The 230686-nt window shown below is 57.8% G+C and carries 205 protein-coding genes and 1 other RNA gene (2 of these 206 cut by a window edge); 103 read left to right on the forward strand and 103 right to left on the reverse strand.

All coding sequences use genetic code 11. The features are described 5' to 3' along the window. From HUW35_RS03895 to lgt, 9 genes are all read right to left on the reverse strand, one after another. A protein-coding gene (locus HUW35_RS03895; protein WP_181254330.1) for a tetratricopeptide repeat protein crosses the window boundary here: on the reverse strand, window positions 1–1131 show its 5' portion. 204 nt of this gene lie to the left of the window's left edge; 1131 of the gene's 1335 nt are visible here — the first part of the coding sequence; its start codon is at window positions 1129–1131; the stop codon falls past the left edge of the window. A 13-nt stretch (window positions 1132–1144) separates the two neighbouring features. Further along, window positions 1145–1765: an energy transducer TonB gene (locus tag HUW35_RS03900; protein WP_078085524.1), complete on the reverse strand. Its 621-nt coding sequence runs from the start codon at window positions 1763–1765 to the stop codon at window positions 1145–1147. Window positions 1766–1770: 5 nt separating this feature from the next. Continuing rightward, a complete protein-coding gene (locus tag HUW35_RS03905) occupies window positions 1771–2172 on the reverse strand; it encodes a biopolymer transporter ExbD (protein ID WP_181254331.1) in 402 nt (133 codons plus the stop codon). 156 nt (window positions 2173–2328) lie between these two features. Further along, complete coding sequence (locus HUW35_RS03910) at window positions 2329–2856, reverse strand: MotA/TolQ/ExbB proton channel family protein (protein ID WP_181254332.1); 528 nt, start codon at window positions 2854–2856, stop codon at window positions 2329–2331. Window positions 2857–2870: 14 nt separating this feature from the next. After that, a complete protein-coding gene (locus HUW35_RS03915; RefSeq protein ID WP_181254333.1) occupies window positions 2871–4238 on the reverse strand; it encodes a MotA/TolQ/ExbB proton channel family protein in 1368 nt (455 codons plus the stop codon). Beyond that, complete coding sequence (locus HUW35_RS03920; RefSeq protein ID WP_078085520.1) at window positions 4235–5017, reverse strand: DUF3450 domain-containing protein; 783 nt, start codon at window positions 5015–5017, stop codon at window positions 4235–4237. The genes HUW35_RS03915 and HUW35_RS03920 overlap by 4 nt, the downstream gene beginning before the upstream one ends. Before the next feature lie 273 nt (window positions 5018–5290). Beyond that, complete coding sequence (gene folA, locus HUW35_RS03925) at window positions 5291–5809, reverse strand: type 3 dihydrofolate reductase (protein ID WP_181254334.1); 519 nt, start codon at window positions 5807–5809, stop codon at window positions 5291–5293. Next, entirely contained in the window at window positions 5809–6642 is an 834-nt protein-coding gene (locus HUW35_RS03930; protein ID WP_181254335.1) for a thymidylate synthase, read from the reverse strand. The genes folA and HUW35_RS03930 overlap by 1 nt, the downstream gene beginning before the upstream one ends. Before the next feature lie 55 nt (window positions 6643–6697). Continuing rightward, a complete protein-coding gene (gene lgt / locus HUW35_RS03935; protein WP_255463469.1) occupies window positions 6698–7567 on the reverse strand; it encodes a prolipoprotein diacylglyceryl transferase in 870 nt (289 codons plus the stop codon). Between the two features lie 67 nt (window positions 7568–7634). On the opposite strand from lgt, the gene HUW35_RS03940 reads away from it, so the two are divergent. The 5 genes from HUW35_RS03940 to HUW35_RS03960 all read left to right on the forward strand — a co-directional run bounded on the left by HUW35_RS03940 (window position 7635) and on the right by HUW35_RS03960 (window position 14877). Then, window positions 7635–8456: an NRDE family protein gene (locus HUW35_RS03940; RefSeq protein WP_181254336.1), complete on the forward strand. Its 822-nt coding sequence runs from the start codon at window positions 7635–7637 to the stop codon at window positions 8454–8456. A gap of 407 nt (window positions 8457–8863) precedes the next feature. Then, window positions 8864–10828, forward strand: coding sequence for a murein L,D-transpeptidase (locus HUW35_RS03945; RefSeq protein WP_181254337.1), 1965 nt, complete (start codon window positions 8864–8866; stop codon window positions 10826–10828). Between the two features lie 298 nt (window positions 10829–11126). Then, window positions 11127–12479 carry a murein L,D-transpeptidase gene (locus HUW35_RS03950; RefSeq protein WP_181254338.1) on the forward strand — a complete coding sequence of 451 codons (1353 nt, stop codon included), beginning with the start codon at window positions 11127–11129 and terminating at the stop codon, window positions 12477–12479. Between the two features lie 31 nt (window positions 12480–12510). Next, window positions 12511–13839, forward strand: a complete 1329-nt coding sequence (locus HUW35_RS03955; RefSeq protein ID WP_255463470.1) for a murein L,D-transpeptidase — start codon at window positions 12511–12513, stop codon at window positions 13837–13839. Between the two features lie 504 nt (window positions 13840–14343). After that, on the forward strand, window positions 14344–14877 hold the full coding sequence (locus tag HUW35_RS03960; RefSeq protein WP_181254340.1) for a DUF882 domain-containing protein: 534 nt from the start codon (window positions 14344–14346) through the stop codon (window positions 14875–14877). Window positions 14878–14961: 84 nt separating this feature from the next. Here the strand turns inward: HUW35_RS03960 and HUW35_RS03965 are convergent, their stop codons facing one another. Both HUW35_RS03965 and HUW35_RS03970 read right to left on the reverse strand, forming a co-directional pair. Continuing rightward, a complete protein-coding gene (locus tag HUW35_RS03965; RefSeq protein WP_255463471.1) occupies window positions 14962–16173 on the reverse strand; it encodes an imelysin family protein in 1212 nt (403 codons plus the stop codon). 46 nt (window positions 16174–16219) lie between these two features. Further along, window positions 16220–16912, reverse strand: a complete 693-nt coding sequence (locus tag HUW35_RS03970) for an HAD family phosphatase (RefSeq protein WP_181254341.1) — start codon at window positions 16910–16912, stop codon at window positions 16220–16222. 430 nt (window positions 16913–17342) lie between these two features. Here HUW35_RS03970 and rppH point away from each other — a divergent pair, with 430 nt between their 5' ends. Next, window positions 17343–17846 (forward strand): RNA pyrophosphohydrolase, encoded by a 504-nt coding sequence (gene rppH, locus HUW35_RS03975; RefSeq protein WP_181255523.1) that lies wholly within the window; start codon window positions 17343–17345, stop codon window positions 17844–17846. A gap of 129 nt (window positions 17847–17975) precedes the next feature. Continuing rightward, window positions 17976–20255: a phosphoenolpyruvate--protein phosphotransferase gene (ptsP, locus tag HUW35_RS03980; RefSeq protein WP_181255524.1), complete on the forward strand. Its 2280-nt coding sequence runs from the start codon at window positions 17976–17978 to the stop codon at window positions 20253–20255. Between the two features lie 102 nt (window positions 20256–20357). Here the strand turns inward: ptsP and gcvH are convergent, their stop codons facing one another. After that, the gene (gcvH, locus tag HUW35_RS03985) at window positions 20358–20747 is read right to left on the reverse strand and encodes a glycine cleavage system protein GcvH (protein WP_181254342.1); all 390 of its coding nucleotides are present in this window, start codon (window positions 20745–20747) and stop codon (window positions 20358–20360) included. Window positions 20748–20825: 78 nt separating this feature from the next. Beyond that, entirely contained in the window at window positions 20826–21914 is a 1089-nt protein-coding gene (gene gcvT / locus HUW35_RS03990) for a glycine cleavage system aminomethyltransferase GcvT (RefSeq protein WP_181254343.1), read from the reverse strand. Window positions 21915–22238: 324 nt separating this feature from the next. Between gcvT and HUW35_RS03995 the strand changes: the two genes are divergently transcribed. Together HUW35_RS03995 and HUW35_RS04000 are read left to right on the forward strand one after the other, a co-directional pair. After that, window positions 22239–24020: an SLC13 family permease gene (locus tag HUW35_RS03995; protein WP_181254344.1), complete on the forward strand. Its 1782-nt coding sequence runs from the start codon at window positions 22239–22241 to the stop codon at window positions 24018–24020. A 157-nt stretch (window positions 24021–24177) separates the two neighbouring features. After that, a complete protein-coding gene (locus HUW35_RS04000) occupies window positions 24178–24834 on the forward strand; it encodes a 2OG-Fe(II) oxygenase (protein WP_181254345.1) in 657 nt (218 codons plus the stop codon). Between the two features lie 38 nt (window positions 24835–24872). Here HUW35_RS04000 and HUW35_RS04005 read toward each other — a convergent pair whose 3' ends face one another. The 8 genes from HUW35_RS04005 to HUW35_RS04040 form a co-directional block, all read right to left on the reverse strand. Continuing rightward, window positions 24873–25439: a CBS domain-containing protein gene (locus HUW35_RS04005; RefSeq protein ID WP_181254346.1), complete on the reverse strand. Its 567-nt coding sequence runs from the start codon at window positions 25437–25439 to the stop codon at window positions 24873–24875. A gap of 121 nt (window positions 25440–25560) precedes the next feature. After that, on the reverse strand, window positions 25561–25845 hold the full coding sequence (locus HUW35_RS04010) for a hypothetical protein (protein WP_181254347.1): 285 nt from the start codon (window positions 25843–25845) through the stop codon (window positions 25561–25563). Between the two features lie 195 nt (window positions 25846–26040). Beyond that, complete coding sequence (locus tag HUW35_RS04015; protein WP_181254348.1) at window positions 26041–27261, reverse strand: hemolysin family protein; 1221 nt, start codon at window positions 27259–27261, stop codon at window positions 26041–26043. A gap of 6 nt (window positions 27262–27267) precedes the next feature. After that, window positions 27268–28299 carry a rhomboid family intramembrane serine protease gene (locus tag HUW35_RS04020; protein ID WP_181254349.1) on the reverse strand — a complete coding sequence of 344 codons (1032 nt, stop codon included), beginning with the start codon at window positions 28297–28299 and terminating at the stop codon, window positions 27268–27270. Window positions 28300–28450: 151 nt separating this feature from the next. Continuing rightward, entirely contained in the window at window positions 28451–29686 is a 1236-nt protein-coding gene (locus HUW35_RS04025; RefSeq protein WP_255463472.1) for a UbiH/UbiF/VisC/COQ6 family ubiquinone biosynthesis hydroxylase, read from the reverse strand. A gap of 76 nt (window positions 29687–29762) precedes the next feature. Continuing rightward, on the reverse strand, window positions 29763–31034 hold the full coding sequence (locus tag HUW35_RS04030) for an FAD-dependent monooxygenase (RefSeq protein WP_181254350.1): 1272 nt from the start codon (window positions 31032–31034) through the stop codon (window positions 29763–29765). Further along, window positions 31031–32380 carry a Xaa-Pro aminopeptidase gene (gene pepP, locus HUW35_RS04035; RefSeq protein ID WP_181254351.1) on the reverse strand — a complete coding sequence of 450 codons (1350 nt, stop codon included), beginning with the start codon at window positions 32378–32380 and terminating at the stop codon, window positions 31031–31033. Before pepP ends, HUW35_RS04030 begins: the two co-directional genes overlap by 4 nt. Window positions 32381–32399: 19 nt before the next feature. Further along, on the reverse strand, window positions 32400–32972 hold the full coding sequence (locus HUW35_RS04040) for a UPF0149 family protein (protein WP_181254352.1): 573 nt from the start codon (window positions 32970–32972) through the stop codon (window positions 32400–32402). 336 nt (window positions 32973–33308) lie between these two features. On the opposite strand from HUW35_RS04040, the gene HUW35_RS04045 reads away from it, so the two are divergent. The 4 genes from HUW35_RS04045 (at window position 33309) to HUW35_RS04060 (ending at window position 34858) form a co-directional block, all read left to right on the forward strand. Continuing rightward, window positions 33309–33512: a TIGR02449 family protein gene (locus tag HUW35_RS04045; protein WP_181254353.1), complete on the forward strand. Its 204-nt coding sequence runs from the start codon at window positions 33309–33311 to the stop codon at window positions 33510–33512. Next, window positions 33512–33826: a cell division protein ZapA gene (locus HUW35_RS04050; protein ID WP_181254354.1), complete on the forward strand. Its 315-nt coding sequence runs from the start codon at window positions 33512–33514 to the stop codon at window positions 33824–33826. Before HUW35_RS04045 ends, HUW35_RS04050 begins: the two co-directional genes overlap by 1 nt. Before the next feature lie 192 nt (window positions 33827–34018). Continuing rightward, window positions 34019–34198: non-coding RNA, 6S RNA (ssrS, locus tag HUW35_RS04055), on the forward strand. A 63-nt stretch (window positions 34199–34261) separates the two neighbouring features. Then, window positions 34262–34858: a 5-formyltetrahydrofolate cyclo-ligase gene (locus HUW35_RS04060; RefSeq protein WP_181254355.1), complete on the forward strand. Its 597-nt coding sequence runs from the start codon at window positions 34262–34264 to the stop codon at window positions 34856–34858. A 131-nt stretch (window positions 34859–34989) separates the two neighbouring features. Here the strand turns inward: HUW35_RS04060 and HUW35_RS04065 are convergent, their stop codons facing one another. Both HUW35_RS04065 and ilvA read right to left on the reverse strand, forming a co-directional pair. After that, complete coding sequence (locus HUW35_RS04065) at window positions 34990–35130, reverse strand: hypothetical protein (RefSeq protein ID WP_162276141.1); 141 nt, start codon at window positions 35128–35130, stop codon at window positions 34990–34992. Window positions 35131–35472: 342 nt separating this feature from the next. Beyond that, the gene (gene ilvA, locus HUW35_RS04070) at window positions 35473–36999 is read right to left on the reverse strand and encodes a threonine ammonia-lyase, biosynthetic (RefSeq protein WP_181254356.1); all 1527 of its coding nucleotides are present in this window, start codon (window positions 36997–36999) and stop codon (window positions 35473–35475) included. A 162-nt stretch (window positions 37000–37161) separates the two neighbouring features. Here ilvA and rpiA point away from each other — a divergent pair, with 162 nt between their 5' ends. From rpiA to HUW35_RS04085, 3 genes are all read left to right on the forward strand, one after another. Further along, window positions 37162–37839, forward strand: a complete 678-nt coding sequence (gene rpiA / locus HUW35_RS04075; protein WP_078085530.1) for a ribose-5-phosphate isomerase RpiA — start codon at window positions 37162–37164, stop codon at window positions 37837–37839. A 20-nt stretch (window positions 37840–37859) separates the two neighbouring features. Then, window positions 37860–38483, forward strand: a complete 624-nt coding sequence (locus HUW35_RS04080; protein WP_181254357.1) for a transglycosylase SLT domain-containing protein — start codon at window positions 37860–37862, stop codon at window positions 38481–38483. Between the two features lie 228 nt (window positions 38484–38711). Beyond that, complete coding sequence (locus HUW35_RS04085) at window positions 38712–39056, forward strand: DUF4168 domain-containing protein (protein ID WP_181254358.1); 345 nt, start codon at window positions 38712–38714, stop codon at window positions 39054–39056. 60 nt (window positions 39057–39116) lie between these two features. Here HUW35_RS04085 and HUW35_RS04090 read toward each other — a convergent pair whose 3' ends face one another. After that, entirely contained in the window at window positions 39117–39464 is a 348-nt protein-coding gene (locus tag HUW35_RS04090) for a helix-turn-helix domain-containing protein (protein WP_255463473.1), read from the reverse strand. A gap of 236 nt (window positions 39465–39700) precedes the next feature. Here HUW35_RS04090 and HUW35_RS04095 point away from each other — a divergent pair, with 236 nt between their 5' ends. After that, window positions 39701–40762: an AraC family transcriptional regulator gene (locus tag HUW35_RS04095; RefSeq protein WP_255463474.1), complete on the forward strand. Its 1062-nt coding sequence runs from the start codon at window positions 39701–39703 to the stop codon at window positions 40760–40762. Between the two features lie 75 nt (window positions 40763–40837). On the opposite strand, the gene HUW35_RS04100 is transcribed toward HUW35_RS04095, so the two are convergent. Continuing rightward, window positions 40838–42097, reverse strand: coding sequence for an OmpA family protein (locus HUW35_RS04100; RefSeq protein WP_181254359.1), 1260 nt, complete (start codon window positions 42095–42097; stop codon window positions 40838–40840). Window positions 42098–42363: 266 nt separating this feature from the next. Here HUW35_RS04100 and HUW35_RS04105 point away from each other — a divergent pair, with 266 nt between their 5' ends. From HUW35_RS04105 to HUW35_RS04145, 9 genes are all read left to right on the forward strand, one after another. Continuing rightward, window positions 42364–44001, forward strand: a complete 1638-nt coding sequence (locus tag HUW35_RS04105) for a carboxylesterase/lipase family protein (protein WP_181254360.1) — start codon at window positions 42364–42366, stop codon at window positions 43999–44001. A 129-nt stretch (window positions 44002–44130) separates the two neighbouring features. Beyond that, on the forward strand, window positions 44131–44568 hold the full coding sequence (locus HUW35_RS04110; RefSeq protein ID WP_181254361.1) for a hypothetical protein: 438 nt from the start codon (window positions 44131–44133) through the stop codon (window positions 44566–44568). 149 nt (window positions 44569–44717) lie between these two features. Then, the gene (locus tag HUW35_RS04115; protein WP_181254362.1) at window positions 44718–45863 is read left to right on the forward strand and encodes an acyl-CoA dehydrogenase family protein; all 1146 of its coding nucleotides are present in this window, start codon (window positions 44718–44720) and stop codon (window positions 45861–45863) included. Between the two features lie 27 nt (window positions 45864–45890). Further along, the gene (locus HUW35_RS04120; protein ID WP_181254363.1) at window positions 45891–46046 is read left to right on the forward strand and encodes a DUF2256 domain-containing protein; all 156 of its coding nucleotides are present in this window, start codon (window positions 45891–45893) and stop codon (window positions 46044–46046) included. Further along, window positions 46043–47356 carry a DASH family cryptochrome gene (locus HUW35_RS04125; protein WP_181254364.1) on the forward strand — a complete coding sequence of 438 codons (1314 nt, stop codon included), beginning with the start codon at window positions 46043–46045 and terminating at the stop codon, window positions 47354–47356. Before HUW35_RS04120 ends, HUW35_RS04125 begins: the two co-directional genes overlap by 4 nt. A 30-nt stretch (window positions 47357–47386) precedes the next feature. Further along, a complete protein-coding gene (locus tag HUW35_RS04130) occupies window positions 47387–48919 on the forward strand; it encodes a cryptochrome/photolyase family protein (protein ID WP_181254365.1) in 1533 nt (510 codons plus the stop codon). Between the two features lie 133 nt (window positions 48920–49052). Then, window positions 49053–50522, forward strand: a complete 1470-nt coding sequence (locus tag HUW35_RS04135) for a serine/threonine-protein kinase (protein ID WP_181254366.1) — start codon at window positions 49053–49055, stop codon at window positions 50520–50522. Window positions 50523–50616: 94 nt separating this feature from the next. Continuing rightward, a complete protein-coding gene (locus HUW35_RS04140; protein ID WP_181254367.1) occupies window positions 50617–52734 on the forward strand; it encodes a hypothetical protein in 2118 nt (705 codons plus the stop codon). 58 nt (window positions 52735–52792) lie between these two features. Continuing rightward, window positions 52793–54658 carry an amidohydrolase gene (locus tag HUW35_RS04145; RefSeq protein WP_181254368.1) on the forward strand — a complete coding sequence of 622 codons (1866 nt, stop codon included), beginning with the start codon at window positions 52793–52795 and terminating at the stop codon, window positions 54656–54658. A 13-nt stretch (window positions 54659–54671) separates the two neighbouring features. On the opposite strand, the gene HUW35_RS04150 is transcribed toward HUW35_RS04145, so the two are convergent. Further along, window positions 54672–55361, reverse strand: a complete 690-nt coding sequence (locus tag HUW35_RS04150; RefSeq protein ID WP_181254369.1) for a glutathione S-transferase family protein — start codon at window positions 55359–55361, stop codon at window positions 54672–54674. Window positions 55362–55528: 167 nt separating this feature from the next. On the opposite strand from HUW35_RS04150, the gene HUW35_RS04155 reads away from it, so the two are divergent. Further along, complete coding sequence (locus tag HUW35_RS04155; RefSeq protein WP_181254370.1) at window positions 55529–56272, forward strand: glycine zipper 2TM domain-containing protein; 744 nt, start codon at window positions 55529–55531, stop codon at window positions 56270–56272. Between the two features lie 115 nt (window positions 56273–56387). Here the strand turns inward: HUW35_RS04155 and HUW35_RS04160 are convergent, their stop codons facing one another. Further along, entirely contained in the window at window positions 56388–57296 is a 909-nt protein-coding gene (locus tag HUW35_RS04160; RefSeq protein WP_181254371.1) for a helix-turn-helix domain-containing protein, read from the reverse strand. A gap of 240 nt (window positions 57297–57536) precedes the next feature. Between HUW35_RS04160 and HUW35_RS04165 the strand changes: the two genes are divergently transcribed. Both HUW35_RS04165 and HUW35_RS04170 read left to right on the forward strand, forming a co-directional pair. Next, window positions 57537–59057 (forward strand): aldehyde dehydrogenase family protein, encoded by a 1521-nt coding sequence (locus tag HUW35_RS04165; RefSeq protein WP_181254372.1) that lies wholly within the window; start codon window positions 57537–57539, stop codon window positions 59055–59057. A gap of 290 nt (window positions 59058–59347) precedes the next feature. Beyond that, on the forward strand, window positions 59348–59848 hold the full coding sequence (locus HUW35_RS04170; RefSeq protein WP_181254373.1) for a hypothetical protein: 501 nt from the start codon (window positions 59348–59350) through the stop codon (window positions 59846–59848). 60 nt (window positions 59849–59908) lie between these two features. Here HUW35_RS04170 and HUW35_RS04175 read toward each other — a convergent pair whose 3' ends face one another. Together HUW35_RS04175 and HUW35_RS04180 are read right to left on the reverse strand one after the other, a co-directional pair. Continuing rightward, window positions 59909–60505 (reverse strand): hypothetical protein, encoded by a 597-nt coding sequence (locus HUW35_RS04175; protein ID WP_181254374.1) that lies wholly within the window; start codon window positions 60503–60505, stop codon window positions 59909–59911. Window positions 60506–60759: 254 nt separating this feature from the next. After that, window positions 60760–63642, reverse strand: coding sequence for a pitrilysin family protein (locus tag HUW35_RS04180; protein WP_181254375.1), 2883 nt, complete (start codon window positions 63640–63642; stop codon window positions 60760–60762). Window positions 63643–64496: 854 nt separating this feature from the next. Here HUW35_RS04180 and HUW35_RS04185 point away from each other — a divergent pair. From HUW35_RS04185 to HUW35_RS04200, 4 genes are all read left to right on the forward strand, one after another. Then, on the forward strand, window positions 64497–65933 hold the full coding sequence (locus tag HUW35_RS04185; protein WP_181254376.1) for a hypothetical protein: 1437 nt from the start codon (window positions 64497–64499) through the stop codon (window positions 65931–65933). 664 nt (window positions 65934–66597) lie between these two features. Continuing rightward, a complete protein-coding gene (locus HUW35_RS04190) occupies window positions 66598–67758 on the forward strand; it encodes an HNH endonuclease (RefSeq protein WP_219932646.1) in 1161 nt (386 codons plus the stop codon). Between the two features lie 108 nt (window positions 67759–67866). After that, a complete protein-coding gene (locus tag HUW35_RS04195; RefSeq protein ID WP_181254377.1) occupies window positions 67867–69603 on the forward strand; it encodes an AIPR family protein in 1737 nt (578 codons plus the stop codon). Window positions 69604–69618: 15 nt separating this feature from the next. Beyond that, window positions 69619–70401 carry a nucleotidyltransferase domain-containing protein gene (locus HUW35_RS04200; RefSeq protein ID WP_181254378.1) on the forward strand — a complete coding sequence of 261 codons (783 nt, stop codon included), beginning with the start codon at window positions 69619–69621 and terminating at the stop codon, window positions 70399–70401. A 189-nt stretch (window positions 70402–70590) separates the two neighbouring features. Here the strand turns inward: HUW35_RS04200 and HUW35_RS04205 are convergent, their stop codons facing one another. Both HUW35_RS04205 and nhaA read right to left on the reverse strand, forming a co-directional pair. Then, complete coding sequence (locus HUW35_RS04205) at window positions 70591–71334, reverse strand: type 1 glutamine amidotransferase domain-containing protein (protein WP_181254379.1); 744 nt, start codon at window positions 71332–71334, stop codon at window positions 70591–70593. Window positions 71335–71605: 271 nt separating this feature from the next. Next, window positions 71606–72907 (reverse strand): Na+/H+ antiporter NhaA, encoded by a 1302-nt coding sequence (gene nhaA, locus HUW35_RS04210; RefSeq protein WP_255463484.1) that lies wholly within the window; start codon window positions 72905–72907, stop codon window positions 71606–71608. A gap of 239 nt (window positions 72908–73146) precedes the next feature. Between nhaA and HUW35_RS04215 the strand changes: the two genes are divergently transcribed. The 4 genes from HUW35_RS04215 to HUW35_RS04230 all read left to right on the forward strand — a co-directional run bounded on the left by HUW35_RS04215 (window position 73147) and on the right by HUW35_RS04230 (window position 75654). Next, window positions 73147–74067, forward strand: a complete 921-nt coding sequence (locus HUW35_RS04215) for a LysR family transcriptional regulator (protein ID WP_181254381.1) — start codon at window positions 73147–73149, stop codon at window positions 74065–74067. Between the two features lies 1 nt (window position 74068). Then, entirely contained in the window at window positions 74069–74437 is a 369-nt protein-coding gene (locus tag HUW35_RS04220) for a nuclear transport factor 2 family protein (RefSeq protein ID WP_181254382.1), read from the forward strand. A 253-nt stretch (window positions 74438–74690) separates the two neighbouring features. After that, the gene (locus HUW35_RS04225) at window positions 74691–75095 is read left to right on the forward strand and encodes a VOC family protein (protein ID WP_181254383.1); all 405 of its coding nucleotides are present in this window, start codon (window positions 74691–74693) and stop codon (window positions 75093–75095) included. 196 nt (window positions 75096–75291) lie between these two features. Beyond that, a complete protein-coding gene (locus HUW35_RS04230) occupies window positions 75292–75654 on the forward strand; it encodes a VOC family protein (RefSeq protein ID WP_181254384.1) in 363 nt (120 codons plus the stop codon). 210 nt (window positions 75655–75864) lie between these two features. On the opposite strand, the gene HUW35_RS04235 is transcribed toward HUW35_RS04230, so the two are convergent. Further along, window positions 75865–76434 carry a hypothetical protein gene (locus tag HUW35_RS04235; RefSeq protein WP_181254385.1) on the reverse strand — a complete coding sequence of 190 codons (570 nt, stop codon included), beginning with the start codon at window positions 76432–76434 and terminating at the stop codon, window positions 75865–75867. 344 nt (window positions 76435–76778) lie between these two features. Between HUW35_RS04235 and HUW35_RS04240 the strand changes: the two genes are divergently transcribed. Together HUW35_RS04240 and HUW35_RS04245 are read left to right on the forward strand one after the other, a co-directional pair. Next, window positions 76779–77078 carry a hypothetical protein gene (locus HUW35_RS04240; protein WP_255463486.1) on the forward strand — a complete coding sequence of 100 codons (300 nt, stop codon included), beginning with the start codon at window positions 76779–76781 and terminating at the stop codon, window positions 77076–77078. Between the two features lie 196 nt (window positions 77079–77274). Further along, on the forward strand, window positions 77275–78567 hold the full coding sequence (locus tag HUW35_RS04245) for a DEAD/DEAH box helicase (RefSeq protein ID WP_181254386.1): 1293 nt from the start codon (window positions 77275–77277) through the stop codon (window positions 78565–78567). Window positions 78568–78651: 84 nt separating this feature from the next. Here the strand turns inward: HUW35_RS04245 and HUW35_RS04250 are convergent, their stop codons facing one another. After that, window positions 78652–79275 (reverse strand): glutathione S-transferase family protein, encoded by a 624-nt coding sequence (locus HUW35_RS04250; RefSeq protein ID WP_181254387.1) that lies wholly within the window; start codon window positions 79273–79275, stop codon window positions 78652–78654. 119 nt (window positions 79276–79394) lie between these two features. On the opposite strand from HUW35_RS04250, the gene HUW35_RS04255 reads away from it, so the two are divergent. From HUW35_RS04255 to HUW35_RS04275, 5 genes are all read left to right on the forward strand, one after another. Next, window positions 79395–80354, forward strand: coding sequence for a YafY family protein (locus tag HUW35_RS04255; RefSeq protein ID WP_181254388.1), 960 nt, complete (start codon window positions 79395–79397; stop codon window positions 80352–80354). A gap of 69 nt (window positions 80355–80423) precedes the next feature. Next, complete coding sequence (locus tag HUW35_RS04260; protein ID WP_181254389.1) at window positions 80424–81116, forward strand: aspartate/glutamate racemase family protein; 693 nt, start codon at window positions 80424–80426, stop codon at window positions 81114–81116. Window positions 81117–81496: 380 nt separating this feature from the next. Then, a complete protein-coding gene (locus HUW35_RS04265) occupies window positions 81497–82987 on the forward strand; it encodes a glycoside-pentoside-hexuronide (GPH):cation symporter (protein ID WP_181254390.1) in 1491 nt (496 codons plus the stop codon). 13 nt (window positions 82988–83000) lie between these two features. Then, window positions 83001–85487 carry a GH36-type glycosyl hydrolase domain-containing protein gene (locus HUW35_RS04270; RefSeq protein ID WP_181254391.1) on the forward strand — a complete coding sequence of 829 codons (2487 nt, stop codon included), beginning with the start codon at window positions 83001–83003 and terminating at the stop codon, window positions 85485–85487. Further along, the gene (locus HUW35_RS04275) at window positions 85471–86358 is read left to right on the forward strand and encodes an SMP-30/gluconolactonase/LRE family protein (protein ID WP_181254392.1); all 888 of its coding nucleotides are present in this window, start codon (window positions 85471–85473) and stop codon (window positions 86356–86358) included. Before HUW35_RS04270 ends, HUW35_RS04275 begins: the two co-directional genes overlap by 17 nt. A gap of 178 nt (window positions 86359–86536) precedes the next feature. On the opposite strand, the gene HUW35_RS04280 is transcribed toward HUW35_RS04275, so the two are convergent. Genes HUW35_RS04280 through HUW35_RS18705 form a run of 3 tightly spaced genes read right to left on the reverse strand, consistent with a single transcriptional unit; the run spans window position 86537 to window position 88183 of the window. Then, window positions 86537–86887: a hypothetical protein gene (locus HUW35_RS04280; protein WP_181254393.1), complete on the reverse strand. Its 351-nt coding sequence runs from the start codon at window positions 86885–86887 to the stop codon at window positions 86537–86539. A gap of 45 nt (window positions 86888–86932) precedes the next feature. Beyond that, on the reverse strand, window positions 86933–87376 hold the full coding sequence (locus HUW35_RS18700) for an SRPBCC family protein (RefSeq protein WP_219932648.1): 444 nt from the start codon (window positions 87374–87376) through the stop codon (window positions 86933–86935). A gap of 15 nt (window positions 87377–87391) precedes the next feature. After that, entirely contained in the window at window positions 87392–88183 is a 792-nt protein-coding gene (locus HUW35_RS18705; RefSeq protein ID WP_219932649.1) for an RNA polymerase sigma factor, read from the reverse strand. A 117-nt stretch (window positions 88184–88300) separates the two neighbouring features. Here HUW35_RS18705 and HUW35_RS04290 point away from each other — a divergent pair, with 117 nt between their 5' ends. The 3 genes from HUW35_RS04290 (at window position 88301) to HUW35_RS04300 (ending at window position 90229) form a co-directional block, all read left to right on the forward strand. Continuing rightward, the gene (locus HUW35_RS04290) at window positions 88301–88669 is read left to right on the forward strand and encodes a PH domain-containing protein (RefSeq protein ID WP_078084762.1); all 369 of its coding nucleotides are present in this window, start codon (window positions 88301–88303) and stop codon (window positions 88667–88669) included. Window positions 88670–88915: 246 nt separating this feature from the next. After that, a complete protein-coding gene (locus tag HUW35_RS04295; RefSeq protein WP_181254394.1) occupies window positions 88916–89323 on the forward strand; it encodes a DUF1294 domain-containing protein in 408 nt (135 codons plus the stop codon). A 93-nt stretch (window positions 89324–89416) separates the two neighbouring features. Then, window positions 89417–90229, forward strand: a complete 813-nt coding sequence (locus HUW35_RS04300; protein ID WP_181254395.1) for a hypothetical protein — start codon at window positions 89417–89419, stop codon at window positions 90227–90229. Between the two features lie 54 nt (window positions 90230–90283). On the opposite strand, the gene HUW35_RS04305 is transcribed toward HUW35_RS04300, so the two are convergent. The 3 genes from HUW35_RS04305 to HUW35_RS04315 all read right to left on the reverse strand — a co-directional run bounded on the left by HUW35_RS04305 (window position 90284) and on the right by HUW35_RS04315 (window position 93708). After that, window positions 90284–91018 carry a hypothetical protein gene (locus tag HUW35_RS04305; RefSeq protein ID WP_181254396.1) on the reverse strand — a complete coding sequence of 245 codons (735 nt, stop codon included), beginning with the start codon at window positions 91016–91018 and terminating at the stop codon, window positions 90284–90286. 145 nt (window positions 91019–91163) lie between these two features. Further along, entirely contained in the window at window positions 91164–92036 is an 873-nt protein-coding gene (locus HUW35_RS04310) for a hypothetical protein (RefSeq protein WP_181254397.1), read from the reverse strand. A 13-nt stretch (window positions 92037–92049) separates the two neighbouring features. Continuing rightward, window positions 92050–93708, reverse strand: a complete 1659-nt coding sequence (locus tag HUW35_RS04315) for a hypothetical protein (RefSeq protein ID WP_181254398.1) — start codon at window positions 93706–93708, stop codon at window positions 92050–92052. A 473-nt stretch (window positions 93709–94181) separates the two neighbouring features. Here HUW35_RS04315 and HUW35_RS04320 point away from each other — a divergent pair, with 473 nt between their 5' ends. From HUW35_RS04320 to HUW35_RS04335, 4 genes are all read left to right on the forward strand, one after another. Then, window positions 94182–94907, forward strand: a complete 726-nt coding sequence (locus HUW35_RS04320) for a spermidine synthase (RefSeq protein ID WP_181254399.1) — start codon at window positions 94182–94184, stop codon at window positions 94905–94907. 223 nt (window positions 94908–95130) lie between these two features. Next, on the forward strand, window positions 95131–95736 hold the full coding sequence (locus tag HUW35_RS04325; protein WP_181254400.1) for a hypothetical protein: 606 nt from the start codon (window positions 95131–95133) through the stop codon (window positions 95734–95736). A gap of 182 nt (window positions 95737–95918) precedes the next feature. Next, a complete protein-coding gene (locus HUW35_RS04330) occupies window positions 95919–97526 on the forward strand; it encodes an ABC-F family ATPase (RefSeq protein WP_181254401.1) in 1608 nt (535 codons plus the stop codon). Window positions 97527–97786: 260 nt separating this feature from the next. Next, window positions 97787–97996 (forward strand): cold-shock protein, encoded by a 210-nt coding sequence (locus HUW35_RS04335; RefSeq protein WP_078083408.1) that lies wholly within the window; start codon window positions 97787–97789, stop codon window positions 97994–97996. Between the two features lie 59 nt (window positions 97997–98055). Here the strand turns inward: HUW35_RS04335 and HUW35_RS04340 are convergent, their stop codons facing one another. Beyond that, on the reverse strand, window positions 98056–98754 hold the full coding sequence (locus HUW35_RS04340; protein ID WP_181254402.1) for an OmpW family protein: 699 nt from the start codon (window positions 98752–98754) through the stop codon (window positions 98056–98058). Between the two features lie 230 nt (window positions 98755–98984). Between HUW35_RS04340 and HUW35_RS04345 the strand changes: the two genes are divergently transcribed. Then, window positions 98985–99377: an AraC family transcriptional regulator ligand-binding domain-containing protein gene (locus tag HUW35_RS04345; protein ID WP_181254403.1), complete on the forward strand. Its 393-nt coding sequence runs from the start codon at window positions 98985–98987 to the stop codon at window positions 99375–99377. Then, a complete protein-coding gene (locus tag HUW35_RS04350) occupies window positions 99298–100002 on the forward strand; it encodes an AraC family transcriptional regulator (protein ID WP_255463489.1) in 705 nt (234 codons plus the stop codon). The genes HUW35_RS04345 and HUW35_RS04350 overlap by 80 nt, the downstream gene beginning before the upstream one ends. A 28-nt stretch (window positions 100003–100030) precedes the next feature. Here the strand turns inward: HUW35_RS04350 and HUW35_RS04355 are convergent, their stop codons facing one another. Both HUW35_RS04355 and HUW35_RS04360 read right to left on the reverse strand, forming a co-directional pair. Beyond that, a complete protein-coding gene (locus HUW35_RS04355) occupies window positions 100031–101866 on the reverse strand; it encodes an ABC transporter transmembrane domain-containing protein (RefSeq protein ID WP_181254405.1) in 1836 nt (611 codons plus the stop codon). 83 nt (window positions 101867–101949) lie between these two features. Then, window positions 101950–102366 carry a VOC family protein gene (locus HUW35_RS04360; RefSeq protein WP_181254406.1) on the reverse strand — a complete coding sequence of 139 codons (417 nt, stop codon included), beginning with the start codon at window positions 102364–102366 and terminating at the stop codon, window positions 101950–101952. Window positions 102367–102677: 311 nt separating this feature from the next. Here HUW35_RS04360 and HUW35_RS04365 point away from each other — a divergent pair, with 311 nt between their 5' ends. The 4 genes from HUW35_RS04365 to HUW35_RS04380 all read left to right on the forward strand — a co-directional run bounded on the left by HUW35_RS04365 (window position 102678) and on the right by HUW35_RS04380 (window position 105702). Further along, window positions 102678–103475: an outer membrane protein OmpK gene (locus HUW35_RS04365; RefSeq protein WP_181254407.1), complete on the forward strand. Its 798-nt coding sequence runs from the start codon at window positions 102678–102680 to the stop codon at window positions 103473–103475. Window positions 103476–103649: 174 nt separating this feature from the next. After that, window positions 103650–104093, forward strand: coding sequence for a DUF3574 domain-containing protein (locus tag HUW35_RS04370; RefSeq protein WP_181254408.1), 444 nt, complete (start codon window positions 103650–103652; stop codon window positions 104091–104093). A gap of 52 nt (window positions 104094–104145) precedes the next feature. Then, window positions 104146–104556, forward strand: coding sequence for a hypothetical protein (locus tag HUW35_RS04375; RefSeq protein ID WP_181254409.1), 411 nt, complete (start codon window positions 104146–104148; stop codon window positions 104554–104556). Window positions 104557–104754: 198 nt separating this feature from the next. Beyond that, entirely contained in the window at window positions 104755–105702 is a 948-nt protein-coding gene (locus tag HUW35_RS04380; protein WP_181254410.1) for a transglutaminase domain-containing protein, read from the forward strand. 52 nt (window positions 105703–105754) lie between these two features. On the opposite strand, the gene HUW35_RS04385 is transcribed toward HUW35_RS04380, so the two are convergent. Next, window positions 105755–106690, reverse strand: a complete 936-nt coding sequence (locus tag HUW35_RS04385) for a hypothetical protein (RefSeq protein ID WP_181254411.1) — start codon at window positions 106688–106690, stop codon at window positions 105755–105757. A 276-nt stretch (window positions 106691–106966) separates the two neighbouring features. Here HUW35_RS04385 and HUW35_RS04390 point away from each other — a divergent pair, with 276 nt between their 5' ends. After that, a complete protein-coding gene (locus tag HUW35_RS04390) occupies window positions 106967–107344 on the forward strand; it encodes a RidA family protein (RefSeq protein WP_181254412.1) in 378 nt (125 codons plus the stop codon). Window positions 107345–107404: 60 nt separating this feature from the next. Here HUW35_RS04390 and HUW35_RS04395 read toward each other — a convergent pair whose 3' ends face one another. Continuing rightward, complete coding sequence (locus HUW35_RS04395) at window positions 107405–109498, reverse strand: transporter substrate-binding domain-containing protein (protein WP_181254413.1); 2094 nt, start codon at window positions 109496–109498, stop codon at window positions 107405–107407. Window positions 109499–109875: 377 nt separating this feature from the next. On the opposite strand from HUW35_RS04395, the gene HUW35_RS04400 reads away from it, so the two are divergent. Then, the gene (locus HUW35_RS04400; RefSeq protein WP_181254414.1) at window positions 109876–112107 is read left to right on the forward strand and encodes a hypothetical protein; all 2232 of its coding nucleotides are present in this window, start codon (window positions 109876–109878) and stop codon (window positions 112105–112107) included. A 239-nt stretch (window positions 112108–112346) separates the two neighbouring features. Further along, window positions 112347–114824, forward strand: a complete 2478-nt coding sequence (locus HUW35_RS04405) for a choice-of-anchor D domain-containing protein (protein WP_255463491.1) — start codon at window positions 112347–112349, stop codon at window positions 114822–114824. 74 nt (window positions 114825–114898) lie between these two features. Here HUW35_RS04405 and HUW35_RS04410 read toward each other — a convergent pair whose 3' ends face one another. From HUW35_RS04410 to HUW35_RS04435, 6 genes are all read right to left on the reverse strand, one after another. Next, window positions 114899–115645: a TerC family protein gene (locus HUW35_RS04410; protein WP_181254416.1), complete on the reverse strand. Its 747-nt coding sequence runs from the start codon at window positions 115643–115645 to the stop codon at window positions 114899–114901. 113 nt (window positions 115646–115758) lie between these two features. Beyond that, a complete protein-coding gene (locus HUW35_RS04415) occupies window positions 115759–116148 on the reverse strand; it encodes an STAS/SEC14 domain-containing protein (RefSeq protein ID WP_181254417.1) in 390 nt (129 codons plus the stop codon). A 98-nt stretch (window positions 116149–116246) separates the two neighbouring features. Beyond that, window positions 116247–116558 carry a hypothetical protein gene (locus tag HUW35_RS04420; RefSeq protein WP_181254418.1) on the reverse strand — a complete coding sequence of 104 codons (312 nt, stop codon included), beginning with the start codon at window positions 116556–116558 and terminating at the stop codon, window positions 116247–116249. A gap of 205 nt (window positions 116559–116763) precedes the next feature. Next, entirely contained in the window at window positions 116764–118269 is a 1506-nt protein-coding gene (locus HUW35_RS04425) for an aldehyde dehydrogenase (protein WP_181254419.1), read from the reverse strand. A gap of 201 nt (window positions 118270–118470) precedes the next feature. After that, window positions 118471–118995: an asparaginase domain-containing protein gene (locus HUW35_RS04430; RefSeq protein WP_181254420.1), complete on the reverse strand. Its 525-nt coding sequence runs from the start codon at window positions 118993–118995 to the stop codon at window positions 118471–118473. A gap of 90 nt (window positions 118996–119085) precedes the next feature. Further along, the gene (locus tag HUW35_RS04435; protein WP_181254421.1) at window positions 119086–119748 is read right to left on the reverse strand and encodes a fumarylacetoacetate hydrolase family protein; all 663 of its coding nucleotides are present in this window, start codon (window positions 119746–119748) and stop codon (window positions 119086–119088) included. A gap of 154 nt (window positions 119749–119902) precedes the next feature. Here HUW35_RS04435 and serA point away from each other — a divergent pair, with 154 nt between their 5' ends. Next, entirely contained in the window at window positions 119903–121150 is a 1248-nt protein-coding gene (gene serA / locus HUW35_RS04440; RefSeq protein ID WP_181254422.1) for a phosphoglycerate dehydrogenase, read from the forward strand. Between the two features lie 163 nt (window positions 121151–121313). Then, a complete protein-coding gene (gene rarD / locus HUW35_RS04445) occupies window positions 121314–122228 on the forward strand; it encodes an EamA family transporter RarD (protein ID WP_181254423.1) in 915 nt (304 codons plus the stop codon). Window positions 122229–122304: 76 nt separating this feature from the next. Here rarD and HUW35_RS04450 read toward each other — a convergent pair whose 3' ends face one another. From HUW35_RS04450 to HUW35_RS04460, 3 genes are all read right to left on the reverse strand, one after another. Then, entirely contained in the window at window positions 122305–123285 is a 981-nt protein-coding gene (locus HUW35_RS04450) for an alpha/beta hydrolase (RefSeq protein ID WP_181254424.1), read from the reverse strand. A gap of 94 nt (window positions 123286–123379) precedes the next feature. Next, window positions 123380–124444: a class II fructose-bisphosphate aldolase gene (gene fba, locus HUW35_RS04455; protein WP_181254425.1), complete on the reverse strand. Its 1065-nt coding sequence runs from the start codon at window positions 124442–124444 to the stop codon at window positions 123380–123382. Between the two features lie 255 nt (window positions 124445–124699). After that, the gene (locus tag HUW35_RS04460; RefSeq protein WP_181254426.1) at window positions 124700–125863 is read right to left on the reverse strand and encodes a phosphoglycerate kinase; all 1164 of its coding nucleotides are present in this window, start codon (window positions 125861–125863) and stop codon (window positions 124700–124702) included. 313 nt (window positions 125864–126176) lie between these two features. Between HUW35_RS04460 and HUW35_RS04465 the strand changes: the two genes are divergently transcribed. Then, window positions 126177–126962, forward strand: a complete 786-nt coding sequence (locus tag HUW35_RS04465; RefSeq protein WP_181254427.1) for an alpha/beta hydrolase — start codon at window positions 126177–126179, stop codon at window positions 126960–126962. Between the two features lie 38 nt (window positions 126963–127000). After that, on the forward strand, window positions 127001–127195 hold the full coding sequence (locus tag HUW35_RS04470; protein ID WP_181254428.1) for a CPXCG motif-containing cysteine-rich protein: 195 nt from the start codon (window positions 127001–127003) through the stop codon (window positions 127193–127195). Window positions 127196–127279: 84 nt separating this feature from the next. Here HUW35_RS04470 and HUW35_RS04475 read toward each other — a convergent pair whose 3' ends face one another. Beyond that, on the reverse strand, window positions 127280–128959 hold the full coding sequence (locus HUW35_RS04475) for an NAD(P)/FAD-dependent oxidoreductase (protein WP_181254429.1): 1680 nt from the start codon (window positions 128957–128959) through the stop codon (window positions 127280–127282). A 564-nt stretch (window positions 128960–129523) separates the two neighbouring features. On the opposite strand from HUW35_RS04475, the gene HUW35_RS04480 reads away from it, so the two are divergent. Both HUW35_RS04480 and HUW35_RS04485 read left to right on the forward strand, forming a co-directional pair. Further along, the gene (locus HUW35_RS04480; RefSeq protein WP_181254430.1) at window positions 129524–131095 is read left to right on the forward strand and encodes a S8 family serine peptidase; all 1572 of its coding nucleotides are present in this window, start codon (window positions 129524–129526) and stop codon (window positions 131093–131095) included. 183 nt (window positions 131096–131278) lie between these two features. Then, window positions 131279–131677, forward strand: coding sequence for a globin (locus tag HUW35_RS04485; protein WP_181254431.1), 399 nt, complete (start codon window positions 131279–131281; stop codon window positions 131675–131677). A 77-nt stretch (window positions 131678–131754) separates the two neighbouring features. Here the strand turns inward: HUW35_RS04485 and HUW35_RS04490 are convergent, their stop codons facing one another. The 3 genes from HUW35_RS04490 to HUW35_RS04500 all read right to left on the reverse strand — a co-directional run bounded on the left by HUW35_RS04490 (window position 131755) and on the right by HUW35_RS04500 (window position 133664). Beyond that, complete coding sequence (locus HUW35_RS04490; protein ID WP_181254432.1) at window positions 131755–132138, reverse strand: hypothetical protein; 384 nt, start codon at window positions 132136–132138, stop codon at window positions 131755–131757. A 199-nt stretch (window positions 132139–132337) separates the two neighbouring features. After that, window positions 132338–132757, reverse strand: coding sequence for a hypothetical protein (locus HUW35_RS04495; RefSeq protein WP_181254433.1), 420 nt, complete (start codon window positions 132755–132757; stop codon window positions 132338–132340). Between the two features lie 13 nt (window positions 132758–132770). Next, the gene (locus HUW35_RS04500; protein WP_255463494.1) at window positions 132771–133664 is read right to left on the reverse strand and encodes an SPFH domain-containing protein; all 894 of its coding nucleotides are present in this window, start codon (window positions 133662–133664) and stop codon (window positions 132771–132773) included. Between the two features lie 165 nt (window positions 133665–133829). Here HUW35_RS04500 and HUW35_RS04505 point away from each other — a divergent pair, with 165 nt between their 5' ends. The 3 genes from HUW35_RS04505 to HUW35_RS04515 all read left to right on the forward strand — a co-directional run bounded on the left by HUW35_RS04505 (window position 133830) and on the right by HUW35_RS04515 (window position 136911). Beyond that, entirely contained in the window at window positions 133830–134060 is a 231-nt protein-coding gene (locus HUW35_RS04505; RefSeq protein ID WP_181254435.1) for a DUF350 domain-containing protein, read from the forward strand. An 11-nt stretch (window positions 134061–134071) separates the two neighbouring features. Continuing rightward, window positions 134072–134869, forward strand: coding sequence for a transglutaminase domain-containing protein (locus HUW35_RS04510; protein WP_181254436.1), 798 nt, complete (start codon window positions 134072–134074; stop codon window positions 134867–134869). 110 nt (window positions 134870–134979) lie between these two features. Further along, window positions 134980–136911, forward strand: coding sequence for a S8 family serine peptidase (locus HUW35_RS04515; protein WP_181254437.1), 1932 nt, complete (start codon window positions 134980–134982; stop codon window positions 136909–136911). A gap of 75 nt (window positions 136912–136986) precedes the next feature. On the opposite strand, the gene HUW35_RS04520 is transcribed toward HUW35_RS04515, so the two are convergent. Beyond that, the gene (locus tag HUW35_RS04520) at window positions 136987–139377 is read right to left on the reverse strand and encodes a zinc-dependent metalloprotease (RefSeq protein WP_181254438.1); all 2391 of its coding nucleotides are present in this window, start codon (window positions 139375–139377) and stop codon (window positions 136987–136989) included. Window positions 139378–139676: 299 nt separating this feature from the next. Between HUW35_RS04520 and HUW35_RS04525 the strand changes: the two genes are divergently transcribed. Both HUW35_RS04525 and HUW35_RS04530 read left to right on the forward strand, forming a co-directional pair. After that, window positions 139677–140495 (forward strand): sulfite exporter TauE/SafE family protein, encoded by an 819-nt coding sequence (locus tag HUW35_RS04525; protein ID WP_181254439.1) that lies wholly within the window; start codon window positions 139677–139679, stop codon window positions 140493–140495. Window positions 140496–140549: 54 nt separating this feature from the next. Next, window positions 140550–141698: a histidinol-phosphate transaminase gene (locus HUW35_RS04530; RefSeq protein ID WP_181254440.1), complete on the forward strand. Its 1149-nt coding sequence runs from the start codon at window positions 140550–140552 to the stop codon at window positions 141696–141698. Between the two features lie 156 nt (window positions 141699–141854). Here HUW35_RS04530 and HUW35_RS04535 read toward each other — a convergent pair whose 3' ends face one another. Next, the gene (locus tag HUW35_RS04535) at window positions 141855–144392 is read right to left on the reverse strand and encodes a TonB-dependent siderophore receptor (RefSeq protein WP_181254441.1); all 2538 of its coding nucleotides are present in this window, start codon (window positions 144390–144392) and stop codon (window positions 141855–141857) included. Between the two features lie 322 nt (window positions 144393–144714). Here HUW35_RS04535 and HUW35_RS04540 point away from each other — a divergent pair, with 322 nt between their 5' ends. Beyond that, the gene (locus tag HUW35_RS04540) at window positions 144715–145512 is read left to right on the forward strand and encodes a DUF2884 family protein (protein ID WP_181254442.1); all 798 of its coding nucleotides are present in this window, start codon (window positions 144715–144717) and stop codon (window positions 145510–145512) included. Window positions 145513–145651: 139 nt separating this feature from the next. On the opposite strand, the gene HUW35_RS04545 is transcribed toward HUW35_RS04540, so the two are convergent. Beyond that, entirely contained in the window at window positions 145652–146170 is a 519-nt protein-coding gene (locus HUW35_RS04545) for a peroxiredoxin (RefSeq protein WP_181254443.1), read from the reverse strand. 210 nt (window positions 146171–146380) lie between these two features. Between HUW35_RS04545 and HUW35_RS04550 the strand changes: the two genes are divergently transcribed. Further along, window positions 146381–147727, forward strand: coding sequence for a hypothetical protein (locus HUW35_RS04550; protein ID WP_181254444.1), 1347 nt, complete (start codon window positions 146381–146383; stop codon window positions 147725–147727). A 110-nt stretch (window positions 147728–147837) separates the two neighbouring features. On the opposite strand, the gene HUW35_RS04555 is transcribed toward HUW35_RS04550, so the two are convergent. From HUW35_RS04555 to tkt, 4 genes are all read right to left on the reverse strand, one after another. Continuing rightward, window positions 147838–149994: a family 16 glycosylhydrolase gene (locus HUW35_RS04555; RefSeq protein ID WP_181254445.1), complete on the reverse strand. Its 2157-nt coding sequence runs from the start codon at window positions 149992–149994 to the stop codon at window positions 147838–147840. A gap of 229 nt (window positions 149995–150223) precedes the next feature. Continuing rightward, complete coding sequence (locus tag HUW35_RS04560; protein WP_181254446.1) at window positions 150224–150697, reverse strand: DTW domain-containing protein; 474 nt, start codon at window positions 150695–150697, stop codon at window positions 150224–150226. Between the two features lie 22 nt (window positions 150698–150719). Then, window positions 150720–151742, reverse strand: a complete 1023-nt coding sequence (gene gap / locus HUW35_RS04565) for a type I glyceraldehyde-3-phosphate dehydrogenase (RefSeq protein ID WP_181254447.1) — start codon at window positions 151740–151742, stop codon at window positions 150720–150722. Between the two features lie 206 nt (window positions 151743–151948). Continuing rightward, on the reverse strand, window positions 151949–153949 hold the full coding sequence (gene tkt, locus HUW35_RS04570; protein ID WP_181254448.1) for a transketolase: 2001 nt from the start codon (window positions 153947–153949) through the stop codon (window positions 151949–151951). 311 nt (window positions 153950–154260) lie between these two features. On the opposite strand from tkt, the gene HUW35_RS04575 reads away from it, so the two are divergent. The 4 genes from HUW35_RS04575 to metF all read left to right on the forward strand — a co-directional run bounded on the left by HUW35_RS04575 (window position 154261) and on the right by metF (window position 159111). Beyond that, the gene (locus HUW35_RS04575; protein WP_181254449.1) at window positions 154261–155241 is read left to right on the forward strand and encodes a metalloregulator ArsR/SmtB family transcription factor; all 981 of its coding nucleotides are present in this window, start codon (window positions 154261–154263) and stop codon (window positions 155239–155241) included. 285 nt (window positions 155242–155526) lie between these two features. Beyond that, window positions 155527–156747, forward strand: a complete 1221-nt coding sequence (metK, locus tag HUW35_RS04580; protein ID WP_181254450.1) for a methionine adenosyltransferase — start codon at window positions 155527–155529, stop codon at window positions 156745–156747. Window positions 156748–156828: 81 nt separating this feature from the next. Continuing rightward, window positions 156829–158205 (forward strand): adenosylhomocysteinase, encoded by a 1377-nt coding sequence (ahcY, locus tag HUW35_RS04585; RefSeq protein WP_370464609.1) that lies wholly within the window; start codon window positions 156829–156831, stop codon window positions 158203–158205. 66 nt (window positions 158206–158271) lie between these two features. Next, window positions 158272–159111 carry a methylenetetrahydrofolate reductase [NAD(P)H] gene (metF, locus tag HUW35_RS04590; protein WP_181254452.1) on the forward strand — a complete coding sequence of 280 codons (840 nt, stop codon included), beginning with the start codon at window positions 158272–158274 and terminating at the stop codon, window positions 159109–159111. Between the two features lie 177 nt (window positions 159112–159288). Here metF and HUW35_RS04595 read toward each other — a convergent pair whose 3' ends face one another. Continuing rightward, on the reverse strand, window positions 159289–159909 hold the full coding sequence (locus HUW35_RS04595; protein ID WP_181254453.1) for an OmpA family protein: 621 nt from the start codon (window positions 159907–159909) through the stop codon (window positions 159289–159291). Between the two features lie 244 nt (window positions 159910–160153). Between HUW35_RS04595 and HUW35_RS04600 the strand changes: the two genes are divergently transcribed. Next, the gene (locus HUW35_RS04600) at window positions 160154–160906 is read left to right on the forward strand and encodes a hypothetical protein (RefSeq protein ID WP_181254454.1); all 753 of its coding nucleotides are present in this window, start codon (window positions 160154–160156) and stop codon (window positions 160904–160906) included. A 15-nt stretch (window positions 160907–160921) separates the two neighbouring features. Here the strand turns inward: HUW35_RS04600 and HUW35_RS04605 are convergent, their stop codons facing one another. From HUW35_RS04605 to HUW35_RS04625, 5 genes are all read right to left on the reverse strand, one after another. Beyond that, complete coding sequence (locus HUW35_RS04605) at window positions 160922–161581, reverse strand: HAD family phosphatase (RefSeq protein WP_181254455.1); 660 nt, start codon at window positions 161579–161581, stop codon at window positions 160922–160924. Window positions 161582–161602: 21 nt separating this feature from the next. Next, the gene (locus HUW35_RS04610) at window positions 161603–161965 is read right to left on the reverse strand and encodes a hypothetical protein (RefSeq protein ID WP_181254456.1); all 363 of its coding nucleotides are present in this window, start codon (window positions 161963–161965) and stop codon (window positions 161603–161605) included. A 21-nt stretch (window positions 161966–161986) separates the two neighbouring features. Beyond that, window positions 161987–162748, reverse strand: a complete 762-nt coding sequence (locus HUW35_RS04615) for a 16S rRNA (uracil(1498)-N(3))-methyltransferase (RefSeq protein ID WP_181254457.1) — start codon at window positions 162746–162748, stop codon at window positions 161987–161989. A gap of 216 nt (window positions 162749–162964) precedes the next feature. Then, on the reverse strand, window positions 162965–166099 hold the full coding sequence (locus HUW35_RS04620) for an efflux RND transporter permease subunit (protein WP_181254458.1): 3135 nt from the start codon (window positions 166097–166099) through the stop codon (window positions 162965–162967). Window positions 166100–166101: 2 nt separating this feature from the next. Continuing rightward, complete coding sequence (locus HUW35_RS04625; RefSeq protein WP_255463498.1) at window positions 166102–167352, reverse strand: efflux RND transporter periplasmic adaptor subunit; 1251 nt, start codon at window positions 167350–167352, stop codon at window positions 166102–166104. Window positions 167353–167621: 269 nt separating this feature from the next. On the opposite strand from HUW35_RS04625, the gene HUW35_RS04630 reads away from it, so the two are divergent. Then, on the forward strand, window positions 167622–169970 hold the full coding sequence (locus HUW35_RS04630) for a Tex family protein (protein ID WP_181254459.1): 2349 nt from the start codon (window positions 167622–167624) through the stop codon (window positions 169968–169970). Window positions 169971–170064: 94 nt separating this feature from the next. After that, window positions 170065–171189 (forward strand): histidine decarboxylase, encoded by a 1125-nt coding sequence (locus HUW35_RS04635; RefSeq protein WP_181254460.1) that lies wholly within the window; start codon window positions 170065–170067, stop codon window positions 171187–171189. Window positions 171190–171278: 89 nt separating this feature from the next. Here HUW35_RS04635 and HUW35_RS04640 read toward each other — a convergent pair whose 3' ends face one another. The 4 genes from HUW35_RS04640 to HUW35_RS04655 all read right to left on the reverse strand — a co-directional run bounded on the left by HUW35_RS04640 (window position 171279) and on the right by HUW35_RS04655 (window position 175127). Continuing rightward, window positions 171279–172457 carry an alpha/beta hydrolase gene (locus HUW35_RS04640; RefSeq protein ID WP_181254461.1) on the reverse strand — a complete coding sequence of 393 codons (1179 nt, stop codon included), beginning with the start codon at window positions 172455–172457 and terminating at the stop codon, window positions 171279–171281. Between the two features lie 134 nt (window positions 172458–172591). After that, a complete protein-coding gene (locus HUW35_RS04645) occupies window positions 172592–173083 on the reverse strand; it encodes a hypothetical protein (RefSeq protein ID WP_181254462.1) in 492 nt (163 codons plus the stop codon). 922 nt (window positions 173084–174005) lie between these two features. Further along, a complete protein-coding gene (locus tag HUW35_RS04650; protein WP_181254463.1) occupies window positions 174006–174434 on the reverse strand; it encodes a hypothetical protein in 429 nt (142 codons plus the stop codon). A gap of 21 nt (window positions 174435–174455) precedes the next feature. Further along, window positions 174456–175127, reverse strand: a complete 672-nt coding sequence (locus HUW35_RS04655; RefSeq protein WP_181254464.1) for a pseudouridine synthase — start codon at window positions 175125–175127, stop codon at window positions 174456–174458. A 176-nt stretch (window positions 175128–175303) separates the two neighbouring features. Here HUW35_RS04655 and HUW35_RS04660 point away from each other — a divergent pair, with 176 nt between their 5' ends. The 3 genes from HUW35_RS04660 to HUW35_RS04670 are packed head-to-tail and all read left to right on the forward strand — an operon-like array spanning window position 175304 to window position 176551. Continuing rightward, the gene (locus HUW35_RS04660; RefSeq protein ID WP_181254465.1) at window positions 175304–175510 is read left to right on the forward strand and encodes a ParD-like family protein; all 207 of its coding nucleotides are present in this window, start codon (window positions 175304–175306) and stop codon (window positions 175508–175510) included. Beyond that, window positions 175503–176300, forward strand: coding sequence for a type I methionyl aminopeptidase (gene map, locus HUW35_RS04665; protein ID WP_181254466.1), 798 nt, complete (start codon window positions 175503–175505; stop codon window positions 176298–176300). Before HUW35_RS04660 ends, map begins: the two co-directional genes overlap by 8 nt. Window positions 176301–176302: 2 nt before the next feature. Next, a complete protein-coding gene (locus HUW35_RS04670) occupies window positions 176303–176551 on the forward strand; it encodes a DUF2164 domain-containing protein (protein WP_181254467.1) in 249 nt (82 codons plus the stop codon). 136 nt (window positions 176552–176687) lie between these two features. Here HUW35_RS04670 and HUW35_RS04675 read toward each other — a convergent pair whose 3' ends face one another. The 4 genes from HUW35_RS04675 to ampC form a co-directional block, all read right to left on the reverse strand. Then, window positions 176688–177128, reverse strand: a complete 441-nt coding sequence (locus HUW35_RS04675) for a thioesterase family protein (protein WP_181254468.1) — start codon at window positions 177126–177128, stop codon at window positions 176688–176690. A 41-nt stretch (window positions 177129–177169) separates the two neighbouring features. After that, window positions 177170–178333: an iron-containing alcohol dehydrogenase gene (locus HUW35_RS04680; RefSeq protein WP_181254469.1), complete on the reverse strand. Its 1164-nt coding sequence runs from the start codon at window positions 178331–178333 to the stop codon at window positions 177170–177172. 91 nt (window positions 178334–178424) lie between these two features. Next, on the reverse strand, window positions 178425–179114 hold the full coding sequence (locus tag HUW35_RS04685) for a TetR/AcrR family transcriptional regulator (RefSeq protein ID WP_181254470.1): 690 nt from the start codon (window positions 179112–179114) through the stop codon (window positions 178425–178427). A 123-nt stretch (window positions 179115–179237) separates the two neighbouring features. Continuing rightward, entirely contained in the window at window positions 179238–180482 is a 1245-nt protein-coding gene (gene ampC / locus HUW35_RS04690; RefSeq protein ID WP_181254471.1) for a class C beta-lactamase, read from the reverse strand. A 202-nt stretch (window positions 180483–180684) separates the two neighbouring features. On the opposite strand from ampC, the gene HUW35_RS04695 reads away from it, so the two are divergent. Next, window positions 180685–181269 carry an NUDIX hydrolase gene (locus HUW35_RS04695; protein ID WP_181254472.1) on the forward strand — a complete coding sequence of 195 codons (585 nt, stop codon included), beginning with the start codon at window positions 180685–180687 and terminating at the stop codon, window positions 181267–181269. A gap of 24 nt (window positions 181270–181293) precedes the next feature. Here HUW35_RS04695 and hutG read toward each other — a convergent pair whose 3' ends face one another. Beyond that, window positions 181294–182247, reverse strand: coding sequence for a formimidoylglutamase (gene hutG, locus HUW35_RS04700; protein WP_181254473.1), 954 nt, complete (start codon window positions 182245–182247; stop codon window positions 181294–181296). Next, window positions 182231–183460 carry an imidazolonepropionase gene (gene hutI, locus HUW35_RS04705; RefSeq protein ID WP_181254474.1) on the reverse strand — a complete coding sequence of 410 codons (1230 nt, stop codon included), beginning with the start codon at window positions 183458–183460 and terminating at the stop codon, window positions 182231–182233. The genes hutG and hutI overlap by 17 nt, the downstream gene beginning before the upstream one ends. Window positions 183461–183639: 179 nt before the next feature. On the opposite strand from hutI, the gene hutC reads away from it, so the two are divergent. The 3 genes from hutC (at window position 183640) to hutH (ending at window position 187910) form a co-directional block, all read left to right on the forward strand. Beyond that, on the forward strand, window positions 183640–184377 hold the full coding sequence (gene hutC / locus HUW35_RS04710; RefSeq protein WP_181254475.1) for a histidine utilization repressor: 738 nt from the start codon (window positions 183640–183642) through the stop codon (window positions 184375–184377). 239 nt (window positions 184378–184616) lie between these two features. Beyond that, window positions 184617–186290, forward strand: a complete 1674-nt coding sequence (gene hutU, locus HUW35_RS04715) for a urocanate hydratase (protein WP_181254476.1) — start codon at window positions 184617–184619, stop codon at window positions 186288–186290. 69 nt (window positions 186291–186359) lie between these two features. Further along, the gene (hutH, locus tag HUW35_RS04720) at window positions 186360–187910 is read left to right on the forward strand and encodes a histidine ammonia-lyase (RefSeq protein ID WP_181254477.1); all 1551 of its coding nucleotides are present in this window, start codon (window positions 186360–186362) and stop codon (window positions 187908–187910) included. A gap of 77 nt (window positions 187911–187987) precedes the next feature. On the opposite strand, the gene HUW35_RS04725 is transcribed toward hutH, so the two are convergent. The 3 genes from HUW35_RS04725 to HUW35_RS04735 all read right to left on the reverse strand — a co-directional run bounded on the left by HUW35_RS04725 (window position 187988) and on the right by HUW35_RS04735 (window position 189512). After that, window positions 187988–188308, reverse strand: coding sequence for a superinfection immunity protein (locus HUW35_RS04725; RefSeq protein ID WP_255463499.1), 321 nt, complete (start codon window positions 188306–188308; stop codon window positions 187988–187990). Window positions 188309–188370: 62 nt separating this feature from the next. Beyond that, entirely contained in the window at window positions 188371–189009 is a 639-nt protein-coding gene (locus HUW35_RS04730; protein WP_181254478.1) for a hypothetical protein, read from the reverse strand. Between the two features lie 5 nt (window positions 189010–189014). Beyond that, a complete protein-coding gene (locus HUW35_RS04735) occupies window positions 189015–189512 on the reverse strand; it encodes an RNA polymerase sigma factor (protein WP_181254479.1) in 498 nt (165 codons plus the stop codon). 239 nt (window positions 189513–189751) lie between these two features. Here HUW35_RS04735 and HUW35_RS04740 point away from each other — a divergent pair, with 239 nt between their 5' ends. From HUW35_RS04740 to HUW35_RS04770, 7 genes are all read left to right on the forward strand, one after another. Next, on the forward strand, window positions 189752–190141 hold the full coding sequence (locus HUW35_RS04740) for a MerR family DNA-binding transcriptional regulator (protein WP_181254480.1): 390 nt from the start codon (window positions 189752–189754) through the stop codon (window positions 190139–190141). Window positions 190142–190192: 51 nt separating this feature from the next. After that, a complete protein-coding gene (locus tag HUW35_RS04745; RefSeq protein ID WP_181254481.1) occupies window positions 190193–191362 on the forward strand; it encodes an isovaleryl-CoA dehydrogenase in 1170 nt (389 codons plus the stop codon). A 175-nt stretch (window positions 191363–191537) separates the two neighbouring features. Continuing rightward, on the forward strand, window positions 191538–193145 hold the full coding sequence (locus tag HUW35_RS04750; protein ID WP_181254482.1) for a carboxyl transferase domain-containing protein: 1608 nt from the start codon (window positions 191538–191540) through the stop codon (window positions 193143–193145). Between the two features lie 179 nt (window positions 193146–193324). Further along, window positions 193325–194122, forward strand: a complete 798-nt coding sequence (locus HUW35_RS04755) for an enoyl-CoA hydratase/isomerase family protein (protein ID WP_181254483.1) — start codon at window positions 193325–193327, stop codon at window positions 194120–194122. A 228-nt stretch (window positions 194123–194350) separates the two neighbouring features. Then, entirely contained in the window at window positions 194351–196354 is a 2004-nt protein-coding gene (locus HUW35_RS04760; RefSeq protein WP_181254484.1) for an acetyl/propionyl/methylcrotonyl-CoA carboxylase subunit alpha, read from the forward strand. 2 nt (window positions 196355–196356) lie between these two features. Further along, complete coding sequence (locus HUW35_RS04765; protein ID WP_181254485.1) at window positions 196357–197277, forward strand: hydroxymethylglutaryl-CoA lyase; 921 nt, start codon at window positions 196357–196359, stop codon at window positions 197275–197277. A 112-nt stretch (window positions 197278–197389) separates the two neighbouring features. Beyond that, on the forward strand, window positions 197390–198649 hold the full coding sequence (locus tag HUW35_RS04770; protein WP_181254486.1) for a DUF945 family protein: 1260 nt from the start codon (window positions 197390–197392) through the stop codon (window positions 198647–198649). A 121-nt stretch (window positions 198650–198770) separates the two neighbouring features. Here the strand turns inward: HUW35_RS04770 and HUW35_RS04775 are convergent, their stop codons facing one another. The 3 genes from HUW35_RS04775 to alaE all read right to left on the reverse strand — a co-directional run bounded on the left by HUW35_RS04775 (window position 198771) and on the right by alaE (window position 201634). Continuing rightward, window positions 198771–199121 (reverse strand): hypothetical protein, encoded by a 351-nt coding sequence (locus tag HUW35_RS04775; RefSeq protein WP_181254487.1) that lies wholly within the window; start codon window positions 199119–199121, stop codon window positions 198771–198773. Between the two features lie 109 nt (window positions 199122–199230). Further along, the gene (locus HUW35_RS04780; RefSeq protein WP_181254488.1) at window positions 199231–200673 is read right to left on the reverse strand and encodes a response regulator; all 1443 of its coding nucleotides are present in this window, start codon (window positions 200671–200673) and stop codon (window positions 199231–199233) included. A 388-nt stretch (window positions 200674–201061) separates the two neighbouring features. Beyond that, a complete protein-coding gene (alaE, locus tag HUW35_RS04785; protein WP_181254489.1) occupies window positions 201062–201634 on the reverse strand; it encodes an L-alanine exporter AlaE in 573 nt (190 codons plus the stop codon). Window positions 201635–201955: 321 nt separating this feature from the next. Here alaE and HUW35_RS04790 point away from each other — a divergent pair, with 321 nt between their 5' ends. Continuing rightward, window positions 201956–202519: a PadR family transcriptional regulator gene (locus HUW35_RS04790; RefSeq protein WP_181254490.1), complete on the forward strand. Its 564-nt coding sequence runs from the start codon at window positions 201956–201958 to the stop codon at window positions 202517–202519. On the opposite strand, the gene HUW35_RS04795 is transcribed toward HUW35_RS04790, so the two are convergent. From HUW35_RS04795 to acs, 6 genes are all read right to left on the reverse strand, one after another. Next, window positions 202506–203492 carry a TIGR00341 family protein gene (locus HUW35_RS04795; protein WP_181254491.1) on the reverse strand — a complete coding sequence of 329 codons (987 nt, stop codon included), beginning with the start codon at window positions 203490–203492 and terminating at the stop codon, window positions 202506–202508. The two genes, HUW35_RS04790 and HUW35_RS04795, sit on opposite strands and share 14 nt — an antisense overlap. 24 nt (window positions 203493–203516) lie before the next feature. Next, on the reverse strand, window positions 203517–203891 hold the full coding sequence (locus HUW35_RS04800) for a VOC family protein (RefSeq protein WP_181254492.1): 375 nt from the start codon (window positions 203889–203891) through the stop codon (window positions 203517–203519). A 119-nt stretch (window positions 203892–204010) separates the two neighbouring features. After that, window positions 204011–204427 carry a hypothetical protein gene (locus HUW35_RS04805; RefSeq protein ID WP_181254493.1) on the reverse strand — a complete coding sequence of 139 codons (417 nt, stop codon included), beginning with the start codon at window positions 204425–204427 and terminating at the stop codon, window positions 204011–204013. A 33-nt stretch (window positions 204428–204460) separates the two neighbouring features. After that, window positions 204461–204958 (reverse strand): YciI family protein, encoded by a 498-nt coding sequence (locus tag HUW35_RS04810; protein ID WP_255463501.1) that lies wholly within the window; start codon window positions 204956–204958, stop codon window positions 204461–204463. A gap of 51 nt (window positions 204959–205009) precedes the next feature. Further along, the gene (locus tag HUW35_RS04815) at window positions 205010–205861 is read right to left on the reverse strand and encodes a universal stress protein (RefSeq protein ID WP_181254494.1); all 852 of its coding nucleotides are present in this window, start codon (window positions 205859–205861) and stop codon (window positions 205010–205012) included. 505 nt (window positions 205862–206366) lie between these two features. Further along, window positions 206367–208304 (reverse strand): acetate--CoA ligase, encoded by a 1938-nt coding sequence (gene acs, locus HUW35_RS04820; RefSeq protein WP_181254495.1) that lies wholly within the window; start codon window positions 208302–208304, stop codon window positions 206367–206369. 304 nt (window positions 208305–208608) lie between these two features. On the opposite strand from acs, the gene HUW35_RS04825 reads away from it, so the two are divergent. Continuing rightward, entirely contained in the window at window positions 208609–208962 is a 354-nt protein-coding gene (locus HUW35_RS04825) for a cupin domain-containing protein (RefSeq protein WP_181254496.1), read from the forward strand. 68 nt (window positions 208963–209030) lie between these two features. On the opposite strand, the gene HUW35_RS04830 is transcribed toward HUW35_RS04825, so the two are convergent. The 8 genes from HUW35_RS04830 to panC form a co-directional block, all read right to left on the reverse strand. Further along, window positions 209031–209597 carry a hypothetical protein gene (locus HUW35_RS04830; RefSeq protein ID WP_181254497.1) on the reverse strand — a complete coding sequence of 189 codons (567 nt, stop codon included), beginning with the start codon at window positions 209595–209597 and terminating at the stop codon, window positions 209031–209033. A 148-nt stretch (window positions 209598–209745) separates the two neighbouring features. Next, the gene (locus HUW35_RS04835; protein WP_181254498.1) at window positions 209746–210672 is read right to left on the reverse strand and encodes a histone deacetylase family protein; all 927 of its coding nucleotides are present in this window, start codon (window positions 210670–210672) and stop codon (window positions 209746–209748) included. A gap of 3 nt (window positions 210673–210675) precedes the next feature. Next, window positions 210676–212556, reverse strand: a complete 1881-nt coding sequence (locus HUW35_RS04840) for a bifunctional acetyl-CoA hydrolase/transferase family protein/GNAT family N-acetyltransferase (RefSeq protein ID WP_181254499.1) — start codon at window positions 212554–212556, stop codon at window positions 210676–210678. Between the two features lie 134 nt (window positions 212557–212690). After that, the gene (locus HUW35_RS04845) at window positions 212691–213953 is read right to left on the reverse strand and encodes a serine hydrolase (RefSeq protein WP_181254500.1); all 1263 of its coding nucleotides are present in this window, start codon (window positions 213951–213953) and stop codon (window positions 212691–212693) included. A gap of 209 nt (window positions 213954–214162) precedes the next feature. Beyond that, the gene (locus HUW35_RS04850) at window positions 214163–216385 is read right to left on the reverse strand and encodes a TonB-dependent receptor (RefSeq protein WP_181254501.1); all 2223 of its coding nucleotides are present in this window, start codon (window positions 216383–216385) and stop codon (window positions 214163–214165) included. Window positions 216386–216517: 132 nt separating this feature from the next. Beyond that, window positions 216518–217213 (reverse strand): Crp/Fnr family transcriptional regulator, encoded by a 696-nt coding sequence (locus HUW35_RS04855; RefSeq protein WP_181254502.1) that lies wholly within the window; start codon window positions 217211–217213, stop codon window positions 216518–216520. A 201-nt stretch (window positions 217214–217414) separates the two neighbouring features. After that, window positions 217415–217801, reverse strand: coding sequence for an aspartate 1-decarboxylase (gene panD, locus HUW35_RS04860; protein ID WP_181254503.1), 387 nt, complete (start codon window positions 217799–217801; stop codon window positions 217415–217417). 12 nt (window positions 217802–217813) lie between these two features. Next, entirely contained in the window at window positions 217814–218662 is an 849-nt protein-coding gene (gene panC / locus HUW35_RS04865; protein WP_181254504.1) for a pantoate--beta-alanine ligase, read from the reverse strand. A 238-nt stretch (window positions 218663–218900) separates the two neighbouring features. Here panC and HUW35_RS04870 point away from each other — a divergent pair, with 238 nt between their 5' ends. The 6 genes from HUW35_RS04870 (at window position 218901) to HUW35_RS04895 (ending at window position 226476) form a co-directional block, all read left to right on the forward strand. Continuing rightward, window positions 218901–219647, forward strand: a complete 747-nt coding sequence (locus HUW35_RS04870) for a DUF6515 family protein (RefSeq protein ID WP_181254505.1) — start codon at window positions 218901–218903, stop codon at window positions 219645–219647. A gap of 394 nt (window positions 219648–220041) precedes the next feature. After that, the gene (gene speA / locus HUW35_RS04875) at window positions 220042–221964 is read left to right on the forward strand and encodes a biosynthetic arginine decarboxylase (RefSeq protein WP_181254506.1); all 1923 of its coding nucleotides are present in this window, start codon (window positions 220042–220044) and stop codon (window positions 221962–221964) included. 39 nt (window positions 221965–222003) lie between these two features. Continuing rightward, window positions 222004–223197, forward strand: a complete 1194-nt coding sequence (locus HUW35_RS04880) for a saccharopine dehydrogenase family protein (RefSeq protein WP_181254507.1) — start codon at window positions 222004–222006, stop codon at window positions 223195–223197. Between the two features lie 64 nt (window positions 223198–223261). Next, window positions 223262–224455 carry a carboxynorspermidine decarboxylase gene (gene nspC / locus HUW35_RS04885; protein WP_181254508.1) on the forward strand — a complete coding sequence of 398 codons (1194 nt, stop codon included), beginning with the start codon at window positions 223262–223264 and terminating at the stop codon, window positions 224453–224455. A gap of 290 nt (window positions 224456–224745) precedes the next feature. Next, complete coding sequence (speB, locus tag HUW35_RS04890; RefSeq protein WP_181254509.1) at window positions 224746–225624, forward strand: agmatinase; 879 nt, start codon at window positions 224746–224748, stop codon at window positions 225622–225624. 189 nt (window positions 225625–225813) lie between these two features. Continuing rightward, complete coding sequence (locus HUW35_RS04895) at window positions 225814–226476, forward strand: DUF6515 family protein (RefSeq protein WP_181254510.1); 663 nt, start codon at window positions 225814–225816, stop codon at window positions 226474–226476. A 17-nt stretch (window positions 226477–226493) separates the two neighbouring features. Here the strand turns inward: HUW35_RS04895 and HUW35_RS04900 are convergent, their stop codons facing one another. Continuing rightward, the gene (locus HUW35_RS04900) at window positions 226494–227600 is read right to left on the reverse strand and encodes a winged helix-turn-helix domain-containing protein (protein WP_181254511.1); all 1107 of its coding nucleotides are present in this window, start codon (window positions 227598–227600) and stop codon (window positions 226494–226496) included. A gap of 135 nt (window positions 227601–227735) precedes the next feature. Between HUW35_RS04900 and HUW35_RS04905 the strand changes: the two genes are divergently transcribed. Then, window positions 227736–228551, forward strand: coding sequence for a cyclase family protein (locus HUW35_RS04905; RefSeq protein ID WP_255463502.1), 816 nt, complete (start codon window positions 227736–227738; stop codon window positions 228549–228551). Window positions 228552–228594: 43 nt separating this feature from the next. Here HUW35_RS04905 and bioC read toward each other — a convergent pair whose 3' ends face one another. Both bioC and bioF read right to left on the reverse strand, forming a co-directional pair. Further along, complete coding sequence (gene bioC / locus HUW35_RS04910; protein ID WP_181254512.1) at window positions 228595–230169, reverse strand: malonyl-ACP O-methyltransferase BioC; 1575 nt, start codon at window positions 230167–230169, stop codon at window positions 228595–228597. Then, window positions 230166–230686: the end of an 8-amino-7-oxononanoate synthase gene (gene bioF, locus HUW35_RS04915; RefSeq protein ID WP_181254513.1), read on the reverse strand. It continues 682 nt past the right edge of the window; the window shows 521 of its 1203 coding nt (coding positions 683–1203); its start codon lies off the right edge, out of view; the stop codon is at window positions 230166–230168. Before bioF ends, bioC begins: the two co-directional genes overlap by 4 nt.

The raw sequence follows: 230686 nt of genomic DNA on the forward strand, positions 1-230686 counted from the left end.
GGCACCCATCTCCAGAGCTTTCTCATTCTTGTCCTGGTCCAGGTAGATACCGGCCAGACGGGAATAGAGATCACCCTTGTCAGACATCTGCGCTGCATCTTCCAGCTCGGGAATAGACTTCTGCAGTTCCTGCGCCATCTGGTAAGCCTGAGCCAGGGTTTCCAGATTCTTGGAGGTACGCTTGATCTTCTTCTCTTTGATGCCCTTGTCGATGACTTTGGCGCCCTTATACGGCATTTCCGCACCCATGAAGAGATAAGCCATGTTCAACAGCTCTTTCTCTTTCTGCAGGGCACCGGCGACATACGCGGCTTCCATCATGTGAAGCATATCGTCTTCACGCTTCAGCTCGCCGTACATGCCTGCCAGCTGCTTGTAGTACTCACCCTTCGGGTAGTGCTTCACCAGCTTCTCAAGAACCTTGGCTACATTCTTGTAGTCGTTCTTGTCGTAGTAGAAGAAGCGCTGCAGCTGGAGCCAGTTCTCCTTGGGTACCTTGCCTTCCTTCTCGTACATGCCGATGGCTGTACTGATATCAGACATCGCCTTGGCACTGTTACCTACCTGATGGTAAGCCTGTGCGCGCAGCGCGTAGGAGTCAGCATTGATGTTATCCGCAACAGCAAACCACTTGTTCAGGTACGTCAGTGCCTGTTTGTAGTCCTCGGTTACGAAGTACAGCTGGGCAATGGTCAGCAGCGTGCCGACTTCCAGTGCCACTGGCAGGTTTTCCTGACCCTGCTGCAGCACCTTCTTGTAGTTGTCGATCGCCTGCGGATAGCGCTCCATACTGTAGTAAACGAAGCCGTAGAAGTAGTACATCTGTGCGGTTTCGTAACCGTTCAGCTTGCTCTTCCCAGCTTCCATTTCTCGCAGTGCAGCAAGCGCTTCCTGCCAGTTCTGGGCATCCGCAGCTTCCTGCGCTCTACCCAGATATTTGAAGGCACTCTCGCGCATGGATGGCGTTTTGCGAGTCTTCTGCTCGGCCGCTTCAGACTGGGCAAAAGACGCGGACACACCCGCGGCTTCCAGCACAGTGACACTTACCGCCGGGGCAAGTACCAGGGGCAGCGCCACGGACGTGCGCAGGACGAATCTGGATAAACCTTTCGTCACGGTCGTCATATTCATATGCGTCCCCTATTTATTGCGCCATATTGAAGCTGATCTTGGTTTTTACACCAGGCACTTCAATTGGCTCGCCGTCAACAACCCGCGGCTTGTACTTGTACTTCAGGGCCGACTTCACCGCTGCGCGGTTGAAGATGGTGGTCGGGTTGCCATCTTTGGTGAAGGCTTCAACCACTCGCGGATCCCGTACAGAACCGTTCTTGGTCACCGTATATTCCACAACTACCCAGCCCTCGATACCACGCTGCAGTGCGCGACGGGGGTACTGAGGCTGAACCTTTACGATAGGCAGGTAGTCCCCTTCGGTGGCAAAACCACCAATACCACCTACCTTCACTGCGGCGCTTGCAGCAGGAGCAGACATGTTCAGGGCATTGTCTATATCCGGCTGGTCAAACTCCGGCTCCGGCATATCGGGTGGCGGAGTTTCAGGCTCGTCGGGTTTATCCGGTTTGCTGGTATCGTATTTGGTTTCGATCTTCGTCTCAGGCATTACGACGTCTGCCACCTTGATAGGCTCTTCCTCATCGGGAGCCTTCATGTTGGCTTCAATCAGCTGATGCATGGTGAAGATCAGGGCGAAAGTCGTGGCTACCGCCAGCGCACCTGCCCCTGCTAGTCTTACCGGGTTCATAGCTGTTAACTCTTCTCTGTAGCGACCGACACTTTCTCGATTCCGATCTTCCTGGCCGCGTCCGCGATCAGGGCAACCTTCTCGATACTCGCCTTTTTATCGGGCTGAATTACCAACCACCCTTTCGGGTTTTCTGCGTAGAGACGTTCCAGGGTGTTCTTCACCAGGCGATCATCTACCTGCTCTTTGGCAATCCAGATTTCATTGTTGTCGTTAATCGCTACCAGAATAGAGGCGGCTTTGAGATCAGCGGTTGTCGCTTCCGGCTTCAGTACGTCAATCCCCGGCTCCTTGATAAAGGTCGCGGTGACGATGAAGAAGATCAGCATGATGAACACCACGTCCAGCATGGGCGTGAGGTCAATCGCTTGCCCTTCTTCTTCAGCCGTATTCTGTTTTCTGCTCATTGCAACTCTCTTTAGCGAAATGCTATTAGCGAGATTTGGCCCTGTGGAGCTTTCACCTCAAGCATATTGATAGTGAAAGCTCCCCGATTTGGCTAAACCTTCTCGGATCGCGGCAAGACCCTGCGGCACTTACCGGTCACCTTAACTGTGGTGCTATCAGTGATCCATCGTCAGATGGTCTTCCAGCAGCTGAGTTTCGCGCTCTGCGGTACGGGTGATGTAAGTGTTGGCAAACACCCCAGACAGTGCGGTCACCATACCCGCCATAGTCGGGATGGTGGCCATGGATACACCACTGGCCATTTGCTTTGCATCACCACCGCCGGTAATCGCGAGAACTTCGAACACGTTGATCATGCCCCAAACGGTACCCAGCAGGCCGAACAACGGCGCGAGGGCTACACAGGTCTGAATCATGTCCATGTTGCTCTGAATTTTCTCGGATACCCGGGAAACCAGTGCGTAGCGGATCTGGTGAGCACCCCAGGATTTGCGCTCAGGGCGCGCTTCCCAGGTGTCCACAGCGCCCTGAACATCACTCTTCAGGGCACCCTTGAAGTAGAAGAACCGCTCGAAAATCAGCGTCCACATGAAGAAGGTCAGGCCGGCGATCAGGAGTAGTACTGGCCCGCCCGACGCCATAAAGGCGTTGACGGCGGCCCATGCGTCATTCAATGCGTGCATGTTGCCGCCTCCTCTTATTTACGCTCAGCGTTTTCTGCAACGATACCAGCACTCTGTTCGTCCAGGATGTGCAGGATGCGCTTGGCACGGCCGTTCACGATGGTGTGCAGCAGCACAGTCGGGATGGCCACACACAGACCCAGAACGGTGGTTACCAGTGCAGAGGAGATACCACCAGCCATGGCTTTAGGATCGCCCGCGCCGAAGATGGTGATCGCCTGGAAGGTGATGATCATACCGGTAACGGTACCCAGCAGACCCAGCAGCGGAGCAACCATGGCAATGATCTTCAGCAGGTTCAGACCGGATTCGATGGCCGGACGCTCTTTCAGCACCGCTTCTTCCATCTTCAGTTCCAGAGTCTCGCCGTCGACACCTTTGTTCTCTTCCGCTACGGACAGAACACGACCCAGCGGGTTGTTGGTGTTCGGGGTAGAGGAACGCAGCTGAGAGTTAACTTTGGCGTTAACACCAGACAGCACGATCAGACGCCAGACAGCCAGCAGTACCGCAACCACACCAACACCGGTGATGATGTAGCCCACGATGCCACCCTGGTGCCAACGCTCAACGATGCTCGGGCTCGCGATCATGGCTTTCAGGTAGGAGCCGCCGGTAGGACCAGTCGGGTCGATGCCGAATGCGGTGAAGCCGCTGGTAGCTGCCTGCAGGTCAGACGCCATGCTCAGGTACTTACCGTCGGGCTGACGGATCAGCTCGGCCATTTTCTGGTTGTCGTTCATTTCCAGGTATTTACCGTTGGAAACCAGGTTGAAGTTACCTACACGAACCACTTCCTGCTCGGCCTGTTCGCCGTCGGGCAGGATCACGGTGCCGTTGAACTTAACAACTTTGCCGGATTCCACGGTTTCACGCTGCAGTTCGTACCACAGACGCTCGATTTCCTGGATGGTCGGCAGCTTGGTAGCGGAGTTCATTTTTTCGATCAGCTGATCGAGGAACTCGGCGCGGCCCGGGTACTGGGCCGAGACCAGGGAGGTATCCAGGTTGGCGCGCAGGTCGCCAGCGGTGGAAGTCAGGTGGCCGAACAGTTCTTTCAGAGAGCCGAGGCGCTCGTCCAGCTGCTGACGCTTCTGCTGAACCAGCAGTTCCTGTTCTTCGTACTTCTTCTCCAGCGCCGCAGAGCGGGCTTCTTCAGAAGCGCGAGTGTTCTCAGCCTGGCTCAGCAGGGAAGCCTGGTTAGCCTTCTGACGACGGAAGTCAGCTTCGCGTTTTTTGTGCTCGGCAGACTCGGAAATTTTAGAGCTCTGAACCATCTTCAGCAGTTGGTCCAGGGAAGTAGCTTTGTCCTGGGCTACAGCGGAAACGCTGATCAGGCCAGCGGCAGCTACTGCGAGTACGCTTTTGGCGATGGTTTTCATTGCGCAGCCTCCGGAGCCGGAATCGGCATAGTCATGATGTCGGTAGTGGCCTGTTTCTTGGCGATTTTCAGACCCTGCATGATTGCACGGCGGTATTCGCCGGAATCAACTTCAACCCAAGCTTTCTGCTCTTTGTCGTACGCCAGAGAGATTTTGGAGTCGGTGGTCTGAGCTACCAGAGCGATACGGCCGATCTGCAGTACGTTGACTTCGCGGTCCTGACCGTTCACGTTCAGGGTGTCGCCGTAGCTGTCGATCTTGCGCGCGTATTCCGCTTCGAAGTTGTACAGTTCCAGCACCTGACGGAATTTCTCCGCTACAGTGATATCGGAACGGTCCATATTGTTCTTAACACCTTCGAGGTTGGACTTACGCTCGGCCAACTTGAAGGGGGCGTCCAGTTCGATGAACTGCTCCAGACCGTCCAGCATACGCAGGATCAGAGGCTGGATCTGACGCTCGATCACGGTTACCTGATCGATGGACTCGTCGAGGTCCTTGATCACGGCCAGCTGGTTGGCCAGCTGCTTTTCGAGCTGGCGGTTATATACGCGCAGGCCGTCGATTTGCTTGTTCACTACCTTGAACTCGGTCAGCAGTTCAGAGGTTTCCTGAGCGATCTTGTCGATGCGCTTTTGAGATGCAGTTGCCGCAGCAGTTTTCTGCTGGCCAACCTTGAGGACGTTATCGAGTGTGTCCGCAGTGGCTACGCTACCGTACAGTGCGCCGGCAGACAGCGCAGTGGTCAGCGCCACAGCCATGAATCGCTTGGTTTTCATTAGACCCCCCAGTGGGTTCAATATTTCACAACATGGTCGCGATGGATTAGCTGCCACAACGCGGTATTTTTTGGTTTGAAGACAGCTAAGAGCCGCACATTGTAAACAGCCGTTTTGATTATTCAAATGCCGATTGACTGAGCCACTTGAGCTGTGTAGCTGGGTAACACTCGGGTAACACCCTCGAGTTCCATGCACACATATGCGGCGGTTTACATTGCACAACATTTAACCAAAACTACCCGATAGGGCATTTTTTAGTCAAACTGTTTTTTATTTAAACCTGTCGTACTGGACTAAGCAGTAGTTGTATTCGTCCTTCTCAGACGCCGGGTAACAGTCCCGACTGACTTCCTGCCAGGTTTCGTCCAGCGCAGGGAAGAAGGCATCTCCCTCGACTTCAGTATCCACCTCGGTCACATACAAACGCTGTGCCAGAGGTATTGCCTGTCGATAGATCTCTGCACCGCCGATCACCATTACCTCATCGACCCCGTCCCGGGCAGCGGTGTTCACGGCGACGGTCAGCGCCTGCTCCAGTGACGAGACGACGGTGACCCCATCGACGCACCAGTCAGGGTTGCGGGTAATGACGATATTCTGCCGCCCGGGCAGCGGTCGCCCGATGGATTCGAAGGTTTTGCGCCCCATCACCACCGGCTTGCCGAGGGTGGTGCGCTTGAAAAACTGCAGGTCCCCGGAGATGCGCCAGGGCAGCGCATTCTCACGACCGATGGCGCGGTTGCGCGCCATCGCCACAATCATCGCCAGACTAGGCGAAGCCGCAGCCATTACACCGCCACCGGTGCGGGAATATGCGGGTGCGCCTCGTACCCCTGAAGATCAAAGTCTTCGAAACGGAATGCAAACAGGTCATCAACTTCGGGATTGAGCACCATCTTCGGCAGCGGCAGCGGCTCGCGGGAGAGCTGCTCTTCTACCTGCTGCATATGATTGGAGTAGAGGTGGGCATCGCCAAAAGTGTGCACGAAGTCCCCCGGCTCGAGGCCGCATACCTGCGCCAGCATCAGGGTAAGCAGGCTGTAAGAGGCGATATTGAAAGGTACCCCAAGGAAAATATCCGCACTGCGCTGGTACAGCTGACAGCTCAGCTTGCCGTCGGCGACATAGAACTGGAACAGCGCGTGACAGGGCGCCAGCGCCATCTTTCCGGCGCGGGCATTGTCACTCGGTGAAACGCCCTCGTCGGGCAGGTCCGAAGGATTCCACGCACTGACGATCAGGCGGCGGGAATCGGGACGGGTCTTGAGCTGCTGAACCAGCTCACTGATCTGGTCGATGTGGCGCCCGTCTGCGGTGGGCCACGAGCGCCACTGGTAGCCATAGACCGGCCCCAGGTCGCCCTCTTCCGAGGCCCACTCATCCCAGATACGCACACCGTTTTCCTTCAGGTACCCGATATTGGTATCCCCCTTCAGGAACCACAGCAGCTCGTGAATAATCGAGCGCAGGTGGCACTTCTTGGTGGTGATCAGCGGGAAGCCCTCGGCCAGGTCGAATCGCATCTGGTAACCGAACACACTGCGGGTGCCGGTACCGGTACGGTCGCTCTTATCGGTGCCGTTGTCGCGCACGTGACGCATAAGATCCAGATACTGCTTCATTTATATCTCTTGGCTGGTAATTGATTAGGGTGAGGCGGCCGATGCCGACTTTGCCTTATTTGGCCTGCTTGGCCGGGCTCTTGGCGGTGCCGGCAGCGCCCCTGGACGCTCGCTTTTCTTCCCCCTGGCCACGGCCCTCTGGCATTGGCTGGGTGCGGTAGCTCCAGATCAGCAGGATGATGCCACAGGCGATCATCGGCAGGCTGAGCAGCTGGCCGCGGGTCATCCAGCCGAACATCACGTCAATGCCGATATCCGGCTGACGCACGAATTCCACGATGAAACGGAAGCACCCATATAGAAGGATGAACAGACCACCGACCGCGAGGCGCGGACGCGGCTTGCTGGAGAAAATCCACAGCACCACAAACAGCACCAGCCCCTCCAGGAAAGCCTGGTAGAGCTGGGACGGGTGGCGCACCAGGTGTTCCGGGTCGCGGGGGAACACCATGCCCCAGGGCACATCGGTCTCACGCCCCCACAGCTCCTGGCCGATAAAGTTGCCGAGACGGCCAAGACCAAGGCCGATGGGAACCAGTGGGGCAACGAAATCGATCAGTGCAGGGAAGGTGGTGCCTATCTTGCGCGCATAAATGGTCGCCGCAATCATGACCCCGATCAGACCACCGTGGAAGCTCATGCCCCCTTCCCACACCTTGAACAGGCTGAGGGGATGGGCCACCAGTTCACTGAAGTTGTAAAAAAACATGTATCCGAGTCGGCCACCGATCACCACGCCGAGGGCGCAAAACAGGATCAGGTCTTCGACTTCCGACTTGATCACCGGGGACCACGGCTTCTCTGCGCGACGCATCGCCAGCCACCAGGCGGCGGCAAATCCCGCCAGGTACATCAGGCCATACCAGTGGATTTTGAGGGGCCCGATGGCGACAGCAACGGGATCAATCTCGGGGTAAGTCAGCATGCTCAAACCGCAGTTATTGAAAGTGGGCGTTATTATGGCATTGAGGAAATGACTATTGCGAGACGCTATGTGCCTGCTTTTGATCGCCTACCGCCAGCATCCCCGCTATCCGCTATTACTGCTGGCAAACCGCGACGAGTTTTACCAACGCCCTACAGCTCCGGCCAGGCCGTGGGGGGATAGCCCGATTACGGCGGGTCGCGACCTGGAGGCCGGGGGTACCTGGCTCGGGGTCACCCCCACTGGCCGCGTAGCGGCAGTGACCAACATCAGGGAGCCCGGTGCGCCGGAACCCGCACGGGTACTCTCCCGGGGAGAGATCCCGGTGAATTTTCTCACTGGTGACCAGCCCCCCGCAGACTACGCTGCCGGACTGCCCGCGTCCCGCTATCGCGGGTTCAACGCCCTGCTGTTTGATCACCGCGCAAGCACCCCCCTGGTGTGTGCGGGTAATCGGCACTTGCCCTTTGCCATGGTCCCCGGCGTGCACGGCATTTCCAACGGAGCACCGGATGCGCCCTGGCCCAAGGTCACCCATGGTTGCCAGGCGCTTTCGGCCCTGGTTGCAGCGATGCCATCGAAAGTGGATATGGAAACCTTTGTCGCTCCGGCGCTGACGTTGCTCGCCAACGACACCCGCGCTGCCGATGTGCAACTCCCGGATACCGGGGTGGGACTGGCGATGGAGCGGGCGCTTTCCCCTATTTTTGTACGTATCGACAACGAAGACGGCATCCGGGATGACAGCCCGTTGCATCAGGGCTATGGCACCCGCGCCAGCACCCTGGTGGCCGTGGACAGCTCCGGCGGCGTGCAATTGTGGGAGCAGACTTATATTGACGGACGGGTCAGCGGCGATCTGCGCCACTTTTCCTATCCAGCGAACTGAGCGCCCGCCCTCCCACACCGGTGCGGCGCGATACAAGTAACGCTGCATTTCCCGCCTGTTTGGCGCCGGTTTCCCACATATCCCGCGTCGCGACCGGTTATGCCGCCAGATTCATTTTCACTTCCCCGTATCTCGTAAGGTGAAAAGAAGTTCGCGCCCAGCAAATTTCGCATTTGTTGCCATACTTAATTTCACAGGCAGGCGGATGTTGAGATACGCGCAAGCGGTCTCCGGCTCCGTCTCTATAAAAGGAAGGTCGCGCGGGATGCTCGACTAAGGTGCGCCGCCGGCGGGTTTGTCCCGTCGTCTAGCGGGAATCAGGCGCGCCGATGGTTGGGAAGGTATGAACGATCGGGCTCCCGGCTTCCGCACTGTAAACCGGCGCCCTGCAGTATCGCTGAGGTACCATGTCATATTTCATTCCAGAGCGTCGCAAACGCAAGTCACCGCTGCCGTTGATTTTTCTCGGTAGCCTGTGTGTGTTTGCCCTCTATTACGCATTCACTGCCAATCAGAAAACGGTGCCGGTATTACCGGAGAACGCCGTGCGGCCGCATCTGGTGAACTGGCTGGAGGATAACCCCGACGCCTGGCCCGCGCAGGATCCGATTTTCAATCCGGTGGCAGTGCGCCGCATCTACCGGCGCACGGACTACAGACTGCTGTGGTTTGATAACTACAGCCTGAGCGATACCGCCAACGATCTGCTCAAGCAGCTCACCGCTTCGAGTTCCGGCAACCCGAGCAGCATGGTGGACTACCGCTATCACCTGGGTTATTTCGATCGCACCCTGCGCGACACACCACAGCGCCTGCAAATGGCCGCGGTGCTCGACGTACTGCTCACCGATGCGTTTATTTCCTATGCCCAGGATACGCAGCTCGACAAGCTCAATCCCAGCGCACCCAAGCACCAGCCGCGACTGCGTCGCAAGGACATCACCCCGGTCAACCTCACCGAGGGCGGGTTCATGATGGCCAGTACCCGCAGCTACCCCGCTGATGCGCGCCAGTATGCTGCCAACGACAACGGTCGCCAGTACTTCCGCGGCTACAATCGCGGCAGCCAGAATACACAGACCGTGGACCGCTCGCGCTACTACACCCAGCGCCGCGGCACCGCCCAGCAGCGCGGCAATGCCTACAGCTCCGGCTCCCGCTATGGCACCAGCCATTCTGCGCGCTACTCTACCCGCAGCTACCCGCAGACCTATCCCCGGGCTATGCCGCGCTTCCGCAACCTGCAGGATGAGGGCTCCGGCCTGACGCCCAGTCATGGTGAAGGACTGTTCATTGAGGAGAACACCCCCTTCGGCAGTGACGCACAGGCCCTGCGCGAGCAGCTTGCACGCTACCGCAACATGGCCGCCTCCGGCCGCTGGCGCCCGCTGCCCGCAGGCCCGGCAATGACCATCGGCGCCAAGCACAACAACGTGGTCTACCTGCGCAACATGCTCGCCGTGTACGGGGATTACTACGGCTACGGCGATATGAACAGCAAGAAGTTCGACCAGAGCCTGCACCAGGCGGTGGTGCGCTTCCAGATCCGCCACGGACTCAAGCCAGACGGGATTGTGGGCAAGCAGACCCGCGAGCGCCTGAATATCTCCCCTACCGCACGTGCGCACATCATCGAGGCCAATATCCGCCGTCGGGAAAAGCTGCCCGCCAACCTCGGCGACCGCTTTATCCAGGTTAACGTCCCTGGTTACAGGCTCAACTATGTGGAACACGACCGCATCAAGCTGTCGATGAATGTGGTGGTGGGCAAGAAGATTCACCAGACACCGGAGATCAATACTCGCGTCGCTCGCGTGGTGTTTAACCCCACCTGGACGGTACCGCGCAGTATTCTGGTGAATGAGATTCTGCCCAAGGCCCGCGCCAATCCTCACGGCATGGAAAATATGGGTTACCGGGTGGTCAACGGCAGTGGTGAGTATCTGCCGCTGAGCTCCCAGAACCTGAAGCGCGCCGCGGCTGGTGGTTTCCTGATGCGCCAGAAGGGCGGGGAGCAGAACATTCTCGGCCGGATAAAATTCGAGATTCCCAACTCGGATGATATCTACCTGCACGACACCCGCGCCAAGAGCCTGTTCGGCCTTACCGATCGCGACTACAGCCACGGCTGCGTGCGCCTGGCCAAACCCCGGCAGCTGGCCGAGGTACTGCTGCGGGACGAGCCTGGCGACTGGAGCCGCTACCGTATCGAGCAGCTGACCACCGGCGACGAAACCACCGAGGTGCGCATGAGCAAAAATGTGAAGGTGTACCTCACCTACTGGACCGCCTGGGTCGACGGTGAGGGCCGCATGCACTTCCGCCCCGACATCTACGGCAAAGATGGCCTCGCGGTGAACCAGTTCAACTGAACACAAGCAATCGCAGCCACTAGCGAGTCGCTTTAACCCACTTCTCTCACTGCCCACTGCACTGCCGGGTGGAAGATCCACCCGGCAGTTATTCCGAATCCTCGCGAAATCCCCCCTCCGCATACCCCAATCTTATTTGGCGCCAATCCGGTCACAAGTTACCAATTAGAGGCACAGGGTTCACCCACAGCGCACCTGAGCCTCGGATTCGACGATTTCCGACTCTTCTGCCAACCGTGGGCCGCCCGACCGTGTAACGGGGCCGTTCGGCCGGCATAGCGTAGATCAGGGGTCACTGATGGGTAACAGACTGGGTATTCAATTGAATCTGGGCGCCGCGGTAGTTCTGTCGCTGTCACTGGAGAGCGCCCCGCTGGAAGCGGCTTCGCAGGGGGAAACACAGACGCCAGATACAGCGCCCCCCACTCCACAGCAGATCACATCCAAGCGATCATCCACCGACTTCACCCCGTCGTCCGGCGACTCGGTATTCACCACCGTATCCGGCTCCTACAGTCCGTTTACCCCCTACGGGCGTCAGTACGCACTGATGCGGGAAGAGCTGACGCGCTACCGCGCTCTCAGCGAGGGCGGGCACTGGCAGCCACTCCCCGAGGGACAGACACTCGCCCCCGGCGTGCGCGACCCGCGCGTCAGGGTATTGCGCAGTCTGCTGATGCAGTACGGCGATCTGCCCACAGCCAATGATATGGCCAGTGCCGAGTTACAGGACAACGACAGCAAAGACTCTACTGCTGAGCACTTCGACAGCGAAGTACGCATTGCCGTCGAGCGCTTCCAGCGTCGCCACGGTCTGCGCGCCGACGGTATCGTTGACAGCGCCACGCGCACGCACTTGAACACCCCGCCGGACAAGCGACTCGCCACTCTGCAGGCGAACCTCGATCGCTGGCAAAAGATGCCCAAGGACCTCGGCCCCCGCCATATTGTGGTCAACATTCCCGATTACACCCTGCGTTTGATCGAAGGAGATCAGGAGCAGTACCGGATGCGTGTGGTGGTGGGAAAATCCAAACACCCCACGCCACAGCTCAGCACCCGCCTGACCAGGGTGGTGTTCAATCCCACCTGGACGGTACCGATCAATATTGCGGTACGCGAGCTACTGCCCAAGGGCAGCGCCAACCTCACTGCGGGCGGCTATCGCCTGGTCAACAATCGCGGCAAATCCGTCCCTTTCAGCGGCCGCAACCTGCGCGCCCTGCGCCTTGGCAGTGTGGCACTGCAACAGCGCGGTGGTGAGGGCAATGCCCTCGGGCGCTTCAAATTCGTGATTCCCAACCAGCAGGCCATCTTCCTGCACGACACCCAGAAGAAAGAACTCTTCAGCCGCAGTAAACGCGCTTACAGCCACGGCTGTATCCGCCTGGAAAAACCACAGGAATTTGCGCAGATCGTACTTGCCGACCAGGGCAAGCGTCCCGGCAAATGGAACGCCGAAAGACTATCGCGCTACACCACCGGCACCCGTACCCGGGCGGTGGCACTGGATCAGCCGATCCCGGTGCACATCGTCTACTGGACGGCCTGGGTTGATGAAGAGGGATTACTCAACTTCCGCCCGGATATTTACGGTCGCGACAGCACCCGGGAAACCGGAGACAGTGCCGCCGACAACAGCGAGCAGTAGCAGCGCCGCAGAATGAGGAATGGGGGTTCCCATGAGCAGTACCACTAACGAACAACATGTGCGATCCAAATACGGTCGCCATTTTTACGCCATCGTGGCACTGAGCTGCTGCGCCCTGCTGCCGCTGATGAAAACCGCGGCGGTCGAAGAACCCGAAGCCACGGGCGAACAGCCGGAAGTACTGACGGAACAAACGCTACCCGAGCAGGCACCGCGCAAGTCACCGCCAGAACGGTTGATAGCCGACAAACCTGATTCGGAAAAACCTGAGCCCAAACGGCCGTACTCCGGTGCCGATAGCGCAGTGCACTTTGCCACTGCCGGCAACCGTCTGCGGGAAGAGGCGGCGCGCTACCGCGAGCTGAACAGCCAGTGGCAGGCAATCGAGCCGGGCCTTCCCCTGCGCGCCGGCGATCAGGGACCGCGCGTGGGGCAATTGCGCAAGCTGCTCAACCTGTTCGGCGACTACACCGGTCAACCTGGCCCGGTATCTACTGGGGACATCAATCCCGAGCGATTCGATGCCGGCCTGCAACTGGCGGTGGAGTCCTACCAGCGCCGACACGGCATGGTTGTCACCGGTGTTGCAGACAAAGCCACATTGCGGGAACTTGAGCGCCCCCCCAAAGAGCTGGCGCGACTGCTGGAGCTGAATGCCAAGCGCTGGGACCAGCTGCCCGACAACCCGGGGCAGCGCTATATTCTGGTAAACGTTCCGGACTTCCGGTTGCAACTGGTCGATCGACAACGAATCGTGTTGTCGATGAAAACCGTGGTAGGCAAAAGCACCAAACGCACGCCGGAGATGACCACCAAAGTCGTATCCGTGGTATTCAATCCCACCTGGACGGTGCCGCGCAGCATCCTGCTGACCGATCTCCTGCCCAAAGCCCGTAATAATCCGGAAGCCATGCACAAACGCGGCTACCGGGTCGTGAAGTACGGCACCAACACCACTACTCCGATTAGCGACGAAAGTATCCAGAGTGCCGCCAGCGGCAAGGCCACCCTGCGCCAGATCTCAGGGCCCGGTAATACCCTCGGGCGGGTGAAGTTTGTTATCCCCAACAAGCAGGCCATCTTCCTGCACGACACCCAGGCGCAGAGCCTGTTTGAGAACCACCACCGGGCGTACAGCCACGGCTGTATCCGCCTGCAGCAACCGGAGGAGTTGGCTTACGCCCTGCTCGGCCAACAGGGCTGGGACAGAACCCGGGTCGCACAGGCGACCACCGGGGACGAATCGGTCACCATCAAGGTGGACGATCCGCCCAAGCTCTTCATCACCTACCTGACCGCCTGGGTTGACGGCCTGGGCAAGGTCAACTTCCGCCCGGACATCTACCACAGGGATAAATGACCCGAATCGCCTCCAAGGTATGCAAACGCCCACGGGGGCCCTGCCTTCTCATCACTTTGAGCAAAATATCCGCTACCCGTAACCCTTTGGTCCGGCCATAAGAGGTGGTTTCAGCGCACAGCCCCTTGCGCCAACAGCCCCTTTCGCGCACTGATCCACCGCAAAACCACGCCTAAAACCCGGTGGTCCCACGCACGCGTTGAAAAACCGCAAAAGCCAGAACCAGGCAGTCGCAGAAAAATAATTTTCTAATCATGACAACGTTGTCACCAAGATTTCGCGGCTTTGCACGGCGCACCCGGCAAAAAAAATCCGAAAGCCGTAGGCTGCTAGAAAAAAAACACCAGGCTATTTTTTGACCAATTCGCGATAAGCCCTGATCGGTTTGTAACCAATGATTATTTTTCGTACAGTGCAGCCATACCGAGATGCAGGGGAAGCGACTCGAAGACTAGAAGCTCATGACGGCAACACTCACTACTAAACCAAAGGCGGTAACAGGGTATGAAAGAACTTTCACGACGCAGGTTTTTGGCAGTTTCTGCAGCTACCGCGGCGGCGGTTTCAGCCGGCCCCGCACTGGCAAAAGTAGGCAAGTCGCGCAACCTGAAAATGCGCAACCTGCACACCGGTGAGCGCCTGAATACCGCCTACTGGGCGGATGGCGACTACGCAAGCAGCGGCCTGAAGCAATTCAACCGACTGCTGCGCGACCACCGCGCCAACGAAGTTACACGTATGGACCCGAAACTGTTCGATATCGTGTACAAGCTGAAAGAAAAGCTGAACTACAACGGCGAAATCGAGATCATCTCCGGATACCGCTCGCCGAAGACCAACGCCAAGCTGCGTGCAGCGGGCCGAGGTGTGGCACGCCGAAGCTACCACACCCGCGGTATGGCACTGGATATCCGTATGCCGGGTGTCGCACTGTCCAAAGTACGCCAGGCTGCTCTGGACCTGAAAGCGGGCGGTGTGGGTTACTACCCGAAGAGTAACTTCGTACACGTCGATACCGGTCCGGTACGCCGCTGGTAATCACCAGCCGCGCTGGCCAGAACCAAAAAACCCAGGCTATGCCTGGGTTTTTTGCGTCTGAAGTCTGCGTAAAAGCGCGCGGCGCTAGTCCTCCGCCGGGGTAGTCAGGCTGACTGGGGTCATGTCCTCTTCGCGCGCGGGCACCCGGGTATCACCAGAGATCAATCCCAATAATGTCTCGATCTGCTGTCGGCTGCGCTGCAGCTCCGCCGGTGCCGCCAGTTCAATGGGGTCTTCCATTTTCAACAGGCGCGCCTCCAACTGGAGAAACACCTGCTCCAGTGCCGCGGTCTGGTGACGGTCCAGTAACAGATCCGCCAGGCCACCACCGCCTTCCGGCAGCCAGCTAGCCTGCAGATTTCGCAGCATCGCCAGCAACGCCTGCTTCGAATCGGCCGCGCGGCCGCTTTCCACATCACTTTCCGAACTCTCGGGTAGCCGCGGCAACACTTCGTTATTGATCAGGTCCATATGCGCGGAACGAATCCACTGCAGGCGCGCCGCGGGGGGCTTGGCCAGATAGCGCTGGGACAGGTCATTCGCCGTCAGCGGCCAGCGTGTCGCCAGTCCGGACAGATCCTCACGGATACCCTGGGTAATCAAACGGGTCAACTCGCGACGGCGGTTGGAGGCCTGGGCCTCGGGCTGCTCACCGCCGCTGACCTTGGCAAACTGTTCCGCACTGCGCTCACTGGTGGGCCCCCACAACATGACCTCCAGCGCGTGAAAGCCGGTGCTGGCCTCTTCATGGGCGGTCAGGCGATGCTGCTTGCGCAGGTTTGCGAGGGTGAGCTCAATGGCGGTGTCGTTGACGATACCGCTGGTGGAGTAGCCGGGCACCGTATCCAGATAACCGGCCTGGGTGGGCCAGCTGTCCAGTGCCAGCATCAGCTCTTTGCCTTGCTGCTGCAGGTCAGCCGGTGAAAAGGCCACCTTGATAAACGGCAGTGCACCAGCCAGTTCCCGGTGCGCATCCAGCCAAGCCAGCTTGGCCGCCTCGAGATGATCCTCGGTGGGTGATTCCAACAGCTCAGCCACCGCGCGCTCCAGCGCCTGCCCGGCCGCTTCGGCATCGATGATCTGTGCCTGTCCCGCCTGCCAGTACTCTGTGGAGAAGGTTTCCGCGGCGGCTTTGTCGATCACCTGTGCCGACGCCACCGGCGCACTGGATTCCTCCTCGGTTTCCGGAGCCTTGCGCTCGCATCCGCTTGCCAGCACCAGCAGCCCACTCAGGGCCAGTGCCAGCGGTAGCGCCCGGGCCAAGGGCGGGAGAGACTTATTGACTGCGTATTTCACGTATTTTCCTGAACTGTGCGTAGTTAGACCGATTTCCGCGCCGCGATTACCGCTGCAGCACGCTGGTAAATTCCTCGCTATCGCCGCGCAGGCTGATTACCTGCCAGCCCCGGGACAGCGCTTCGTCCCGCAGGCGCGTATCCGGGTCGACCGCCACCGGGTGCTCAACCTGCTGCAACAGCGGCAGATCGTTGATGGAGTCGCTGTAAAACCATTTCTCCCCGCTGGCATAGCGCGGATTCTGTTCCAGCCACTGTTGCAGGCGGATGACCTTGCCCTCCTGAAAACAGGGCTCGCCGGCCACACGGCCGGTAAATTTGCCATCGACCTCTTCCGGCTCGGTAGCCAGCAGAGTGTCCACTCCCAGCCGGGTGGCGATGGGTTCCACCACAAAGCGGTTGGTGGCGGTGATGATCATAATGTGGTGACCGGCCTCCCGGTGGTGCTGGATCAGCGTTTCCGCGTGGGGCAACCAGATGTCGCTGATCACTTCGTGCATGAATTCCCGCTGCAGATTTCGCAGCTGCCCGCGGGACAGTTGCGCCAGCGGCTCCAGGGCGAACGACAGGTAGGCGAAAATATCCAGGCTGCCGCTCTGGTATTCCCGCAGGAAGCGATCGTTCTCACTGCGGAAGCGATCGCCATCCACACATTCGCGGGTTACCAGAAATTCACCCCAGGCGTGATCACTGTCACCGCCAATCAGGGTGTTATCCAGGTCAAAAATCGCCAGCTGCACAAAATTCTCCTTTATTGACTATAGGCAACACTGACGCGCAGGTTGCCCGAACGGCCATTTTTTACGCCAAACCGACGTCGCCGCTGTAATGCTGGCGGGGGAAAACCGCCCTCACCAATCTCCAAGGCGGGAGATTTTACCCCGCTGCGGCGGCAGCTTGCACCGACCGATGTCACCGAATTGCCGTAATTCAGTCGCTGTGGAACAATGCAGAACATTATGGTGCGTCAGGTATCCAATACCGCTCTGGTAACGCACCGGCAAATTTGAGGACGGCATTTTGGGCGACGGCAAGCAGACTCCAGCCGGGCGTAAAAACCGCCGCAGACCCGCCAGATCTTCCGCGCGCAACGACAAATCCGGCGGCGGAAAAGCCCCCCGCAAGTCGGGTGCGGAAAAATCTGGTACGACTTCGGACAACGATAGCAATATCGACAGTGAAGGCTTCCGGCCCAACGTCGGCATCATTGTCCTGAACGAGCGCGGTCAGGCCCTGTGGGCGCGCAGGGTGGGTGGCAAAGACGCATGGCAATTCCCTCAGGGCGGCATCAACCCCGGCGAATCCCCGGAGCATGCGCTCTATCGCGAACTCTACGAAGAGGTCGGCCTGACCCGCAGTCAGGTTACCCTGCTCGCGAGCACCCGCGGATGGCTGCGCTACCGGCTGCCACAACGCTTGGTCAGGCGGCGCTCCGAGCCGCTGTGCATCGGCCAGAAGCAGAAATGGTACCTGTTGCAGCTGAACGCCGAAGAAAGCAACATCAGTTTCGAAAACGGCTACAAGCCAGAATTCGATCACTGGCGGTGGGTGAGTTACTGGCACCCGCTGACCAAGGTGGTGACCTTCAAACGGGAGGTTTACCGACGCGCGCTTACAGAGCTTGCGCCCACGCAATTACAATTGGAAAGACGCTGGCTGAAACGCGACCAGTAAATCTGTGCCTGCACCGGGAGCAGCCCGGCGCAGTTGCCGAGGAAAAATCCGGCAACCACAGAGCGCGACACGGCCAGTGACAGCCTCCGCAATTGGGCGGGGGTGGAAGAATACGGCGAGGAAGCCACTTTGCTCGGATCACTGCGCAGCATCGTTCAGGAAGTCAACACCGCCCGGGATCTCACCACCGCGCTGAACATCATTGTCCGGCGGGTGCGGGAGGTGATGGAAACCAAGGTGTGTTCGGTTTACCTGCGCGACAAACAATCCGGCAACTATGTGCTGATGGCCACCGAAGGCCTGAACCAGGACGCCGTTGGCCAGGTACATCTGGCCCCGGGCGAAGGCCTCGTGGGCAACGTCGCCACCCGCGAAGAGCCCATCAACCTCGAACACGCTGAGGCCCACCCCGCATTCCAGTACTTCCCCGCCACCGGCGAGGAGCGCTTCTCCGCCTTTCTCGGCACCCCCATCATCCACCATCGCAACGTGCTCGGCGTTCTCGTGGTTCAGCAGACCGAGCGGCGGCGCTTTGACGAGGGCGAAGAGGCCTTCCTGGTCACGCTTTCCGCACAGCTTGCCGGCGTTATCGCCCACGCAGAAGCCACCGGGGCCCTGGCCAACATGGGCCAGCAGCGCAACGAGACCAAGTTCACCGGCCTCGCCGCTTCCCCCGGGGTGGCCATCGGCCGCGCGCACATCGTCGCGCCGCCCGCCAACCTCGCCACCGTGCCCTTTGCCTGCACCATGGACGTCGAGGGGGAACTGAAGCTGTTCCACCAGGCCCTGGCCACGGCGCGGGATGAAATCCGCGATGTCGGCGAACGCCTGAAGAACGACCTCAACAAAGAGGAGCGCGCGCTCTTCGATGCCTATATCAGCATGCTCGACGACAACTCCATCGCCGTCGAGGTGTGCGAGCGCATCCGCCAGCAACTGACCGCCAGCCGTGCCTGGGCAGAAGTGATGCTGGAACACGTACGTCGCTTCGAAGCCATGTCCGACTCCTACTTCCGCGAGCGCGCCGCCGATGTACGCGACCTGGGCGCGCGGGTGCTGATGCACCTGCGCCAGCAGGAACTGAGCCTGCGCGAATACCCGGACAATACCGTGCTGGTTGGCGAGGAGCTGACCGCATCCGTGCTGGCAGACGTGCCGCGGGAAAAACTCGCCGGGATGGTCTCCATCAAAGGGTCCTCCAACAGCCATGTGGCCATCATTGCCAGGGCCATGGGGGTACCGGCGGTAATGGGCGTCCAGGAACTGCCATGGGAGCAGGTGGACGGGGTCGAGCTGGTGGTGGACGGCTACCGCGGTGAACTGCATATCCATCCCGGCCCCGAACTGAAGCGCCGTTACGACGCGATTGTGGAAGAAGAGCGCGAACTCGCGCGCAATCTGGACCATCTGGCCAAACTCCCATGCGAGACCGCCGACGGCCACCGGGTACGGCTGTGGGTGAATACCGGGCTGATGGCGGATGTGGTGCGCTCGCTCGAACGCGGCGCGGAGGGCGTTGGCCTGTACCGCACCGAAGTACCTTTCCTGCTGCGCGACCGCTTCCCCTCGGAAGAGGAGCAGCGTGAAATCTATCGCGAACAGTTACAGGCTTTTGCACCGCGCCCGGTGACCATGCGCACCCTGGATATCGGCGGCGACAAGGCACTTTCGTATTTTCCGATTGAGGAAACCAACCCGTTCCTCGGCTGGCGCGGTATCCGCGTGACTCTCGACCACCCGGAGATTTTCCTGGGCCAGGTGCGCGCGATGATGAAAGCGAGCCTGGGGCTCGACAATCTGCGCATCATGCTGCCGATGATCAGTGGTGTCGGCGAGCTGGAAGCTGCACGCAAGCTGGTGGACCGGGCTTACGATGAACTGGTGGATGAGGGCTACGCGATCCAGCGTCCTCCACTCGGCATCATGATCGAGGTGCCGTCAGCGGTATACCAGGCGCGCGAGCTGGCCAAGCGGGTGGAATTCATGTCCGTGGGCAGTAACGACCTGACCCAGTACCTGCTGGCGGTAGACCGTAATAACAGCCGCGTAGCCGGCGTGTACCACAGCTTCCATCCAGCGGTGCTGCAAGCACTGCTGCAGGTAGTTACTGCCGGGCACGAGACCAGTACCAAGGTGGGTATCTGTGGCGAGCTGGCTGGCGATCCCGGTGGCGCGCTGCTGCTGGTGGCGATGGGCTACGACGTTCTGTCGATGAACGCCACCAACCTGCCGCGGGTTAAGGCCGCGCTGCGGGAGGTGAAAAAATCGGATCTCGACCGCCTGCTCCAGCAGGTACTGACAATGGAGTGCCCGGAGCAGATTGAGGAAAAGCTGCGCGGGTATTTACAGGATCTGGGGATCGGCGGGCTGGTACAGCCGCAGCAGGCTGAGGCCAGTTCGGATACCTGACCCCGGGGATTCGTGGAGATTTTTATGGCAGTACTACTGCCAAACAAACAAAAACGCCGGGCGCAATGCCCGGCGTTTTTGTTTCGGAAAGTGAGGCGCTGATCAGCCCTCGTCGCTTTCCGCCTTGTACGCTTCCGCGTCCAGCAGCTTGTCCAGCTCGCTTTCATCGCTCGGCTTGATCTTGAAGAACCAGCCGTCGTCGTACGGGCTGGAGTTGACGGTTTCCGGCTCGTCTTCCAGCGCTTCGTTGATCGCAATCACTTCACCGGAGATCGGGGAGTAAATGTCGCTGGCGGCCTTGACCGACTCAACCACACCCGCCTCTTCGCCGGCGTTCAGGGTCTGGCCCACTTCCGGGGTCTCCACGTATACCACGTCACCCAGCGCATCCTGGGCGTGATCGCTGATGCCCACGGTTACGGTGCCATCCTCTTCCAGCCGCGCCCATTCATGGCTGGAGGCGTATTTCAGTTCGCTGCGAATCTCGCTCATGGGTTCTTCCCTCAAAAAAGCTCAAAATTAGCTGTAAACAATGTATTCAGAAAATAGTCCAGTGGCCCGCAGGCAGCCTCACACCAGAGACTTGCCGTTGCGCACAAAACTCGGTTTTACCACCCGCACAGGGATCAGCTTCTTGCGCATCTCGACCTGTGCAGAGTCGCCCACACTCACCGGTACCCGGGCCATGGCAATGGAAAAGCCCAGGGTGGGGGAGAAAGTTCCGCTGGTGATGATACCGCGGCGATCCTCGCCGTCCACCACAACCTCTTGCCCGGCGCGCAGAACACCGCGCTCTTCCAGCACCAGGCCGACCAGCTTGTTCTCGACGCCCGCAGCCTTTTCCTGCTCCAGCGCTTCGCGACCGATGAACTTGCGATCCTGCGGTTCCCACGCGATGGTCCAGGCCATATTGGCCTGCAGCGGAGAGGTATCATCATCCATCTCGTGGCCGTACAGGTTCATCCCCGCTTCCAGACGCAGGGTATCCCGCGCACCAAGACCGCAGGGAGCGACACCGGCATCGGCCAGTGCGCGCCAGAAGCCCGGAGCATCATCGTTGTTAAGCATGATTTCCAGGCCATCTTCACCGGTGTAGCCGGTACGGGCGATAAACCAGTCGTCACGGGCAAAACTGTTGAACACCTTGAGACCATCGATGGCCGCGGTCCAATCGATCCCCATGACTTCCTTCACCTTGCCGATGGCGTCGGGGCCCTGGATGGCAATCATCGCCAGGTGCGGGCGCTCGGTCAGGGTCACATCGAAGGCAGCGGCCTGCTGGTTCATCCAAGCCAGATCTTTTTCCCGGGTGGCGCAGTTGACCACCACGCGGTAACCCGGGTCGCGGAGGTATACGATCAGGTCGTCCACCACACCGCCTTTTTCATTCAGCATGCCGGTGTAGAGCGCCTTGCCGGGGTTGCCGTCCAGCTTGGCCACATCGTTGGCAAGCAGGGTGCGCAGAAAATCGCGCGCGCCATTACCATCCACATCCACCACGGTCATGTGGGAGACGTCGAACATGCCCGCGCCCTGACGTACCTTGTGGTGCTCTTCCAGCTGTGAACCGTAGTGCAGCGGCATGTCCCAGCCACCGAAGTCCACCATTTTGCCGCCCATGGCAACGTGGGCATCGTAAAGCGCGGTTTTGTTTCCCATTCTGTGCTGAATCCCGTTCTTGAAACTGAGTGAAGGCGCGGACTGCATACCGTCAATCCGGTGGACGGCGGCAGGCGGCAAAGCCGCGTATTCTAACGGCCCGGCAATGGCAGATACCAGATGCCAATACTCTGCAAAGACTAGCAGCCGCAGTGAAAAATTTTACCCGGCAACGCTTATGAAGCAGTCTGCGCGCACTTTTCACCGTGGAATCGACTCCATATTTGTAGCAACGCTATATAAATATGCGAAAAAATCACTTTTGGTACTAAAGCGTTTGCAGTAGCTTTAGCCGTCATCTGTCCCCAATAAACGCTTTTTCCTATGGATTGGTCCGGCTGGTTTTCCCTTTTTCTTGTTTTCGCCGTACTGGCCACACTGATCTTCACCCGTATTCCGGCCTTTATGGTGATGATGGCCGCGCTCACCCTGCTAAGTGTCAGCGGTATTCTCACCCCGACTGAAGCCCTGTCCGGCTTCAGCAACAGCGGGCTGATCACCGTGGCAGCGATGTTCGTGGTAGCCGCCGGTATCCACGCGTCCGGTGGCATCGATATGATGGTGAAACACCTGCTGGGGCGCCCAAATACGGTGCGCTCGGCCATGTTGCGGGTGTTCGCACCGGTCGTGGCCCTGTCCGGCTATCTCAACAATACGCCGGTGGTTGCAACCATGATCCCGGCACTGAACGCCTGGGCCAAGCGGATCGATATCGCCCCCTCCAAGCTGATGATTCCGTTGAGCTACGGCGCCATCCTCGGTGGCACCCTCACCCTGATCGGCACCAGTACCAATCTGGTGGTCAATGGCCAGTACCAGGCCATTACCGGCAACGAGGGCTTCTCCCTGTTTTCCATCGCCGCGGTGGGCCTGCCCGCCGCGCTCGTCGGCGTGGCCTTCATGCTGCTGTTCTTTCCCCGCTGGCTGCCGGACCGCCGCGAGAAAAAGCCCTTTGGCAACCTGCGGGAATTTACCCTGGAAGTGGCCATCGACAGCGAGGGCCCACTGTTAGGACAGACCGTGGAAGACGCCGGGCTGCGCGGACTGCGCCGGGTTTACCTGGTGGAGATCGAGCGGGATGGCCGCATCATCACCCCGGTGCGTTCCGGGGAGAAGCTGCGCGGCAGCGATCGGCTGGTGTTCGCCGGGGATACCGAGGCGATTTCCGACCTGCTGCGCATGCGCGGCATAGTGCCGTCGGACCACCACGACGAGGATACCGCGCTCACTACCGGTATCGAGGAACGCCGCCTGGTCGAGGTAGTGGTCTCCCCGCACTGCGAGGTGATCGGCAGCAGTATTCGCGATGCCCAGTTCCGCAAACGCTACGGCGCCGCGGTACTCGCGGTGGCGCGTGAGGGCCAGCGGGTCGAGGGCAACCTCGGCAGTATCAAATTGAAAGCCGGTGACTCCCTGCTGCTGGAAGCGCGCCCCGGCTTCGTGCTGCGCCAGCGCTACAGCAAGGACTTCCTGCTGATCAATGACCTGGAAGCGGAGAGCCCCCGCCACGAGCGCGGCCTTACCTCCTGGTTAATCCTGATCGCGATTGTGCTGGCGGCGGGTACCGGGCTGATCAGCATGCTCAACGCCTCCCTGATCGGTGCCGGCACCATGCTGGTGACCCGCTGCTGCTCGGTCAACCAGGCACAGAAAAGCCTCGACCTGCCGGTATTGATCACCATTGCGGCCTCCTTCGCCCTGGGCGTCGCGCTGCAAAAAACCGGTGTTGCCGCCATGCTGGCAGAAGGCGTGATCTCGCTCTCCTACGGTCATCCCTGGCTGATGCTGATCCTGGTCTACCTGTGCGTTTCCCTGCTCACCGAAATGGTGACCAACAATGCGGCCGCCATCATCATGGTGCCCATCGTGCTGCAGATTACTGCCAGCGCCGGACTGAATCCCGAACCCTTTATGTTCGCGGTCATGATGGCCGCCTCCGCCAGCTTCGCCACCCCGCTGGGCTACCAGACCAACCTGATGGTGTACGGTCCCGGCGGCTATCGTTTCTCCGATTACCTGAAAGTCGGCATTCCCATGAACCTGCTGATCGGGGCGGTGACAGTGACCATTCTGATTACTGGCTGGGATCTCACCCTGGGTCAGTAATCCTCACAAAATTTGCTGGCGCGGCGACGCGGGCGGCGGTATAAAAGCCGCCCAGACCAACCCGCTGCGCCCGATAGCCTCCCCGGTAGACTCCCCCGCGCAGCCACTTTCGGAATCCACCTGATTGAACGCTGCTTTTCCCCACGCGGAATCCCCCGTGGACAACACCTGGCTGCGCGGCCCTGATGGCGGCGACCCTCTCGACGTGATCGCCAGCGCGCTGCGTGAAACCGGCTACATTGTCCTGCCCGCACCTCTGCCGCCGGCCCTGCTCGGGTCGTTGTTACGGCACTTCCGCTCCATTGATCGCGCGCGCTTCCAGACCGCTGGTATCGGCCGCGAACAGGAGCACCAGCTGAACCAGTTTGTGCGCACGGATGAGATTTTCTGGCTGGATCGAAGCAACCCGGCAGTGTCCGCCTACCTGAGCTGGGCGGAAACCCTGCGCCTGGGGCTGAACCGACGCCTGTTTCTCGGGCTGTTTGACTACGAATGCCATTACGCGCGCTACGATCGCGGCAGCTATTACAAGAAGCACATGGATGCGTTCAAGGGCGGCACCAACCGGGTGGTGAGCACGGTGCTGTACCTGACCCCGAACTGGCAGCCCAAGGACGGGGGCGAACTGCAGATCTACGCTCCGGACAGCGATACGGTGATCGAGAAAGTCGCACCGCGATTCGGGCAGATGGTGATTTTCCTCTCCGAGGAATTTCCCCACGAGGTACTCACCAGCCACCGGCCGCGCTATAGCGTAACCGGCTGGTTCCGGGTAAATAACAGCCTCGGGGAAACCGTTGACCCGCCCCGCTGAGGGCAGGGTCAACGCAAACAACCCGGTAAAGCGCGCGGTCAGTGCACCGCAGCGACTGCGCGCAGTAACTCAACAAAGCTTTCCGGGGTATCGATCGGGTACTCCATATTCAGGCGCGCGGCCACCGCTTCGGCACTGATCACGCCCCGCACATGGTGCTGATCCGTATCCACTACCAGGCAGTGACGCTGCCCGCTGCGCCGCATCGACTCCAGCACATCGCGGATAGACGCGCCGCGCAGCTGATCGCGGTTCAGTAGCTGCAGGCGGTTGCGGCGGCGCATCAGGTCTCCCACCGTCAACTCCCCGCGGCTGTGTCCTGCAGCCACCAATTGCATGACCCGCTGGTAGGACACATCTTCAGCGGTCAGCAACCCGATAAAATCGCCCCGGTGATCCATCACCAGTACCCAGGAAAGATGTCCGGTGCGCAGCACCTGTGCCGCGTCCAGTGCAGACATCGATGCCGTCAGCACTGCCGGATGATGTTTCTTGAAGTCGGTGACAAATTTGAGCGCCGGCGAGTCCAGACTCAGCTCGTGAAACTCTTCCGGGAAAACCAGCTTGTCAGAATCCTGTAACGGGGTCAGTTCCAGTTTTTTCATGGCAATAATTCTCTTTTTTCAGGCGCAGGCGGCCGTCTTTGGTAACGCATGCGACCAAATGATTTGGCTGGCACCGATAGCAAAGCGGAAAGCCATCGGTGCCAATTTCGATAACGGGAATTTATTGCCGGGCGGGTGGCCCGCGGATGGGATGAGCGGCGAGTGCCGCAGAGGGTGAAAACTGTTGATGATGAAGCCGGGGAACGGGCAAGGCGCCGGCAAAGTTAACCGGTATTGCGGTGGCTACCGCACTGGAGTCCGGTTGATCCTGTGGCTCGCCTCCCCCTTCAATCAGGGTACTGACCAGAGTCTGCGCAGACTGTACATCTACAGTCTGTACTTCCGTGCGGCCTTCGGCACAGAACAATACAGATTGCAGCAGTATCAGCAGGATTCCAACGCGCACTACGGTCTCACTGACTAGGTTAGGGCAGAATCAAAATTATGGGAGTGTTACCGCGATCAGTCGGGCTGATCTTTATTTCTCCGTAGCTACTGTTATCTGCGCACTGCGCCACTTTTTCAAGTGTATTGCGATGAATCGATAGGGAGTTGAGGTCACTCACTCTTGCCGCCAGATGCCCGCTGCACAAAGGTCAACTCAACTATTTTTTCCGCTGTTATCGCCTTTATCACCGGGAGTTTCGGAATCTCCCTCGGCGCTGTCATCATGTCCACGTGAAGCGCCTTCCACCTCGTCCAGCTGGCGCTTGATGGTTTCCCGCAGCAGGTCCTGGGGCTCTTCGCCCGCCTGCTCCCGCTGTGCAGATTCATCCACCCGCAACCCGTAGCGTTTGGAACGCCAGCGCCACAGACGTTTGGCCAGCTCCTGGCGATCGGGCGTCTTGTCCGCCTCGTCAACGATCTCCTCTCCCAGCAGGGTTTCGAGAATATCCTCCAGCGTAACCAGCCCTTCCAGGCTACCGTACTCGTCCACCACGGCACTGATCTGGATCCGCCGCGACAGCATCTTGTGAAATACCTGATAAATCGCCGCGGTTTCCGGCAGCATCAACAGATCGCGACGCAGGCTGCGCAGGCTCTCTTCGCGTTCGCCGCGGGCATAAGCCTGCAGCAGGTCCTGTTTGAGCACGAATCCAACCACCAGGTCGGGATCATCCTTTTCGTAAACCGGAATACGGGAAAAACGGCTTTTTTCCACCGGCTCGTAGGCCTCCTCAATGGTCAACTCCTGGGACAGGGAGTACACCACCGTGCGCGGTGTCATCACCTCGCGCACCGTGTGATCGCGCAGGGTGAAAAACAGGTTGTGCAGAATGCTGGATTCATGCCGTTCCAACTGCCCTTCCGCCTCACCGATCTCCGCCATCACAGCGAACTCCTCGCGACTGAATCCGGTCAGGGTTGGGCCATGGGCCAGCCCCCGGGTCAACCAGTTCGACAGCCATACAAAAGGCTTAAGGACAATCACCAGATAGCGCAAGCCGTAGGCAGTGACCGGAGCCAGTTGCCGCCAGTACACGGCGCCCAGGGTTTTCGGGATAATTTCGGAAAACACCAGGATAAGCAGGGTAAGTATCGCAGAGGCGATGCCGAGATAATGGTTGCCGAATACCGCCGCAGCCTGGGCACCGGCACCGGCGGCACCCACGGTGTGCGCGACGGTATTGAGGGTGAGGATTGCGGCAAGCGGCGCGTTGATATCGTCCTTCAGCTTGCGCAGCAGACGCCCGGACTTGTGTCCTTCGCGCTCCATCAGGCTCACGTACGGGCGGGTAACACTGAGTATCACCGACTCGGCAATGGAGCACAGGAAAGAAAAACCCAGTGCGATAAGAACGTAAACAATCAGCAGAACCATGGGCGATCAGAATTCTTTGCGGGAGACGGTGGTTGTGGTTTGTGCAGGCGCGCGCGTATCTGAAAAATAGCGCCGCGCGCCCCCTGCGCTACAGAACAACAGCCCGAGCAACAGGCCCGCGGCAAAGCCGCCGATATGCGCGGCATTGGCGATGCCACCGGGAATAAAGTAATCCACCACACCGATCATGCACACCAGTAGCCAGATGACCGCCAGCCACACCAACGGCGGCGGCACGTCGCGCCAGCCCGGCTGCCAGCGCTGAATCACAAACGCTACCCCGATCAACGCGTATACCACACCGGACATACCGCCAAACAGGTTCTGCGGCGCCCACACATACTGCGCCAGGTTGGCCACGGGCGCACTCAGCAATACCAGTACCGCAAACCACAGGGTGCCCGCACGCGCCTCCAGTGCACGGCCAATAATCCAGATACCGAGGGCGTTGAACAGCGCATGCGGCAGAGAAAAGTGCACCATCGCCGGGGTCCACAGGCGCCAGAACTCTCCCCGCGACAGATGCCAGGCCAGGGACGAGCTGGACAGGTCAAAGTCCCCCGGTTTCTGCGGGAAAATCACCAGCGGCTCCGCCCAGCCCTGGCGCAACATCAGCCAGCCGATAAAACACAGGGCGATCAACAGAACACTTAGCGGGGTCTGCCGCAGGGGCCACTGCGGAATGACCGACGGCGAGGCCATGGCCTGGGCATCAGATTCCTGACTCTCGGCCGTTTCGCGATCAACTTCACCAGGCTCCGGTTGCACGGGCTGTTCGGCACCCCCGACTTCTGCGGGTGCGGGCGCACTCTCGTCGTAGGTGTGAACCTGAATCCGGGAGAGATCCACTTCGCCCGCCTGCCAGCGCTCGAGCAGCTGCTTCATCGGCTCCACCAGCTGCGGCGCCAGGCTCGCAACCCGCTGGTGGTTGTTTTCCTCACTGATACGCAGGGGCAACTGATGGCGGCGAATAAATTCCGCCACCGGTGACAGGTCTTTACTCAGCGGAAATTCACAGACGGTAATCCAGTTACTCAAACGCGGGCCTACTCGGGTAAAAAGCAAAAAGTTTGAACGCGCGACTCTACCAAATTTCCCGCCGGGATTCCGGCAGCTCCGGGAACATAAAAAACGCGGCAGGGTTGCCGCGTTTTAGAGACTACAGTGCGATGCCGGAGAAATGTATTCGCTACACCGACATGGCGCGCATGATAATCCGTTTTTTCAGCAGCGGGCTGGCGTCCACCATACTCAGGCCGGTATTGCGCAACCAGCGCCAGTGCAGGTCGCCAGCGCCAAACAGGGACTTGAAGGTACTCATGGCCTTCAACGTTGCCGCGTTTTCCCCGCGGCGACGGCGCTGGTAGCGGGACAGCACCGAGGTGTGCGCCAGAGAAATATCCCGTTTGAGTGCGCGATCGATTTCCTCGCTCAGCACCGCCACGTCCATCAACCCCAGGTTGACCCCCTGCCCGGCCAGCGGATGAATGCTGTGAGCGGCATCGCCGATCAGCACCGCACCGGGGCCAAAATAGGATTCCGCATGGCGCGCACGCAGGGCAAAGGAGAAGCGTTCGCTGACGGATTCAATGGTGCCCAGGCGACTCTCGAAAGCCTTCTCCAGGTTCAGGGCAAACGCCTTGTCATCGAGCATCACCAGTTCGCGGGCGAGGCTGTCATCCGCGGACCACACCACCGCACAGTGGCGATCATCACCAAGCCCCGCCAGCGGCAGGAATGCCAGCGGCCCGGTGTCCAGGAAGCGCTGCCAGGCTGTGGACTGATGTGACTGCTCACAGCGGGCCACACATACCAGTGCGGTCTGTTGATACTCCACATCCCGGGTGCGGATACGCAGCAGGTCTCGCACCCGCGAGCGGGCACCGTCGGCGCCGATCAACAGGCGCGTGGTCAACACCGGCGACTGGTTGTCGAGGCCCTCCACTGCGTCCCGGTCCGGGCTGCGCGACTGCAGATGCCAGAGACCGCAGTCCCGCCACCAGCTTTCCAGCTTGAACCCGGTAACCAGGTCCACATTGTTCAGCTCTTCAATACGCTCGCGCAGGGCGGCGAGGATCACGCTGTTTTCCACAATGTGGCCGAGATTCGGCAACTTCACATCGCGACAGTCAAACCATACAGAGCCGGTACCTTCCGCATCCCAGACGCGCATCTGGGTGTAGGGACACTCCCGCTTACCCGCGATCCGCTGCCAGGCCCCGGCCTCTTCCAGCAGTGCACGGGACGCCTCGGTAAGTGCAACCACCCGCGCGTCGTAACTGTCCTCGCGCACCTGCGGGTCCACATTGGATGCCTCCAGCAGCGATATACGCAATTGCGGGTGTCGCACGGCCAGCACTGCCGCCTGCGCCATCCCCACCATGCCACCTCCGACGATGGTTACGTCCATCCGCTGTCTGTTCATAGGCAGTTGCTCCCCGGAAAATTTGATTGAGCGGCCGCAGATCCACGGCCGATACAGCTGCACCGTTATAGTGTGCTTACAGCGCAAGTCCCGCAGCTTGTCTGGCAAACCCTGCCCTCAGGGCCGGCGCCAGGGCGAGACCGAGCATCCCCGCCTGCCTCAGGCCACTGAGCAGCAGGCTGCGGGAGGCAAACAGGGGTGGAATCCGGTCGCTGAAACCGATTGTCAGCTGCTGGTCATGTTGACGTTCGCGCCAATAAGCCTGAAGTAAGTCTAGCTCGCCGGGGCCGGATTGCCCGAAATCCGTGCCTTTCTCTGCCATTGCCCGACCAATGGCACGGGCGAGAGCATCGCAGTCGCGCAGGGTCAGGTTGAACCCCTGCCCGGCTACCGGGTGCAGGAAGTGCGCACAGTTTCCTACCAGCACCACACCGCGCCGTACCTGCTCGCGCGCCAGGGACAGCTTGAGCGGGTAACCCTGTACCTTGCCGGCACGCACCAAACGCCCGGCGCGCCAGCCAAACGCCTGTTGCAGGTGACGGATAAATTCCGCCTCCGGCAGTGATGCCAGACGCTCCATCTCGCCCGGTTCGCCGGTCCACACCAGCGCTGCGCGGTGCATACCGTCGCGCCGGGGCAGCGGCAGCAGGGCCATGGGGCCGGAATCGGTAAAGCGCTCGTAGGCCACACCACCGTGGTCCCGCTGCAGGCCGACGGTGGTAACCAGCGCCTGCTGGTGATAATCCACTTCTTCGCTGGCTATCCCCAGCTGACGGCACAGTGGCGAGCCGGTGCCATCGGCAACCACCAGCAGGCGTGTAGCGAGCGCGCGCTCCGCGCCCGCCCCATCCCGCCAGATAATGCTCGCGCCCTGTTCGGTCATGGTCACACGCACCACTTCCGCCGGCGCCAGTACCTCCACATCGGTATTGCCCAGGGCGCGATGCAGCAGTGGCCCGAGGGCGGCATTTTCAACCACCGCGCCGAGCATCCCGTCAAAACTCGCCGCCACCTCGCGTCCGGCATGCAGGCTCGCGCCCAGGGAGTGCCCGCGGTCCGAAACCTGTACCCGGGCAATCGGTGCCGCATATTCGCGCAACTGCGACCACAGGCCCAGTTGTTCAAATATCTGCAGGCTGCCGGCGGCGATGGCGGTGGCGCGGGTATCGAAACTCGGCAGGTTCAGCGCAGCATCGCTGTTCGGCAGCGGGTGTCGCTCAAGCAGGGAGACTTTCAGTCCCGGGCAGTGATGGGACAGCAGCAGCGCCAGACAGGCACCGGCCATGCCGCCGCCGACAATCGCGATATCCGATTGCCCGCTGCCGGGGGTTTGTTCAATCGAGGTCATAACAGCGCCTCCTGGACCAGATCGCCCTCGCGCATCAGGTATTCGATATCCGCAATGGTTTTTGGCGCCGCAGCAGAAAGGACCTGCGGGCCGTCCTTGTTCAGCGCCACATCGTCTTCGATGCGAATACCGATACCGCGGAATTTTTCCGGAACTCCGGCATCCTCCGCAGCAATATAAATGCCCGGCTCCACCGTCATGGTCATGCCGGCCTCCAGCTGACGCCACTGGCCATACACCTTGTAGTCGCCCACATCGTGCACATCCATGCCCAGCCAGTGCCCGACCCGGTGCATGTAAAAACGGCGATAAGCACCGGACTCGATCAGCCCGTGCAGATCGCCCTGCAGCAGACCGAGATCTTTCAGGCCGCGCACAATCACTTCCACACTGGCGAGGTGTGGTTGATCCCAATCGTTGCCCACGGCAATTTTATCGATCGCCGCCAGCTGGCTGGCGAGCACAATTTCATACACCGCCCGCTGTGGTCCACTGAAACGACCGTTCACGGGAAAGGTGCGTGTGATATCCGAAGCGTATCCGCGATATTCACAACCGGCATCGATCAATACCAGGTCGCCATTTTTCAAAGCGGCGTTATTGGCGATGTAATGCATCACCAGCGCATTGCGGCCACCACCAACGATACTCGGATACGCGGGCTCGCGCGCTCCGGCGAGAGCGAAGGAATGTAGCAGTTCCGCTTCCAGCTGGTACTCGTACATACCCGGGCGGCAGCGCTGCATGGCACGCCGATGCCCCTCCGCACTGATTTCCGCCGCGCGCGCCATCAGGCGGATCTCCGCCGCGCTCTTGAACAGGCGCAGGTCGTGCAAGTGTGGATCCAGGCTGACCATTTCCGGGGCTCTTCCCCCCGCAGCAGACGCGCCACCGGGTGCCTGCTCGATGGCCTGCAAATAGCCCTGCAGCCGGCGGTCCAATTGCGGAAAGCGCCCCATGGTGTAGTAAATGAAATCGCGCCCTTCCAGCAGCCCCGGGAGAATATCGTCGAGGTCGCCAATGGGAAATGCATCGCACAGGCCGCAGTGTTCCGCGGCGCGCTCCGGCCCCAGGCGCGGGCCGTCCCACATTTCTTTTTCCGCATCCCGCTCGCGACAGAACAGCAGTGTTTCTCCCTGAGCGCGTCCCGGTACCAGTACCAGCATGGACTCCGGTTCATCAAATCCCGTCAGATAAAAGAAATCACTGTCCTGACGAAACGGGAAATAGGTATCGCGCGAGCGCAGCTGTTCGCGGGCAGCGGGCACAATGGCGAGGCTGTTGCCGTCCAGGCTTTCGATCAAGCGCTGCCGGCGTCGGGCATACTCGGCTTTGGAAATATTCATAACGGGGACCGCAATACGCTCAGTGCAGAGTCGGGCCCGCGGGCTTGTCGCCACCGGCCGGCTGGGTAGAAGCAGAGCATTCAATAAAAATGTTCAGGGCCGCCATACGCACATATTCCTGCACTTCAAACAGCTGACGCTCCTGCTCTGCACCGTTTTCCATGGACCCCGCATCCAGCTGGGCGATTTCCGCAAAATCCTTCAGCGCCTCGCTACTTGTGGGCGGCAGCTCACCGGAATATTTGCCGATACCAAAGCCATGCAGGAAACCTTCGCACCACAGACATAAGGTCTGTCCGCGTTCGGCCAGCTCATCACTGGAACTGAGCAATGGCTGAAAGGAAAAATCTTTGTCGGAAAGTTCACGCAGGCTCTGCTCTGTTAATAACAGGCTGTCCCGGGTCAGGTCTGCGGGTAACGCATCGAGGTCCAGGAATTCTGCCACTTCCTTTTGCCAGCGGGCTTTATCCGGACGCGCACCCGCCGCAAGCAGGCCGCAGATAAAACCGTGCAACTCGCTCGGTCCGATTTTACCTCCCGCTGCCACTATCTGGTTGGCGAGATCATCGAACGAAACCTGCACTGCGGACATAAAAACTCCTGGTTACATGGGCAAACTGTCGCAGCCACCGGAAAGGCGGTTTGGCCACGAAATCATTCACCTTGTGCTGAAAATTTGAACGGCGCCCGGGAAAAACTGTCAGCCACAGCCGACAATCAGGTGTACCAATAGGCATTCCCCACCGGATGTGCGAATAAATCGCCAAACTGGTGAAATAATGGCTGGCGGCCGCCTGGTTGAGCGTCACATAGACACTGGGGACAATTGACCCCCAAATACACCGGCAATATAGTAGCGGAATCCCCCGGCTTGCGCAGGTCACAGGACGTTGGCAGGAATAGGCGGACCACGGAACACGCAGGATATATGGACAAGATACAGGCGTTAGAACTCAAGCTGGACTCACTGCTACAGCAGTGCCAGCAGCTGGCCGCAGACAATCGCGCCCTGCGCGAGCAGGAAGGCCAGTGGCAGCGCGAGCGCCAGCGGCTGATTAAAAACAACGAAGTGGCTCGCAGCCGGGTTGAAACCATGATCAACCGACTCAAGGGCCTGAGCCAAGACAACTGATGAGCAGTAAACCGCACAACTCAGCCACGGTCGCCGTGACGATTCTCGACAAAGAGTATCGTGTCGCCTGCTCGGAAGAAGAGCAGCCAGGCCTGCAGGCGTCTGCAAAATTGCTCAACGAACGCATGGCCAAAATCCGCAACAGCGGCACGGTAATCGGTGCCGAGCGTATCGCGGTCATGGCTGCGCTGAATATTGCCCACGAATTGATCCAGGCCAAGGCCGACCTCGCGCGCCAACCGGTGGAAGAGGACATGCTCGATCGCCTGCACGACAAAGTGCAGGCTGCCCTGGAAAAATTCGACAACCTGTAAGCGTAAATCCCCGCGGGTATTGCAATCGAAATACCCGCAAAATTCCCACCAGATTAAATACCTGCACTACTGCTTGTTGGCGCGACCACGCAATCTTCCGCGGCCATCTCCACAACTTGACTATCGCTAAAAAGCACATTTTGGCGCAAAAGTGCGTTTAGCCAAGAGTGGCAGTAAGAGGTATAATTCTCTCTCGCCCTGAAGTGTTGGCCAGTTGACTATGTCCTGAGCCGATAATTCTACCCTGGAGGTTCCCAGCGGATGTTGGTGTGCAAGTCCGCCACGCAGCGGAAAGCCTTATGCATTCCAGGAACCCCCACCTTGAGCCTTACGGTTCAAGGCTATGTCATCAGCCGCATTTTCGGGGCACCTGATTTCCCTCCCTGTTCCGGTCGGATCTGACCTGAACAGTCCCGCGCTGATAACAATATCCCGATGCCCAATTCCGCCACGCCATCCAAGCAGCAGCTGCGCCGACAAATTCGCGCCGCGCGCCGGGCACTCAGCCCCAATCAGCAGCGGCTTGCCAGCCGACGACTGTGCGCGCGCCTGGCGTTGTGTCCGGAGCTCAAGCGGGCCCAGCATATCGGCCTCTACTGGCCTTCCGATGGCGAGATAGACCCGCGCCCGCTGTTGCGACGGTTTCCGCACAAACGCTTTTACCTGCCCACCCTGCCCCGTGCCATGCGCACGACCATGAACTTCCTGCATTGGCCGGGAGCCACACTGCGCTATCGCAATCGCTACGGAATTCCGGAGCCGGTGATCGGCCGCAGCCATCCCAAAAGCCCGCAGCAGCTGGATCTGGTATTGCTGCCACTGGTGGCATTTGATCCCAGCGGTGCGCGCCTGGGCATGGGCGGCGGCTACTACGACCGCACCTTCGCGTTCAAACACCTGCACCCGGGTAGCGGCCCCAAACTGGTGGGTATTGCCCACCAGTTGCAGTGTGTGGCGCACCTGCCGATGGAGAGCTGGGATATTCCATTAACCCTGGTGGCCACGGACCAGCGCCTCTACCGCTGCCGGTGAAACGCGAGTCAGCGGTTACTTACTGGGAGATACCGGGGTATCCAGTATTCGACCAGGCACAAAAAAGCCGAACCGCTGTTTCCAGGGTTCGGCTTTTTTGATTTGGCGTCAGCCAGCGGCGGGCGAAGGGGTCAGCGAGTGACCACTCCCTGCTGCAGGGCTGCCGGCGCCTCTTCCTCATCGGAAGAGAACACTTCGGTCAGACCGGAACTACTCAGCAGTACGCCCGCAACAAAGACAACTACTGCGAGTGTCAATGCATCGGGTTTCATGGGGACCATCCTGTAAGATTGGAATTCTTGTTGTTTTCGATCTCTTTTTAATCCTGGCGATCTGCGCCGCCAGTGCTGGTTTGGACCGGAGATTGCCGGAAAGTTCCCACCGACGAGAAAAAAATCCCCCCGATCAACTACTTCGCAGCTACCCATTGTGACCAAACAGCGGTCAAAAGATACTCGATCGATGGCCAAATAGTAACCCGTCAAGCGTCTTTTTTTGAGAAAAATCTCACATTTTGAGAATTGCAAGTTCGACAGACCGAGCCCGGTGATCTACTCACCGCGAAAAATGACAACCAGCGCACATTTTGTACACCAGCCGTCATTGACGCGCGATCAGTCGCCCCGCCCGCGCGACAGGAAGAACCGATAGGCCGGGTTTTCCGTCTCGTCCCAGAACGGGTAGTGCAGCTGATCCAGCAGAGCTTTCAGCGCCGGCCGCTCGTCCTCGGAAACCTCCAGCCCCACAAGTACCCGCCCGTAAGCAGCACCGTGATTGCGGTAGTGGAACAGGGTGATATTCCAGCGTCCCGCCAGCTGCTCCAGGAACTTGCGCAGGGCACCGGGGCGCTCGGGGAACTCGAACCGGTACACCACTTCGTTATCGATACCCGGCGCACGCCCGCCCACCAGATGGCGGATATGCAGCTTGGCCATCTCGTTATCGGTGAGATCCGTCACCTGGTAACCGCCCTCCTGCAACTGGGCCACCAGCTGCTGGCGGTCCGCATCGGTGCTGACCTGCATCCCCACGAAGATATGCGCCTCGCCACTGTTGGCGTAGCGGTAGTTGAATTCGGTAATGGAGCGATCGCCCAGGTCGCGACAGAACTGCAGGTAGCTGCCCGGCTTTTCCGGGATGGTCACCGCCAGCACTGCCTCGCGCTTCTCACCGATCTCGGTGCGCTCGCTGATATAGCGCAGGCGATCGAAATTGGTATTGGCACCGCTGCACACGGTCGCCAGGGCCTGATTCTGCTGGCCACTCTGCTCAGCGTATTTCTTCAACCCGGCAAGGCCCACCGCACCGGCGGGCTCGGCGATGGAACGGGTGTCCTCAAAGATGTCCTTGATTGCCGCACAGATCTCATCGGTGGTCACGGTAATCACGCCGTCGATGGTTTCGCGCAGCACGCGGAAGGTTTCCTCGCCAATCTGCGCCACGGCCACACCGTCGGCAAACAGGCCCACCTGGGGCAGGCGCTCGCGGCTATCCGCCTCCATCGCCACCTTCAGGCAGGCTGCATCTTCCGGCTCCACCGCGTAGACCTTGATCTCCGGGCGCACATACTTGATATACGCCGCCATCCCCGCTGCCAGGCCACCGCCGCCCACAGGAATGAACACCGCATCCAGGTTGCCCGGGTGCTGGCGCAGCAGCTCCATGGCTACCGTGCCCTGTCCGGCAATCACATCCGGGTCGTCATAGGGGTGAATAAACACCAGGCCGCGCTCTTCCACCAATTGCTTGGCGCGCGCCGCCGCTTCATCAAAGGTATCCCCGTGCAATACCACTTCCGCGCCGCGCATGCGCACCGCGTTCACCTTGATCGCCGGCGTGGTGGATGGCATCACGATGGTGGCGCGCACGCCCATCTGCTGGGCACCCAGCGCAAGCCCCTGGGCGTGGTTGCCCGCGGAGGCGGCAATCACGCCGCGCGCGCGTTGCTCTGGCGGCAGCTGCAGGAGTTTGTTGTAAGCGCCACGAATCTTGAAGGAGAACACCGGTTGCAGGTCTTCGCGCTTCAGCAAAACACGGTTGCCGAGGCGATGGGACATCTGGCGCATGGGCTCCAGCGGGGTTTCGATGGCGACATCGTAAATGCGCGCGTCTAAAATGCGCTTGATATAGGACTTGGGCATGACAGAAATCGGCAGCCGGTGGATGTTAGGGAGCCCGCCAGTCTAATCGCTACGCAGCACCAAAGCCACAGATAAGCCGGTTTTGCGCGAAAAAATCTTCGCAAGCGGGCATTTTTATCGCAAACATTGCACAAGGAAGCCTTCCCCTCCATGAAAGAGCCCATCAATCAGGATCAACTCAAGCAGGATGTCGCCCGTGCCGCGGTGGAATACATCACCCCCATGCTAGACGCTGACACCATCGTCGGCGTTGGCACAGGCTCCACTGCCAACTACTTCATCGACTTCCTGGCAGAGAAAAAGGGGCTGTTCGACGGCACCGTGGCCAGCTCTGAAGCCTCCGCCGAGCGCCTCAAGTCCCACGGTATCCCGGTCTACGACCTCAACTCGGTGGACGGTATCCGCGTGTATGTGGACGGTGCCGATGAAACCAACCCGCTGCTGCAACTGATCAAGGGCGGTGGTGCGGCGCTGACCCGGGAAAAAATTGTAGCTGCCTGCTCCGAGGAATTTGTCTGTATCGCCGACGATAGCAAGTGGGTGGAAGTGCTGGGCAACTTCCCGCTGCCGGTTGAAGTGATCCCCATGGCGCGTTCCTATGTGGCTCGCGAGCTGGTGAAGCTGGGCGGTGATCCGGTGTACCGCGAGGGTGTGACTACCGACAACGGCAATGTCATCCTGGATGTGCACAATATGCAGATCGCCAAACCGCTGCAGCTGGAAAGCGACATCAACAATATTACCGGTGTGGTTACCAACGGCCTGTTTGCCGCGCGCCCCGCAGACATCCTGTTGCTGGGCACCGCCGATGGCGTCAAGACCATCAAATCGAAAGTCTGAGACCCTCAATTAGTGGACCAATGACGAAAAACAATAATGTATGGAAACTGGCACTGCTCGCCCTGCCGCTGCTGGCAGCGGGCTGTGCCACCACTCCCCCCAGCAATACCGACAATGTGTGCGAGATTTTCCGCGAGAAGGACGACTGGTATCACGACGCAGCCAAATCCGCGCGCAAGTGGAACACGCCCATCGCCACCATGATGGCCACACTGCACCAGGAATCCCGCTTTGTGCACGATGCCAAGCCGCCGCGTACCAAGATCCTGTGGATATTTCCCGGCCCGCGCCCGTCTGATGCCTACGGCTATTCACAGGCACTGGGTACCACGTGGAAGAGTTACCAGCGCGCCACCGGCAACTACGGCGGCGACCGCGACGATTTCGAGGATGCCATCGATTTCGTCGGCTGGTATCACAACACCAGCCAGCGCCAGTGCCGTATCAAGCCCAACGACACCTACCACCTGTACCTCGCCTACCACGAGGGCCAGGGTGGCTTTAACCGCCGCACCTATCGCAACAAAAAATGGCTACAGAAGGTCGCTCACAAGGTGTCCGCACGGGCGCAGAGCTACCAGCGACAGCTGAATAGTTGCGAGGCCTCGCTCAAGAAGCGTAAAAAATTCCTCGGCCTGTTCTAACTTTGCGCGGGCACCAGCGCACAAATTCTTTGCCGCCAGCCCAGTCTGGCGGCAAATGGCGCAAACACAGCGGAATAACAACTACCCTTTGCAGACAGCGCTTTGCCGCGACAGCGGGCTTGATCACGGACTCGATCAAAGCTTCCCTGGCCAAGGCTCTGTAGCCCTCAATTGACGCTGGGCGTGCACACTGCACAGAAGCGTATTCTCAATAACGAGAGGTGCTTAATGAAGCCGACCGCCATCTACTCCGCCGCACTTGCTCTGGCTCTCGCCGTTTCCAGTGCCTTTGCAGAAACCGCCGTGAGCGACGCCCAGCTGAAGAAATTCGCCGATGCCTATCGTTCCATCGTCACCCTGAGCCAGGAATACGCGCCCAAGATCAAATCTGCAGCGGACGCTGCTGCCGCAGAAGCGATCAATGTGGAAGCCCAGACCAAGATGGTGGCAGCGGTGCAGAGCGCAGGCCTGAGCAAAGAAGAATACCAGGGCATTGCCACCCAGCTGCGCAACGACCCCGCGCTGCTGCAGCGGGTAAACGATATTCTGAAGAGCGCCGCTGCCACTCAGTAACGGCCCTTTGCGAGCCCGGAGTCATCCCCCGGGCGCGCGCTTTCCCCGACCTTTGCGCAGTTATTTTTCCGGTGACGGAATCTGCTCCGGCGCCAGCTCCAGCACCCGGGCGATATCCGCCAGGTGCTGGCATACCCATCCCTTGTCGATAGAACCCCAGTCCTGCAGCGCGTAGTAACCGTCGTTATTGCGAACCCCCTGTTGCACAAACTCCACCCTGGTTCCGTGCCCCGGCAATCCCTTGGCGATGACATCCTGGATGGTGCGACGCGGCCAACCGGTAATCTCTTCCAGTGCAGGATTGTTGGGACGAGGGAGGCGCTCGATCAGGTAGGCGATCAGCAGGCGTCGACAGATGGTAGGATTGAGGTCGACTCTGGGGAGCTCGTTCATTGAAGGCTGGGGCATGGAGGCTTCCTGTCTCACAAATTTCGGGTTACCGCTTGCTCCATTTGTAGCACACAAACCGCCCGTATTTCCAAGAGAGAACGGTCGCAGGCGCCCGACACACCGCACAGTGCGGGACTTTTTATGCACCTTTTTGCATAATCTGCCACCAACCCCGCGCCACTCCCCAAATTAACCGGGCGCAGACAGGTATCCAGAGCCTGCGAATACTCCTCACTGATAGTGGAACCGGAAGCGTGATTGCAGAAACTGAAACCCCCGCTCAGGACAGTGAGCAGCCCGCCAAATCCTTCTCCGAACCCGGCATTCTGGCCGGTGCGGTATTTGCCCATCTCGCCGGAGCCCGCGCCGCGGGTATCGACTGCGATCAGCTGCTGTGCGATGCAGGCATCGACCCGGCCACCACCACCGCCCCCAATGCCCGGGTGGGTCGCGAGCAACTGGCGCGACTGCTGCGCCTGCTGTGGGATCAGCTGGGGGACGAATCCGGTGGTTATCTGGCACGCCCCTGGTTACCGGGCACCTTCGCCATGATGGGACATGCCACCATCACCTGCCCCACCCTGCGCCGCGCCCTGCTGCGCTCCAGCCGCTTTGTGGCGATGGTGAGCGATGACATTCATATCAAACTGGTGGAAAACGGTGAGGAAGCCCGCCTGATCTTCCACCACGAGAACCCCAAGCAGCTACCAAACCAGAATTTTGTGGAATCCATGGCGGTGATCTGGCTGCGCTTTTTCAGCTGGATGATCGACCGCACCATCCTGCTCGAGCGGGTACATCTCGCGTTTCCGCCACCGGATTACGACGAAGACTACAACGACATGTTTCCCTGCCGGCACTACTTCGAGCAATCGGAAACCTGCCTGGTATTCAACACCCGTTATCTCAGCTTGCCGCTCACTCGCGACGCCCAGCAACTGAGTGAATTCCTCGCCCGCGCGCCCGAATGCCTGCTCACCCAGTACAAGTCTGACAACAGCTTCACCGGACGTATCCGGCGCATGCTGCAGGGTGACAACAGTATCGAAAACCTGTCCCTGGACGATGTGGCGGAACGACTGTACACCTCGCCACAAACCCTGCGCCGCCGCCTGAAAGAGGAGGGCAACAGCTGGCAGGACATCAAGGATTCCGTACGCCGCGATATGGCCATGTACCAGTTGAAGCAGCAGGAAACTGCCGTGGCGGAAATTGCCGAGCGCCTCGGGTTTTCCGAACCCAGCGCCTTCAACCGCGCATTTAAGAAGTGGACCGGCCTGGCGCCCGGGGCCTACCGGGAAAAATACCGCAGCTGACAGCAGCGAATCGCAAACAACAAAAAGAAAAACCCGCGGCGAACCGCGGGTTTTTCTTTTCAGGGCAGTGAAAAATTATTGCTGATCGAAGGAAGTCACCTTCACCGCTATGCGGCGATTCTTCTGCTTGCCTTCCTCGGTGCCGTTATCCGCAACCGGATTGGCCGGGCCGAATCCAACCGCCTTCATGCGACTCTCGTCGATACCTGCATCCACCAGCATTTTCATCACCGCCTGGGCGCGGGATTCCGATAGCTTCTGGTTTGCAACGGCATCGCCATCGCTGTCGGTGTGCCCTTCGATGGCAATCGACAGACCGGGGTTTTCCTGCATGATACTGATCAGTGTCTGCACGTCCGGCAGTGACGCGGCATTGGGCATGCTGCCATCGGTGGGGAATTCAATGTTGAGCGCAAACTCGCGGTTTGGATCGCGGTTGGCATTGTCCAGGTACTCCCGGAACGATTGCCCAAAATCCGCACTTTCAGTATCTGTAGCGGTACCCGAGTCGGTGGACATATCGGTGTCCGGGACTGTGGTGGTGCCGCCATCGAGGGTCGGGTCCGTCGGGGTTTCCTCGACGATCACCTCATCCTGCTCCATCACCGCACCGCCGGAGCCATCGTCCATTTTCTCTTTCTTGGCGCACATATTCAGCGCCCACAGAACTGCCAGTGCAATCAGCAGCGGCCACAGCCATTTGCCAAAACCGCTCTTTCTCGCCGGTGGCGGAGTGTGCGCTGCATGCGCAGCCTGTCGCGGAGTGGTTTCCACCACGGTGCGCTCGGCCAGCTCGTCCAGGTTGTCCGCGCCCAGCTGTTTTAGCAGTCCGTCGGGCAACTGGCCCTTTAGGTGGGCTTTCTGTCCCAGCAGTAACGCTGCCAGGCCCTCCATATTCAGGCCCTTGCTTTTTACCAGCTTGCCCACCAGCGACATGATTACCGGCGCCGCGATGCGCAACAAGGATCCGCTCTTGGTGCTGTCGAGTCCCAGCGCACTGGAAATGACGTTGATCACACCGTCTTTGTTGCTGCTGAATACCGAGTCCAGCATGCTGCCGCCCACATCCTGCAGACTGGTCATTTTGTCGGGACTGGTAAAAATATCTCCGGGTGACGACAGGTCCATACTGGTGCTCTTGGTCGCCATGTTCAGCAGTGCGCCCAGGCCACTCTCGCTTCCCGCCTTGTTCAGCATACCCGCAAGCACGGATGCCGCACCGGTGGTGAACGCAGATTCACTCTTGTCTTCACCCAGACCCAGCGCGTTGCCCAGTGCACTCAGGCCCGAAGAGCCAAGATGTCGCACTGCCATTTCGAGAAGATTGTCAGCCATTTGCGTACCTCGCGATTGTGTTCGGTGGAATCACTCTCAACAGTGTACGGCAGTAAAATCGACCGGTTAGCTCATTTCAGAATAACCAAACCGGGATGCATCAGGATTGCGTTTTCCGTCATTCCGCGGTGCTTGAGCAGGCTTTTCTACCCGCACCAACATGACCGACCAGTTGGCCCATAATTTGGCATTTACGGTGATAACCGCGGCCGAGGCACCCCCATAAAATTCTCCGTCCGCAAAACAATAAAACCTATGGGGGACTCATGATTTCCAGATCTTTATGCGGCGCGCGGTGGCGAACCCTGTCGCTCGCCTTGCTGCTATTCCTGTCAGTACTCGCGGGCTGTTCACCCCGCGCCAACCCGCCCGCGGACACACCCGCCGAAGTGCCCGAGCCCGCACCAGACCCACTGGTTCGCACTATCGTTCAGGGAAAGGTGCGCGGCACACGCGATGGCGCTGACGGCATGCTGGCGTTCCGCGGAATTCCCTATGCACAACCGCCGCTGGGAGAACTGCGCTTCGCGCCTCCACAGCCAGCCGCGACCCATAATGGGGTGCTGGATGCCGCGGAGTTTGCTCCCGCCTGTCCCCAGGTCGCGGGAGTGATGGGAGACGGTAGTGACACCGAGGACTGCCTCTACCTGAACATTTACACACCGGACGGGGGCGATAACCACCCGGTGATGGTATGGATTCACGGCGGCGCCTTTATCAGTGGCTCCGGTGGTGAAGCCTACGATCCCCCGCGACTGGTCGCCGAAGATATGGTGGTGGTCACCCTGAACTACCGACTTGGGGCCCTCGGTTTCCTCGCCCACCCCGCCCTGAGTGCAGAACAGAGCGGCACGTCCGGTGCCTACGGATTGCTGGATCAGAAACTGGCGCTGGAGTGGGTGCAGGAAAATATCGCCGAGTTCGGTGGCGATCCGAATAACGTCACTCTCTTCGGGGAATCCGCCGGTGGCCACAGCGTGCTATCGCAGATTGCTTCGCCGCTCACATCCGGCCTGTTTCACAAAGCCATCGTGCAGAGCGGTGCCTACCTGCCCACCCAGCTTCCCCTGGATGTGGCCGAGTATCTCGGCGGCACTGCATTTAGCGAATGTACCGATACCGAATGCCTGCGCACGCTCACTGTGGAAGAAATCCTGGCACTGCAGGAGGGCCTGACCGATGGCACCGGGGTCAATCCCAATTACGGCTCGCAGATGCTGCCGCAGCACTCCATCGAGAGTGCCCTGGCCAGCGGCCACTTTCAGCGGGTACCGGTATTAATGGGTAGTAATCTGGACGAATACACGCTGTTTGTCGGTATCGACGCCCTGAGCGGCACCACCCCACCGACTGAGGAACAGTACCCCTCAGAAATCGGCGCACTGATCGGCCAGCCCGCCGACAGTCCCGCGGTGGCGGGTATCGCCCAGTTCTACCCGCTGGCGCTGTACGCGGGGAATGTCTGGCAGGCCATGGGGGCCATCGGTACCGACGCGGTATTTGCCTGTAATGCCCTGCGTCAGGCGGGACAACTGTCACCGCTGGTCGCCACCTACGCCTACGAGTTTGTGGATGGCGACGCACCGCTCAACCTGCTGCCATTGCGCCCGGAAGGACTGGAACTGGGTGCTTCCCACGCGTTCGAGATTCCCTATATCTGGGGCAGCGAAACGGCATTCCGCGCGCGCGGTGCCGGCGATGCACAGGTCGAGCTCTCACAGCAAATGATCCGCTACTGGACGCGCTTCGCACGCAACAGCGACCCCAATGGCGGCAGCGATGCCTTCTGGCCGGCATTCGATGTGGACGGGCAGCTGATGCAACTTGGCGGCGACACGGCGCTCTCCGGCGCAGCCGACTTTGCCAGCCACCACCGCTGTGCACTGTGGAGCCCCGCACAGTAAATCCATATCCGGCCCGCCAAATGACGCGGGCCGGAAACTTGCATACCGTAACCGGGTCAATATCAGTACCATGGAGGCTGCGCGTCACATGGCACTACAAAGATAATAATCCCCGATAACGGAGGCCCGATGAGCCACAAGTTCACCCGACCTACGCCGGTTTCCCTCGCCATCATCGCTATGGCCAGTATCTTCACTACCGCCTGCAACGGTATCCAGTTCAATACCAACGCCGGCCCCTACGTGTCTGACCGGCTCAGCAGCACACTGGTGCGCGAATACACCATATCGGAAATCAGCCGCTACAACGCCACCACGCTCGGCTTTGTGAATGCCTCCTATTGCCAGGACAAACTGGATGAGCGCAAGGCGAGCAAGTCTGCCCTGGTGCGCGACCTGAAGGTGCGCACCCAGAAAATGGGGGGCAATGGGCTGGTGGTGGAGGCCTGCGGGACGACCAAATTCAATGGCTGCCTCAGCTATATCGAATGCCGCGGTGTCGCCTATGCGGTACCGGAACGCAAAGGGGACGACCTGCCCGCTAATGCCGCCAGCACACACTTCTAGATCTACATGGATTAAAAGATTGGCAATCGCGTCTGGCGCGTAACGACATTCCATCTTCTCGCTGTTGGGCTAACTTAAGGAGATGTCAGGTGCAGCGCTTGCCTGGCATCTAATTAATCAGCCAACAATAAATTCAGCGAGAGAAGTCCATGATCCCGAGAACGGTTTACTCTGCCGAACACGAGCAATTCCGCGACAGCGTGCAAAAATTCCTCGAGCAGGAAGCTGCACCCTACCACCACCAGTGGGAAAAAGACGGTCAGGTCGACCGCGAATTGTGGCGCAAGGCCGGAGCCATGGGTTTTCTCTGCCCGCAGGTGCCGGAGGCCTACGGCGGCCTGGAACTGGACTTCGGCTACAACGCGATTGTGGATGAAGAGATTTCCCGCCTGGGGCTGACCGGCATTGGCTGGGGCCTGCACTCGGATATTGCCGTCCCCTACATCGTCAATTACGGCACCGAGGAGCAAAAGCAAAAATACCTGCCCGGCTGTATCAGTGGCGATATCGTCACTGCCATCGCCATGACCGAACCCGGCGCCGGTTCAGACCTGCAGGGTGTACGTACCACCGCGGTTAAAAACGGCGACCATTACGTCTTGAACGGCTCCAAAACCTTTATCACCAACGGCCAGCACGCCGATCTCGTGGTGGTGGTGGCGAAGACCGACCCCACCGCCGGTGCTGCCGGTGTCAGCCTGTTACTGGTCGAATCGGACAGTCCCGGTTTCAAGAAAGGTACCAATCTGGAAAAGGTGGGCATGAAGGCCCAGGACACTTCCGAGCTGTTTTTCGACGACGTCAAAGTACCGGCAGAAAACCTGCTGGGCGGCGAGGGCCAGGGTTTTATTTACCTGATGCAGGAACTGCCCCAGGAACGTCTGAGTGTTGCGGTGAATGCCATCGCCAACTGCGAGGCCGCCATCGGCTGGACCATTGAGTACGTCAAGGACCGCAAAGCCTTCGGCAAACCCATCGCCGCGTTCCAGAATACCCAGTTCAAGCTCGCCGAACTGGATAGCGAACTCACCGCCCTCCGGGTGTTTATCGACCGCTGCCTGGAACTGCACTACGACAGAAAACTGGATGTCTCCACTGCTGCCAAGGCCAAGCTGTTGGCCACGGATTTCCAGTGCAAGCTGCTGGATGAGTGTATGCAGCTGCACGGCGGCTTCGGCTATATGTGGGAATACCCCATCGCCCGCGCCTGGGCAGATGCGCGGGTACAGCGGATTTATGCGGGAACCAACGAGATTATGAAACTGATCATTTCCAGAGACCTGCTGAAGGAGTAGTCGCCCGTTTTTGAAGCGGGGCTGTCGATGAAAAGCAAACAGGAACTGCCCGTAAAAACCTGCCCGGTTTGCGGGCGGCCATTTACCTGGCGGCGCAAGTGGAAACACTGCTGGCACCATGTGCGCTACTGCAGCGAGCGCTGCCGGCGGCAACGCCGGACTAAACCCGCGGAGGCGCAGTGAGGCTGATCTGGTTTCTCAACAATCTTCGCTGCCACGACAATGAAGCATTAACCCGCGCCTGCGCAGAGAGTAGCGGCACCCCGGTGGCCGCGCTCTACTGTTTTGACCCTCAGTTCTACGGCCTTGATCAATATGGATTCCCGCGCACCGGAAAATTCCGCGCACACTTCCTGTTGCAGAGCCTGCGCGATCTGCGACAGCAGCTGGCGGACCTGAATATTCCGCTACTGGTTCAGCAGGGCCCGCCGGCAACAACCATACCGCCATTGATCGCCAAGCACCGGGTTACCGATATCTACCTGCAGCAGGAGTGGACCCGCGATGAGCGCAACGCGCTGCAGTCGCTAAGCGCTTCACCAGCACTGGACTCGGTGACGATTCATGCATACTACGACCAGTTCCTGATCCACCCCGATGACCTCCCTTTTGCGGAGCTAGCCGACCTTCCCGAGGTTTTTACCAAATTCCGCAAAACCGTCGAGGAGACACTTCCGGTCCGCCAGGAACTGCCTGCCCCTGCACCGCACCCGCCGGCAAATCTCACAGCTACCTGCGGCAGCAGCGAACTGCCCCCCATCGAGGCACTCGGGCTGGCGCAACCGGTGCCAGACCCGCGCAGCGCCTTTCCCTTTGCCGGCGGCAGCACTGCCGGGCACCAGCGAATCCGCGACTATTTCTGGCACAGCGAAAACATCACCCGCTACAAACAGACCCGCAATGGCCTGGTCGGCACTGAGTACAGCAGCAAGCTCTCGCCGTGGCTTGCCAATGGCAGCCTGTCGGCCCGTGAAATTTTCTGGCAACTGAAAGCGTTCGAGCGGGATGTCAAAGCCAACGAGGACACATACTGGCTGCTGTTTGAACTGCTGTGGCGCGACTATTTCAAATATATCTCGCTCAAGCACGGCGACCGGATATTCGTCCTGAGCGGCATTCAAAATCGCGCGTATTCGTGGCATCTGGACGAGGAAAGACTCAGCGAGTGGCGGGAGGGGCGCACGCCCCATGACTTCGTCAACGCCAATATGCGGGAGTTCGCGGCCACCGGCTGGATGAGCAATCGCGGCCGCCAGAATGTGGCCAGCTACTGGGCGCGCGAGCTACAGCAGGACTGGCGTGCCGGCGCCGCCTGGTTTGAGAGCCAATTGATCGATTTTGACGTACACAGCAACTACGGCAACTGGATGTACAACAGTGGCGTCGGCAATGATCCCCGCGACCGTCACTTCAATATCCCGCTGCAGGCAGAGAAATACGATCCGGATGGCGCATACCGTCGACTATGGCTGGCGGATGCCACCAAACAGTAACCGGATGTTCAGAGAAAGCGAGAGATTCCGTTGAAAACCCTGAGACTGATCCTTGGCGATCAGCTGAACCACAAACACTCCTGGTACCGCAACGACGATAAAGACACCCTGTACTTTATCGCCGAGATGCGCCAGGAAACCGACTACGTCAAACACCATATCCAGAAAGTCGTGGCCTTCTTCGAGGCCATGGACGCCTTTGCCCAGTGGCTGCGCGAGCGCGGCAAGCAGGTGGTGTATTACCGGCTGGATGACAAGCACAACACCCAGAAGCTGGGCACCAATATCGCCGCACTGATCGAGCAGCACGGCATCGAAAAGTTCGAATACCAGCTGCCCGACGAATACCGTCTGGACCAGCAGCTGCAGCAACTGGCGGACGACCTGAGCATCGACAGCGAGGCTTTCGATAGCGAGCACTTCCTCACCACACGCAGCGAACTCGGGGAATTTTTCAGCGATAAAAAGTCCCTGCTGATGGAGAGCTTTTACCGGTACATGCGGCGCAAACACGATGTGCTGATGGAGGGCGACAAGCCCAGCGGGGGCAAGTGGAACTTCGATGAGAGCAACCGCAAGAAATGGAAGGGCCAACCGGAGATCCCCCACGAAAAAGGGTTCCGCAAGGATGTGCGCGAAACGCTCGCGCGCATTGAACAGGCCGGGGTAAAAACCTTCGGCAATATCGACCCGCAGCAATTCAACTGGCCCATCACGCGCGCGGACTGCCTTAAAGTCCTGCGCTATTTCTGTGAGCACCTGCTGGTGCACTTCGGTGATTACCAGGATGCCATGGACCCGCAGCAGGCCTACCTGTTTCACAGCCGCCTCAGCTTCGCCATGAACAGCAAGCTGTTGCACCCCATGGAAGTGATCCAGGCAGTAATCGAGTACTGGCACGCCAACCGCTCCACCATATCCATCAACGAGGTGGAAGGCTTCGTGCGGCAGATCCTCGGCTGGCGGGAATACATGCGCGGGGTTTACTGGCGCGAGATGCCCAGCTACGCCCGCTGCAACCGCCTGCAAAACCGCAATGACCTGCCGGACTTCTATTGGACCGCCGACACGCGGATGAACTGCCTGCACCACGCCATCCGCAACAGCCTCGACCACGCCTACGCTCACCATATCCAACGGCTGATGATCACCGGCAATTTTGCCCTGCTCACACAGGTGCACCCGGATCAGGTGGATGCCTGGTACCTCGGTATCTACATCGACGCCATCGAATGGGTGGAGATCACCAATACCCGGGGCATGAGCCAGTTTGCCGACGGTGGCCTGGTGGCGACCAAGCCGTACATTTCCAGTGGCAGCTACATCCAGAAAATGAGCAACTACTGCGCCGGCTGCCATTACAAGGTCAAGGAAAAAACCGGAGACGAGGCCTGCCCGTTCAACAGCCTGTACTGGCACTTCCTGGCGGACAAGCGCGCGCACTTCGACGGCAACCCGCGCATGGCAATGATGTTGAGCCTGCTGGACAAAATAGACAGCGAGGAGCTGGAGGCGCTGTCTGCGCGCGCCACGCAGATTATTCGCAACCCGGACGATTTCTAGCCACTGCCCCAGTCTGTGGTGCGCTCGGTTTATTTCGCGAAATGGCAGCGGTATCCTTGCGCCTTCCCATTGACCCTCCGGCTGCCGGCCTCTCTCCCCGAGGCGGTTCCCGGCGTTGGCAAAGCTGGCAGTTATGACGCACTCCAACCTCCAAATCCCCGGCTACCTTGTACACGGCCCCATCGGCCAGGGTGGCATGGCTTCGGTCTACCTGGCGACACAGGAATCCCTGAACCGCAAGGTGGCCATCAAGGTTCTGCGCAACGGACACGACACCCAGTTCAATGAGCGCTTTATCAACGAAGCGCATTTCATTGCCAGCCTCAACAACCCGCACATCATCACCATCCACGATATCTCCACCCTGGCCAATGGCGACTACTACATCGCCATGGAATACCTCGACGGCGGAGACCTGAGCGAAAACCGGGAGCAGTTCCGCGAACCCGCGGCAATCCTGCGCCTGATCCGGCAGATCGCCCAGGGCCTGGCAGTGGTGCACGCAAAGGGCATCATCCACCGCGACGTGAAGCCGGCCAATATCCTGATCCGCAAGGACGGCTCAGCGGTGCTGACAGATTTTGGTATCGCCAAGGATGTGGATAACGATTCAGACCTGACCATGGCCGGGCACAGCCTGGGCAGCCCTTCCTACAGCAGCCCGGAACAGGCACAGGGACAGCCGCTGGATATCACCACCGATATCTACGGTCTCGGCGTGATCCTGCTGGAGCTTCTGCTGGGCTACAACCCGTTCAAGGGCAACACCCACACCAGCACCGCCATCAACCATATCCAGCAAGCGCTCCCGGCCCTGCCCGCCGAATACGCTTACCTGCAGCCGCTACTGGATCGCATGCTCGCCAAGCGTCCCGGGGAGCGCTTCCAGTCCTGCGAGGAGCTGGTCGAGGCCATAGACCCGCTGCTAGACCCAACGGCCAGCACCATGCGGCCCGCCACTGCGCGCCCGCTGCCGTCGCGGCTGCCCGGCAAGATGCCGCGTTTCCTGTTACCGGTACTGGGCGTCGTCGCCGCGGTAACCGTGGTGTTTGCCCTCACCTACGAGAGCGAAACCGAACGCGAGATCAACCGCCTGCTGGAACAGGCGGAACAGGGCCTCGAAGAGGGCCGCCTGGTGGCCCCTGAACAGGACAACGCCCGCTACTACTACCGACAGGTACTGCTGCTGGAACAGGACAACAGCGAGGCCCATGAAGGCCTGGCACGGGTCACGCAAATGCAGGTGCAGGGTTTTGTTGCGCGCGGCGCGGAAGCCCTGGAACGCGGCGACCTGACCAAGCCGCGGGACAAGAACGCCCTGCACTACTATCGCGCCGCGCTGGCCCTGGAAGAGGACAACCCGCAGGCGATGGCGGGTATCGACCAGCTGGCTGCGGAATACTCCCGACGCGCCCGCACGCATCTGCTGGAGGGCGATCTGGATCGCGCGCACCGGGATACCAACACTGGCCTCGGTATCCAGCCGGACAATGCCGAGCTGCTGGCACTGCGCACAGAGATCGACGCCAAGATGCCGGCTGCGAAAAAATTGATCCGCGACGTTTTCGGCAAGATCCGCAAGACCATAGACGGCGACAGTTAAACGACAAACTGTCGCCCTTTGCCTGCTCCCCTCCCTGCCCCCGCCCCAACACAGCTATAACTTGGCAATAAACTGTTTGGGTGGTGGACGGATAATGACGCCTATTTGCTTCGTGCTGCTAAAACGCGGCCTTCTGGTATTCGCCGTGGTAGGCGCCACGGTGTCGACACTGGCTGCGAACGCAGTTTCTGCCGCGGTTTCTATCGAAGGCAAAGTGGAGGTGGTCGCAAAGCCTGTGTCTGCGGCGGCGGTCACCTTGTGGTGGGCAGGCCCGGGCCCTGCGGAGCAACTCGCCCAGACAAAAACCGATAACGACGGCCGATTCACACTCGGCGCTGACACAGCAATTAGTGATAAGGGGGTTTTCTACGTGACCTCCGTGGGCGGCGAAGGCCCAGCAACTGCGGAGCAATCACCCGGGGATGCGCTGCAGCTGATAGCGATTCTCGGCGCCAAACCACCTTCGCAGGTGACCATCAACGAACGCACCACCATCGCCTCGGTGTGGACCGCTGCGCAATTCCTCAAACAACAGCAACTCGCGGGCCACGCGCTCGGCTTGAAAATCGCCGCGGGCAATGTTCCCAACCTGGTGAACCTGCAAACCGGTGCGCTGGGGCCGGTAATCCAGGATCCACTGAACAGCTCCCAGACCCCCACCCTCGCCAGATTCAATACCCTGAGCATTCTGCTGTCGGGTTGCGCGCAGTCACAAGCCAACTGCCAAAAACTGTTTGCGGCGGCGACACCACCGGGCGGATCGGCACCCGACAATACGCTTGCCGCGGCCCAGAATATCGCCCGCTACCCGTGGCACAACGCACAGGCATTATTCGCGTTGCTCGACGACTTCTATCCGGTGCCTGAAGGCAAACACTGGCGCAACACACCGGTAATCCCCTATCTCAATTTCGCCCCCAGTGCGTGGACACTCTCCCTGGTCTATTCCGGTGGCGGGCTCAATTCCCTGGGTGGGATTGCCATCGATCGCGAAGGCAATATGTGGGCGGATGACAATTTCCTGGTGGGCGCACAATCGACGATTTTTGCCGGCTTTGGCGGCGGCCTCTCCAAGCTCGCACCGAATGGAAAACCCCTCTCGCCCATGACCACAGGCTATCGCGGTGGCGGTATCGACGGCCCGGGATTCGGCATTGCGATTTCCGCTGACAACAAGGTCTGGGCCACCAGTCTCGCGGGCAAAAACATTTCCGTCTTCGATCTGACCGGCAAACCCCTGTCCCCGGAAAGCGGCTATGACTTCGGCGGCAAACTGGGGGCCATGCAGGGCATTATCGTGACACCCAATGGCGATGTGTGGGCACTGGATAATGGCCGCGACCAGATCGTCCACCTGCCCGGTGGCGATGCCTCCAGGGGGCGGATTCTCGGCGCAACAGACAATGGCAAAACGGTGGATAGCGCCCTCAAGTTCAAGGCGCCTTTTCACCTGGCCATCGACCAACAGGACCGTATCTGGGTCACCAACAGCGGCGGCGATACCGTTACGCGTTTCCCCGCCAGCGATCCCGGCAGGGCCGAGCAATTCAAGGTGGGTTTCGCGCCCCGCGCCATTGCCATCGACAGCCGCGGCAATGCGTGGGTTGCCAACACCGTGGGCCACCCGACGACCAGGGAGAAGCTGGCATTTATCGAGGCAAAACTGAAAGCCAAGGCGGAAAGCCACAAGAAGGGCATGACGGAAGAACAGCAGGCCGCCAGAGAGTGGATAGACCTGTACGAAATCATTACCCGATTCCCCGGCGGAACCGTTTCATGGCTGGCCCCTGATGGCAAAACCCGGGGCACCTTTGATGGCGACAAGAGCATCATCGGTGCCTGGGGTATCGCCATCGACGGCAACGATAACGTCTGGGTGGCGAACTCAACCGGCCGCTCCATCAGCCACCTGTGCGGCGTGCGCACGGATACCTGTCCGCCCGGGTTTAAAACCGGCCAGGCAATCTCCCCGAAGTCCGGGTATATCGGCGGCCTGCAGATCGTCACCGATGTAGCAGTCGACCCCGCGGGCAATGTATGGGTTGCCAACAACTGGGACAGGCCCGACGAGGGCTTCAAGCAAACGCCGGATGAAGCCCTGTCCACCCGTTTTGGTGGAAACGGCGCAGTGGTCTTTTTTGGCCTCGCAGCGCCGGTGAAAACCCCGCTGATAGGTCCTGTAAAACCGCCGTTTGGGATGGGGAAACTCTGATGGTGCCAGCGCAGGTCTAGACTGGAGAAAATTGAAGTACACCGGGCCGGGAAATCCAATGAATAATCTTCTGAAACTGGCGCTCAGCTTTCTGTTTTTAGTGCATTCACTGTTTGCATCCGCTGTGGAAACCGCGGACACCATATTCCACAATGGCACCATCATCACCATCAATGACACACAGCCCGAAGCAGAGGCGATCGCTATCAGGGATGGAAAAATTATCGCCGTGGGTAAACGTGCGGAGGTTTTCAAGACGGCGAGTTCCGACACGCAGAAAGTTGATCTGGCCGGTAAAACCATGTTGCCCGGTTTTTTCGATTCTCACGGCCACGCCTGGATGATCGGCTTCCAGTCGCTTACCGCCAATCTGCTGCCACCTCCAGATGGCAATGGCAAGGATATGGCCTCGCTCATCAAGCTGTTGCAGGACTGGGCGGCAGCCAACCAGAAAGCAGTCAAGCAGCTCGGCTGGATCGTCGGCTTCGGCTATGACAACTCACAACTCGCGGAACAGCGTCACCCGACGCGCCGGGATCTCGACAAGGTCTCCACGGATATCCCCAGTCTGATCGTGCACCAGTCCGGGCACCTCGGTGTGGCCAACTCCAAAGCGCTGGAAATCGCCGGGGTCTCGCCCGACACGGAAAATCCGGACGGTGGCGTGTTCCAGCGCGAAGCTGACGGCAAGACCCCCAGTGGCGTTGCCGAAGAATACGCGTTCTTTCAACTTATCGGTGCCTTTGGAAAATCCCTGAACAAGGATGTAAATGATCTGTTTGCCGTCGAAGGTACCAAGCTGCTCGCTTCCTTTGGATACACGACCGCGCAGGAGGGGCGGGCCACCCAGGCATCCCTCGATGCGTTAAAACGGGTCGCAGAAAACGGAGCCTTGAAAATTGATGTGGTCGTATACCCCGATATCCTCGAGGTCGCGGACATACACCCGGAACGGGAATACCGCCACCGGCTGCGAGTCGGTGGTGCCAAGCTAACGATTGACGGGTCACCGCAGGGTAAAACGGCATGGCTGACCAAACCCTACTTCAAACCGCCACCGGGGCAGGATAAGGATTACCGGGGCTATGCGGCAATCACCGACCAGCAGGCGATGGACGCCGTGGCCAAAGCCTATGCCCACGACTGGCAGATTATCGTTCACACAAATGGCGATGCCGCCATTGATCTCTTGATCAAGGCCGTGAAAGCGGCCGAGGCCAAATACCCCAAGGTGCAAAATCGCCCCGTGATGATTCACGGGCAAACCCTGCGCCGGGACCAGGTGGACGAAATCAAGGCACTGGGAATCTTTCCCTCCCTGTTTCCGATGCACACCTTTTACTGGGGTGACTACCATCGGGAATCGGTACTGGGCCCGGAGCGTGCAGAAAACATCTCCCCCACCGGCTGGGTCCTTGAACAGAACATGATGTTTGGTACCCACCACGATGCGCCGGTGGCACTACCGGACTCCATGCGCGTACTCTCGGCCACCGTTACCCGCCGCACCCGCAGTGGAAAGATTCTTGGGGCAAAGCATCGCGTTCCCGTCGCCACCGCGCTCAAGGCCATGACACTGTGGCCAGCGTGGCAGCACTTTGAAGAAGACCGTAAAGGCTCGATAGAAGTGGGGAAACTGGCGGACCTGACCGTACTCTCGGAAAACCCGTTAACGGTCCCGGAGGAACAGCTGGACGACCTGAAGGTGCAGGAAACCTACAAGGAAGGCGTACTGGTGTACCGGCGCGGCGAACAATCCGCAGCAGCGCCATCACCCGCCATGTTCGGTCTCACGTTGCGGGATTCTGTTGATCGCCATAAATCTGCTCGGGAAAACAACCACCTTCATGGAGACGGGTGCTTCAACGATGCCCTCGGCTTAATGCTGCAAGCGCTCGAGCAGGCATCGCCAGATTCGCACTGATAGAAGCGCGCCATTAATCAATCATCTTGCGCAGGGAGCGCTCTATCTGGCCACCGCAGTAACCACGCTCCCAGTGCTCCCGCCGCTGTGCCAGGAACCCGGCAATCCTTGTCCGCTTCTCGATACGGCGGTAAAGCGCAGCGATCGCCGGTGCATTTTCTTCGAGATCCGTTTCCAGTGACGGGAAGGCATGAATCATGGTGCCGAACAGCGCGGTGGTTGCGATATCGGCGACGGAGATTCTCGAGCCAAGCAGAAATCCCTTGTCTTCCTTGAGCCCGTGCGCGAGGCCGGTCTGTTCGAACACCTGCATCCAGTCCGACAGGCGAGCGTATCGGAACTGCTCCCAGGCCTCTTTTTCCCACATCTGCATGCCGTTGTAATTGGTGATTTCCATCAGTACATCGTTGCAATCGAGGATGGTTTTCAGGGCGAGGGTGTGGGTCTCATTGCGCTTGGGCAGGTAGTCATACTTCCGCGCCAGGTGCATCAGGATCGCGGGCATCTGCGCAATGGTCTTCCTGGTCGCGCAGTCGTACAGGAAGGGCGGCGCCATGCCCGGATTTTGCATCTTCAGGCACTTGTCCGGGTAGAGATCACCGGCATCACGCCGCTGGTAGCTGGCCCCCACCTCGTGCAGGAGCATCTCGATGAAGACCGCGCGAAACGGCAGGTCCCAGTAGTAGAGTCTGTATTCCGGCATCCCGCCATCCCTTCCTTTCCCATACCCCCGGCCGATACACGCAGCTTAGATGGCGAGGGCCCGCGCCACGAAAACGTAGACGCATTCACTGTCCGTTCAGACGACACTTGTTAGGATTCATGCCATTCGTCAAACACTGAACAATGAATGAGCGGGGATACCCAGCCATGAAATACCTCTCAACCGCCGTCGTCGCCCTTTTGTGCGGCGCTCTCTCCACCAGCGTCTTCGCCGAACCGCCCGAAGGCCGCGGCTGGAAGAAGCACAAGAAGCATCACCGGTACGAGCACAAGGAAGAATACTGGGACGGCAACTGCAAGGTGGAGCGCAAGTGGAAGCGCAATGGCGACTATGAGGAAGAGCGCAAATGCCGGGCGCCCCGCGACTACGGCCACCGTCACCACGACCACGGCACCCGCGTGGTGGTACTGCCGCCCTGGTTTGACCAGCGGGCCCCGGAACCGGAATACCGCCCGGAGTGGCGCCCAGCGCCGCCGCCCCAGCACACCACCGTGTCCCGCTGTAACAGCGACAAGGTCGGCAGCGTACTGGGCGGCCTGATTGGCGGTGTGATCGGACACCAGATTGGCGACGGCCGCGGCAACACTGCAGCCACGATTGGTGGCGCCATCGCCGGCGTTCTGGTGGGTGGCAAGATCGGTCGCCAGATGGACCAGCGCAACCAGGCGTGTGTGGGACAGGTACTGGAGTTTGCCCCCGAGGGTGAGCGTGTTACCTGGCAGAATTCCCAGAACAACGTGAACTACGCGGTAACCCCCGGTGCCTTCGAGCGTCGCGGCGATCAGTACTGCCGTTCATTCACCACTGAAGTCTACGGTTCTGCCGACAACCAGAGCACCCAGAGCTTTGCCTGCCGCCGCGCGGATGGCAGCTGGGTTCCCGCCGGCTGATCCTCTCTCGGATTCAGATTGCACTGCAGCCACCGACGAATCGGTCCGTGGCTGCAGTTCACAAAACACTTCTCCCTCCCCCCTTCTCTTCATCTCTCCCGCGACAACCTGCGTCTCAGGCAGGGCTTCTGGACTCGCGGAATTGCTTGGGGCTCACCCCAAACTGCTGGTGGAAGCGACGGCTGAAATGACTCAGGTGCCGGTACCCGAGATCGAAACACACCCGCGTAACCGTCTCCCCTCGCGCCAGTTTTTCCTTCGCCGCCTGCATGCGCAGGTGCTGCTGGAATTCTGCCGGGGTACAGCCGAGGTGTTTTTTGAATTCGCTGTAAAAGCGACTGCGGCTCATGCAAGCGGTACGGCTTAGCTGTTCGATATCCAGGGGCTGGTCGAGGCGCGACTGAACCTGATGCAGGGCCGCGCCCAATCCGTTTACTTCCGGATTATTTTCGCAGACCTTCAACAGGAAAGTGCGCATCTGCTCCCGCAGCATTCGCACCACCAGTTCGCTCACCCCCAGATCCACCAGTAAATCCCGGTCGCTGGCGTTTTCCGTAAAGGTTGTGACCAGCCGCTGCAACAGGGATTGGGTTGCCTGGCTGTGCTGGGTATGGATCAGTGTCTCCGGACGGAAACGCCAGTCTTCAAATTCGGTCTCTACTGCCTGGGTGCCGTTCAGCTTTTCACAGATACTTTCCACCCGCTCGCGGGCGATTTCGATGGTGAGACAGGAGGTGGGGGTATCCAGGCGGGCGTCAGGGAAATCGATATGCACCTGCTCCCCCGGCGCCATCACAAAGGATTCCTGGGGAAGAAATTCCGCGCGGTAATTTTTCGCCGCGTGCATGATCTTGCGGCCGCTGATCATGCCGCAATACAGCAACTCGCCAGAGGACAGGCCGACCCGCTCCGCGGGCAGGTAGGTGTCGTAAATACTGAGTTCGGAGCTGGGACCGGCGAACGAAACGCGATTCTCCACCAGCTCCCGCGGCGCATTGCGACCGCGGATAGCCATTCCAGTCATAATTTTCTTTTTAGTTATTGTTGCTCTGATCCTTCCGTTTCCTCGCCGGCCTCTGGATTCAGGATCAAGTGATCTGTACTCAGAGGAAAGCTAGCGCGTCCCGAAAGCCCTAATTTTTCATTGCTCAAACCAAAAAAGCCGGGCGCTGGCCCGACTGAAAAGATTACTCCCGGTACCGGCAGATAACAACGCCCACGGGAGCAGCACAGCACAATAACGATTCCCATGAGGAAACAAGCGATGATCTACGTACAACCCGGACAGGACGGCGCCCTGCTGAACTTCAAACCGCGCTATGAAAACTTTATCGGTGGTGAATGGGTGGCGCCCGTAGAGGGCGACTATATGGAGAACATTTCCCCGGTTACCGGCGAGGCCTTCTGCGAGGTGCCGCGCTCCGGCGCCGCGGATATCGAGCTGGCGCTGGATGCCGCGCACGCGGCCAAAATCGCCTGGGGCAAGACCGCCGCCGCAGAGCGCGCCAACGTCCTGTTGCGAATTGCCGATCGCATGGAGCAGAACCTGGAAATGCTCGCGGTGGCGGAAACCTGGGACAACGGCAAGGCGGTGCGCGAGACCATTGCCGCCGATATCCCCCTGTGCGTGGATCACTTCCGCTATTTCGCCGGCTGCCTGCGCTCCCAGGAGGGCAGTATGGCGGAGCTGGACGAACACACGGTGTCCTACCACCTGCACGAGCCACTGGGCGTGGTGGGCCAGATCATCCCGTGGAACTTCCCCCTGCTGATGGCCGCGTGGAAGTTGGGCCCGGCACTGGCCGCGGGTAACTGCGTGGTGTTGAAGCCTGCGGAGCAAACCCCGGTATCCATCCTCGTGCTGGTAGACCTGATCGGTGACCTGCTGCCGCCCGGTGTGCTGAACATCGTCAACGGCATCGGCGAAGAAGCCGGTCAGGCGCTGGCCTCCAGCAATCGCATCGCCAAGATTGCCTTCACCGGCTCCACCGCAGTGGGTGGTCATATCCTCAAGTGCGCGGCCGACAACCTGATCCCTTCCACCGTCGAACTGGGCGGCAAGTCGCCGAATATCTATTTTGCAGACGTAATGCAGCAGGAAGAGGCGTACATCAGCAAGGCGGCGGAAGGGCTGGTGCTGGCGTTCTTCAACCAGGGCGAAGTGTGTACCTGCCCGTCCCGTGCGCTGATCCAGGAGTCCATCTACGACGAGTTTATGCAGCGGGTGGTAGAGCGCACCAAGTCGATCAAACGCGGCAACCCGCTGGATATGGAAACCCAGGTCGGCGCCCAGGCATCACTGGAGCAGTTCGACCGCATCATGACCTATATCGAAATCGGCCAGCGCGAAGGCGCAGAAGTCATCTTCGGTGGCGGCGCAGAGCAGATGGAGGGCGAATTCCGCAACGGGTATTACGTGCAGCCCACCCTGCTCAAGGGCCACAACCAGATGCGAATTTTCCAGGAAGAGATCTTCGGACCGGTTGTGGGCGTAACAACCTTCAAGGACGAAGCGGAAGCCCTGGCGATCGCCAACGACACCGAATACGGCCTCGGCGCCGGGGTGTGGACCCGCGATATGAACCTGGCCTACCGCATGGGTCGCAACATCCAGGCCGGCCGCGTGTGGACCAACTGCTACCACCAGTACCCGGCCCACGCCGCCTTCGGGGGTTACAAGAAATCCGGCATCGGCCGCGAGACCCACAAAAAGGCCCTGGAACACTACCAGCAGACCAAAAACCTGCTGGTGAGCTACGACGTCAATCCGCTGGGCTTCTTCTAACCCGGCACAATCCCTCCTGTGAGAAGGAATTTTGGGGAGCATTAGCTCCCCCTTTTTTACCTGCGGTGGCGCCAAAATCACCGCTGGCACACACCTCCGGATGACCGCATTGGCAGCGGCCTCCCGGATTTTCGCGTGCAGGTTTCCCTACAAACCTCTAGTGCTGCGTGATATAAAACACGCCACCATCTGTGGATAAGTCACTCCTGATTCGGTCCCAGCCCAGGATTTCCACAGGTTGCTTCTGACAATCGCTCAGTAAATAACAGCACTAAAAAAGCGAGAATTCGATGAAAAAGTCCCTGCCTGTCTTTATCGGCATGGCTGTACTTCAGGGGTGTACGGCCATACTGCCCCCAAACACACCGAGCGAATTTGCCAAAAAACTCAGCGATTCCACATTCGGCAATGTCTACACCGCAACCACGCCCCTCTCGTATCAGGATTCCGTGGGCAACCTGGTGGCCAATATGGATGCCTGTGTCCAGGGCGTGATTCAGGGTTCCACTATTCGCTCGCAGAACATCGTGATCGGGGCAGGCTCCGGGGTCTGGCACTACGACATTACCGCAGCCAGTGAAGACCTCACCCAATTCACCCTGCGCCGGGAAGTGATGGGATGGACCGGCCCGCAGAACGAGGGCGGCAATATCGTGGCGGTGATCAACGTCGAGCCGCAAGAGGATAACGGCGTATCCATCACCGGCATCTCCCCCTGGGGCTCTGCCTGGTTAATGGAGCCGATCATGGCCTGGGGCAAAGGCGAGAACCCCGGGTGTCCGATTGGCTAGGGATCAGTAAAACGAGGGCGCAGAACAACATCATTTTTTGCTCTGCGCCCGGTGTGAACACTAGGGGCAGTTAGTACAGAAAGAACCTTCAAGGGTGCCGCTAACACCGCCAAAGAAGTTGTAGCCATCTGCCCCCAAGTTATTGTATTCAAGCACGGTACCTCTCGACGTCGCTTCCAGCTCTCCTGTCGCCCTCGCAAACTCCCCGGTACCACCAACAACCTTATATTTGACGACAAGATCAAAGCGGCCAGGTACTTCGGCTAACGTTTGCGTCTCCGGATCAGCGATGAGATAAAAACAGCCGCCTCCTGCCGGGGCGTCCTCTTCGAGCGGCACCGCCTTCAGGAACACCTGCCCGCTCTCGAATGTCAAAACCACATTGGACCTAACCACAAAGAACAGCTGGTCGAACACATACGGATCTGTATTCCCCGTATCACATGACCCGCCCCCCAGATTGAACTCCGTTGCCGTGTGGCTCTGGAATTTTCCGAGACCTTTCTTTTTGATTTCACCGGTCGATGTCGTAGAAATTGTTTTTTCGTTGACGCGATACTTTAAGAAAGACGTGATGAATGATCCGGCGAAGTCCTCCGCCTCGATCTCATAAACTTCGGCCTGTGTTACCCCCGCAAAACCCAGGCTGCCAGCCAATGTGACACCACCCAACATTCGCATCCAGGTTCTACACGCGCTAGTGAAAGTTTTCATCCTTTGATCACTCGTTGTTACCCCATATTCTCGCGCCACAGAATTCGCGCCGGACCGGGGAGAAAGATTGATGGAATCCCCGCGCAAAGTGAGTCTGCGCGGGGCAAAGGAAGAATAGACACACGTACAAAAACCGTGGATTAAATGGCGGTAATCAATACCAGACAGCACAGAATCGTGCGCTCGGTTACGCCCCCTTACTCCACCAAATTAACTTCACCCAGCCCCAGCTTCTTTAGCCGCTCGAGCTGGGTGGCGCGATCCCCCACCACCAGCCAGATCATGGAATCCAGCTGCATATATTCCTCGGCAATCTTCTGCACCTCGGGGATGGTCATGGCTTTGGCGGTGGCCTCGCGCTCGCGCACGTAGTCGGCGGGCCAGTCGTATTTGCTCATGTTTTCCAGCAGGCCCAGCTTGGCGCCCGCGGTCTCGAACGCGCGGGTGTTGGCGCGCACCAGATAAGAGCGGGAGTTTTCCAGGTCGGCCTCGGTGTAGGTGTCGGGGTAGTCCGCGAGAATATCGTGGATCAGCTGCACGGATTCCGCGGTGACATTGGCGCGCACGCCGCTGCCGATGGCAAAGCGGCCGCCGGTGTTGTCACCGGATACGCTGGAACCAATACCGTAGGTGTAGCCCTTGCCCTCGCGCAGCTCCTGCATCAGGCGCGAGGCGAAGCCACCGCCGCCGAGGATGTAGTTGGTAAATACCGCCGGGTAGTAGTCGTCTGACACCGCCGGCATGGCCAGGCGGCCGATGCGCAGGATCGACTGCTTGGAATCCGGCACGTCCACAAAATAGATGCCCGGCTTGGCCGGTTCGGATTTCGGGTCCGGGACCTTCACCGACTTGGCGGGCCACTGCTTGGCCAGGGATTCCGCGGCGGCGAGGAAGTCCTGCTGGGAAATATCCCCCACCACGTGGACGCGGGCCACGGACGGTGAGAGGTACTGCGCATAATAGGCCTTGAGATCATCCATGGTGATGGCCGCCACGGAATCCTCCGTACCCAGGCCGCTGTATCCGCGGATACTGTCATCGCCGTGCAGCAGGCGCGCAAAGGTCTTGCTGGCAATGGCGCCGGGCTCGGCCTCCGCGCGCTTGATCTGGCTGGTAACGCTCTTCTTCGCCAACACCAGTTCTTTTTCGTCCCAGCGCGGCTCCAGCAGCATTTCCTGCACCAGCGCGAATACCTCATCGAAGTTGCGCGCCAGGGTGGTGACGTCAAAGCGGAAGGCGTCCTGCGCGGCGGATACGTTGATATTGGCACCGAGTTTCTGGATGGCGGTTTCCAGTTCTTCCGGGGTGCGGTTTTTGGTACCGCGCTCCATCAGCATGGCGGTGAGGTTGGCCACCCCGGTCTTGTCGATGCTCTCCTGCAACTGGCCGCCGTCGATCACCAGGCTGAAGTTGACCGTGGGCACCTCGCTGTTTTCAATACCGTAGACCTCGATGCCGTTACTCAGCTCACTCTGCCAGACATCCGGCACGGTGGTCTGCGCCGGCGCGCCGTAGGCGGGCTCCACACTGCGGTCGATCTTCGACGGGGTTTTCTGGTACTCCGCCTGCGCCGTCGGGTCCACCGCGTCTTCGGCACCATTGACGATCTGCTCTTCCACCACCTGCGCCTCGGTGGAATCCGCCAGTGCCAGCGCTTTCTCCCCTTTGGGCACAAAGCTCACTGCCACAAAGGGTTTGTCATCGATGTACTTCTGGTACACCCGCTTTACGTCGTCCGCGGTGACCGCCAGCAGGCGTTCGATATCCTCACTCACGTAACCCGGGTCATCCGCGTAAATGTCGTACTGGGCCAGCTGGAAGCCCTTGCCCAGCACACTGGACAGACTGTTGTAGAAGGCCACCTCCTGGCCGGCCTTGATGCGCTCCAGGTCCTGCTCGGCAATCCCCTCTTTTTCGAACAGCGCAAACGCCTTCTGGATACCCGCGTAGACCGCATCCAGATCGCGCCCGCTGAACGCCTGCACTTCCAGCTGCACCTGCCCCGCCAGCTCGGACTCATAGGCGCCCATGGACACATTCGCGGTCAGCTGCTCGTCTTCCACCAGCACCCGGTACAGGGGCGCGCGCTTGCCGTCGGACAGGTATTCCGTCAGCACCGCCAGCGGGTAGCTGTCTTCGCTGTAGCGCGGCACCGTGGGCCAGGCCAGGGTCAGCTGGGGCTGGCGCGCGAAGTTGTCCTCGTAATAGCGGCGCTTGGTCTCCTTCAGGGTGACCGGCTGCTTGGGCGCGCGCTCGATGGCCTCGCCCGCGGGGATCTCGCCGAAGTACTTCTGCACCAGCGCCTTGGCCTGCTCGGGATCAAAATCCCCGGCCACTACCAAAGTCACGTTGTTGGGCACATACCAGCGGCGGAAGAAGGTCTTCACATCGTCCAGGGTGGCATTGTCCAGATCCTCCAGCGAGCCGATCACCTGCCAGCTGTAGGGGTGGCCCTCCGGGTAGAGATTGCGATCGATCACATACTGGCTGTGGCCATAGGGGCGGTTATCCACACCCTGGCGCTTCTCGTTCTTCACCACCTGCTTTTCTTTTGCCAGCACCGGCTCGGTCACCGTATTGATAAACCAGCCGAGCTTGTCCGCCTCCGCCCACAGCATCTTCTCCAGCGCATCCTTGGGCACCGTCTGGTAGTAATTGGTGACATCGCGGGAAGTGGAACCATTGGCCCCGGAACCGCCAATACGCGCACTCATCGCATCCAGCCCGCCCTTGCCCAGGTTCTCCGACTCCAGGAACAGCAGGTGCTCGAACAGATGGGCAAAACCGGTGCGCCCCTCCTTCTCCCGCGCCGAACCCACATGGGCGGTCAGCGACACCGCCACCACCGGATCGGAGCGGTCGATGTGGAACAGCACATTGAGGCCGTTATCCAGCTGGAACTGCTGGTAGTCGATGGCGAAATCGGGCTTGGCTTCCTGCTCGGCCGGAGCCTGTGACGCCGCCTCAGTCTGAGGCTTCGGCTCGGACTGGGTACTGGAGCGGTCGCAGCCGAAAAGGCTGAGAGCCGGGATGGAAAGTGCGGTCAGCAGCGCCAGGGAGGCGGTCAGGTTGCGGGGCATGGGGCGATCCTTTGCATTGTTATGCAGAGGAAGATAGCAGGAGTGGTGGGGTTGGGCGACGGGGTGTCGGTGGGGTGAGGTTAAATTGGGTATGGGTGGTGGGGATACGGCTTTGGGGGGAGTCTCCTTTAAGTATCAAAATGCTGTAACGGATACACGCTAGCGAATACTCATTGAGCTGGCGAAAGAATCCATACCACGAAACTTCTTACTGAACGGTGATAACAAAGTGTCCGAATCACATAATGTAAGTGAGTACGAACTTCAAAGATTACACCCCATTACAGCACCTCGCCAATCATAGACCTGCGTGTTATAAAAGGCGCCACAACATAAATGAGAAGTGCGTCACACTTCGCATCGAAGGCTCTCCTACGCTCATAGAAATTTTACTTTCCTCAAAATACCAGCTGGAGAAAAAGTAGGAGCGGCAGTTAGCTAAACAAGTCAGCATAGCTACCGGTTTCCCCAAGGGCTTCAGTGCATTTCTGGCTTGAGCTAGCGGACGAACATATTTAGGCAAAATGCCCATATATAGGCACCTAATTCCAGATCTAGGCATTATGCCTAGATCTGGAGCTATTGAATAAACTGTTAACGTAGATAATCGCGAGAAAAAAGTGTTTATGTAAGAAAAATTGTAAGAATTTCCAGTAGCCGATCTCCCTGGGGGCTGACAGTCAGCACTCAGTAGATAAATTTCCGGTAACGGATTCCGTGAAGCCTGAGAATCAGCCAAAGGTAAAGATTGCGCTGCATCGAGCACGGATTCTCAGATCAAAGGCGCCCTTGTTGCTGGGTTAAGAAAATAATCGGCTTTAAAAAATTTATGGGGACAATCAAGGCAGGCAGTGATGAAAAAAATAATTTTTGCAATATTTTCTTGTTTGATATTGGGGTGTGGAGTTTCCCAGAAGGAAGTAGATCAGTACGTTGAGCTAAATGACTTCAACTCTTTATTTGAAATAATTTATTTGAAAGGTAAGTTTAGGGGATCAAAAAATGCGACCTTGAGTGATACTGATAGATCTGATTTGAAGCTCGCTATCGCAGGCATTAACTCAATCGCAGAAAAGCATAGTTCAATTTCACTTGATGATAGCGTTAAAAATCTATCTGAAAAGTTAAGCCAATGGGAAAATTCCGAGTTAACCGGAATTGTTTACCGTAATTTCAATAACAGTATAAGGCTGTTAAATTGTCAGAAAGTTCATGAAAATAGTAGCGCTTTTGGCAGGCGCTTCTTCGTTGAAGCGAGCGTTGAGGAAATTATTGAGTGTGCAAGAGCGGAGGGAATAGAGCAAAGCAGCCATGTGACGGAGTGGTTGCTTGGTGATGACAGCAGTATGGACTCTGACATCAAGCAAAAAATCAGCAAGTTAGAGAGGCATGTTCAAAAAGCTCATAGAGAAATGCTGTACTATGTCCTGCTAAGTGATTTAGATATCGCAAAAAAAATAAATTGGCTAAAAGATAGAAAGCGATCCAAAGATGACCAAATCCTTTTGGAGGGACTAGTAAGGTTATACACAAAAAAATTAAACTTAATAAAGGGTTTGACTTTTTTTGACGCTTCTTACCTCGAAAATCCTATCGCGATATATCAGCACTATTATGCATCGATAGAAAATGATCAGAACATGCACTCTAAAAAGAATCATGAAAAATTCGCATTTTCTTCTAAAGCTGGTGCGCTTCAACAGATTGATACGGCTTTTCTTATAACGGAAGAGACGCTAATGATGACCGCTCCTCTGAAAGAATTTTATGACAGCGAACAGGAAAAAGCGTTAAGAAAATTAAAAAATGTCATGCATTTAATTCAAACAGAAAAAAATGCGCTTTTGACCAACAAAGCGATTAAGCATAGTGCGAAAATTTTAAGTAAGAGAAATAGCTTTTTCTTTTTCCAGGCTAACCTTGTCGATATTGCTATAAATCACGCTAAATTTTTGGGTCGTCAGGGAGATGTTGAAAAATTCACTAAATATAAATCTTATTATGACGAAAATATGGACTCTACATTAGAGTCAGAGGCTATGTCTATGGAATCGGTGGCCATGAGCGATGCAGCAATCGAGGAAATGTATCGCCCGAAAAGTAGCAAGTTGGACCCATACATTTTGAAAAGTTTGGTCGATGGCTACGAGAGAGAAATTGAATTCTTAAATTCTTCACTAAAAAATTCGGGCTCAAGTCAAGAATACGAGATACTCGAAAGAATAAAGTCTCAAACCGAATATTTAAAAGACGAAACCTTGAGCCAGTTAGATAATTTGAGCGAAAACTAAAAAGTTTATCTAGGTAGCTTATGATTACGTCCGCGATGCCTCAGTGTGACCTGAAGGCTGCAGCTGTTAGGCGAACGTCGCAGCGAATGACCAGCCCTTTACAATATTTGTAACGCAGTAGATGCGGCCTTCAGGTCGCGTCCTCTGGGGCTTGCAGGGCAATTCACACTCCGCGTTGTGAATTCTTAAAAGGTCTAGACATTCCTGCGGAGACACGCCTTGATTATGAACCGCTCTGAAAGCCTGAGGCATCGCGGACATGAACATAGGTTCCCTAGTAGTTGGAGGTGGGCCGGCTCAAAACACAAGCCCACAAGATATATGAATTATCGTATTGACACCGATTGAGAAAATCCTTCAGCGAAAAGGTGAATAATCTTATGCTGGAAAAAATGAATATTTTCCAAGCATAGATGGCGGATACTTGAGATTAAACTATAAGATTAAAGGTTTAAAATCAGTAAAGTAGGGAAAATTTAGTTTCTGGTTTTGTGTGCTTCGGCAGTAGAAACCGAGATTTACGTTAACAAGGCGCCGCAGAGCGACGGACAACTTTGTGCACTTTATGCGCGGTCGCTTCACTCCCATTATCGCGCACAATGCGTACAAAATTGTCCGCGCCTGAACACGGCGTTAGAGCAAAATTGGAATTCGAAAATAGATTATGGACCAGACATTAAAGAAGCGAAGAATTCCGTCGGCCGCAATGCGGGCAAACCTCATTGCAAAGCACAATAATAAGTGTGCAATATGCTCCATTTCTGGAGAGCACATCCCTTTGGAGCTGGCTTCGATTACGCCGCTCCATCAAGGTGGTAGCATGGCGGAAGAGAATTTCCTTCTGCTATGCCCAAATTGCCATAGATATATGGACATGGGTCCAAAGGAGATTGAGTTTGTAAACTTCCTTTATCAGGTTCTTAAGACAACAAACCCTAATCAAAATATCCAACTTGAAGCGATAATAGGGGAGTCTCAAAGAGCGAGAGCAGACATCCTGATAAAAGATAGCCGAAAGCCAAATATTCTTATTGAGTGTAAATCTAATAAAGCAATCACAAGAAATCACAGCTCTAAAATAATCGAGCAAATTTTGGAGTACGGCAAGCTTATAGGAGAGTGCAAAAAAGTTTTGGCCATACCAGGAAGACTTCCACATGAGATAAAGAAAAATTTTGAATCTCATGACATAGAAGTATGGGATGCAGACTACCTCATTAATAATTTCAAATCGGGAATACAGAAGGCTGATAGTAGCTACTTTAAAATGCTTCTGACAGCTATTGCCGGGGAGCAAGAAGATAGTAGAGAGCGAGCTTTGCTTGGCAAGTTGAAGGCATGTAATCCGGGCCGTAAAGATTGCTACTTATATCAGGGTCTTATTGGCGAAATTATAGAAGAATTATTTTGCCCTCCTCTTGATAGGCCGATTCAAGAAGTAAACGATTTCACCAAGTCAAACCGAAGAGATTTCATTGTCCCAAATTATGCAACAGATGGCTTTTGGTCATTTTTGCGCGAAAAATACTCTGCAGACTATGTTGTGGTAGATGCCAAGAATTACTCTAGAAAAGTGAAGAAGAGTGACGTCCTTCAAATCGCGAATTACCTAAAGCCCCATGGAGCGGGTTTATTTGGGATCATCTTTTCTAGGAATGGTGGGGACTCCACTGGTTGCCTAAATACCATTCGAGAACAGTGGATGGTACATCAAAAATTGATTCTGGTACTAGATGATACTGACGCCGAAAATATGCTTTTATCACCCAGCGGGGCCGCAGATTTAATCGGTGCAAAAATTGAGGAATTTAGGCTATCTATGTAAATATCCCAAGAAATCGCTGCTATCAAACTGGTCTTTCACTGCACTCCAAACGAGTAAAAAAGCGCGACATTATGCGAATCCGGGTATTCACGAGGATTATTAAAAACAATGGATAAAATTACTAAATCATTATTAGACGGGTTTTCATCTCAATACGAAATAGAGAGCAAGCCTGAGCCAACTCAATTTGAACACTTTTGCAACTACTCTGTAATATCAAAGCTCTTTAGAGGAAGCTTTGAACTAGAAGATATACATTCTGGTTCGGGAGGGGACTGCGCAATTGATGGAGTAGCATTAATTGTCAATGGCAGATTGATTCTTGATGAAGATGAGTTAAGAGATGTTGTAGAGTCTACCTCCTACTTAGATGCCGATATTATTTTTATTCAATCGAAAACATCATCATCTTTCGATGGGTCAGCGATTGGCAGTTTTATTCATGGAGTAAAAGACTTTCTTTCAGATAACCCCAAACTTGTTCAAAATGAAAAAATCAAGAAGATGAAAGAAATATGGGAAATCATATTCTCAATGTCTTCTTACATGGTCAATCGTAGGCCTACATGTAAGCTTTACTATGTGTGCACTGGCAAGTGGATTGATGACCAAAACCTCACAGCGATCATTGAGTCAGGAACGTCTGAAATCGAAAATATCGGTGTATTTGAATCCGTAAGCATTGACCCCTTAGGAGCTTCAGAACTACAAAAGCTATTCCATGAAACTAAGAACAAGCTATCTTCTACGATCACATTCCAGAATAGAATTACACTACCAGACATCAGTGGTGTATCAGAGGCTTATTTAGGGATTATTCCATTCTCCGAATACATCAAGCTCATTCAAGATGAAAACAAAACCATTCACAGTATTTTTGATGATAACGTGCGTGATTTCCAGGGCAACAACCCAGTAAATAAAAAAATCAAGAAAACACTAGAAGAATCAAAATTCGATTTATTTTGTGTTCTTAATAACGGCGTGACGATTGTCGCCTCTACACTCACCCCTGCAGGAAACAGATTCACTATTAGAGACTACCAGGTAGTAAACGGGTGTCAGACTAGTCACGTGCTACATGATTGCCAAGAAATTGAAGGAATAGAGGATGTTTATGTTCCTATAAAGGTAGTCGTCACTGAAAATGACGAAATAAAAACAAATATAACACTGGCGACAAACAGCCAGACTGAAGTCAAAACCGAACAGCTTGAGGCCTTAAATGTATTTCAGAAAAAACTTGAGATGTACTATAGCGCCGAAAGTAAGAGTTTCCCTCTATATTACGAACGACGTTCGCAACAATATAATTCAGACACTGGAATCAAGAAAACCCAAATTATATCAATCCCAATACAAATAAAGTCATTTGCATCAATGTTTTTAAATTCACCAAACTTAGTGTCAGGCTACTACGGCACTATAGTTCGCCGCTTTCATGGCCAAATTTTCAGCGATGGACATAAATATTCACCCTACTATGTTAGCGGCTTAGCGTACTATAGGATTGAACAGTTTTTTCGCAGTGGGGATTTAAAGTCAGATCTAAAAAAAGCCAGATTCCATCTCATGTACTTGGTGAGGTTGCTCGCCATTGGTGAAAACATAGCGCCTTTTAACTCAAATAAACTCGACAAAACGTGTGAGCAGTTCAAAAGCAGCCTAATCGACGAATCAAAAGCCTTGGGGATTTTCACTACCGCCCAGGTAATATTTGAAAAATCTGGCATTGATCAAGATAAGAAACAGTATAAATCTGAAAGCGAAAATGAGATTTTACTAAATGCCTACAGAGCACATAAAAATTTAATAAATTCGACCACTGAAGCCACACTTGATTGAGGCGCCAGCTCAAATATGCCCGCGATTGAACATTTCGTTAAAAATGAAATTCTGGCAAGAATCAAAAAAGCCGAGAAAGAACACGGTGTCCGTGTTCTCTATGCTGTCGAGTCAGGTAGCCGAGCCTGGGGATTTGAATCTCCGAATAGCGACTACGACGTGCGCTTTATTTACGCGCACCCCAAAGATTGGTATGTAGCCGTTGATCTCGAAGACAAGAGAGATGTCATTGAGTATCCGATTGTTGATGAAATTGATATCAACGGATGGGATGTCAGAAAGGCTTTGAGGCTGTTCGCCAAGTCAAATCCTGCATTTATAGAGTGGCTGCAATCTCCAATTGTATACATTGATCGCGGTAGCTTTGCTCGAAGAGCGAGGGAGCTAATCCCGGACATATATTCCGTTAAAAAAGGGATATACCACTACCGAAGCATGGCAAAGACAAACTACAGGAGCTATCTTCGTGAGGATCTAGTTCCTATCAAGAAGTACTTCTATGTCCTAAGGCCTCTGCTTTCAATTATGTGGCTAGAGAGGTATCGAGAGCCTGCGCCAATTCAATTTGAGACGCTGCGGAAATTGATAAGTGACAACACAGCGCTAAATGGTCAAATTTCAGAGCTACTGGAGAGGAAAAAGAAAAGTTTAGAAAAGGAGCTAGCTCCAAAAGTTACAGAGCTCAATGACTTCATTGAAGCCGAGCTAGAGAGACTGGAGCATTTTTCAGATACTTCAGAGAAACCTGGTGATTTCATGAGCCACCTGAACGGTCTTTTCCACGAGACTCTGGATTAGTAATGCACCACTGGTACATGTAGCTGAGGATGCTGCCCGATATACCCTAGGCCAAATGCCCTCCGAAAAATGACGAGTTTTGGCCCTATTGAGGGCTTTACTTCTCGCCGACACAACAGAGCCCGGTGACCGCCTGTGTCATACACAACACAGGCAGTCACCGGGCTCTTCGCGTTTACGGACTAGCGCTTACTTCTTCAGGGCCTTGGCCAGCACCCGACCCAGCTCCGCAGCAGACTGCGGATTCTGGCCGGTGATGATGCGGCCGTCCTGCACCACGAAGCTTTCCCACGCTTTGCCTTCCTGGTAGTTGGCGCCGAGGGCGGTCAGTTCGTCCTGCAGCAGGTAGGGCACTACCTCTGCCAGGCCTACCGCTTTTTCTTCCACATTCCTGAAGCCCGCGACCTTCTTGCCGGCAATAATCGGCTTGCCATCTTGGCCGGTGACGTTCAGCAGCGCGGCCGGGCCGTGGCACAGTGCCGCTACATAACCGCCGCTCTCAAAAATGGCGGAGGCAACGCTGTTCACCGCGGGGCTCTTGGGGAAGTCCCACACGGTGCCGTGGCCGCCGGCGAACAGGATGGCCTGGTAGCGCTTGGGGCTGACGTCCGCGAGCTTGCGGGTGTTGTCCAGTAAGCTGCGGGTTTGTGGGCTGGCGAGGAATTCAAAGTTGACGGCGTCGTCATCCGCCAGGCTGCGCGCGTCCACCGGTACCGCGCCGCCCTTGATGCTGGCGATTTCCACCTCAAAGCCCGCTTTTTTGAGCTCGTGGTAGGGGTGGGTCAGTTCCGACAGCCACAGGCCGGTTTTCTCGTCGGTATCCCCCATCTGCTCGTGGCTGGTGGCCACGATCAGTACCCGCGGCGCGGCCAGGGCGAGGCTTGCGGACGATAGCGCTAGTAGCGCCACAACGATCGAAAACAGTTTCTTCATGTAAGGTCTCCAATAGACAGTTTGCGCCGGCAGCCGGCCCCGCACGGGCGGGGCGCTGCCGGATTGGGGGCTATGCTAGGGCAAATCCCGATATAAGATAATTCGATTCATTGAATTACTGCCTTTCAGAATATGAATATCAGAAATAGGGCGCTGAGTCACACGCTGCGCAGCGCGTTTGACGATACCCGGTTTGCCGGTGCCCTTGCGGGCTGGCACTGATGCTGCGGCACTGGCGCGCGGGGTTGGCAAGATTGGAGAGAGTGCGCGCTTATTGATCCTTCGTCGCCGCGCGGGCAGGCAAGCACATCAACACAGTGAGACCGACCGCGGCAGAACAAAGGGACGCGATGACGATCCCCAGCTTGGCGCTGTCGATCAGGGTTTTATCGAACGCCATATTGGCGATGAACAGCGCCATGGTGAAGCCGATGCCGGCGAGAAAACTGCCACCGACCATTAACTGCCAGCTGAGATCCGGGGGGCGGGTCGCGATGCGTGTGCGCAAAGCCAGCCAGCTAAACAGCAGGATTCCCAGCGGCTTGCCAATTACAAAACCGGCGACAATGGCCAGCGTGACCGAACTGCCAAAGTCGCTGAAGTTGAGTGTCAGCCCGGCATTGGCAAAGGCGAACAGGGGCATGATGAAAAAGCCCACCCAGGGGTGCAGCCAGATCTCCAGCCGCTCGAGTGGCGACAGGGTTTCTCGCGCGGCAACTTCCGCCGCTTGCAGCGTATGTCGATCGGCGGTGTCGGCACTGCTCTGGGTAATATCGGGATGCGCCACTACCTGGCCCAGTATCGCGTACAGGCGCTCGGCACTCACCCAGCGGCGCGCCGGGGTCATCAACCCCAGTATCACGCCGGTGACGGTGGCGTGAATGCCGGACGCATCCACCGCGAGCCAGGTGAGCCCGCCCATCACGAAATAGAGCGGAAAACCGCGGAAACCGAGCATTGCCATGGCGCGAATGATCATCAGCCCCAGTGCAGCCAGCGCCAGGAATCCCCACACAAGGTCGCTACTGTAGCCAATGGCCACCACAAGAATGGCGCCGATATCGTCAACGATCGCCAGTGACAGCATAAAGATGCGCAAGCTTAGCGGTATGCGCGAGCCAAGCAGTGCCAGACAGCCGATGACAAACGCCGTGTCCGTCGCCATGACGGTACCCCACCCTTGCTCGCCGGGTTGACCGTATTGCAGCGCCAGGTAGATCAACGCCGGCGCGATCATACCGCCGAGGGCGGCGGATATGGATAGCGCCGCCATGCGCGGGTTGTGGAGTTCGCCAAGCACCAGTTCGCGCTTGAGCTCCAGTGCGACCACAAAGAAAAACAGTGTCATCAGGCCATCGTTAATCCACTCCCGCAGCGCGCGCCCAAACTCGAGCGAACCGACCTTCAGACCGATCGATGTCTCCCAGATATGTTCGAAGGCATCGGCCCAGGGTGAGTTGGATAGAACGAGGGCGGCAATGGTAAACAGCAGGAGCACCGCACCAGCGGCGGACTCGATGTGCACGAAGCGCACAAAGGGTTGCTTCAGCCGGTGAACAAGTTCCCGGGGCAATCGAGTGGTTTCTGGCGTTCCTGGCTGCTCTGTAGTCATTCGCTGCTGGTGAGCTCGACGTTGGTGGCATTGGGGGGCGCGCGCATCCGTGCTGACGGTCAGCTTCTGCGCCCATGGATCTTAGTCGGGCAAATATGGGCTCGCCAGCCGCACACGCCCGCATTGGCGGATTGAGGCCTATACCGGGGCGAACCCTGATATAAGATACTTCGATTCTTTTGGATACTGCCTTTCAGAATATGAATATCAGAAACAAGGACCTGAACCTGCTCAAGCTGTTCCAGGTGCTGTACGAGGAGCGCAACGCCTCGGTGGCGGCGGAGCGTATGAACCTGAGCCAGCCGGCGCTCAGCCACAAGCTGGCCAAGCTGCGCAGCGAGTTCGACGACACCCTGTTTGCCCGCGCCCCGCGCGGACTGACGCCGACGCCGCGGGCACACCAGCTGGCACCGCAGATCCAGGCGCTGGTGCGCTCGCTGGAATCCTTTTACGACTACTGCGACGAAGAGAGCTTTCTGCTGCGGGAAGACCGCGTGCATATCTTTGGCACCGACTTTATCGAACAGTTGTTGCTGCCCAAACTGCTGCCGGTGATCAGTGAGCAGGCACCCAAACTGCAGCTGGTGTTTCACAACACCCGCGGCCGCCTGCCGCGCACCGAGCTGGAAACCGGCGCCTGCGATATCGCCATCGCCGGCTTCTTCGAGCAGTTGCCCGCGTCCTTCTATCAGCAAAAGGTGCACAAGGAGGGCTTCAGCGTACTGGCGAGCCGCAGTAACCGGCACATTCAGAAGAAACTGGATCTAGAGGCCTTCCTGGCCTGCGGGCATCTGGTCACGACCCTGACCGGTGACCTGGACGGTATTGTGGACAAGAAACTGCACAAGCTCGGCCACCAGCGACGCATCGTGGCGGGACTGTCGAGCTTCCTCTCCCCCGCCACCACCATCGAGGGCAGCGACCTGCTGATCACCTGCCTGAATTCGGTAGCCAAACAGGCCTGCCGCAGCCTGCCCGACCTGGTGAGCTATCCCTGCCCGGTCAAACTGCCGGACGTGGACATTCTGCAGATCTGGCACCAGCGCACCCAGGACGATCCGTTGCGGGCCTGGCTGCGCCAGCGTATAAAGGCGGCACTGGCAGCAGGGAGGAATAGCTAGCATGGTGAAAATAAATGGCAGCAAAGACTGTGGAAACTCGCCCAAAAATCAGCTGGTGGAGAAAGTTGCTATCGCCATAGAAACTGGCGACCTGCAATTTCTCGATGAATATCTGGAAGATGGGATTATCTGGGAACTGCCTGATAATAGTGTTGCAGAAGCAAAGGACTTCGCAGGCCATATAAAAAAAAGAAAAAATGCAATTTTCTCAATAACCATTACGCACGTCATGTCACATGGGAAAATCGGGTCCGCAAACGGAATCAGCACCAATAAACAGGGAAAGCAGCTCCATTTTTGCCACGTTTTCGAGTTCGCAAGTGTGAAATTCTCGAAAATCCGCAGGGTATCCAGCTACGGAAAGTCCTAAATGCAAAGCAGTCCAACAGACCGCGCTGCTTGCCTCTGACCCGCACCTTTCTGCGGCCCCCGGAGTCCGTAGCACCACCCTTCAAAGGTTTTCTGGCCAAGTACAGGACGTTTTCGACAAGGCAGATGTGACCATCACGGTTCACGTAGTTTTATCTGCCAAATATTTTCGTTTCTATTGTCGAAATGGCTTCCTCTCATACGACTAGGTTATACAAACCCAATTAATCGTTAGCAGTAACGGAGAAATGACCATGTCCAGAATGATGTTCGTAAACCTGCCCGTCTCCGACCTCGGGAAATCTATCGAGTTTTTCTCCCAGCTCGGCTTCGAGTTCAACCCGCAATTCACCGATGAGACGGCGACCTGCATGATTGTGGGTGAAAGCAACTTTGTCATGCTGCTCACTCGTGAAAAGTTCAGTAGCTTCACACCCGGTGTTGAGATTTGTGATACCGGCAAGACTGCCGAGGTGCTGGTGTGCCTGTCTGCCGAGAGCCGCGCCGAAGTGGACGCGCTACTGGATAAGGTGGTTGCCGCAGGTGGCAGCCCCTACCGCGAGCCCGAGGATCACGGCTTTATGTATGGCCGCGCATTCCGGGATCTGGATGGGCATATCTGGGAGATCATGTGGATGGACACCGCTGCAATACAATAGTCCGTTGGATAGGCGAGAGAAATTTTAGCGTGCGTGGGCGCCCGTAAAGGGCTGCCCGAGCACGTAGGGATAGTGTGCCTCCGCCGGGACATTCCACCACTTAACATGGGGTCCGTCGTAAAATATTGAGTGTGATAGCATCACTCAAATTCAGGAAGCTAAATTTAATGCGCCACTACAAGTTAAGGATTTGATAATGGACCTTGAATTTGAGCCCGGCAAAAATATCGCAATGAAAATTCCGGCACATGAGTACGAAAGTACTGTTCGCTTCTACCGGAACGTTTTGCAACTCAAAGAACTCACTGGAAGTGGCGCGGAAGATACTCCGAAGTTCGATTTTGGCGGAAAAGTGCTTTGGCTCGACTGCATGCCGGGCTTAAGTCAATCGGAAATCTGGCTTGAGATCGTAGCCAGTGATATTGGCAAAGCTGCTGAACATCTCAAAGATCAGGGTTGTCGTCGCAGAGATGAAATTGAACCGCTTCCCGATGGATTTAAAGCTTTTTGGATATCTAGCCCATCAAACATCATCCACCTCGTTTCGCCCCGCGAGTGAAACGAAAAGAACCTTAAAACTTGCTTCGCAGATAACTGCCTTAACTTCGTTTACTGCTGGCTACGCTTCCAACTGAGCAATTACCAATAAGTTGACGCAAGCCTTGCTAGATACGGATATCTGGTGACAACAAAACCGTATATCAAGATATTAGGTGTATAGTTACTCAGAAGAATATTACTTATCACAGGGATAAAAAATCCATGCAACCTACCCGATATGGGGTTCTGCACGCACAAAAAAATGCGGATACCAAGCCAGAGGAGCCCATTCATCCTTGGTGTTTTCTACGTATACTTCATAGCCTCCATAATCGGACTTCGTTTTGGTTAAAACTTTTTTGGTATAACCATAAACATTGTTCCAGCACGCGTACCCTTCGGTTCTTAGTGCTGAGGCAAGGTAGGATGCGAGACTGTGTTGCTTGTCTTTAGTTCTTCCCGAATAGCAGGCGTAAACCGTGATTTGACATTGGGCCTGTTTTCTCAGGCCACACCTTCTCAATCGATCAAGAATTTCAGACTGGTCGATAACGGCTTTGTTTGCATCACCAAGTACTTTGAAGCTTTTGTATGAGTGGCCAATGATATAGATTTCATCATTCGCACCGGCAGCATTCAGGGTCGTCGGACAAGTACCATTGTCACAGAACAACTCGCCGATTGGTGGGGATTGAATATTCCCATCCTGGGGCACAATCTTATTTCCAACTCCGCGAACAAGTTTTTTTAGAGTGTCGATTCCGGTGCCATCATTAAATGGATAGAAGAGATATATCATTGTGCCAATCCCTGACTGAATTATTTATGTGCGAGAGCAATCCACACATAAATCTACCACCGAGGTCAAGAGTGCGAAAGCATTTACCAGAATATGAACAGACATTCCGTAGAACGGAGCGAGTAACTATCCAGAATGGATGAACACAGCGCCGATGCAGCGGCACAGAACGCCGTTTCGTTATTACCAGAGAATACGGCCGGCCGCAAAGGGCCGCCCCGATGTTTACTACGGGTGGCGCGTTTCCAGGGGAGACTTGGCTTCAAGCCTTGACACTATTCTGACTACGCAATAGTGCACCCGCCCCTGTTACAATCACGCCGAAATATTCACCCGGAAAGATTATGGAACACGAAATCCTCAAGGTATTTTTAACCAACCAGTGGCTGACCATACCGATATTCATCATCCTCGTTATAGGCATTACGCTGTTCTGGTTCGGTGGCCTGATGGCGGCGCTGACGGCGCTGGGTAATAACCGCTGGGGTTGGGGGCTGTCGTCTCTTATTCTCGGCCCGATAACGGGTCTGCCCTACTCCCTGATTCACAAGGAAGCCGACTACCCGAAATCACTCATGCTCAAGGGCCTGATGTTCCTGCTGGCGGGGCTGGTACTGTCACTCGTGGCGTGGGCCATTACCTGAGCGGAATCTGCCCCACCGCGGTCAGGGACCGACCGCGCATAACGCCTAAGGCATGGGGATTAGGGAGCGACCGCTCCCAACGCCTATTAGTTAACCGGCGCCTACTCTGTACTTTACTGTTACCATGCCGCGCTGAAACCAGCCGCTGGCCATTCACCGGCCAATGCCCCTAGCTACCCCCCTTTAGAGAGTCCAGATGACATTCCACCCCCTGGGATTGAGCGCCCCGATCCTGCAAGCCCTTGAAGAGAAAGGGTATGCGACCCCCACCGAGATCCAGCGCAAGGCGATTCCCGCCATCCTGGAAGGGCGGGACATAATTGCGACTGCACAGACAGGCACCGGTAAGACTGCGGCCTTTGTGCTGCCGATGCTGGATTTGCTCAGTGGTGAGCGCAAGCGGCGGGCAAAGCGCTTTCGCGCGCTGATCCTGGTGCCTACCCGCGAGCTGGGCATGCAGGTGGAGGACAATATCCGGCTGTATGGCAAGCACCTGTCGGTGGTGTCCATGTGCATGGTGGGCGGCGTGGATCTGGAGCCGCAGAAGCAGCAGCTGATTGAGGGTGTGGATATTGTGGTGGCCACGCCGGGGCGCCTGCTCGACCTGGCACACCAGCGCGCACTCTATTTCGACGAGCTGCAGATGCTGGTGATGGATGAGGCAGACCGCATGCTGGATATGGGGTTTATCGATGACCTCAACAAAATCCTTGCGCGCCTGCCCGAGCAGCGTCAGAGCCTGCTGTTTTCCGCGACGCTGTCGCCGCAGGTCCGGTCACTGGCAAAGGACGTGGTGGAGAATCCGTTTGAGGTATCCATTGCGGCGAACACCCAGTCTGCACCGAAAATCTCACAGTGGCTGATCGCGGTGGACAAGCACAACAAGTCGGCACTGCTTAGCCACCTGATCAACGAGCGCCACTGGACTCAGGCATTGATCTTTATCCGCACCCAGCACGGTGCAGCGAAGCTGGTGAGCCAGCTGGAAAAGCGCGGCATTGCGGCGGAATCCATCCACGGCGGTCGCAGCCAGGCCTCGCGCTCGCGAATTCTTGAGGGCTTCAAGTCCGGCGAGATCAACATACTGGTGGCCACCGGGGTTGCCGCTCGCGGTATTGATATCGACGAGCTGGAGCGCGTGGTCAACTACGATATGCCCGACGATGCCGATGAGTATATCCACCGCATCGGCCGCACCGGCCGCGCAGGGGCTTCCGGCGAGGCGGTGTCGCTGGTATCCAAGGACGATTTCAAACGCCTGTGCGCGGTGGAGCGTCGGCTTGGCAAAATCATTGAGCGGGTGACGATCGAGGAGTTTCCGGTGGTAAAGGACCTGCCGGCGTCGAACCTGAATTTTTCACCGAAAGGTGGCAAGGCGAACAAGAAGGCCAATAAACCGGGCCGCCCGGAAAAACCGGCCAAACCGGCGGCTGACAGCCAGTCACGCAGCCCTTCCAGCAAAACCCCTTGGGGTGCCATCAAGAAGTGACCGGCTTTAAAAACTAGGCGCCAGACAGACGGGGCGGCCGCAAATGGCCACCCCACCCGTTACATGTAGGCTGTCAGCTTTTTATCAGGCCTTCTCTTTCTCCAGCGCATCGTCTTTGGCCGTGGCGCGGCGGTGCGCATCGCGGGCGGTGACGCGCTTGGCGTAGTCGATAAATTCCGGGCGCTTTTCAATGGTGCCGAACTCCACACCCCAGGCGATCTGCGCACCGACGTACACGTCTGCTGCGGTAAAGCGCTCGCCGCAGATATAGGTGTGCTCCTTGAGCCAGGTCGAGAGCGCATCCAGCGCAGCGGTGTAGGTGCCATAGCCCGCCATTCTCTGCTTCTGTACATCCGGCTCCACGCCCAGCACTTTGAAGTCGGTAACTGCGGCTTCCAGCGGACCCGCGGCAAAGAACAGCCAGCGGTAGTAGCTGGCGCGCTCTTCCGGCAGTGGTGCCAGCCCGGCTTGCGGGAAGGCGTCTGCGAGGTAGGCGCAGATGGCGGCGCACTCGGTGACCACCTCGCCACGGTGCACGATGGCCGGCACTTTGCCCATGGGGTTGATCTTGAGGTAGGCCGGCTCTTTCATGTTGCCGTCATATTCGAGTACCTCGGTGCGGTAGGGAGCACTCACTTCTTCCAGCATCCAGCGCACCAGGCGACCGCGGGATTGTGGGTTGGTATAGAAAATTACTTCATCTTGCATAGCAGCTCTCCGTTGCTTCTGGTTTGCCCGTGGCTGATCGGGCATGTGATCGGAACGGGAGCACTGTAATTGTTAAATAGGCTATATTCCGCCCTAATAAATTTAGCAGGATGCAAGTCATGTCGAACCCGACGACACGGGTGCTGGCGCTGCTGGAATTGCTGCAACGACACGGCAATGCCAGCGGCAGCGAACTGGCCGAGATGCTGGGCGTGGATGGCCGCACGCTGCGCCGCTATATCGCGACGCTGGAAGAAATCGGCATTCCACTTACGGCAGAGCGCGGGCGCCACGGTGGTTACCGGCTGGTGTCGGGCTACAAGCTGCCGCCGATGATGTTCACCAACGAGGAAACCCTGGCCATCTCCCTCGGCCTGCTGGCCGCGCGCAGCCTCAGTGTGGGGGAAGTCTCCACCGCCGTCACCAGCGCCCAGGCCAAACTGGAACGGGTGATGCCACAGAAGCTTAAGCAGCAACTGCGCGCACTGGACGACAGCGTCACCCTGGACCTGGTGCCCTCGGCGGCGGCCGACAGCCTCACACTGGCCACTCTGGCGGCCGCCACCCAGAACCGCTGCCGCGTGGTGTTTGACTATACAAGTAGCAGGGAAAACGCGGATGAGGCAGTGACGCAACGGGAATTTGATCCCTATGGCCTGGTGTTCCGCTACGGCCGCTGGTACGCGGTGGGCCACTGCAACCTGCGCGCAGAAATCCGCACCTTCCGCCTCGATCGTATGCGCCAGTTACGCGGACTGGAAACGCCTTTTGAAAGGCCACAGGACTTCGACGCAGCCGGCTATCTCAGCGGTAGCTTCGCGACCATGGAGCAAGGTTTTGAAGTGGAGTTGTTCCTGCATACCGATCTCGAGACCGCCACCAGGATGCTCGGTGATGAACTCGGTCTGCTGACGCCAAAAGGCGATGGGGTGCTGTGGCGCGCACAGACCGGTTGCCTGGGGTGGTTTGCCTCACAGCTGGTGCGACTGCCGTACGAGTTTGAAATTCTGTCGCCGGCGGACCTTAAAACCGAGTTGCGTCGGCATGCGCAGAAGTTACTGGCCATGACCACGGCTTAATCGGCACCTCTGCTCCTGATACAGTGAAAGCATTGGATACGGAACACTAATTAAAAAACAGGAAAAGCAATGAAGACCATTGGCCTGCTGGGCGGGATGAGCTGGGAATCGACCGCCAGCTACTACAAGGCAATCAACGAGCGGGTGAAGGCAAAACTCGGGGGCTTGCACTCGGCCAAGATCTGCCTGTATAGCGTGGACTTCGCGGAAATCGAGGCACTGCAACACGCGGGTAAGTGGGCGGAAACCGCAGAAATTCTTGCACAGGCCGCGCGGTCGGTGGAAGCCGGCGGTGCCGATATTCTGCTGATCTGTACCAATACGATGCACAAGGTCTTCGAAGAGGTCGCCTCCAGTGTATCAATCCCGCTTCTGCATATCGCAGATGCGACTGCACAGGCATTGATACGAGATGAGGTAAAAACCGTGGGCCTGCTGGGTACGCGATTCACCATGGAGCAGGATTTCTACAAGGGTCGGCTTATCAAGCACTTTGGTATTGCAGTGCTGACACCCACAGCCGATGAGCAGGCACTGGTGCACGACGTGATCTACCGCGAACTGTGCCAGGGAATTGTGAGCGCTGAATCGAAAGCGAGGTACCTCGAGGTCATCGGCAATCTGCATCAGCGCGGTGCGCAGGGTATTGTTCTGGGGTGTACCGAAATCGCATTACTGGTGCAGCAACCCGATACCGATATTCCGCTGTATGACACCGCAGAGATTCACGCGAACCAGGCGGTGGAGCTTGCCCTGTCATAGCACTTGACGGCCGCCGAGGCCGAAGTTCACGTAAACCCTTCTGGGATTGCTCATCCCCCGACCATCCCCGCGGCCAACTGACCACTCAGAGCCATTCAATAACCGGCGGCTCCAATCCAATGCTGCCACCAACAACCCGGCCAAAGTCTCAACTGATAACGCCTGGACTTGTATGGGTTGAACCCTAAAGATGAATTTCCCGCCATTTTTTTCAGATTGCCGCTCTTTTCTGGTCATCTGATACGACTACTCAGTATCAGCGTCGAAATTACAACCGCTAGCGATGAGCAAATTACGCGCGTCTTTGCCTATGACATCGCGGTGTCAGCGTAATTGCGCCATTTATTTACCCGACAACAACAATAAAAATGGAGCGCGCCATGTCTTCACCTGCCTTAAAGCACTCTAATCACGAACACCGAAACCCTCGCTTAGCCCGGCTCGGCCTGGGTGAGAAAGCCGGCTTCGCTATTGGCGATTTTGGCTTCAATCTCTATTGGACCTGTATCGCTTCCTTTCTTGCGGTTTTTTACACCGATGTATTCGGCCTGCCGGCGGCTATCGCGGGTACTCTGCTTCTGATCACCAAGCTTATCGATGCGATGACAGATCCACTGATGGGCGCCATCGCCGATCGTACCCAAACTCGCTGGGGCAAGTTCCGCCCTTACCTGCTGTTCGCAGGCGTGCCCATGGCGGCGGCCTCGGTACTCACCTTCACCACTCCGGACCTGAATGGAACCGGCAAACTCATTTACGCCTATATCACCTACAGCGCGATGATGCTGGGGTATACCTTGCTAAGCACTCCCTACGCGTCTCTCTCCGGCGTAATGACCGCTCACCCGCAAGAGCGCAATACGCTGATCAGCTGGCGGTTTATCGCTGCCTTTGCCGGTATGACCTTCGTCAACAAGTACACCCTGCCGCTGGTGGAATGGCTGGGACGGGGGAATGAGCAGCTCGGCTGGCAGCTCACCATGATGGTGTACGGCGCCCTGGCCTGTGTGATATTCGCGGTGACTTTTTTTACCACCCGCGAGCGCATCGAGCCACCAGCAGTACAGAACACCAGACCGCTGGATGACATAAAGGATCTGCTGCACAACCGTCCCTGGCTGATATTGGTTGGGCTTCAGATGGTCATCATGTTGACCATTACCCTGCGCGGCGGCTCCAGTTATTACTACCTGATGTATTACGTGGAGCGCCCGGAATTGATTTCCAATTATCTGGCGGTGCAGGCGCTTGCTCTGGCAGGAGGTGCAGCCATCACGCCGCTGCTGACCCGTTATTTTGACAAAGCACTCCTGATCGTGATCCTGATGTGTGTTGTCGGCACACTTTCTCTGGCATTTTACTTTGTACCAAAAGACGCGGTCTGGCTGATGTTTACCCTGAATATTCTGATCAGTCTGGCGCTGGGACCCAAATCCCCACTGGCCTGGTCCATGTTTGCCGATTGCGCCGACTACACCGAGTGGCGCAGCGGTCGGCGCGCCACCGCCATGACATTTTCCGCCGCCACCTTCTCCATGAAACTGGGCGGGGCCATGGGTTCTGCGCTGATGTTGTGGGTGTTGGCTGCCATCGGCTATGTGGCAAGGGAGGCACAGAGCGGTGCCTCGCAAGCGGGTATTGCGCTACTACAGACGGTCATCCCCGGGGCCTTTGCGCTGCTCGCTGCCGCAGTGGCAAGTTTCTATCCACTGAACAATGCCCGCCTGGAACGCATTCAGGAGGAACTGGGCAAGGGCACCGCGACCGGGAAGCGGGACACGCGGTGGCCACTGGATAAAGACACAGACACCATAGCTCCAGAAGAAAGACCACCCGTGGGAAGGCCACCCGCCGGGACCGCACCGTCGTGAAGGAAACAACCCCATGATAAACGCAACCGATAATGCCGCAGTGCTTACCAGCTCAGAGGATGGTGCGCGCTGCGAGCTTGCGAGCCCCACGGCCATGCCAGCAGCCAGCGCCTTTTTGTGGAACCGTCGCATGCTGGTACAGGTGAATTGCCGCGGTTTCGTGGTGGCGCGCCATATGCAGCCGGAGCCGGCCGCCTACGCCCACGCCCCCAACCTCGAAGCCAAAACGTTTATGCAGCCGGAGCAGCCTTTTTACGCACATCATCCGGGCCGCTTTTTGTATGTAAAGGACGAGGATACCGGCGAACTGTTTTCCGCCCCCTACGAGCCGGTGCGCGCAAGCGCCGAGCAGTTCTGCTTTTCCGTCGGCAGTGGCGATATTTCCTGGCGGATACACAACGCCGGCCTGGAGGTCTGCCTGACACTGCGACTGCCCGTGGACGACTCCGTGGAATTATGGGAATGCACTCTGCGCAATTATTCCGGCAGGCCACGACGGATTTCGGTTTACCCCTATTTTCCTGTCGGCTATATGAGCTGGATGAACCAGTCCGGGGAATATCGCGCGGACCTGGGGGGCATCGTCTGCTCCAGTATCACGCCCTATCAAAAGGTGGATGATTACTTCAAGAATCGCCACTTCAAAGACAAAACCTTCCTTCTGCATGAAACAACTCCGGACGCCTGGGAATCCGTCCAGTCCACCTTTGAGGGCGAGGGTGGACTGCACAATCCCGATGCGGTACGCCAGCCGCTTTTAGGTGGTGGCGAGGCCCGCTATCAAGTACCCGCGGCCGCGCTGCAATACCGCGTGAAACTGGCCCCGGACGAGAAGCGCACACTGCGCTTTATATTTGGCCCGGCCCGCGACGACAAAGAAATCCTTGCACTGCGCAAGCGTTACCTGTCGATCACCGGATTCGCCGCCGCCGCGGCGCAGTATCAAGGCTATTTAGCGCAGGGGCGCGGCTGCCTGCAGATCGAAACGCCGGACCGCGAACTGGATCAGTTTGCCAACCACTGGCTGCCTCGCCAGGTGTTCTACCACGGCGACGTCAACCGCCTGACCACGGACCCGCAAACCCGCAACTACCTGCAGGACCAGTTGGGCATGGCCTATATCCGGCCCAAAACCGCGCGCGCCGCCCTACTGCGTACCCTCAGCCAGCAAAAACCGGATGGTTCCCTGCCCGATGGTATTCTGCTCAGCGCTGAGGCAGAGCTGAAATATATCAATCAGGTGCCGCATACGGATCACTGTGTGTGGCTGCCGATTTTTTTACACGCTTACCTGAATGAAACCGGCGATTACGCGCTGCTTGATGAACGGGTAGGTGCCGACGGGAATGGCGAATGCAGCGTGTTTGAGCGCGTGAACAGTGCTATGGACTGGCTGGCAGGGGCGCGCGACCAACGGGGCCTCAGCTATATCGGCCAGGGAGACTGGTGCGATCCGATGAATATGGTGGGCTACCGGGGCCGCGGGGTATCCGGCTGGCTTTCTCTCGCCACCGCTTATGCATTGCAACTCTGGGCGCATATCTGTGCGCAGCAGAAACAGGTGGCGGCAGAAGAAAAATATGCCCGTATTGCTACGGAGATCAACAGCGCGGTCAATCGCCATCTGTGGGATGGTGAGTGGTTCGCCCGCGGCATCACCGATGAGGGCAGGATTTTTGGTATACGCGAAGATCGCGAGGGGCGTATCTTTCTCAACCCCCAGAGCTGGGCGCTGCTGAGCGGCGCCGCCGATGTCACGCAGCATGAAAGTCTGCTGAGCGCGGTGGAACAACAACTGGCAACCCCCTATGGCCCGATGATGCTGGCACCCGCTTACACCGCCATGCGCGAAGATGTGGGCCGCGTCACCCAGAAACACCCCGGCTCCGCAGAAAACGGCTCCGTGTACAACCACGCGGCAGCGTTTTATATCTATAGCCTGTACGCCGTCGGCGAGAGTGATAGAGCCTGGCACCTGCTGCGGCAAATGATTCCCGGCCCCGATCGGGCGGATCTGGTGCAGCGCGGGCAACTACCGGTATTTGCGCCCAACTACTATCGCGGCGCCTGGCACCAGTACCCGGAACACGCGGGCCGCTCCAGCCAGTTGTTTAACACCGGCACCGCGGCCTGGATCTACCGCTGTCTGGTAGAGGCCCTGTTCGGACTGAAAGGTGAAGGGCAGGGATTGCGCATTGCACCCCAGCTGCCCTCTCATTGGCGACAGGCACGAGTGGAACGTCGCTTCCGCGACGCCCTGTTCGAGGTACAATTTGAGCGCCGGCAAATTGGTGAGGGCGAACGCAGTGAAGGGAAAAACGACAAGAGCGTGCGCGTATACGTCGATGGCGAACACCTTGCAGAACCACTGATCAGCCCTGTTCAGGCCGGGCGTCACTACCGGCTGCGCGTGTTATTGCCACCGGCGGCAGCCCATACTACTAATCCGGCGAAAAATTCGACAACAAAGAGCAAGCAACAAAATGCCCAAACCGTTTGAGCGCCTGTGTATCGCGGCACTACTTTGTTTTTCCGGCCTTGTGCAGGCCGCACTGCCAATGGCAGAGGGCGCGAAACTGAAACTGGTCTCGGACCAGTTCGTTTTTACCGAAGGTCCTGCGGCGGACGCCGCGGGTAATATTTACTTCACTGACCAGCCAAACGACACAATCTGGAAATTCGCAGTAGACGGGAGCCTCTCGCTGTTTATGGATGACGCCGGTCGCTCCAACGGCATGGCATTTGATGGCGAGGGTAACTTGCTGACCTGCGCGGATGAAAAGGGCGAGCTATGGCGTGTCGCTCCGAATGGAGAGGTTACCGTGCTGGTGAAAGACTTCGCCGGCAAACGGCTGAACGGCCCCAACGACTTGTGGGTAGACCCCGCAGGCGGGATCTATTTTACCGACCCCTATTACCAGCGGCCTTACTGGGAACACAGCGCGCCGGAACTGGACAAAGAGGCTGTCTACTACCTGCCCCCCGACGCACAGGAGCCGCTGGTGGTGGCGGATGACCTGGTAAAACCCAACGGCATCATCGGAAGCAGCGACGGCAAAACCCTGTACGTCGCCGATATCGGCGACGACAAAACCTATGCATACTCGGTACTTGCCGACGGGCAGCTGTCCGCAAAAAAACTATTTGCGGAAATGGGCTCGGACGGCATGGCGCTGGACCGGCGCGGCAACCTCTACCTCACGGGCGATGGGGTAACCGTGCTCGACAAGCACGGCAAACACATTGGACATATCCCGGTACCCGGAGACTGGACCGCGAATGTCACCTTCGGCGGCGAGCATGGCCGCACCCTGTTTATCACTGCCGGCCCCGCGGTATACACCCTGGCCATGCGAGTGGCCGGAATGTGAGACGCATGTAAACGGGCATCCCACATTGCCTGATTTGCAAGTAAGCGGAATACCCGTAGTCACTGATGATGAAAGGTAAGTTCTATTTCCTGTCCTACCCCTCATCCATTGCCAGATAGTGTATCCACCGCCGCCAGACAGAGATTTGTCCCGCAGCGGTGGGTTTCATGGGCAGATTTCAAGGCGTCGGGATCGGCATACACTCCATCACTTCCACGCAATCACCGGGAAAGATGGCGAAGTGTGGGTGGTTTTCGAAAAGCCTGGCCGCGTCTTCGTGGCTTTCCGCTTTGATGATGACGTAGCCCGTCATATTGTTTTGCACATCACTGATGCCATCGGGCCCAATACGCTTGGTCTTGCCCAGCGGGCCGCCTTCGGCAACGAGGATATCGCTGTGTTTTTCCATCCAGCCGCCCCAGGCGGCCATGCCTTCCTGGATGCGCTGCTGCCGCTCTTCTTCGGAGAGGTGGTCCCATGCTTCGCTGGTTTTTGGGGTGCCGAGGTACATGGCGAGATAGTTTTTCATGATTAGTCCCTTCCCTGTTTGAACGTAGTTAATGTTTAAACGTAGTTACTGTTTGATTTCCGGTTCAACCAGACGGGCCAGGGCCAGCATTGACTCCTGCCAGCCGAGGTAGCACATCTCAACCGGGATCACGTCGGGGATACCGTCCTGCACGATGGTGAGCTCGGTACCGCAGGACACCGGTTTGAGGCTGACCGTGACCTCCATGGCGCCCGGCAGGTTCGGATCGTCGAAGATGTCGATGTAGCGAATGCGCTCGTTCTCAATCATTTCCTTGAACTCGCCGCCGAAGGAATGCTCTTCCCCGGTAGTGAAGTTGATAAACGACGCCTTGTAGGTACCGCCCACCTCGGGCTCCAGGTGATCGTAAATTGCGTAGAAACCATCTGGCGGGGACCATTTGGCCATGGCGTGCGGGTTGGTGAAGGCGCGATAGACCCGCTCGGCGGGAGCGCGCAGGACGCGGTGCAAACGTACAGTGCCGGGCATGGTGATTCTCCTCTTTCAACGTGTTTCGCTAACTAAGCCCGCGTCGCCGCCAGCCGACACCCGCGCAGCGCGGCGAGAATCCTGCAGCAGCAACAGCGCCAACAATCCCTCCACCTCGGGCTCTGGCAGTAACTCGCGCAGCAGCCGCGTCAGGCGAATGGCTTCCGCTGTTAGGTCCTGGCGGATCAGGCTGTCGCCACTGGAAGCGGAGTAGCCCTCATTGAAAATCAGGTAAATGGCGTGCAATACGCTATCCAGCCGCTCGGGTAACTGCCCCGGACCCGGAACCTCATAGGGAATTTTGGCGTCACGAATCTTCGCTTTGGCGCGCACGATGCGCTGTGCCAGGGTGGGTGTAGAAGTTAAAAAGGCGCTGGCAATTTCTTCGGTGGTGAGACCGCACACTTCGCGCAGAGTCAGCGCGAGCCTGGCCTCCGGGGCCAGGCTCGGGTGACAGCAGGTGAAGATCAGGCGCAGCCGGTCATCCTCAATGCCCTGGACTTCCAGCTCATCATCGGTTGTAAGCTCGGCTTCGAGGCGTTCGGCAACCTCCTCGTAAGACACATTGAAGCGCGCCTTGCGCCGCAGCTGATCGATGGCCTTGAAGCGCCCGGTAGAAACCAGCCAGGCGCGGGGGTTATCGGGGATACCGTCGCTGGGCCACTGTGTCAGTGCCACGGCGAACGCATCGTGCAGGGCCTCCTCGGCGAGATCAAAATCCCCGAGCAGACGAATCAGGGTTGCGAGCACGCGGCGCGATTCGTTCTGGTAGATTTCTTGCAACCGGGCCTGTGACAGTTCCGCCATAAGTGTGATTTTTATCTGATTTAGATATGCCGTTACTCGGGCTACTTACTATAGCGAAGATATGGCATTCTCTGTCGTACCAATTAGCCGTAAATCTGTATAAACGGACAACAATTTATGATCGATTTCGAAAACAAAAGTCTGTTCAAGCTGAAACAGAATGCCGGATTTGCCGAAAAGGTCGCCCCGCTGTTACTCGACGGCGAGGAAGTACTGGACTCTTTCAAATCCATGCGCGACGGCGTGGTGTTTACCAGCAAGCGGATAATCGCAGTCAACGTACAGGGGATCACCGGCAGCAAGAAAGATTTCACATCCCTGCCCTACAAGAACATCGTCGCTTTCTCGGTAGAGAGTTCCGGTACCTTGGACATCGATAGCGAGCTGGAGCTGTATTTTTCTTCGCTGGGCAAGGTGCGTTTTGAGTTCAGTGGTAAAGCGCGGCTGATGGATATCGCACATTATATTGGTCGATACGCGCTCTAGTAGCGAGCTAGAAATCAACGTTCATGTAAACCAAGAATGAATAGATAATTATCGGGCTTCTTGCTAGCCATTATGTCCGGCCTGTCCTTCGCACATGGTGAAGCAGAGGCCGGGTACACCATCCATCAGGATGCCGACATAGCGGTTCAGCAGTCGGGAGCAAACAAAGACAGTAGTGAAACCATTGCCTTTCCCTCTTTGGCGATTCGTTATTTCAGCAATTTTTCTCGGTAGAAGTTTCGCAGTATGGCAGTACAGAAGTCGTCAAACTCGTTAATGCTCAGCCTGGTTTTTCTTGGGCTGGTGACCGGCTCAGCGGTCATTGGTTTATTGCCACCGATAGTAGCGCTGCTCTACTTCGCCATGAGTCTGCTGACCTACCTGATGTATTACCTGGACAAGTCCGCGGCGCGCAACGGTAACTGGCGCACCAAGGAGAGTACCCTGCATCTGCTGTCTTTACTTTGCGGCTGGCCCGGGGCCCTGGTGGCCCAGCAGCGACTGCGGCACAAAACCCGCAAACAGCCCTTCCGCTTTATCTTCTGGCTTACCGTGCTTGGCAACCTTGGCGCACTGGCCTGGATGCATACGCCAGAGGGCACAGGCTTCCTGAGCGGGTTGCTGGGTGGCTACACGGACTTTCCGTTTCATTAACGGGATACCGGTAACAGGCGATTCGTCTGGCGCATAATCACCCGCCGAAAGGTTCAGGTTAGGCCACACTAGCTGTAAACATCGGTTTTCAGCATGATTTTTCTTGACCTCTTTAACCAGCTATCCCTGCCGTACTTCGGCGGAATTTCCGTCTTACTGGTACTTGCCTCCATGGCACTGGGCAACTTCCTGGGTGTGCGTAGCTCGCGCAAAGGAAAGCTGAGTGACGCGTCTATCGGCAGTGCCGTGGCGGCAATACTCGGGCTGCTGGCATTTCTACTCGCATTTACCTTCAACTCGACAGCAGAACGTTTTTTACAGCGTAAGGCGCTACTCCTGAATGAGGTTAACGCCATCTCTACCACTTATCTTCGGGCGGACTTGCTACCCCAGGAGCAGAGGCGCGGAGTTCGAGAACTACTGACGGAGTACGCGGCATTACGGGATTTTGACCCGAAACAGCTCGAGAACTTTGACGAAAGGGTTCTGCGCAGTAAAGAGATCCACGACGCGCTGTGGGGCATAGTCGCAACACTCAGCCAGCAAGACTACGACTCGGTACGCCTGGGCAAGTTTGTAGACACCCTCAATGAGCTGATCGACTACAACAATTCGCGAATCCATGTTGGCGCTCGCTACCGTATCCCTTCACCTATCTGGGCGGCGCTGGCATTGGTGACTGCACTGGCGATGTTCGGTATCGGTTTCCAGCTCGGCGCTGGTCGCCGGGGGTCGCCTCAAATCTCCCTGGCTTTGGCGCTGTCATTTTCGGTAGTAATCCTGCTGATCGCAGATCTGGATCGCTCCTATCAGGGCTGGTTGATAGTAGATCAAGCCCCGATGTCAGAACTCAATCAGGAGCTGCAGCGAGCAGAGAAGGTCGCCACCCCTGACTCAGGAATATAAAGAGATGGCGACAGCTGGCTGAAGACGGGGTATCGCTAGCCAGAAAATGGAGTATTACCTCGCCGAGTTAACAAATGTCATGTAATAAACAGACTTCCAGCTTTGACTCACCAAGTTACCATTATTTGCCATGACTGGACTTCGCTGAGAAAGACTCGCCCCTGAAGCATCCATATTAAACCCCAGGGTATAGCCATTACCTGTAGCTGTATCGACGAGCTCACCTGCATTTGAGAAAAGTTCTCTAGCTGGCAGAGAGTCTCTTTCGTGCCTGCTACCTCGTACAAGGCCCGGGGCTCCAGACATGCCAATTCTAAGATTGCCGTCTTGCCGGAGTGAATTACGTCTTCTCAGTATGGCGCTCTTATGGATATCTTTAAGGTTTTCAGCCTGTCTAGTTAAGCTGTCTCCCTGCTCATTTGTGGGCATAATATTACGCACGAACATTATATGGGCTTGAGGCTGATCGATAGCCTGACTCGACCTCTGGACGTCCATTTTTGAATAGAGGGTCCATTCCTGATTGTTCCGGAGGTAACGACTCGGAACAGCCGTATTCAAGTTATCCACTGCCTGGGCGTATATCGAACTATTACTACTCTCATAAATGTTGATGGTCGCATTGAACCGAATTTTCTGTTCACTATGGCGGTAGCAAATTGTATGGAGTTTCCCCAGAATATATGCGGGATGCTGGCAGTCGCCCGCACCCTCCCACCGGAGGTACAGCTGCTTACCAGGCCCTAGATGCTCGTTCACGAAACTTAAAATTTTACCCAGGTCGGACATGGCAATTTCCCTTTGCTAAGTTTTTATAGATTTTATTATTTGCTCTTTTTCTTGAAACAGGAAGTGAAACCAACGACTAAAGAATAAAAAAGGGGCGGAGACATATTCCGCCCCCTTTATAATTAGGTGGTGAAGCTCAACCCACTCATGGCAAAACAGCTTCCTCCTGCTCTGCGTTGGCAACAACGGATACATTAGTGACCGTGACTTTTGCGCCGGTTACAACCGGGCCTGAGAAGTCACCCTGTGCCCTCAGCGCATCTTCTGCGGAGCTAATTTTGTAGGATTTCAGACTTTCCAGGCTCTCGATATGCAAGAAGTTCCCCTCTTCTGGCAGCGTCTCATCGTACTCATCCCGGAACCAGCGCCGCCCATGGGTAATGACCTTACCCACAGAAGCCTTGGCTGAGGGAAGCCCCGGCACCATGTAATCCATGGTGAAGTCGTCGTAAAACGACTGGATTTCACCAGGGTCCTTGAAATCCGTAAAATCAATTTCGAAAGTATTGGAGACGCTGAAATAGGTAAAGCCGGTGACCTGCGTTTTGGGACCACAGATACTCGCGACCATCTTGCAAGTATCGACCGGATCCCGCATTACCTGGCAGCCCTCGAATACGATTTTTGACTGCACGGTAACGCCGGTCTTTGCCAGCGCCTGGCGCACGGTCTCCGTAGTCGGGTTACGACCACCTATAAATAGCTGCCCCGGTGCCGAGTGTACATTGATAACCAGAGTATCGATTTTCCCGTACTTGCTCAGTGCCGCCGCCAGTTCCGCAACGGACCCAACACCTACCAGCTTTGCTTTCGGATAATAGGCGCGCGCAAGGATGGGGGAAAAGCCACTGATTCCCGCATCGCCGCTGTCGTAGAGCATCAGTGTCTTGATCGATGGACCCTTGGCTGTCCCAGAGCTACCGCCAGTGGCTGCCTTGGTACCTGCCACCGGCGTCTGTGTCAGCGTCGCTGAGTTGAGCACCTGGCCCACATCAGTGACTGGATGTCTTGGAGGCATCGGTTTTTCCTCCTTACTCTTCTGTCTCTAGGGCGCACAGGCGGTTCAGGTCGACGATGGTTTCGAGGCGATCCTCGAGCTTGGCTTCCGCGATCGCGGCCTGAACAATGCGTTCGCGATCGTTAGCGAGGGTTTCCTTGTTTGCCGCTGCGCGCTGGATAGTCATCGCATATTCGTCGAGTGCATCCGCCTGTCCGAGCAATGCCTCCACGATAACACTGTCAGTTCGCATGGTAATACGCGAGTCATTCAGCAGGACACCATCCACGGGATTGCTGGAATCGGCCTGATTCAAAGGTCCGGATTTGAAACGGTAATAGCTGTTGGCGGTAGGCACCGGGAACTCGCCATCGTCATCCAGAGTGGCCGGTTCGATCTCAATACGTGTACCGTGATCCACAAGGTTTACCCGCTCCAGGGTGGGCACCATGATATCTTCGCTGTCGGCGATAAAGCCCGCTACTTTAAGGATGGCACGAGCCACCTGCGGGATTTTGTGCTCCACTACGAACTCTTGCAGGAAGCCCAACAGACCGGAAATAGGCACCTCACGCCAGGAATCGCGACGACCGTTGGTAAACGCCACACGGACGTCCTTCAGGTGTAACTTGGTAATGTACTCCTGATTCAACTCGCGGAACACAAAGTTCAGGACACGACGCATATTTGCGTTGCTAATGGTGCGTTCGATAATGGTTTCCGATCCGGATTCGTCCTCCCGCTCGGAGCTGCTGGTTACCGACATTTCCCGTTTGCTGGAAGATTCTGCAGCGTGTTCCTTGACGGATTCTGCTGCCTGCTTAGCAAACTGCTCACGTCCACTGGAGTACTCGCCGCTCCCGCCACCAGATACACTGGCACTACCAAACCCCCAACTGGCGGACACTTCCGCTTCTACATGCCACTCTTCCGTTTTGGACTTGGTCTGCTTGTCGGTAGTTTCATTCTGGATTTTGTCGGCAAATCGCTCCCGTGCGGACTGCTCGTGCGAGTCGATAATACTGGAGGATTCCTCGCGGCTCTCCTTGGTGCTCTGCCAGGTACGCATGGATATACGCGTAGTTTCCCCGGGCAACAGGGTAAACGTCTTCACCGTTTTGCCCATACCGTAGTCGCCCAGGAACGAGCTGACTCCATAGCGCTCCACTAGGAATATTTTGGGCTTCTCTGATGAATCAACGGGATGGGGTGTATAAGTCAGGTTGCCGGCCCAACCAACGGTGGGCACCATCACAATGCCAGTATGAATATTTTCTTTGAAAACATTGGGGTCCACTGCTTCGTTCAGCGCAGCTATCGTCTTCATTTGCTGGCTGTTAGCCGCTCGCAATTTGGTATTTTCCACAGGAGCCCGGGTCGGTCTAACGTCTGTAGGTAGCCGGGTCACACGGGTGCTTATCCGGTAGATACTCTCACTGAGGAAGTTCTTGACCAAGGTATCATTGGGAATCAAATTGTCCTTAACTTTTGGATCAATACCTAGCGACTCCTTGTACGAGGTTCCTGCGGATCTGGCGAGTGCAGTAAAATCCTTGTTCCCCAGCCCCAGATCCAGCTCCATGATCCGACGCCCTGTATGTGCGCCGGGCAACGGCACCTGGTAGTTTATTTTTGCCGGCTGTCCCGCCTCGCTGAATTGAATTGCCTTTGGCTCACTAACTGTGTCATTCATTGATAAATTCCTTTTTATTTGGTCCGTTTTCATATTCACCATCATCCATCTGGCCCAAAACTCCTTGTCATGTGGCCAGTGCGGGCAGCGAGAATATCAGCGTTTTCCTATTTCGCAACGACAGGAAAACGCTTTTGGTGACACAGCGAAAACAGGACTTCAAGCAAACCTGATCTACCCGCGGCAACTAATTGATATTAAAAAGATTAAGCAAATAAAATCGGAAATTACCGCGCGATTACAAATGCTTACACCCGATTACACATCGGTTCTCCTGCTCGGAATTGACAGTAAAAAACGCGCTACCGGAGTTGCATCAACCTGGAGGGTAAATTGATAGCCCCCTGCCAGTTAATTGATTGAGATTCCAGGTGTTTATTTTTGTTTGACGCCGTATATTGACGGCTTATTGACGGAACTTTCTACATCAGTAACGATTCCGCGCTTTTCGGTTGCATTAGGATCCAATCACCATGCCCCTGTTATTTGAAGAAATCGATAGCCAGCCCTCACCCCTAGGCGAAATCTCACTGCGCAGGCGACGTATTCCGGCGCTCGGCGATCGAGATATCTACGAGGTAAAGCTGGGAGAGGAATTTTTGATGTCCAGCATGTTTGTGGAGGCGGAAGAAGCGCTGTCCACACTCGGTCTGGCACAGGTGCAGGGTGATAACCTGAGCGTGGTCGTTGGGGGACTGGGCCTTGGGTATACCGCGGTGGCGGCACTGCAGGACACACGGATCACCGAGCTACTGGTGATCGATGCTCTGGATACCGTGATCAGCTGGCACAAAACCGAGAAAGTGCCCCTCGGGAAAATCCTTAATGCGGATAAAAGAAACCGCTACGTACACGGCAGTTTCTTTGACCTGGCCACAGACCCGCATGCGGGTTTTGACCCGGCAGGTCCGGGAAGAAAGTTCGATGCGATTCTGCTGGATATCGACCACTCACCCACCGAATACCTGAACCCGGCCAATGCGGACTTTTACACCACCGATAACCTGGCGCTGATGGCGGAACAGTTGAAGCCAGGCGGGGTATTCGCCATGTGGTCACAAAATCTTCCGGAGGCATCCTTTGAGCATTTACTGGGTACTGTTTTTCCCTCGGTGCAGTCCCATGTGGTCTCTTTTTACAATCCGTTTATGAGCGAGGAATCGACCAATTCCGTCTACGTCTGCGTCAAATCGAGTTGACGTAGATCCTTCTAATTTCGCACATAGTGAGCGGGATATTCCGTCAGGTCACCGAAAAATATTTTCCAAATCTTAATTTCCCGGTAATAATAATTTCACGGATGAAATTATTATCTGCGCCAGTTAGTCAAGGAAGACCACATTGGCAGCTATCGATTGGCGCATGATTTCTCGAGCTGATCTGCTGACACCTTTGGCAGATCCAATGAAACAGGGACGTTTCATGGAAAATGTAATTCGCTCCCGTGCGACGGGAAAAAGTGTCATCAATGGTACTTACGAAACCCGCAAGATTTTGCTCAAAGTCGGCACTAAGTCGGTGACGAAGTACTTCAAACAACGCCCGGGCGTTCAGCGGCGTTATCGCGTGGAAAAATCCGCCCTGCAACGGTTGCGCGGTGTGGTAGGTTTCCCTCAGCTGATCCGCACGGCGGATACTTCACTTCTCCTGGAAATGTCACGCCTGCCTGGCGCTTCGGTTAAATCTCTCAGTGAGCGCAACTTGCGAGACCTGGCGGCCATCGTCGAGAAGATGCTTGCGGCGGGTGTAGCACGCCATTCCCTGCCGCTTCGCGATATCCTGGTGGACCCAGAAGGCAATGTCGGGCTGGTGGATTTCGAGCGTGCCACGCTGCGCTCCCGAATCTGGCGTCCGGACTGGAGTATCGCCAAGGCGGTAACCCGCTATCACCTCTATCGGCTCTTCGCTGAGCAGCAACCACAGCTGCTGAATCCGGAACAGTGGCGACTGGTAAATATTGGTGGAAAGCTTCGCAACCCGGTAAGCCTGCTCCACGCCTTGACCAGATCACTGCGCAAGCCGGCGTAGACCACTGCACGGACTCGACCGGCTCTCCCCCGCCTGCATGCTCAATTTTTAGGCTGATTTCTCGACACCCTGCCCGCAAGCCCTTATAGTGCGCGGCCCGCCACGCTTCTGTGTGTGGCGGCCGTTATCGAAGACGCTCATTCATACATACCGCCCACCTGTAAGCCCCCGGGAATATTCTCTTGATCACCACCGCCAATATCACCATGCAGTTTGGTGCCCAGCCGCTGTTTGAAAACATCTCCGCCAAGTTCGGCAACGGCAACCGCTACGGCCTGATCGGGGCCAATGGCTGCGGCAAGTCCACATTCATGAAGATCCTGAGTGGCGCGCTGGCGCCGTCTGCGGGCAATGTATCCATCGAGCCCGGTTGCACCGTGGGTGTACTGAGCCAGGACCAGTTCGCGTTCGAGGAGTACTCGGTAGTCGACGCGGTGATCATGGGCGATACCCGCCTGTGGGAGATCAAGCAGGAGCGCGACCGTATCTACTCGCTGCCGGAAATGAGCGAGGAAGAAGGTATGCGCGTGGCCGACCTGGAGGTGCAGTTCGCAGAACTGGACGGCTACAGCGCGGAGAGCCGCGCGGGCGAGATCCTGCTGGAGGCGGGTATCGAGGAATCCCTGCATTTCGGCTCCATGAAGCAGGTGGCACCGGGCTGGAAGGTTCGCGTGCTGCTGGCGCAGGCCCTGTTTGCGGATCCGGACATCCTGCTGCTGGACGAACCTACCAACAACCTGGATATCCACACCATCCACTGGCTGGCGGAAGTGCTGAACCAGCGCCGCTCCACCATGATCATCATTTCCCACGACCGGCACTTCCTGAATCAGGTCTGCACCCATATGGCGGATATTGATTACGGCGAGCTGCGCGTCTTCCCGGGTAACTACGAGGACTTCGTGGCTGCCTCCACCCTGATCCAGGAGCAGCTGCACGCGGAGAACGCCAAGAAGAGTGCGGAGCTGGAAGAGCTGCAATCCTTCGTTAACCGCTTCTCTGCCAACGCGTCCAAGGCCAAGCAGGCCAGCTCGCGGGCGAAGAAGATGGAGAAGATCAAGCTGGAGGAGGTAAAGCCGTCCAGCCGGGTAAAGCCTTACATTACCTTCCAGCAGAGCAAGAAACTGCACCGACAGGCGCTGACCCTGGAAGATCTGGCCCACGGGTATGACGGTGAGACCCTGTTCGCCGGCGGCGAGATGATTCTGGAAGCGGGTGCACGCCTGGCGGTGATCGGCGAGAACGGGGTGGGCAAAACCACCTTCCTGCGCTGTCTGGTGGATCAGCTGCAGGCCAACAGCGGCGTGGTGAAATGGTCCGAAAATGCGGCCATCGGCTACTGTCCCCAGGACAGCAGCGCGGATTTTGACAACGATCTGACCATCTTCGAGTGGATGTCCCAGTGGCGCACTCCCAAGCACGATGACCTGGCGGTACGCGGTATGCTCGGGCGCTTGCTGTTTACCGCAGACGACGCCAACAAGAAGGCGCGGGTGTGCTCCGGTGGGGAAAAGAACCGCCTGCTGTTCGGCAAGCTGATGATGATGGATACCAACGTGCTGGTCATGGACGAGCCCACCAACCACCTGGATATGGAGTCCATCGAGGCGCTGAACAAGGCGCTGTCCCAGTACGAAGGCACCCTGATCTTCGTCAGCCACGACCGCCAGTTTGTCTCCTCCCTGGCCACCCGGGTGCTGGAGATCAAGGACAAGCAGCTGGTCGATTTCCAGGGTACCTACGATGAATACCTCGCCGATCGGGCCCGCGCAGAGGCACAGGCCGCCTGATAACCCTTAACGGGGCAAATTGGCGCCAAAAACTTCGAATTGTATCGACTAATTACTGAACAATTTCTAGACAGGGCGATCACTTCCCTATAGAGTGGCCCCTGCTAGAAAGAAAGACTTTTATTGATACCGCTATATCGCTGTCGTACTCGCAATGCCACGTTTTATTCATATCGTGTCCTGCAGTTACTAAGAGCCTTTACATCAAGCACCACCCGCCTCTCGAGGCAACACTCTTTTTAATTTCAGGAAAATTAGATATGTCTAATACAGTGACTGGAACCGTTAAATGGTTCGACGAAGCAAAAGGTTTTGGTTTTATTGAGCAGCAGTCCGGTCCGGACGTGTTCGCACACTTCAGCGCTATCGCTAGCACCGGTTTCCGCACCCTGACCGAAGGCCAGGCCGTTGAGTTCACCGTAACTCAAGGCAAGAAAGGCCCGCAGGCTGAAAACATCGTAGTGGTTTAATCCCCTACTGATGTGAAAACGGGCCCTTCGGGGCCCGTTTTTGTTTGTGTCCAATTTGATCAGAATTGATATCCGACCGTCAGGGAATAGATGTCCGGGTCCACATCGATACTGATGGAGCGGGTAACATCCCCGATCTGCGGGGTATCGGTGGTAACTTCAATATCACTGGTCACCCAGTAGCGGGAATACGCCAGGTCCACTGACCAGCTTTCATTCAGCGCGTAGTTCGCGCCAATCTTCACCACGCCTCCCACGCTGTCTTCGACAGTGCCTTCGCTTTCGCCGCCGAATGCGTGCTCATAGCTCTCGTAAATCTCAACATCCATAAACTTGGCGTAGTTAACGCCGGCACCCACGTAGGCACTCAGTTTGCTGCCCAGGTCGAAGTGGTAAAGACCGATGACGGCCGGGGTCAGCGCCTTGCTTTCACCCACCTCACCCAGGGCTGCGGCAGTGCCGGTGGCAACCTGCTTTACCGTCGGCGGCGTGCCCGCAGCGAACTGCACGGACCAGTTGTCGGTAATGAAGTAGTCGTATGAGAACAGGGTGACACTGTGGTCATCGGCAATCGCGGTGATGCCGGCCGGGGTCAGGGCGGTGCCCATACCCATGTTGTCGCTCAATTCGGTAGATTCGCTGTTATAGCTGACGGTACCTGCACCCATCTTGATCAGGTGGCTGCCGGCTTCTGCAGCAAAGGTGGAGGCGCTACACAGCGCTGCGCACAGCGCGATGGCACTGGACAGTGTTTTCATGGTCTTTCTCTCGTTATTACTATTTTTCGGCATCGTTTTTAGCGTTGTATTCGGGTGTGGGAAGCCGGCAGCTACCGGCGAAATACCCTCATCCGAACTTGCCCATAGGGGACCATAAGGCGCCAACCCAAATAAGGTTTGTTGGGGACACGGGGGTGTCCATTTCCGCCAATCGGTGATTTAATAACCAATATTGCACCTACCGAAAAACCTCAAAAAGCGCCCCAGAAGTGAAACTTTTCTCTAGTTTTCAGCCGGAAAGGGAAAGGAAGTCCTATCTGCTCCACAGTGTTGCTCGCCTGATATCTACCCTGGCAGGATTTGGCGTGCCGGTGCGAGAAGTGCTGCAAGGCAGCGGTGTCCTGGAGGGACAGCTGGATAACCCGCAAGCGCGGGTGTCTTTCGGTCAGATACAGGTGATCTTCCAAAATACGGTGCGCCTCACGCCGCGGGCGGATATCGGTTTACACGCGAGCCGAGAAGCCCGGTTTTCAGATTTCGGGGTGATCGGCTACACGCTGATCAGCGCCCGCAGCATGGCCGATGCTTTCGAGCTGGGGCTGCGCTATCTCCGCCTGGCCAGCCCCGCGGTCAATAGCACTAGACAATATCGGGCGGATTGAGGCGAGTCAGATACGGGTCGCCCCTGAGGTGCTGCCAATCTGCTCGGAGTTCTGGATAGGGACAATCGTCGCCCTGTGTGAAGACGTGTTGAAGCGACCGCTGCATAACCTGCGCCTGTACCTGCCCTACCCGGATCCGGGCTACGGCGAAAGTTACCGGGCACACTTCAACTGTCCGGTTGTATTTGATGCTGCGACACTGCGGCTGGAGTTTGATGCCGCGCACCTTTACGACAGGGCGCCCTATGCAAGTTCGCTGGTGCTACAGAAATGCGTGCAATCCTGTGAATCCATTCTGGCGGAACTGGAGTCCGAAGACAGCATTGCCCATCAGGTAAGGGCAATGCTCATGGAAAACCCCGGCGAGTTTCCCGACGCGGGCGAGGTGGCAAAAGCACTCGGATTATCGGTTCGCTCGCTGGGGCGCAGGCTCAATCAAAGTGGGCACAGTTTCCAATCCGTGCTGAATGAGACCCGCAAGGAAATGGCCCTGCAGTATTTGCAGCAGACCTCGATGAGTGTGCCGGAAATTGCCACGCGGGTCGGTTTTTCCGATGCATCAAACTTTCGCAAGGCTTTCAAAAAGTGGACCAAGGCAACCCCCGCAACCTTCCGTCCGGAGTGACTGCGGATTTATCCCGGATAACTCCCTGTCAGGCCCTGCCGGGTGCCTCCACATCCTGAAACTGCAATTCGGCCAGGCGCTTGTACAGCGGCGACGCCGCGATCAGTTCTCCGTGGGTACCCTGTGCCACCAGCTGTCCCCGATCCAATACCGCGATACTGTCTGCGTGCAGGATAGTCGCCAGCCGATGGGCGATGATGATGGTGGTGCGGTTCTTCATCAGTGCTTCCAGCGCCTGCTGCACGTGGTACTCGCTCTCCGCATCCAGCGCACTGGTGGCTTCGTCCAGCAACAGGATTTTCGGGTCTTTGAGGATTGCGCGGGCAATGGCGATCCGCTGCTTCTGGCCACCGGACAGACGGGTACCCTGCTCACCCAGGTGACTGTTGTAACCATCCGGCAGCTGCTCAATAAATTCGTGGGCGTGGGCGGCCTTTGCCGCGGCGATTACCTCCGCATCGGTCGCATCCGGTTTGCCGTAGCGGATGTTGTACCAGACATCGGCGGTAAACAGCGCCGGCTGCTGGGGCACCACGGCGATCTGACGACGCAGGGTGCCGGTATCCAAATCCCGGATGTCCACCCCATCCAGGGTGATACGCCCACCGCTGGGATCGTAGAACCGCTGCAACAGCTCAAGCAAAGTGGACTTACCCGCGCCGGAGGGGCCCACCAGGGCCAGGCTCTTGCCCGCCGCCACTGTCAGATCGAGACCGTCGATCGCCGGTCGGTCCAGTCGCGACGGATAGCTGAACGCTACCCGGTCGAACACCAGCTCGGCTTCTGTATCAATAGCAGGGAGCTCGCTATCGACAGGATTGCTGCTCGCGGGAATTTCCGCCTGAACATTCAGCAGGTCGACCAGCCGCTCGGTGGCGCCTGTGGCTCGCTGCAGCTCCCCATACACCTCGGAGATCGTCGCCACCGCCGAGCCCATCATGATGGCGTAGAATACAAACGCGGCCAGGTCGCCACTGCTCATACGTCCGGCGATCATGTCATTGCCGCCCACCCACAACAGTGCACTTACCGCACCGAACATCAGCAGGATCACCACCGCGATCAACAGTGAGCGCTGGCGCACCCGCTGTTTGGCGACATCAAACGCGGTTTCCACTTCCGCGGAGAAGGCTTGCTGCTCGTGCTGTTCGCGGGTGTAGCTCTGCACCGTCTTGATGTGTTGGATGATCTCGCCGGCGTAGCTGCCTACATCGGCGATCGAGTCTTGGCTGGCCTTCGACAGTTTCCGCACCCGGCGGCCATACAGCACGATGGGCAACAACACCAACGGCACCCCCACCAGCACCATCAGGCTCAATTTCAGGTTGGTGAACAGCAACAGCACCAACGCGCCCACAAACATCAATCCACTGCGCAGCGCCATGGAAAACGACGTGCCGATAATATGTTGCAGCAGTGTCGTGTCAGTGGTGAGGCGGGACATGATCTCGCCACTGCGGTTGGTCTCGAAATAGCTCGGGTGCAGCGTCACGATATGGTCGAACACCGCCTTGCGCAGGTCCGCCACCACCCGCTCCCCCATCCACGACACCAGGTAATGCCGTGCGTAGGTGCCAATGGCCATCAGCACCGCAAGCACCATCAGTACCAGTACTGCCTGGCCAAGCGCGGCGCTGGAGTCTCCGGTCAGTCCCTTGTCGACCAGCAGGCGCACGCCCTGACCAATGGCGAGGGTGACGCCAGCGGTAAACACAAGGGCAACTGCCGCGCCAAATAAAGTCTTCTTGTAGGGCCGCATAAACTGCCAAAGCGCAGCCATCATCTGACGCGCATTCATACTTGCGGCTGAGCTTGCCGACGCGGCTTGCACGGAAGGATCAGCGGCTTCGGTTTGGTGGGACATAGGGAGAAACTGCAATTGAGGAAGTGGCGACCAGTATATCGGGTCAATAGTGGTACGAAACCTTCCCTGCCACGAGCGCAGTCTTATTTGAACATCAGATCCGGGTTCACCATGGACTTCATTTCCAGCACGTTGCCGTTGGGGTCCTTGATGAAAAACGTCTCCTGCTCGTATTCGTCCCCTACGAATCGGCGATAGGGTTTGTCCAGATACTCCAGTCCGGCAGCCTCGATACGCGCCTTGAGTGCCTGGAACTCCGCGTCCGACAGGTGCGCACCGAAATGCGGTACGGCCACGGCACCCATATCCACTTCGTGGCGCACATTGGGTAACTGCTCCGCACTCTGGTGTAGGGTCAGTTCGTTGCCCCAGAAATCGATATCCACCCAGCGCCCCTCCTCACTATTGCCGCTCTTGCAGCCCAGCACATCACAGTAGAACGCCTTAGTTACCTGCAAGTCTCCAGCGGGTATTGCCAAGTGCATACAGTTGGATTTCATGGGGATTCCTCTTGCCGAAATTTTTGTGGTGCTGCACGGGTAAACAGATTTTAGTAGACGGGGAGCGGCATACTGCGCCTTCAATTCACGGCGCAGCCAGCCAAGCACCACCCGAGAGAAAGGGGTTGAAATTACGCCAAACGCCGAATGAACAGCATATTTTCCCAGCAACAGCCCCGCTTGCGCAGCATTGCCTTCGCCATTCCAGACCAGCTCAGAAATCTTGGAAATCCACGGGCAAATCCGGTAAATTTCGCGGCTATTTTTTGACCAAGTGCGGCCTGCGCCGCACTGCCGATTCAGAGGTTACGATGACGCTCCCCCGCTCCCTGCCCGCGCTGGCTACAGGCCTGCTTACCCTGTGCACTTCCCTCAGCGCAGCTGCCGACGTGTTGTGGCAGGACAATAGCCTGACCGCGCTGTACGGCCGGGACTACAAGGTCAACTACAGCCTCTCCACCGATGACAGCAGCCGCGGTGTACTCACCTTTGAGCACGCCAGTGGCCACAGCTGGGGAGACCTGTTCCTGTTCTCGGATTACCTCTCCTCGGAAGATGGCTCCAGCGAGCTGTATACCGAAGTCTCCCCGCGCCTGAGCCTGGGCAAGCTGAGTGGCCGCGAGTTCGCCTACGGTCCGGTAAAAGATGTCTTGCTGGCGGGGCAGTTGGAGCTCGGTAATATGGACGACCCGGACAACCTCACCGCCACCGGCCCGCACTTCGTCAACAAGCTCGCGGGGGTCGGTTTCGATCTGGCGGCCCCGGGATTCTCCTATCTGCAGGCCAACCTCTATCACCGCACCAATGAGAACAAGGCGGACAACGAACAGCTGACCCTGGTGTGGGGACTGCCGTTCAATCTGGGGAACGAGTCCTTTCTGTACGATGGGTTTATCGACTGGGCCAGCGCATCGGCAGATGCGCACCCGAGCATGAATTTCACTTCCCAGCTGAAGTGGGATATCGGTGCGCGCAGTGGCCACCCCAAAAAGCTCTACGCCGGGATCGAGTATGTCCACTGGAATGACAAGTTCGGCATCAAGGACGGCACCTTCGGCATTGACTCCAATGAGCGCAATATCAACCTACTGCTGAAATACCATTTCTGATCGCCCTCCGTATATCTGCCCTCTTAGCAGCGCAGCCAGCCTGACGCGAATTCCCTCGTCCCACCAGTAAAGGGACGGGGGTTACATCCGCGGCAAAATGGCGTACCTTGAATTCTTTATTACCCAAAGCTTTCAATGTAAGACTTGATAGGCGGGAAGCCTCGTTACTGGCGAATGGCATTAAGAAGAATGCACGGGACACGCATAAAACTACTGTTCGCTTCGTTAATGGTTGCCACGATTGCGGCCTGTGGCGGCCCATCGGCACTGCGCTGCCAGCCCGGGGAAACCCGGCAATTTCACGACCTTTTGTATTTCGGCACCGCCATTGGCAGTCCGCCTGTTGCGGAGGTGTCCGAGACACAGTGGCAAGGTTTTGTGGACGAAGTCCTGTCCCGGCATTTCGCGGACGGGCTGACCGTGATCCCGGCCGCAGGACAGTGGAAGCCCGCCGCCGGGGTTCCACTGCGCGAGCGAAGCTATGTGCTCTCGCTGGTACATTCGGGTAGTCCAGAGGTCGAGTCCTCGATCAGCGCGGCGATCGATCACTACAAGCGGGCTTTCGATCAGGAGTCTGTCCTCAGGGTACGCAGCCCGGCCTGCGTGGCATTTCGCTAGACAGCGCACTCCTCTCGTTCAACCGGTTACATAACAACGACAACATCCAATTATGTCTCTCAGGCAATGGCACCGACTGAAACTCAGGTATGCAGAACACGCCGTAGAGTTTTTCGCAGGCAGTAGCAATCTGCGCCCGCAACTGCATTCTGCATTTATCCAGCTGGCGGCCCGCGCCGGCGAAGTGCGGGCCACGCTGTCGGTCCATCATTCCCTGCACGGCTGGCTGCAGGTTTGCGATCCCGAACACCGCTACCCGATCATCAACAACCCCCTGCGTCTCAATGTTTCCAGACTGTGGCGCTCGGTGCTGTATACCCTTTCGGAAGCCGACACCTGGCCCACCGATGAAGAAAAGTCACAGAGAAAAATGGAGCGGCAGCTGAAACGCAGGGCTGAAATCGCCGAGGCTCGCCGCAGTCGCTTCCACCTGGTGAAGAACGACCCACACACTGAAAACTGACACAGCCCCGCTGTCGCCAAATCCCCCACCCGCCTCATTCGGCCCACCGGTGCCATCACTCCGCTCGCCGCAGCCCTGCCCTCGCGCCCTTCGACTCAACGACACTTTCAGTACATTCATCGACACGCTGCATCTGGCTCAATATTTTTGTGCGTCCATCAGCAACATGACAGGAGGAAAAACCAAGGGGAATATCTCATGCGATGGATGGCAATTTTTATCGTGGCGCTACAGCTGGGTTGTGCGGGCACTCCCAGCTCCGCGCCCCCACGGGCACTAAGCGGGGGTTCTATCACCACCGGTGAGGCGGCCCTGAGCGAAGATCAGGCCGAATCACTGGCAGAAGCACTGGAAATCACCTTCGGCCAATCAATGGAACCGGGAGCATCCGCACTGGCCGGGCCCGGTTACTCACAGGGATTGCTTGCGGTCAGTCCGGAAATGCGGGCGTTTGTGGATTCGATCGATCCATCCCTCAGCCCCAACCAGCGATTCCGCCAGATTCTGCGCACCCTGAAGCAACAGCGTTTTGAACTGATTTACGATCTCGATACCACCGCCACCGCCGCGGAGGCGTTTGCCGAGCGCCGCGGCAACTGTATTTCATTTTCTGCACTGATGGTGGCGCTGGCGCGGGAGGTGGGGCTGGAAGCCCATTTCAACCGGGTATATGCCCCCATGGGGCGCAGGACAACGTCGGGAAGCGGTGGCAATGCACTGATACAGAATATCCTGCATATCAATGCGGAGGTTTCCTTCGGCTGGTCCACGCGCATTCTCGAATTCAACTTCGATCCGCGCAGCCCACACCGGCACAAGCGACTGGCCGATGCCACGGTGCAGTCCCTGTACCTGAACAACCGCGCACTGGAACTGGAGAAAGAACAGCGGCGGGAAGAAGCGGTCGACATGTTGCAGGAGGCCCTGACCCTCAACCCCGCCTCCAGCCTGCTGTGGAATACCCTCGGTTATGTCCACCGACGGGGTGGCAATCTGGAACTGGCAGAGCTGAGTTACAGCCAGGCGCTGGCACTGGACAGAGGCAACACCGCGGCCGAGCACAACCTGCGCAATGTGTACCGCTTGCAGAGCCGGCGCGCACTGTCACAGGCACAACTGACCGCTGACAGTGATGCCGAGTCCTAAGCCGAGCCCTTAGCCAAGTCCTGAGCTGAATGCTGAAAATTCGCCACGGCGCTCACACCCTGGCGATCTTGACCCCGATTCCCATGTGGTCGGTAATCGCCGCGGCGCCACTGGCTCCGGCGACATCCACGCACTGGGAGAGGTAAACCAGGTTTTCGATCTTTACCGTGTTGGTGTTGTAGACCGCCACATCGTATTTCTTGCTGGCATTGCTGTTGGTGCCGCCAAAGCTGCGCTGGTAAGCATCTTCCGGCTGGATCTGTTTGCCCTGGTGGAACTCCGCAAACGATTGCCCCATCGCACCGGACACCACTTCCTGGGTATAACCCACACTCGGCTGGTTGGTATCGCCCATGATGACATCAATCACACCGCCGCCCTCGGACTGCAGAACCCGGGAGTGGATGTCGCTGTAGAATTTCCTGGTCAGGTCCTTTTTGGTGGCCACGCTGTTGGGCACGTGCACGAACAGCGCGCGGATACCGTCGCTCTCGATGGCAATCCAGCCCATACCGGCCTGGATGAAACGGTGGCTACCGGAGCCATTGGTATGCACGCTGAAGCTATTGCACGCTTTGCCGGTACTGGTTGCGGTCAACAGGTTGCCGGCGTGCTGCTGCATGCTCTGCCACTCGCTGTGATTGCCATCCAGTTCACCGTACACCAGCACACTGCACTGGCCGAGTGAACGGATCAGGTGCTGATGAGTCTGGCGCGCTTTTCCCTCCACCAGGTTCAGAAAAACCTTATCCGTAAAGCGCCCCTGTTTTTTGTAGATATCCTTTGCGGTGGGTAGCAACTGCGCGGGGCCGTGAACCGGCACATCCGGTGCCGCACCTTCCGCTATAGGCATCGACAACATCCAGGGCTTGTCACTCTTGGCGATATTCGTGTGAGTACTTTTGGTAAAGCGCTGGGAGTTGGATGCGGCCACACCATGATCGACCTGGACGCCGGAATTGAGGGATTGATAGGCGAATACGGGCACGACGATCACCTCCTGTGATTGTTCGATTATTTGATGACTGCACCCCGGTGCAGATTCAAGCAGGCCAGTATTAGATCACCTTTTTTTGCGTATCTCAGCCACTATAAATTCGTGCCAGAGTTGAATTAGATGTTTTTTTCGCGGTCGCACGTGACCCCGCAGTAGTCACCGGAAATCTTCGGGTGCTAGGTGAAGTGTTCAGAGTGTGGCATCATCCCGCGCCCAATATTCACGGGGGCCCGTATCGGGCGGAGCCCCATATCAAGGAGAATTTCTGTGAGCAGAAAACTGATTTCCAGTGGATCGGACTTTGAACGAAAAATCGGTTATTCCCGCGCGGTGGTCGATGGGGACTATGTATTTGTCTCCGGTACTACCGGCTTCAACTATGCCACCAACAGCATCAGCGACGATGTGACGGAGCAGGCGGATCAGTGCTTCAGCAATATCGAGCAGGCGCTGCAGGAAGCGGGCAGCGGTATCGATAAGATCGTACGGGTGACTTACATTCTGCCCGACCGCGAGGACTTCAAGCCCTGCTGGCCGGTGTTCGAAAAGTGGCTGGGGGATGTGCGCCCGGCAGCAACCTTTTTTGAGGCGCGACTGCTGGAGGATGCCATGAAGATCGAGATTCAGGTAACCGCCCGGGTCTGATACTTTGCGCGGGCACAGTCGGCAAGTCCCTTCACCAACTGTGCCCAACGCGGATAGCGTCTACTGCTGTTCCGCCATCCTTTCATTGCGCGCCACCGAGACATATCCGAAATAGCGATCGCGGATCTCGCGCACATAGTTCACCGGCTCCCGGCCCCGCACATATCCAAAACGCGCCTTCTTGTAGTATTCCGGCTGTGACAACAACAGCATCGCGTCTTCCACATTGTCGAACCACCGGTCCGGGTCTTTCCCCAGTTGCTCTGCAAGCACGCGCGCGTCCCTCACATGGCCGTGGCCAGCGTTGTAGGCGGCCAGGGTGAAGTAAATTTTCTGGTCGAAGGCAAGGCTTGTGGGAAAGCGCTCTTCCAGCCAGCCCAGATAGGAAATTCCCGCCCGAATGCCATTTTCCGGCTGGTACAGATCGGATATACCCATCTGGCGCGCGGTGCGCGGCATCACCTGCATCAGGCCGCGCGCGCCGGCAAAGGATTTGGCCCGCGGGTTAAAACGGCTCTCCTGATACATCTGTGAAACGATCATACGCCAGTCCCGGTCGGCGGGTACCGCGTGCTTGCGCACGACCGGATCGTAAGGAGAGAGCGTACTGGTATTCCGCAGACGCTCTCCCAGCTTCTGCTTGATGCGTTTTTCTTCGCGGAAGTATTTGTTGTAAGTGACGTTGAAAAACAGCCCGCGGTAATACTTGTTAAGAAACCCGTTTAACTCCTCCAGCAGCGCGGGCTGGTCTTTGCGTACCGCCCAGGCGATATCGCGCTCGCCGCCGAGATCCCCGATAACCTGGAAGTCATCGCGGTAGGTCTGCTCAATCTCTAGCAGGTGCGAATCCGCCACGGTGTAATCGTAGCGCCCGGTTGCCACACCATCGATCAGCTGTTCAGTCGTCGCCCCGGCTATCGGCAGGATTTCCATGGGCACTTCACTCGCGGCTGCCAGAGCGGTGAGACTGGTGTAGAAACTGCTGAGCGGATTGACCGCGACAGACTGGCCGCTCAGTTGCTGCGTCACCGGGATCGCCTCCGTACTCTCAACGGTATTGTCCGCCGCGGTGATCAGCTGTTCGGTTACCTGCATATACGGGCGGGTAAATACCAGGCCCTGCTGCTTACGTGACTCGGTTACGGTCATGGATGCTGCGATCACGTCGCCTAGCCCTGCCGCCAGTGCCTCCGCCAGGTCCACATCCGGCCCCGGCACCACCATGCTCAGGCGCAAGCCGTGATCCCTGGCAAAGCGCTGCAAAAGGTCGTAATCAAACCCCATCAGCTCGCCCCGCCACATGAAATAAGAAGCCGGGTGATTGCGGGTAAGTACCCGCAGAGTGCGAGTCTCCCGAATCTGATCCCAGTCCCGCAGTGCGCTGCCGCGACGCTGGGCTGCCTCGAGATGTTCGCGGGTAAAGTATTCATTCAGCGCGCGCTCCAGTTTCGGCGCATCGCGACGTACCGCCCAGGCGATAGCGCGGCGCTTGTCGCGCAGGTCTTCTGCCTGTAGAGCGGGGTAATCTGCCAGTAGTACATCGGCCAGGTTGCTGTCGATTACCGTCGCCGCAAACTCGCCGCTGGCGACGCCGCCGAGCAGCTCATCCTGGGTAACCGGGCCTTCCAGATATTTCGGTGTCAGGGGACGCTCGGTATCGGCGCGCTGGTTCAGCGTTTCTGCGAACGCACTGCCTTTTCTCAGTGCCACCTCCAGCGGGGCATCACTTTTGCTACCGTCACGTCGGGTAATCAGCAGCTCCTGCACGTATTCCAGCGGCCGGGTAAAGGTGACCTGCCTGGCGCGCTCCGGGGTGCGGGAAAAGTTGATCGCAATCAGGTCACCGCGCCCCTCGATCAGCGCCGGGATCAACTGGGCAAAGTTATCCACATATACCCACTGCGGGCTCAGCCCGCGCTCGTTTGCAAACTTTTCCGCCAGTGCGCGCCACTCTCCGGTAGGCAGGCCGTCGCGGGGTAGCGATTCCTCTTCCAGCCCACGCGGCGCCAGTAGCCGCAGGGTCTCGCGCTCGGCAATCGCATCCAGATCGCCGCGTTCGATATAGTTTTCAAATTCTGGGATCAGGGGCTCTTCGGGCGCTATATGGCCCTCTTCTCCCAACTGCTGCTCGGCCGGAGTAGCCGCTGACTGCACATTATTCTCTGCTCGGTCACCTCCGCAGGCCACGAGCAACGTGAAAATCACCAGGCTGCAGACCCGGAAAATTACCCGGCCAGCCCGGCGCCATGTATCCATACCGGCAATCGCAACCATCTCTGTATCACCTCTAATTGGTGTTGGTGGTGTGATTAATGTCTCACAAAGCGTGATGCATTTCGAATTTGATCATTTTTCAGGCAACCCATTTATCAATGTCGCCTCTGGATCCAACGCTGCCGCGCAAGTGGCGCTAACGAACGATACGGGACTGCGAGAACCTGAAAGCACAATATTCAGGTCGCGCGCTGACCGGGATTTAATGAAAGGCGCACGATACCCAGCCACCCCTTCGACGCGAGGGTCTTAAGAAAATGAAAATACTTCGGCACCTTATAACGGCAGCGTTTCTCGGCGCTTGTGCAGCGCCTACGATCCAGGCTGCTCCCCTTTTCGATGAAGACTTCCAGGACGGCAACATCTTTGGCTGGAGTACAACCGGCACCGTGTATGCCAACGCGTACTACGGCAATTACTCTATTGGCCTGCGCGGCAGTGGCGCCAGTTCTACTTATACCCTGTCCACAGTTGGTTACGTGAACGTCAATATCTCGCTGGATATTTCGGCGTATTCCCTTGAGTACAGTGAAACCTGTGTGGCGGAAGTCTCCAATAATGGCGGCAGCTCCTGGGTAAATGCGATTACCCTTTCCAATGGGCAGGACAACAGTGCCCTGTACACTGCAAACAGTGTGGCCATCAATGCGGATAATAAATCCCAACTGATGATCCGTTATCGCAATGCTGGCAACGACTATTACGATTACTGTTACGGTGACAACATTCTGGTGACCGGAGATGTTGATACCGGGAGTGGTGGAAGTAGTAGTGGTGGAAGCAACGACGATTACTATGATGAACTGACTGGATCCGGAAACGTATCCCGCAGCCTGTTGACCTATACCGTGTTAATGAACGGTAGCGATCCGGGCAGCCGCGTAAACCTTTCTGCATACGGCGTACCGCAAAATGCCGCGCATCCGCAGAATGCGTTTGCCGGCACGCTGACACTAAGCGGCGAAGCAACCGGAGGGAGCTTTGCCGAAGTTAAAGATACCTACAATTACACCGGCAGTAGTGACAACACACGCAAACACTTGCCCGAGTTTGCATTCCAGTTTATTCAGACCGGCAGTCACATTTTCCCGCTGGAACGCGGTTCCATCCCCAGCGCGCACCCCAACTGGGAATATGTGCTGACACCGGGTCGAGTTTGGCAGGAAAACAACGATAACGGCTACAGCCGTGCAGCCATTCCCTTCGCCCTGCAACAACGCAATGCCAACTGCATGCACAACGGCGTAATGACATTCCTGTTCAAGGATGATGGCTCCATTTCCAAGGTCGCCTACCAGATCAGTAGTGAAACCTGTCTGTATTTCAAGGCTGATTGGTGGGGGCTGCTCAGTGCAGCCTACACACCGGAAACCATTGCCGGCCAGAGCCAGCTGATTCAGGACTACCAGGCAGAAATTGCCGACCGCATGCCAACCAAACCGTTGTCGGCGCTCAGCACGGATTACCCGGGTACCGATCCTGCCGCATTTGCAGCGCCAAACAGTACCGACGCCAGCCACGTTTCCACTGCCGGATTTGTATATAACGGTGTGCATTACCGCGGCGACTGTGTCACCCGCTATGGCAACTACCCCTACTGTGACTCCATGGTGGTGCCGTCCTACTCTTCGGCCAAATCATTCTTTGGCGGTGTGGCCATGATGCGCCTGGAGAAACTTTACCCCGGCGTGCGCAACACCACCGTTGCGAGCCATGTACCGGCCTGTAACAGCAATGGCAACTGGTCTGATGTAACGCTGAACAACCTGCTGGACATGGCTACCGGTAATTACGCAAACGCAACTTATATGGAGGATGAGGGAGCCAGCCACACCGACAACCTGTTTCTCACTGACAGCCACAGCAACAAAATCAGCTATAGCTGTAGCCAGTACACACGCAAGGCAACACCGGGAACCCAGTGGGTATACCACACCTCAGATACCTACATTGCCGGCACCCATATGAACGATTACCTGCAGGGACAGCAGGGAAGCAGCGCGGATATTTTCGACGACACCATTGTCACCGACCTGTGGGCGCCCATCGGTGTCAGCCCCACTGGCCAGTACACCCGCCGTACCTACGATGCCGTGGAACAACCCTTTGCCGGCTGGGGGTTGATGTGGCTACCAGACGATGTGGCAAAAATTGCCAGCTTTGTCGGCATCCAGGGTGGCGAGATAAATGGCCAGGCGATGCTCGACAGCACCCAGCTTGACGCTGCCCTGCAACGCAACAGTAGCGACGCGGGCACAGTGCCACTGACAGACTACCGCTACAACAACGGCTTCTGGGCACACAATATTTCCGGAAGCCTGAGTGGCTGTAGCGGCGCACAGTGGATTCCGTTCCTTTCGGGTTACGGGGGCATCACTATAGTCCTGCTCCCGAACGACAGCGTGTACTACTACTTCAGCGACAACGACACCTACTACTGGCTCGAAGCTGTACAAGAGGCACACCAGATCCAGAGCGCCTGCCAGTAACGATTTTCCCCCTGCGCGGATCCGGTTTCACGACCTGCGCGCAGGGAGTTCATTCCCGACAAATAACCACTGGCACTACGCACCTGATAAAGCTGGCCCTACAGAACTTCACTGCGAAAGTTCATGTTACTCACATGCACCAGAGTGTGCCCGCTGTATACACCGGTGCTGTCCCAGCTCATAAAAATAATCAAGGTGCGAATATGAAATCGAGTTACTTACAATCTCAATCAGGATGCGTGGCCGCATTTCTGTTGTTGAGTTTGGCAGCCTCTGCCAGCACGCAGGCAGAAACGATTTATTCCGATAGTTTTGGCAGTGGCAATATCAGTGACTGGAACACAGTCGGCAATGTAGATGCGCATAATGGGACCATCCGTTTACGCGCGGGCTCCACGGCAACCCATTCGCTTTCTACCGCCGGCTATGCTTCGGTTTCCGTATCATTGACGCTGTCCGCAAGCTCGCTGGAAAACGGCGAGTACTGCTATGGCGAAATCTCGACCGATGACGGCAGTAGTTGGACCACGGCGGTTACCGTTGCCAATGGTGACGACAACGGTACCCAGTTCAGCGTCAACACCTCGCCTTCGGGGATCGACAACAATACCGGCGTGCAACTCCGATTTCGCGGTACCGGCTCGACCACTGGAGACTATTGTTACGGACACCAGGCGTTGGTTACCGGTACCGGCGGCGCCCCCACAGAGGCCGATATCAATTTTCCGGCAAGTGTCACCTTCGCGAACGTTGCCCCGGGCAATAGCAGCACACAGACGATCACCGTTTCCAACACGGGTTCTGCAGCACTGGTCATCAGCAACAGCAGCACTCCCGCGGCGCCGTTCAGTATAACCAGCAACAATTGCGGGACCGTGCCAGCCAGTGGCAGCTGTGCGATCGCCGTTGCGTTTGCGCCCTCCGCCGAGGGAAGCTTCAACAGTGGCATAACACTGACCTCCAATGACCCGGATGAGTCCAGTGTGACCATCACCCTGAACGGTTCTTCCAGCCAGGGCGGCGGCAGTGTTGAAGATTTTGACCCGCTGACCGGCAGCGGCAATGTTTCCCGCTCCGCGCTGACGCTGACCACGCTACTCACTGGCAGCGACCCGGGCAGTCTTGTTGATTTCTCCCACTATGCCCTGCCCGCAGAGGCGGCAATGCCAAGCAACCAGTTTGAAGGTGTACTGGAACTTTTTGGTGAAGCCACGGGTGGCGCTTTCAATGAACAAAAGGATACTTTCCGCTATACCGGGACTCAGGATGCAACACGCAAACACCTGCCGGAGTTCAATTTCGAGTTTGTGCAGACTGGCAGCCATATTGTTCCCAAACAGCGCGGCTCCATTCCCAGCACGCACCCGGAGTGGGAGTATGTTCTGACTCCTGGTCGCGTATGGAATGAAACGGGTGATTCAGGATACAGCCGTGCTGCCCTGCCCTTCGCGCTGCAACAGAAAAACGCCAACTGCATGCACAACGGGGTCATGAGCTTCCTGTTTAAGGACGACGGTTCGGTTTCCGATGTCGCCTACCAGATCGCCAGTGAAACCTGCCTGTACTATCAGTTTGATATGTGGGGACAACTGTCCGCCAGCTACACACCGCAGCCTGTCAGTAATAGCGCAACACTGGTCAGTGACTACGAGACTGAAGTTGCTCAACGTATGCCAAGCAAACCGCTGAGTGCACTGGCGCAGGACTACCCGGGCACCGACTACAGCGCTTTCGCCACGCCAAACGGCAAGGACCCGCTGGCAATTTCCCTGGTGGGCTTTGTCATTGATGGCACCCACTACGTGGGCGGCTGCAGTACGCGGCAGGGTATGTACCCCTACTGTGAGTCTCTGGTTGTCCCGTCCTATTCGAGCGCAAAGTCGGTATTTGCCGGTGGAACACTGATGCGCCTGGAGCAGAAATACCCCGGCACCTTTAATCAGTCCATCGGCAGTTATATCAGCGAGTGCAATAGCAACGGGAACTGGAACGATGTGACCTTTGACAACGCGCTGGATATGGGCACCGGTAACTACAACCTGGCCGGCTACATGAGCGACGAAGGTGCCAGCCATACCAATGACCTGTTCCTGCCGGAAGATCATGCCAGCAAGATCAACTACAGCTGCACAAAATATTCACGCAAGGCAACGCCCGGCACCAAGTGGGTCTACCACACCTCGGACACCTACATTCTGGGTACCGCCATGAACGCCTACCTGCAGGGTATCGAGGGGAGCGGCAGCGATATCTTCACTGACATCCTGCTCGATGAAGTACTGGCTCCGCTGGGTGTCAGCCCGACCGCAGAATTTACCCGCCGCACCTACGACAGCGTGCAGCAGCCCTTCACCGGCTGGGGGTTAATGTGGCTGCGGGACGATGTAGCCAAAATCGGTGCCTTCCTGTCCGGCGGTAGCCAAACCGTTCTGCATCAGGGGCAACTGGACGCTGCACTGCAAAGAGATAGCGCCGATCGAGGCCTGGAACCCCTCAGCGACTACAAGTACAACAATGGTTTCTGGGCGCACGAAGTGAGCAGCAATATGAGCGGTTGCAGTAACCCGCTGTGGCTGCCGTTTATGTCCGGCTACGGTGGTATCTCGGTGCTGATTCTGCCGAACGACTCGGTCTACTATTATTTCGCTGACGACGATGTCTATCAGTGGATGGATGCAGCACAGGAGGCGCACGGTATCCGCAGCCTTTGCCAGTAATTCACGGCCAGGTGAAGGAAATAAAAAAGGGGCGGTTATCCGCCCCTTTTATTTACCACCGCGGACAGGTTTGCTTATTCTTCCCGGATCGGCTTGTGTAACTTCACCGCCTCGGCTTTTTTGCTGCGCATGCGGATATTCAGCATTTCCACGGCCATGGAGAAGGCCATTGCGAAGTAGATATAACCCTTGGGTACATGCACGTCGAAGCCTTCGATAATCAGGGTTACACCGACCAGAATCAGGAATGACAGCGCCAGCATCTTGATGGTGGGGTGCCGATCGACGAAATCGCCGATGGGTTTGGCCGCTACCAGCATTACCCCCACCGCCAGGATAATAGCGATGGCCATAATGGAAATATGGTCCACCAGCCCCACCGCGGTAATCACCGAATCCAGTGAGAACACGATGTCCAGTACCGCGATCTGTGCCAGCACCATGCCGTAAGTTGCCGTCGCCACACTGGTGCTTCCGCCATCCTCGCCTTCGAGGCTGTTGTGGATCTCATGGGTTGCCTTGAACAGCAGGAACAGGCCACCGCCAATCAGGATCACATCGCGCCCGGAAATCTCCTCGCCAAAGGCGGTGAACCAGGGTTCGGTGAGCCCCATGATCCACGCGATGGAGAACAGCAGCGCCAACCGTGTGATCATCGCCAGTGCCAGGCCGATAAAGCGTGCAGACTCGCGCTGCTTTTCCGGCAGGCGGCCGACCAGGATGGAAATAAAAATAATGTTGTCGATCCCCAGAACAATTTCCAGGGCGGCCAGGGTGGCGAGGGCGATCCAGGCCTCCGGGCTCGCAATCCATTCGAACATGATGTTTCCCCGTTTTGCGTAGTAATTATTGATATTGCGCGAATGATAGACGTATAGAAAACGGCCCCTGTCTTGCGGCAGGGGCCGTCTTCGGAATTATCTGAGGGGAGAGTTTATGCGCTTTGCGACAACCAGGCCAAGGCCTCTGTCTTATCGTCGAATACCCTGGCTTCGCCACCGATAAACCAGGTTCCGATTTTGGCCGCGACTTCCTGCCACTGCTTATCGCCCACCATGGCGACACGGTTGAACTGACGACCGTGTTTCAGGCCCAGTTTTAGGTCATCCCAGGCGGCACGGATTTCCCATCCGGCCAGGTCGCGCATATCGAACAATACATCTACTTTGGGATGGTCCATCCCGGCGATGGCGGACTCCAGCATGGGCACAAGGGTTTCATAATCCTCGTGTTGCAGCTTGCCGCGGGCATGCATCGACAACAGCACCCGTTCATCTCCGGTGCGTTCGATACTGACAGAAAAGCCGTGGTGATATTCACCCATGGATTATCTCCCCGGGCATACGAACCCGAATGCGGAAACACAACTACCCGAAGGTATAGCGTGGCCCCGCACTCGCGCCCAGTTTCAATGGACGTGTGTCAGTGGGAGAGGATGTCGACGATCTCGTGGGTGGCGTGCATCAGGCGAACCAGTTCCCCTTCGATACGCACGGTAACCAGCCCGCGGCTGTCCACAGGCTTCACAATGACCGCATGGCGGTAGATTTCGTCCTCGAGCACGTAGCCGGGGCGCAACTTCTTCTTCCAGCCGGGAGGCAGTTCACCGCCGCGCTCGACCTTCTTCTGCAGACCCGGAGGCAGGTCGCCGCCTTTATCCGGTTTGGCCAGTACGGTGGTGGCCGGCACCGCGAGGGCGATTGCGACAAGTACGCTAGTCAGGCTCTTCAACATGAGTGGTTACTCCCGTCAGTCATTCATTTCCCAGATACAGGGGCGATATCGTATACCGTCGACCGGTTCGCGCGCTCGCTGCAGGTCACATTTCAGGTGACATTCCCATTATTCCTTCCGGTGTATGACTGCAACCTGAACAGCAAAAAAAAGGGCCGCTAAAGCGGCCCAAATGGAGTCGAATAGGGAAAAATCAAATCCGGGATCAGCTGATGTCGATCCAGGTGGACTTCAGCTCACAGTATTTGTCCAGCGCGTGCAGGGACTTGTCACGGCCATTACCGGACTGCTTGAAGCCGCCGAAGGGCACGGTAATGTCGCCGCCGAAGTAGTTGTTGATCCACACAGAACCGGCGCGGATGTCGCGGGCCATGCGGTGCGCACGACTGATGTCTTTGGTCCAGACACCGGAGGCGAGGCCGTAAATGGAATCGTTGGCGATCTTCAGCGCCTCTTCTTCGGTCTCGAACTCGATAATGGAGAGCACCGGGCCGAAGATTTCCTCGCGCGCGATGGTCATATCGCCATTCACACCCCTGAAGATGGTCGGCTCGTAGTAGTAACCGCCTTCCACAGCGTCTGCCGGCTTGCCGCCGCATACCAGCTGCGCGCCCTGCTCCAGGCCCTTGGCCACGTAGAACTCGACCGTGTCGAACTGGCTCTGGTCGATCAGTGCGCCCATCACGCTGTTCGGGTCCTGCGGGTGGCCCGGCTTGAAGCGCTCGGAAGCTTTCTTCACCTTCTCGATGAAGGTATCGGCGATGCCCTTCTCGACCAGCAGACGGGTACCGGCGGTACAGGTTTCGCCCTGGTTGTAGAACACCGCCAGTGCCGCGGCTTCTGCTGCCTTGTCCAGGTCCGCATCGGAGAACACGATGTTCGGGCTCTTGCCACCCAGCTCGAGGAAGGTGCGCTTGAGGTTGGACTGGCCGGAGTACTCGGTGAGGGTCTTGCCCACTTCGGTAGAACCGGTGAAGGTCAGGCCGTCGATATCCATGTGCAGGCCCAGGGTTTTGCCCAGGGAGCTGCCGGGACCAGGCAGTACGTTCAGCACGCCGTCGGGCACGCCAGCCTGCTTCGCCAGACCCGCCAGCTTGATGGCGGTCAGCGGGGTGTTGGAGGCGGGCTTCAGGATCACGCTGTTGCCGGTGGCCAGCGCCGGGCCCAGTTTCCACGCGGTGGTGGAGAGTGGGAAGTTCCACGGCACGATCGCCGCCACCACGCCCAGCGGCATACGGGTAATCAGGCCGATCTCGGTGGGGCCGGTGGGCGCAATCTCGTCGTAAATCTTGTCGATGGCCTCGGCGTTCCAGCGGATGGTGGTAACCGCACTGGGCACATCCACGTTCATGGTGTCGCTGATGGGCTTGCCGGCGTCGAGACTTTCCAGCAACGCGATTTCAACCTTGTTCTCTTCGATCAGCTCGGCAAAGCGCACCAGGATCTTCTTGCGATCCATCGGCGGCATATGGGACCAGACGCCGGATTCGAAGGTGTCGCGGGCCACTTTGACCGCGCGCTCGGCATCTTCCGGTCCACAACTGGCGATCTGAGCCAGCTCCTTGCCGTCGGCGGGGTTGATGCTAGGGCGGGTCTGGCCGGAGAGCGCATCAACGTATTCGCCGTTGATGAAGGCGCGACCCTCGATTTGCAGGTCGGCGGCCAGCGCCTGCCATTCCTGCAGGGTTTGCGGAGTTTGTTGTTCTGCCATGGCACACCTCTATTCTTGCTATAAGATTAAAAACTGAAGGATTATTCAGTTTATACCTAAAATGTGATCACAAATCAAAGGAAAGCAGAGGGTAACAGTGTAGCCTGCGACTGTGTAGGTTTTTCGACGGAGCTTCAGAGGCATGACGCGCCTGCGGGCGGGCATCCCGCAGGGCGTGTGCTGGCGCGGGTCAAGCGGCGGTCAAATGGCCTCAAAGGTGCCGGTTTCGAGGTTTTTGCGGGCGCCGGGAATCGGGAACACCCGGTTGTGGAAAGCAATATAGAAGCCGGGCTCGACCAGGCGCGCGGTGAGCAGCGCTTCGGTAACGTTCTGGCGGGCATCGGAGTCGATAAAGCCCATGGGTTTCATCGCGCCAGTAAACACCACCGGCACCTTGGGCGTTCCCATCTTGCCGTAGCAGTAATCGGCAGTGACAGACATGGTATCGGTGCCATGCAGTACCACTATGGGGTCGCCTTTCTCTGCGGTACCGGCGATGGCGGCACAGATCTGGTCGCGGTCACTGTCGTCCATCTCCAGGGAATCCTTGTTGAGGACGCTGTCCAGCTCGAGATGGGTATAGGGCAGGCGCAGGCTGGAGATCAGACCGTCGCGAATTATCGAGGCACGATTTTTCAGGGTGCCCTCGGCTTCGCAGTAGCTCTTTTCGATGGTGCCACCGGTAGTGAGGATGCGGATTGTGGTCTTTTGGTTGAGATCTGTCATCGCTTTTCCCGCTGATTGAGTACAGAAACGCGCATCTTAGTGGGGGTTTTAAAATGGAACAATCTTAGCTTGCCGTTATTCATACCGCTATCAAAACACCAGGGTCTCCACCCGCAGCCAGTCTTCCTCCAGCCCCATCGCCACTTTATCCCCGACGTGCAGCTCTCCCACGCCCGCGGGCGTGCCCGTCAGCACCACGTCCCCCGGAAGCAGGGTGAAGTGGCTGCTGATATAGGCCACCAGGTCCAGGATCGGGGTCAGCATATGGTTGGATTTTCCCCGCTGGCGGATCTCGTCGTTAAGCCACAGGGTATAGGTGAGATTGTCCCAATCCGGCAACCAGTCCAGCTTCACAAACGGGGACAGCGGGCAGGCGCCGTCGAATCCCTTGGCTTTTTCCCACGGCTGGCCCAGTTTCTTGAGGTCCGATTGCAGGTCCCGCAGGGTCAGGTCCAGCGCCAGGCCCAGGCCGGCGATGGCTGCGGGCACGTCTGCAGCGTTGGCCTCGGTCAAAGGCTGCCCGATCAACAGCGCCAGCTCCCCCTCGAAGTGACAGCTGCCGCGACCTCGCGGCAGGTGTACGGGTTCTTCCATGGGGACTGCCGCCGTGGCCGGCTTGATGAACAGCAGCGGCTCCTCGGGAATCGGGTTGTTCAGCTCCTCCGCATGGGCCGCGTAGTTGCGCCCGACGCACACAATCTTGCCTAACGGCAGGTCGACAGGAGTTTTGCAGGTGTAAGTGTGTTTATACATAACCAAATTCGATACCTAGGATGAACATTGCGTATAAAGCTTTATAAAGCCCTTGTGGTATGATGCCGCCCTCGCCGGACTCCCGGCGGCTTCCAACCAGTTATTGCTAACACGCCGCGATACCTCGCTGTCGCGCACGGCCAAGAGATCCGTTATGGCTCCGCCCAGTACTTCCCCGAAAAAGTCTCTTCAAAAAGACAAAATCCGTATTTTGCTGCTGGAAGGCGTTCACCAGTCTGCGGTGGACCTGCTGTCATCCCGCGGCTACACCAACGTCGAGTACATCAAGACGGCCCTGCCGGAAGATCAGCTGATCGAGAAGATTGCCGACGCACACTTTATCGGCATCCGCTCCCGCACCCAGCTTACCCGCAAGGTCCTGGAGAGCGCCAACAAGCTGATCGCGGTGGGCTGCTTCTGTATCGGCACCAACCAGGTAGACCTGGCCGCCGCTACCGAACTGGGTATTGCGGTATTCAACGCGCCCTACTCCAATACCCGCAGCGTAGCCGAGTTGGTGATTGCCGAGGCAATCATGCTACTGCGCGGCATCCCGGAAAAGAACATGGTCTGCCACCGCGGCGGCTGGCAGAAGTCTGCGGTGGGCTCCTACGAGGCCCGCGGCAAGACCCTGGGCATCATCGGTTACGGCGCCATCGGCTCGCAGACCTCGGTGCTGGCGGAAGGCATCGGCATGCGCGTGATCTTCTTTGATGTGGTCACCAAGCTGCCCCTGGGCAACGCTTCCCAGGTCAACAGCCTTGATGAGCTGCTGGGCCAGGCCGATGTGGTCTCCCTGCACGTACCGGAACTGCCCTCCACCAAGTGGATGATCGGCGCCGAGCAGATCGCCAAGATGAAAAAGGGCGCGATCCTGCTGAACGCCTCCCGCGGCACCGTGGTGGAGATCGAGCCACTGGCGGAAGCGCTGAAAAGCGGCCATCTCGCCGGTACCGCCATCGACGTATTCCCGGTGGAGCCCCGCGGCAACGACGACGAGTTCCAGTCGCCCCTGCGCGGCCTGGACAACGCCCTGCTCACCCCGCATGTTGGCGGCTCCACGGTAGAAGCCCAGGAAAACATCGGCGTGGAGGTGTCCGACAAGCTCGCGCTCTACTCCGACAACGGTACCACCACCAGCTCGGTCAACTTCCCGGAAGTAGCGCTGCCCAGCCATGCCGGTGCGCACCGCCTGCTGCACATCCACAAGAACGTACCCGGCGTGCTCGGTGCGATCAACCAGGTGTTCTCGGACAACGGTATCAACATCTCCGCCCAGTTCCTGCAGACCAACGAGACTGTGGGCTATGTGGTGATCGACGTGGATGCCGAGTACTCCGACCTGGCACTGGAAAAGCTGAAGAATATCCCCGGCACCCTGCGCTGCCGCGTACTCTTCTAAGCCATTTCCGGCGACCATTCCTGACAGGCCCGAAGCGGGTCTGTTAGACTTTGTGAAGCCCGCTGGTTGTGTAGCAATACACAGCAGCGGGCTTCTTGCTTTCTGTCTTCCCGAATCACTGTCACAGGCTGCCAGGGCCGCCCGTGAGCCAGGAATATTCCTCGTGCAAAACCAGAACACCGATTCCGCCGCCGCAGGATTGCTGGCGGGTTTGGGCGCCTACCTCATCTGGGGCATTGCGCCACTCTATTTCAAACTACTCGGCAACCTCTCAGCGCCGGAAATCCTCGCCCACCGCAGTATCTGGTCGCTGCTGCTGGCGCTGATCCTGCTCGCGGTACTGGGCAAGCTGCGCGGACTGAAAGCGGTATTGTCATCCCGCAAGGCCATGCTGGCACTGCTGGTTTCCACCGCACTGATCAGCACCAACTGGCTGATTTTTATCTGGGCCGTGGTCAATGATCACCTGCTGGACGCCAGCCTCGGTTACTACATCAATCCACTGATCAGTGTGTTGCTGGGGGTTCTGGTACTCGGGGAGAAGTTGCGCCCGCTACAGTGGATCGCGGTGGCGCTGGCGGCGCTGGGGATTGGCTACGAGCTTTGGCAGTTCGGCAGCCTGCCGCTGGTGGCACTGGGCGTTGCCCTGACCTTCGGCTTTTACGGGCTGGTCCGCAAACAGACAGCGGTGGACAGCCTGACTGGATTGACGGTGGAAACCCTGTTCCTGCTGCCACTGGCCGTGGGCTTCCTGTTCTGGAGCAGCAGCCCGACCAGCAATCTGCTGAACAACTCCTGGGAGCTGAACGGCCTGCTGCTGCTCGCCGGCCCGATTACCCTGACACCACTGCTGCTGTTCAATATCGCCGCGCGCAGGCTCAACCTGTCTACCCTGGGGTTCCTGCAATACTTGGGGCCGACCCTGATGTTTTTCCTCGCGGTGCTGCTCTATAACGAGCCATTTGATAAAACCAAGCTGGTGACGTTTGTCTTTGTGTGGACGGCACTGGGCTTCTACTCGGCGGACGCGCTGGTACTGCGCCGCAAGCGCCGGCGCTTGAGAGACAAGGATATTTAGATCAGCTGCTCAGGGCTTTTCATAACAACCGCTCAGGCTGCTCACAACAACCGCTCAGGGCTGTATTAACCATCGCTCAGGGCTGGTCCAGCCACTCGTCCAGCGCAGTGAGGATCTGCTGCCGGTAGGGCTGGGTTTCATTGATCATCTGGTGACGGGCACCGCGCACAATAACCCGCTTGCTGTTGGGGAAGCGATCGCGAATAGCGCGCATGTTGTAGCGCCAGTCCACGGTATTATCGTCCGTGCCCTGCAGCACCAGAATCGGCTTGGGATTGCGGCAGGTTTTGGGGAATACCTTGAGCCAGTCCACCATCGCCCCCAGCCAGCGGATCGACATGACCGGGGATTGCAGCGGGTCGCGGTGTGCCTGGCGGCGCGCGAATTCCGCGTCGTGGGTATTAATGTTGAACCCGCGGCTCGGGTGCGGCAGCAGATAGCGCCCCAGGTAGTACATCCACTTGCGCAGATGCCAATTGGCGGGTCGCACCAGCGGCGCCAACAACATGACCTTGTCGAACGGCTGCCAGAGGGTGAACTGCAAATAGTTCAGCAGGGTGGCGCCACCGGTGCTCTGCCCCATGCCGTGCCAGGGCTCCGGCATTTTCCCCTGCGCACAGTGCAGCAGCGCTTCAAGAACTTCCCGGTACTGCAGAAAGGAATCAATCGCCACCGGCTCGCCACTGGAAAGTCCGTGGCCGGGAAAGTCCACGGAAACCACATTGAGATTGCGCTGCAGGCCAAAGCGAATGGCAGCACCGTAAATGCCAGTGTGGTCAAAATAACCGTGGCAGATAAACAGCGTGCCCCTGGGCTTGGCCACCTTCCAATACTGGGCAACCAACTCGAAACCGGCGGCCTCGAAGGTACCAATACCGGTGCCGGAGGCTTCGTCGAAATTGAGGCGATAGTAGTTGCGGTAGGCAACCACCGATTCCGGGAGAGGCTGATCGCAGGCAAAACCCAGCGCTGGCAATTCGTTGCGCAGCGCAGAGTAATCCGGCCGGCGGATCACCGGGCCGGGGTCGACAGCATTGAAGTCTTTCAGCAGATCCATGACTTAATGGTACTGCACTTATTTGTTGAAATCAGGAAATAAAAAAGGGTGAATCGAAGTCCACCCTTTTTTATTTACGAACACCGTACCGGGATCAATTGATCTTGGGTACCAGTTCACCTTTCTCGTAGCGCTCGGACATGGATTCCAGGCTGATCGGCTTGATCTTGCTGGCGTTGCCAGCGGTGTTGAAGGCTTCGTAGCGGGCCACACAGATGTCCTTCATGGCCTGGGTGGTCGCCTTGAGGAATTTGCGCGGGTCGAACTCGGACGGGTTCTCGGCCAGGAAGCGACGCACCGCACCGGTGGATGCCAGGCGCAGGTCCGTATCGATGTTGACCTTGCGCACACCATACTTGATGCCTTCGCAAATCTGCTCTACCGGCACACCGTAAGTTTCCGGAATCTCACCGCCAAACTCGTTGATCACCTTCAGCCACTCCTGCGGCACTGAAGAAGAGCCGTGCATGACCAGGTGGGTATCCGGGATACGCGCGTGGATTTCCTTGATGCGGTCGATGGCAAGGATGTCGCCCGTGGGCGGACGGGTGAACTTGTAGGCACCGTGGCTGGTACCACAGGCAATGGCCAACGCGTCCACCTGGGTTTTTTTGACGAAATCCGCAGCTTCTTCCGGATCGGTCAGCAGCTGGTCGTGGGACAGCTTGCCCTCTGCGCCAACACCGTCTTCTTCGCCAGCCATACCGGTTTCCAAGGAGCCCAGACAACCCAGCTCACCTTCTACGGAAACACCACAGGCGTGAGCCATTTCCACAGCGCGCTTGGTCACGTCCACGTTGTACTCGTAGGACGCCGGGGTCTTGCCGTCGTCCATCAGCGAGCCGTCCATCATTACTGAGCTGAAGCCCAGCTGGATAGAGCGCTGGCACACCGCGGGGCTGGTGCCGTGGTCCTGGTGCATCACCACCGGGATATGCGGAAACTCTTCCACAGCGGCCAGGATAAGGTGGCGCAGGAAGGGAGCACCGGCGTATTTGCGGGCACCGGCAGATGCCTGCACGATCACCGGGGAGTCGGTCTGGTCCGCGGCCTCCATGATCGCGCGCATCTGCTCCAGATTGTTGACGTTAAACGCCGGTACGCCGTAGCCAAACTCGGCGGCGTGGTCCAGCAGCTGACGCAAGCTGATTAAAGCCATGAAAAAACCCTTTCTCGTCGATATAAAGTTGGTATTTGGTACTGCTCTTGTGTGATTCCTGAGCCGTGGCCCGGTCACATCTCTTTTTGATATTCGGTACTTTCGTAACTAAACCGCTCGTATCTACTTCAGTCGTATCTACATCGGTAACTACACCGGCATGTACATCCAATGCCGGTACACGGGGCGTCCGGGAAAAGATTCAAAATCCGTACCCGGCGCCACCGCAATAACACTTACTCGCTCGCGCGGCCCTTATTCGCCGGCACGACTTTCCAGCATAGCCACTGCCGGCAGCACTTTGCCTTCCACGTACTCGAGGAATGCACCACCCCCAGTAGAAATATAGGAGACCTTGTCAGCAATGCCGTATTTATCCACTGCTGCCAGGGTGTCACCACCGCCGGCGATGGAGAAGGCATCGCTGTCGGCAATCGCCTTCGACAGGCGCTCGGTGCCGCCGCCAAACTGGTCGAACTCGAACACACCGACCGGGCCGTTCCAGATAATGGTCTTGGCGCCCTTGAGGATTTCTGCCAGTACGGCGGAGGAATCCGGGCCGATATCGAAAATCATATCGTCGTCCGCCACCGTTTCTGCGGCTTTGGTTTCCGCCGCGGCGGATTCACTGAATTCCTTGCCGGTCACCACGTCGCTGGGCAGCGGGATATCGCACTTCTGCATCAGGCCCTTGGCAGTGTCGATCAGGTCGTGCTCGCACAGGGATTTGCCCACCGGCTTGCCGTCGGCTGCCAGAAAGGTGTTGGCGATGCCACCGCCGACAATCAGCTGATCGACCTTGTCTGAAAGGCTCTCGAGCACGGTCAGTTTGGTGGATACCTTGGAGCCGCCGACAATCGCCACCATCGGGCGCGCGGGGTTGGCCAGGGCTTTTTCCAGTGCGTCCAGCTCTGCCGCCAGCAGCGGGCCGGCACAGGCAATCGGGGCAAATTTGGCTACACCGTGGGTGGAGGCCTGGGCGCGGTGCGCGGTGCCGAAAGCGTCCATCACGAAAATATCGCACAGGCTCGCGTACTGCTTGGCCAGCGTCTCATCGTCTTTCTTCTCGCCCTGGTTAAAGCGCACGTTTTCCAGCAACGCCACTTCACCGTCTGCAAGTTCCACGCCGTTCTGCCAGTCCTTGATCACCGGCACGTCCTTGCCCAGCAGCTTGCCCAGGTGTGCAGCGACCGGTGCGAGGGAGAATTCTTCTTCGTACTCGCCCTCGGTGGGGCGGCCCAGGTGGGACATCAGCAGGACTTTGGCACCGGCTTCGGAGGCAGCCTTGATGGTGGGAAGTGCTGCGCGGATGCGCGCATCAGAGGTGACCGCACCGTCTTTCACCGGTACGTTCAGGTCTTCGCGAATCAGAACGCGCTTACCCGCCAGATCCTGATCCTTCATCAATTTAACCGCCATAGCCAATCCTCGTTTGCTGGTTGCTGAATACTTACTCACCCCGGCCCTCGGGCGGGGAAAGCGGGCGCGGATTATACGCTCTGACCACCGGTGTGGTCACCGCTGCGGCGGTAATTGCGGGCCGACGACGCTCGCCGCGGAGTATATCAACCGGTTTTGTAAATGAATTACCGCACAGAATGAATAACGACGTGACATCGCTGTCATTTTTACAAGAACGCAAAAAAAACCGGTCGTGCCCGTTGTCCGGTCAAATTTCGCTCTCTACCATTGCCTGCTCCCGCAGAAAAAGTCACCGCAGAAAGGAGTCCCCATGGCCGCAAACAGCAATGGCAGAGAGCGCCGCAGACACAAGGTGACCTTCCCCAATGCCCGCGGACAGATGCTCGCAGGTATCCTGGAAACCCCGACCAGCTCGCCCCGGGGCTTCGCCCTCTTCGCCCCCTGCTTTACCTGCGGCAAGGACGTACTCGCAGCGTCCCGCATCGGCCGCCGTCTGGCGGAACTGGGTATTGCCACCCTGCGCTTTGACTTCACCGGCCTCGGTGACAGTGAGGGGGACTTCAGCGAGACCAACTTTTCCAGCAACGTGGAAGACCTGAAGTGCGCCGCGAGCTTTCTGCGCGATGAATTCCAGCCCGCAGACCTGCTGGTGGGCCACAGCCTCGGCGGTGCCGCGGTGCTGGCGGCCGCCGGTGACATCCCCGAGGCAAAGGCCATCGCCACCGTCGCTGCGCCGGCGGACCCGGAGCATGTGCTGAAACAGTTTTCCTGCGCGCTGGATACCATCGAGGAACAGGGGCAGGCGAAAGTCGAGCTATCCGGACGTCCCTTCGTGATCCAGAAGCATTTCGTGGAGGATGTGGAATCCATCCAGGAGGGCTACATCCACCGACTAGGACGCCCGCTGCTGATCTACCACTCTCCGGTGGACCAGGTTGTCTCCATCGACGAAGCCGCGGACATCTATAACCGCGCCCTGCATCCCAAGAGCTTTATCAGCCTCGACGACGCCGACCACCTGCTGACCCGGCGAGAAGATGCTATTTATGTAGCAGACACCCTCGCGGCCTGGGCGGCACCCCATCTCGGCAAGTAATCCGCCCGCAAGCAAAAGACCACTCGGAGCAAATGCATATGGATACCGTGGACGAATTCAGTGATCAGTGCCCCTACTGCGGAGAAACTATCCTGCTGCTGATCGATACCTCGGCGGGCAGTCGCCACTACATCGAGGACTGCGCCGTGTGCTGCCGGCCGATTCAGGTGCTGGTGAGTGTGGATCTGGAAGGGCAGTGGACGGTGCAGTTAAAGCACGAGAACGATGTTTAACAAAAACCGCGAGAAACAAAAAAGGCCGCGAGCACTCGCCCGCGGCCTTTTTTGCATCCTGTGAGATGAAAACTGCGAAGCAGTTTACGCGGTCTGATGAATCTCTCTGGCCGCGCGCTCGGCGGTAGATACCGCACCGTCGATATAGCCGAAGTATTCCAGCTCGGTGTGCTCACCACAGAAGTGGATATTGCCCTCTGCCAGAGGCTGGGCGCCCCACCAGCTGGTGTAACTGCCAAAGGTCGGAGTGGAATAGGAACCTTTGGACCAGGGGTTGGCGGACCACTTGGACTGCATGGCAGTACCGGAGAAGGCGGCGGAGGTACCGGGGAACACATTGTCCACAATGCCGTGGAAGTGGTTGATGTCCGCCTGGGTAGGTGCGGCAAACGGCTGGTCGCTCCCCAGGTTGGCACCGTAGGTACCACCAAAGAAGTTCACCAGAATGCCGTCGGTCTTGCCATTGACCGAGGTGGAGTCCCAGGTGTCGAACAGCTCCGGACGGCCCACGTAGGTCACACCGTTACCGGTCACCGCCTGGCCATTGACGTACTGGGTCTGGGTCCAGGGGCGGCTGTTGTGGTGCAGCGCCATCTTGCCGTTGCTACCGAAAGCCATCTGCTCGATCGCCATGCGTTTTTCCGGGCGGAAGCTGTTGTACAGCGCCGGCTCGATATCCACATCGCGCAGCAGGGAGAACGGCAGTGCCAGCACCAGCTTGTCGCAGTTGTGCACATAGCCGTCTTCGAAAGTCAGGGTGTAAGGGCCGTTGATATCACCGCGAATGGCCACCAGCTTGCGACCGGTCTCGACGGTGCCCTCGGGCAGCTGTTCGACCATCTTGCGCCACAGCTGGTCGTTACCACCGGCGATGCGGAAGCGCTCGTCAGTACCCGCCAGCGGGGTCGCACTGTTGATCGGGTTCCATGCCAGCAGGTAAATCAGGTTCAGCGCAGTCTGGTCTTCCGGCTGGAGGCCGTATTCAGCAACCAGGTCCGCCTGGAATACCTGGCCCATATTGGAGTTGGCACCAATACCAACCTGATCCATCCAGGTGTTGGAGTCGATGTAATCCAGTGCCTTATGGGTTTCATTGTGCCAGTCGTAGGTGGGCAGCCAGGGCGCATCATGCTGGATCTTCTTGAAGATCTTGTAGGTTTCACGCCACTCTTCGTTGAGCTGGTGCTCGGAGTAGTGCTGGCCGTTGACGTAATACAGCTCGTTACCACCGGGCACGGCGTTGCCGTTGACATCTTCCACGTCCAGGCCTAGTTCATTGGCCAGGTTGCGCACCGCATTGTGCTCGGTAGAGATCAGCTCACCACCGCGCTCAACCGGGCCGCCAAAAATAGAGCGGTTGGTGCTTACACGGCCACCCAGACGGGTGTTGCCTTCAAACACGGTGCTGGCGATGCCGTACTGCTGCAGGCGGTGGGCACAGCGGATACCCGCCACACCGCCACCGATAATGGCTACGCGACCGGGACGGCCGTCGCCATTGCCGCCACCCGGATCGGCCTGCGCCGGTTTGGATACACCACCGAGAGATGCACCCACACCTACTGCAGCGGCACCAAAGCCCAACTGCTTGAGGAAGCGACGGCGCTCTTCCGCAGAAGCCGCCTTGCCACCCAGGCGCGCACCCTCGGTAACGATATCGAGACTTTCATCGGCGGATATTCCGGTTTTGTCAGATAGCGCCTGGGCAACACGCATGCGGCGCAGCAACCCCGCCATGGGGGATAGAGACTTGCGGCTTCTCATGATTATTTTCCTGTGAGTCGAGAGAATTGGGAACTATGTCCCAAAAGTTATTTTTCCCGCCATTCTACAGAGACACACAAAAAATGGAATATTTATTCGGTTTTTACCTTAAGAGCGGAACTAAGTACTTACAAACAGGATAAACGTATGTTTTTCATCAATTTTTTTGGCATGAGCGCCGAGCCAGGTGCGAAATGAGCTTGTTTTTTGTTCAGTTTTATTTCGGAATTTTATTCTCTGACAGAGAATTTCGGGACGCCCAGCAGCTGCCGTCCCGCTTCCAGCACTATGCAAGGGACACTGACCTTCACGAGATTTGCGCAGACAGGCAGACGAACGAATTCGCAACTCCCTCCATCAATCTGTCGCAGTTATCCTCCTCGAAAATCCTTTTTGCAGAGCACTGCTCAATGCACTCAGCGGGCAATGGGCACCCCGCGAAAACCTGCTAGATTTTATCCACCGGCTGTGCGCCTGCCGCCAATCTCGCGACACCGACTGTAGTCAGCCACCATCCAAACCAATTAGAAGAAGTACCAGACAGAACTGGAGCCATATAAAAAGATGAATAAACTCATTCCAACCCTGTTCACCAGCGCGCTCGCCCTGGCCATTTCCGCTCACGCCAGCGCTGCCGACGACCGCTACATCATCAAATTCAAAGAAGGCAAAGGCCCCGCAGTCAAAGCGATGATGGAAAAGAACGGTGGCCGCTCGGCGCTCGCGCTGGAAAAACGCAGCGCGATGGCTGCGAACCTCCCGGGCAAAGCGCTCAACGCCCTGCGCAATAACCCCAATGTCGAATATGTCGAACAGGATGTGAAACGCTACCCCATGGCGGAAACCGTCCCCTTCGGTATTCCCATGGTGCAGGCAGACCAACTCAGTGATGCCATGGCCGGCAACCAGACGGTGTGTATCATCGACTCCGGCTACGACATCAATCACGAGGACCTTCCAAGCGGAAACGTAACTGGTAACTACGACTCAGGTACCGGTGACTGGTTTACCGACGAAAACAGTCACGGCACCCATGTAGCCGGCACTATTGCCGCGATTGGTGGAAACGGTAAAGGTGTCGTCGGCGTAAACCCGAACGGCAACCTCAACCTGCACATCGTCAAGGTATTCGGGGCCGATGGCTGGGCTTACTCCTCCTCTCTGGTGGCCGCGGCTGATGAGTGTGCGGCCAACGGCGCCAGCGTGATCAATATGAGCCTCGGCGGCACCTTTAAGTCCCGCACCGAGGAACGGGCTTTTGCCGATCTGTACGCAAACCAGAATGTACTCTCCATTGCCGCCGCGGGTAATGACGGCAATACCCGTCACTCCTACCCCGCGTCCTACGACGCTGTGGTATCCGTTGCAGCCATCGACAGCAACAAAGTGGTTGCCGACTTCTCCCAGCAGACCGATCAGGTGGAACTGGCTGGCCCCGGTGTCGATGTGCTGTCATCCGTGCCGACCGGCATGAGCCTGGAAACCAGCCTGGTCGTGAACGGTAGCGCTATTGAGGCGGCAGCCATGGAAGGCAGTCCGCAGGGTAGCGTCACCGGCAATCTGGTGGATTGCGGCCTGGGCGAAGCTGCCTGTGCCAGCGCTTCTGGCCAGGTGTGCCTGATCTCCCGCGGCAATATCAGCTTCGCCGAGAAAGTGCAGGCCTGTGAGGCCGGCGGCGGTATCGCAGCGGTAATCTACAACAACGAACCGGGTATGCTGTACGGCACCATGGGTGAAGTGGCCACAGGCATTCCATCCGTGGGTATTACCGATACCGACGGTGCCGCACTCCTCGGCCAGCTGGGCAGCAGTGCCAGCTTGACCATCGAGCCCGGCGACTATGCCTATTTCAACGGCACCTCCATGGCCACGCCCCACGTTGCCGGCGTGAGTGCGCTGGTGTGGAGCCACTTCCCCAGCTGTTCCGCAAGCGAGATCCGCTCGGCGCTGGCCAGCACTGCGGAAGACCTGGGCGCAGCCGGACGTGACAATGCTTACGGCTACGGTCTGGTACAGGCCAAAGACGCGGTGGACTACCTCACAGCCAATGGCTGCTCCGGCAGCGGTAATGGCGGTGGCGACGGCGGCAATGGCGGCGGCGGCAAGCCCTGCAAAGGTAAAAATTGCACCCAGTAACCTGCACACGTTGAATTTAAGGGGGCCAACTGGCCCCCTTTTTTATGATGCGTAAAATTTGCACTCCCCCCCGCCCACGGACAAATTGATCTAAATCAATTTGAGCCCGGTCGCTACCGTTAGAATCCGCGGTCGCCTGCGCCCGCCCGCGCAGTCATAACAATAGTCAGGGGAGTGACGGCAATGGGAAATGCCGACAGCGATATCGTTTTTCAGAGTTACGGCCGCTGCTGTAACAGAGAAGGCTTTTTCATCGACTTCTACGACCGTTTTATGGGCAGCTCCGAAGAAATTCGAGCCCTGTTCAAGGACACAAACATGCCGGCGCAACGCCACCTGTTACGCAACGGCATCATGCAGCTGGTGCTGCACGCACGGGGCATGCCGGATACCAAGCTGAAAGCATTGGGCAAAAGTCACTCGCGCGACGGCTACGGCATTCGCCCGGACTGGTACGGCCTGTGGCTGGATGCGCTGCTGGCCACCCTGCGTCAGTACGACCCCGAGTTTAATGAGGACACCGCTCTGGCCTGGCGCCGCGCTATCGAGCCGGGCATTGAACTCATTCGCGGCGCATACTGAGCGCAACACTCCCGATCTCCATATATGAAAAAGGCTTGCCGCGTAACGGCAAGCCTTTTTCACCAATCTTTGATTAATTACTGTTGCAGATCAGTCACACACTTGTTGTATTCCTGAATGTACACATTACTACCGCGGTTAGGCACTTCATTTGACTTGTCCGCAGCAGCGTTACGACAACCCTCGATCTGGTCAGAAGTCAGGTTTGTCGCCGGAACGGTCTGGCTGCGCTGATACATATGTGCAGCTTGGTCACGGTGAGCCTGAACCTGGGGTTCCGGAACCTGATAAAACATACCGGTGCTCTCATTGAACTGGTAGAAATTATCTCCACTTTTCCAATAAGTCTTACCAAGGATTTGCACTTCAGCACTGCCCGCAGGTAGCTGATCCATCGGCTGCTGTGCCTGGGCAAAACCGGCAACGGTACAAAACAGTACTACTGGTAATAGGTAACGCATTTGGGATCCTCCTCTTCGGATGTGCCCCGAAGTCTATTGAGGCATGGGTAGGCTCCCAACCGAATATTTTCAAAAATTTAGCCCTGTGACCCGCATGTCAGGGTTGATTTTTTTAAAGAGGAAAAATCCCGGAGATAAGTACTAACGAGCTGAAACCAGCCATAAATTTCAGCCCGATTTAAAGCAAAAAAAGGGGAATTTATTCCTCACTTACCATGCTCTCCTGCTCCTGTTTCTGCTCGTCCCGCAACGTTTTCAGGTGCTCGGAACGCTCTGCAGCTGACTCTCGCTGCGGCGCCAGATCACCGACCGGTTCCGTTTCCCGGTTCAGTGCTCGGTCTGTGGCCTGCTGTTCCGCACTGTAGTCGGGCGCCAATACCAGTTTTGGCCCATTGCTGTTGAACCCGATCAGCACCCAGATAAAAAACAACAGACACAGAAAGCGGATAATCAGGGTGCGATCCAGCAGCCAGTGCAAACTCTCGCCGTGGCTGTGCAGAAAGCGCACCCGCAGGAAAATATTCAGTAGCAGCAATACGCATGCGGTAATCACCACCCAGGAGGAGAGACCGCCGAGAGCGGTCATCAGCCAGTTCGCTATCTGTGCGTTAAATTCCATCGCTCGCCCCCCGTTAACGCTTGCGCGCCACCTGTTTCACCTGATCGGAAAATACCGCCTGCTGCAGGCCGATGCTACCCAGCGCTTCCACCGGAACGAACACCTTGTTCTCCGATTCCGCCATGCGGTCGAGTACTTCGAGTGTCCGGTAGGCGAGATACTTGTCGGTAACCGATTTCGCCAACAGGTCGTTGACTTCTTTCTGCCCCATGGCTTTTTCACGGGCGATGGCGCGATTCATTTTTTCCCGCTCCAGGTCACGTTCCATCTGAATCTTCTGGATTTCGAACTGGGCCTTTTCCTGCTCGATCAACTCCCGGCGCTCTGCGGCACGCTCCTTGGCCTCGGTGATCACCTTGGGAAATTGCACATCGGCGATCCCCAGGCGCTTGATCTTGATCGGTGTGCCTTCCAGTGAAGTGGAAACGGCAGAGAACAGCTCCTGGCTCAGCATCTCGCGACTGGAGGCGATCTCATTGATGGAGTACTTGGCGATAACACGGCGCACCACATCCCGGATCACCGGCTGCGCATAGGTGTTGTACACCTGATTGACGGAAATATTATCGGTCTGGGGCGGCACCCGATCAAAAATATTGTCGATATATTTTTCATTGACCGACCCGGTCATACGGATATCGAAGCTCATATTCAGCTGATCCTTGGGCATAAACAGCTTGAACTTTTCCAGGTGCCCAAAATCTGCGGTGGCCAGGGTAACCAGCTTGTCACAGTAGAACAGGCACGGGTCGAGGCGGAATTTGGACGGTGGTACCGTACTCGGCTTGTAGCCGTTCTTGGTGAGGATTTTACCCACATGTGCCGGTGGCACTTCCACCCGATCACCGCAGGCTACAAGCCCCATCACTGCTATCACAACCAGTACTTTTGACAACTTAGACAACATCGACATTCCCTATTGTGTTGAAAATCGCCGCACACAATAGAGACCAAGCGGCCGTCCGGCAAGCAGGCCGTTTGCGATGCCGCGAACAGCTTTCGGTGAGAGCAGAAAATCCGTGAAGGTTATGGTCTAATTAACCATTGGATATGTTCACATGGATCAAACAACGTGCAATCTGAATTTCTTACCGCAACCCTCTTCAACCTTGGCCTGAACCTCCTTTACACACTAATCGCCCTCATTATCGGTATGGTCGCGCTGCTGGTCATCGACAAAAAGCTGCTCAAGCACGTCGATATCGAGGCGGAACTGAAAAATGGCAATATCGCGGTTGCCATTTTTGCCTCCACCATCCTGGTGTTCGTGGCCATGATTATTTCGTTTGGGCTCAAGGGCTGAGGCCACCGGCGATGCGTTTACTGCTGATTGGCGTTTTACTGGGCTTCATGCTGTTGCTCCCGGAATTACTCCTGCAACGGAACTCGATACCGCAACCCATCCCCCAGCCCCAATTGCGTGAGACTGGCTCGCCGGATGTCAGAGACAACCAGAAGGGCACGGTGATCGTAAAAGGCGTATCCGCGCCGCTCACCGAATCCACGGTACAGAATGCGGTGGGCAAACGCTCGGAACAGGAAAGCAGCTATATCTCCGTATGGAACTGGCAGGGCCTGGAGTCGGTGACCGCATCCGCGCGCGGACTGGATAAGCTGCACCACTTTGCCAACAGCTATCTGGTCGGTTTCCAGCCATTTGAAACCCGGGAGCTCTGGGTTCCCTTGTACACACTGGCCATCCGCAAGGAATACCAGTACGACCACCTGCAATACGCGGGGCTCGCCGACATCTGGCAGACCTCCCGCCAGGCCTATTACCAGAAGCGCGGCGACTGCGAGGACCACGCGATCCTGCTGGCAGACTGGCTGATCAACCTGGGCGTCGATGCACGGGTGGCGCTTGGCACCCACAAGGGCCAGGGGCACGCCTGGGTGGTCGCCATTGTCAATGGCACGGAATACCTGCTGGAGGCCACCAGCAAGCGCCGCCAGTCCAACTGGCAGGCCATGCCGCTGGCTGCGCTGGCGGAAGGCTACGAGGTCGAGTTCCAGTTCAACCGGGACTATTTCTGGGCAAAAACTACTTCTGCGCCAACTCGCAAATACCGCGGTAGTCACTGGATCCGGAAATCCCAGTTTATTCGCGGCTAAGTGTGCCCGGGTATCGCTGCTAGGCTTAAAAATGACCCGGCGTCAGGAAGACGCTGAAATAAAACCGGGGCGGTTGTACCGGCCGCTCCTAGCCGTTGCAGGATGCTGCCGTGAAATTCGACTATGCCAGTGCCGGCCGTTCGGCCGTGGTCGCCCTTCTTCTCACAACCCCGTTTTTTCTCGCCACGCCGCTTTACGCGCAAACACCAGAACCGGTCGCGGAACAGCCGCAGCGACTGATTCTTCGCTTTGCCGGCCCGCGCACCAGCGAGCAGGCGCGCGCCGCCACCGCGGAACTCATGCAGGTTACCGGCACCGAAATGCGCTATCGGCACCGCCTCGCCAGCGGTCAGTTTGACCTGCTGAGCCTGCAACGGCGCCTGCCACCCGCTGCGCTGGACCGCCTTGTAGCGGCCCTGCAACAGCAGCCGGGCGTACTCTCGGTCGAGGTGGACCGCATGATGCAGCACACCGCGGTCCCCAATGACAGCCGCTACAGCGAGCAGTGGCACTATTTTGAAGGTACCGGCGGCATCAACCTGGAAGCAGCCTGGGATACCCACGACGGCAGCGGTGTGGTGGTTGCGGTTATCGATACCGGGATCACCGGCCATTCAGACCTGAACGCCAATATCCTGCCCGGATACGACTTTATCGACGACACGGCGGTGGCGAACGATGGCGATGGCCGCGACAGCGACCCGAGCGATCCGGGCGACTGGCTGCGGGTATGGGAATGCGGCTTTTTCAATCCCTCCCAGCCCCGTGACAGCAGCTGGCACGGCACTCATGTCGCCGGCACCATCGCCGCGATCACCAATAACGGACTCGGCGTGGCGGGTGTTGCGCCCGGTGCCAAGGTGCTGGTGGCGCGGGTACTCGGTAAGTGCGGCGGCTACACCTCAGACATTATCGATGCCATTGTCTGGTCATCAGGGGGCAATGTCAGTGGCGTACCCGACAACCCCAACCCCGCCCACGTGATCAACCTCAGCCTCGGCGGCGGTGGCAGCTGCGGCGGTGCCATGCAAAGCGCCATTGACACCGCGCGGGGGAACGGCACCACCGTAGTGGTGGCCGCAGGCAACAGCAATGGCAACGCCGCAGACTTTTCCCCGGCCAACTGCAATGGCGTGGTCACCGTGGCCGCCAACGACCGGCAGGGGAATCGCGCCTCCTATTCGAATTACGGGGATACGGTGGAATTGACGGCACCGGGCGGTGAAACCAATACCACCGCGAACGGGATACTCTCCACCCTGAACAGCGGCACCCAGGGCCCCGCGCAGGAAACCTACCGCCACTACCAGGGCACCAGTATGGCGACGCCCCATGTGGCCGGTGTTGCCGCGCTGCTCTACCAGGCGAGCCCCGGCATCTCCCCGGATGAGGTTTCCAGCATCCTGCAGAACACCGCCCGCCCGCTACCCGGCAGCTGTTCCGGGGGCTGTGGCGCCGGTATTGTGGATGCCCGCGCGGCACTGGATGCGGTAGCTACCGGCAACCGGCCACCGCAGGCAGAATTCAGCTGCACTACCGACGAATTGACCATCGACTGCATGGATCAGAGCGGCGATCCGGACGGCAATATCACCGCGTGGGACTGGGATTTTGGTGACGGAAACGCTTCCAGCGCGCAGAACCCGAGCCACAGTTACGCTGCCGCCGGCACCTACAATGTATCGCTCACCGTTACCGACAACGATGGAGTGAGTGACTCCACTTCACAGGAATTGACAGTCAGCAGTGATGAGCCGGTAGAAAACGAGCCTCCCGTCGCGGATTTCAGTGTTTCCGTATCCCGTGTCACCGCGAGCTTTACCGACAACAGCAGTGACAGCGACGGCAGTATTGCCAGCTGGGCCTGGGACTTTGGCGACGGAGGCAGCGCCACCACCCGGAACCCCAGCCACGCGTACAGCGAAAACGGTACTTACCAGGTGACCCTCACGGTGACCGACGACGCTGGCGCCAGCCATTCGGTTGCCAAAAGTGTCACCATCAACTGCCGCTTCTGGTGGGGTAGCCAATGCCTGTTTTAAGTTCGGTACCGCACTGAAATAAAAAAGGCCGCGCAGGTTTTGCGCGGCCTTTTTTAATGAACGAATTTTTCTCGGTTAGATCGGCGATCCCGGGGGCATCGGCTTGATATCCCCGGCTTCCACTTCGAGGTCCCCGGCCATATAGGCAGCTATGCGGTTGGCCTCGTAAAAGTAATGGGCGTTATAGCCGTGCGGATCATCCCCGAACAGCTTCATCTCACCAATCGCGTGCTGGAACCTGGCCAGTTCGAAATTCGCACGGGCGCGCGCAGACGCCGGGGCTTTCTTGTTGCCCGCCAACATCATCAGCTGATGGACATACACATGGTTGACGCGCTGGTGAACAGCGGCCTGTAACCCCTCATAGTCGCCGTGAGCCAGAGCTTGTGCGGTCAACTGGGCAAGCAGGGTATTGAAGCCCGGCCCCGCGCCCCTGCGCGCCTGCTGTTGCTGCAAGCGCGCTGCGCGCTCGGGATGGAGCAGGATGGAAAAAGTGTGGCCAGCCGCGGCCTCCGCCATGGCGATGCTGTCAAACGTCACGCCGGTGTATGCGGGAAAGCTTTCAATGGTGCGGCTGTAACCGTAGGACTTCGGCGGCAACAGCTGCAGCACTTTTTCCGGCAGGGTCAGGAATTGCGGCTTGAGCGTCGCAGCCAGGGAATCTATTGCCTGCTGCTGCCTGTCCGCCGGCACCATGGTGTAACTCTCGCCCTCGGCATCGTTATACAGGTAGTTGTAATCCAGCCCGCCGATCAGCTTGCCCACGGCTTCCGACTGGTAGCGATGCCCGTAGTAGACAGGTACCAGGGTCTCGTCGAGGGAGGAGCGCGCCACATCCGGGCGGTTGGCAGCCGCGGAGAAGTTTTCCAGTGCATGCCGGCGCAGCTCGGTCATCCGCTGGAACTCTTCCAGTACCTCTTCCCCGTTATCCCACAGGTGGGATTCTGCATGTGCATTGTTGATTGCGCGGGAGTCCGGATCAGAGATAAAACGCAACTTCTGTTGTTGTGCCTCTTCGATGATTCCGGCCAGAAATTCCTGCTCTGCATCATCGGCAATACCGTAGCCGTAGCGGATTGCCAGCTTGTCCCAGGCACCGATACCGGTGTCGTAGGCTTCACTTAGTTTAAGATCGTTGCCACTCAGGGTGACCAGCGGTGCCGGGTAATCCATCACCGAGGCGCGCTCTTCGGTACTCGCAATAAAGTTGTGCGCGAGGCCCAGGGTGTGGCCGACCTCGTGGGCGGAGAGCTGACGGATACGCGCAAGCGCCATTGCCTTCAGCTTCTCGGTATCCGCATCCTTTTTACCGTAGGGCTGCAACAGGCCCTGTGCAATCAGGAAGTCCTGACGCACGCGCAGGGAGCCGAGCGTGACATTGCCTTTGAGGATTTCACCGGTGCGCGGGTCATAGACCGAGTAACCGTAGGACCAGCCGCGGGTAGAGCGGTGTACCCAGTTGATCACGTTGTAGCGCACATCCAGAGGGTCGGCGTCTTCCGGCAGCAGTTTTACCTGGAAAGCGTTTTCAAAACCGGCGGCCTCAAATGCCTGATTCCACCAGCTGGCGCCTTCGATCAGGGCGCTGCGTACCGGCTCCGGCACACCGGAATCCACGTAGTAAACAATCGGCTCGACCACTTCATTGCTGCCGGGCTTTTTCTGCAGGCGATGACGGAAGATCAGTCGCTGATCCATCGGCTGGTCGATTTCCGTGGCGTAGTCCCGGTAGGTGAGCGGGAAGTAACCGCTGCGGCTGTGAAACTTGCGCGGCCGGTAACCGTCTTCAGGCAGTGCGACCAGGGAAATATGCTGGCGCAGTGTCACCAGCTTCGGGGTCGGCACCACTTCCTTCATGTATTTACCGGGCTCACTGCCGGCAAAAGTCAGCTGCGCTTCAAACTCGGTATTTTGCGGAAAACTGCGGGTACGCGGCAGGTAGACCGCCGATTTACTGGCATCCACGCTGTAGCTACCCTGCTCGGCGTCTTTCAGTCGCTGAGCGATACCGTGCTGATCGCTCAACAGGAAGGGCGTGAAGTCCACCAGCACACCACTGCCCTCTTCCGCGATGATCTCGAAGCCCCACAGCACAGATGAAGCGAAGGCTTCCTCGACGGCGCGCCGCTCCGCCGGGTTGTCCGACTGTGCCCGGTAATCGAGATTTACCTGGTGGATCAATACCTTATTGCCCACCCGCTCGAATTTCACCACACGACTTTCACCCGCCTGGTTGCGATCCAAACCTACCGGATTCGATCCCAGTCCCTGGGCAAGGCCGGTAAGCAGCAACAGCTCGCGATCAAACTGGTCGACCTGCAGTAGCACCCGACCTTTTCTGTCATCCCAGTAAAAGTCGAACAGGCCCTGCTGCCTGTCCAGGCCCGCGGTAAGGCCGCTGATGGTTTCCGCCTGTGCGCAGATACTGAACAGCAGCGCGGTTGCAATGATTATTCTTCTAAACATGTCTCCCCCGGCAGGGTTACTGAAACTTTTCCGGCGCGGACTGCCCCGGAAATCAGTCACAGAGATTAACACCTGACAGCCGTTCGTAAACCTATGGCTAGCACCGAGCCCATATCGAGGGGAAATAAAAAACGAACCCTCTGTGCAAAAGGGCACCCGCCGCACAATCTACCGGAAATCGCTCTACCGCTCATCGACGGCACTTTATCGCAAGCGCTATACCCGCAAAAAATTGGCGCGTCGTTTGGCACGGTTAATGCTTTTCCATCTCTGTTCAATGGAGAACGTCGGAGAAGTATATGAGCGTCGAGGAAATTTCACTGTTTATCCTGCTGCTCTGCGCCGCGGGCCTTATTGCGGGTATCACCGCGGGACTTTTCGGAAATGGCGGGGGCTTTGTCGTTGTACCTGCGTTGCTGGCGGTATTCCCGTTTTTGCACAGCGCATCGGATGAAATGATGCGCGTGGCGGTGGGCACCTCCCTCGCCTCTATCGTGATTTCATCGGCGCGCTCGGTGCAGGCACACAGTAAACGAGGGGCCGTGGACTTCAAGGTATTGAGGGACTGGTCTATCTGGATCGTACTGGGGGTCGGTGCCGGCCTCTATATTGCATCATTTACCAACAGCCAGAGCCTGGTACATGTATTTGCCGCCGGCGTACTGCTGTATTCCATCTACTTTCTGTTTCCCAACCTGTTTGACGGCCTCAAGGGCAAACTGGAAATGCCCACAGGATTTGCGCGCGCTGGCCTGGCGAGCTTTCTAGGCGGTTTTTCATCACTGCTGGGCATCGGCGGCGGCACCATCACCGTCATGACCATGGTGCTGTGCAACCGCCCGACGCACCAGGCTGTGGCAACCGCATCCGGTATTGGTTTCCTGATCGGCCTGCCCGGCGCCATAGGGTTCCTCATTATGGGGCTTAATGCACCGGATCTGCCCATGGGTTCCATTGGCTACATCAATATTCCGGCGCTGATCGCGATTTCTGTGTTCTCGATCATTTCCGCCCCCATCGGTGCGCGCTGGGCGCACAGCCTGAACGAATTACACCTGAAGCGTCTCTTCGGGGTCTACCTGATCGCGGTATCCCTGGCGATGTTCGCCAAGGCGTGATGCAACCATTCATCGAACTCAACACAACACTCGAATAACGGGGAGAGCAAAATAATGCATAAATCACTGAGCAGGAGGTTGTTTCTACAGGGCGCCACTGCCGCCTTCTCCGCGGCGACCGTAGGCGGACTCGCCAGCAGTGCATCCGCAAAAGAGATCGTGCGACCTACGCCCCTGTACGGACCGCCCCCCGGCGTAGCCAAACTCAACGCCAACGAAAATCCGTACGGCCCCAGCCCCGCTGCACTAAAGGCCATGATGGAAGCGAGCCAGAAAGGTGCCTACTACGTTTACGACAGCGTGATGCGCCTGAAAACCATGATCGCCGAGCGCCACGGGCTCACACCGGATCATGTCACGCTCGGTTCCGGCAGTAGCGCCGGTCTTGCCGCGGCGGCCATCGCCGCTGCCCAGAAAGGCAATATTCTCGGGCCAGACCTCTTCTGGGACACCACCTCACGGGTGGTTGAAATGCAGAAAATCGGCGAGATCAAACGACTCCCCAAACTGGAATCCCTGGCCATCGACCTGGACGCCATGTACGGCGCCATCGATGATTCCATCTCCATGGTTCAGGTCACCAACCCGAACAATCCGACCGGGATGCTGATTGACCCGGTGGCAATGCGCAATTTCTGTATCAAGGCCTCCAAAAAGTGCACCGTTCTGGCCGACGAGGCCTATAACGAACTCACCGACAACAGTGATGCCAATACCGTGATCCCGCTGATCAAGGACGGCCACGACATTATCGTTGCGCGCACTTTCTCCAAGATCTACGGGCTTGCCGGTATGCGAGTGGGCTACCTGATCGCACAGCCGGAAAAGATCGCGGAAATGGAACGCTACGGCCTGGGCTGGTACGGACTGAACCAGGCTGGCCTGGCTGCCGCCATCGCCTGTTACGAAGACCACAAGTTCATGGACTACTGCCGCAGCAAGGTCAAAGAGGCCCGGGATATGGTCAGCGCCGCCGTGAAGGAAAACGGCCTTACGGCCCTGCCTTCCGTCACCAACTTCATGTTCGTAAACCTGGGCGATCTCAACGCGGAAACCTTCCGCGAGGAAATGGCAAAAGAGAACGTATTGATCCGTGGCATCTACCGCGACTACACCAACTGGTCGCGGGTCAGCATGGGTTATATCGAAGATGTGCAGAAATACACGTCCGCGTTGCCCAAGGTACTGCACCGTATGAGCTGATTTATTCAGCCTAAGAATAACAGTCGCTCCACTGGCCAGCTCTGCTGGCCTTTTTTGTATCCGCCATTTCTTCCTCCCCAACACCGCCAACTTTTCATCCGGGCATAAAAAAATCCCCGCCGGAGCGGGGATCCAATTTGCAGAAGACACTGCTATTTAGAAATTGTGATTCAGGCTCATGTAGTAGAAGCTACCCTGCCAGTCGACCGCCGTATCCGATGCGTATACCGCACCACAACAGTAGTCACCCAGCTGATCCTTTTCCGGGTACTCGTCAAAGACATTGCGGCCACCAACACTGACATTTGTCATCTCGGTAATGTTGTAACGCCCTTCCAGATCCACCTGTACGACTGGGTCATATTCCTGGACATCACCACCCTGGAAGTTCTCATAGCTGCCGTACCAGTTGGCGCGCGCCATTAGGGAAACCGGTCCGATATCGTGCATCGCTGTGATGGCACCCCGGACTTCAGGCTGGAAGTTTTCAAAGTCGAACTCGTCCTCTTCGTTCAGGTAAGCACTGGGATCCGAGGCAAATTCTGACTTGTTGTAGTTAAAGGACGCGGTCAGGTTGGTGATACTGGTGTCGGACCAGCTCAGCGGATAAGTGGCGACAACATCTACACCCTGAGTGCGGGTATCGAAAGCATTGGTGAAGTAGAAAACGCCACCAATCGATTCCGCACCAACAACACCCGCATCAACAAGAGCGAGGTAGTTGTCATAGGCACTCCCGGCACCACTATCGGCCGATACGTCGAGGGTTGAGATAGCGTAAGTCCGGTCATCCACATCGATACGATAGAAGTCCACAGTCATGGACAGGTCGTCGAAGTCGGCCGTGAAACCGAAAGTAAAGTTGGTGGAGGTCTCCGGCTTCAACGCTTCTGCACCCAGCGCCTGCGCAACGGAACTGCTTGCGGGGAACAGGCCGGTAGCAACCGGGAAGCCGTTGGGCAGTCGGGTAGACACGTTCGTGGTACCTTGCTGGCCCGGTGTTGGTGCACGGAAACCGGTACCGATGGAGGAGCGGAGCCCGATATTTTCGGTCAGGTCGTACTGCAGGGCGAGCTTGCCCACAAGTTCGGAATCGAAGTCGGAGTAGTCTTCAAAGCGCATCGCCGCCTGTAAAAACAGTCTGTCGCTGACATCGCTACTCAGGTCACCGTAAATGGCATAAGAGTCGCGGGAATAACTACCGGAGTACTCCGGGGAGTAGCCGGGGAAGCCGTTGGAGCCGACACCAACCACGGTATAGATTGGATCATTTTCATCCGCACAGTTCAGTGTTGAACCGCCGTCGATCACCGCCTGTCCCGCCTCGGTGGGCGTCGTACCGTCACAGAAACTCCAGGGGTCCTGTGTGGCATAAGGACCGGCCGCATAGGAAGCCGGATCACCACCGGTCAGGTCATAGGATTCATCCATATAGCTGAGGCCAAAAGCCGCAACTACTGGTGCACTCATGCCCCAATCGAGTTCTTTGGAGAAGTCCGCCTGCAGCTGAATTTCCTCGTTCGCCAGGGTACCCGGCTTGAACGACGTTGGGCTATCCGGCCCCATAGAAGGGTTGACGGTGTTTTTCAGGGTGTAGGCGACTTCGCTATTACCGTAACGTGCACTAAAGTCGTACAGCATTCCGGACGCCATTTCTCCCTTTAGACCACTCACCAGGGAGTAGTCTGTCACTTCACCAAAGAAGCGGGGCGTAAAGCCGCCGGGGAATTTTTCCAGCGGGCTGTAGACGGAGCCATCTTCCTCGCGCAGATCTTCGATGGTGCCGTTGCCCGGATAGCGATAATAGAAGCTGCCATCCGCTTCGCTTTCGGAGTAGTTACCAAAGGCGTAAAGCTCTTTGCCGCCACCTAAATCGTAGCCGGCGTTAAAAAAGAGCCGCGCACCTTCAGAGTTCGGCTGCCCCCAGGGCTGCACTACATCGCCTTCGAGAGATGCATTTTTTGCCGCTTCGATAAAATCCGGATCCTGATCCGCAAGGCAGAACCATTCTTCACAGTACTGCTCGGAGCGGGATGTAAAGTCTGACTGGGACATTTCACCGGAAATACTGAGGAAGCCATCATTGCCGATCGGCATACCCACATTACCGGTTGCAGTGGTCTGGAACCCGTCGCCTTCGGTGTACTCACCCGCGCGCACACTTACCGAACCACCTTCAGCATTGTCCTTGAGGATAAAGTTGATCACACCGGCAATGGCGTCAGAACCGTACTGGGCCGCAGCACCGTCGCGCAGCACTTCCACAGACTTCAGCGCAGAACTCGGAATTGTCGCAATGTCCGGCCCCTGGGTACCGGAACCGCCAATCTGCACCAGCGCGGCGCGGTGACGGCGCTTGGAATTCACCAGCACCAGGGTTTTATCCGTGGGCATGCCCCGCAATTGAGCCGGGCGAACAAATGTGCCGCCATCACTGATAGGCTGACGAGTGACATTATATGAAGGCACCAGTGTCTTCATGACATCGTTGGTATCGGTATAGGAAACCGACTGCAACGCTTCGCTACCAAATACATCGACCGGCACGGGAGAATCCGACACCGAACGCGGCTTGCCTCGCAAGCCGGTAACGGCCACTTCTTCGATTTCTTCCGCCATTACAGGCGCTACCGGTGCGAGCGCACTACCGGTGATAATTGCCATCACAGCACAACTTAGAGATTTACGCTTCATAACCCACCCTTCTTATTGAATAAATGCCATAACCATAAATTTTGGGCAAAAGCATCCCGTGCCGTGCAATCCGGGGATATACACAGCTCGCAATACATCAGATACAACGGGCACTTTCAGATACATCCGGGCCATGTGGACCCGGGAGACAGAGCGGTGCGGGAGGATCCCCGCGACCACCGGAATCAGCAGTTCTCAGCTATTTTTCTGAGCGCTACCCGGTATAGAGCAATATGTATGCCAGATTTTTTTTCTCTTCCCGTGCATCCATATGGAACACTGCGTGCGTCATAGGCACAGATGAATAAATACGGATTCAGCGATGAAGCACCTACTCCCTTTTTTTGCAGTTGCAGCACTCTCCTCCTCGGTAGCACTGGCCACTGAGGTAAATATCGATACAGACAATCACAGCAGTTGCTCGGTGGACCTGCACCAGCAGGTAACCGTGGGGCCGGATTTCATAGAGACCCGGGGCGGCGACAAAGGTGCGCCACAGATCGCTTACCATGCACCGGATCAGCTGGCGGTGGGCGACGACGGGGTCATTCTCACTCCGGAACAGCAGGTGCTGATGCAGTCCTACCAGCAGGGCCTGCACAGTGCAGGTCGCGACGTCTCACTGATAGCGGCAGACGCGATGGATATCGCGTTGGATGGAGTTGGAATCGCACTGTCAGCCCTCGCCGGTGCGGACGATCCTGACACCCAGGAATTTCTCTCATCTTCACGGGCGCTGCGCACCAAGCTACTGGTGCAAACCCAGCGCCCGGGTGACGTATACACCTTCGGTGGATCCTGGGTTGACCATGCGATGGGGGAATCCTTCGAGCGGGAGCTAGAACCCCAGCTCGAGGCCCTGGCAAAAAAATCTGCAGGTAAAATCGCCTGGCACGCACTGAAAGCGGCGTTCACCGGTGGCGCGAGTATCGAGCGGGATGCAGAGCTGGCTGCCGAAAAGGTGGAGAAGGTGATGGAAAGGAAAGCGGAGCGACTGGAGGCGCGAGCCGAAGGGCTTTGCACCCAGCTACTCGAACTGGATGCCCTGGAAACCGATCTGCATCGCGCAATACCCGAGCTGCAGGGCATGGAGCTGCTCGAGGCAAAAAAATCTGACTAACAGTATTTTAAAGAATACCCCCAGTGTTCGGCCGCAATTGCGGCCTTTTTTATTTTGCGAGATGCTCGCCAGAAAACTCAGGTAAAGAAAAGGCCGCATGAGCGGCCTTTATTGATCCGGATTAATCGCGAGGAAATCCCTATTCCTTGTGTGCTACATCCAGCTGCCCGAGGGTAGCCGCGATGTCCTGGGCACTGGTTGCGGGTTTGATATCGCGATCGATCTTCAACACCTTGCCATCCTTGCCAATGTAGATGGTTACCCGCTTGGCCATGTTCAACACCGGCATTTTCACATCGTAGGCAGCGGCGACTTCACCAGACGGATCGCTCAACAGCGGGAAATCCGCTTTCTGTTCTGCAGCGAACTTGGCATTGTCCTCTACATCGTCGGTGCTCGCCATAAAGTAGGCGACGTCGTATTTACGAATCAGGTGGCCGTTCTCCGCCAGGGACTTGCACTCGATGGTACAGCCTTTGGTAAACGCCTTGGGATACCAGGCGACCACGACAGCCTGCTTGCCCTTGTAATCGGACAGGGTGTAGGTTTTTCCATCGGAAGCCTGCAGAGAAAACTCTGGGGCCATATCTCCCACTTCCAGTGCAGAAGCGGGCAAAGCAATCGCCATGACTGCGAATAAAAAGAACAATTTTCTCATCACTTTTCTCCAGGCTTTTCCGGCCGTGGCCGGGTATCAATCTGACTTCCCATTCAGTTCCGAAACTGCGGTTTTATCGCTGGAAACGATCATTTTTCAACCGTAGAATCGCCTACTTTTGCACCAAACATAATCAGCCGGAAGGGATTACAGGGGCTCCGGTGACAGGCGCACGATGGATTGGGCTCGAATACCAATAACCAGTGGACTATGGCCAAGTGTCCACACTTAGGCAACCTCAATCCTTTCAAGATGCGATTCCGTACTTTCTGGCTAAGTGGCCTGTGTATATTTTTCACCCTCGCAATCGGCTGCGGTGGAGGCGGCGGCGGAAGTGAAGATCCCGGAGCGGATCTCACCCAGGTTCCACCACCATCCAACGCCCCCGGCAACGCACAAAGCGGCTCCGGCGGTGCTTCTGATACGCCAACGGACACTTCTGGATCACTCCAGACCGTGCAACCGGGCGATTACGCACGGGTAAGTACCACCCCCAGCTGCCCGCTCGTGGCCGGTAGTGAAGCCGCGGAATTCAAGCTGCTGTTTGCCAACCTGGACGGTGCGCCCTATTTCGATGAAATCGTCGACGATGCGGTGCACAACCAGTTCCAGAAGCTGGCCCCACTGAAGGACTATACAGCGAACTTCGCCTTTTACCGGCTCGACCTGAGCGGTGCAGATGCACTCGGGTGTGAAGCCACCGGCAACAGCAGCGGCGCATCCTTTGCCTGTAACGATGAGCGGGTCCACCAGGCAATTCTCGAGCAGTGTGAGGTCGATGATATCCATGGGGTAATCAAGGTGGTGATCGCGGATACCGGCTACGGCGCTTCCGGTGGCGAGATCATCTACCTCGGCAGCGACAGCCAGTGGCCGGACGCGGATACCGCGCTGTTTAATCTGAAAAATCTTGTGGTACACGAGGTTGGACACAATTTCGGCCTCGCCGACCTCTATGACGGCGGCACCAACACCGACGGATCTCCCGTCACCGGCTGGCCCAGCGAGCTGTCGCGGGAATGGGGCAACCTGGATGGCCCCGGCTGCGAGAAGTGGTGCAACAGCTACAAGCCCGCCTCCGAATACACGCTTTCCGCCAGCGCTGCCTGCAACACGTTTGACAGCAGGGATGCCTGCGTCAGCCACAATCGCAGCGAATCCGGTGAATGCAAAACCGACGACGGCGGCACCGTTTCCTGCTGCACCTGGTCCGAGGACGCAGAGGACGAGTACTTCGGCTCCCAGTGCACACCCGCCTGGGGCACCGAGGATATCGGGCTCGACTGTATGGAGGGCGCAGGCTGCTATTACGGCGGTGCCTATGGCAACAACTCGTGGCGTCCGGTAAAGAGCTGGCCCGACAGCATCATGTACGGTGCCGGTCAGTCCGAAGCGTTTGACAGTGTTTCACAGCAGGCGCTGTCAGAAGTAATCCGCTGTTGTGGCAGCTCGGATGATTCCACCGCATCCTGCGCGAGCTTTCGCGAAGAGTATGTGGCGTTTATGAAGGATTCCCAGCCGTACAAAGATCGCCTGGGCTCCTGCGGTTTCAACTAACCAATAAAAAAGCCTGCGCCCGGCGTCACCGGGGGCAGGCCTTCATTTACGCGGATATCTGGATATCCTCTTTGCGCGGGGCGGCTACCGCCGCCCAAATGCGCACTGCTTCACTGGCAAAGCCCGGTGCTGGTAGCGGTGTCGTGGCTCAGGCCACCACTCAGGTCGGTGACACAGAAGCTGACCGAGAGGTTACCACCAGCAGTAGCCGTACTGGTGATGCTGGCGATGCCGTTGCTATCGGTGAGTCCGCTCGCACCACTTTCGGTAATGTTGCCACCAAAGTTACCGCTCACTGACACGCCCGGCACGCCGCGGCCCAGGTCATCCAGTACGGTCACCGTTGCGGTGGCGTACTTCTGCCCCCTTCCCGCGGAAGCGGTACCGGTCACCACGCTGGACACGTACATGGTGGTGGCTTCGGCGCCGTCGTTTACGCTTAACTCGAAGCTTGTCTGGCCGCTTGCGCCCTGATCATCGGTAACCGTCAGCGTTGCGGTGTAGGTACCTGGTGCGGCGTAGGTGTGGCTGGCCGAAACGGTGGAGGCGGAGCCACCGTCTCCAAAGTCCCACTGGTAGCCGACAACCGAACCATCGCTGTCCGCACTGGCGCTGCCGTCAAAACTGCAGTCCAGACCGGTGCAGGTGTGACTGGCACTTGCGGTGGGGGACTGGTTGGCACCGGTATCGAGACCGTAGATGTCGAAGTTATCCCAGTAGTAGGTGTCTCCGTTGAAGGTATTGGGATCAAACAGGATCACCAGGCTGTCCACGGCATTTGCCGGTGTGCCGCCATCTATACGGTCGTCCAACTCGAACTTGAGTCGCTGCCAGCCGCTGCCCTCGCCTACATAGGCCGCATACTTGGAGTGGCGCCCTGTGGGGTAGTTGGTGGCAGTGGCTGTAGCGCTATCTTCCAGCTGTACCAGGATCTGGGTACCCGGAGCAGCGGTGGTGAACACGTCCATATAGAACGCTTTCTCACCGGAAAGGAACGGATCCGCATCGGGCACCGCGTTGGTATCGGCAGCGATCACGTCGTACTGGGCACCCGCAGAACGGGTATACATCGCAACGGTGGTAGAGGCATTGTTGGCATCCGCCTGCGGGTTGGCGGCATCCTGAACAAAGGTGCCGTCGAACACGCTGTAGGTCAGGTTGCGCTGGGATTCGAAGTTTTCCAGTACGCTCTCCTGCACCAGCTTTGGCCCCACATGTACCGGCAAACTCAGTTCGCGATTGCCACAACTGTCAGTCACGCTGACAGTCACAGCGCCGCCGGCGCTGCCCCACTGCACGGTGACAGTATCGCTGTTGCCACCGGCAACCAGGGTCGCGTCGGCCGGCAGGCTCCAGGCATAACCGGGATTACCGCCGATCGCACCTGCTACGGAATAGGTGGTGGTTTCGCCGTTATCCACAATACGGTCACCCTTGATGCTGGGCTGGCCGTGATCATAGACCCGAACATAATCCACCTGCATAGTTTGCGGCAGCATGGAATCATCTACCGCACCGCCGAGGTTACCGCCCACCGCCAGGTTCAGCAGGAAGTGATACTGGTAATTTTCGAAGGTCCAGTAGGATGCGTCGGTGAGGTCATTGGGAGTCAGTGTTGCGTACAACTGGTCGTCCACGTACCAGCGCATCTCGTCAGGCTCCCACTCCAGCGCGTAGACATGGAAATCCGCCGACCAGGGTTCCGGCTGGATCAGTAAGCGATTACCGGTATGGGAGTTATTCGGGTAGAGCTCGCCGTAGTGCAGCGTGCCGAAGACATATTCATCCGATTGACCGAGCGATTCCAGAATGTCGATCTCGCCGCTGATCGGCCAACCCTCGGCGGGATCGGTGGGCAGCATCCAGAACGCCGACCACATGCCGGTGCCGTCCGGCACCTTGATACGCGCTTCGAAGCGACCGTTGGTCCACTCGCCGCCGTTGGGCATATTGGCAGTGCGCAGGCGCGCAGACGTGTATGCCTTGCTCTGCACCCGCTCCTTGCGCGCGGTGATAGTGAGCAACCCGTTGGCCACGGTGGCATTTTCGGCTTTGTAATACTGGAGCTCACTATTGCCCCACCCACAGATACCGTAACTGCAACCATCGCCAATCATGGGTTCCCACTTGGAGGTGTCCAAAGTGGTACCGTCGAAATTGTCTTCCCACACCGGCGCCGGAGACTGGCACTGCTGACCGAAAGCCGGCAATGCGGCCGACAGGCCGACGGTGAGAAGCAACTTTTTATATCTATTTTTATTATGCATCGTCGTTTTCCCTCATTGGTTGAGGCACGCTTTGCAGCGTGCACCTCCAATCTACCAATTCGGTTTGACGACACTTCTCCCACTATCACTTCCCATCCAACGTGGGACGAAGCCTGCGGGTGAGCGGCTCAGGGAGTTGAACAGAAAGACACACCTGGTCATGAACTGAACGGGAAACGACCCACAATGAGTGCGATTACATTCACAAAAAATGCTAACGCGGTGAGTGCTATCGGATATTGAAGTGGTCGAATTGCGCCTGTATGTGCGCAGCCAATTCCATGCGCCCCTTGCTCCGCAAAATTTCGATGACGCATTCCACGGTACACAAACCGCCCTGTCGCTGATTGCGCCGCAGCGCATAGCGCGAGGCTGCAGTCGTGTTCAACGCAACACGTTTTACGGGATGCAAATAGGGGCTGCGATTAAACATCTTGCGTGCTTCCTGCCAGGTGGCGTCCAGCAGGACAAATTGATCACAATCCGCAAGTGCGATCTCTTCGCCAGGCACTTCCGCTACCGGATACAGCAATCCTGTATTGGGAGCCTTGAGCACGGAAAGCAATTTTGGGCAGGGTGCGACGCGGTTCCAGACGATGCGCTCGACGACGCCTTCCGTATCCCCGCCCACATCCAGCGCGAGCCTTCCGGTATTCGTCGGCCTATCCAGCTCTCTTTCGTGGGTCAGGAGATAAATTTTCACGGGTACAGCGTCGCAACCGTGTTCAAACGTTCACGTGTCTGGCGACATCCAGCATGCGGTTGGCAAAGCCCCATTCGTTGTCGAACCAGATCAGTACCTTGACCAGCCTGCCGCCGGCTACACGGGTCTGGCTGGCATCGACAATGCCGGAGCGGGGATCGTGGTTGTAGTCGCAGGAGGTGAGCGGTTCTTCGGTATAGCCCAGTACACCGGAGAACCGGGTTTCTGCTGCGCGCTTCAGTACCGAGTTCACTTCCGCCTGGGTGACATTTCTGTGCAGCTGCACGGAGAGGTCGATGGCGGAGACGTTGACGGTGGGTACGCGCATGGCCTGGGCTTCGAATTTGCCGGCCATTTCCGGGAGTATGCGCTCGATTCCCCGGGCCAGTCCGGTATCTACCGGGATGATGGAGGAGATGGCGGAACGGGTTTTGCGCAGGTCGGTGTGATGGTAGGCATCATTTACCGGCTGGTCGTTCATGGCCGAGTGGATGGTGGTGATAACGCCGGCTTCGATGCCGAAGGCGCTCTCCAGTGCGGCGATGACGGGAATGCTGCAGTTGGTGGTGCAGGAGGCGGCGGAGATGATGGTCTCAGCGCCGGTCAGTGCGGTGTCGTTGACGCCGTAGACGATGGTGGCGTCGACGTCGCTGGTGGCGGGCTGGGAGAAGATGACTTTCTTGGCACCCGCCTTTAAATGCAGTTCCGCGCGTTCGCGTTCAGTGAAGCTGCCGGTGCACTCGAGGACGATATCCACGCGCTCTTGGCGCCAGTCGAGGTCTTCGAGGTTTTCAAAGTGGGTGACGGCAATCGGGTCGCCGTTAATCTGTAAGGCGTCGTTGTGGACGGTGACTTCGCCATGGAAGCGGCCGTGCACGGTGTCGTATTTGGTCAGGTGCGCGATGGTGGCGCAGTCGGCCAGCTCGTTGATGGCAACGATCTGCATTTGGTCGCGCAGATTGGATTCGTAGAGGGCGCGCAGAACGCTGCGTCCTATGCGGCCGTAGCCGTTGATGGCGAGTCTTATAGGAGATTGGTTGGGCATGAAATCCTCAGGCTGACGGCACCGCCTTCTGGATTTATTTCCGGTGCGGTGGCGGTCAGGTACTGGGGGCGGGTTTTCAGGACTGCTGTGAATACGTCCCTGTACGCTTCGTCGGCAACATCCCTGTTGCCGACGATCCTGAAAACCCGCCCCCAGCACCTGCCCTTCTATTCAAACCACAGAGCTTCGTTAGCCTGGGCCCGTTATTACTTCAGCAGTCCTTCAACCGCTTCCACAACCTTCTCGGCAGTGATGCCGAAGTGCTTCATCAGATCGCCAGCTGGCGCGGATTCACCGAAGGTTTCCATGCCGATGATGGCGCCATCGAAGCCGACGAACTTGTACCAGTAGTCCTTGTGACCGGCTTCCACGGCGACGCGGGCGCGCACGCTGGAAGGCAGCACAGATTCGCGGTAGTCGGCGCTCTGGGTAGAGAAGGCTTCGGCGCAGGGCATGGAAACGACGCGTACCTTGCGGCCAGCGAGCTGGTCGGCAGCGGCTACGGCCAGTTCTACTTCAGAGCCGGTGGCGATGATGATCGCTTCCGGTTCGCCGTCGCTATCGCGCAGGATGTAACCGCCCTTCTCGATGTTGGCCAGCTGCTCGTCGGTGCGCGCCTGCGGGGCGAGGCCCTGGCGGCTGAAGATGAGGGCGCTGGGGCCGTCGCTGCGGGATACGGCCATTTTCCAGCTCACCGCGGACTCGGTGGCGTCACAGGGGCGCCAGGTCTGCAGGTTCGGGGTGGAACGCAGTGCGGTGAGCTGTTCTACCGGCTGGTGGGTGGGGCCGTCTTCGCCGAGGCCGATGGAGTCGTGGGTGTATACAAACACGACCTTCTGCTTCATCAGGGCGGCCATACGCACGGCGTTGCGGGCGTATTCCATGAACATCAGGAAGGTGGCGCCATAGGGAACGAAGCCGCCGTGCAGGGCGATGCCGTTCATGATCGCGCTCATGCCGAATTCACGTACGCCGTAGTAGACGTAGTTGCCGGAGGCATCGTCGGCGCTCACACCTTTGGCGCCGGACCAGATGGTGAGGTTGGAACCGGCGAGGTCGGCAGAACCGCCGAGGAATTCTGGCAGCAGCGGGCCGAACGCGTTCAGGGTGTTCTGGCTGGCTTTACGGGAGGCAATCTTGTCGCCGTCAGCCTGGCACTGCTTGATGTACTCGTCGGCCTTGGCGAGGAAGTCCGCGGGCAGGTCGCCTTTCATGCGGCGTACAAACTCTTCGGCCAGTTCCGGGTGGGCTTCTGTATAGTCTTCGAAGATGTCGTTCCACTCGTCTTCCTGTTCGCCGCCTTTGGCGCGGCCGTCCCAGGCGTGGTACAGGTCTTCGGGGATGACGAAGGGCTCGTGTTTCCAGCCCAGGGTTTCACGTACCAGTGCGATCTCTTCGTCGCCCAGCGGTGCGCCGTGACACTCTTCGCGGCCCTGCTTGTTGGGGGAGCCGAAGCCGATCACGGTCTTGCAGCAGATAATGGTGGGCTTGCCGGTTTCCGCGCGGGCTTCTTCGATGGCGGCTTTGATGGCGGCGGGATCGTGGCCATCCACGCCCGGAATCACGTGCCAGCCGTAGGATTCGAAACGCTTGGGCGTGTCGTCGGTGAACCAGCCTTCTACTTCACCGTCGATGGAAATGCCGTTGTCGTCGTAGAACGCGATCAGCTTGCCCAGGCCCAGGGTGCCGGCCAGGGAGCAGGCTTCGTGGGAGATGCCTTCCATCAGGCAGCCGTCGCCCAGGAAACAGTAGGTGTGGTGATCGACCAGTTCGTAGCCTTCGCGGTTGAACTGGGCCGCCAGCACTTTCTCGGCCAGGGCGAAGCCCACGGCATTGGTGATGCCCTGGCCCAGCGGGCCGGTGGTGGTTTCAACGCCCGGCGCGTAACCGTACTCCGGGTGGCCCGGGGTTTTGGAATGCAGCTGGCGGAAGTTCTGCAGCTCGTGGATGGACAGGTCGTAACCTGTCAGGTGCAGCAGGGAATACAGCAGCATGGAACCGTGGCCGTTGGACAGCACAAAGCGGTCGCGGTCAGCCCACTCGGGGTTGGCCGGGTTGTGCTTCAGATAGTCGTTCCACAGCACTTCAGCGATATCTGCCATACCCATGGGCGCGCCGGGGTGGCCGCTTTTGGCTTTCTGGACCGCGTCCATGGCTAGTGCGCGGATGGCGTTGGCCTTTTCTGTGCGAGACGGAGTAGAAGACATAGGGAATTCTCGGTTTGGGGATCTTCGGTTCATCAGATGCGCTGCGGGCCCGGCTCTGACGGCCAGTTTGCCGCAATTCCACTTCTGCACCGGCACTGGCCGGCGGCAAAACGGGGGGCGTATTTTCCCGTAATACCCCGCCGGGCGCAAAGGCTGCGAGGGCAATTATCGGGCCGCGGCAGCAACATTTTCCTAATGAATCGCAATATGGGCGCCCTCTGGGGATTTGCCCGCACCTGCATCAAAAAAATTCAATGCACCTAAATCAAAATATTTTGATATAGCTCAAAAGCGCTGCTAGACTCCCCGCCATGCTTAATTCCAGTAGTTCCAGCGGCAGTGCCAGCGCCGAGCGTGAAGCACACGCCAGCGCCCAGATTCCACAGCTGGCGGCGACCCTAAAGGCCGCCGGGGATCCGCTGCGCCTGGAGATTCTGCGCCTGCTGGCCCAGGACTCCTACAGCGTGCTGGAGCTGTGTCGCATCTTCGACCTGCGCCAGCCGGCGCTCTCCCACCACCTGAAAGTGCTCGCGCAGGCAGGCCTGGTGAGCAAGCGCCGCGAGGGCAACAACCTGTTCTACCGCCGCACCGCGGGTAGCGAGCTGCTGCAACAGCTGTTTGCCGGCCTTGACCAGCTGGCGCTCACCGAGGCTCGTGCGGAAACCGTTGCGCGGATTGCCGCGGAACGCGCGGAGGCCTCGCGCCGCTTTTTCGCGGATTACGGCAATCGCTTCCGCGAGCAGCAGGAGTTGATCGCCAGTTATAGCGTCTACGGTCCGCAAGTAGCACAGATGTTGAAACCGGGGCGTCACGCGCTGGAGGTGGGCCCTGGTGAAGGGGAATTTCTCGAGGAACTGGCAAGCCGCTTCGGCACGGTGACTGCTCTGGACCTGTCGCAGACGATGCTGGAGCGAGCGCAGGCATTTGCGGATGAGCAGGGCCTGCAGAATATCGAGTTCGTGTGCGACGACACCCGTGCGGCGGCGTCTCGTCCGGAAAGTTGCGATGCGATTGTGGTGAATATGGTTTTGCACCACACGCCGGAGCCGGCACAGATTTTTCACGATTTGCAGAAGTCGTTGAAAGTGGGCGGACAGCTGTTGATTACGGAGCTGCACGATCACAAGCAGGACTGGGCTCGGGATGCCTGTGGCGACCTGTGGCTGGGCTTTGCTCCGCAGCAGTTGATTGAGTGGGCGGCCGAGGCCGGCCTGCAGAAGGGACGCAGTGAACACAGCGCCCTGCGCAACGGGTTTCAGATTCAAATTCAGGAGTTTGTTAAGGGTTCCTGAGCTTCGTAAGCATAACTAGCGACGAAGTACCGAAATACAAATTGAAGGCCAAGGGGCCGGTGAAAGGTTTCAAAAGCGTCGGCGCCATGGACGGCGCCGACGCAGCGTACAGGGATGTATTCACAGGGGGGCGCCTAGCTCGGTTTTGAAACCTTTCACCGGCTCCTTGGACGCCCCAAAACAGGAACTGAGCTCCGGGCCAAAAGCTACAAGGCCGAGCAAATTTTATAACCGCCAGCAGCGGAATAAGTCAGGCGCATTACTGCGCGAAAGGAGAAACTCACAATGAGTGAATACAGCATTTTTACTTCGGAATCCGTATCCGAAGGACATCCGGACAAAATTGCCGACCAGATTTCCGACGCGGTTCTGGACGCCCTGCTGGCGCGTGACAAGAATGCGCGCGTTGCATGTGAGACCCTGGTGAAAACCGGTATCGCAGTAATTGCCGGTGAAATCAGCACCTCCGCCTGGGTCGACCTCGAAGACCTGGTGCGCAAGGTCATCACCGATATCGGTTACACCTCGTCCGACGTCGGTTACGACGGCGAAACCTGTGGTGTGATCAACGTGATCGGCAAACAGTCCGTGGATATCGCCCAGGGCGTCGACCGTGTAAAACCGGAAGACCAGGGTGCTGGCGACCAGGGCCTGATGTTCGGCTACGCCACCGACGAAACCCCGACCTTCATGCCCTCCCCGATCTACTACGCCCACCGTCTGGTCGAGCGCCAGGCCGAAGCGCGCAAATCCGGACTGCTGCCGTGGCTGCGCCCGGACGCCAAGAGCCAGGTCACCTTCCGTTACGACGAAAACGGCAAGCCCTGCGCCATCGACGCCGTGGTGCTGTCCACCCAGCACAATCCGGAAGTGAGCCAAGAAGACCTGCGCGAAGCGGTACTGGAACTGATCGTACACCACGTGCTGCCCGCCGAGCTGCTGCACGAAAACACCAAGTTCCACATCAACCCAACCGGCAAGTTTGTCATCGGTGGCCCGGTGGGCGACTGTGGCCTCACCGGCCGTAAGATCATCGTCGACACCTACGGTGGTTCCGCCCGTCACGGCGGCGGCGCCTTCTCCGGTAAAGACCCGTCCAAGGTTGACCGCTCTGCAGCTTACGCCGGTCGTTACGTGGCCAAGAATATTGTGGCCGCCGGCCTCGCCAGCCGCTGCGAAATCCAGGTGTCCTACGCCATCGGCGTGGCAGAGCCGACCTCCGTGTCCATCAACACATTCGGCACCGGCAAGGTAAGCGACGAGCGCCTGATCGAGCTGGTGCGCGAGAACTTCGACCTGCGCCCCTACGCCATCTCCAAGGCCCTGGACCTGCTGCACCCGATGTACCAGCTGACCGCGGCCTACGGCCACTTCGGCCGCGAGCCGTTTGAGCACACCTACAAGTGGGTGGACAGCCACGGCCACGAGCAGACCGAAACCTTTACCGCCTTCCCGTGGGAAAAAACCGACAAGGCGGAAACCCTGCGCGCACAGGCAGTTATTTGATTTGAACAGGCGGGCCACAAGCCCGCCCACAACGCTCGGCACAACCAGAGCGACAACTCAGAGAATTAGGTAATGAACCAGATGAGCACTGAATTTAAAGACTTCAAAGTAGCCGACATCTCCCTCGCCGATTGGGGCCGCATGGAAATTGAAATTGCGGAAGGCGAAATGCCCGCGCTGATTACCCTGCGGGAAAAATACCGCGCGGAACAGCCGCTGGCCGGCGCCCGCATCATGGGCTGTATCCACATGACCATCCAGACCGCGGTACTGATCGAAACCCTGGTTGCCCTGGGTGCGGAAGTACGCTGGTCCTCTTGTAACATTTTCTCTACCCAGGACCACGCTGCGGCAGCCATCGCAGCGTCCGGTATCCCGGTATTTGCCTGGAAAGGCGAAACCGAGGAAGAGTACGAGTGGTGTCTCGAACGCACCATCGGTGCCGATGTTGCCGGCTGGCAGCCCAACATGATCCTGGACGACGGCGGCGACCTTACCGAACTGCTGCACCGCAAGTACCCGGAGCTGCTGGACAAGTGTCACGGTATTTCCGAGGAAACCACCACCGGTGTGCACCGTCTGCAGGACATGCTGAAAGCGGGTACGCTCAAGGTTCCGGCAATCAACGTGAACGACTCCGTCACCAAGAGCAAAAACGACAACAAGTACGGCTGTCGCCACAGCCTGAACGATGCCATCAAGCGCGGTACCGACCACCTGCTGTCTGGCAAGAAAGCGCTGGTGATTGGTTACGGCGACGTGGGTAAAGGCTCCGCGGCTTCCCTGCGTCAGGAAGGCATGATCGTTAAGGTAACCGAGGTAGACCCCATCTGCGCCATGCAGGCCTGTATGGACGGCTACGAACTGGTATCTCCTTATATCAACGGCATAAACGATGGCAGCGAGTCCTGCATCAACAAGGAACTGCTGGCGAACACCGACCTGATCGTGACCACCACCGGTAACGTCAACGTGTGCGATGCGAATATGCTGAAAGCACTCAAGTCCGGCGCCGTGGTTTCCAATATCGGCCACTTCGACAATGAGATCGATACCGCTTTCATGCGTAAAAACTGGGAGTGGCAGGAAGTAAAACCGCAGGTGCACAAGATCGTGCGCAACGCGGAAACCAACGATCACCTGCTGCTGCTTTCCGAAGGCCGCCTGGTGAACCTGGGCAACGCCACCGGCCACCCCAGCCGCATCATGGACGGCTCCTTCGCCAACCAGGTGCTGGCACAGATCCACCTTTACAACGAAAAGTTTGCCGACCTGCCGGCGGACCAGAAGGTTTCTGCGTTGTACGTAAAAGTACTGCCCAAGCACCTGGACGAGGAAGTGGCGAAGTACATGGTGGAAGGTTTTGGCGGTGTGATTACCCGCATGACCGAAGACCAGGCCAAGTACATCGGCGTTTCCGTTGACGGCCCTTACAAGCCGGAAAGCTACAAGTATTAAAGACCTCCACACTGGGATCCCGGGCCAGTTCCGGGATCCTGTGTGCCGAGGGAATGGAATAGAACAATGAGCAAGTTACGTATCAGTTTTGAATTTTTCCCGCCGAAAACCGAAGAGGGTCGGGACAAACTGTATAACACCCGCGAACAGCTGCAGGGATTCAACCCCGAATTTTTCTCGGTCACCTACGGCGCCGGCGGCACCACCCGCGACACCACCGCAAATATCGTCACCAGTCTGCGCAAGGATGGCATTTCCATCGCACCGCACCTGTCCTTCGGCGGCGACAACGAAGAGATCGTGCTGGGCCTGCTAGAGCGCTACAAGGAAGCCGGCGTGGATCGTATTGTCGCCCTGCGCGGCGATATGCCCTCGGGCATGGGTTCGGTGGCACAACTGGTGTACGCCAATGAGCTGGTGGCTTTCATCCGCCGTCATACCGGCGATCACTTCCATCTGGAAGTGGCGGCCTATCCGGAAATTCACCCGGAAGCGGAAAGCTACGACGACGACATCCGTTTCCTGAAGGGCAAGTTCGAGGCCGGCGCCAACAGCGCACTGACCCAGTACTTCTACAACCCGGATGCCTACTTCTACTTCCTCGACCAGTGCGAGAAAGCCGGTATCGACGCCCCCATCTACCCGGGCATCATGCCGATCACCAATTTCACCAACCTCGCGCGCTTCTCGCGCAACTGCGGAGCGGAAATCCCGCGCTGGCTGAAATACCGCATGGAGAGCTTCCGCGATCCGGAAGACGTGAAGAAGCTCGGACTGGAAATTGTTACCGACCTGTGTGAAACCCTGCTGGAAGGCGGCGCGCCCGGCCTGCATTTTTACACCATGAATCAGGTGGGACCGACCGCGGATATATTGAAAGCGCTGGATCTTAATATCGCCCAGTAAGCCTAATCACACAGAATAGAGCTATGTGCTAAGAAGCGCAGATGGCGATGCCGGGGATCGCTTTGTGAGACCTTCTAAAACAGGGATGTTTTAGAAGAGCCCCCAGGGATGGGTTCACGGCGTGTCTCACAAAGCGATCCCCGGCAGCGACATCGCCACCGGCCTACGCCCAGCAGACTATTTTTTCGGGCCATCCATCCACACATTGATCGGCTTGCCCTCAAAATCGATCACGCGCACCACCAGACGCCGATTCTGCTCCCTACCCCGCTGGGTATCATTGTCGGCAACCGGATCGGAATCCCCCAGGCCTGCCGCCTCGACCCGCTCCTCATCGATACCGCGCTCCAGTAAAAACTGCCTTACCCAATTCGCTCGCCACTGCGACAGCTTGCGGTTTTTCTTGGGGTCGCCAGCGTTGTCCGTGTGCCCTTCCACCACGATTTTAAGTTTGGGAAAGTCGCGCATAATCACTAGCAGTGCTTCCACGTCTCCAAGGGTGTCCATTCTCGGCGCAAAACCACCGGGCTCGAAATCCACATCCAGCACGAAGGTATCGCCCGCCTCCCGCGTCTGCCCCATCAGGTAGCGCACCATGTCATCGCCAAACGGCGCCGCGGTGCGTGCAGACTGTTCACCAAGGCCATTGCTGACCAGATCGCGAGGATCGAGGGTGTATTTCTTCGTCGGGTCCGGACAGCCGCTCAGTAGCAGCGAGGGAATCAGTATCAGAAACGACGCCCAGCGCGGATGTTGACGGGCGATCGACTTACAGGTGGCGCTAAGGGGTGCAGGCATAGGGCCAGCTCCTCTTGGTTTCTCAGGGGTTCATCTGTTCAATTATCGATTTCACAAGTCCGACGCATTCTAGGATCGCCCCCTGTCAATCCGTAACTTTCCAGGGCCTGAATAAACCGGCACTTTCCCGGGGCATTAGTCGCGGCTGGTAATTTCTGAGATGATCACAGGCACGTTATACCTTTACGATACTTTTACGAATGCCCGACTATTTTGAATGGCTCGGATCGCCAGGGAGACCGCGATGAACAAACAGATCATCCTGACGCTAATCGGCGCAATCGCGATAGTGATTGCCGCGATTTTTGGCTCGTCGGTAAATGCCCAGCAGATTGTCACCGTCGATCCCGGCGATGGCTGGCTGAATGCCAGTGAGGGGTATCAGGAAAAAGTCACCTGGCGGGTGGCCAGTAAAGGCGGCGCAGCATCGCCCAGGGGTGTATTCGTTAACCTGGACAACAACAAGGAGCTGGCGGTTGTGGACCGCATACTCGAGTTCAGTGGCGACCGCGGCGTGGTGACGGAAGTGGTGCAGATTTCACCGGAACAGGCGCGCAGCTGGCATGCCAAAGGTGTCCGCAGGGTTGGTTACCGGCGTGTGTTTGCCGGCGCCGCCGGCAGCCTTTCCAATCACATCCTGTTCGACCTGAATGCCAGCGGGCGACTCGCGCAGGTTCAGGCCTCCCCGCCCTCCCAGACCGTGAGCAGTAAATCCCGGCAGATGATGTTGGCGTGGAGTCTCGACGGCGATATCGGCAGCATCAATGCCGTGTCTGAAAGCGGACAGTTTCTGGTGGGAGACAGGGTTGTATACGAGGTGTCGCAGCCGCTGGTGGCCGAGGGGCAAAGTACCCTGAAAGAAACCGTGATGTTGCCACCGGGCCTGGTGGACGATCTCGTGGCCAACGGTATCTACCAACTGCGTTACACCCGCACCTTTGTGGATGACAAGGACACCCGGCGCAGCGCCTCGGTGGATATCCGCCTGACCCAGTAAAAATCATTTCCTAATTCAGAGGTAATCCAGCAGCAACTGCATATCATGGATCACCCGCGCGCCCTCGGCTTCCAGCTGACGGCCGCGCGCGCTGTTGTGGCTGTAGCCGATCACCGGCATACCCGCAGCCACTGCCGCCTTCACCCCGGCGATGGAATCCTCGACTACCAGACAGTGTTGCGGGTCCACCTCGAACTGGCGCGCACTGTGCAGGAACAGGTCCGGCCAGGGCTTGCCGCGGCCCACATCGTCCGCACTGAAAATACGCCCCTCAAAGAAATCCCACAGGCCGGTCTTGTTCAGGGTGATCTGCATTTTCGCGTGCGGCCCAGAAGACGCCACACAGGATTGCAGATCTGTACCCTGTAGCTTTTCCAGTACCTCGTGGATACCGGTGACGGGCTCCAGCTCCTCGTGGAAAGCGCGGCGGATACGGCTTTCCGTGGTGTGAAAATAGGACTCCGGCAGCGGGCCACCGTAGCGCGCCTCGATATCGAGAATACAATCCCGCGACGGCCGGCCACTGAACTGCTCGTCCAGTTCCTCCGCCGTTGCCGGCATCCCCAGCTTGGTCATCTCCTCTGCCAGCACGCGACACACGATGGTCTCGCTATCCACCAGCACGCCGTCACAATCAAAGATCACCAGGCGGGTTTCTGAAAACGGGTTACCCATCAAACTACCTTACTGCAAAACTCAGGTGGCGGATATCAACAATACCCCGATCAACACACCCACCGCTCCGGCTACCCGCACCAGGTTTTCATTGCCGTGCACCACACCCAGCACAAACTCCCGTGTGCGCTCGTAACCCGCCTGCAACGCATAGGCGCCGACCACTACCAGCAGAATCCCCAGCACATTGAACAGCGTGCCCCAGCTGCGGGTATCGGAAATCAGCAGGAATATCATGCCGATCACAATGCGTGCCCAGGCCGCGAAATAGAACAACTGCGGATTCATACGCTCACTGATATCGCGCGCGATCTGCGGCTTGAGAATAATCAGCACAGACATCGCAGTAATCGCGACACCGATTAACCAGACTATGGCTTTCATTTTTGCTCCTTGCAAAAAGCTCTAAAAATCACCCCATTGAAACTGCAGTACAGACAGCGCCGCCACCGGCGCCGTCTCGGTGCGCAGCACCCGCGGCCCCAGGCGCAGAGCGTGGAACCCCTTGTCCAGCGCCAGCTCAATTTCCTCCGCCGAGAGCCCGCCTTCGGGCCCCACCAGCAACAGCGTCGACCGGGGCCGTCCCAGTTGCTGCTCCAGCTGCGCCAGCGTCTCCTCGGTGCGGTGGTGCAGCACCAGTTTCAGTGTATTGCCGGCCACGTCACCATCCACCGAATCGCGCTGCTCATCGAGGTACTGCGGCAACTTCATCGGCGGCAGAATCTCCGGCACCCGGTTGCGGGCGCTCTGCTCGCAGGCACTAATGGCAATCTGCTGCCACTGGCCAAGCTTTTTTTGCAGGCGGTCGCCGGAGAGCTTTACTTCACAGCGCTCGGTAAACAGCGGCTGGATATCCTTCACCCCCAGCTCCGTGGCCTTCTGGATTACCCAGTCGAAACGGTCGCCACGGCTGATACCGATAGCCAGAGTGATTGCCAGCGGTGACTGTCGATCATCTTCGCAGTAGTCGCCGACTTTCGCACGCGCCTTCTTCCCCGCCTCCAGCAGTTCCGCCGTATATTCACCACCCTTCCCGTCAAACAGGATCAGCGGCCGGCCGGGGCCGAGGCGCAGAACTTTCACCAGATGACGCGACGCAGCTTCGTCTAATTGAACTTCGGTTTTACCCGCCAGTGGTTCGGCGGAAAAAATACGGGGAATACGCAAGGATAGATCCTGAGAGCGGAACAGAGTTGCGTGAAGGGTAATACAGGAGCGGGAGAAGTTGTAGGTGCTATCCCTACAGGTATCGGCGAGAAGGCCAGTGATCGGGGCGGGGTGATTCGGGACGGAACATTTGCCGATAAGGTTGTGGAGTACCGGATGACCCCGCCCCGATCACTGGCCGCCACCGGGCTTTACAAGCCCAGTGGCGGTTATCTGTCAGGCTTTCTCAAAACTCACAGGCAGCTCATCGGAAACCTTGTCGCCCTTCACCTTGACCCGCAGCATCTCGATGATCTTGTACAGATTCGGTACCAGCAGCAGGGTCACGAAAGTGGCACACAGAACACCGAACGCCAGGCTCACCACCATCGGGATCAGGAACTGCGCCTGGATCGAGCGCTCGAACATGATCGGCACCAGCCCGATGAAGGTCGTAATGGACGTCAGGATAATCGGACGGAAACGGTCGCGACCAGCCTGCACTACCGCATCCATCACCGCCATACCCTCGGCACGCAACTGATTGATACGATCCATCAATACCAGGTTATCGTTCACCACCACGCCCGCTGCCGCAAGGAAGCCCAGCATGGACATGATGCTGATGTTGTAGCCCATCAACAGGTGCCCAAGGATCGCACCGAAGAAACCAAACGGCACCGCCGTCAGGATCAGCAGCGGCTGCGAATAAGAGCGGAACGCAATTGCCAGCAGCGCATAGATCGCAAACAGGGACAGCACGAAGAACGCCAGAATCGCCGTGCCGAATTCTTCCTCTTCCTGCATCTCACCCGCAGTCTTCAGGGTGAACCCGGGGAACTGGCTCTCCCACTTTTTCAGGTTCTTGTCGCGCAGCTCTTTCAAGATCTCCTGTGCAGATGCGGTGCCCGGAATCAGCTCCGCCGTCACCCGCACGGTACGCTCGCGATCATTGCGACGAATGGTGGTATAGCCCGGCACGTAGACCGCATTCGCCACCGCGCTGAACGGAATCTCCCCGTCATTGGTGCGGATACGGATACGGTCGATCTGCTCCTCGCTGGCGCGCTCCTCTTGCGGATAACGCACCATCACGCGCACGTCCTCACGGCCGCGGGGAATACGCTGCACTTCCTCACCGTAGAAGCCCTGGCGCACCTGCTTGGCCACATCCGCCAGTCCGATACCCAGATTGGTAGCGTGTGGCTTCAGCTGGATCTCGATATCGCGGCGGGCGCTGATCAGGTTGTCGCGCACATCGTAGACACCGGCGAACGTATTCAGCTCTTTCTTCACCGCATCCGCGGCGCGACGCATCTCGTCCATATTGCCGGAAGCCGTACTCAGATTGAGGGACATGCCTTTGCCGCCATCATTGATGGTGTGCTGGATGTTCATCTCTTCCACACTGGCCGGCAATTTACCGATGTACTCGCGCCACTTCAGCGCCAGCTGCTCGGACGTCACATCCCGCTGTTCACCATCGAAAAGCTGCAACAGTACCGTAACGTTACCGCGCCACAGGAACACCATGGTGTTCTGTACGAAGTCCCGACCGCCGTTGAGTTTCAGCATTTCCGGGTCTTTCGCCAGCTGCTCGCCAGCGCGCTCGAACTGCTGCATCACTCGCTTGGTCTCTTCGAAAGACTCACCCTGGGCCATAGTGGTGCGCAGCTCCAGCATGTCCGATGGCACTTCCGGGGAGAAAGCAGAGCCGATATAGCCCCCCTTGAACACGGCAATGGAGAGCACCAGTGCCATGAAGAAAATCATCACCGTGGCGCGACTGTTACTCAGGGATTTCTCCAGCAACGGCAGGTAGTACTTGTCACCGGCGAGTTTCATGGCGTTGGCGAACTTGCCGCGCACACTCTGCAGCTTCTTACCGATCCCTGATGTGGCCGGTTTTTCCGGTTTCAGCTTCACCAGGTGCGCCGGCAGGATCAGCAGCGACTCCACCAGGGAAAAGGTCAGACACAGCAGCACCACCACTGGCAGCGCCATCATCATCTGCGAGGTATACCCTGGTAGGAACAGCATCGGCACGAAGAACACCATGGTGGATACCACGGCGAAAATGACCGGCGCGGAGACTGTCTTGACTCCGGCTTCTGCTGCCTGGAGACCGGCCTCACCGCGGTCGTGAGCGGCGTGCACCGCCTCGCCGACGATGATTGCGTCATCCACCACGATCCCGAGAATCATCAGAAACGCGAATAGCGACAGCATGTTCAGGGTCACCCCGGTGATGGGCAGCAACCAGAAGGCCCCCATAAAGGCCGTGAAGATACCCACCGTCACCCACACCGCCAGCGCCGGGCGCAGGAACAGCATCAGCAATACAAATACCAGTGCGAGGCCAGTCACCGCATTCCAGAACAGCATGCTCATGCGGCTCTCATAGGCCTCGGAGAAGTCGAACCAGCTCTCAAATTCCATGCCCGGGGGCAGGGTTTCGCGGGCTTCCTTCATGAATTCACGAATGGCTTCCGCGGTGGCTACCACGTCCAGCGGTTCACCCTGCATTACCCGCAGGTTCATTGCCGGCTTGCCGTTGAAGCGGATTACCGAGCCCTCTTCCTCGAAACCATCATGCACCTTGGCCACGTCGCCCAGCAGCAGCTGGGTACCGTCTTTACGGCTCACCAGAGGGATGCGTTCAAAGTCAGCACCGGTGTATGCCTGGCCACGGGTCTGCACCTGGATGTCGCCGCGGTCGGAACGCACCATACCCGCAGGCAGGTCCAGGGAAGATCGACGCACCGCGTTGGCCACATCGTCAAACGAGAGGTTGTAGCGGCGCAGATCGATTTCGGATACCTCGATGGAGACCTCATCCGCGCGATCACCCCATACGTCTACACGGCGCACGCCGGGCAGCAGCATCAACTTGTCGCGCAGGTCCAGCGCGGTGTCCTTGAGCTGACGGGGAGAAACAGGACCGCCGATGGCGATCATCATCATCTGCTGCTCCCACTCCTGCAGGGCAACCACCGGACGCTCGATATCACCCGGAAAGGTGTTGACCGAGTCCACCTGCACCTTGATGTCGTTCAGCAGGCGCAGTTCGTCATAACCGTCGACCGCCTTGACCTCAACCGTGCTGTGGCTGCGGCGAGACCAGGAATTGATCTCCTTGATCCCTTTCACCTCGGAAATGGCCTGCTCGACCCGCTGGGTAACCTGCTGCTCCACTTCCGCGGGACCGGCACCGGGATAACTGATGTCTACGCGCACGATACCCGGATTGATCGCCGGGAATACCTCGCGACCGACGTGGGAAATACCGAAAATACCGCCGATGATGATCATGATCATCAACAGGTTGGCGGCCTTGCTGTTGCGGACGAACCACCCAATGATGCCCTGCATGATCAGAAAGCTCCCTGTGCCGAGGCGGTAGAGCTACCGCCCGCTTCAACTTCCGGCTCCTCGGTCTCCTCGGCACCTTCTTTCTCACCGAGCATCAGGCCGGAGGGCTTATCGTTCAGCGGATTGGGGCTCAACACCATGCCCTCACGGGAATACCCGAGACTGGAGATCACAATCTGCTCCCCGGTTTCGATATCACCGCGCAGCCACACCTGATCGCCCACTGCCTGCAGCAGCTCCACGTCTTTGAACGCCAGCTGGTTTTCTTCGTTCAGCACCAGAATGTGGTTGCCTTCATGCAGCGCCTGACGCGGCAGGATGTTGATGTCGTCGTAGGTCTTGCCGGCAATGTGGGCTTCCACAAACAGGCCGTTAATCAGCGGTGCTTCACCGGCGTAGGGATTCTCGATCTGCGCCACCGCGTAGACGAAGCGACTGTTGGGATCGATCGCTGCTTCGGTGCGCACGATCTGGCCGCGCCACTCGCGCTCCTTACCGGCGAGGCTTGCCGACAGGCGCACCGCGGGACCGCTTTCAATCGCGCGGCCCAGGGGAAGTTCCAGCAGGGACAGCTGGTGGTCAGTCAGGGGCAAGCGCACCTCCGCGATACCCACACTGTGAATACGCGCAAGTTTGGTACCCGGGGATACGAACTGGCCGATATCTACCAGAGTTTCCACCACACGCCCGTCAAACGGCGCCCGCACCGCGGTGCGCTCCAAGTCCAGCTTGGCCTGATCGCGGTCGGCCTTGGCGGCGGCCAGGGCCGCTTCCGCAGCGGCCAGCTGGGGCTTGCGCAGGAACAAACGGTTGGCGGCATCGCTACCCAGGTCGCGCCATTCGCGCTGGGCCTGCTTGGCACGCCCCTGCTCCTGGGCCAGGGTGGCGGCGGCATTGGCCACCTGGGATTCGGCACGAGTCAGCGCATGGCGGTAATCCGCGGGCTCAATCTGGATCAGTGAATCTTCCCGGCTGAAGAAACCGCCGGCCACAAACGCCTGGTTAACCCCCTGAATGACACCACCCACACGGGCCACCACTTCAATCTCGTGGCGCGCGTGCACGGAACCCTGGCTGGGCACCAGCAGGGTGTGGCGCGCCGGGTTGGCGTAGAGCACATCGGCCATGGGCGGAGCCGCGGCTTCTGCAACTTTTTCCTCAGGCTTTGGCGCCAGTGCGGACACAGCAACTACCGCAGCGATACCGGCGACAACAACAATCCCTAAAACTTTATTTTTACTTGAAGGCTTCACAGAAACTTCCACTGATCAAAATTTAACTAGTTGCGCATTCTACAGGGCTTCGACGACATTGGAACTATCCCCGGATGCAAGCCGTCGCAGCAAAATGCGCTTGACCGCAAACTGGCGCTGTGAACCATTTTGCCGCCGCAAATTCCAAGCACTGTCAATCTTGGTCAGCGACGCCGCATGGCCCATAATGGCCGCCGTTTTACTGTGGCTGGCGCTGCGTCGAAAGACCGAATTGCCCGATATGAATTTGTGAGGAAGTAGATAACAAGATGTTGGATATCAACGCCCGTATTGCCGAAGAACTGAACGTGCGCCCGCAACAAGTGGCTGCCGCCGTGGGCCTATTGGACGAGGGCGCCACGGTGCCTTTCATCTCCCGCTACCGGAAAGAGGTCACCGGCGAGCTGGACGACTCCCAGCTGCGTACCCTGGAAGATCGCCTGCGCTACCTGCGCGAGATGGAAGAGCGCCGCGCCGCGATCCTGAAAAGTATCGATGAGCAGGGCAAACTTACGCCGGAACTGGCAAACCAGATCAACGCTGCCGACACCAAGAACCGCCTCGAAGACCTCTATCTCCCCTACAAGCCCAAGCGCCGCACCAAGGGCCAGATCGCCATCGAAGCGGGCCTCGAGCCGCTGGCCGATGCACTCTACGCCGATCCCAGCCTGAACCCGGAAGAAGAGGCACAGAAGTACCTCAACACCGACAATGAAGATGCCGCCCTGCACGTCAAAGACATCAAGGGTGCGCTGGACGGTGCCAAGTTCATCCTGATGGAGCGCTTTGCCGAAGACGCCGAGCTGCTGGGCAAGCTGCGGGACTTCCTGAGCCGCGAGGGCCAGGTGAAATCCAAGCTGCTGGACGGCAAGGAGCAGGAAGGTGCCAAGTTCCGCGATTACTTCGAGTACGCCGAACCTTTCTCCAAGGTGCCCAGCCACCGCGCCCTGGCCATCTTCCGCGGCCGCAACGAAGGCATCCTCGCGATCAATCTGGGGCTGGAGGGCGACGAAGAGCGCACCGCCACACAGGCCCACCCCTGCGAAGCGATGATCGCGCGCCACGTGGACATCGAAGACCTGGGCCGTCCTGCGGACAAGTGGCTGGGTGAAGTGGTGCGCTGGACCTGGCGCATCAAGCTTCTCACCAGCCTCGAGACCGATCTGCTGGGCCAGCTGCGCGAAATGGCAGAGGAAGAGGCCATCAAGGTGTTCTCCCGTAACCTGAAAGACCTGCTGCTGGCGGCGCCGGCGGGCCAGAAGGCCACCATCGGCCTCGACCCGGGCCTGCGCACCGGGGTGAAAGTGGCCGTGGTTGACGCTACCGGCAAGGTGCTGGACCACACCGCTATTTACCCGACCCCACCGCAGAACCGCATTCAGGAATCTGCCGCGGTGATCGCCGCCTTCTGCAACAAGTACGACGTGGGCCTGATCGCCATCGGCAACGGTACCGCCAGCCGCGAAACCGACAAGTTTGTCGGCGAGACCATCAAGCAGTACAAGCTCACCGCGCAAAAGGTGATGGTGAACGAGGCAGGCGCCTCCGTGTACTCCGCCTCCGAGTTCGCGGCGAAAGAATTCCCGGACCTGGACGTAACCATCCGTGGTGCCATCTCCATCGCCCGTCGCCTGCAGGACCCGCTGGCAGAACTGGTGAAGATCGAACCGAAATCCATCGGTGTGGGCCAGTACCAGCACGACGTTTCCCAGACCCAGCTGGCGCGCTCCCTGGACGCAGTGGTGGAAGACTGTGTGAACGGCGTCGGCGCCGAGCTGAACTCCGCCTCAGCGCCGTTGCTGGCGCGGGTATCCGGCCTCAGCGCATCCATCGCCAACAATATTGTGACCTACCGCGACCAGAACGGTGCGTTCAAGAACCGCAACCAGCTGAAGGACGTTCCGCGCCTCGGCCCCAAGGCCTTCGAACAGGCCGCGGGCTTCCTGCGCATCAACAACGGCGAGGACCCGCTGGATAAATCCGGTGTGCACCCGGAATCCTATATCGTGGTGAAGCGCATCGCCGAGAAGAACGGTCGCGAGATCAACAGCCTGATTGGCGACTCCGGTTTCCTGCGCCGACTGAACCCGGCGGACTACACCGATGAAAAATTCGGTCTGCCCACGGTGAAGGACATCATCGCCGAACTGGAAAAACCCGGCCGCGACCCGCGCCCGGAATTCCGCACTGCCCAGTTCGAAGACGGTGTTGAGGAAATCAAGGACCTGCGCCCGGGCATGGTGCTGGAAGGTACCGTCACCAACGTCACCAACTTCGGTGCGTTTGTGGATATCGGCGTGCACCAGGACGGCCTGGTCCACATCTCCGCGCTGTCCGAGAAGTTCGTCAAGGACCCGCACGAAGTGGTCAAGGCAAACGACATCGTCAAGGTGAAGGTGATGGAAGTGGACGTGGCGCGCAAGCGTATCGGCCTGTCCATGCGCATGTCTGACGAGCCCGGCGAACAGGGCAGCGGCGGCGTCAAGAAAGCCGACCACCGCGAGAGCCGTCAGGCTCAGCGCCACAACAACCGCAGCCGCCAGCAACAGGGCGGTGGCAACGGCGGTCGCGGCAGCATGGGCGACCTGCTGGCGGCGGCGATGAAGGGTAAAAAGTAACAGCCCATTCACACTGCAAGGGGCGATCATTGATCGCCCTTTTTTATTCCCGATCGTTAAAACTATTCTTATAAAAATTGACAGGCTTAGCGAGATGACACTTTCAACCTCCGACCGCGCCCGCTTGCAGGCATTTCTGGAAAACACCCGCGAGAATACGGAATCCTACCTCGGCTATCCGGTGTCCAAGGATTTCGAGTTCGACGACCTGGTGGAATTCCTGCGCTACCCGCTCAACAACCTCGGCGACCCGTTCAGCGACTCCACCTGGCGGGTAGACAGCCGCGGTTTCGAGCGCGACGTGATTACGTTTTTTGCGGAGATGCTGCGCGCACCGGAAAACGACTGGTGGGGATACGTCACCAACGGCGGTACCGAAGGCAACCTGTACGGACTGTATCTGGCGCGGGAACTGCTGCCCAAGGGCATCGTGTATTACTCCCAGGACACCCACTACAGCGTGGCCAAGAACCTGCACTTCCTGGGCATGCGCCACATCATGATCCGCTCGCAGAAAAACGGCGAGATTGATTACGACGATCTGCGCGAGACTTTACGCGCGCGCCGCGATATTCCGCCGATCATTTTCGCCAATATCGGCACCACCATGACCGAAGCGCGGGACGACCTGAAAAAGATCAACAACATTCTCGACGAAATGGCATTCAGCCAGCGCTACATCCACAGCGATGCAGCACTGTGCGGGGGCATGGCGCCGTTTATGGATCCGCGCCCCGCGTTCGATTTTGCCGACGGCGCCGACAGCATCTCCATCAGCGGCCACAAGTTCTTTGGCTCACCGATACCCTGCGGCATCGTGCTGGCGCGCAAGTGCAATGTGGACCGGATTGCGCGCTCCATCTCCTATATCGGCAATCTGGACACCACCATCACCGGCTCGCGCAATGGATTTACCCCGCTGGTACTGTGGCACACCATCAAATCTCTGGGGGTCGAGGGACTGGCAGCAAGGGTGCAGCACTCACTGGATACTGCCAGCTATGCGGAAACCCAGATGCGCCACGCAGGCATCAGCGCCTGGCGCAATCCCAATGCGATTACCGTGGTATTCCCACAGGTGGCAGAATCGGTAAAACAGAAATGGCAGCTGGCCACGGCCAATGGGGAAAGCCATGTGATCTGTATGCCGAACGTCACCCGCGCACAGATCGATGAGCTGATCGAAGATATACTGGCTACGCCGGTCGCGAGTAAATAATTAACCTCTCAGCCGGTCAGATTACTTTCTGGCCGGCTGCACGCTGTCGAGCCGCGCTGACCGTCTTCATACCGGATAGATAAAATCAATTATTCCTGGAGCCACCACTTGAGCGCCACAGGTAAGCGCCGCGACCAGTCGAGTTCGCAATGGCGGCCAAGCTTATCTTTCACGAGCATCAGCCGGTCAGACTCAGCGCCATTTTCTAGCAGTGCCCGCTCCAGCGCCTCGATACGCTGAAAATCTCCGTATTCAACTTTGCCGATATCGAAATAGATTCGGCTACCGACTGCGTCGGCACTATTGTCTATTGCCTCAAACAGTACATTTTTCCCACGCACGTTTTTTATATCCAGCGCCGGCGAAAATGCCGCGACGAAACCGAAAGTATCACTGTGTTCCAGCGCCGCGTATATCGCCATCAGTCCACCAAGAGAGCTGCCGGCCACGCCAGTATTCTCTCTTCCCGAGCGGGTGTGGAAATGATTATCTATATAAGGCTTGAGACGCGCGCGAATAAATTCCATTGTCAGACCGCCCAACCCCTCTTTACTACTTCCATCGCGATCACGGAAATCCCAGGGGTTGTATTCAATCCAGCGGTTGCCCGAGTTGGGTATCGCCACCACAATCAGTTCTGGTAGCTCACCGGCCGCCACCAGACGCTCGATGGTTTCATCCACCTGCCACTCATCGCTGTACGCGCTCGCGCTGTCAAACAAATTCTGGCCGTCGAGCATATACAGCACCGGGTAATCAATACTGCTGGCGGTTTCGTAGGAGGGCGGGAGGTAAACAACGATATCGGCGCTGCGCCCCAGCTCGGGCATCGGGAAGTTGCGCAGAGTGCGCAGGTTACCGCGCTTTGTCGACGGTGCTTTTTGCGTGGGAACATCGCCTCTCCAGGCCGGAATTTCTGCCTGCGCCACATCGGAGGCATCCGCTCTAAGATGATAGGTACAGAGACTTTTTCCAGCTTCCGAAGTGGGGGTTAGGCCCCAATCCTTATTTTTCACAAAGGTGAAGAAGAGATCTTCTTCACTGACCACAACCTCGGCCCTCAATGTTCCATCGACATATTCGAGGGTTACGGCGTCGTCACCTTCCAGCGCCCAGTTATTGAAGTCCCCAACCAGATGCACGGTATCTTTGACGGAATAGCCAGCTGGTGCTGTGACCTCGAAAAGGATACTCGAATCTTCGGCCCCGGCACTCCCGTTCAGCAAGCCAAAGCATATTGCTGAAACCCAGCATGTCAGTTTTTTCATATCGGCGTCCTTGCGTGCAGATGGAACGATTCATCAGTTAACGTCAAGGAAACACCCGATTCGACCTGCGCGCACCCTCCCCCCTCGGGGTGGAGAGAGTTTCAGGGACCATATTAGAAGGTGGCTACGAACATTCAGATCTCGCTGCATATAAAAACGAATCTGGCGCGACAGTAGACAGTTCCGTTGGCAAATTGAACCTCCCAGGTAGACTCACACCCCAGAGGAATAACGCGCCGGCAACGCTGGCTTCTCCGACAGATCAAAATTGCCCTTAGGAACGCGAAGCCCGCCCATAGCCAAAACTTTCCAGCAAGGCCTGCCGGTGGCGGCGTCCAGACCTCAGAAATAACAATAGCGAACTCTTGGTCACAATCCGGTTGCCAAGGGAAATCCATCTTGGAAAATGTGCCATCTCCACGTTGGCCATTATAATTCTCTTTGATTCTTCCCTCCGGCACAGCGGGATTTACTCGCTTTCCCGGCTCATCCGCCACCGGACCCTGCGGCAGGCTGAAGTGCTCTTTCAGCTTAATCCCTGCCTGATCTAAAGCTTCCTGAATGGCCTTCTCGTCCTCTTCAGAAAACGGAGGGGTAATGTCGTCTGATGAAACCCTGTCAGTCATTTCACTCTCCTGAAGGAATATGCATTTATCGTATATTCAACTGTAGAAGAAGTTTTGCGTTTATTTAAAATTTAGGCAGATAGGGGAGAGTTAGGAAGAGGCAAGTCGCGCAAGACAAAGCTTTAAAGAAATGGACATCGAGAATGAGGGATACTTATAAAGCCTGATCGATAAACTTTTCGCTTTCTCACCTTTAATTACTCTAAATGCATCAAGTTATCTGCAACTCAGGCGCATCGACGAAAAGCAAACCAAACTGTCATTTGAGAAGATGACGAGCTCCAATTATTGAAATTTCTGGCCAAGATTTACTCCGACACTAATTATTACTGCCGGCCAAGGAACTGCTGGATATCCTGATCTTCAAGCACGCCGCCAATCGGCTCTCGGCGGGGAAAGCAGTCCTTTCCCGACCAAGATTTACCTCCAGATTTCCCTTGGGAATAGAAAATTTCAAAAATGACGTATCAGCAACAATACAGGGTTGAAGTCTCTCTGGATCAGCGCACTTCCTGAATCGTCTCTCAACATCACTTTCATTTCCATAAAATGACCCATCAGAGAATAACCTAACTACGATGGGGCGGGGCGGCAGATAGGATTCACTAAACCCATTCAATTCGAACTCGACATTCCTCTCTGCGGAAAAGTACCGATAAAAACAAAAACCAAAAGTAGATCAAAATACAGTTTAATCTTCACACACCCACTCCGCCCAATTCATGGCTCTATTTGTCGCATCTATTTCCCATGTGCATTTACTCTAGAATGAACCGCCCCACCCAGTTGTCCAACATTCTCACATTCCCAGGGCGCATATGCGCCAACTCATGCCTGAAGACAAACATTTCTTGGTATTGAACCGATAAAGGCGGCCCATGGCCGCCTTTTTTATTTCATCGTTTTCGCTGAAAGCACCCGATTAATCACGTCCCAACCGGAACAATGAGAATTCCATCCGGACCATGGCAATCACTACGATGCAATAACTACTACTCCACATCAGAATTAGCAACGGCGAATACCCATTGCCGTTCCAGAAGCCGTAGATCAAATGCGTAGCGCACAGTGTGAGTGCAAACACCAGGCAAAACAGGCGCGGGTTCTGAACAGGAAAGCGTGCCGCCACCCAAAGCGACAACAGTATCAACAAGCCGACACCCAGCGGATACACCACCAGCAGGCTCCAGAGAAACATGGACAGATTTGAGCCGATACTCTGCATCGGCCCATTTAGCCACTGCGGGATCGCCAGGGCTGCGGAAAAGCCGATGGTGTAGATCGACATCCAGAGCGAGAAAATTCCCAACGCAACAGCGATGGTAGACTCGATGAGTTTTTTCCTATTCACAGTTACCTCCCTCCCTCACAATTACACTTGCTCAAGTTGAAATTCTGCACCGGGGTTACACATAAAATGCAAAGGCCGTTCCAGTACGGGATGCGTAAAACCCAACTCCTGCGCATGTAGCAGCAATCGCGGCGCTGCCGTCAGGGCTTCCTCATGGGCGTAAAAGGGATCCCCAAGAATGGGATGTCCCAAGGCCTGCATATGCACACGTAACTGGTGCGAGCGGCCAGTGATCGGGGTCAATTCCAGCAAGCTGGTACGGCCGTCGCTGGAAAGCTTTTTCCAGCGTGTCTGTGACGGCTTGCCTACCTCGAAGTCCACTTTCTGCCGGGGTCGATTGGGCCAGTCGCAGATCAGCGGCAAGTCCACCTCCCCGTCTTCCTCCCGCGGCTCTCCCCATACCCGCGCGATATAGATTTTCTCCACCGCGCGCTGCTGAAACAGACCGCTCAACTGGCGGTGGATATCCGGCCCCCGCGCCATGACCACAAGGCCGGAGGTATCCATATCCAGCCGGTGCACGATCAACGCGTCCGGGTATTCCTGCTGCGCGCGACTGGCGAGGCTGTCTTTATGCGCGGGATCGCGCCCGGGCACGGTCAGCAGGCCACTGGGTTTGTCCAGCACCAGCAAGTGGGCGTCACTGTAGACGACATCCAGGTATGGATCGGTAGGCGGGTTGTAGGGGCGCAAAACTGAGACTCGGAGTGACAACGAATGCCCGCAAGCTTACGCAATTTTACGCCGCAAGCAAAAGCAGCGTACCGATCCAGCCGCGGCCTCCCCCGTTACCGGTCCACTTATCGCTTTATACGATCCGTATATGATTCATATATACTGTCATTCACACACGAACTGTGGAGGCCATCTTGGGAATCGTAAAAATATCCGACACGCTGCACGATGATATCCGCGGTGCCAGCGCCGTTATGTCCCGTTCCATTAACGCCCAGGCCGAGTTCTGGATTCGCATCGGCATGCTCGCGGAGCTCAATCCCGAGCTGAATTACAACCAGCTGTGCAAGATGCTGCTGCGGAACCCATCGGCTAGCCTGGAGGCTCTGACCCGTGAATAAGGTGCAGGTAAAAACACCGCAGCAACAGGCGTTGATGCGCGAGTCGGGCCGCTTGCTGAGCGAAGTATTCCAGATGCTGGATAGCTTCGTGGCGCCGGGGGTGAGCACCATGGAAATCGACCGTCAGGTGGAAGACTTCATCACCAACACCCTCGCTGCCCGCCCCGCCAGCAAGGGGCAGTATGACTACCCCTACTCCCTGAACACCTCCATCAATGACGTGGTGTGTCACGGTATGCCAAGCGCGTCGCGCAAGCTGAAAAGCGGCGATATCGTCAATCTGGACATCACCCTGGAAAAAAATGGCTACATCGCCGACTCCAGTAAAATGTATCTGGTCGGTGACGTCTCCCCCGCTGCGCGCAAGCTGGTGAACACAACCTACGACGCCATGTGGTGCGGTATCCACTCGGTGCGTCCCGGCGCCACCCTCGGAGATATCGGCCATGCGATCCAGCAACACGCCGAACAGTATGGTTACAGTGTGGTGAGGGATTATTGTGGCCACGGCATCGGCCGTGAAATGCACGAAGCCCCGCAAGTCCTGCACTTCGGCCGCCCCGGCACCGGCGAGGTACTGAAAGAGGGAATGACCTTCACCATCGAACCCATGATCAATCAGGGCACACACAAAACAAAAACCCAAAAAGACGGATGGACGGTAGTAACACGCGATGGGAAATTGTCTGCACAATGGGAGCACACGGTGCTGGTGACCACGGATGGATTTGAGGTACTCACCTTGAGAGCGGACGAATCCGTCACTTCCGATACGCAGAAGCGAGGGTAATAATGCAAGAAATTGAATTCTCGAAAGACCAGAAAGAAAGAATGGTTGGCAAGATCAAGTCCTACTTCAGCGATGAGCTGCAGCAAGATATCGGTGGGTTTGAGGCGGAGTTCCTGATCGACTTTTTCGCCAAGGAATTGGGGCCCTACTTCTACAACCGCGGCCTTTTCGATGCTCAACAGGTATTCAACGAAAAGACCGAAGAGGCCGGGTATGTCATCCAGGAACTGGAAAAACCCGAAGGCTACTAGTCACGCGGGCATCTCGATCCCGGTCTTCCCGTCACTGCCCGCAACCGATATCGAGTTCGCAGTCTTCTCAACGAAAAATGCGCGGTATTAAGGAGGGAAATTCTGCAACCCCTCCAGACTATCGCAGATGTGTATTCTATTCGATGCGGGACAGCGCCTGTCGAATGGGTTCGGGAATGGGCACCGAGCGGTTTTCCGCGCGCGCGACAAATACATGAGTAAAACTTCCACTGGCCGCTGCCCGGGTATCACCCGCGGGGAAAATGCCCACCCGGTAAACCACCGAGCTGTTACCGAGTTTCTCCACCCGGATACCCGCTTCCAGTTGCTGCGGATAAGCCAGGGGCGCGCGGTAGTCGCAGCTGGAGTTGACCACAAACGCGACCACCTCACTGCTGTGGATATCCAATCCCCCCTCTTCAATCAGGTAGCGGTTTACCGCACTGTCGAAGTAGCTGTAGTAGGTCACGTTGTTCACGTGGCCGTAGATATCGTTATCGTGCCAGCGGGTGGTGATGGGGTAGAACACCCGGTAGTGCTCCCGGGTGAAGTACTCTTCCGGTGGTGTCTTTGACATGGATTCTCTAAATTTTTTCTGCTTGCGGTGGGCTGTGATTGTTAAAACGCTGCCCGGTAGATCGCCAGTGCATCCTGCTCGGTGACCGCGCGGGGATTGTTTACCAGCAATCGCTGCTGCTCCATCGCATCGGCGGCGAGTTGTGCCAGGCTGTCTTCGGTAACACCGCAATCCCGCAATTTAGTGGGCAGTCCCAATTCCGCGATCAGGTTTTCCAGCCAGCAGATCAGCGCTTCGGTTTTGTCCTGAGCGCTCCCGCTGGGGCATTCCACCCCCATGATGGTCTGCGCCAGCTGCGCATAAAGTTCGGCCGCCGCCGGCGCGTTGAAGCGCAGAACATGGGGCAATACCAGGGAATTACTGAGGCCGTGGGGAATATGGAAACGCCCGCCGAGAGGATATGCCAGCGCGTGTACGGCGGCCACCGGCGCATTGGCGAATGCCTGGCCGGCATACAGCGCCCCCAGCAGCATCTTGCCGCGGGCCTCCAGATCGAATCCGCGATGGGTGGCAGTGGCGATATTGGTGGCCAGTAGGCTCAGCGCCTCGCGGGCCAGCATATCCGATATCGGATTCTTCTTGTGGGCGGTGGTGTAGGCCTCAATCGCATGCACCATGGCGTCGATGCCGGTGGCGGCAGTCACATGGGCGGGCAGGCCGAGGGTAAGTCTGGCATCGAGTAGCGCGGTGTCCGGCTGCAGGTGCGGGGAGACAATGCCGGCCTTGGTGGTTTCACCGGTGGTGACAATGGCAATGGGCGTAACTTCAGAGCCGGTGCCCGCAGTAGTGGGCACCTGTAGCAGGGGCAAACGCGGTCCCTGCACATTGCCCACTCCATAGAGCTCTTCCAGGGATTGCCGGCAATCTCCGTGCGCCAGCACCGCGACCAGCTTGGCCACATCCATGGAGCTGCCGCCGCCAAAACCCACGATCATTTCTGCGCCCAGCGCGCGGGCGGCCTGAGCTGCCGCTTCCACGGTGGCACTTTTGGGGTCGGCTTCTACCCGATCAAAAATCCCCAGGCGCAGGTCAGCGCTGTCGAATCCCGGCAATACGCTGTCCAGCAGGCCGGCGTTCAGGATGCCATTGTCGGTGACCAGCAGCACCCGCCCGGCACCGGCTGCACGGCAGTGCTCGGCCAGGCGGTCTGCCGCGCCGGCCTCACAAACGATGGTTCTGGTGGTGGAAAAAGTGAAATCTCGCATGGGTCCCCCGGCTCAACTCAGGGAATCCATTGAACGGGTGCCGCGCCCGCTTGGCCATTACCTCAGACTTCCTGCTGGAAGGGGAATCCTCTCAAACACAGAATCCACGCAGCAGACGCCGCAGCACATCGCCGTTTGATGCGCCCTTGATGGTCACGCTGGTCACCGTAGAGAACTCCAGGTACTGCACCGTCCACAGCAGCATGTGGGCATCCATTCGCGGGTTTTCACCACCCAGGGGAGACACGAAGCGCAGAGCCAGGGATGTCACCCAATCGGTGTACTCCTGGATCTCCTCGGTAAGTGCTTGCGATGGGTGCTGCTCAAACAGGTACTGGCACTCGATGCGGAGCAGGTTCACCCGCTCGCTTGAGTGGATATCGATGTACTGCTCTAGTTCACTGGCAAATGCGTCGGCATAGGACTGCCTGGATGCCAGGCTTCCATCGGCCACTGCGGAGCTGGCCAGCAATTCTTCAAGTTGCTGCGCGAGCCCTTTAATCACCGGCTCCATATTCGCGCGGAACTGGCGGAAGGCGGCCACCAGAATATTGTCGATGGTGCCGAAATAATAGGTGGTCATGGCCAGCTGAACGCCGGCCACACTGGCGATGGAACGGTGAGACAGCGCCGCCAGCCCCTCGCGGGCGATAATATCGAGGGTGGCATTGAGGATCTTTGTCTTGGCGATTTCGCGCTTCTCGGCTTTTTTGTCCGGTGCCGAAGTCGTGCGCGATGTTTTTCCAGGGCTTTCCTTGCCAGCAACGGTGCTGGATACCATGTTGACTGCCTCACACGGGAAGATAGGTACGGATGTGCAGGGCACACCCGCTTGGCACCCTATACAATGGCCAATTATTGGTCAATCGTACAAGGTTCCCCAGAATGGGCCGCCACCAGGCAGTCACGGGCTCCCGGAATCGGTATCGACAGCGCCCGTTTCACTGCCCCCCGTGACCTCCGGCAGTACCGCCTGCAGGATTTGGTAAAGCATGTCTATGCGATCTTCATTGGGAAAATATTTGTTGGCCAGCAGCACAAAGCCAAATTTTTTCTCCGGAATAAACGCCACGTAGGTCGAGAATCCGCCGGTAGAGCCGGTTTTGTTGATCAGCACATTCTGTTGCGGCGACAGCGGTGGGATGACGGTGACCACCGGGTGATCTTCGCTGATCATTTTGCGGGAATTTCCGGCCAGCAGGCGATTCTTCTCCAGTGGCAGGCTGTACTGTTCCCACACCATATCCTGCACATAGTAATCCGTGCGGAAATAACCCTGCCGGGTTGCCTGCAGGGCCCGCTGTATTTCCGGCCCCACTTTTACCAGCGCCATCTGTGCGGCCAGGAACCGTGTGAGGTCCGCCGCGCTGGAACGCACACCGTACGCTTCCTCTCCCAGCAAACCGATATTCACTCGCACCGGCTGATGGTTGCGATTGTGCCCCTCGGCGTAGTGGGCCATTTTTTCCTGCGGCACTTCCACATATGTATCCGACAGACCCAGTCCGCGAAACACAGAATCCTGCATCGCTTTCGCAAATGGCTGGTTCAAGCTGCGCGCCGCGACCAGGCCGAGCAACCCGCTGCCGGGGTTTGCATAGGTACGCTTGCTGCCGGGTGTGTACTGCGGCTGCCAGTTGCGGAAATACTCGAGCAACTGCGCTTCGCTGTGCACTTCCGAAGGTAACTGCAGGGGGAAATGCCCGGCGGTATGGGTGGCGAGATTGAGTACGGAGATCGAATCCATCGCACTGCCTCGCAGCGGTGGCAGGTAGGCGCTCACCGGTTTGCTGAAGTCCAGCGCGCCCTTCGCTTCGGCATAGGCCGCCAGGGTCGCGGTAAAGGTTTTACTAACCGAACCGATTTCAAACAGGGTGTGCTCGGTAACCGGCTCGCCCCCCTCCAGCGCGGTCTCCCCGAGATTGAAGAAATAGGGCTCACCGTCGATGGTCAGTGCCAACGCCATACCGGGCACGCGGTGTTTCTCCACCAGCGGCTGGATAGCCTCAATCACCACAGCCTCCAGCTGCTCAGGGCTCACCGTTTGCCCCTGTGCCGCGCCCACCAGACAAAACCAAACGCCCGCCAACATGGACATCCGGCACAGCATGCTCGCGCTGGAGCGAATAACGACAAAAGGTGGCAGCATCGAGACTTCCCTGTGAAACTGTTGTTTATTGTATTTGTCTGACTGTAAATGGTGCGGTTAGTGCAATATAGCTCTAAACACCCCCCACCAACGAAAAGAGTACTCGAAAGCCCCGCCACGCCTCGGATACACTTTAGGCAGGTAAACTTGCGACAACCTAAACAAGCCCTACCCTATAAGCAGTGAAAGCAGTTCTGGGACGATGCGATCATTTCTGACAAAAGCCATTCTCACGCTGTTCGCCGCAGGCGCGCTGGTAGCACTGCTATTTGTCGTATTTCCCGGGCTCAAATACGAGGTCTACCGCAAGCTGCCACCCAAAATCCGCTGGAACATATCCTATGCGCTGACCGATAAATTCGTGGTGGGCATGGTGTACTTCGTGGAGCGCAACAATCAGTTGCTGCTGGTGCGCCACTCCTACCAGGACAAGTGGGCGCTACCCGGCGGCTGGGTAGAGCGCAACGAATCGTTCGAGGAATCGGCGCGGCGAGAGCTGCGCGAGGAACTGGACATCAGGATCGATGACTTCGAGGTACTGGAGGTCGACAAGGTACCGCGCTCGGGGATCATCAACATCGCTATCCGCGGGCGCCTCAAGGACAAGCAGGTGGCCATCCGCGACGGCGAAATCTACGGCTACCGGTTCTTCGAGCTGCATATGCTCCCGGACGATGTGATCTACACCCACAAGCCCTATATCAAGCGTTACCTGGAGGCGCGGCGCCCACCAAGGATCCCCCCGGTGGAACAGCCCAGCCAGCGACGCGCCGCACCGGAGCGCTGAGCGCGACACATCGCAAAGCCCTGATTACCCCTTGATGCCGTTGGCAATCTGGAAGATAACCCGCGCTGCGGTGCGCGCGGCGTGGTCCTCGATATCGAAATAGGGGTTGAACTCGGCAATGTCCGCCAAACACACCTTTTTCGATTCCAGCACCGTGTCCAGCAGCGGTTCGAACAGTTCAAACGCCACACCACGCCCGGCGGGCGCGCTCACCGCGGGCATTACCGCGGCGGGAAATACATCCAGGTCGATGGTCAGGTAAACGAAGTCCACCCGCTCGATAAAGTCGGCGATCTGCTTCTGCACCAGCTCGAGACGCCAGGGCACGATTTCACGATCGGAAATCACCTGCGCCCCCAACTCTTCCGCGCGGTTGTATAGCGCCGGGGTATTGGCGGTGGCTGCAGCCCCCACGCACAGGTAATTGAATGGCCGGCCGTTGACGTCGCACTGCTCCGCGATCTGGAAAAAGGGCGTGCCGGAAGAGCCTTTCGGTGCCGGCAGGCGCAGATCCAGGTGCGCATCGAAGTTGATGATGCCAAGGGTCTTGTCGCGGTGCTGCTCGCGCATCCAGCGGGCGATGCCCTGATAACTGCCGAAGGCAATCTCGTGGCCGCCCCCCAGTACCAGCGGGAAATGCCCGCCGGTCATCAGGTCGGTAATCCGTGCGCCGAGCATGGACTGACCGGATTCCAGGTCGTCTTTTTCCACCCGCACATTGCCGGCATCGTACAGCGGTGCGGCAAAGGTCTTGGGCAGGTTCGCCAGCGCCAGGCGCAGGATCCGCGGGCCCTTGGCGGCGCCGATGCGCCCCTTGTTGCGGCGCACACCCTCATCGCTGGCGAAACCTAGAATGGCCAAGCCGGGCGGGCTGTCCAGGTGCAGCGGGACGATATCCTGGTGCCAGCGCTTTCCGGCCTTGCCGTCTTCACTGTCTACTCGCCCGCTCCACAGGCGCATATCAGCCAGCTGTAACATGTTGCCCCCCAACAAAAATATCTGCGGGTTTCAGTGCCCCCACCTCGTAGGCGAGCTGGTCCGGCGTCTCCATCGGCCACAGTGCCATATCCGCACGCAGCCCGGCGCGCAACACACCGCGGGAACAACACACACCCAGGGCGCGTGCCGCGGCGCGGGTGACACCGGCCAGGGCTTCGGCGGGGGTGAGACCAAACAGGTTACAACTCATATTCATCATCAGTCGCAGTGATGCTATGGGACAGCTGCCAGGGTTGAGATCCGTGGAAATGGCCATGGGTATTCCCGCAGCACGGAGTTTATCCACAGGCGGAACGCGGGTTTCCTTCAGGGAATAGAAGGCACCCGGCAGCAGTACCGCAGCGGTACCGCTCTCGGCCATGGCCGCTACATCTTCGTCGGTAATATATTCAATATGCTCCACCGACAGGGCGCCGGCGCGGGCAGCCATACGGGTGGCACCGGTGGCGGCGAGCTGTTCTGCGTGGACCTTTACCGGCAGATCGAGTTTTTGCGCGGCGGCGATCACTTTCTGACACTGCTCCACAGAGAAGGCGATGGTTTCACAGAACATATCCACCGCATCCGCCAGCTGTTCCTTGGCGACCGCGGGCAGAATTTCGTTGCACACCAGATCGATATAGTCGTCGGCGCGGCCGTCGTACTCCGGCGGCAGGGCGTGGGCGGCGAGGCAGGTGGTGAGGATATTCACCGGGTAGTGCTGAGCCAGGCGACGGGCCACCCGCAGTTGCTTTAGCTCGGTATCCAGCTCCAGGCCGTAACCGGATTTGATTTCAATGGTGGTGACACCCTCCGCGAGCAGGGCGCGCAGGCGCGGTTCCGCGTCCCGGTAGAGCTCGTCGGCGGTAGCACCGCGGGTTGCGCGCACGGTGGACAGGATACCGCCCCCGGAACGGGCAACCTCCTCGTAACTCTCGCCACCGAGGCGACGGGCGAACTCACCGGCGCGGTGGCCGCCGTACACAAGGTGGGTGTGGCAATCAATCAACCCGGGCGTCAGCCACTGCCCTTCCCCATCGATCACGGTGTCCGCAATCGCATCGGGCAGCTCGCGGCGCGGGCCGATCCAGACAATCTTGTTGCCGGTCACCGCCACCGCGGCATCCTCCACCGCACCATAGGCACCGGGCATTGCCGGGTCCATGGTGGCCGCGTTGATATTGGTAATCAGCAGATCACAGCGTTCAGTCATAGTCGCTCACTGAATTGGCGTTATTTGTAACGATAGCCCTGTTGGGGTGATTTGGCGCAGATTCTCACTATTGACAGAAATCCCCATCAAATCCATAGTTGCCCCATACACAGACTTGTATATACAAGAATGTACAACCTGATAAGCACTTTACCCGAGCAGGCGAAGAGCACACAAGTATGAGTAGTCAGAGTCCCGCCACCACCACGGATACCGGCAGCCAGCCGCGCTACGCCGCGATCAAGGCCCATATCCGCGCCCAGATCGAATCCGGCGAATGGCCCGCCCACTTCCGCGTGCCTTCGGAAAACCAGCTCTCCCAGGACTTCAGCGTCAGCCGCATGACCGCCCGCCGGGCCTTGTCAGAGCTTACCGACGAAGGCGTACTCATCCGCTCCCAGGGCCTCGGCACCTTCGTCGCCGAACCGGTACCGGCAGGCTCCCTGCTGGAAGTACGCAACATAGCCGACGAAATTGCCGCGCGCGGTCATAGCTACGCCAACCGCATTCTCAAACTCGAACAGACAACCGCCAGTACCGAAGTCGCCGTCGCCCTCGGCCTTGCCGAAGGCGCCGCGGTATACCACTCCATCATCGTGCACCTGGATAACGATCTGCCGATCCAGTTCGAGGAACGCTATACCAACCCCACACTGGTGCCGGACTACCTGCACCAGGACTTCAGCGCGGCCACACCCAACGAATACCTGACCCACGTAGCGCCACTGACGGAAGTGGATACCACGGTTGAGGCCATTGGCGCAGACGAGACTGTCGCACGTGCGCTGGAGATCCAGCCTGGCACCGCCTGCCTGCAGATCTGGCGACGCACTAAAAGCAGCGCGGGCACCGTCAGCTTCGCGCGACTGGTGCATCCGGGAAATAGATACCGGCTGGGTGCGCAACTGAGGTTTTAAAACAACTCCGAGCGCTACGAAGTACAGAAATTTGAATTGAAGGCGGAGCGCCGGGTAGAGGTTTTCAGGATCGTCGGCAACAGGGAAGTTGCCGACGAAGCGTACAGGGATGTATTCACAGTGGTCCTGAAAACCTCTACCCGGCGCTCCGCCGCAGCAAAACCCGTTTTAAGACTCCGGGCCAAAAACCCACAGAACGTAATTTCAAACCAAGAATTTGGAAAAAAGACGAGGCAACCATGACCGATAAACGCCACGATCCCAGCCGTAAAATTGCCGCCCCCACCGGTACCAAGCTCAACGCAAAGAGCTGGCTCACCGAAGCGCCCCTGCGCATGCTGATGAACAACCTGCATCCCGACGTCGCCGAACGTCCGGAAGACCTTGTTGTATACGGTGGTATCGGCCGCGCCGCGCGCGACTGGGAGTGCTACGACAAAATCGTCGAAGTCCTGCAGCGCTTGGAAGACGACGAAACCTTATTGGTCCAATCCGGCAAACCCGTCGGCGTCTTCAAAACCCACGCCGACGCACCCCGCGTACTTATCGCAAACTCCAACCTCGTCCCGCACTGGGCCAACTGGGAACACTTCAACGAGCTGGATAAAAAAGGCCTGGCCATGTACGGCCAGATGACCGCCGGCTCCTGGATCTACATCGGCTCCCAGGGCATCGTCCAGGGCACCTACGAAACCTTTGCCGCGGTCGCGCGCAAACATTTTGATGGCGAAGCCAAGGGCAAATGGGTACTCACCGGCGGCCTCGGCGGCATGGGCGGCGCCCAGCCTCTCGCCGCCACCATGGCCGGCTTCTGCATGATCGCCGTCGAGTGCGATGAAACCCGCATCGACTTCCGCCTGCGCACCGGCTACGTGGACAAAAAAGCCACCAGCCTCGACGAAGCCCTGGCGATGATCAACGACGCGATGGAAAAGGGTGAGGCCATCTCCGTCGGCCTGCTCGGCAACGCCGCCGACGTCTTCCCGGAAATTGTCGAGCGCGGCATCCTGCCCGACTGCGTTACCGACCAGACCTCCGCCCACGACCCGCTGAACGGCTACCTGCCAAAAGGCTGGACCATGGAACAGGCGGCCGAAATGCGCAAAGCCGACGAAGCCCTGGTGGTGAAGGAAGCCAAGAAATCCATGGCGATTCAGGTGCAGGCCATGCTCACGCTGCAGGAGCGCGGTGCCGCCACCCTCGACTACGGCAACAATATCCGCCAGATGGCGTTCGAAGAAGGCGTCAAAAACGCGTTTGATTTCCCCGGTTTTGTTCCCGCGTACATCCGCCCGCTGTTCTGCGAAGGCATTGGTCCCTTCCGCTGGGCGGCCCTGAGCGGCAACCCGGAAGACATCTACAAAACCGACGCCAAGGTAAAAGAGCTGATCCCGGACAATCCGCAGCTGCACAACTGGCTGGATATGGCCCGCGAGCGCATCCAGTTCCAGGGCCTGCCCGCGCGTATCTGCTGGGTCGGCCTGAAAGACCGCGCGCGCCTGGCGCTGGCGTTCAACGAGATGGTCGCCAACGGCGAACTGGAAGCGCCGGTGGTGATCGGCCGCGACCACCTCGACTCCGGCTCCGTGGCCAGCCCCAACCGCGAAACCGAGTCCATGATGGACGGTTCCGATGCGGTCTCTGACTGGCCGCTACTGAACGCGCTGTTGAACACCGCCTCTGGCGCCACCTGGGTGTCCCTACACCACGGCGGCGGCGTGGGCATGGGCTTCTCCCAGCACTCTGGTGTAGTGATTGTGTGTGACGGCACCGAAGCGGCGAAAAAGCGCATCGAGCGCGTGCTGTGGAACGACCCGGCTACCGGTGTGATGCGCCATGCGGATGCGGGCTACGACATCGCCAAGAAATGTGCAAAAGAGCAAGGCCTCGATCTGCCGATGCTCAAGGATTGATTCAACGCTTTAAATTCGCCATGCCCTCGCGGCATGGCGTATGTAAAAAATAGTTTCGGTGAAAAAATTATGTACCAACTGGAAATCACCCCGGGGCAACTGAGCCTGGAACAACTGCGCCGCGTCGCCCGCGAGCCGGTAAAACTGAGCCTGAACAAAGACGCCCATGCGGCCATCAATGCGTCGGCCAAAACCGTCGCCGATGTACTGGAACAGGGCCGCACCGTATACGGTATTAACACCGGCTTCGGCCTGCTGGCAAACACCAGCATCAAGAAGGAAGATCTGGAAACCCTGCAGCGCGCCATCGTCCTGTCCCATGCGGCCGGCACCGGCAACTTCATGAGTGAAGACACCGTACGCCTGTTGATGGTGCTGAAGATCAACTCCCTGGCCCGCGGTTTTTCCGGCATCCGCCTGGAAGTGATCGAAGCGCTGATCAAACTGGTCAACGCGGGTGTGTATCCCGCGATTCCGGAAAAAGGCTCCGTGGGCGCCTCCGGCGACCTGGCACCGCTCGCGCATATGAGCGTGGTACTGCTGGGCGAAGGCGAATGCTTTATCAACGGCGAACGCAAGCCCGCGTCTGAAGGCCTGCGCTTTGCGGAAATGCGCCCGGTAGTACTGGCACCGAAGGAAGGCCTCGCGCTGCTGAACGGCACCCAGGCCTCCACCGCTTTTGCCCTGCAGGGCCTCTTCTCTGCGGAAGACATGTTCGCCGGTGCGGTAGTAACCGGCGCGCTGACCCTGGAAGCGGCCAAGGGCTCACGCCGTCCGTTCGACGACCGTATCCACATGGTGCGCGGCCAGCAGGCGCAGCGCGATGTGGCCGCGAGCTACCGCGACCTGCTGGGTGAACAGAGTGAAATTGGCGCATCCCACGAGGACTGCGAAAAGGTACAGGACCCCTACTCCCTGCGCTGCCAGCCCCAGGTGATGGGCGCCTGCCTGCAGCAGATCCGCTTCGCCGCCGAAATCCTGCTGGCGGAAGCCAACGGTGTTTCCGATAACCCGCTGGTGTTTACCGATGTGGAAAACCCGGAAAACTCCGACATCATCTCCGGTGGTAACTTCCACGCGGAACCGGTGGCGATGGTGGCCGATAACCTGGCCTTGGCGATTGCGGAAATCGGCTCCCTGTCCGAGCGCCGCATGGCGCTGCTGATCGACTCCAACCTGTCCGGCCTACCGCCCTTCCTGGTGGACAACGGCGGGGTGAACTCCGGCTTTATGATCGCGCAGGTGACCTCTGCGGCACTGGCCAGCGAGAACAAGACCTTCGCCCACCCGGCGAGCGTCGACTCCCTGCCCACCTCTGCGAACCAGGAAGACCACGTCTCAATGGCCACCTTCGCCGGTCGCCGCCTGCGCGACATGGCGGACAACACCTGTGGCATTCTCGCGGTGGAACTGCTGGCCGCCTGCCAGGGTCTGGACTTCCGCGCGCCGCTAAAGACCACCGAAAAGTTGGAAAACGCCAAGGCCGCCCTGCGCGAGCGCGTCTCCTTCTACGACAAGGACCGCTACTTCGCACCGGATATCGAGGAAGCCAAGCAACTCCTGGCCAGTGCTTACTACCGTGAGTACCTGGCGGTAGAAATGCTGCCCAGCAATCAGTAAATCCCCGATGAACCGCCTTCGCTCAGCCCGTTGAATACGCTGGGCGAAGGTGGGTTCAACAGCTATCCCCCCACCAATTAGCTTTCGGCTTTTACCATTTTCTGCGCGGAAGCAGCGCCGTACTTTTCTGCCAGCCTCCCACTCATCTTCCCGGTGGAGGCCCACACCAGCAGCGCCACCCAGGCAATCCACGAGAGCCCCGCTGGCACATTGGCGAGAAAAATTTTTCCTAGATGCGCGCGATTGAAAAAAACCGCAATCACACTAGGCAAAAACCACACGGCAAAAAAGAATACAACGAAAATGACGGCCTGAAGCGTATCCATTTGTGCAAACAGATCGAGGAAACCCGAAAATTTTTCTTCAAGATTTGACAGCATAATAAGAATTCCTTCCATTGATTTGATTTTTCATTGAATATTCGATCGACACTTCTGTAGTACCGGCGAAATCCAATTTCTTACAATTTATTCTTCGTCGTTTCGAAATTTTCTTGCTGCCACGTATCGATCTGTATCTCGCTCTTTTTTATGCGACGCGAATACCACACGCTCCAGATGCCCAAGCCTACTGTAAATGTGAGAAGCCATCCGATGACAAACCCGATGTCTTTCGTAAAGATGGGCTCCAGCCATCCGAAATATGACACCCCCTGCCAGACTGCAAAAATACCCAGTTCCACAATCAACAGAATCCAGGTAAAGCGCAGCATGCGTCGTTTGCGCTCGAGTCTCAGCCGCGCAAGGTCCAGATAGCCACGGGTGGACTCCTCCAGTGGATCCCACACTCCCCGGCGATTGGATACGGAAAATGCCATGGCCCAGGTCAGCAATACCAGTACCAACAGCGCGCGCCAGGGAGCATCTCGCATCTCGCTGGCCAATGTCAGGTAAACACCGCCGATGCCCACCGCAATTGAACCGGCCCATTCGAGCAGGGCAGTCATACGTATACGTCGTTCTTGTCGCCGGATATTTTCGCGGATGGCATTAGGCACCGGCATCTCGCAAGGGGCCTGCTGCCAGATATTCGCCAGCTCCTGTAGCCCGTCGTCACCGTGGCGGCCCACTTTGGACTTACCGTTATTTTCGTTGCTCATGCTCATCACACCGCATTACCCAGTTTTGTGTTCAAGCGCTCGCGGGCGCGATTCAGGCGCACCGCGACATTGGACTCACTGATACCCAGCACTTCGGAAATTTCGCTGTAACTCAGGCCCTCGAAACGCAATGTAAGTACCTGACGCATTCCCAGGGGCAGCAGGGACACTGCGCGCACCAGCCGCTCGGCATCCCGGTTTTGCTGCAGCTGCGCTTCCGGGCCAGGACGTTCATCCTGCAGCTCTTCCAGTAGCTCACTGCCATGGCTATCTCGCCGGCGGGCGAGCTGGGTGACACTGCGGTTGTGGGCGATCCGGTAGACAAAGGTACGCAGCCTCGACTCCCCCCGGAACGCCGGCAATGCCCGCCAGATGGCCAGCCATATTTCCTGCACCAGGTCTTCCCGCTCCGCCCGGTTGCGCACGTAGCTGCTAGCCAGACGCGCAATGCCACCACCGCAGTCCTCGATTAACTGGTTAAAGATCTGTTCGCGCGCGTCCAAGCTATGCTCTTCTGTCCGTATTCTGGGGCCGCAGGAAGCGGGTAATGCCTGGTACTGTACCCAGCGCAATCAGAACCTTACATAAATTTTCTCCCCGCCCGCCCCGCCATCTTCCCAGACACCCGGAACTGGCAACACCCCTTCGGTCACGATTTGGCCCAGATTGACGTTTACGTTAACGTAAACGTCAACTAGACTTCGGGCAGATCTGAGGACTATCCCATGAGCGCCCGTGCCTAATGAGCAATATCGCCGACAGCTACAGCATTTCCGAGCTGGCCCAGGAATTCGGGATCACCACCCGGACTATCCGCTTCTATGAAGACAAGGGGCTGATCAGCCCGGAACGGCGGGGGCAGACCCGGGTGTACACGCCGGAAGACCGGGTGCGCCTGAAGCTAATCCTGCGGGGCAAGCGTCTGGGTTTCTCGCTGGATGAGAGCCGGGAAATCATCGATATGTACGACCCGGCCCACGGCAATGTGGACCAGCTCAATCGCCTCCTCGACCGAATCGATGCCAAGCGCCAGCAGCTGCGACAGCAGCAGCGGGACATCGAGAAGATGCTCGCCCAGCTGGACGATGCGACCGCCCGCACACAGGCGGCGCTGAAAGAACAAACAGACTGAACCAAACCTGATTTCACAAATAACTCTGACGGATCCAAAGCGGAGCACGCGATGAATACTCCATACCCAACCCTCAATTTCGACCTCGGCGAAGACATCGATATGCTGCGGGACATGGTCTACAAGTTCTGCCAGGCGGAACTGGCCCCGCGGGCGGCACAGATCGACGAGGACAACCTTTTTCCCGCCGATATGTGGAAGAAGTTCGGTGAGCTGGGCCTGCTGGGTATGACCGTGGAAGAGGAGTACGGTGGTTCCAATATGGGTTACCTGGCCCACGCGGTGGCGATGGAGGAGATTTCCCGCGCGTCCGCATCGGTCGGCCTCTCCTATGGCGCCCATTCCAACCTGTGTGTAAACCAGATCCGCAAAAACGGTACCCCTGAGCAGAAGGCGAAGTATCTGCCTAAGCTGTGTTCCGGCGAGCATATCGGCGCGCTGGCGATGAGTGAGCCCAATTCCGGCTCCGATGTAGTGAGCCTGCAGCTGAAAGCGGAGAAGAAGGGCGATCGCTTTATCCTGAACGGCAACAAGATGTGGATCACCAACGGCCCGGATGCGCACACCTATGTGATCTATGCGCGCACCGAGCCGGGTATCAGCTCTGGCGGTATTACGGCGTTTATTGTGGAGCGCGGTTTCAAGGGTTTCTCTCAGGCGCAGAAGCTGGACAAGCTGGGTATGCGCGGTTCCAACACCTGTGAGCTGGTGTTCGAGGACTGCGAGGTGCCGGAAGAGAATATTCTGGGCCAGCTGAACGGCGGCGTGCGCGTGCTGATGAGCGGTCTGGATTACGAGCGCACCATTCTTTCCGGTGGCCCGGTAGGTATCATGCAGGCGTGCATGGATATCGTGGTGCCTTATATTCACGATCGCAAACAGTTTGGCAAGGCGATCGGCGAGTTTCAGCTGATGCAGGGCAAGGTTGCGGATATGTACGCGGATCTGAATGCGAGCCGCGCATACCTGTACTCGGTGGCGAAAGCCTGTGATCGCGGTGAGGACTCCCGTAAGGATTCCGCGGCGGTGATTCTGTTTACCGCAGAGCGTGCCACCCAGATGGCACTGCAGGCGATCCAGACCCTGGGCGGCAACGGCTATATCAATGAGTACGCCACTGGCCGCCTGCTGCGCGATGCCAAGCTGTACGAAATCGGCGCGGGTACTTCCGAGATCCGTCGTATGCTGATTGGTCGCGAGCTGTTTAACGAGACTCGCTAAGCTTCGTAGATAGTTTCGGGGCGGCACTGCTACCGGGATGGGTTCGCTGGACACGCCGTGAACCCATCCATGGGGGCTCTACAAAAACATCCTGTTTTTGAAGGTCCAGCGAACCCATCCCAGTAGCAGCGCCTGCGCATTTTATTTCTGTGCTCTAACCAACCAAATTTTTTCTATGAACCAGATTCAGAGCAAAATTAACTCCCGAGATCCAGCGTTTGCGGAAAACCGCGAGCAGATGGAGAAGATTGTCGATGACCTGCGGGAAAAGCTGGAAACCATCGCCAAAGGCGGCAGCGAGCGCGCGCGGGAGAAACACGTGTCCCGTGGCAAGTTACTGCCGCGAGACCGCATCGATGCGCTGCTCGATCCGGGCAGTCCGTTCCTGGAATTCTCCCAGCTGGCCGCTTACGACGTTTACGGCGAGGACGTGCCGGCGGCGGGGATTCTCACCGGCATCGGCACCGTTGCCGGCCAGCCCTGTGTGATTGTTGCCAATGATGCGACAGTGAAAGGTGGTACCTACTACCCGCTAACCGTGAAAAAGCACCTGCGCGCGCAGGCGATCGCGGAGCAGAACAATTTGCCGTGTATCTACCTGGTGGATTCCGGCGGTGCCAACCTGCCACGCCAGGATGATGTCTTCCCGGATCGCGAGCATTTCGGTCGCATATTCTTCAACCAGGCCAACCTGTCCGCAAAGAATATTCCGCAGATCGCGGTAGTGATGGGTAGCTGTACCGCCGGCGGTGCCTATGTGCCGGCGATGGCGGATGAGTCCATTATGGTGAAGGAGCAGGCGACGATTTTCCTCGCGGGGCCTCCACTGGTAAAAGCGGCCACCGGGGAAGAGGTTTCGGCGGAGGAGCTCGGCGGCGCGGAAGTGCACTGCAAGACGTCCGGTGTTTCCGACCACTTTGCGAATAACGATACCCATGCGCTGGAGTTGGCACGCAAGTCCGTTGCGCGCCTGAATCGGATCAAGAACCCGGGCCTGGATATCCAGAAGCCGGTCGAGCCGATTTATCCACCCGAAGAAATCTACGGCATTGTGCCCAAAGATTCCCGCCAGCCGTTTGATGTACGTGAGATTATCGCGCGGGTGGTGGACGGTTCCGAGTTTGATGAATTCAAGGCGATGTACGGCACCACCCTGGTGACCGGCTTTGCCCGCATTCACGGTTACCCGGTGGGCATCGTAGCCAACAATGGCATCCTGTTTGCCGAGAGTGCACAGAAAGGTGCGCACTTCATCGAGCTGTGCGCACAGCGCAATATTCCGCTGGTATTCCTGCAAAACATCACCGGTTTTATGGTGGGTAAACAGTACGAAGCCGGCGGTATCGCCAAGCACGGTGCGAAAATGGTAACCGCGGTCGCCACCGCAAAAGTACCCAAGTTCACCGTCCTGATCGGCGGTTCCTTCGGTGCCGGCAACTACGGTATGTGCGGACGCGCCTACGATCCCAACTTCCTGTTTATGTGGCCGAATGCGCGCATTTCCGTGATGGGCGGCGAACAGGCGGCCGGGGTGCTGGCGCAGGTGAAGAAAGACCAGATGGCGGCACAGGGCGAGGACTGGAGCGAGGAAGAGATCGCCAAGTTCAAGCAACCGATCATCGACGACTACGAACACCAGGGCCACCCCTACTACGCCTCTGCGCGCTTGTGGGACGACGGTGTGATCGATCCGAAAGATACCCGCACCGTGCTGGGACTGTGTCTGGCAGCGGCCACTCACAAAGAACCAGAGGAAACGAAGTTCGGGGTCTTTCGAATGTAGATCTGAGTATTGGGATAGTTTGGTGCGGGTCCTGCTGCCGGTATTGGCTTGCTGGACACGCCGTGAACCCATCCCTGGGGGCTCTGCAAAAACATCCATGTTTTTGAAGGTCCAGCAAGCCAATACCGGCATCAGAACCTTACCGACTCCGTAGCTATTGCCAATTTCAAGGAATCACCATGACCGAAAAAATGCTGTGCGAAATCGACAACGAAGGCGTTGCCACGGTTACCCTAAACCGCCCGGAAATTCACAATGCCTTCGACGACGACCTGATTCGCCAGCTCGGCGAAACCTTCGACAACCTCGCTCGCAGCGGAGGCATCCGTGCGCTGATACTCGCTTCAAATGGCAAAAACTTTTCCGCCGGCGCCGACCTGAACTGGATGAAGCGCATGGCCGAGTACAGCGAAGAGCAAAACCGCCAGGACGCCGCCGCCCTCGCCGCTATGCTGCACAAACTCGACCAGTTCCCCGCGCCTACTATCGCCCGCGTACAGGGTGCGGCTTTCGGTGGTGCGGTGGGCCTGGTGAGCTGCTGCGATATCGCTATCGCCTCCCAGCGCGCCAGCTTCTGCCTGAGCGAAGTGAAAATCGGCCTGCTGCCGGCCACCATCAGCCCTTACGTGATCAACGCCATCGGCACTCGCCAGGCGCGCCGCTACTTTGTCACCGCCGAGCGATTCTCCGCGGAACGGGCTCAAGAAATCGGCCTGGTGTCGGAAGTCGTTCACGAAGGCGAGCTGGATTTAACAGTACAGACACTGGTGAACAGCATTACCGACAATGGCCCCAACGCGGTGACCATGGCCAAGCAACTGGCCATGTCCATGTCCAACCGTGTGATCAATGAAGAACTGCAGGGGCAAACCAGTGCGTTGATTGCGGCGGTCCGGGTTTCACCAGAGGGACAGGAAGGGTTGAGTGCGTTTCTGGAAAAGCGCGCACCCAGTTGGATGAATAGCGGGGACGAATAATTCCGGAAGGTGGGCACACTTTGCTCATCCTACAAGGTTACAACCTACCGCTTACGAAGAGCCGAAATGTAAATTGAAGGCCGGGCGCCGGGTGTGGACTTTCAGGATCGTCGGCAACAGGGATGTTGCCGACGAAGCGTACAGGGATGTATTCACAGCGGTCCTGAAAGTCCACACTCGGTGACCGGGCGCCACAGCACCAGAACAGAGCACCAAACAGAGCCAGCTATGATTCGCAAACTGCTGATCGCCAACCGTGGCGAAATTGCCTGTCGCATTATCCGCACTGCGCGCCGCCTCGGCGTCGCCACCGTTGCAGTATATTCCGACGCAGATGCCAACGCCCTGCATGTCCAGCAGGCCGACGAAGCCGTCCATCTCGGCCCTGCACCGGCCAAGGAATCCTACCTGGACATCGACAAGGTCCTCGCCGCCGCCAAACAGACCGGTGCCGACGCCATCCACCCCGGCTACGGATTCCTGTCTGAAAATGCCCACTTCTGTCGCGCCTGCGAAGAGGCCGGCATCATCTTTGTCGGTCCACCCGCCGCAGCCATTGAAGCCATGGGCTCCAAATCCGCCGCCAAGCGGATCATGGAAGATGCCAATGTACCTCTGGTACCCGGCTACCACGGCACCAACCAGGATCCCGGCATTCTCGAAGGCCACGCCAATCGCATCGGCTACCCCGTCCTGCTCAAAGCTGCCGCCGGGGGCGGTGGTAAAGGTATGCGCCGTGTCGACAAAGCCGACGACTTCCACGCAGCGCTGGACGCCGCCAAACGCGAAGCGCAAAACGCCTTCAGCGACGACCTCATGCTGATCGAGCGTTACGTGGTCAACCCGCGTCACGTGGAAATCCAGGTGTTCTGCGACAAGCAGGGCAATGGCGTCTACCTTTTTGAGCGAGACTGCTCGGTACAGCGCCGCCACCAGAAAGTCGTAGAAGAAGCACCGGCGCCCGGCCTCTCCGCCGAAACCCGCAAAAAGATGGGCGAAGCTGCGCTGCGCGCCGCCCACGCCATCGGCTATGTCGGTGCCGGCACCGTCGAATTTTTGCTCGACGCCAGCGGTGCCTTCTACTTTATGGAAATGAACACCCGCCTTCAGGTGGAGCATCCGGTAACAGAAATGATCACCGGCCAGGACCTCGTCGCCTGGCAGCTCGCAGTTGGCGCCGGTGAACCGCTACCGCTTGAGCAAGATGACCTGCATATCGTCGGCCATGCGTTTGAAGTGCGGATTTATGCGGAAGACCCGGACAACGACTTCCTGCCCGCGACCGGCAAGCTGCTGCGTCACCAACCGCCGCGCGAAGACAGCGCGGTGCGCGTGGATACCGGTGTACAGACCGGTGATGAAATCAGCGTGCACTACGACCCGATGATTTCCAAGTTGATCGTGCACGGCCGCAATCGTCGCGAAGCCCTGGTCAAACTCGACCGCGCCCTGCAGCAATACCAAATCGCCGGCCTGCGCCACAACATCGAATTCCTGCGTCGGGTGGTCAATCACACCGCTTTTGTAAACGGCCGTGTGACCACTCACTTTATCGAAGACCACGAGCAGGAAATCCTGCAGCAGGAACAGCAACTGCGCGCACAGCAATGTGCCGCCATCGCCGCCTTCCTGCACCACAGGGAAACCCGCGCACAACACCGCAGCGCACCCAAGGCGGATCCCTTCTCGCCCTGGCACAGCGGCAGCAACTGGCGCAACGGGCTCACCCTGTGGCGCAGCCAGAAAGTCGAAGTGCACGGTCGTGAAATCGAAATACATTTCTGCGGCAATGATGAAAACCTGCAATGGCGCTGCGACTCGGCTGTGGATGCACAGCGCGGCAACGTGGTTTGCCCGCACGGCCACAGCGTGGCCATCCTCGATGGACGCCGTGTGAGTTACACCAGCGTGGCCCAGGAGAATGAGGGCACCGTATTTGTCAGCGGTGAACAGGTGGACTTCCGCATACTGCCGCCGGATACCGGCGAAGCCAGCGAGGCAGGCCATGGCCTGGAAGCCCCCATGAACGGCACCATCGTCGCCCTCCTCGCAGAGCCGGGAGAAACCGTGAGCAAAGATCAACCCCTGCTGGTGATGGAAGCCATGAAAATGGAACACACCTTGCGCGCGCCCAAAGACGGCACCGTCAACCAGTATCTGTGCGCAGCCGGGGAACTGGTAGATGGCGGCAGCCTGCTGGTCGACTTCACTGCCGAAAATGCAGAGGCCTGAATATGACACTGCCAGAACGCGTCAAGATTGTAGAAGTCGGCCCCCGCGATGGGCTGCAGAATGAAAAGCAACCCATCTCCGTGGAGACCCGTGTACGGCTGATCGACCTGCTCAGTGAATCAGGATTGCAGGTGATCGAAGCCGGTAGTTTCGTGAGCCCCAAATGGGTACCGCAGATGACCGCCAGCGAGGAAGTGCTCGCAGGTATCCAGCGCCGCCCCGGAGTCACCTACAGCGCACTCACCCCCAATATGGTTGGCTACGAGCGCGCGCGTGATGCCAGGGCGGACGAGGTAGCGGTGTTCGGTGCGGCCTCTGAGAGTTTTACCCGAAAGAACATCAACTGTTCCATCGAGGAGAGCCTCGAGCGCTTCCGCCCGCTGGCGGAACAGGCCCGCGCCGATGGCATCCCGGTGCGCGGTTATGTGTCCTGCGTGCTCGGCTGTCCCTACGAGGGTGACATCAAGCCGCAAAAAGTCGCGGAAGTCAGTCGCGCACTGCTGGAAATGGGCTGCTATGAAATCAGCCTCGGCGACACCATTGGGGTCGGCACCCCGGAAAAGGCCCGTGCGATGATCGAAACCGTGGCCCAGGAGGTGCCCCTGAAGCAGCTCGCGGTCCACTTCCACGACACCTACGGCCAGGCGCTGGCGAACATCTATGCCGCGTTGCAGGCAGGTATCGCCGTGGTGGACTCCGCGGTAGCCGGCCTCGGCGGCTGCCCCTACGCCCGCGGCGCTTCCGGCAATGTGGCAAGCGAGGATGTGCTGTACATGCTCGACGGACTCGGTATACACACCGGGGTGGACCTGGCACGGCTGGCAAAGGCCGGCAACTTCATCTCCAGCGCCCTCGGACGAGAAAGCGGCTCCAAGGTAGCCCGCGCCATCGCCGGCGAGTGCGGGGTGATCGAGGGGGATTGAGTCCCCGCAGCTCAGGAGGTTCTGATCGGGATGGAACGAGATTGCGGTCACGGGATTCACCCCGATCTGCTAACATCAGCCGCTTCGACCCAAACGCCTGAAATTTGACCGCATGAAAGCCTTACGTTTTATCCTGATCACCCTCTCCGCCCTGTTGCTGCTGGTCGCCCTCGCAGTCCCCGGACTGATCGGCCCCAAGGTAGAAGAAGTCCTCCAGCAACAGCTGGCCAACCAGCCCAATATCGAGCTTACCGGCTATCAGCGCGGCTGGTTCGGCGCCGAGGCCATCGCCCGACTCAAAGGCAAGGACGGCGCCTCGGAAACCCGCACCGACATCCAGCACGGCCCGGTACTGTTTACTCACAGCGGCCCGCGCATTGGCGTGCTCTACGGAGAAACCCGCCTTACCGGGAAGGAACTGGAACCGGCCCTGCGCCGTCAGCTGGAAGCCTACTACGGCCCTATTCCGACCAGTGGCGAAGACACTCCGGTCGTTCTGGAAACCGTCGTAGGCACCAACAACCGGGTGACCAACACCCTGCACCTGCTGCCCATCGATCGCAACGAAGCCGATCAGCAGATCCAGTTTGCCGGCGCGCGCATCCAATGGGTCACCGATTACCAGGGAAAACAGCAGAACAGCCATTTTGAACTGGGTGAATTCGTGCGCATGGACGGCCACCGCGAATCCCTGTACCTCGAATCCGCCAAAGGCAACTTTGAATTGTCCCCCAGCGGCGCAGGTACCCTGCACGCCAAGCTGCCCCTGGTGCGCACCAACAACGATTCCGGTCCGCTTGAGCTGCGCGATGTGGAGTTCGATTACACCGGCAAGCTGGTGGCCGCCCGCACCCTGAACGTACAGACTGAAATCCAGCTGCCGGAGATCCAGTCGGCCACCCCGGCCAGCGCCCTGACCCAGCAGATGAACCTGCCGGCAATCAGCTACGATGACCTGCACCACTACCTGTACACCGCAGTGCTCACCCCGGCAGCCCAGCGCAGCTGGCCCCAGGTCTTCGACCGCCCACTGAAAATGCAGCAGCAGCTGGACATCGAAAGTGCCAACGGGCCCATGCAACTGCAGCTGGATGTGGATTGGAAGGGAATGCCGAGAAACCGGCAGATAGAGAACGATAGGCTGTTCTGGCTCGACCACCTGAACGGCAGCGCCAATATTACCGCCGCGGAGCAGGCGCTGATGCAGTCCCCACTGATCATGCAGGCCAGCGCCCTGAAGCAGTACGGTTTCCTGAAAGAGAGCAATGGCGAGCTGTCCATGCACCTGCAGCTGCAACAGGGCAATCTCGAGGTCAACGGCCAGATGCTGCCCGCCGACCTGTTCGTACTGGCCCTGCTCGGTAGTATCTGAGCCCACCCACACTCAGTTTTCCGCAGGCAAAAAAAGAGCGGCCAAATAGGCCGCTCGAACTTCTCTCACCGTTTACCGGTACTACCTCAAACTGTATGACTTCCGTCGCGGTCAGCCATGATTAATAAGCCGGGCGGTTGTCCGACAACGCCAGCCAGCCGCGAATCACCCGGTAGACCATCCATACCCAGCTGATTCCCCAAACGGCGAAGCCCACCAGAATCCACACCGTTGCCCAACCCACCACAAACCACAGCAGGCTGTACCAGAAGGTGCGGATCTGCCAGCGGAAATGGGATTCCGCCAGGGTACCGCGCGCATCGCCGCGCTTGGCGTAGTTGATCAACACACCGACAAAAAACGGTACCGCGGTAAACAGGCTGATGGCCTGGATCAGGTATACCAGGGTGGCAACATCGCGTGCCGAGCGTTCGCGCTCGGCCTGCTGGGGGGCGGGGTACTGCTCAGACATGGGCTCGCTGTTCCATTCAAGACGTTCAAAAGTTCAGCCGCTAGTGTATGCGCAAATCACGCTGGCGATAACAACGTTCTGCCGCATCCTGCCGCGGCAGTCCCGGTGTTTATCTCAGAGCCCACTCGGTGTGTACATTTTTCTCCCGCCAGGACTTCAATTGCTGTATCGAGCTGCGCATCAGGCCCAGGATCTCGGTGCGCTGGTGGCGGCAATACTCCCGCTCGCTGTCAATGGATAGCCGTGCCGACAGCGCCTTGAGACGGCTGGCCACGACTTCCAGGCCCACGCTCTCCGCCTCGGCCGCTATCGCCTGCGCCTGGTGTTGCGCATCCAGCCAGTGGCGGCCGGTCAGGGAACTGGTAAAAGCGGTGATTTTCTTGGGCAGGCTGGCGACGCGATCGCCGAGCAGCTCCGCGAAGGCCAGGTGACCAAGGGTATCCCGCTGGCGCTCCAGGGTACTGGGGTTCAATACCTTTGCCGCGCGCGTGGACTTGCCATTGACCGGCTTGTTGCTGCGGGTCTTCTGTTCTACCCAGCTCAACAATTGCAGCAGCTGGCTATCGCTCGGTTGCGACGGCAGTACCCCGCTCAGACCGCGGCCCGCATAGCGGTTCCTGTCATCTTTACCCACGCTATCCAGCATGCCGAAAATCAGCAGGCCGTCTTTGGCGAAATCTCCCCGGATCTTGCGTGCGGTTTCGACCCCATCGATCAGCGGCAGACGCACGTCGATCAGTACCAGATCGAAATTTCCCTTCAACGCCGCTTCGGCGCCATCGACACCGTTTGTCTCCCGGCGAACCTTGTGCCCGCGCGCTTCTAATCGCGTACGCAGGCTCGGGTGCGAGTCGTTCTCCACCAGCAGAATATTTAGCTCGCGCAGATTGTCGTCATCGCCCAGAACTCCGCGCAGCGAACTCGCGCCGGGCGCTTCCGCAGAGGCGCCCTGGCCCGCACGCTGGATCTCCTCGATATTACTGCGCAGGGTGCGGCACTGCCCCAGCGCCGCCTCGGCCAGGTGACGGGTCTCTTCGTCACCGCCGCGGGCCAGCAGGCTCATGGTACTGACCAGCGTTTCCAGAGGTTGGCGCATGCGGTGCCCGGTGATGGAAAGGAAGTCGCGGTGCTCTTCCTGTATCTGCTCCGCGGTCACCCGTGCCTCGTCCAGCTGTTTGTCGCGCTCCATCAGCTCGTGCATCCGCGCCTGTACCTGACGGAACAGTTTGGCATTCTCCGCCTGCAGGTCCGCGGTGCGGGTTGCCGCCGCTTCTTCCGTGGCCTGTAGCTGAGCCCGGACGCGTAGTAGCAGTGCCGTACAGACAGCCGCGATCAGCACTACGGGAATTACCCACACCAGTGCCAGTCGGGTATCTATCAGCAGCGACTCGCCGGGAAACGCCACCGCCAGTGCGGGACAGACAGAAAGGAGGGCTGCGTACAGGATGCCGGTACGACGGAAAAACGTGCTTCCGGGGTTTATGCGTGTACTTGCGCGTGTATTCGAGCTGACATCGGAACAGCTGCTACTCGCCGAACGGCAGTAGGTCATGGTCATTCATCCTTGTAACCACATGAAATTACGGGTTAATCCTGCAACCCGGTGTGAGCCCCACGTTATTGCACCGATTCCTGGTGCCGTTTTATTAGGCTCTTAGCATGTCATATGTGACGTTCGGAACAGTTTTTCTATTTCTGGCGGAAACGTCACTCAACGCTCCGCTTTTAACGCAAACTTCCTGCGCACACAAGTCTATTTTACGCCATTGATTCCCCTCGGGACAGGGGATGGCCGGAACGCCTTGATATTCAAGCTTCTCCGGCCACTCAGCGACAGCGTATGCAGCGCCAACCAACTGACAACCGGATATCTGAAAGTAGACCAAGCGCGGGGATTCCGCAAAAGCCGCGCCGCCGCCAGCGACGCGACCCAGATCGGATCAGCTGGCGGAGACACTCTCCGGAGTTTCACGCCTGCCGAGCCACAGTCGACGCAGACAGTCCAGGTACATGCCGTAGGGGCGACCGAGAGCGCCGGCAATCAGCACGAAGGTGAGACAGGCGGTAACAATCTCCGGCATCGACGCCCCCCCCAGCATCATGTTGAGGGTATACAGGGGCAGCTGGAAGCTGAGGAACACGAAGGTATCCACCGCGTAGTTGTGCAGGCCGCCACCGCGACCAAAGCGCGCTACCACCCAGTTGCGATACACACTGAACGGACGCGCGATGACCGTATTGAAGAGCACCGCCAGCAGTCGCACCTTGATGTGCTCACGCCAGCTCATCCCGGCCAGCAGCAGTTCGATGGGGATCGCAATCGCCCAGGAAAAGCTGTTCATGGCAAACACGTCCAGCAACCACTCCTCACGGCGGGTGCGGCGGTTGCACCGCTCATTGCGCTGGGCATTGGTGGACTGACTGGTCTCTACCGGACGCTCGTCTTCCAACACCAGTACCGGTGGGGATACGGGAATGGCATCGGTGGCCTGTGACAGGGATTGCGGAGACATGGTGACTACTGACCCGATATACGACAGGAGGGTAACCCGTCGAAATTGCTATTGGACATTATTCAGCCACTTTTGGTGGCGACGGCGATTATATCCACATATTTCGTAAATACTAGGTCCAGACGGTTAAACTTTTACGAATAACTACATTACCATCCTAAATAAACAACATTATCAGGATGCACATAACAACTGCGGGAGGTTGCGAGCAGTATCGTCCTTTTACAAATCAATTACTGCCCTGCAGGCCGCAACCCATTACACTGCCCAATGCTATGCAACTTCGTGCATATCGAATTTGAGACAGCCTGAAAGCCCCACATGTCATTGCGATTTGCCGTCCTCACCCTGCTGGATATCGAACCCGGCAGTGGCTACGACCTGAAGCGGCGCTTCGAGCGCAGCATCAGCCATTTCTGGAGTGCCAGTCACCAGCAGATGTACCGGGAGCTACACAAGCTCCAGGGCGAGGGATTACTGGACTGTACGGAGCAGTCCCAGGAGGGGCGTCCGGACAAGAAGGTCTACCGCCTGACCGATTCCGGACGGCGTGCACTTGCGGAGTGGGCAGCCAAACCCGCGGCGGTGCAGAAGATCCGCGACCCTTTCCTGATCCAGCTGTTCGCCGGCCACCATCTGAGCGGGGCGCAGCTGCGCAAGGAACTTGAGCGCCACCTGCTGGAGCACCGGGCCCTTCTGGTCACCTACGAGGCGCAAAATGCGCGTTTCTACAACCGCCCACCGGAACAACAGCAGCGACTGTGGCTCGCCCATCAGCCACTGCTGCTGGGCATTGAAACCGAGAAAACCTGGATACGCTGGGCTGAGCAACTGCTAGAGCGGCTTGAAGAAATGGACGGAGATACGCCCGCTACTGGAGATTGAATTGGTTGCGCAGGTGAATCGCCAGGGAGAGTAACAACAGGGTAACCACCCACACGGTGATATAGATTTTCATGGAGCGATGGGCGGATTTTTTTTGCCACCAGGTGCGCGGCGCAATGCCCTTCATGAGGAACACCAGTTTGCAGGCCAGGTTCACGCACACCACGTTTACTGCCAGCAACAGGCCCGCCCCGGCAGCCAGTTGCCACTTGCCCGCACCGATCATCATTCCGAAAGTGGCGGCCGGCGGCAGTAGGGCCACCGCGACCATTACACCCACCAGCACACTCGATAATCCTGTGGTCATGGAAAGTGCCGCCGCGGCGCCGGAGGCGAGGGCCAGAGCCACCGAATCCCACCCTACATTAGTACGCGCCAGCAATTCCTCGCTGTAGGTTCCCCAGGGCCAAACCAGTCCGATCACTACGGAAATACCGGCGGCAACCAGCACACCCACAGACAGCGAAGCCAGCGCACTGCGCATCAGCGCCGTGTCCCCCAGCGCCGTCCCCAGTCCGAACGCCATATTGGGGCCTAGCAGTGGGGCAATCACCATGGCGCCGATGATCACCGCCACATTGTCTTCCAGCAACCCGATAGCGGCGACAAGGGTGGAAAGTACTACCAGCACCAGGTAATCCCGATCCAAACGCGCGCTTTTCTCCGCGCTGGCGTAGAGGGCCTCACGCGCGGCCAGCGCCGCATCTTCTTTCTTGCGCTCTTCCTCGCTCTGCTGCGGCAGCGAGACCTCCACCGGGATCACCAGTACCCGCGCACCGGCCACGCACTCCACCAGGGGCGCGAGCAGGTCCAGCGCGGACTGCACCTTATCGTCACTCACCAGCATGCGCATGCTCTGGTGCCCACTGGGCACGTGGGCATCCAGGCGGAATTCTTCAGCGGTACAGGATTCTGCAATAGCGGCTATGCGATCAGCATCTTTCGCATCCGCGAGAATCGAGAGTAACTTCATAACGCGTCCCAGCGAATGCCATTATCAAAACGCGTCGGCGGGAATATGGCACACCACTTCAATATTGTGCCCATCGGGGTCGAGTACGTAGGCGCTGAAGTAGTGATCGTGATATTCCGGGCGCAATCCTGGCGCACCGTTATCCTTGCCCCCGGCCTGGAGTGCGGCATCGTAAAACGCCTGCACCGTTTCCCGGTCTTCTGCACTGAATGCGATATGTACGGCGGGCGCCGTGGTGGAGCCGCCCTTGATCAACAACTGGGGTTTTCCGCCCCATCCGAAGGCCGCCCACCCGGCGATTTCCGAGACCAGCTCGTAACCGAGGGGCGCCAGTGCGGACTGGTAGAACACTTTGCTGCGCTGGTAGTCGTGCGCTGTCAGCCCAATATGATCCAGCATGTTTTTTCTCCCTGCCGCGATAAAATCCGATCCCGTATCCGGAAAATCAGTATAGAAGGCCGGACACAGGAAGGTAGGACAGGAGGAAAGTAGGCGGAAGCAGGTCTACAGAGGAAGCCTCAGACCACGCCAAAAAAGGAAAGTGTGCCATAAATGACTACTGCGGAACCGCAAATAAACTGCCCCAAGATCAGGGCGCGGATGGCAAAGGTGTAGCGGATAAACCGGTGCTGACTGTGCAGGTCTCGGCTGAAAACTCGAGCGGTCTCCGGCAGCGCCTGCTCGATGGCCCGCAAGCCCGGTACTGCTAGATTCAACAGTGCCCGACTGCGCAAGTCCATCACCCAGAAAACCGCAGAGACAATCACCACAAACCCGCCCAACAATACCAGTATCAGCGGGTGGAAGCCTTTTTCCACGGCAGTAAATACACCACCGTCAGCGAACATCGATAGCACGACAAAAAAGTTGAATGCTTTGAGACGCTGCTCGGCGTTAAAGCGGTAATGCTCACACAGGTACTGCTGTTCATTCACACTGGAATTCCTTCTCCTCCAGGAAGTACCGCATCACGGTGCTTGCTTGGCGATACGTTTATGGACATCGTTGATGGATTTCACGGCGGCAGAACCGTACCAAGGATGCAGTTCCATCACCAGGCTACCGGCTTTTACCGCAGGATCGCTCTCAACCAGTTTGCGCGCTTCTTCCACAGAGTCCACGTCAAAAACGTAGATACCACGCAGCTCGCTGCCGCCAAAGAACGGCCCCGCGAGCACCAGTACACCCTCATTGGCCAGGCGCCGGATATTTGCCATGTGTGCACGCTGCAATTCCGCAGCAGCTTTTGCATCGCGATCTCGGTTTGGGCCCGCTTTAAGTAACGCCATGACATACCGATGCATACCATAATCATCTGCGCCCAGGCTGTTCGCCAGCTCGGCATCGTAGGTGGCGCTGTCGACGGTCGCAGCACCGGTTTCGCTGGCAGTGGTGCTGGCGGCGTTAAACAGCATACCCAGGCTCAAAATAAAGCCAAGGGAATAGCGGGCATTTTTGGTGCTCATTATTTTTCTCACTATTTTTTGATCTGGCTAGACGCGTAAAGCTGACCGATATCAGGGGACAATAAGTATGTCGGTATTCGCGCGCCCGAGAATACGCTCGGCGGTATTGCCCAGCAGGAAACCTTTTGGCCCTTTGCGCACCCCGCGCCCGACCAGGATCATTCGCGCCTTGTTGCGGTCGACCACGCGATTGACCTCGGCGGCGGGCTTGCCGGTAACGAAATGGGTTTTCTTGCAGTCTACGCCACTGTCGGCGATCACCTTGTCGACCGCTTGCAACAGGGCACCGGCCTGCTCGCGAAATTTATCCAGATCCTTGATCTCGTCCGTGGCGGGCACACAGGCTACGGCTTCGAGTTCGGCTCCGAGCAGCTTGCCGAATTGCTCGCCGAGCTTGAGCGCGCGCTGGTTGAGTTCTACGTGCAGGGTATTTTCCACGGCGGGGTCCAGCGCGGCCACAATGCGATCGCGCTTGATCCAGTGGGTGCTGACGGCGAGCCACAGTGGCGTGGGCAGGCTTTCGATCAGGCGCCAGTCAATAGAACCAAAGCCGCCGCGGCCATACTGTTTCTGGGCGGTTTTCACTACCAGGTCGATCTGGTTGTCGGCGAGGTATCCGAGGGTCCAGGAGGGGATATCGTGGTGCCAGATGACTTCGGCACTGGAGCCTTCAGGGAGTGTGTACTCCTGTTTCAATGCGTCCAGCCACCGTCCGCGCTCTTTCTGTATCTGATCGGTAATATTGAGAATCGACCCGGACAGCATGGGAATAGACACCACGGGCTCGTACACAAAACTGACAAGCTGCAACTTGGCACCGGACTTCTGCGCCAGTTCAAGGGCGCGTTCCAGGGCGATCTGTTCGTGTTTGGGCTTGTCGAGAATGACAAGAATATTCTGCATGCGGCCTCCGGTGCTGCTGAAATTATTTCATTACCTTTCGGGCAATTAAATCACCAGTGTCTGGTTTTGTCTTGGTTTCAGATCAAGTGCGGTGAAGTTTAGTCCGAGGTACAAATTGTTCTCGCTCTGTGGCGGTAGAGCACCGGGTATGGCTTTTCGAAACCGCTGTGAATACGTCCCTGTACGCTGCGTCGGCGACATCCCTGTCGCCGACGCTTTCGAAAAGCCATACCCGGCACCCCACCTTCAATTCCGACTAAACCACTTCGGACGAAATTCGGAAACGTTCTAACGAAGGCGAGAAGCCGGAACTGAAGGAAAAGTGCTGGGGACGGGGTTTCAGGAGCGTCGCAAACAGGGCCGAAGGCGCCGCGTTGAAGCGGCCGGATACTTCCCAGGGACGGGTTCACAGGGAGGCGCCTAGCCCGGTCCTGAAACCCCGTCCCCAGTGCTTTTCCGCCATCAAGCTCAAAACAGAACTCCCATTGACAGCGGGGTGCAGAGTTTACTTATTAGCCCGATGATCCACGAGCTCTTCAACCACAGAAGGATCGGCGAGCGTAGAAGTATCGCCGAGCGAATCCAGCTCGTTACAGGCAATCTTGCGCAGTATACGCCGCATGATTTTGCCGGAGCGGGTTTTGGGCAGCCCCGGGGCCCACTGGATGATATCGGGTTTGGCGATAGGGCCAATTTCCTGCACACACAGGTCGATCAGCTCCTTGCGCAACTCCTCGGAGGGCTCGCGACCGTTTTTCAGGGTGACGTAGCAGTAAATACCCTGCCCCTTGATATCGTGGGGGTAACCCACCACAGCGGCCTCGGCGGTATCCTCGTGCAACACGATTGCACTCTCGATCTCCGCGGTACCGAGGCGATGGCCGGAGACGTTAAGCACATCGTCGATACGCCCGGTAATCCAGTAATAACCATCGGCATCGCGGCGCGCCCCGTCACCGGTAAAGTAGTAGCCGGGGAAGGTGGAGAAATAAGTGTCGATCATGCGCTGGTGGTCGCCAAATACACTGCGGATCATGCTCGGCCAGCTGGCCTTCATCACCAGAGCACCCTCGCCTTCGCCGTCGATTTCCTGCCCCTTCTCGTCCAGAATCGCAGGCTGCACGCCGAAGAATGGACGGGTGGCGGAGCCGGGTTTGAGATCCGTGGCGCCGGGCAGCGGCGTGATCAGGTGGGCGCCGGTTTCGGTCTGCCACCAGGTATCGACGATCGGACAGCGCTCCTCGCCTACTACCTTGAAGTACCACTCCCAGGCTTCCGGATTGATCGGTTCACCCACCGTTCCCAACAGCTTCAGGGAACTGCGGTCGCACTTGGTAACGTAGTCGTCGCCGGCACCCATTAATGCGCGGATTGCGGTGGGGGCGGTGTAAAAGGTATTCACCTTGTGCTTTTCCACCACCTGCCAGCAGCGGGACGCATCAGGATAAGTGGGCACACCTTCGAACATCAGCGAGATGGCACCGGCTGCCAGCGGGCCGTAAACGATGTAGCTGTGGCCGGTGATCCAGCCCACATCCGCTGTACACCAGAATACGTCGCCCTCTTTGTAATCGAAGGCGTATTTGAAGGTCATGGTGGACATCAGCAGGTAACCGGCGGTGGTGTGCAGCACACCCTTGGGTTTACCTGTGGAGCCGGAGGTGTAGAGGATAAACAGCGGGTCTTCCGAATTCATCGGCTCCGGCGCGCACTCGGTGCTCTGCTCGGCAACGGACTCGGCGTACCAGATGTCGCGTTTGCTGTCCCAGTCCACATTGGCACCGGTACGCTTCACCACGATGGCGGTGTGTACGTCCGGGCATTTGGCCAGGGCCTTGTCCACATTGGCTTTCAGGGGCACCTTGCGACCGCCGCGCACGCCTTCGTCAGCGGTGATCACCAGGCGGCAATCGGAATCGAGAATCCGGTCCTTGAGGGAGTCCGGCGAGAAGCCGCCGAATACCACGGAGTGCACCGCACCAATCCGGCTACAGGCGAGCATGGCGTAGGCCGCTTCCGGGATCATCGGCATGTAGATACAGACGCGATCGCCCTTCTCCACACCGCGCGCCTTGAGCAGGTTGGCCAGGCGACATACCTGTTCGTGCAGCTCGCTGTAGGTGATGGTTTTGCTGTCGGCGGGGTCGTCGCCTTCCCAGATAAACGCGGTCTGCTGGGCCCGTGCGGGCAGGTGGCGGTCGATACAGTTGACGGAGACATTCAGTTCACCGTCGGCAAACCAGGCCGCGTGGCCCTTGGTCAGGTCTTCCTCGACCACCTTGGTAAAGGGCTTGCTCCACTGCAGGAAATCTTTGGCCTGCTGGGACCAGAATCCCTCGGGGTCTTCTACCGACTGCTGGTACATGCGCTGATAGTCCTCGTTGCGAACGAGGGCATCGGCGGCGAATTTTTCCGGCACTGGGTGTAGGTGCACTTCAGACATTGTTTTCTCCCTTATTAGAATTATCGGGCTGCTGCGCCTCCTTATTAACGACTCTTGTAGGTAAGTAGTCACTATGGCGCGTTCATCGCAGTTGCGCCCCGGCAGCTGTCCGGGGGCATTTATCCCGATAAGTTATACCACTGGCAGCCAAGAAATGACAACGCTGTCACCTCTTCGATTACCCCATCATAGCCTGCGAAGTTTGCTGATTCCCAGTCTGCACCCGGAATCCCGTGCCTTTTTTGTCGGTGCGGTGCAAAATACCCCAACAAAAAAAGTGATCACATTTTCAGGAGTGCATTTTATGTCGGTAAAACTGTTGCGTATCCAGGAAGGCAAGGGTGAGCGGGATGCGGGGCCTGTCGCCCAGGAAAAAGTACTGGCGGGCGCGCCCCAGCAATTGACCGAGCATTTCTTTACCAATGCGAAGGAGAACTTCTTTTGCGGTGTCTGGTCTTCGGATGCGGGCAAGTGGACGCTCACTTACGGTGAAGATGAGTTCTGCTACATCATCGAGGGCGAAGCGATCATTACCGATGCCGAAGGTACCAGTGAAAAGGTTTCTCAGGGGGATGCGTTCTGTATTCCGGCGGGATTTGAGGGGACCTGGGAGACCATCGGTTCGGTGAAGAAGTTTTATGCGATTTACGAGGAGTAATCCCGTTCCGTAAAACCAGAAATCAATCTACCCCGACCGGAACAAAGCCGGGATAGATCCCATGTGCACTAGCAAATCAGGGAAGTGCTAGTGCAGTGGATATCGCCCTCTACCACATCACATTGTGTATCCACGGTCTCGCAGTTCAAGGGAATCTCAATGTCGCTTCCAAACCGGGCCGCTGCCTCTACAGCCTTCTTTCCAGTATCCCCCCTGAAAGAAAAACGCCTGGAAAATTCGACAGGTGAATCAGGTACCTTATTGCCATTTCCGTCTACCCCGGTGCCTGCGGCATATGAATATCCGTATTCACCACCGAGTATATTTACGTAAGCGAGCTTGAACTGAGCCCGGCCGCCATCGCTAAATTCGGCCCATACCCGGATTTCAGATTTCTCCTGGCCTTCTGAAGACGCAATCAACCGTATCAGCGTATCCTCAACTTCTTTCGTTACCGTCACATCCTTGGTGATCGCGTCACTGATCAAATTACGGGTGCGAGAATAGCCGGTCATATCCCACGGGCTTTCCGCGATGCTCGGATCGACCTGGAAGTTCGTGACTTCCAGAATACTTTGCCCCCAACAATTCACTGCCCCCAAAAGCATTCCGCAAGCAAAAAGAAATTTTCTCATACCGAGACCTTAACCAAACTTTGTTTTTATTGAGAATTCCATTCTTCAGGCAAATACCATACCGGAAACGGATTAAGTATAAAAACAAACGGCAAGTGAAGCTTTGCCGTCAGGAGACAGCAAGAGCTATCGATCAAAAGGGCAGTACTCAACCACCAATCATTCCCCTGAGGTGCGCCACCACACTGCGCCCCAACGCAGATAGCGCGTAGCCGCCTTCCAGCGCGGAAACTATACGGCCGTTACAATGCTCATCGGCAAACTCTCGCAGCCTTTCGGTCACCCACTGGTAGTCGTCTTCGCGAAAGCGCAGCTGCGCCATCGTATCTTCGATATGTCCGTCGAAGCCCGCAGAGATAAACAGCATCTGTGGCTTGAATTTTTCCAGTGCCGGTAGCCACTGGTTAGTCACCAGGTCTCTTAGCGCATCGCCCTCGGCACCCGCTTCCAGTGGTGTATTTACGATGTTATCCGGCAATTCACCTGTGCCGCTGAACGGGTAATAGGGCGACTGGAAACTGGAACACAGCAGGTAGCCCTCGCGACCGGCGACAAAATCCTCCGTGCCGTTCCCGTGGTGTACATCGAAGTCGAGGATGGCAACGCGCTCCAGCCCGTGTTGCGCGCGGGCGTGGGCGGCGGCGATGGCGATGTTGTTGAACAGGCAGAAGCCCATGGCCTTGTCGCGTTCGGCGTGGTGGCCCGGGGGGCGCACGGAGCAGAAGGCGGAATTCACTTCACCCGCAATCACCCTGTCCACCGCATCCACGGCCGCCCCCGCGGCGTGCAGGGCCGCGTCCAGTGATTCAGGGCACATACGGGTATCTTCATCGAGGGCTTCGAAGCCTTCGCTGGGCGCGCGGGCGAAAATTGAATCCACGTAATCCGGGGTATGTACCAGTCCCAGCTGGCTGCGCGTTGCCTTGGGTGCGTCGAAAAAACGCAGTACGTATTCCATGCCGCTGGACAGCAACTGATCCTGAATGGCATCGAGCCGGGCCGGGCTTTCCGGGTGTTCTGCACCCATGTCGTGCAGGCCGCAGGCGGGGCTGGTAAAAAATCCGACGATGGGCATTGTTCAGTCCTTTAAGTCACTAATGGAAGCGTCGGTGAGATCCAGCTCCAGATAGAGTTCATCCATGCTATCTCCCCTGCGGGCAACAAAGCCGTTGTTTTCAAAAATTGCTAGCATGGGCTTGTTATCCCGGCGCACACAGGCAAACATTTTTCCAATCCCGCGCGCGCGGGCAATGGCTTCCATCTCTCTCAGCAGGGTGGTGGCGATGCCTTTTCCGCGGCGGCTTTCCTTGATGACGAAGGCCACTTCACAGCTGTTATCCGCTGCGTAAAAATAATAGCGCCCGACCCCCTGGATCACTTCGCGACCACCATCGTTGTCGATAAAACACAGCGCCAGGTCACGCTGCTGATCCACACTCACCAGACTGCAGGATTTCTCCCGCGACATCTGCGTTACGTGGTGGTTGTAACGCATCATCAGGGTTTCTTTGTTGTGGGTGTAAAAGAATTCCTGCAGGCGACGCTCATCCGCGGGGCGCAGGGGACGCAATGTATAACGGATACCACCAAACGTATAGCGCTTCTGTTCCACCGGCCCCAGTTCGGGTACCCGGGTGGGTGCCTGTTCCTGATACTCCGGCACCCAGTAAAACTCGCGGACTTTTTCCAGCAGTTCGCGACGAAAATCCGGGTGGGCAATACGGATCATTTCCAGGGTTCGCTCACGCACACTCTTTCCGCGCAGGGAAGCGATACCGTATTCGGTCACCACATAGTGCACATGGGCGCGAGAAGTAACGACTCCTCCTCCGGGAGTAAGCGAGGCGACAATGCGGGAGATCAACTTGCCAGTTTTATCCCGCGCGGTCGACGGCAGCGCGATGATTGGCTTGCCGCCCTTGCTGAGCGCCGCGCCGCGAATAAAATCCACCTGACCGCCGATGCCGCTGTACAGCACACTGCCGATGGAATCGGAAACCACCTGCCCTGTTAGATCCACCTCAATGGCGCTATTGATGGCGACCATCTTTTCGTTGCGGGCGATTTTCACCGGCGAGCTGACGTGCTCTGCCGGATACAACTCCACATGGGGATTGCCGTCGACAAAGTCGTACAGCATTTTCGATCCCATACAGTAACTGGTAATGGTCTTGCCCTGATGAAAGGTCTTCTTGCGGTTATTGATCACTCCGCTTTTCATCAACTGGGCAACCCCATCGGAAATCATTTCCGAGTGCACGCCCAGGTCTTTGTGGTTTCCCAGGTAGCGCAGTACGGCGTCGTGCACTTTCCCCATACCGATCTGCAGAGTGGAACCATTTTCCACCAGTACCGACACATACTGCCCGATCTGCTCCACCGCCTGGTCCATTTCCGGTGGTGGTGATTCCGGGATGGGAGCGTCGGCGGTCATCCACGCGTGAATCTGGTCGCGGTGAATAAAGGTATGTCCGTTAGTGCGCGGCATGCTGGGATTGATCTGCGCGATCACGGTGGTGGCATGTTTGACAGCGGAAGACACCACATCGACGCTCACACCGAGGGAGCAGTAACCCATCTCATCGGGGGGGCTGACCATGATCAGTGCCGCGTCCAGTGGCAGTACATGGTCGCTGAACAGTTTCGGCACTTCGGAGAGAAAGGTGGGCGTGTAGTCCGCGCGCCCCTCCGCCACCGCATTGCGCACGGCGGTACCGCCGATGTACAGCGCGTTGACGGTAAACAACTCGGCGTATTTGCGCTCGGCCCAGAAATTGTCGGACAGGGTAAATACGTGCGTCACCTCGATATCATTGAGGCCGCGACTGTTGGCCACCAGGTCTGCCATCAGCGCATCGGGCACGGCGGCGTGGGAACCGAGGAAAATGCGACAACCGCTTTTCAGCAGCTTGTCCCAACTCTGCGGCTCTCCGGTCTTGGGGTGGGTCAGGGATGACATGCGGGAAATGGTGCCTCCTGTCGAATCTCGCAATAGTATGCAAGACTCGCAGGAGCCACCAGCAAGCGCAACTTTTACCCGGGAACCAGCCCTGTATTCAAGGCTGGAATCCGGACGGGCTCAGTAAATATACACTAGTGTTTTTGTGCCAGCCCGCTTTCCACCGCATTGGCGACGGCGCGGGCTGCCCGCTCCATGGGCACCGAAGAAAATCCGTTGCCGAACCAGGCAACCACCAGGTCATTGTCGGGAGAGACATAGAGGCCCTGACCGTTCATGCCGCCCTTGTACAGATCGCCATCGTGAAATACTGCGTCCCACTGGTAGGCGTTGGCGCGCGGGATCTCATCAAATAGCCGCTTCAGCTTCGGACCGATGTTGCCCTTGAGATAATTTGCGGGCTGTCCCGCAGTCTGGATATCCTTCAACATCTCAGCCGAAACCAGCCGCGTCTGGGACACCTCACTCCAGCTCGGGGTATACAACATGCCAAACTTTGCCATGTCGATCAGGCGCGAGGAAATCAGGCCGTGAATAATGGCGTTCCCCTGGGGCGAAAGGCCAATCTGTGCGTCGCCTTCCATCCCCACCTTCATCCAGATCCGCTCGGCAATCACATCCGCAAGGCGCTGCCCGGTCACCGCCTCGATGATCAACCCGAGCATTTGTGTATTTGCCGATGAGTACTCAAAGGCCTTGCCGGGCTGGTGGAGCTTTTCGATGGCCAGTAACGCCTGGTTATGGGTTTGCAACTCGCCATCCGCGTTGGGCAGACCCGCCTCGGCCATCATAAAACGGGCAAAGCTGGAGCTCGGGTTGGCCCGCTGTTCCGGCCCCTCTTCCAGGTCCAGACCGGTCTGCATATTCAGTACATCGATCAGCTTGATGCCTTCCCAGGCGGTCCCCTTCGCGGCCGGCACATAGTCCGCCACGACCTTGTGCACGTCGACCAGCCCCTGCTCTTCAAGCTGCGCAATCAGCAGGCTGGCCACGGGTTTCGCATTGGACATCCACACATGGTTATCGAACGGGCGCATGCCCGGGTATTCCTCATAGATCACCTTGCCGCGGTGAACCACCATTACACCCTGCAGTGGAGAGTCCTGTGCAGTGACCAGATCGTTAAAATTCCGGGTTTTGTCCTGCCAGTTGACTGCAAATGTGTTGAGCCAGGTTGCGCGCTCTCGCGGCAACTCCACTACATGTCCCGCTCGATAGATGGTCGCGTGGGGAAAGCTTTCCGCCAGGTGCAGATAGGAATAGGCTCCGGCCGGTGTCACGGTCAGGAACTTCGGCAGGCTCCAGTCTGCGCGCAACTGGTAAGCGTCATCCGCAGCATAGCCGTCGGCAACCGCCCGCAGATAGGTATTGCCGCTTTCTGCCGTTGCTGCACTCATCGCTAGCAAGAATCCTGCACAACAGCCGTGTAAAATTTTCTTCATGGTTTTGCCCTTTTCTCTAACAACTTATCGAGATAGCCATAAGTAAGTTATGTATTTCTGGTGGTGTTCAACGCTGGTAATAAAAGGGCCGTTGATCTGGCATAGATCAACAGCCCTTTTCCGTTTAGTCGCCACGCGCAGCGTCGATTTAAAAGCGGTACTTTTTAAAAGCGATACTTCGCTTCCACACCATAGGTTCTCGGCATCGCGTAACCGGCCACATAGGTGCCGAGGAAATCGCGGAAGCTGTAATTCATGTGATCACTGTCCGCAAGGTTGCGGCCCCACAGGTACACTTCCCACTTATCGGCATCGTCCAGCAGGCCAACACGCGCATTGATCAGGTCGAAGCTCTCCATACGATCGAATTCGACATCCACTACGCCGTTGCTGAAACCGTCGTTATTGCTGGGGTTGATGTAGCGCTCCGAGGTATAGCTGTAATCGGTGCGCAACAGCACAGTTGCCGCCAGTGCAGGTACGGGTACGTAATACTGGACCCCCAGGGAAGCGGTCATCTCGGGGGCATAAGGCAGGTCGTTGCCCGTCGCGTCAGCGCCGTTATCACCGCCACCGGGGAAGTGTGTGAAGCGCGCATCCAGCAGGCCCAGCGCAGCGGTCAGCTGCAGGTTGTCGGTCGCCACATAGGTGGCCTCCAGTTCTGCGCCCTTGCTCTCTACCTCTGCCGCGTTGGTAATCGTCAACGCGGTGCCACCGCCACCCAGCTCGATGTACTGGTTTACCTGATAGTCATCAAAGGTGGAGTGGAACAGCGCCGCATTCAGTCGCAGGCGACGATCGAGCAGTTCTGCCTTGTAGCCCAGCTCGTAGCTCAGCACCGACTCGGTATCGAACTCGATATCCTCAGGGCTCCCGGTAAACTGATTGGCGTTGATAAAATCGAGGTTGTAGCCGCCGCTCTTGATGCCGGTTGAGGCGCGGGTGTAGATAAAGTTGTTGTCATCCAGCGAGTAATTCAGGCTGATGGTTGGGGAGAAATCCCGGTCACTGCGAGAATCCTTTACCTCGCCTGTAGCAATATTGAAGACACCGGATGCGCTGCCATCGATTGCCCAGTCGACGTCTTTAGTCTCCAGGGAATAGCGGACACCAAAGCCCAGGTTCAGGCGGTCGGTGAGGTCATAGTTACCATTGGCAAATACAGCGAAACTTTCCGTATCGACGGTTCCGCCGTAGGCAACTGCGGTAGACAACGGGGTTAATCCCAGCATGCCCGCATGCTCCCCGGCCAGCGCATAGCGCTCGGTGTCACTATCCTGGGCAAAGTAGTAAAAGCCCACTACGTAGGACAGCGCCGAATCCGCCGGTGAGGTCAGCTGAAACTCCTGGGTAATCTGGTCGTAGGTGTCGTGATAAGCAGTGTTCACCAGGTCCAGCTCGGTGAAATCCACATCGGTCCCGTAGACCATATCGGTGCTGCGAAAGGCGGTAATCGACTTGAGGGAAAAACCGTTGTCCATGTCGTAATCGACTGTCGCCGACGTGCCCCAGAGTTCTTTGTCCTCTGGAACGGTGCGGTTCTGGTACATCTCGTATTTGTCGTTGCCCTCAACGGGATAGCCCGAAGCAAACACGTAGGTAACCGGCTCGCCATTGAATCCCCAGCGATCCTGGGTCATGTAATCGGCGGCGAGGTTGAGCGTCAGGTTATCGGCAAGGTCCGAGCGCAACATAACGCGCCCGGAAGTGGCATCACGGCCATTGACTTCGTCACCGTTGTACAGGTTTTTAATGTAGCCATCGCGGTCTGTCTTGTTCAGACTGAGTGACAGGGCGGTGTCATCGGTCAATGGCATATTGCCGCGCAGCTGTACTTCGCGGTTATTGAAGTTACCGATATTGATACCGAGATCCAGCGCCTTTTCATTGCCCGGTTTGCGGGAAATCAGGTTCACGGCGCCGGCCACGGTGTTTTTCCCAAACAGGGTGCCCTGCGGGCCGCGCAGAACTTCCACTCGCTCCAGGTCGAGCAGTCCCTGGTTGACCGCCGGCGATTGCCCCAGATAAATGCCATCCAGGTATACCCCCACACGCGTATCGAAACCGATGTTGCGGCTGTTGGCGCCGACACCGCGAATGGTTATGCGGGAAGAGAAGTCACTGTCCTGGCTAATCTGGACATTGGGGGCCATCTCACCGAGGTCTTTAACCTCCTTGATACCGCTCTGCTCCAGGGCATTGGCGCTCAGTGCGGCAATGGAAATTGGCACTTCCAGCGCGCGCTCCTGGCGCTTTTGTGCGGTGACCGTGACTTCCTCGAGTGCCGCATTCTGCGCGACCGACGACAGTGACGGAATCAGTGTGGCGCCGCCAATCGCCAATGCCAGCAGGCGAGGAGACGGGGAAATAGCTAAACGGGTTTTCATCGGCACTTTCTCTCAGCTAATTTATTGTTATCTGTAGAATTTTGTCAGGGCGCAGCCCGACAATGTGCTCGATGCTAATACGCCGGTTCCGGGCGTAACTGTCCCAATTCGGACACTCCAGAAAGATCCACCTCAGCTCGTGGACAGCAGGTTCTCCAGGGCCTCGCAATCATGGATGGTTAAGCTGCCGTAACCCAGGCTGACCCAGCCGGCCTTCTCCCAGATTTTCAGCTCCTGGTTAATCCGCTGCCGCGTTGTGCCGGCCAGCAGCGCCAGTTCCTCCTGGGAGACACTCAGGGTGACGCCCGCAACACCGACACGGTACTCACTGTAGCCGGTAGCCAGGTCCAGAAGCCGTAAGGCCAGTCGCTCCGGTAGTGAACGTATCAGGCTGGCCTCAAGCATACGCAGCGCACTGCGATAGCGCTTGCACACCTGATTCATAAAGTGACTGTATAGCTGCGGCTGGGCATCCAGTAACCCCTGGAACTTGTCCCGGGGAATAAACAGCAGCTGGGCATTCCCCCTGGCCACTGCGTCACTGGGCCTGGGGTGGTCATCGAAGACCGAAATCTCCCCCAGCCAGCTGCCCTTCTCCAGAATCCCCAGTACCGCGCACTTGCCCTCTTTGCTGTTGATTTCCGCCACGACCGCGCCCTGCAAAATCGCATACAGGCCGTCGGCCTCATCGCCCTTGCTATACAGGTACTGGCCGTCCGTATAGCTCTTTAGTTTGGCGTCAGAAATCATCTGCTCAATCACTTGGTCCGGCAGGTCCTGGAACCAGTGACTATCCAGCAAGATTTGTTTTACGGCTTCGCGGTCCACAAACTGCGCTCCATTGGTATTGAGGTGTTCTATCTTACCGTCGCTTGCGACAAAACTGCCGGGATAGCGATACCTGCACTGAATTGGCTGCAACGGTCACGTTTCGGTATGGCGAATCAGGTTGCCTGGAAAACAGTGGACTGGGCATTTGGAGCAGCGGCAGACAGCCGCCGCCCCGGAGGGTGTGGTACTCGAAGGCGATCAGGCTTCAGCCATCTGCACCGGAATGGAATTGGTACTGCGCTCAACCCGGTTCTGTTCATCCAGGTAAACCAGCTTCGGCTTGAAGGCATCCGCCTCGGACTCGGACATCTGCGCGTAAGCCGCGATGATAATCCGGTCGCCAACCTGTACCCGCCGCGCGGCTGCCCCGTTCATGGAAATAATCCCGGAGCCGCGCTCCGCCAGAATCACATAGGTGTGAAAACGCTCGCCGTTGGAAACATTGTAGATGTCGATTTTCTCGAACTCGCGCAGCCCGGCCAGCTCGACCAGATCTTCATCAATCGCACAGGAGCCGTCATACCACAGCTCTGCCTGAGTCACCGCGGCCATGTGCAGCTTGCCTTTCAGCATCTCAATTTGCATAACGGAATCCCCTCACATACTCAAAGAAACGTTATCAATCAGACGTGCGCCGCTGGTATACATGGCGCCCAGCAGCGTGATCTCACGATCGTCGTGTGCCGCCGGCTGCAGATCCTTGCTGTTGCAGATGGAGAAGTAATCGACCTTGAAACCTGCATCCTCGATCCGCGCTTTCGCCTCATCTTCCAGCGCGGCAAAATCCCGGCGGCCATTCTCGATTTCAGTGCGCGCCCAGTTCAGTGACTGGTTGAGTATCGCCACCTTCGGACGCTCTTCCTCGGTGAGATAGCCATTGCGCGAACTCATCGCCAGACCATCGTCTTCCCGATGCACCGGTGCCGCGACAATCTCCACCGGAATACACAGGTCTTCCACCATACGGCGGATCACCGCCAGCTGCTGGAAATCCTTGATGCCGAATACCGCTTTGTCCGGCTGCACAATATTGAACAGCTTCGCCACTACCGTGGTCACGCCTTCGAAGTGCCCCGGGCGACTGGCTCCGCACAGCACGTCGGTCATAGCCGGGCACACCACACGGGTCTGCTGATCCATGCCGTTGGGGTAAATCTCACTCTCTTCAGGGTGGAACAGGAAGTCACAATTGGCGGCGCGGAGTTTGGCCATATCCTCCTGCATGGTGCGGGGATAGGTATCCCAATCCTCGTTCAGGCCGAACTGGAGACGGTTGACGAAGATAGATACGACCACCACATCGCACTGCTGCCGGGCCAGGTTAACCAGCTCGATATGTGCGGCATGGAGGTTGCCCATGGTGGGCACGAAACCGATGGTCTTGCCATCGCGGCGGGCCTGGCCCAGCGCGTCGCGCAGGCTGGCCACATGGTGAAAGACTTGCATTGCCGGGGTTCCGCCAGAGGTTTACACGGGCGGCATATTACCTCCCACCGACAGCGGGAACAAATTGCATGACTGCGGCCGAAAACATTGGTCAGATTCGGTTTTCGCGACACAGTTAACAATTCGCTCAATCCGGTTCAGGAAGGATTCAGTGTACGCAGGGCAAACTGGCTCCCATATTCACAGATAGCCCCGGCAACGGGCCTGAAAGCCGCCCCAGCGGCTGCGGAGAGCGACCATGAAAACACTGATAGCTGCCATCACCACCGCCAGCCTGCTGCTGACCGCCGGGCCGGTACTGGCGGACAGGGACGATCGCCACCACAAGAATGACCACAGCCGCAAGTTCGTTCAGCAACAGCGGGACCGCAATGAGCGGCACCACACCAAGATCCGGGACATTGAGCACAAGCGCCGGGATGACCGCAACCATCGCCAGGATCGCGCCCACGCCCGTGACGACCGCCGCCGTAACCAGAACAGGCAGGGTGACAACCGCGACCATCACCGTGGCAAAGATGATCACAAGTACCTCAAGTACGTAGGCTACGACCGCCGCTACGATAAAAACCGTCACGATCGTAAACATGATCGCAAACATGGGCGGGGACACGATCACGGTTACAGAGGTGGCAATCACGGCCATCACAGACCGCACCGTCCGCACCATCGTCCGCACAAGCACCGCTGGCGTCCGGCACACTACGGTTACGGCTATCGCTGGAAGCGCCTGCCCACAAGTTATATCAGCCTGACCTTTGGTGGCCTCGGTTACTACTTCAGCGATGGCATCTTCTACCGCCCCTACGGCGCAGGCTATGTGGTCGCCGAGGCCCCGATCGGCGCCTTTGTTCGCACCCTGCCTGGCACAGCCATGAGCGTTAGCTTCAACGGCCTGAATTATTACGTGGCCTACGACACGTACTACCGTTGGGATCATCGTCGCCGCGGATATATGGTGGTGGCCAACCCCGGATTTTTCTAACCCGCATACGCAGTAACCCGTTCTCACAGGAACCGTATTTCTCCCAACCCCAACAACCGAATGAAAATTCGGTTATTACCCCTGGCGACTCTCCGGAGTCGCTTTTTTTATTCCCGCCCTCCGCCACCTCTCTCGCCAGCTTTCCAGACACCGCTGTGCTGTCATTCCAGACATATTGGAAAATTTATGCGCCGGTACAGCGCGCATATATACACAACGCACAAAACCGAATAAAAATTTAATTTTCCCCGGTTAAAAAAGGCAAAATTTCTTTTCTATAGTTATTGCTTTCAACAAAGACTGGCCCCAACATTCGCGCCCCTGACGCACCCCGGGAACTGTTTCCGGAATACACTCTCAGAGCACCCAAGGATTTCCCAACTTAAAAGGCGCCATGAAACAACAACAGATCGAAAACTGGACCTGCGAAGACTCCGCAGAACTCTACGGCATCCGCAACTGGGGTGCCGGTTATTTCAATTTGAACCAGTCTGGTGAGATCACGGTTGAGGTAAAAAATGAAGCCGGTGATCTGCACGCTGTTTCCCTGCTGGACATTGCCCACGGCGCCACCGAGCGCGGTCTCGGCATGCCGCTGCTGGTGCGATTTGATAATTTGTTGGACGCGCAAGTGGCGCGCATTAACAATTCTTTCCGCAGCGCAATTGAGAGCAGTGGTTACAAGAACGTATTCCGCGGCGTTTTCCCGATCAAGGTGAACCAGCAGTGCCAGGTAATCGAAGAGATTGCTCGCGCCGGTCGCCAGTTCGGCCATGGCCTGGAAGCTGGCAGCAAGGCGGAGTTGATTGCGGCGCTGTCGATTCTCGACAATACCGATGCACTGATCGTCTGCAACGGCTACAAGGATGAAGAATTCATCAACCTGGGCCTGCAGGCGCAGCGCCTTGGCGTGCAGGTTTTCTTTGTGGTCGAAACCCCGTCGGAAGTGGACACCATCATCCACTGTGCCGAGCGCGAGCAGGTAGAGCCCAATATCGGTGTGCGGGTCAAGCTCGCCAGTAAAGTGGGTGGCTACTGGAACGCCACCAGCGGCGACCGCAGCATCTTTGGTCTCGGCAGTAACGACCTGATTGCGATGGTCGACAAGCTGCGCGACCACAAGATGCTGCACTGCCTGAAACTGCTGCACTACCACCTGGGCTCGCAGGTACCGAATATTCGCGACATCCGCACCGGGGTTCTCGAAGCCTGTCGCTACTACGCAGATCTGGTAGAAGAAGGCGCCGCCATGGGCTACCTGGACTTGGGTGGCGGCCTGGCAGTGGATTACGATGGCTCCAAGACCAACTACACCCACTCCAAGAACTACTCCCTCGACGAGTACTGCGTGGATGTGGTCGAGGCCATTATGGGCACCCTGGACAGCGAGGGCGTGGACCACCCGGTGATCATTACCGAGTCCGGCCGCGCCACGGTAGCCTATTCGTCGGTATTGCTGTTCAACATTCTGGACACCACCAGCTTCGAGCCCATCGAACTCGAAGAAGACAGTATTGGCGACGACGCACACCCGATGCTGAAGAATCTGCAGCACGCGTTGCAGAGTGTGACGGCGAAGAATCTGCAGGAGAGCTACAACGACGGCCTTTACTACCGCGATGAAATTCGCGCGCTGTACCTGCACGGCCAGGTAAGCCTGCGGGATCGCGCGTTGGCGGAGAACCTGTTTTTGCAGTGCGCACAGCGCATCCGCAAACTGCTGGATGAAGTGGAACAGATTCCGGTGGACCTGCAGGCGCTGCCTGAGGTGCTATCAGATATTTACTACGCGAATGTGAGTGTGTTCCAGTCGCTGCCGGATATCTGGGCAATTGATCAGCTGTTCCCGCTGCTGCCGGTGCACCGCCTGGACGAAGCGCCGACCCGCTCGGCGATCATTGCGGACATCACCTGCGACTGCGACGGCAAGATCGACCGGTTTATTGATCGACAGGACGTGCGCAAGACCTTGCCGCTGCACCCGCTGAAGGAAGGCGAAGAATATATCCTGGGCACCTTCCTGGTGGGCGCTTATCAGGAAACACTGGGAGATCTGCACAACCTGTTTGGCGATACCAATGTGGTGAGCGTGCGTATCGACGATGAGGGACACGTGGATTACAGTCGTGAAATTCACGGTGACAGCATTGCCGATGTACTGAGTTACGTGGAGTACTCACCGCAGGATCTGTTCGAGCGTTTCCGCAAGCTGGCGGAACGGGCAGTGAAGGAAAAGCGCATTACCGCGCAGCAGCGTAAGGATATTTTGCACACCTACACTGCGAGCATGAGTGGGTACACCTACTTCGAGAAATAATGTATTGGTTTCCCCAATATCAGGATCAGGGAGAAAAAAATGGCCAACGTTCTGATAGTAGGCGCCGGTGGCGTCGGTCAGGTGGTTGCACACAAGTGTGCGCAGGTTGAGGAAGTTTTCGAAAATATTACCCTCGCCAGCCGCACCAAATCGAAATGCGACAAAATCGCCGATATGCTGCCGCGCAAAATCAACACCGCGGAAGTGGATGCCGATAACGTCGGGGAAATGGTCGCGCTGATCGAAAAGGTCAAGCCGGACATGGTCATCAACGTGGCCCTGCCCTACCAGGATCTGCACATCATGGATGCCTGCCTGGAAACCGGCGTGCACTACCTGGATACCGCCAACTACGAACCGCCGGAAGAGGCCAAGTTCGAGTACAGCTGGCAGTGGGCCTACCAGGACAAGTTCGAGAAAGCGGGGCTGATGGCACTGCTGGGCAGCGGCTTTGACCCCGGTGTAACCAGTGTATTTACTGCTTATGCGAAGAAGCACCACTTTGACCGCATCAAGACCCTGGACATTCTTGACTGCAATGCCGGTGATCACGGCCTGCCGTTTGCCACCAACTTCAACCCGGAAATCAACATCCGCGAAATCACCGCGAATGGCCGTTACTGGGAAGATGGCAAATGGGTCACCACCAAGCCCATGGAAGAAAAGCGGGTATTCGAATTTCCGGAAGGTATCGGTGAAAAGGATCTGTACCTGCTGTACCACGAAGAGCTGGAATCCCTGTCCAAGCACTTCCCGGAAATCGAGCGCGCGCGCTTCTGGATGACCTTCGGCGCCAGCTATCTCAAGCATCTTGAGGTACTGCAGAATGTAGGCATGACCAGTATCGAACCGATCGAATTCCAGGGACAGGAAATTGTACCCATCCAGTTCCTGAAGGCGCTGCTGCCAGACCCGGCAAGCCTGGGCCCGCTGACCAAGGGCAAGACCTGTATCGGCAACATTATCAAGGGTGTCAAAGACGGCGAAGACAAGATTTACTATGTCTACAACATCTGCGACCACCAGGAAGCCTACAAGGAAGTCCAGTCTCAGGCCATTTCCTACACCACCGGCGTGCCCGCCATGATCGGCGCGAAGATGATGATGGAAGGCAAGTGGATGAAGCCCGGCGTGTGGAATATGGAGCAGCTGGACCCGGATCCGTTTATGGATGACCTGAACAAGTACGGCCTGCCCTGGCAGGAAACCTGGCTGGACAAGCCTTTCGTGTAACACCCATCAATCCCGGATCGCGAGATCCGGGATTTTTGCAAATATAAGAAGTGATGATTGTTAAATGGATCTGACGCCCCGCAAAGATTATTTCGGCGATTTCGACCCAAGCCGCGTTCCCACGCCCTGTTTCGTGGTGGACGAGATTGCCCTGCGCGACAATCTCGAAGTACTGGCGGATGTGCAGAAGCGCAGCGGTGCAAAAGTGCTGGCGGCGCTCAAGGCATTTTCCATGTTCAGTGTCGGTCACATCGTTGCCGAATACCTTTCCGGCACCTGTGCCAGTGGGATTAACGAGGCAAAACTCGGTTTCGAGGAGTACGGAGGAAAAGACCTCGGTAAAGAGGTCCATGTATTCAGTGCCGGTTATAAGGAACAGGAGCTGAAAGAAATCCTGGGCTTCGCACACCATGTGATTTTCAATTCATTTTCACAGTGGAAGCGTTACAAACAGACCTGTCTGGATGCGCAGAAGAAACGTCCGGAACTACGATTTGGCCTGCGTATTAATCCCGAGCACTCCGAGGGGCACACCGCAATTTACGATCCCTGCGCACCCTGTTCGCGTCTGGGTATCGTGCGCTCGCTGTTTGAAGGCGAAGACCTGACGGGTATCAGCGGCCTGCACTTTCACACCCTGTGTGAGCAGGATTTCAAACCTCTTGAACGCACGATCAAAGCAGTAGAAGAAAAGTTCGGCGACCTGATTCCACAGCTGGAGTGGATCAATTTTGGTGGTGGCCACCATATCACCCGCTGCGACTATCAGGTGGAAGAGCTTATTACCGCGGTGAAGGCGTTTTCCGAGAAACACGATGTTCAGGTGTATCTCGAGCCGGGCGAGGCGGTTGCACTCTTTTGCGGTGTACTCGTGGGCGAAGTAGTTGACCTGACATGGAACGGAAAGCAGCAGGCAATTCTGGATGTATCCGCCACCTGCCACATGCCGGACGTAATCGAGATGCCGTATCGCCCGGAGATCACCGGTGCCTCGCTACCGGAAGAGCTGCCCCATACCTATCAGCTTGGCGGGCAGAGCTGTCTGGCAGGCGACAGGATTGGCGAATACAGCTTTCCCGAGCCGCTGCATATCGGTGATCGGATTGTGTTTGAGGAAATGGCCTATTACACCATGGTCAAAACCAACACATTCAACGGGATTCCACTGCCTTCGATTGCGTTGTGGAATTCTGATAGCGACGAGCTTCGGCTCGTAAAAGAGTTTGGCTATGAGGACTTCAAGAATCGGCTTTCTTGATTCTATCTTAGCCCGCCGCCTATCGCTCGAATCGAGTCCGGTGCTTCCCCTTAACGTTTACTCCACGTACTTTGTTAGAACGCTTGCTTAAACGATTGAAACTACGAAGTACATAAATCCAATGCTAAGGCGGAGTGCCGGGTGCGGGTTTTCAGGAGCGTCGCAAACAGGATGTTTGCGCCGCAGCGCCCAGGGATGGGTTCACAGCGGTCCTGAAAACCCGCACCCGGTGCTCCGCCGCCACAGAAGGTTAACCGAGGCCACCCAGAGCCGACCTCAGAGCTAGAATCATGCATACAGAAGACCCCAACATTTTCCTCGGCTCCGAAATCGAGCAGCCCCAGCCCGAGGACGCCCTGTTCCATATTATCCCGATCCCCTACGAGGAAACCGTCTCCTACGGCGGCGGCACCGGCAAGGGGCCGTCATCCATCATCGAAGCGTCCCACCAGCTGGAAACCTTCGACAACTTCTCCACCCCCTGCGACCTCGGCATCTACACCCGGGAAGCCGTAGACGTGACCGGGCCGGCCGAACAGGTGATGGACAATATCGCCAACGCCACCCGCGAAGTGCTCACTCTGGGGAAAATGCCCGTGGGTATCGGCGGTGAACACTCCGTCACCTGGGGCATCATCAAAGGCTACCTGGATGCCGGCTATACCGACTTTGGCGTAGTGCAGATCGACGCCCACGCCGACCTGCGCGACCGTTACGAAGGGCACAAGCACAGCCACGCCAGCGTCATGCGTCTGGTGTGCGAGGCCGGCGTGCCCCTCTACCAGCTGGGTATCCGCGCCTACTGTGAAGAAGAGATGGAAGCGCGCCGCGAGTACAACGTGCGCTATATGGATGCCCACCAGCTGGTGCCCAACCAGGTACAGTCCATCCAGTTGCCGGACGACTTCCCCAGACAGGTGTTTTTTACCCTGGATATCGATGGCATGGACCCGTCGGTCTTCCCCTCCACCGGCACCCCGGTACCCGGCGGTCTCGGCTGGTACCAGACCCTCAACCTGTTCGAGTCCGTGGCAAAGCAGCGGGAAATCATCGGCTTCGACCTGTTGGAATTTGCGCCCATCGAGGGCTTCCACGCCTACGAATTTGGCGCCGCGCAGCTGCTCTACAAACTGATGGGCATCGTGCAGCGCAACCGTCACCCCGAGTAGCGGGCGGTACAGGGGAACCACGCGCCCACTCGGGCGGCCGTCCAGTTATTCACAGCGGCCCGCAGTCTGTGGATAACTGGCGCGACGAGCTGACAATTCTTAACGGTAAATCGCGGTCATTGCGTAGCGCAGATCGATGATTACGGTTATTATTTGCACAGATAGTAAGTACTCGCTCGCGGGGGATCAATGAGAAACACGGTCAAACTCCTTTTATTCAGCACAGGTCTCGCTGCACTGCTGTCCTTTGCATTTGCAGCTCCGGCTGACGCGCATTCGGGGCATCGCGGTCACCATCACGGCCACAAACCTGTATATCGCCACGGATACCGTCATGGCTACCGCCACCGTGGCTACTGGGGACCGCGCTTCCATGGGCCGCGTATCGGCATCGGCTTCACCGTACCCATTCTACCTGCCGGCTATATGACCATGGCTGTGGGTGGTAACCCGTATTACTACCACGGTGGCTATTACTACCGCCCGGCGCCCACCGGCTACGTGGTTGTGGAGGCTCCCCTGGGTGCCGCAGTACTCACCCTGCCGGCCAGTGCAGTGCGCGTGCAGATCGGCGGGTTCACCTATTACCAGTACGGCAACTCCTACTACCAGTGGCAGCCGCGGGCAAACCGCTATGTGGTGGTGCCGCCGCCGGCTAATACCGTGGTGGCGAGTGCCCCCGTGGTCGGAGCAACCCAGCCGGCCTATGCCCCCGGCCAGGTAGTCAATGAACTGCCCGCCGGCTACACCGCTGAAGTGATCAACGGCATCCAGTACTACCGCTACGGCGGCCACTACTTTATGCCCACCCAGCGCGACGGCCGTGAAGTGTACGTAGTAGTTCAGGTGTAAACGTTCAGGTATAAGACCTATACCGGCTCGGCGATCAGTCCGTGAAAGCGGGCGAAGTCGCCGAGCGCCTTGCTGAACCCTGTCTCCAGGCCGCTTGTGGGCGGCTCCCGCCAGTGCAGCGCCTTGATCCGCAATACGCCGGCAGCGCGATCCGCTTTCAAATCCACCACCCCGACAAACCGATCCCGGTAAAGAATCGGCAGACAGAAGTAGCCGAAGCGACGCTTTGCCTCGGGCACGTAGCACTCCAGCTGGTATTCAAAATCAAACAGGCGCTTCAGTCTTTTGCGCTGTAATACCACCGGATCAAATGGTGACAGCAAGCGCACCATACGCCGCGGCGTCGGCACATCCGCCTTCCGGTCCACTGCCAGGATCAACTCATCGCCAGCGGGGACAAGCTCACCGCTTTTCAGCATTGCCGCCACCGCGCTCTTTACCAGCTCCTTGTCCGGACGACGCAGGTAGTGCATTTCCTCTACCCGTCCCACACCGTGCGCACGCAGGAATCCCCGTACCAGCTGTTCGCCGTATTCCCGTTCAGTCGCGGTGGAGACCGCCACGCCAGATGGCAACAACCGTTCCGGCAGATCGAATACCTTCTGAAATCCCTCGCGGCGGCTGACCATCAGCTCGCCTTCATGGAACAACTGCTCCAGTGCCTTTTTCTCATCCGACCATGTCCACCAGCCGCCCTTGGCGCGCACGAAATCACTGGCGGTGAGCGGTCCCTCGGCGCGGATACGATCGAGCACAAAGCGGCAAAGCCGGTGATTTTTTTCAAACCAGTGTTTCTGACCTTCGCGGATTCTGTCCATGCGAACCCGCGCGAACCGGTAGTGATTCATCGGCAGGTAGGCAGCCGCGTGAGACCAGTATTCGAAGACCTGTCGCGCCTGCTCTGCATCCGCCAGCTGCGCCTCGCGGTATCCCGGCAGGCGGGTGAATAATTGATGGTGATGGGCGCGGGTGATGACCTGTATGGCGTCCAGCTGTAACGCGCCAAGATGTTCCACCAGGCCGGCCACATCTCCCGTCCAGGGGTGTTGTACCTGTTGGCGTGACAGCACCAGTGCGCGGATAAAATCCGCTGGCAGCGGCTTCGCTTTGGTATAGGCTTTCAAGTATCGAGGCTTCCGTGAATGGCGGGTTTGCGCGGAAGCCCGCCTTGCTTCCGGCGGACTACTATCCGCCGCTGGGCGCCCGGGTTCAAGCACCTGCCACCGAATACGCAGTGCGCAGAAAACAGGGAGGTTTTCATGCCTGCTTTGCCACGCCTACTGCAAACAGTGTCACTGTTAATGCTCTTGCTCGGATGGAATATCCCCGCACAGGCGCAGCCGGAACTGTTTGGCAACGGACGCTGGGTGGATCTCTCCCACGACTTTGCCGACGACACCATTTACTGGCCCACCGCGGACAAGTTTGCCAAGTCCACGGTTTTCGACGGTGAAACCGACAAGGGATATTTCTACTCCGCCTATAACCTCGCAGCAGCGGAACACGGCGGCACCCATGTGGACGCGCCGGTACATTTTGCTCGCGGCAGGCTCAGCGTGGACAAGCTGCCACTGGAACAGTTGATCGGTTCCGCAATCGTGATCCGCGTGGCGGACCGCATCGGCAAAAATCGCAATTACCTGATTTCCATTGCGGATATTGAGCGCTGGGAAAAAAAGTACGGGGAAATTCCCGCCCACAGTATCGTGCTGCTGGATACCGGTAGTGCCCGTTACTGGCCGGATCCGGTGAAATATATGGGCACCGCGGAACGGGGCGAGGCGGCAGTGGAGAAATTGCAGTTCCCCGGACTGGCCCCAGAGGCCGCAAAATTCCTTGCTGAAAAACGCAAGATCAAGGCCGTGGGGCTGGACACACCGAGCATTGATTACGGCGCTTCGCGCCTGTTCAAAACCCACCGGATACTGTTCCGGCACAATATCCCGGCGCTGGAGAATGTAGCAAACCTGGAGGCACTGCCGGACCGGGGATTTACCGTGATCGCACTGCCGATGAAGATCCGCGGTGGCAGCGGCGGTCCCACCCGCGTAGTGGCATTTTTGCCGGAAGGCTGAGCTTACTGTCAGCGCCAGCAACTGGATATAAAAGGGGAATAATTCAGGCGGGATCCGATCCCGTTGCCACGTGCAGGTTGCTGAATTCCGGCTGTGCAGCGGCGCCCATGACCGACCGGGCAAGATTGAGATACAACACCTGATAAGTCGCCGGCAGTCCCGAGTCGGTGCGTTTTGCTTCGTAGGCCTCGGTCAATTGGCGCAGGCGCGCCCGACTGAGCAAACCCTTGCCCGCAGCGCGGTTCACGTTGTGCGCGCCGATACTCTTCAGCTCCTGCATCAACGTGGATACCGTATCGAAGTGCAGTACCCGCTGCTCTATATGCAACAGGCCGCCCAACTGATTGCTCGCGCAGGCCTGTTGCCAATTACTGGCGGGCAGAAAACGGTTCACGTGCATATCCCCATCCACCGCGGACCAGCTGTCCTCAAGTTCCTGCAGTGTGCCCGGGACCAGAGTGGAAATCAGCACCCGCGCGTCGTCGGCAAGAATACGCTGTATCTCGGCAAACAGCTGCGGCAGCTTGTAGCACCACTGCAACGCGAAACTGGAAAACACCAGGTCGATACAGCCATCCTGCAGCGGTAACTGTTCTGCATCGGCCGCAATATATGCGTTGGCCTGGGGGCGGTTTTCCCGCGCGAACGCGAGCATGGCCGGCGCAATGTCCAGGGCAATGATTTCCGCATCCGGGAAGCGCTTGCGCAACAGGGCGCTGCCGTAACCGGTGCCACTACCGAGATCGAGAATTCGCTTCGGCTTACACTGCCCGTCAAAGCGATTTAGCAGCGCGCGACATACCGCGCGCTGCAAATGCGCCGCGGCGTCATAGCTGTGGGCTGCGCGCCCGAATGCCCGGGCTACCGCGGATTTATCCAGCGGGACAGATTCGCCTTCGTCGAGCACACCTTTAACCAGCGCTGCCACTTCCGCCGGGCGGCTCAGGTGCGGGCAATGCCCCGCGCCTTGCACCATGGTTACCGGACACTTCAGGTTGCGCAGCTGTTGTGCGGCGGCAGCCGGCACCAGTGCATCCTGTTCGCCGAAGATATGTAATGCGGGTATTTCCAGTGCCGGCAGCAGATGACGATTGTCGAGCTCTCCCAGACAGGTCAGCGAGCGATTCCAGCTCAGCGGAAATTCGGTGGGCTGCCAGCTTTTCAGGGTTTTCAGAAGGCCGCGCATTTCGCTATCGCCGCGCGCCTCCAGTCCGCAGAAGCGCTGCCAGTTTTTTTCCGGTTGCTGTTGCTGCGCTACACAGAAATTTTCAAATACGGCTTGCGGCATGCCGGGCCACTGGTCGCGCTCGCTGAAACTGGCGTTCGCGGCGATGGTCACTAGCGCGCGCACTTTGCGCGAGCGCGCGGCCAGTTGCACCGCCAGCATTCCGCCCAGGGACCAGCCCATTAGCAGGCAGTCTTCCGGCAACTGCGCCTCGAGCTCTGCCACAAGCTGTTCGGTCTGCGGCCACGGTTGTGCCGCGCGCACGCCGAAACCCGGCAGGTCGATACAGTGCACCGCTTGCGCCATTGTGCCCATGGCTTCAAGCAGCGGCTGCCAGCAGCGGGAGTCCCCTCCCCAGCCGTGTATCAGCGCGATATTCCGGATTGCATTCATGCGGGCAACTCCACGCTTTCGAGTGCCGCCACCAGCGCAGCCAGCAATGCATCAATCTGGGGTTCCGAGTGCGCCGCTGAAAGCGTGATCCGCAAACGCGCGGTGCCCGCCGGCACCGTGGGTGGGCGTATGGCGCCGACCAGAAACCCCGCCTGTCGCAACCGCTCCGCAACCAGCAGCACGGTCTTTTCGCAGCCGAGCACCAGCGGTTGAATTCCGCTAGTGGAGTCTTCCAGAGACAGGCCAAGTGTTGTCGCGCGCACGCGAAAATAGGCAATGCGCTCGTTCAGGGTCTGCTGCAGCGGCAGTTCCTGCATCAGTTCCAGTGCGCGCAGGCTGCCCGCCGCCACTGCCGGCGGCATGCCAGTGGTGTACACGTAGGTGCGGGCAAACTGGGCCAGGTAATCGATCAGTTCGCGGGAACCGGCAACAAAGGCGCCGCCATTGCCCGCCGACTTGCCGAGCGTGCCCATCACCACCGGCGCGGCATCCTGATCCAGCCCGGCGGCGGCAACGC

This window comes from Microbulbifer sp. YPW1 (assembly GCF_013367775.1).
Lineage (GTDB): Bacteria > Pseudomonadota > Gammaproteobacteria > Pseudomonadales > Cellvibrionaceae > Microbulbifer.

Coding starts and splice junctions, on each gene's coding strand:
- HUW35_RS03900 (WP_078085524.1), bottom strand. CDS start 1,765: ATGAACCCGGTAAGACTAGCAGGGGCAGGTGCGCTGGCGGTAGCCACG.
- HUW35_RS03905 (WP_181254331.1), bottom strand. CDS start 2,172: ATGAGCAGAAAACAGAATACGGCTGAAGAAGAAGGGCAAGCGATTGAC.
- HUW35_RS03910 (WP_181254332.1), bottom strand. CDS start 2,856: ATGCACGCATTGAATGACGCATGGGCCGCCGTCAACGCCTTTATGGCG.
- HUW35_RS03915 (WP_181254333.1), bottom strand. CDS start 4,238: ATGAAAACCATCGCCAAAAGCGTACTCGCAGTAGCTGCCGCTGGCCTG.
- HUW35_RS03920 (WP_078085520.1), bottom strand. CDS start 5,017: ATGAAAACCAAGCGATTCATGGCTGTGGCGCTGACCACTGCGCTGTCT.
- folA (WP_181254334.1), bottom strand. CDS start 5,809: ATGGCTGCGGCTTCGCCTAGTCTGGCGATGATTGTGGCGATGGCGCGC.
- HUW35_RS03930 (WP_181254335.1), bottom strand. CDS start 6,642: ATGAAGCAGTATCTGGATCTTATGCGTCACGTGCGCGACAACGGCACC.
- lgt (WP_255463469.1), bottom strand. CDS start 7,567: ATGCTGACTTACCCCGAGATTGATCCCGTTGCTGTCGCCATCGGGCCC.
- HUW35_RS03940 (WP_181254336.1), top strand. CDS start 7,635: ATGTGCCTGCTTTTGATCGCCTACCGCCAGCATCCCCGCTATCCGCTA.
- HUW35_RS03945 (WP_181254337.1), top strand. CDS start 8,864: ATGTCATATTTCATTCCAGAGCGTCGCAAACGCAAGTCACCGCTGCCG.
- HUW35_RS03950 (WP_181254338.1), top strand. CDS start 11,127: ATGGGTAACAGACTGGGTATTCAATTGAATCTGGGCGCCGCGGTAGTT.
- HUW35_RS03955 (WP_255463470.1), top strand. CDS start 12,511: ATGAGCAGTACCACTAACGAACAACATGTGCGATCCAAATACGGTCGC.
- HUW35_RS03960 (WP_181254340.1), top strand. CDS start 14,344: ATGAAAGAACTTTCACGACGCAGGTTTTTGGCAGTTTCTGCAGCTACC.
- gcvH (WP_181254342.1), bottom strand. CDS start 20,747: ATGAGCGAGATTCGCAGCGAACTGAAATACGCCTCCAGCCATGAATGG.
- gcvT (WP_181254343.1), bottom strand. CDS start 21,914: ATGGGAAACAAAACCGCGCTTTACGATGCCCACGTTGCCATGGGCGGC.
- HUW35_RS03995 (WP_181254344.1), top strand. CDS start 22,239: ATGGATTGGTCCGGCTGGTTTTCCCTTTTTCTTGTTTTCGCCGTACTG.
- HUW35_RS04005 (WP_181254346.1), bottom strand. CDS start 25,439: ATGAAAAAACTGGAACTGACCCCGTTACAGGATTCTGACAAGCTGGTT.
- HUW35_RS04015 (WP_181254348.1), bottom strand. CDS start 27,261: ATGGTTCTGCTGATTGTTTACGTTCTTATCGCACTGGGTTTTTCTTTC.
- HUW35_RS04025 (WP_255463472.1), bottom strand. CDS start 29,686: ATGAACAGACAGCGGATGGACGTAACCATCGTCGGAGGTGGCATGGTG.
- HUW35_RS04030 (WP_181254350.1), bottom strand. CDS start 31,034: ATGACCTCGATTGAACAAACCCCCGGCAGCGGGCAATCGGATATCGCG.
- pepP (WP_181254351.1), bottom strand. CDS start 32,380: ATGAATATTTCCAAAGCCGAGTATGCCCGACGCCGGCAGCGCTTGATC.
- HUW35_RS04040 (WP_181254352.1), bottom strand. CDS start 32,972: ATGTCCGCAGTGCAGGTTTCGTTCGATGATCTCGCCAACCAGATAGTG.
- HUW35_RS04045 (WP_181254353.1), top strand. CDS start 33,309: ATGGACAAGATACAGGCGTTAGAACTCAAGCTGGACTCACTGCTACAG.
- HUW35_RS04050 (WP_181254354.1), top strand. CDS start 33,512: ATGAGCAGTAAACCGCACAACTCAGCCACGGTCGCCGTGACGATTCTC.
- HUW35_RS04060 (WP_181254355.1), top strand. CDS start 34,262: ATGCCCAATTCCGCCACGCCATCCAAGCAGCAGCTGCGCCGACAAATT.
- HUW35_RS04065 (WP_162276141.1), bottom strand. CDS start 35,130: ATGAAACCCGATGCATTGACACTCGCAGTAGTTGTCTTTGTTGCGGGC.
- ilvA (WP_181254356.1), bottom strand. CDS start 36,999: ATGCCCAAGTCCTATATCAAGCGCATTTTAGACGCGCGCATTTACGAT.
- HUW35_RS04080 (WP_181254357.1), top strand. CDS start 37,860: ATGACGAAAAACAATAATGTATGGAAACTGGCACTGCTCGCCCTGCCG.
- HUW35_RS04085 (WP_181254358.1), top strand. CDS start 38,712: ATGAAGCCGACCGCCATCTACTCCGCCGCACTTGCTCTGGCTCTCGCC.
- HUW35_RS04090 (WP_255463473.1), bottom strand. CDS start 39,464: ATGCCCCAGCCTTCAATGAACGAGCTCCCCAGAGTCGACCTCAATCCT.
- HUW35_RS04100 (WP_181254359.1), bottom strand. CDS start 42,097: ATGGCTGACAATCTTCTCGAAATGGCAGTGCGACATCTTGGCTCTTCG.
- HUW35_RS04105 (WP_181254360.1), top strand. CDS start 42,364: ATGATTTCCAGATCTTTATGCGGCGCGCGGTGGCGAACCCTGTCGCTC.
- HUW35_RS04110 (WP_181254361.1), top strand. CDS start 44,131: ATGAGCCACAAGTTCACCCGACCTACGCCGGTTTCCCTCGCCATCATC.
- HUW35_RS04115 (WP_181254362.1), top strand. CDS start 44,718: ATGATCCCGAGAACGGTTTACTCTGCCGAACACGAGCAATTCCGCGAC.
- HUW35_RS04120 (WP_181254363.1), top strand. CDS start 45,891: ATGAAAAGCAAACAGGAACTGCCCGTAAAAACCTGCCCGGTTTGCGGG.
- HUW35_RS04135 (WP_181254366.1), top strand. CDS start 49,053: ATGACGCACTCCAACCTCCAAATCCCCGGCTACCTTGTACACGGCCCC.
- HUW35_RS04140 (WP_181254367.1), top strand. CDS start 50,617: ATGACGCCTATTTGCTTCGTGCTGCTAAAACGCGGCCTTCTGGTATTC.
- HUW35_RS04145 (WP_181254368.1), top strand. CDS start 52,793: ATGAATAATCTTCTGAAACTGGCGCTCAGCTTTCTGTTTTTAGTGCAT.
- HUW35_RS04150 (WP_181254369.1), bottom strand. CDS start 55,361: ATGCCGGAATACAGACTCTACTACTGGGACCTGCCGTTTCGCGCGGTC.
- HUW35_RS04155 (WP_181254370.1), top strand. CDS start 55,529: ATGAAATACCTCTCAACCGCCGTCGTCGCCCTTTTGTGCGGCGCTCTC.
- HUW35_RS04160 (WP_181254371.1), bottom strand. CDS start 57,296: ATGACTGGAATGGCTATCCGCGGTCGCAATGCGCCGCGGGAGCTGGTG.
- HUW35_RS04165 (WP_181254372.1), top strand. CDS start 57,537: ATGATCTACGTACAACCCGGACAGGACGGCGCCCTGCTGAACTTCAAA.
- HUW35_RS04170 (WP_181254373.1), top strand. CDS start 59,348: ATGAAAAAGTCCCTGCCTGTCTTTATCGGCATGGCTGTACTTCAGGGG.
- HUW35_RS04180 (WP_181254375.1), bottom strand. CDS start 63,642: ATGCCCCGCAACCTGACCGCCTCCCTGGCGCTGCTGACCGCACTTTCC.
- HUW35_RS04185 (WP_181254376.1), top strand. CDS start 64,497: ATGAAAAAAATAATTTTTGCAATATTTTCTTGTTTGATATTGGGGTGT.
- HUW35_RS04190 (WP_219932646.1), top strand. CDS start 66,598: ATGGACCAGACATTAAAGAAGCGAAGAATTCCGTCGGCCGCAATGCGG.
- HUW35_RS04195 (WP_181254377.1), top strand. CDS start 67,867: ATGGATAAAATTACTAAATCATTATTAGACGGGTTTTCATCTCAATAC.
- HUW35_RS04200 (WP_181254378.1), top strand. CDS start 69,619: ATGCCCGCGATTGAACATTTCGTTAAAAATGAAATTCTGGCAAGAATC.
- HUW35_RS04205 (WP_181254379.1), bottom strand. CDS start 71,334: ATGAAGAAACTGTTTTCGATCGTTGTGGCGCTACTAGCGCTATCGTCC.
- HUW35_RS04215 (WP_181254381.1), top strand. CDS start 73,147: ATGAATATCAGAAACAAGGACCTGAACCTGCTCAAGCTGTTCCAGGTG.
- HUW35_RS04220 (WP_181254382.1), top strand. CDS start 74,069: ATGGTGAAAATAAATGGCAGCAAAGACTGTGGAAACTCGCCCAAAAAT.
- HUW35_RS04225 (WP_181254383.1), top strand. CDS start 74,691: ATGTCCAGAATGATGTTCGTAAACCTGCCCGTCTCCGACCTCGGGAAA.
- HUW35_RS04230 (WP_181254384.1), top strand. CDS start 75,292: ATGGACCTTGAATTTGAGCCCGGCAAAAATATCGCAATGAAAATTCCG.
- HUW35_RS04235 (WP_181254385.1), bottom strand. CDS start 76,434: ATGATATATCTCTTCTATCCATTTAATGATGGCACCGGAATCGACACT.
- HUW35_RS04240 (WP_255463486.1), top strand. CDS start 76,779: ATGGAACACGAAATCCTCAAGGTATTTTTAACCAACCAGTGGCTGACC.
- HUW35_RS04245 (WP_181254386.1), top strand. CDS start 77,275: ATGACATTCCACCCCCTGGGATTGAGCGCCCCGATCCTGCAAGCCCTT.
- HUW35_RS04250 (WP_181254387.1), bottom strand. CDS start 79,275: ATGCAAGATGAAGTAATTTTCTATACCAACCCACAATCCCGCGGTCGC.
- HUW35_RS04255 (WP_181254388.1), top strand. CDS start 79,395: ATGTCGAACCCGACGACACGGGTGCTGGCGCTGCTGGAATTGCTGCAA.
- HUW35_RS04260 (WP_181254389.1), top strand. CDS start 80,424: ATGAAGACCATTGGCCTGCTGGGCGGGATGAGCTGGGAATCGACCGCC.
- HUW35_RS04265 (WP_181254390.1), top strand. CDS start 81,497: ATGTCTTCACCTGCCTTAAAGCACTCTAATCACGAACACCGAAACCCT.
- HUW35_RS04270 (WP_181254391.1), top strand. CDS start 83,001: ATGATAAACGCAACCGATAATGCCGCAGTGCTTACCAGCTCAGAGGAT.
- HUW35_RS04275 (WP_181254392.1), top strand. CDS start 85,471: ATGCCCAAACCGTTTGAGCGCCTGTGTATCGCGGCACTACTTTGTTTT.
- HUW35_RS04280 (WP_181254393.1), bottom strand. CDS start 86,887: ATGAAAAACTATCTCGCCATGTACCTCGGCACCCCAAAAACCAGCGAA.
- HUW35_RS18700 (WP_219932648.1), bottom strand. CDS start 87,376: ATGCCCGGCACTGTACGTTTGCACCGCGTCCTGCGCGCTCCCGCCGAG.
- HUW35_RS18705 (WP_219932649.1), bottom strand. CDS start 88,183: ATGGCGGAACTGTCACAGGCCCGGTTGCAAGAAATCTACCAGAACGAA.
- HUW35_RS04290 (WP_078084762.1), top strand. CDS start 88,301: ATGATCGATTTCGAAAACAAAAGTCTGTTCAAGCTGAAACAGAATGCC.
- HUW35_RS04295 (WP_181254394.1), top strand. CDS start 88,916: ATGGCAGTACAGAAGTCGTCAAACTCGTTAATGCTCAGCCTGGTTTTT.
- HUW35_RS04300 (WP_181254395.1), top strand. CDS start 89,417: ATGATTTTTCTTGACCTCTTTAACCAGCTATCCCTGCCGTACTTCGGC.
- HUW35_RS04305 (WP_181254396.1), bottom strand. CDS start 91,018: ATGTCCGACCTGGGTAAAATTTTAAGTTTCGTGAACGAGCATCTAGGG.
- HUW35_RS04310 (WP_181254397.1), bottom strand. CDS start 92,036: ATGCCTCCAAGACATCCAGTCACTGATGTGGGCCAGGTGCTCAACTCA.
- HUW35_RS04315 (WP_181254398.1), bottom strand. CDS start 93,708: ATGAATGACACAGTTAGTGAGCCAAAGGCAATTCAATTCAGCGAGGCG.
- HUW35_RS04320 (WP_181254399.1), top strand. CDS start 94,182: ATGCCCCTGTTATTTGAAGAAATCGATAGCCAGCCCTCACCCCTAGGC.
- HUW35_RS04325 (WP_181254400.1), top strand. CDS start 95,131: ATGGAAAATGTAATTCGCTCCCGTGCGACGGGAAAAAGTGTCATCAAT.
- HUW35_RS04335 (WP_078083408.1), top strand. CDS start 97,787: ATGTCTAATACAGTGACTGGAACCGTTAAATGGTTCGACGAAGCAAAA.
- HUW35_RS04340 (WP_181254402.1), bottom strand. CDS start 98,754: ATGAAAACACTGTCCAGTGCCATCGCGCTGTGCGCAGCGCTGTGTAGC.
- HUW35_RS04350 (WP_255463489.1), top strand. CDS start 99,298: ATGCTTTCGAGCTGGGGCTGCGCTATCTCCGCCTGGCCAGCCCCGCGG.
- HUW35_RS04355 (WP_181254405.1), bottom strand. CDS start 101,866: ATGTCCCACCAAACCGAAGCCGCTGATCCTTCCGTGCAAGCCGCGTCG.
- HUW35_RS04360 (WP_181254406.1), bottom strand. CDS start 102,366: ATGAAATCCAACTGTATGCACTTGGCAATACCCGCTGGAGACTTGCAG.
- HUW35_RS04365 (WP_181254407.1), top strand. CDS start 102,678: ATGACGCTCCCCCGCTCCCTGCCCGCGCTGGCTACAGGCCTGCTTACC.
- HUW35_RS04370 (WP_181254408.1), top strand. CDS start 103,650: ATGGCATTAAGAAGAATGCACGGGACACGCATAAAACTACTGTTCGCT.
- HUW35_RS04375 (WP_181254409.1), top strand. CDS start 104,146: ATGTCTCTCAGGCAATGGCACCGACTGAAACTCAGGTATGCAGAACAC.
- HUW35_RS04380 (WP_181254410.1), top strand. CDS start 104,755: ATGCGATGGATGGCAATTTTTATCGTGGCGCTACAGCTGGGTTGTGCG.
- HUW35_RS04400 (WP_181254414.1), top strand. CDS start 109,876: ATGAAAATACTTCGGCACCTTATAACGGCAGCGTTTCTCGGCGCTTGT.
- HUW35_RS04410 (WP_181254416.1), bottom strand. CDS start 115,645: ATGTTCGAATGGATTGCGAGCCCGGAGGCCTGGATCGCCCTCGCCACC.
- HUW35_RS04415 (WP_181254417.1), bottom strand. CDS start 116,148: ATGGGTGAATATCACCACGGCTTTTCTGTCAGTATCGAACGCACCGGA.
- HUW35_RS04420 (WP_181254418.1), bottom strand. CDS start 116,558: ATGTTGAAGAGCCTGACTAGCGTACTTGTCGCAATCGCCCTCGCGGTG.
- HUW35_RS04425 (WP_181254419.1), bottom strand. CDS start 118,269: ATGGCAGAACAACAAACTCCGCAAACCCTGCAGGAATGGCAGGCGCTG.
- HUW35_RS04430 (WP_181254420.1), bottom strand. CDS start 118,995: ATGACAGATCTCAACCAAAAGACCACAATCCGCATCCTCACTACCGGT.
- HUW35_RS04435 (WP_181254421.1), bottom strand. CDS start 119,748: ATGTATAAACACACTTACACCTGCAAAACTCCTGTCGACCTGCCGTTA.
- serA (WP_181254422.1), top strand. CDS start 119,903: ATGGCTCCGCCCAGTACTTCCCCGAAAAAGTCTCTTCAAAAAGACAAA.
- HUW35_RS04450 (WP_181254424.1), bottom strand. CDS start 123,285: ATGGATCTGCTGAAAGACTTCAATGCTGTCGACCCCGGCCCGGTGATC.
- fba (WP_181254425.1), bottom strand. CDS start 124,444: ATGGCTTTAATCAGCTTGCGTCAGCTGCTGGACCACGCCGCCGAGTTT.
- HUW35_RS04460 (WP_181254426.1), bottom strand. CDS start 125,863: ATGGCGGTTAAATTGATGAAGGATCAGGATCTGGCGGGTAAGCGCGTT.
- HUW35_RS04465 (WP_181254427.1), top strand. CDS start 126,177: ATGGCCGCAAACAGCAATGGCAGAGAGCGCCGCAGACACAAGGTGACC.
- HUW35_RS04470 (WP_181254428.1), top strand. CDS start 127,001: ATGGATACCGTGGACGAATTCAGTGATCAGTGCCCCTACTGCGGAGAA.
- HUW35_RS04475 (WP_181254429.1), bottom strand. CDS start 128,959: ATGAGAAGCCGCAAGTCTCTATCCCCCATGGCGGGGTTGCTGCGCCGC.
- HUW35_RS04480 (WP_181254430.1), top strand. CDS start 129,524: ATGAATAAACTCATTCCAACCCTGTTCACCAGCGCGCTCGCCCTGGCC.
- HUW35_RS04485 (WP_181254431.1), top strand. CDS start 131,279: ATGGGAAATGCCGACAGCGATATCGTTTTTCAGAGTTACGGCCGCTGC.
- HUW35_RS04490 (WP_181254432.1), bottom strand. CDS start 132,138: ATGCGTTACCTATTACCAGTAGTACTGTTTTGTACCGTTGCCGGTTTT.
- HUW35_RS04495 (WP_181254433.1), bottom strand. CDS start 132,757: ATGGAATTTAACGCACAGATAGCGAACTGGCTGATGACCGCTCTCGGC.
- HUW35_RS04500 (WP_255463494.1), bottom strand. CDS start 133,664: ATGTTGTCTAAGTTGTCAAAAGTACTGGTTGTGATAGCAGTGATGGGG.
- HUW35_RS04510 (WP_181254436.1), top strand. CDS start 134,072: ATGCGTTTACTGCTGATTGGCGTTTTACTGGGCTTCATGCTGTTGCTC.
- HUW35_RS04520 (WP_181254438.1), bottom strand. CDS start 139,377: ATGTTTAGAAGAATAATCATTGCAACCGCGCTGCTGTTCAGTATCTGC.
- HUW35_RS04525 (WP_181254439.1), top strand. CDS start 139,677: ATGAGCGTCGAGGAAATTTCACTGTTTATCCTGCTGCTCTGCGCCGCG.
- HUW35_RS04530 (WP_181254440.1), top strand. CDS start 140,550: ATGCATAAATCACTGAGCAGGAGGTTGTTTCTACAGGGCGCCACTGCC.
- HUW35_RS04535 (WP_181254441.1), bottom strand. CDS start 144,392: ATGAAGCGTAAATCTCTAAGTTGTGCTGTGATGGCAATTATCACCGGT.
- HUW35_RS04540 (WP_181254442.1), top strand. CDS start 144,715: ATGAAGCACCTACTCCCTTTTTTTGCAGTTGCAGCACTCTCCTCCTCG.
- HUW35_RS04545 (WP_181254443.1), bottom strand. CDS start 146,170: ATGAGAAAATTGTTCTTTTTATTCGCAGTCATGGCGATTGCTTTGCCC.
- HUW35_RS04550 (WP_181254444.1), top strand. CDS start 146,381: ATGGCCAAGTGTCCACACTTAGGCAACCTCAATCCTTTCAAGATGCGA.
- HUW35_RS04555 (WP_181254445.1), bottom strand. CDS start 149,994: ATGCATAATAAAAATAGATATAAAAAGTTGCTTCTCACCGTCGGCCTG.
- gap (WP_181254447.1), bottom strand. CDS start 151,742: ATGCCCAACCAATCTCCTATAAGACTCGCCATCAACGGCTACGGCCGC.
- tkt (WP_181254448.1), bottom strand. CDS start 153,949: ATGTCTTCTACTCCGTCTCGCACAGAAAAGGCCAACGCCATCCGCGCA.
- HUW35_RS04575 (WP_181254449.1), top strand. CDS start 154,261: ATGCTTAATTCCAGTAGTTCCAGCGGCAGTGCCAGCGCCGAGCGTGAA.
- metK (WP_181254450.1), top strand. CDS start 155,527: ATGAGTGAATACAGCATTTTTACTTCGGAATCCGTATCCGAAGGACAT.
- ahcY (WP_370464609.1), top strand. CDS start 156,829: ATGAGCACTGAATTTAAAGACTTCAAAGTAGCCGACATCTCCCTCGCC.
- metF (WP_181254452.1), top strand. CDS start 158,272: ATGAGCAAGTTACGTATCAGTTTTGAATTTTTCCCGCCGAAAACCGAA.
- HUW35_RS04595 (WP_181254453.1), bottom strand. CDS start 159,909: ATGCCTGCACCCCTTAGCGCCACCTGTAAGTCGATCGCCCGTCAACAT.
- HUW35_RS04600 (WP_181254454.1), top strand. CDS start 160,154: ATGAACAAACAGATCATCCTGACGCTAATCGGCGCAATCGCGATAGTG.
- HUW35_RS04605 (WP_181254455.1), bottom strand. CDS start 161,581: ATGGGTAACCCGTTTTCAGAAACCCGCCTGGTGATCTTTGATTGTGAC.
- HUW35_RS04610 (WP_181254456.1), bottom strand. CDS start 161,965: ATGAAAGCCATAGTCTGGTTAATCGGTGTCGCGATTACTGCGATGTCT.
- HUW35_RS04620 (WP_181254458.1), bottom strand. CDS start 166,099: ATGCAGGGCATCATTGGGTGGTTCGTCCGCAACAGCAAGGCCGCCAAC.
- HUW35_RS04630 (WP_181254459.1), top strand. CDS start 167,622: ATGTTGGATATCAACGCCCGTATTGCCGAAGAACTGAACGTGCGCCCG.
- HUW35_RS04635 (WP_181254460.1), top strand. CDS start 170,065: ATGACACTTTCAACCTCCGACCGCGCCCGCTTGCAGGCATTTCTGGAA.
- HUW35_RS04640 (WP_181254461.1), bottom strand. CDS start 172,457: ATGAAAAAACTGACATGCTGGGTTTCAGCAATATGCTTTGGCTTGCTG.
- HUW35_RS04645 (WP_181254462.1), bottom strand. CDS start 173,083: ATGACTGACAGGGTTTCATCAGACGACATTACCCCTCCGTTTTCTGAA.
- HUW35_RS04670 (WP_181254467.1), top strand. CDS start 176,303: ATGCAAGAAATTGAATTCTCGAAAGACCAGAAAGAAAGAATGGTTGGC.
- HUW35_RS04675 (WP_181254468.1), bottom strand. CDS start 177,128: ATGTCAAAGACACCACCGGAAGAGTACTTCACCCGGGAGCACTACCGG.
- HUW35_RS04680 (WP_181254469.1), bottom strand. CDS start 178,333: ATGCGAGATTTCACTTTTTCCACCACCAGAACCATCGTTTGTGAGGCC.
- HUW35_RS04685 (WP_181254470.1), bottom strand. CDS start 179,114: ATGGTATCCAGCACCGTTGCTGGCAAGGAAAGCCCTGGAAAAACATCG.
- ampC (WP_181254471.1), bottom strand. CDS start 180,482: ATGCTGCCACCTTTTGTCGTTATTCGCTCCAGCGCGAGCATGCTGTGC.
- HUW35_RS04695 (WP_181254472.1), top strand. CDS start 180,685: ATGCGATCATTTCTGACAAAAGCCATTCTCACGCTGTTCGCCGCAGGC.
- hutG (WP_181254473.1), bottom strand. CDS start 182,247: ATGTTACAGCTGGCTGATATGCGCCTGTGGAGCGGGCGAGTAGACAGT.
- hutI (WP_181254474.1), bottom strand. CDS start 183,460: ATGACTGAACGCTGTGATCTGCTGATTACCAATATCAACGCGGCCACC.
- hutC (WP_181254475.1), top strand. CDS start 183,640: ATGAGTAGTCAGAGTCCCGCCACCACCACGGATACCGGCAGCCAGCCG.
- hutU (WP_181254476.1), top strand. CDS start 184,617: ATGACCGATAAACGCCACGATCCCAGCCGTAAAATTGCCGCCCCCACC.
- hutH (WP_181254477.1), top strand. CDS start 186,360: ATGTACCAACTGGAAATCACCCCGGGGCAACTGAGCCTGGAACAACTG.
- HUW35_RS04725 (WP_255463499.1), bottom strand. CDS start 188,308: ATGGAAGGAATTCTTATTATGCTGTCAAATCTTGAAGAAAAATTTTCG.
- HUW35_RS04730 (WP_181254478.1), bottom strand. CDS start 189,009: ATGAGCAACGAAAATAACGGTAAGTCCAAAGTGGGCCGCCACGGTGAC.
- HUW35_RS04740 (WP_181254480.1), top strand. CDS start 189,752: ATGAGCAATATCGCCGACAGCTACAGCATTTCCGAGCTGGCCCAGGAA.
- HUW35_RS04745 (WP_181254481.1), top strand. CDS start 190,193: ATGAATACTCCATACCCAACCCTCAATTTCGACCTCGGCGAAGACATC.
- HUW35_RS04750 (WP_181254482.1), top strand. CDS start 191,538: ATGAACCAGATTCAGAGCAAAATTAACTCCCGAGATCCAGCGTTTGCG.
- HUW35_RS04755 (WP_181254483.1), top strand. CDS start 193,325: ATGACCGAAAAAATGCTGTGCGAAATCGACAACGAAGGCGTTGCCACG.
- HUW35_RS04760 (WP_181254484.1), top strand. CDS start 194,351: ATGATTCGCAAACTGCTGATCGCCAACCGTGGCGAAATTGCCTGTCGC.
- HUW35_RS04765 (WP_181254485.1), top strand. CDS start 196,357: ATGACACTGCCAGAACGCGTCAAGATTGTAGAAGTCGGCCCCCGCGAT.
- HUW35_RS04770 (WP_181254486.1), top strand. CDS start 197,390: ATGAAAGCCTTACGTTTTATCCTGATCACCCTCTCCGCCCTGTTGCTG.
- HUW35_RS04775 (WP_181254487.1), bottom strand. CDS start 199,121: ATGTCTGAGCAGTACCCCGCCCCCCAGCAGGCCGAGCGCGAACGCTCG.
- HUW35_RS04780 (WP_181254488.1), bottom strand. CDS start 200,673: ATGACCTACTGCCGTTCGGCGAGTAGCAGCTGTTCCGATGTCAGCTCG.
- alaE (WP_181254489.1), bottom strand. CDS start 201,634: ATGTCTCCGCAATCCCTGTCACAGGCCACCGATGCCATTCCCGTATCC.
- HUW35_RS04790 (WP_181254490.1), top strand. CDS start 201,956: ATGTCATTGCGATTTGCCGTCCTCACCCTGCTGGATATCGAACCCGGC.
- HUW35_RS04795 (WP_181254491.1), bottom strand. CDS start 203,492: ATGAAGTTACTCTCGATTCTCGCGGATGCGAAAGATGCTGATCGCATA.
- HUW35_RS04800 (WP_181254492.1), bottom strand. CDS start 203,891: ATGCTGGATCATATTGGGCTGACAGCGCACGACTACCAGCGCAGCAAA.
- HUW35_RS04810 (WP_255463501.1), bottom strand. CDS start 204,958: ATGAGCACCAAAAATGCCCGCTATTCCCTTGGCTTTATTTTGAGCCTG.
- HUW35_RS04815 (WP_181254494.1), bottom strand. CDS start 205,861: ATGCAGAATATTCTTGTCATTCTCGACAAGCCCAAACACGAACAGATC.
- acs (WP_181254495.1), bottom strand. CDS start 208,304: ATGTCTGAAGTGCACCTACACCCAGTGCCGGAAAAATTCGCCGCCGAT.
- HUW35_RS04825 (WP_181254496.1), top strand. CDS start 208,609: ATGTCGGTAAAACTGTTGCGTATCCAGGAAGGCAAGGGTGAGCGGGAT.
- HUW35_RS04830 (WP_181254497.1), bottom strand. CDS start 209,597: ATGAGAAAATTTCTTTTTGCTTGCGGAATGCTTTTGGGGGCAGTGAAT.
- HUW35_RS04835 (WP_181254498.1), bottom strand. CDS start 210,672: ATGCCCATCGTCGGATTTTTTACCAGCCCCGCCTGCGGCCTGCACGAC.
- HUW35_RS04840 (WP_181254499.1), bottom strand. CDS start 212,556: ATGTCATCCCTGACCCACCCCAAGACCGGAGAGCCGCAGAGTTGGGAC.
- HUW35_RS04845 (WP_181254500.1), bottom strand. CDS start 213,953: ATGAGTGCAGCAACGGCAGAAAGCGGCAATACCTATCTGCGGGCGGTT.
- HUW35_RS04850 (WP_181254501.1), bottom strand. CDS start 216,385: ATGAAAACCCGTTTAGCTATTTCCCCGTCTCCTCGCCTGCTGGCATTG.
- panD (WP_181254503.1), bottom strand. CDS start 217,801: ATGCAAATTGAGATGCTGAAAGGCAAGCTGCACATGGCCGCGGTGACT.
- panC (WP_181254504.1), bottom strand. CDS start 218,662: ATGCAAGTCTTTCACCATGTGGCCAGCCTGCGCGACGCGCTGGGCCAG.
- HUW35_RS04870 (WP_181254505.1), top strand. CDS start 218,901: ATGAAAACACTGATAGCTGCCATCACCACCGCCAGCCTGCTGCTGACC.
- speA (WP_181254506.1), top strand. CDS start 220,042: ATGAAACAACAACAGATCGAAAACTGGACCTGCGAAGACTCCGCAGAA.
- HUW35_RS04880 (WP_181254507.1), top strand. CDS start 222,004: ATGGCCAACGTTCTGATAGTAGGCGCCGGTGGCGTCGGTCAGGTGGTT.
- nspC (WP_181254508.1), top strand. CDS start 223,262: ATGGATCTGACGCCCCGCAAAGATTATTTCGGCGATTTCGACCCAAGC.
- speB (WP_181254509.1), top strand. CDS start 224,746: ATGCATACAGAAGACCCCAACATTTTCCTCGGCTCCGAAATCGAGCAG.
- HUW35_RS04895 (WP_181254510.1), top strand. CDS start 225,814: ATGAGAAACACGGTCAAACTCCTTTTATTCAGCACAGGTCTCGCTGCA.
- HUW35_RS04905 (WP_255463502.1), top strand. CDS start 227,736: ATGCCTGCTTTGCCACGCCTACTGCAAACAGTGTCACTGTTAATGCTC.
- bioC (WP_181254512.1), bottom strand. CDS start 230,169: ATGAATGCAATCCGGAATATCGCGCTGATACACGGCTGGGGAGGGGAC.